The 222,514-nt window shown below is 66.0% G+C and carries 219 protein-coding genes, 3 tRNA genes and 1 riboswitch (2 of these 223 running past the window's edge); of the genes, 103 read left to right on the forward strand and 119 right to left on the reverse strand.

Annotation, left to right across the window (positions count from 1 at the left end; all coding sequences use genetic code 11):
• The 4 genes in view from EMQ25_RS09130 to mbhE are tightly spaced (each overlapping or abutting the next) and all read right to left on the reverse strand, a layout consistent with a single transcriptional unit that may run on beyond the window.
• Positions 1-98, reverse strand: the start of a protein-coding gene (locus EMQ25_RS09130; RefSeq protein WP_127188278.1) for a proton-conducting transporter transmembrane domain-containing protein. The gene continues 1,492 nt to the left of window position 1, outside the view; only the first 98 of its 1,590 coding nucleotides appear in the window; the start codon lies at positions 96-98; its stop codon lies off the left edge, out of view.
• Positions 98-475 carry a Na+/H+ antiporter subunit C gene (locus tag EMQ25_RS09135; RefSeq protein WP_127188279.1) on the reverse strand — a complete coding sequence of 126 codons (378 nt, stop codon included), beginning with the start codon at positions 473-475 and terminating at the stop codon, positions 98-100. Before EMQ25_RS09135 ends, EMQ25_RS09130 begins: the two co-directional genes overlap by 1 nt.
• Positions 475-897, reverse strand: coding sequence for an MnhB domain-containing protein (locus EMQ25_RS09140; protein ID WP_127188280.1), 423 nt, complete (start codon positions 895-897; stop codon positions 475-477). The genes EMQ25_RS09135 and EMQ25_RS09140 overlap by 1 nt, the downstream gene beginning before the upstream one ends.
• Entirely contained in the window at positions 894-3,380 is a 2,487-nt protein-coding gene (gene mbhE, locus EMQ25_RS09145; RefSeq protein WP_127188281.1) for a hydrogen gas-evolving membrane-bound hydrogenase subunit E, read from the reverse strand. Before mbhE ends, EMQ25_RS09140 begins: the two co-directional genes overlap by 4 nt.
• A gap of 171 nt (positions 3,381-3,551) precedes the next feature.
• Between mbhE and msrB the strand changes: the two genes are divergently transcribed.
• From msrB to EMQ25_RS09165, 4 genes are all read left to right on the forward strand, one after another.
• Entirely contained in the window at positions 3,552-3,956 is a 405-nt protein-coding gene (gene msrB / locus EMQ25_RS09150) for a peptide-methionine (R)-S-oxide reductase MsrB (RefSeq protein ID WP_127188282.1), read from the forward strand.
• A 54-nt stretch (positions 3,957-4,010) separates the two neighbouring features.
• On the forward strand, positions 4,011-6,089 hold the full coding sequence (locus tag EMQ25_RS09155; protein WP_127188283.1) for a S9 family peptidase: 2,079 nt from the start codon (positions 4,011-4,013) through the stop codon (positions 6,087-6,089).
• Positions 6,090-6,194: 105 nt separating this feature from the next.
• The gene (locus EMQ25_RS09160) at positions 6,195-6,794 is read left to right on the forward strand and encodes a superoxide dismutase (protein WP_127188284.1); all 600 of its coding nucleotides are present in this window, start codon (positions 6,195-6,197) and stop codon (positions 6,792-6,794) included.
• Positions 6,795-6,939: 145 nt separating this feature from the next.
• A complete protein-coding gene (locus tag EMQ25_RS09165; RefSeq protein WP_127188285.1) occupies positions 6,940-7,365 on the forward strand; it encodes a response regulator in 426 nt (141 codons plus the stop codon).
• Positions 7,366-7,417: 52 nt separating this feature from the next.
• On the opposite strand, the gene EMQ25_RS09170 is transcribed toward EMQ25_RS09165, so the two are convergent.
• The gene (locus tag EMQ25_RS09170; RefSeq protein WP_127188286.1) at positions 7,418-7,984 is read right to left on the reverse strand and encodes an LOG family protein; all 567 of its coding nucleotides are present in this window, start codon (positions 7,982-7,984) and stop codon (positions 7,418-7,420) included.
• Between the two features lies 1 nt (position 7,985).
• On the reverse strand, positions 7,986-9,473 hold the full coding sequence (locus EMQ25_RS09175; RefSeq protein ID WP_127188287.1) for a helicase HerA-like domain-containing protein: 1,488 nt from the start codon (positions 9,471-9,473) through the stop codon (positions 7,986-7,988).
• A 142-nt stretch (positions 9,474-9,615) separates the two neighbouring features.
• Between EMQ25_RS09175 and EMQ25_RS09180 the strand changes: the two genes are divergently transcribed.
• Both EMQ25_RS09180 and EMQ25_RS18485 read left to right on the forward strand, forming a co-directional pair.
• Positions 9,616-10,536 (forward strand): TIGR03808 family TAT-translocated repetitive protein, encoded by a 921-nt coding sequence (locus tag EMQ25_RS09180; RefSeq protein ID WP_158626015.1) that lies wholly within the window; start codon positions 9,616-9,618, stop codon positions 10,534-10,536.
• A complete protein-coding gene (locus EMQ25_RS18485; RefSeq protein ID WP_158626016.1) occupies positions 10,497-10,997 on the forward strand; it encodes a TIGR03808 family TAT-translocated repetitive protein in 501 nt (166 codons plus the stop codon). The genes EMQ25_RS09180 and EMQ25_RS18485 overlap by 40 nt, the downstream gene beginning before the upstream one ends.
• Positions 10,998-11,002: 5 nt before the next feature.
• Here EMQ25_RS18485 and EMQ25_RS09190 read toward each other — a convergent pair whose 3' ends face one another.
• Together EMQ25_RS09190 and EMQ25_RS09195 are read right to left on the reverse strand one after the other, a co-directional pair.
• On the reverse strand, positions 11,003-12,025 hold the full coding sequence (locus EMQ25_RS09190) for an asparaginase (RefSeq protein WP_127188290.1): 1,023 nt from the start codon (positions 12,023-12,025) through the stop codon (positions 11,003-11,005).
• A 114-nt stretch (positions 12,026-12,139) separates the two neighbouring features.
• Entirely contained in the window at positions 12,140-12,469 is a 330-nt protein-coding gene (locus EMQ25_RS09195; RefSeq protein WP_127188291.1) for an SH3 domain-containing protein, read from the reverse strand.
• A gap of 149 nt (positions 12,470-12,618) precedes the next feature.
• Here EMQ25_RS09195 and glpD point away from each other — a divergent pair, with 149 nt between their 5' ends.
• On the forward strand, positions 12,619-14,130 hold the full coding sequence (gene glpD / locus EMQ25_RS09200; RefSeq protein WP_127188292.1) for a glycerol-3-phosphate dehydrogenase: 1,512 nt from the start codon (positions 12,619-12,621) through the stop codon (positions 14,128-14,130).
• Complete coding sequence (glpK, locus tag EMQ25_RS09205) at positions 14,127-15,617, forward strand: glycerol kinase GlpK (protein ID WP_127188293.1); 1,491 nt, start codon at positions 14,127-14,129, stop codon at positions 15,615-15,617. Before glpD ends, glpK begins: the two co-directional genes overlap by 4 nt.
• Positions 15,618-15,709: 92 nt before the next feature.
• Here the strand turns inward: glpK and EMQ25_RS09210 are convergent, their stop codons facing one another.
• On the reverse strand, positions 15,710-16,840 hold the full coding sequence (locus EMQ25_RS09210) for an iron-containing alcohol dehydrogenase (protein ID WP_127188294.1): 1,131 nt from the start codon (positions 16,838-16,840) through the stop codon (positions 15,710-15,712).
• Positions 16,841-17,067: 227 nt separating this feature from the next.
• On the opposite strand from EMQ25_RS09210, the gene EMQ25_RS09215 reads away from it, so the two are divergent.
• The 10 genes from EMQ25_RS09215 to EMQ25_RS09260 all read left to right on the forward strand — a co-directional run bounded on the left by EMQ25_RS09215 (position 17,068) and on the right by EMQ25_RS09260 (position 29,961).
• Positions 17,068-17,592: a c-type cytochrome gene (locus EMQ25_RS09215; RefSeq protein WP_127188295.1), complete on the forward strand. Its 525-nt coding sequence runs from the start codon at positions 17,068-17,070 to the stop codon at positions 17,590-17,592.
• A gap of 236 nt (positions 17,593-17,828) precedes the next feature.
• Positions 17,829-19,268: a hypothetical protein gene (locus tag EMQ25_RS09220; protein WP_148114830.1), complete on the forward strand. Its 1,440-nt coding sequence runs from the start codon at positions 17,829-17,831 to the stop codon at positions 19,266-19,268.
• Positions 19,269-19,272: 4 nt separating this feature from the next.
• A complete protein-coding gene (locus tag EMQ25_RS09225; RefSeq protein WP_127188297.1) occupies positions 19,273-23,637 on the forward strand; it encodes a VWA domain-containing protein in 4,365 nt (1,454 codons plus the stop codon).
• Positions 23,638-23,660: 23 nt separating this feature from the next.
• Positions 23,661-24,698, forward strand: coding sequence for an AAA family ATPase (locus EMQ25_RS09230; protein WP_127188298.1), 1,038 nt, complete (start codon positions 23,661-23,663; stop codon positions 24,696-24,698).
• The gene (locus EMQ25_RS09235) at positions 24,695-25,570 is read left to right on the forward strand and encodes a DUF58 domain-containing protein (RefSeq protein ID WP_127188299.1); all 876 of its coding nucleotides are present in this window, start codon (positions 24,695-24,697) and stop codon (positions 25,568-25,570) included. Before EMQ25_RS09230 ends, EMQ25_RS09235 begins: the two co-directional genes overlap by 4 nt.
• Entirely contained in the window at positions 25,567-26,556 is a 990-nt protein-coding gene (locus EMQ25_RS09240; RefSeq protein WP_127188300.1) for an ABC transporter ATP-binding protein, read from the forward strand. The genes EMQ25_RS09235 and EMQ25_RS09240 overlap by 4 nt, the downstream gene beginning before the upstream one ends.
• A 37-nt stretch (positions 26,557-26,593) precedes the next feature.
• On the forward strand, positions 26,594-27,334 hold the full coding sequence (locus EMQ25_RS09245) for an ABC transporter permease (RefSeq protein ID WP_127188301.1): 741 nt from the start codon (positions 26,594-26,596) through the stop codon (positions 27,332-27,334).
• On the forward strand, positions 27,334-28,248 hold the full coding sequence (locus EMQ25_RS09250; protein ID WP_244606540.1) for an ABC transporter ATP-binding protein: 915 nt from the start codon (positions 27,334-27,336) through the stop codon (positions 28,246-28,248). Before EMQ25_RS09245 ends, EMQ25_RS09250 begins: the two co-directional genes overlap by 1 nt.
• A gap of 43 nt (positions 28,249-28,291) precedes the next feature.
• Positions 28,292-29,092, forward strand: coding sequence for an ABC transporter permease (locus EMQ25_RS09255; protein ID WP_127188302.1), 801 nt, complete (start codon positions 28,292-28,294; stop codon positions 29,090-29,092).
• Positions 29,089-29,961 (forward strand): substrate-binding periplasmic protein, encoded by an 873-nt coding sequence (locus EMQ25_RS09260; protein ID WP_127188303.1) that lies wholly within the window; start codon positions 29,089-29,091, stop codon positions 29,959-29,961. The genes EMQ25_RS09255 and EMQ25_RS09260 overlap by 4 nt, the downstream gene beginning before the upstream one ends.
• Before the next feature lie 4 nt (positions 29,962-29,965).
• On the opposite strand, the gene EMQ25_RS09265 is transcribed toward EMQ25_RS09260, so the two are convergent.
• From EMQ25_RS09265 to EMQ25_RS09280, 4 genes are all read right to left on the reverse strand, one after another.
• Positions 29,966-30,571, reverse strand: a complete 606-nt coding sequence (locus EMQ25_RS09265; RefSeq protein ID WP_127188304.1) for a zinc metalloprotease — start codon at positions 30,569-30,571, stop codon at positions 29,966-29,968.
• A 41-nt stretch (positions 30,572-30,612) separates the two neighbouring features.
• Positions 30,613-31,497: a substrate-binding periplasmic protein gene (locus tag EMQ25_RS09270; protein WP_127188305.1), complete on the reverse strand. Its 885-nt coding sequence runs from the start codon at positions 31,495-31,497 to the stop codon at positions 30,613-30,615.
• 74 nt (positions 31,498-31,571) lie between these two features.
• Positions 31,572-33,332, reverse strand: coding sequence for a pyrroloquinoline quinone-dependent dehydrogenase (locus EMQ25_RS09275; RefSeq protein WP_127188306.1), 1,761 nt, complete (start codon positions 33,330-33,332; stop codon positions 31,572-31,574).
• Between the two features lie 119 nt (positions 33,333-33,451).
• Positions 33,452-33,913 (reverse strand): c-type cytochrome, encoded by a 462-nt coding sequence (locus EMQ25_RS09280; RefSeq protein WP_158626017.1) that lies wholly within the window; start codon positions 33,911-33,913, stop codon positions 33,452-33,454.
• A gap of 268 nt (positions 33,914-34,181) precedes the next feature.
• Between EMQ25_RS09280 and EMQ25_RS09285 the strand changes: the two genes are divergently transcribed.
• Positions 34,182-35,117, forward strand: a complete 936-nt coding sequence (locus EMQ25_RS09285) for a Kelch repeat-containing protein (RefSeq protein ID WP_127188308.1) — start codon at positions 34,182-34,184, stop codon at positions 35,115-35,117.
• Positions 35,118-35,122: 5 nt separating this feature from the next.
• On the opposite strand, the gene EMQ25_RS09290 is transcribed toward EMQ25_RS09285, so the two are convergent.
• Entirely contained in the window at positions 35,123-36,325 is a 1,203-nt protein-coding gene (locus tag EMQ25_RS09290; RefSeq protein ID WP_158626018.1) for an ROK family transcriptional regulator, read from the reverse strand.
• Between the two features lie 152 nt (positions 36,326-36,477).
• Here EMQ25_RS09290 and EMQ25_RS09295 point away from each other — a divergent pair, with 152 nt between their 5' ends.
• From EMQ25_RS09295 to EMQ25_RS09325, 7 genes are all read left to right on the forward strand, one after another.
• Positions 36,478-37,749, forward strand: coding sequence for an ABC transporter substrate-binding protein (locus tag EMQ25_RS09295; RefSeq protein ID WP_244606541.1), 1,272 nt, complete (start codon positions 36,478-36,480; stop codon positions 37,747-37,749).
• A 69-nt stretch (positions 37,750-37,818) separates the two neighbouring features.
• Positions 37,819-38,748 carry a carbohydrate ABC transporter permease gene (locus EMQ25_RS09300; RefSeq protein WP_127188310.1) on the forward strand — a complete coding sequence of 310 codons (930 nt, stop codon included), beginning with the start codon at positions 37,819-37,821 and terminating at the stop codon, positions 38,746-38,748.
• Positions 38,741-39,643 (forward strand): carbohydrate ABC transporter permease, encoded by a 903-nt coding sequence (locus EMQ25_RS09305; protein WP_127188311.1) that lies wholly within the window; start codon positions 38,741-38,743, stop codon positions 39,641-39,643. Before EMQ25_RS09300 ends, EMQ25_RS09305 begins: the two co-directional genes overlap by 8 nt.
• A 40-nt stretch (positions 39,644-39,683) precedes the next feature.
• The gene (locus EMQ25_RS09310; RefSeq protein WP_127188312.1) at positions 39,684-40,790 is read left to right on the forward strand and encodes an ABC transporter ATP-binding protein; all 1,107 of its coding nucleotides are present in this window, start codon (positions 39,684-39,686) and stop codon (positions 40,788-40,790) included.
• Between the two features lie 27 nt (positions 40,791-40,817).
• A complete protein-coding gene (locus EMQ25_RS09315) occupies positions 40,818-41,582 on the forward strand; it encodes an SDR family NAD(P)-dependent oxidoreductase (protein ID WP_127188313.1) in 765 nt (254 codons plus the stop codon).
• A 24-nt stretch (positions 41,583-41,606) separates the two neighbouring features.
• Positions 41,607-42,608, forward strand: a complete 1,002-nt coding sequence (locus EMQ25_RS09320; RefSeq protein ID WP_127188314.1) for a sugar phosphate isomerase/epimerase family protein — start codon at positions 41,607-41,609, stop codon at positions 42,606-42,608.
• Complete coding sequence (locus tag EMQ25_RS09325) at positions 42,605-43,414, forward strand: SDR family NAD(P)-dependent oxidoreductase (RefSeq protein WP_127188315.1); 810 nt, start codon at positions 42,605-42,607, stop codon at positions 43,412-43,414. Before EMQ25_RS09320 ends, EMQ25_RS09325 begins: the two co-directional genes overlap by 4 nt.
• Before the next feature lie 27 nt (positions 43,415-43,441).
• Here EMQ25_RS09325 and EMQ25_RS09330 read toward each other — a convergent pair whose 3' ends face one another.
• The 12 genes from EMQ25_RS09330 to EMQ25_RS09380 form a co-directional block, all read right to left on the reverse strand.
• On the reverse strand, positions 43,442-44,326 hold the full coding sequence (locus tag EMQ25_RS09330; RefSeq protein WP_127188316.1) for an ABC transporter permease: 885 nt from the start codon (positions 44,324-44,326) through the stop codon (positions 43,442-43,444).
• A complete protein-coding gene (locus tag EMQ25_RS09335) occupies positions 44,319-45,272 on the reverse strand; it encodes an ABC transporter permease (RefSeq protein ID WP_127188317.1) in 954 nt (317 codons plus the stop codon). Before EMQ25_RS09335 ends, EMQ25_RS09330 begins: the two co-directional genes overlap by 8 nt.
• An 85-nt stretch (positions 45,273-45,357) precedes the next feature.
• Positions 45,358-46,971 (reverse strand): ABC transporter substrate-binding protein, encoded by a 1,614-nt coding sequence (locus EMQ25_RS09340; protein WP_127188318.1) that lies wholly within the window; start codon positions 46,969-46,971, stop codon positions 45,358-45,360.
• Between the two features lie 71 nt (positions 46,972-47,042).
• The gene (locus EMQ25_RS09345; protein WP_158626019.1) at positions 47,043-47,972 is read right to left on the reverse strand and encodes a 2-hydroxyacid dehydrogenase; all 930 of its coding nucleotides are present in this window, start codon (positions 47,970-47,972) and stop codon (positions 47,043-47,045) included.
• A gap of 193 nt (positions 47,973-48,165) precedes the next feature.
• Positions 48,166-49,149: an ABC transporter ATP-binding protein gene (locus EMQ25_RS09350; protein ID WP_127188320.1), complete on the reverse strand. Its 984-nt coding sequence runs from the start codon at positions 49,147-49,149 to the stop codon at positions 48,166-48,168.
• Positions 49,142-50,161 carry an ABC transporter ATP-binding protein gene (locus EMQ25_RS09355; protein ID WP_127188321.1) on the reverse strand — a complete coding sequence of 340 codons (1,020 nt, stop codon included), beginning with the start codon at positions 50,159-50,161 and terminating at the stop codon, positions 49,142-49,144. Before EMQ25_RS09355 ends, EMQ25_RS09350 begins: the two co-directional genes overlap by 8 nt.
• On the reverse strand, positions 50,161-51,777 hold the full coding sequence (locus EMQ25_RS09360; RefSeq protein ID WP_127188322.1) for a DUF885 family protein: 1,617 nt from the start codon (positions 51,775-51,777) through the stop codon (positions 50,161-50,163). Before EMQ25_RS09360 ends, EMQ25_RS09355 begins: the two co-directional genes overlap by 1 nt.
• Positions 51,774-52,889, reverse strand: a complete 1,116-nt coding sequence (locus EMQ25_RS09365) for a Gfo/Idh/MocA family protein (RefSeq protein WP_127188323.1) — start codon at positions 52,887-52,889, stop codon at positions 51,774-51,776. Before EMQ25_RS09365 ends, EMQ25_RS09360 begins: the two co-directional genes overlap by 4 nt.
• On the reverse strand, positions 52,886-53,839 hold the full coding sequence (locus EMQ25_RS18490; protein WP_280177632.1) for a ketopantoate reductase family protein: 954 nt from the start codon (positions 53,837-53,839) through the stop codon (positions 52,886-52,888). The genes EMQ25_RS09365 and EMQ25_RS18490 overlap by 4 nt, the downstream gene beginning before the upstream one ends.
• Positions 53,809-53,967, reverse strand: coding sequence for a 2-dehydropantoate 2-reductase N-terminal domain-containing protein (locus EMQ25_RS18495; RefSeq protein ID WP_280177633.1), 159 nt, complete (start codon positions 53,965-53,967; stop codon positions 53,809-53,811). Before EMQ25_RS18495 ends, EMQ25_RS18490 begins: the two co-directional genes overlap by 31 nt.
• 1 nt (position 53,968) lies before the next feature.
• Positions 53,969-55,162, reverse strand: a complete 1,194-nt coding sequence (locus EMQ25_RS09375) for a hypothetical protein (RefSeq protein WP_127188324.1) — start codon at positions 55,160-55,162, stop codon at positions 53,969-53,971.
• Between the two features lie 31 nt (positions 55,163-55,193).
• Complete coding sequence (locus tag EMQ25_RS09380) at positions 55,194-55,604, reverse strand: VOC family protein (RefSeq protein ID WP_127188325.1); 411 nt, start codon at positions 55,602-55,604, stop codon at positions 55,194-55,196.
• Between the two features lie 137 nt (positions 55,605-55,741).
• Here EMQ25_RS09380 and gcvA point away from each other — a divergent pair, with 137 nt between their 5' ends.
• On the forward strand, positions 55,742-56,638 hold the full coding sequence (gene gcvA, locus EMQ25_RS09385) for a transcriptional regulator GcvA (protein ID WP_127188326.1): 897 nt from the start codon (positions 55,742-55,744) through the stop codon (positions 56,636-56,638).
• 56 nt (positions 56,639-56,694) lie between these two features.
• On the opposite strand, the gene EMQ25_RS09390 is transcribed toward gcvA, so the two are convergent.
• The 3 genes from EMQ25_RS09390 to trkA form a co-directional block, all read right to left on the reverse strand.
• Complete coding sequence (locus tag EMQ25_RS09390) at positions 56,695-59,085, reverse strand: bifunctional diguanylate cyclase/phosphodiesterase (protein WP_158626020.1); 2,391 nt, start codon at positions 59,083-59,085, stop codon at positions 56,695-56,697.
• A gap of 145 nt (positions 59,086-59,230) precedes the next feature.
• Positions 59,231-60,733 carry a TrkH family potassium uptake protein gene (locus EMQ25_RS09395; protein ID WP_127188328.1) on the reverse strand — a complete coding sequence of 501 codons (1,503 nt, stop codon included), beginning with the start codon at positions 60,731-60,733 and terminating at the stop codon, positions 59,231-59,233.
• Positions 60,730-62,115: a Trk system potassium transporter TrkA gene (gene trkA, locus EMQ25_RS09400; protein ID WP_127188329.1), complete on the reverse strand. Its 1,386-nt coding sequence runs from the start codon at positions 62,113-62,115 to the stop codon at positions 60,730-60,732. The genes EMQ25_RS09395 and trkA overlap by 4 nt, the downstream gene beginning before the upstream one ends.
• Before the next feature lie 141 nt (positions 62,116-62,256).
• Here trkA and EMQ25_RS09405 point away from each other — a divergent pair, with 141 nt between their 5' ends.
• Positions 62,257-62,490: a hypothetical protein gene (locus tag EMQ25_RS09405; RefSeq protein WP_127188330.1), complete on the forward strand. Its 234-nt coding sequence runs from the start codon at positions 62,257-62,259 to the stop codon at positions 62,488-62,490.
• Between the two features lies 1 nt (position 62,491).
• Here EMQ25_RS09405 and EMQ25_RS09410 read toward each other — a convergent pair whose 3' ends face one another.
• Both EMQ25_RS09410 and EMQ25_RS09415 read right to left on the reverse strand, forming a co-directional pair.
• Positions 62,492-63,355 carry a MurR/RpiR family transcriptional regulator gene (locus EMQ25_RS09410; protein WP_192895651.1) on the reverse strand — a complete coding sequence of 288 codons (864 nt, stop codon included), beginning with the start codon at positions 63,353-63,355 and terminating at the stop codon, positions 62,492-62,494.
• The gene (locus tag EMQ25_RS09415) at positions 63,352-64,107 is read right to left on the reverse strand and encodes an HAD-IIA family hydrolase (RefSeq protein ID WP_158626021.1); all 756 of its coding nucleotides are present in this window, start codon (positions 64,105-64,107) and stop codon (positions 63,352-63,354) included. The genes EMQ25_RS09410 and EMQ25_RS09415 overlap by 4 nt, the downstream gene beginning before the upstream one ends.
• A gap of 134 nt (positions 64,108-64,241) precedes the next feature.
• On the opposite strand from EMQ25_RS09415, the gene EMQ25_RS09420 reads away from it, so the two are divergent.
• From EMQ25_RS09420 to EMQ25_RS09445, 6 genes are all read left to right on the forward strand, one after another.
• Entirely contained in the window at positions 64,242-65,105 is an 864-nt protein-coding gene (locus tag EMQ25_RS09420; RefSeq protein WP_127188332.1) for a metallophosphoesterase family protein, read from the forward strand.
• Positions 65,098-66,021 (forward strand): ABC transporter permease, encoded by a 924-nt coding sequence (locus EMQ25_RS09425; protein WP_127188333.1) that lies wholly within the window; start codon positions 65,098-65,100, stop codon positions 66,019-66,021. The genes EMQ25_RS09420 and EMQ25_RS09425 overlap by 8 nt, the downstream gene beginning before the upstream one ends.
• Positions 66,018-66,926, forward strand: coding sequence for an ABC transporter permease (locus EMQ25_RS09430; protein ID WP_127188334.1), 909 nt, complete (start codon positions 66,018-66,020; stop codon positions 66,924-66,926). The genes EMQ25_RS09425 and EMQ25_RS09430 overlap by 4 nt, the downstream gene beginning before the upstream one ends.
• 83 nt (positions 66,927-67,009) lie before the next feature.
• On the forward strand, positions 67,010-68,557 hold the full coding sequence (locus tag EMQ25_RS09435) for an ABC transporter substrate-binding protein (RefSeq protein WP_127188335.1): 1,548 nt from the start codon (positions 67,010-67,012) through the stop codon (positions 68,555-68,557).
• 55 nt (positions 68,558-68,612) lie between these two features.
• Positions 68,613-70,376 carry an ABC transporter ATP-binding protein gene (locus EMQ25_RS09440; protein WP_127188336.1) on the forward strand — a complete coding sequence of 588 codons (1,764 nt, stop codon included), beginning with the start codon at positions 68,613-68,615 and terminating at the stop codon, positions 70,374-70,376.
• Positions 70,377-70,387: 11 nt separating this feature from the next.
• Positions 70,388-71,281 carry a CehA/McbA family metallohydrolase gene (locus tag EMQ25_RS09445; RefSeq protein ID WP_204569959.1) on the forward strand — a complete coding sequence of 298 codons (894 nt, stop codon included), beginning with the start codon at positions 70,388-70,390 and terminating at the stop codon, positions 71,279-71,281.
• 5 nt (positions 71,282-71,286) lie between these two features.
• Here EMQ25_RS09445 and EMQ25_RS09450 read toward each other — a convergent pair whose 3' ends face one another.
• The 4 genes from EMQ25_RS09450 to EMQ25_RS18185 all read right to left on the reverse strand — a co-directional run bounded on the left by EMQ25_RS09450 (position 71,287) and on the right by EMQ25_RS18185 (position 74,513).
• Positions 71,287-71,799, reverse strand: a complete 513-nt coding sequence (locus EMQ25_RS09450) for a hypothetical protein (RefSeq protein WP_127188338.1) — start codon at positions 71,797-71,799, stop codon at positions 71,287-71,289.
• A gap of 96 nt (positions 71,800-71,895) precedes the next feature.
• Entirely contained in the window at positions 71,896-73,266 is a 1,371-nt protein-coding gene (locus EMQ25_RS09455) for a sensor histidine kinase (RefSeq protein WP_127188339.1), read from the reverse strand.
• Positions 73,263-73,928, reverse strand: a complete 666-nt coding sequence (locus EMQ25_RS09460) for a response regulator transcription factor (RefSeq protein ID WP_127188340.1) — start codon at positions 73,926-73,928, stop codon at positions 73,263-73,265. The genes EMQ25_RS09455 and EMQ25_RS09460 overlap by 4 nt, the downstream gene beginning before the upstream one ends.
• A 3-nt stretch (positions 73,929-73,931) precedes the next feature.
• Complete coding sequence (locus EMQ25_RS18185) at positions 73,932-74,513, reverse strand: PepSY domain-containing protein (protein ID WP_192895652.1); 582 nt, start codon at positions 74,511-74,513, stop codon at positions 73,932-73,934.
• Between the two features lie 443 nt (positions 74,514-74,956).
• On the opposite strand from EMQ25_RS18185, the gene EMQ25_RS09470 reads away from it, so the two are divergent.
• Together EMQ25_RS09470 and EMQ25_RS09475 are read left to right on the forward strand one after the other, a co-directional pair.
• Positions 74,957-75,157: a hypothetical protein gene (locus EMQ25_RS09470; RefSeq protein ID WP_127188341.1), complete on the forward strand. Its 201-nt coding sequence runs from the start codon at positions 74,957-74,959 to the stop codon at positions 75,155-75,157.
• A 150-nt stretch (positions 75,158-75,307) separates the two neighbouring features.
• Positions 75,308-75,514 (forward strand): hypothetical protein, encoded by a 207-nt coding sequence (locus EMQ25_RS09475; RefSeq protein WP_127188342.1) that lies wholly within the window; start codon positions 75,308-75,310, stop codon positions 75,512-75,514.
• Between the two features lie 29 nt (positions 75,515-75,543).
• Here EMQ25_RS09475 and EMQ25_RS09480 read toward each other — a convergent pair.
• Positions 75,544-75,618 (reverse strand) — tRNA-Gln (locus EMQ25_RS09480).
• Positions 75,619-75,755: 137 nt separating this feature from the next.
• Here EMQ25_RS09480 and EMQ25_RS09485 point away from each other — a divergent pair.
• Positions 75,756-75,832 (forward strand) — tRNA-Pro (locus tag EMQ25_RS09485).
• A 194-nt stretch (positions 75,833-76,026) separates the two neighbouring features.
• On the opposite strand, the gene ugpC is transcribed toward EMQ25_RS09485, so the two are convergent.
• From ugpC to ugpB, 4 genes are all read right to left on the reverse strand, one after another.
• Entirely contained in the window at positions 76,027-77,064 is a 1,038-nt protein-coding gene (gene ugpC / locus EMQ25_RS09490) for a sn-glycerol-3-phosphate ABC transporter ATP-binding protein UgpC (RefSeq protein ID WP_127188343.1), read from the reverse strand.
• A gap of 2 nt (positions 77,065-77,066) precedes the next feature.
• Positions 77,067-77,915, reverse strand: a complete 849-nt coding sequence (ugpE, locus tag EMQ25_RS09495) for a sn-glycerol-3-phosphate ABC transporter permease UgpE (protein ID WP_127188344.1) — start codon at positions 77,913-77,915, stop codon at positions 77,067-77,069.
• Between the two features lie 8 nt (positions 77,916-77,923).
• The gene (gene ugpA / locus EMQ25_RS09500) at positions 77,924-78,808 is read right to left on the reverse strand and encodes a sn-glycerol-3-phosphate ABC transporter permease UgpA (protein WP_127188345.1); all 885 of its coding nucleotides are present in this window, start codon (positions 78,806-78,808) and stop codon (positions 77,924-77,926) included.
• Positions 78,809-78,891: 83 nt separating this feature from the next.
• Positions 78,892-80,214, reverse strand: coding sequence for a sn-glycerol-3-phosphate ABC transporter substrate-binding protein UgpB (gene ugpB, locus EMQ25_RS09505; protein ID WP_127188346.1), 1,323 nt, complete (start codon positions 80,212-80,214; stop codon positions 78,892-78,894).
• Between the two features lie 281 nt (positions 80,215-80,495).
• Between ugpB and EMQ25_RS09510 the strand changes: the two genes are divergently transcribed.
• On the forward strand, positions 80,496-80,693 hold the full coding sequence (locus EMQ25_RS09510; RefSeq protein WP_127188347.1) for a hypothetical protein: 198 nt from the start codon (positions 80,496-80,498) through the stop codon (positions 80,691-80,693).
• Here the strand turns inward: EMQ25_RS09510 and EMQ25_RS09515 are convergent.
• Positions 80,678-81,175, reverse strand: coding sequence for a hypothetical protein (locus EMQ25_RS09515; RefSeq protein ID WP_127188348.1), 498 nt, complete (start codon positions 81,173-81,175; stop codon positions 80,678-80,680). The genes EMQ25_RS09510 and EMQ25_RS09515 overlap by 16 nt on opposite strands.
• A 10-nt stretch (positions 81,176-81,185) precedes the next feature.
• Positions 81,186-81,572 carry a winged helix-turn-helix transcriptional regulator gene (locus EMQ25_RS09520; RefSeq protein WP_244606542.1) on the reverse strand — a complete coding sequence of 129 codons (387 nt, stop codon included), beginning with the start codon at positions 81,570-81,572 and terminating at the stop codon, positions 81,186-81,188.
• 80 nt (positions 81,573-81,652) lie between these two features.
• Here EMQ25_RS09520 and EMQ25_RS09525 point away from each other — a divergent pair, with 80 nt between their 5' ends.
• From EMQ25_RS09525 to EMQ25_RS09535, 3 genes are all read left to right on the forward strand, one after another.
• Positions 81,653-82,498: an SDR family oxidoreductase gene (locus EMQ25_RS09525; RefSeq protein ID WP_127188349.1), complete on the forward strand. Its 846-nt coding sequence runs from the start codon at positions 81,653-81,655 to the stop codon at positions 82,496-82,498.
• 232 nt (positions 82,499-82,730) lie between these two features.
• The gene (locus tag EMQ25_RS09530; RefSeq protein ID WP_127188350.1) at positions 82,731-83,111 is read left to right on the forward strand and encodes a DUF6152 family protein; all 381 of its coding nucleotides are present in this window, start codon (positions 82,731-82,733) and stop codon (positions 83,109-83,111) included.
• A 4-nt stretch (positions 83,112-83,115) separates the two neighbouring features.
• Positions 83,116-83,577, forward strand: a complete 462-nt coding sequence (locus EMQ25_RS09535) for a hypothetical protein (RefSeq protein ID WP_127188351.1) — start codon at positions 83,116-83,118, stop codon at positions 83,575-83,577.
• A gap of 44 nt (positions 83,578-83,621) precedes the next feature.
• Here EMQ25_RS09535 and EMQ25_RS18190 read toward each other — a convergent pair whose 3' ends face one another.
• Both EMQ25_RS18190 and EMQ25_RS09545 read right to left on the reverse strand, forming a co-directional pair.
• Positions 83,622-85,016 carry a DUF6600 domain-containing protein gene (locus EMQ25_RS18190; protein ID WP_192895653.1) on the reverse strand — a complete coding sequence of 465 codons (1,395 nt, stop codon included), beginning with the start codon at positions 85,014-85,016 and terminating at the stop codon, positions 83,622-83,624.
• Between the two features lie 298 nt (positions 85,017-85,314).
• Complete coding sequence (locus tag EMQ25_RS09545) at positions 85,315-85,929, reverse strand: biotin transporter BioY (RefSeq protein ID WP_127188352.1); 615 nt, start codon at positions 85,927-85,929, stop codon at positions 85,315-85,317.
• A gap of 64 nt (positions 85,930-85,993) precedes the next feature.
• Between EMQ25_RS09545 and EMQ25_RS09550 the strand changes: the two genes are divergently transcribed.
• Complete coding sequence (locus tag EMQ25_RS09550) at positions 85,994-86,914, forward strand: MBL fold metallo-hydrolase (protein ID WP_127188353.1); 921 nt, start codon at positions 85,994-85,996, stop codon at positions 86,912-86,914.
• Between the two features lie 2 nt (positions 86,915-86,916).
• Here the strand turns inward: EMQ25_RS09550 and EMQ25_RS09555 are convergent, their stop codons facing one another.
• A complete protein-coding gene (locus tag EMQ25_RS09555) occupies positions 86,917-87,870 on the reverse strand; it encodes a DnaJ C-terminal domain-containing protein (RefSeq protein WP_127188354.1) in 954 nt (317 codons plus the stop codon).
• Between the two features lie 113 nt (positions 87,871-87,983).
• Between EMQ25_RS09555 and pdxH the strand changes: the two genes are divergently transcribed.
• From pdxH to EMQ25_RS09575, 4 genes are all read left to right on the forward strand, one after another.
• Positions 87,984-88,619, forward strand: a complete 636-nt coding sequence (gene pdxH / locus EMQ25_RS09560) for a pyridoxamine 5'-phosphate oxidase (RefSeq protein WP_127188355.1) — start codon at positions 87,984-87,986, stop codon at positions 88,617-88,619.
• A 63-nt stretch (positions 88,620-88,682) separates the two neighbouring features.
• Positions 88,683-89,900 (forward strand): YjgN family protein, encoded by a 1,218-nt coding sequence (locus EMQ25_RS09565; RefSeq protein ID WP_127188356.1) that lies wholly within the window; start codon positions 88,683-88,685, stop codon positions 89,898-89,900.
• The gene (locus EMQ25_RS09570; protein ID WP_127188357.1) at positions 89,900-91,123 is read left to right on the forward strand and encodes a M48 family metallopeptidase; all 1,224 of its coding nucleotides are present in this window, start codon (positions 89,900-89,902) and stop codon (positions 91,121-91,123) included. The genes EMQ25_RS09565 and EMQ25_RS09570 overlap by 1 nt, the downstream gene beginning before the upstream one ends.
• A 65-nt stretch (positions 91,124-91,188) precedes the next feature.
• The gene (locus EMQ25_RS09575) at positions 91,189-92,007 is read left to right on the forward strand and encodes a DUF1499 domain-containing protein (protein ID WP_158626022.1); all 819 of its coding nucleotides are present in this window, start codon (positions 91,189-91,191) and stop codon (positions 92,005-92,007) included.
• Positions 92,008-92,013: 6 nt separating this feature from the next.
• On the opposite strand, the gene EMQ25_RS09580 is transcribed toward EMQ25_RS09575, so the two are convergent.
• Complete coding sequence (locus EMQ25_RS09580; RefSeq protein WP_127188359.1) at positions 92,014-92,958, reverse strand: L-threonylcarbamoyladenylate synthase; 945 nt, start codon at positions 92,956-92,958, stop codon at positions 92,014-92,016.
• A 44-nt stretch (positions 92,959-93,002) separates the two neighbouring features.
• Here EMQ25_RS09580 and EMQ25_RS09585 point away from each other — a divergent pair, with 44 nt between their 5' ends.
• From EMQ25_RS09585 to EMQ25_RS09600, 4 genes are read left to right on the forward strand one after another with little or no spacing between them, the layout of a single operon-like run.
• The gene (locus EMQ25_RS09585; protein ID WP_127188360.1) at positions 93,003-93,950 is read left to right on the forward strand and encodes a histone deacetylase family protein; all 948 of its coding nucleotides are present in this window, start codon (positions 93,003-93,005) and stop codon (positions 93,948-93,950) included.
• 12 nt (positions 93,951-93,962) lie between these two features.
• Positions 93,963-94,211, forward strand: coding sequence for an exodeoxyribonuclease VII small subunit (locus EMQ25_RS09590; RefSeq protein WP_127188361.1), 249 nt, complete (start codon positions 93,963-93,965; stop codon positions 94,209-94,211).
• A gap of 23 nt (positions 94,212-94,234) precedes the next feature.
• Complete coding sequence (locus EMQ25_RS09595) at positions 94,235-94,849, forward strand: SCO family protein (protein WP_127188362.1); 615 nt, start codon at positions 94,235-94,237, stop codon at positions 94,847-94,849.
• Positions 94,850-94,851: 2 nt separating this feature from the next.
• The gene (locus EMQ25_RS09600) at positions 94,852-95,598 is read left to right on the forward strand and encodes a TlyA family RNA methyltransferase (RefSeq protein WP_127188363.1); all 747 of its coding nucleotides are present in this window, start codon (positions 94,852-94,854) and stop codon (positions 95,596-95,598) included.
• On the opposite strand, the gene aroC is transcribed toward EMQ25_RS09600, so the two are convergent.
• From aroC to fabI, 5 genes are all read right to left on the reverse strand, one after another.
• Positions 95,592-96,698 (reverse strand): chorismate synthase, encoded by a 1,107-nt coding sequence (gene aroC / locus EMQ25_RS09605; protein ID WP_127188364.1) that lies wholly within the window; start codon positions 96,696-96,698, stop codon positions 95,592-95,594. The two genes, EMQ25_RS09600 and aroC, sit on opposite strands and share 7 nt — an antisense overlap.
• 48 nt (positions 96,699-96,746) lie before the next feature.
• On the reverse strand, positions 96,747-97,001 hold the full coding sequence (locus EMQ25_RS09610) for a type II toxin-antitoxin system RelE family toxin (protein WP_127188365.1): 255 nt from the start codon (positions 96,999-97,001) through the stop codon (positions 96,747-96,749).
• A gap of 30 nt (positions 97,002-97,031) precedes the next feature.
• Positions 97,032-97,295 carry a type II toxin-antitoxin system Phd/YefM family antitoxin gene (locus EMQ25_RS09615; protein WP_204569962.1) on the reverse strand — a complete coding sequence of 88 codons (264 nt, stop codon included), beginning with the start codon at positions 97,293-97,295 and terminating at the stop codon, positions 97,032-97,034.
• Positions 97,296-97,583: 288 nt separating this feature from the next.
• A complete protein-coding gene (locus EMQ25_RS09625; RefSeq protein ID WP_127188367.1) occupies positions 97,584-98,195 on the reverse strand; it encodes a histidine phosphatase family protein in 612 nt (203 codons plus the stop codon).
• 2 nt (positions 98,196-98,197) lie between these two features.
• On the reverse strand, positions 98,198-99,004 hold the full coding sequence (gene fabI / locus EMQ25_RS09630) for an enoyl-ACP reductase FabI (RefSeq protein WP_127188368.1): 807 nt from the start codon (positions 99,002-99,004) through the stop codon (positions 98,198-98,200).
• Positions 99,005-99,119: 115 nt separating this feature from the next.
• Between fabI and EMQ25_RS09635 the strand changes: the two genes are divergently transcribed.
• Together EMQ25_RS09635 and EMQ25_RS09640 are read left to right on the forward strand one after the other, a co-directional pair.
• Positions 99,120-100,541 (forward strand): FAD-binding oxidoreductase, encoded by a 1,422-nt coding sequence (locus EMQ25_RS09635; protein ID WP_127188369.1) that lies wholly within the window; start codon positions 99,120-99,122, stop codon positions 100,539-100,541.
• A gap of 65 nt (positions 100,542-100,606) precedes the next feature.
• Complete coding sequence (locus tag EMQ25_RS09640; protein WP_127188370.1) at positions 100,607-102,886, forward strand: mechanosensitive ion channel domain-containing protein; 2,280 nt, start codon at positions 100,607-100,609, stop codon at positions 102,884-102,886.
• A 6-nt stretch (positions 102,887-102,892) separates the two neighbouring features.
• Here EMQ25_RS09640 and EMQ25_RS09645 read toward each other — a convergent pair whose 3' ends face one another.
• Positions 102,893-103,624: an SOS response-associated peptidase gene (locus EMQ25_RS09645; RefSeq protein WP_127188371.1), complete on the reverse strand. Its 732-nt coding sequence runs from the start codon at positions 103,622-103,624 to the stop codon at positions 102,893-102,895.
• Positions 103,625-103,681: 57 nt separating this feature from the next.
• On the opposite strand from EMQ25_RS09645, the gene EMQ25_RS09650 reads away from it, so the two are divergent.
• The 6 genes from EMQ25_RS09650 (at position 103,682) to EMQ25_RS09675 (ending at position 107,135) form a co-directional block, all read left to right on the forward strand.
• A complete protein-coding gene (locus EMQ25_RS09650) occupies positions 103,682-104,086 on the forward strand; it encodes an NUDIX hydrolase (RefSeq protein WP_127188372.1) in 405 nt (134 codons plus the stop codon).
• Positions 104,087-104,142: 56 nt separating this feature from the next.
• On the forward strand, positions 104,143-104,544 hold the full coding sequence (locus EMQ25_RS09655) for a TIGR02301 family protein (RefSeq protein ID WP_127188373.1): 402 nt from the start codon (positions 104,143-104,145) through the stop codon (positions 104,542-104,544).
• A 107-nt stretch (positions 104,545-104,651) separates the two neighbouring features.
• Positions 104,652-104,936 carry a hypothetical protein gene (locus tag EMQ25_RS09660; RefSeq protein WP_127188374.1) on the forward strand — a complete coding sequence of 95 codons (285 nt, stop codon included), beginning with the start codon at positions 104,652-104,654 and terminating at the stop codon, positions 104,934-104,936.
• A gap of 74 nt (positions 104,937-105,010) precedes the next feature.
• The gene (ygfZ, locus tag EMQ25_RS09665; RefSeq protein ID WP_127188375.1) at positions 105,011-105,841 is read left to right on the forward strand and encodes a CAF17-like 4Fe-4S cluster assembly/insertion protein YgfZ; all 831 of its coding nucleotides are present in this window, start codon (positions 105,011-105,013) and stop codon (positions 105,839-105,841) included.
• 58 nt (positions 105,842-105,899) lie between these two features.
• Positions 105,900-106,514 (forward strand): HD domain-containing protein, encoded by a 615-nt coding sequence (locus EMQ25_RS09670; RefSeq protein WP_127188376.1) that lies wholly within the window; start codon positions 105,900-105,902, stop codon positions 106,512-106,514.
• A gap of 96 nt (positions 106,515-106,610) precedes the next feature.
• Positions 106,611-107,135, forward strand: coding sequence for a hypothetical protein (locus tag EMQ25_RS09675; RefSeq protein ID WP_127188377.1), 525 nt, complete (start codon positions 106,611-106,613; stop codon positions 107,133-107,135).
• 19 nt (positions 107,136-107,154) lie between these two features.
• Here the strand turns inward: EMQ25_RS09675 and EMQ25_RS09680 are convergent, their stop codons facing one another.
• The 3 genes from EMQ25_RS09680 to EMQ25_RS09690 form a co-directional block, all read right to left on the reverse strand.
• Positions 107,155-107,397: a hypothetical protein gene (locus tag EMQ25_RS09680; protein WP_127188378.1), complete on the reverse strand. Its 243-nt coding sequence runs from the start codon at positions 107,395-107,397 to the stop codon at positions 107,155-107,157.
• 179 nt (positions 107,398-107,576) lie between these two features.
• Positions 107,577-108,602: a cell wall hydrolase gene (locus EMQ25_RS18255; RefSeq protein ID WP_204569964.1), complete on the reverse strand. Its 1,026-nt coding sequence runs from the start codon at positions 108,600-108,602 to the stop codon at positions 107,577-107,579.
• A gap of 232 nt (positions 108,603-108,834) precedes the next feature.
• Complete coding sequence (locus tag EMQ25_RS09690; protein ID WP_127188379.1) at positions 108,835-111,108, reverse strand: putative PEP-binding protein; 2,274 nt, start codon at positions 111,106-111,108, stop codon at positions 108,835-108,837.
• A 101-nt stretch (positions 111,109-111,209) separates the two neighbouring features.
• Here EMQ25_RS09690 and ispH point away from each other — a divergent pair, with 101 nt between their 5' ends.
• The 3 genes from ispH to rnhA are packed head-to-tail and all read left to right on the forward strand — an operon-like array spanning position 111,210 to position 113,145.
• On the forward strand, positions 111,210-112,175 hold the full coding sequence (ispH, locus tag EMQ25_RS09695) for a 4-hydroxy-3-methylbut-2-enyl diphosphate reductase (protein ID WP_127188380.1): 966 nt from the start codon (positions 111,210-111,212) through the stop codon (positions 112,173-112,175).
• Positions 112,172-112,690 (forward strand): GNAT family N-acetyltransferase, encoded by a 519-nt coding sequence (locus tag EMQ25_RS09700; protein WP_127188381.1) that lies wholly within the window; start codon positions 112,172-112,174, stop codon positions 112,688-112,690. Before ispH ends, EMQ25_RS09700 begins: the two co-directional genes overlap by 4 nt.
• Positions 112,690-113,145: a ribonuclease HI gene (gene rnhA / locus EMQ25_RS09705; RefSeq protein WP_127188382.1), complete on the forward strand. Its 456-nt coding sequence runs from the start codon at positions 112,690-112,692 to the stop codon at positions 113,143-113,145. Before EMQ25_RS09700 ends, rnhA begins: the two co-directional genes overlap by 1 nt.
• 6 nt (positions 113,146-113,151) lie before the next feature.
• Here the strand turns inward: rnhA and EMQ25_RS09710 are convergent, their stop codons facing one another.
• The 4 genes from EMQ25_RS09710 to EMQ25_RS09725 all read right to left on the reverse strand — a co-directional run bounded on the left by EMQ25_RS09710 (position 113,152) and on the right by EMQ25_RS09725 (position 118,618).
• Positions 113,152-113,967 (reverse strand): arginase family protein, encoded by an 816-nt coding sequence (locus EMQ25_RS09710; RefSeq protein ID WP_127188383.1) that lies wholly within the window; start codon positions 113,965-113,967, stop codon positions 113,152-113,154.
• Positions 113,968-114,055: 88 nt separating this feature from the next.
• A complete protein-coding gene (glyS, locus tag EMQ25_RS09715) occupies positions 114,056-116,080 on the reverse strand; it encodes a glycine--tRNA ligase subunit beta (RefSeq protein WP_127188384.1) in 2,025 nt (674 codons plus the stop codon).
• Positions 116,081-116,154: 74 nt separating this feature from the next.
• On the reverse strand, positions 116,155-118,074 hold the full coding sequence (locus EMQ25_RS09720) for a DUF2207 domain-containing protein (RefSeq protein WP_127188385.1): 1,920 nt from the start codon (positions 118,072-118,074) through the stop codon (positions 116,155-116,157).
• Positions 118,058-118,618: a LemA family protein gene (locus tag EMQ25_RS09725; protein ID WP_127188386.1), complete on the reverse strand. Its 561-nt coding sequence runs from the start codon at positions 118,616-118,618 to the stop codon at positions 118,058-118,060. The genes EMQ25_RS09720 and EMQ25_RS09725 overlap by 17 nt, the downstream gene beginning before the upstream one ends.
• 162 nt (positions 118,619-118,780) lie before the next feature.
• Here EMQ25_RS09725 and EMQ25_RS09730 point away from each other — a divergent pair, with 162 nt between their 5' ends.
• On the forward strand, positions 118,781-119,293 hold the full coding sequence (locus EMQ25_RS09730) for a GyrI-like domain-containing protein (RefSeq protein ID WP_127188387.1): 513 nt from the start codon (positions 118,781-118,783) through the stop codon (positions 119,291-119,293).
• Here the strand turns inward: EMQ25_RS09730 and EMQ25_RS09735 are convergent.
• The 4 genes from EMQ25_RS09735 to EMQ25_RS09750 are packed head-to-tail and all read right to left on the reverse strand — an operon-like array spanning position 119,290 to position 122,111.
• Positions 119,290-120,210 carry a glycine--tRNA ligase subunit alpha gene (locus EMQ25_RS09735; protein WP_244606543.1) on the reverse strand — a complete coding sequence of 307 codons (921 nt, stop codon included), beginning with the start codon at positions 120,208-120,210 and terminating at the stop codon, positions 119,290-119,292. The two genes, EMQ25_RS09730 and EMQ25_RS09735, sit on opposite strands and share 4 nt — an antisense overlap.
• Before the next feature lie 54 nt (positions 120,211-120,264).
• Positions 120,265-120,501: a hypothetical protein gene (locus tag EMQ25_RS09740; protein WP_127188388.1), complete on the reverse strand. Its 237-nt coding sequence runs from the start codon at positions 120,499-120,501 to the stop codon at positions 120,265-120,267.
• On the reverse strand, positions 120,502-121,350 hold the full coding sequence (locus tag EMQ25_RS09745; protein WP_244606544.1) for a S49 family peptidase: 849 nt from the start codon (positions 121,348-121,350) through the stop codon (positions 120,502-120,504). It abuts the gene before it with no gap.
• A gap of 53 nt (positions 121,351-121,403) precedes the next feature.
• Entirely contained in the window at positions 121,404-122,111 is a 708-nt protein-coding gene (locus tag EMQ25_RS09750) for a tRNA1(Val) (adenine(37)-N6)-methyltransferase (protein WP_158626023.1), read from the reverse strand.
• A gap of 178 nt (positions 122,112-122,289) precedes the next feature.
• Here EMQ25_RS09750 and EMQ25_RS09755 point away from each other — a divergent pair, with 178 nt between their 5' ends.
• Positions 122,290-123,309 (forward strand): polyprenyl synthetase family protein, encoded by a 1,020-nt coding sequence (locus EMQ25_RS09755; RefSeq protein ID WP_127188390.1) that lies wholly within the window; start codon positions 122,290-122,292, stop codon positions 123,307-123,309.
• Here the strand turns inward: EMQ25_RS09755 and EMQ25_RS09760 are convergent.
• The gene (locus EMQ25_RS09760; protein WP_127188391.1) at positions 123,295-124,167 is read right to left on the reverse strand and encodes a 4-(cytidine 5'-diphospho)-2-C-methyl-D-erythritol kinase; all 873 of its coding nucleotides are present in this window, start codon (positions 124,165-124,167) and stop codon (positions 123,295-123,297) included. The genes EMQ25_RS09755 and EMQ25_RS09760 overlap by 15 nt on opposite strands.
• Before the next feature lie 7 nt (positions 124,168-124,174).
• Positions 124,175-125,920 (reverse strand): tetratricopeptide repeat protein, encoded by a 1,746-nt coding sequence (locus EMQ25_RS09765; RefSeq protein ID WP_127188392.1) that lies wholly within the window; start codon positions 125,918-125,920, stop codon positions 124,175-124,177.
• Positions 125,921-126,064: 144 nt separating this feature from the next.
• Between EMQ25_RS09765 and EMQ25_RS09770 the strand changes: the two genes are divergently transcribed.
• The 7 genes from EMQ25_RS09770 to EMQ25_RS09800 all read left to right on the forward strand — a co-directional run bounded on the left by EMQ25_RS09770 (position 126,065) and on the right by EMQ25_RS09800 (position 132,327).
• Positions 126,065-126,871, forward strand: a complete 807-nt coding sequence (locus tag EMQ25_RS09770; protein ID WP_127188393.1) for a uracil-DNA glycosylase — start codon at positions 126,065-126,067, stop codon at positions 126,869-126,871.
• A gap of 95 nt (positions 126,872-126,966) precedes the next feature.
• Positions 126,967-128,241 carry an MFS transporter gene (locus tag EMQ25_RS09775; protein ID WP_127188394.1) on the forward strand — a complete coding sequence of 425 codons (1,275 nt, stop codon included), beginning with the start codon at positions 126,967-126,969 and terminating at the stop codon, positions 128,239-128,241.
• Between the two features lies 1 nt (position 128,242).
• Entirely contained in the window at positions 128,243-128,779 is a 537-nt protein-coding gene (moaB, locus tag EMQ25_RS09780; protein WP_127188395.1) for a molybdenum cofactor biosynthesis protein B, read from the forward strand.
• A 105-nt stretch (positions 128,780-128,884) separates the two neighbouring features.
• Positions 128,885-130,036: a PA0069 family radical SAM protein gene (locus EMQ25_RS09785; RefSeq protein WP_127188396.1), complete on the forward strand. Its 1,152-nt coding sequence runs from the start codon at positions 128,885-128,887 to the stop codon at positions 130,034-130,036.
• Between the two features lie 9 nt (positions 130,037-130,045).
• A complete protein-coding gene (locus tag EMQ25_RS18590; protein ID WP_127188397.1) occupies positions 130,046-130,408 on the forward strand; it encodes a GFA family protein in 363 nt (120 codons plus the stop codon).
• Between the two features lie 46 nt (positions 130,409-130,454).
• Positions 130,455-131,108: a ribonuclease HII gene (locus EMQ25_RS09795; RefSeq protein WP_127188398.1), complete on the forward strand. Its 654-nt coding sequence runs from the start codon at positions 130,455-130,457 to the stop codon at positions 131,106-131,108.
• A gap of 85 nt (positions 131,109-131,193) precedes the next feature.
• Complete coding sequence (locus tag EMQ25_RS09800; protein ID WP_127188399.1) at positions 131,194-132,327, forward strand: site-specific DNA-methyltransferase; 1,134 nt, start codon at positions 131,194-131,196, stop codon at positions 132,325-132,327.
• A gap of 4 nt (positions 132,328-132,331) precedes the next feature.
• Here EMQ25_RS09800 and EMQ25_RS09805 read toward each other — a convergent pair whose 3' ends face one another.
• Positions 132,332-133,396 carry an A/G-specific adenine glycosylase gene (locus EMQ25_RS09805; RefSeq protein WP_127188400.1) on the reverse strand — a complete coding sequence of 355 codons (1,065 nt, stop codon included), beginning with the start codon at positions 133,394-133,396 and terminating at the stop codon, positions 132,332-132,334.
• A gap of 63 nt (positions 133,397-133,459) precedes the next feature.
• Here EMQ25_RS09805 and EMQ25_RS09810 point away from each other — a divergent pair, with 63 nt between their 5' ends.
• From EMQ25_RS09810 to EMQ25_RS09845, 8 genes are all read left to right on the forward strand, one after another.
• Complete coding sequence (locus EMQ25_RS09810) at positions 133,460-133,969, forward strand: DUF721 domain-containing protein (RefSeq protein ID WP_127188401.1); 510 nt, start codon at positions 133,460-133,462, stop codon at positions 133,967-133,969.
• A gap of 88 nt (positions 133,970-134,057) precedes the next feature.
• Positions 134,058-134,693 (forward strand): DsbA family protein, encoded by a 636-nt coding sequence (locus EMQ25_RS09815; RefSeq protein WP_127188402.1) that lies wholly within the window; start codon positions 134,058-134,060, stop codon positions 134,691-134,693.
• 27 nt (positions 134,694-134,720) lie between these two features.
• Positions 134,721-138,179, forward strand: coding sequence for a chromosome segregation SMC family protein (locus EMQ25_RS09820; protein WP_127188403.1), 3,459 nt, complete (start codon positions 134,721-134,723; stop codon positions 138,177-138,179).
• Between the two features lie 180 nt (positions 138,180-138,359).
• A complete protein-coding gene (locus tag EMQ25_RS09825; protein ID WP_127188404.1) occupies positions 138,360-138,746 on the forward strand; it encodes an AtpZ/AtpI family protein in 387 nt (128 codons plus the stop codon).
• A gap of 21 nt (positions 138,747-138,767) precedes the next feature.
• Positions 138,768-139,523, forward strand: coding sequence for a F0F1 ATP synthase subunit A (locus tag EMQ25_RS09830; RefSeq protein ID WP_127188405.1), 756 nt, complete (start codon positions 138,768-138,770; stop codon positions 139,521-139,523).
• Positions 139,524-139,597: 74 nt separating this feature from the next.
• The gene (locus EMQ25_RS09835; protein WP_127188406.1) at positions 139,598-139,825 is read left to right on the forward strand and encodes a F0F1 ATP synthase subunit C; all 228 of its coding nucleotides are present in this window, start codon (positions 139,598-139,600) and stop codon (positions 139,823-139,825) included.
• 114 nt (positions 139,826-139,939) lie between these two features.
• Complete coding sequence (locus EMQ25_RS09840) at positions 139,940-140,575, forward strand: F0F1 ATP synthase subunit B (protein ID WP_244606563.1); 636 nt, start codon at positions 139,940-139,942, stop codon at positions 140,573-140,575.
• A gap of 6 nt (positions 140,576-140,581) precedes the next feature.
• Entirely contained in the window at positions 140,582-141,079 is a 498-nt protein-coding gene (locus tag EMQ25_RS09845) for a F0F1 ATP synthase subunit B family protein (RefSeq protein WP_127188408.1), read from the forward strand.
• Positions 141,080-141,353: 274 nt separating this feature from the next.
• On the opposite strand, the gene gcvPB is transcribed toward EMQ25_RS09845, so the two are convergent.
• The 7 genes from gcvPB to EMQ25_RS09880 all read right to left on the reverse strand — a co-directional run bounded on the left by gcvPB (position 141,354) and on the right by EMQ25_RS09880 (position 148,076).
• Positions 141,354-142,895: an aminomethyl-transferring glycine dehydrogenase subunit GcvPB gene (gene gcvPB / locus EMQ25_RS09850; RefSeq protein ID WP_127188409.1), complete on the reverse strand. Its 1,542-nt coding sequence runs from the start codon at positions 142,893-142,895 to the stop codon at positions 141,354-141,356.
• On the reverse strand, positions 142,892-144,235 hold the full coding sequence (gene gcvPA / locus EMQ25_RS09855) for an aminomethyl-transferring glycine dehydrogenase subunit GcvPA (RefSeq protein WP_127188410.1): 1,344 nt from the start codon (positions 144,233-144,235) through the stop codon (positions 142,892-142,894). Before gcvPA ends, gcvPB begins: the two co-directional genes overlap by 4 nt.
• A 15-nt stretch (positions 144,236-144,250) precedes the next feature.
• The gene (gene gcvH, locus EMQ25_RS09860) at positions 144,251-144,616 is read right to left on the reverse strand and encodes a glycine cleavage system protein GcvH (protein WP_127188411.1); all 366 of its coding nucleotides are present in this window, start codon (positions 144,614-144,616) and stop codon (positions 144,251-144,253) included.
• A gap of 2 nt (positions 144,617-144,618) precedes the next feature.
• The gene (gene gcvT / locus EMQ25_RS09865; RefSeq protein ID WP_127188412.1) at positions 144,619-145,800 is read right to left on the reverse strand and encodes a glycine cleavage system aminomethyltransferase GcvT; all 1,182 of its coding nucleotides are present in this window, start codon (positions 145,798-145,800) and stop codon (positions 144,619-144,621) included.
• Between the two features lie 142 nt (positions 145,801-145,942).
• A riboswitch (glycine riboswitch) is annotated at positions 145,943-146,030 on the reverse strand.
• Positions 146,031-146,077: 47 nt separating this feature from the next.
• Positions 146,078-146,671 (reverse strand): hypothetical protein, encoded by a 594-nt coding sequence (locus tag EMQ25_RS09870; protein WP_127188413.1) that lies wholly within the window; start codon positions 146,669-146,671, stop codon positions 146,078-146,080.
• 19 nt (positions 146,672-146,690) lie between these two features.
• Complete coding sequence (locus tag EMQ25_RS09875) at positions 146,691-147,194, reverse strand: peroxiredoxin (RefSeq protein ID WP_244606545.1); 504 nt, start codon at positions 147,192-147,194, stop codon at positions 146,691-146,693.
• Positions 147,195-147,251: 57 nt separating this feature from the next.
• Positions 147,252-148,076, reverse strand: a complete 825-nt coding sequence (locus EMQ25_RS09880; RefSeq protein WP_158626024.1) for a protein-disulfide reductase DsbD domain-containing protein — start codon at positions 148,074-148,076, stop codon at positions 147,252-147,254.
• A 140-nt stretch (positions 148,077-148,216) separates the two neighbouring features.
• On the opposite strand from EMQ25_RS09880, the gene EMQ25_RS09885 reads away from it, so the two are divergent.
• Positions 148,217-148,795, forward strand: coding sequence for a YqgE/AlgH family protein (locus EMQ25_RS09885; protein ID WP_127188415.1), 579 nt, complete (start codon positions 148,217-148,219; stop codon positions 148,793-148,795).
• A 12-nt stretch (positions 148,796-148,807) separates the two neighbouring features.
• Here the strand turns inward: EMQ25_RS09885 and EMQ25_RS09890 are convergent, their stop codons facing one another.
• The 12 genes from EMQ25_RS09890 to coxB form a co-directional block, all read right to left on the reverse strand.
• Entirely contained in the window at positions 148,808-151,687 is a 2,880-nt protein-coding gene (locus EMQ25_RS09890; protein WP_127188416.1) for an EAL domain-containing protein, read from the reverse strand.
• An 84-nt stretch (positions 151,688-151,771) separates the two neighbouring features.
• Positions 151,772-152,389 (reverse strand): GNAT family N-acetyltransferase, encoded by a 618-nt coding sequence (locus EMQ25_RS09895; protein ID WP_127188417.1) that lies wholly within the window; start codon positions 152,387-152,389, stop codon positions 151,772-151,774.
• A 4-nt stretch (positions 152,390-152,393) separates the two neighbouring features.
• Positions 152,394-153,656 (reverse strand): M16 family metallopeptidase, encoded by a 1,263-nt coding sequence (locus tag EMQ25_RS09900; RefSeq protein ID WP_127188418.1) that lies wholly within the window; start codon positions 153,654-153,656, stop codon positions 152,394-152,396.
• Positions 153,653-155,059, reverse strand: coding sequence for a threonine synthase (gene thrC / locus EMQ25_RS09905; protein ID WP_127188419.1), 1,407 nt, complete (start codon positions 155,057-155,059; stop codon positions 153,653-153,655). The genes EMQ25_RS09900 and thrC overlap by 4 nt, the downstream gene beginning before the upstream one ends.
• A 119-nt stretch (positions 155,060-155,178) precedes the next feature.
• On the reverse strand, positions 155,179-155,937 hold the full coding sequence (locus EMQ25_RS09910) for an SURF1 family protein (RefSeq protein ID WP_127188420.1): 759 nt from the start codon (positions 155,935-155,937) through the stop codon (positions 155,179-155,181).
• On the reverse strand, positions 155,934-156,299 hold the full coding sequence (locus tag EMQ25_RS09915) for a DUF983 domain-containing protein (protein WP_127188421.1): 366 nt from the start codon (positions 156,297-156,299) through the stop codon (positions 155,934-155,936). The genes EMQ25_RS09910 and EMQ25_RS09915 overlap by 4 nt, the downstream gene beginning before the upstream one ends.
• A gap of 74 nt (positions 156,300-156,373) precedes the next feature.
• Positions 156,374-157,207 (reverse strand): cytochrome c oxidase subunit 3, encoded by an 834-nt coding sequence (locus EMQ25_RS09920; RefSeq protein ID WP_127188422.1) that lies wholly within the window; start codon positions 157,205-157,207, stop codon positions 156,374-156,376.
• Between the two features lie 5 nt (positions 157,208-157,212).
• Positions 157,213-157,773 carry a cytochrome c oxidase assembly protein gene (locus EMQ25_RS09925; protein WP_127188423.1) on the reverse strand — a complete coding sequence of 187 codons (561 nt, stop codon included), beginning with the start codon at positions 157,771-157,773 and terminating at the stop codon, positions 157,213-157,215.
• A 9-nt stretch (positions 157,774-157,782) separates the two neighbouring features.
• The gene (locus tag EMQ25_RS18195; RefSeq protein ID WP_192895654.1) at positions 157,783-157,938 is read right to left on the reverse strand and encodes a hypothetical protein; all 156 of its coding nucleotides are present in this window, start codon (positions 157,936-157,938) and stop codon (positions 157,783-157,785) included.
• Positions 157,938-158,828, reverse strand: coding sequence for a heme o synthase (locus EMQ25_RS09930; protein WP_127188694.1), 891 nt, complete (start codon positions 158,826-158,828; stop codon positions 157,938-157,940). The genes EMQ25_RS18195 and EMQ25_RS09930 overlap by 1 nt, the downstream gene beginning before the upstream one ends.
• A gap of 101 nt (positions 158,829-158,929) precedes the next feature.
• Complete coding sequence (gene ctaD / locus EMQ25_RS09935) at positions 158,930-160,627, reverse strand: cytochrome c oxidase subunit I (protein WP_127188424.1); 1,698 nt, start codon at positions 160,625-160,627, stop codon at positions 158,930-158,932.
• 55 nt (positions 160,628-160,682) lie between these two features.
• Complete coding sequence (coxB, locus tag EMQ25_RS09940) at positions 160,683-161,600, reverse strand: cytochrome c oxidase subunit II (RefSeq protein WP_244606546.1); 918 nt, start codon at positions 161,598-161,600, stop codon at positions 160,683-160,685.
• A gap of 433 nt (positions 161,601-162,033) precedes the next feature.
• Between coxB and EMQ25_RS09945 the strand changes: the two genes are divergently transcribed.
• The gene (locus tag EMQ25_RS09945) at positions 162,034-162,504 is read left to right on the forward strand and encodes an invasion associated locus B family protein (RefSeq protein ID WP_127188696.1); all 471 of its coding nucleotides are present in this window, start codon (positions 162,034-162,036) and stop codon (positions 162,502-162,504) included.
• A gap of 90 nt (positions 162,505-162,594) precedes the next feature.
• Here the strand turns inward: EMQ25_RS09945 and EMQ25_RS18045 are convergent, their stop codons facing one another.
• Positions 162,595-162,870 carry a hypothetical protein gene (locus tag EMQ25_RS18045; RefSeq protein ID WP_158626025.1) on the reverse strand — a complete coding sequence of 92 codons (276 nt, stop codon included), beginning with the start codon at positions 162,868-162,870 and terminating at the stop codon, positions 162,595-162,597.
• A 153-nt stretch (positions 162,871-163,023) separates the two neighbouring features.
• Between EMQ25_RS18045 and EMQ25_RS09955 the strand changes: the two genes are divergently transcribed.
• Positions 163,024-163,914, forward strand: a complete 891-nt coding sequence (locus tag EMQ25_RS09955) for a LysR family transcriptional regulator (RefSeq protein WP_127188426.1) — start codon at positions 163,024-163,026, stop codon at positions 163,912-163,914.
• A gap of 23 nt (positions 163,915-163,937) precedes the next feature.
• Here EMQ25_RS09955 and ubiA read toward each other — a convergent pair whose 3' ends face one another.
• The gene (gene ubiA, locus EMQ25_RS09960) at positions 163,938-164,864 is read right to left on the reverse strand and encodes a 4-hydroxybenzoate octaprenyltransferase (RefSeq protein WP_127188427.1); all 927 of its coding nucleotides are present in this window, start codon (positions 164,862-164,864) and stop codon (positions 163,938-163,940) included.
• A 62-nt stretch (positions 164,865-164,926) separates the two neighbouring features.
• On the opposite strand from ubiA, the gene EMQ25_RS09965 reads away from it, so the two are divergent.
• Both EMQ25_RS09965 and EMQ25_RS09970 read left to right on the forward strand, forming a co-directional pair.
• Positions 164,927-165,676 (forward strand): 16S rRNA (uracil(1498)-N(3))-methyltransferase, encoded by a 750-nt coding sequence (locus EMQ25_RS09965; RefSeq protein WP_127188428.1) that lies wholly within the window; start codon positions 164,927-164,929, stop codon positions 165,674-165,676.
• A gap of 65 nt (positions 165,677-165,741) precedes the next feature.
• Positions 165,742-167,109, forward strand: coding sequence for a glutamate--cysteine ligase (locus EMQ25_RS09970; RefSeq protein ID WP_127188429.1), 1,368 nt, complete (start codon positions 165,742-165,744; stop codon positions 167,107-167,109).
• Positions 167,110-167,113: 4 nt separating this feature from the next.
• On the opposite strand, the gene EMQ25_RS09975 is transcribed toward EMQ25_RS09970, so the two are convergent.
• The 3 genes from EMQ25_RS09975 to EMQ25_RS09985 all read right to left on the reverse strand — a co-directional run bounded on the left by EMQ25_RS09975 (position 167,114) and on the right by EMQ25_RS09985 (position 169,648).
• On the reverse strand, positions 167,114-167,875 hold the full coding sequence (locus tag EMQ25_RS09975) for an ABC transporter permease (protein ID WP_127188430.1): 762 nt from the start codon (positions 167,873-167,875) through the stop codon (positions 167,114-167,116).
• A gap of 10 nt (positions 167,876-167,885) precedes the next feature.
• On the reverse strand, positions 167,886-168,857 hold the full coding sequence (locus tag EMQ25_RS09980; RefSeq protein WP_204569967.1) for an ATP-binding cassette domain-containing protein: 972 nt from the start codon (positions 168,855-168,857) through the stop codon (positions 167,886-167,888).
• A 254-nt stretch (positions 168,858-169,111) separates the two neighbouring features.
• The gene (locus EMQ25_RS09985; protein WP_127188431.1) at positions 169,112-169,648 is read right to left on the reverse strand and encodes a DUF6101 family protein; all 537 of its coding nucleotides are present in this window, start codon (positions 169,646-169,648) and stop codon (positions 169,112-169,114) included.
• A 385-nt stretch (positions 169,649-170,033) separates the two neighbouring features.
• On the opposite strand from EMQ25_RS09985, the gene EMQ25_RS09990 reads away from it, so the two are divergent.
• The 4 genes from EMQ25_RS09990 to EMQ25_RS10005 all read left to right on the forward strand — a co-directional run bounded on the left by EMQ25_RS09990 (position 170,034) and on the right by EMQ25_RS10005 (position 172,798).
• Positions 170,034-170,885, forward strand: a complete 852-nt coding sequence (locus tag EMQ25_RS09990) for an outer membrane protein (protein WP_244606547.1) — start codon at positions 170,034-170,036, stop codon at positions 170,883-170,885.
• A gap of 115 nt (positions 170,886-171,000) precedes the next feature.
• Positions 171,001-171,840, forward strand: a complete 840-nt coding sequence (locus EMQ25_RS09995) for a 3'(2'),5'-bisphosphate nucleotidase CysQ (protein WP_127188432.1) — start codon at positions 171,001-171,003, stop codon at positions 171,838-171,840.
• Complete coding sequence (locus tag EMQ25_RS10000; RefSeq protein ID WP_244606548.1) at positions 171,837-172,088, forward strand: DUF4170 domain-containing protein; 252 nt, start codon at positions 171,837-171,839, stop codon at positions 172,086-172,088. Before EMQ25_RS09995 ends, EMQ25_RS10000 begins: the two co-directional genes overlap by 4 nt.
• A complete protein-coding gene (locus EMQ25_RS10005; RefSeq protein ID WP_127188434.1) occupies positions 172,085-172,798 on the forward strand; it encodes a lysophospholipid acyltransferase family protein in 714 nt (237 codons plus the stop codon). The genes EMQ25_RS10000 and EMQ25_RS10005 overlap by 4 nt, the downstream gene beginning before the upstream one ends.
• Here EMQ25_RS10005 and EMQ25_RS10010 read toward each other — a convergent pair.
• Genes EMQ25_RS10010 through mutL form a run of 4 tightly spaced genes read right to left on the reverse strand, consistent with a single transcriptional unit; the run spans position 172,765 to position 177,612 of the window.
• Positions 172,765-173,988, reverse strand: a complete 1,224-nt coding sequence (locus EMQ25_RS10010) for a glycosyltransferase family protein (RefSeq protein ID WP_158626026.1) — start codon at positions 173,986-173,988, stop codon at positions 172,765-172,767. The two genes, EMQ25_RS10005 and EMQ25_RS10010, sit on opposite strands and share 34 nt — an antisense overlap.
• Positions 173,942-174,160: a DUF2093 domain-containing protein gene (locus tag EMQ25_RS10015; protein WP_127188436.1), complete on the reverse strand. Its 219-nt coding sequence runs from the start codon at positions 174,158-174,160 to the stop codon at positions 173,942-173,944. Before EMQ25_RS10015 ends, EMQ25_RS10010 begins: the two co-directional genes overlap by 47 nt.
• Before the next feature lie 46 nt (positions 174,161-174,206).
• Positions 174,207-175,760: an exodeoxyribonuclease VII large subunit gene (gene xseA, locus EMQ25_RS10020; RefSeq protein ID WP_127188437.1), complete on the reverse strand. Its 1,554-nt coding sequence runs from the start codon at positions 175,758-175,760 to the stop codon at positions 174,207-174,209.
• A 43-nt stretch (positions 175,761-175,803) separates the two neighbouring features.
• The gene (gene mutL, locus EMQ25_RS10025; RefSeq protein WP_127188438.1) at positions 175,804-177,612 is read right to left on the reverse strand and encodes a DNA mismatch repair endonuclease MutL; all 1,809 of its coding nucleotides are present in this window, start codon (positions 177,610-177,612) and stop codon (positions 175,804-175,806) included.
• Positions 177,613-177,787: 175 nt separating this feature from the next.
• Between mutL and EMQ25_RS10030 the strand changes: the two genes are divergently transcribed.
• Positions 177,788-178,216 carry a nucleoside deaminase gene (locus EMQ25_RS10030; protein WP_342210642.1) on the forward strand — a complete coding sequence of 143 codons (429 nt, stop codon included), beginning with the start codon at positions 177,788-177,790 and terminating at the stop codon, positions 178,214-178,216.
• On the opposite strand, the gene EMQ25_RS10035 is transcribed toward EMQ25_RS10030, so the two are convergent.
• The 10 genes from EMQ25_RS10035 to EMQ25_RS10080 form a co-directional block, all read right to left on the reverse strand.
• Complete coding sequence (locus EMQ25_RS10035; protein WP_158626027.1) at positions 178,188-179,156, reverse strand: patatin-like phospholipase family protein; 969 nt, start codon at positions 179,154-179,156, stop codon at positions 178,188-178,190. The genes EMQ25_RS10030 and EMQ25_RS10035 overlap by 29 nt on opposite strands.
• Positions 179,157-179,198: 42 nt before the next feature.
• The gene (gene purD, locus EMQ25_RS10040; RefSeq protein WP_127188441.1) at positions 179,199-180,473 is read right to left on the reverse strand and encodes a phosphoribosylamine--glycine ligase; all 1,275 of its coding nucleotides are present in this window, start codon (positions 180,471-180,473) and stop codon (positions 179,199-179,201) included.
• 12 nt (positions 180,474-180,485) lie between these two features.
• Positions 180,486-181,046: a 16S rRNA (guanine(966)-N(2))-methyltransferase RsmD gene (rsmD, locus tag EMQ25_RS10045; RefSeq protein ID WP_127188442.1), complete on the reverse strand. Its 561-nt coding sequence runs from the start codon at positions 181,044-181,046 to the stop codon at positions 180,486-180,488.
• 3 nt (positions 181,047-181,049) lie between these two features.
• Entirely contained in the window at positions 181,050-182,990 is a 1,941-nt protein-coding gene (locus EMQ25_RS10050) for a pseudouridine synthase (protein ID WP_244606549.1), read from the reverse strand.
• Between the two features lie 112 nt (positions 182,991-183,102).
• On the reverse strand, positions 183,103-183,720 hold the full coding sequence (locus EMQ25_RS10055) for a hypothetical protein (RefSeq protein ID WP_127188443.1): 618 nt from the start codon (positions 183,718-183,720) through the stop codon (positions 183,103-183,105).
• Between the two features lie 108 nt (positions 183,721-183,828).
• On the reverse strand, positions 183,829-184,395 hold the full coding sequence (gene lspA, locus EMQ25_RS10060) for a signal peptidase II (protein ID WP_158626028.1): 567 nt from the start codon (positions 184,393-184,395) through the stop codon (positions 183,829-183,831).
• Entirely contained in the window at positions 184,392-187,331 is a 2,940-nt protein-coding gene (gene ileS, locus EMQ25_RS10065) for an isoleucine--tRNA ligase (RefSeq protein ID WP_127188445.1), read from the reverse strand. The genes lspA and ileS overlap by 4 nt, the downstream gene beginning before the upstream one ends.
• Positions 187,332-187,413: 82 nt before the next feature.
• Positions 187,414-188,385: a bifunctional riboflavin kinase/FAD synthetase gene (locus EMQ25_RS10070; RefSeq protein ID WP_127188446.1), complete on the reverse strand. Its 972-nt coding sequence runs from the start codon at positions 188,383-188,385 to the stop codon at positions 187,414-187,416.
• Between the two features lie 25 nt (positions 188,386-188,410).
• Positions 188,411-189,283 (reverse strand): TIGR01459 family HAD-type hydrolase, encoded by an 873-nt coding sequence (locus tag EMQ25_RS10075; RefSeq protein ID WP_158626029.1) that lies wholly within the window; start codon positions 189,281-189,283, stop codon positions 188,411-188,413.
• 17 nt (positions 189,284-189,300) lie between these two features.
• Complete coding sequence (locus EMQ25_RS10080) at positions 189,301-190,536, reverse strand: EAL domain-containing protein (protein ID WP_127188448.1); 1,236 nt, start codon at positions 190,534-190,536, stop codon at positions 189,301-189,303.
• 168 nt (positions 190,537-190,704) lie between these two features.
• On the opposite strand from EMQ25_RS10080, the gene EMQ25_RS10085 reads away from it, so the two are divergent.
• Both EMQ25_RS10085 and EMQ25_RS10090 read left to right on the forward strand, forming a co-directional pair.
• Complete coding sequence (locus EMQ25_RS10085) at positions 190,705-192,147, forward strand: sigma-54-dependent transcriptional regulator (RefSeq protein WP_127188449.1); 1,443 nt, start codon at positions 190,705-190,707, stop codon at positions 192,145-192,147.
• A 78-nt stretch (positions 192,148-192,225) separates the two neighbouring features.
• Entirely contained in the window at positions 192,226-192,975 is a 750-nt protein-coding gene (locus tag EMQ25_RS10090) for a TSUP family transporter (protein ID WP_127188450.1), read from the forward strand.
• A gap of 76 nt (positions 192,976-193,051) precedes the next feature.
• Here the strand turns inward: EMQ25_RS10090 and groL are convergent, their stop codons facing one another.
• Both groL and EMQ25_RS10100 read right to left on the reverse strand, forming a co-directional pair.
• Positions 193,052-194,692, reverse strand: a complete 1,641-nt coding sequence (groL, locus tag EMQ25_RS10095; RefSeq protein WP_127188451.1) for a chaperonin GroEL — start codon at positions 194,690-194,692, stop codon at positions 193,052-193,054.
• 51 nt (positions 194,693-194,743) lie between these two features.
• Positions 194,744-195,034, reverse strand: coding sequence for a co-chaperone GroES (locus EMQ25_RS10100; RefSeq protein WP_127188452.1), 291 nt, complete (start codon positions 195,032-195,034; stop codon positions 194,744-194,746).
• Between the two features lie 186 nt (positions 195,035-195,220).
• Between EMQ25_RS10100 and EMQ25_RS10105 the strand changes: the two genes are divergently transcribed.
• The 3 genes from EMQ25_RS10105 (at position 195,221) to EMQ25_RS10115 (ending at position 197,589) form a co-directional block, all read left to right on the forward strand.
• Positions 195,221-195,583 carry a DUF427 domain-containing protein gene (locus tag EMQ25_RS10105; RefSeq protein ID WP_127188453.1) on the forward strand — a complete coding sequence of 121 codons (363 nt, stop codon included), beginning with the start codon at positions 195,221-195,223 and terminating at the stop codon, positions 195,581-195,583.
• A 79-nt stretch (positions 195,584-195,662) separates the two neighbouring features.
• Positions 195,663-196,799 carry a glycosyltransferase gene (locus tag EMQ25_RS10110; protein WP_244606550.1) on the forward strand — a complete coding sequence of 379 codons (1,137 nt, stop codon included), beginning with the start codon at positions 195,663-195,665 and terminating at the stop codon, positions 196,797-196,799.
• 94 nt (positions 196,800-196,893) lie between these two features.
• A complete protein-coding gene (locus EMQ25_RS10115; protein WP_127188454.1) occupies positions 196,894-197,589 on the forward strand; it encodes an outer membrane protein in 696 nt (231 codons plus the stop codon).
• Here the strand turns inward: EMQ25_RS10115 and EMQ25_RS10120 are convergent.
• Positions 197,562-198,806: a glycosyltransferase family 2 protein gene (locus EMQ25_RS10120; protein ID WP_127188455.1), complete on the reverse strand. Its 1,245-nt coding sequence runs from the start codon at positions 198,804-198,806 to the stop codon at positions 197,562-197,564. The genes EMQ25_RS10115 and EMQ25_RS10120 overlap by 28 nt on opposite strands.
• A 150-nt stretch (positions 198,807-198,956) precedes the next feature.
• Between EMQ25_RS10120 and EMQ25_RS10125 the strand changes: the two genes are divergently transcribed.
• Positions 198,957-199,334, forward strand: a complete 378-nt coding sequence (locus tag EMQ25_RS10125) for a DoxX family protein (RefSeq protein WP_127188456.1) — start codon at positions 198,957-198,959, stop codon at positions 199,332-199,334.
• 53 nt (positions 199,335-199,387) lie between these two features.
• Here EMQ25_RS10125 and hisG read toward each other — a convergent pair whose 3' ends face one another.
• The 4 genes from hisG to EMQ25_RS10145 all read right to left on the reverse strand — a co-directional run bounded on the left by hisG (position 199,388) and on the right by EMQ25_RS10145 (position 203,390).
• Positions 199,388-200,116: an ATP phosphoribosyltransferase gene (gene hisG, locus EMQ25_RS10130; protein ID WP_127188457.1), complete on the reverse strand. Its 729-nt coding sequence runs from the start codon at positions 200,114-200,116 to the stop codon at positions 199,388-199,390.
• Entirely contained in the window at positions 200,113-201,201 is a 1,089-nt protein-coding gene (locus EMQ25_RS10135; RefSeq protein ID WP_127188458.1) for an ATP phosphoribosyltransferase regulatory subunit, read from the reverse strand. Before EMQ25_RS10135 ends, hisG begins: the two co-directional genes overlap by 4 nt.
• On the reverse strand, positions 201,198-202,679 hold the full coding sequence (hisS, locus tag EMQ25_RS10140; RefSeq protein WP_127188459.1) for a histidine--tRNA ligase: 1,482 nt from the start codon (positions 202,677-202,679) through the stop codon (positions 201,198-201,200). The genes EMQ25_RS10135 and hisS overlap by 4 nt, the downstream gene beginning before the upstream one ends.
• Positions 202,680-202,793: 114 nt before the next feature.
• The gene (locus EMQ25_RS10145; protein ID WP_127188460.1) at positions 202,794-203,390 is read right to left on the reverse strand and encodes a DNA-3-methyladenine glycosylase I; all 597 of its coding nucleotides are present in this window, start codon (positions 203,388-203,390) and stop codon (positions 202,794-202,796) included.
• Positions 203,391-203,515: 125 nt separating this feature from the next.
• Here EMQ25_RS10145 and EMQ25_RS10150 point away from each other — a divergent pair, with 125 nt between their 5' ends.
• Positions 203,516-204,136: a L,D-transpeptidase gene (locus EMQ25_RS10150; protein ID WP_127188461.1), complete on the forward strand. Its 621-nt coding sequence runs from the start codon at positions 203,516-203,518 to the stop codon at positions 204,134-204,136.
• Between the two features lie 48 nt (positions 204,137-204,184).
• Here the strand turns inward: EMQ25_RS10150 and EMQ25_RS10155 are convergent, their stop codons facing one another.
• The 4 genes from EMQ25_RS10155 to EMQ25_RS10170 form a co-directional block, all read right to left on the reverse strand.
• Positions 204,185-204,418, reverse strand: coding sequence for a hypothetical protein (locus EMQ25_RS10155; protein WP_127188462.1), 234 nt, complete (start codon positions 204,416-204,418; stop codon positions 204,185-204,187).
• A 99-nt stretch (positions 204,419-204,517) separates the two neighbouring features.
• Positions 204,518-204,904, reverse strand: coding sequence for a DUF2147 domain-containing protein (locus EMQ25_RS10160; RefSeq protein ID WP_127188463.1), 387 nt, complete (start codon positions 204,902-204,904; stop codon positions 204,518-204,520).
• A gap of 117 nt (positions 204,905-205,021) precedes the next feature.
• The gene (locus EMQ25_RS10165; RefSeq protein ID WP_127188464.1) at positions 205,022-205,609 is read right to left on the reverse strand and encodes a hypothetical protein; all 588 of its coding nucleotides are present in this window, start codon (positions 205,607-205,609) and stop codon (positions 205,022-205,024) included.
• A gap of 98 nt (positions 205,610-205,707) precedes the next feature.
• Positions 205,708-205,784: transfer RNA gene (locus tag EMQ25_RS10170), tRNA-His, on the reverse strand.
• 217 nt (positions 205,785-206,001) lie between these two features.
• On the opposite strand from EMQ25_RS10170, the gene EMQ25_RS10175 reads away from it, so the two are divergent.
• The 7 genes from EMQ25_RS10175 to EMQ25_RS10205 all read left to right on the forward strand — a co-directional run bounded on the left by EMQ25_RS10175 (position 206,002) and on the right by EMQ25_RS10205 (position 216,538).
• On the forward strand, positions 206,002-208,644 hold the full coding sequence (locus tag EMQ25_RS10175; protein WP_158626030.1) for a sensor histidine kinase: 2,643 nt from the start codon (positions 206,002-206,004) through the stop codon (positions 208,642-208,644).
• Between the two features lie 165 nt (positions 208,645-208,809).
• Positions 208,810-209,844 carry an extracellular solute-binding protein gene (locus EMQ25_RS10180; RefSeq protein WP_127188466.1) on the forward strand — a complete coding sequence of 345 codons (1,035 nt, stop codon included), beginning with the start codon at positions 208,810-208,812 and terminating at the stop codon, positions 209,842-209,844.
• A 104-nt stretch (positions 209,845-209,948) separates the two neighbouring features.
• Positions 209,949-211,514 carry an ABC transporter permease gene (locus EMQ25_RS10185; protein WP_158626031.1) on the forward strand — a complete coding sequence of 522 codons (1,566 nt, stop codon included), beginning with the start codon at positions 209,949-209,951 and terminating at the stop codon, positions 211,512-211,514.
• Between the two features lie 131 nt (positions 211,515-211,645).
• On the forward strand, positions 211,646-213,127 hold the full coding sequence (locus EMQ25_RS10190) for an ABC transporter substrate-binding protein (RefSeq protein WP_127188468.1): 1,482 nt from the start codon (positions 211,646-211,648) through the stop codon (positions 213,125-213,127).
• A 48-nt stretch (positions 213,128-213,175) separates the two neighbouring features.
• Positions 213,176-214,132, forward strand: a complete 957-nt coding sequence (locus EMQ25_RS10195) for an ABC transporter permease (RefSeq protein WP_127188469.1) — start codon at positions 213,176-213,178, stop codon at positions 214,130-214,132.
• Positions 214,129-214,992: an ABC transporter permease gene (locus EMQ25_RS10200; protein WP_127188470.1), complete on the forward strand. Its 864-nt coding sequence runs from the start codon at positions 214,129-214,131 to the stop codon at positions 214,990-214,992. The genes EMQ25_RS10195 and EMQ25_RS10200 overlap by 4 nt, the downstream gene beginning before the upstream one ends.
• Positions 214,979-216,538, forward strand: coding sequence for a dipeptide ABC transporter ATP-binding protein (locus EMQ25_RS10205; protein WP_127188471.1), 1,560 nt, complete (start codon positions 214,979-214,981; stop codon positions 216,536-216,538). The genes EMQ25_RS10200 and EMQ25_RS10205 overlap by 14 nt, the downstream gene beginning before the upstream one ends.
• Positions 216,539-216,562: 24 nt before the next feature.
• Here the strand turns inward: EMQ25_RS10205 and EMQ25_RS10210 are convergent, their stop codons facing one another.
• Positions 216,563-217,570, reverse strand: a complete 1,008-nt coding sequence (locus EMQ25_RS10210; protein WP_127188472.1) for an ABC transporter ATP-binding protein — start codon at positions 217,568-217,570, stop codon at positions 216,563-216,565.
• Positions 217,571-217,589: 19 nt separating this feature from the next.
• Positions 217,590-219,245 carry a beta-galactosidase BglA gene (gene bglA / locus EMQ25_RS10215; protein WP_127188700.1) on the reverse strand — a complete coding sequence of 552 codons (1,656 nt, stop codon included), beginning with the start codon at positions 219,243-219,245 and terminating at the stop codon, positions 217,590-217,592.
• Between the two features lie 80 nt (positions 219,246-219,325).
• On the opposite strand from bglA, the gene EMQ25_RS10220 reads away from it, so the two are divergent.
• Positions 219,326-220,423, forward strand: coding sequence for a LacI family DNA-binding transcriptional regulator (locus EMQ25_RS10220; protein ID WP_158626032.1), 1,098 nt, complete (start codon positions 219,326-219,328; stop codon positions 220,421-220,423).
• A 23-nt stretch (positions 220,424-220,446) separates the two neighbouring features.
• Here EMQ25_RS10220 and EMQ25_RS10225 read toward each other — a convergent pair whose 3' ends face one another.
• Positions 220,447-221,640, reverse strand: a complete 1,194-nt coding sequence (locus tag EMQ25_RS10225; protein ID WP_127188474.1) for a carbohydrate ABC transporter permease — start codon at positions 221,638-221,640, stop codon at positions 220,447-220,449.
• Positions 221,640-222,514, reverse strand: partial view of a carbohydrate ABC transporter permease gene (locus EMQ25_RS10230; protein WP_192895659.1) — the 3' portion only. 127 nt of this gene lie beyond the right edge of the window; 875 of the gene's 1,002 nt are visible here — the last part of the coding sequence; the start codon falls outside the window, past its right edge — the gene reads right to left on this strand; the stop codon is at positions 221,640-221,642. The genes EMQ25_RS10225 and EMQ25_RS10230 overlap by 1 nt, the downstream gene beginning before the upstream one ends.

The raw sequence follows: 222,514 nt of genomic DNA on the forward strand, positions 1-222,514 counted from the left end.
GCCAGCATCAGGGCGGCGCCCATCAGCGGCAGCACCACGGGCAGGATCAGAATCCAGTCCGCCCAGCTCGTCGGGGTGGTGATCATCGCCTCGTTCATCAATAGCTCAGCGGCGGGCGGGGCCCGTCCTCCGGTTCGGCGAGGCGCATGGTGTCGGTGTGGTCCGCATCAAGGCTCTGATAGGCCCGCATGCCGAGGATGAGCAGATAGGCGAACATCGCAAAGCCGATGACGATGGCCGTGAGGATGAGGGCCTGCGGCAGGGGATTGGCGATCGCGCCCTCGGGCACATAGGCGCCCGGCGGCACGATGGGAGGGGCCTCCCGCGAGAGCCGACCGCTGACGAAAATCAGCAGATTGATGCCATTGCCCAAGAGCGCCAGCCCCAGCAGCATGCGGATCACCGAACGCGAGAGCATGAGGAAGATCCCGAGCGTCATGAAGGCGCCGACGAGAAGTGCGATGGCCACGTCCATCAGTCGATCTCCCCATCCGTTTCGAGCCCGAGGATCACCGCGCCGAGCGCCCCGAACACCGCAAGATAGACCCCGAGGTCGAAAAAGAGCGGCGTCGAGAGCGCCACATGGGCCTCCCCGAGTTCGAGTTCGAGCCAGAGCCCCGTGAGGAACGGCGCATGGGCGGCCATGGATACCATCCCCGAGACGCCGGCCATGAACACCCCGAAGCCGGCAAAGACCAGCGGATGAATGTGGAGCGACCTCCTCGCCTGCTGAACGCTGGTCGCGATCGAGAGAATGGCGAGGGCTGCCGCGGCGATCAGCCCGCCGATGAAGCCGCCACCCGGCTCGTTATGGCCGCGCAGGGTGATGAAGATCGAGAACACGACCATGACGGCAACGATCAGCGGCGCGATGGTGCGGAAGATGAGCGTGTTCATGCCCCTGCCCCTCCGGTTTCAGGGCCCGCCTTGCGCGTGCGGCGACGCGGGGTCTGCGCGCCTGCCCTGGCCTTGGGCGCCGCCTTCGCCTTTGGCGCCACATCGCCCGCAACGGATTTTGCGGCGCTCTTACGCGGCGACCGCCGCCGCACGGGCGTCGGATCAAGGGGCTTCCTCACCTGGCTGCGCAAGAGCGCGAGGATGGCGATGCCAGCTACCATGATAACGCTCATCTCGCCCAGCGTATCGAGCCCGCGGAAGTCGACGAGGATCACGTTGACGATGTTGCGGCCATGGGCAATCTCGGTGCTGTAGCGCGTGAAGAACTCGCTGAGGCGCCCGTTAAAAGGCTGGCCAAGCACCACCAGCAGCACCATCACGAACCCGACCCCGCAGAGCAGCGCCACCGCACCATCGCGGATCGCTTCTTCGAGCGAGCGGGAATCGCGCACGTCGAGATTGAGCCGCGTCATCACGAGCGCGAGGATGACGACCGACAAGATCTCGACCATGAGCTGGGTGAAGCTGAGGTCGGGCGCCCCGAACAGCATGAAGATCAGGGCCACCGCCAGCCCCTGCGCGCCGAGCGCCAGGATCGCAAAGAGCCGTGTACGGGCGAAAAGCACCGAAACGAGGCCGGCCAGCGCGAGGACGACGACAACGGCTTCATGGAAGTGGAGCGCAGGCAGCTCCGGCCAGGCCGGCAGGCCGGAAAGCCCGAGCACCGGCAGGATGAGCGCCAGAGCGAGCAGGACGAAGATGACGAGCATGTAGAGCTCGAGCCGCCCGTGATGCCAGAGCCGCGTGAGGGCACCCGCCATGCGGATCAGGCCGAACATGAAGACGTCGAACCCGTGGTCGAAGCTGAGCCCGGGTGCGGCTGCGGCGCGGCGGAGCCCGGTCCGGAGCTGGTCCCACTTCCAGTATGCGAGCCCGCCAAGCGCCCAGGTCAGCAGCGAAAGCCAGAGGATCGGGTTGAGCGGATCGATGCCCGTATGCAGATGCGCCGCGATCGCCATCCCTGCAATCGCCGAGCTCGTGGGGGACAGCACCATCTCGTCGAACCAGGGCGTGAAAAAGCCGAAGAGCACCGCCCCCACGCCGAGCGCCAGAGGCCCGACGACCATCGCCAGGGGCGCCTCATGCGGGGTCTTGGGCGTCACGCCGAGCCGGCCCATGAAGGGACGGATGGCAATGATCAGCGCAGCGGCGGCCAGCAGCGCATTGCCGAGGATCAGCACGGCGAGGCCCAGAATGCCCTGCCATTGCCCGCCAAAGAGCGCCAGATACATCTCCTCCTTGGAGAAATAGCCCAGCGTCGGCGGCAGGCCGATCATGGAGATCGCGGCGAGGATTGTCGCGATGAAGGTCAGTGGCAGCTTGTCGCGCAATCCCCCGAGCGCGGTCAGGTCGCGCGTGCCGGTCTCATGGTCGATGATGCCCGCGATCATGAAGAGCGCGGCCTTGTAGGCGGCGTGGGCGATGAAATAGACGACCATGGCGATCAGCGCCGTCTCGCTGCCGATCCCGATCAGGAAGACGAGGAGCCCGAGCGAGGCGATCGTCGTCTGCGCGAGCATGAGCTTGATGTCGGTCTGGCGCAATGCGGCAAACGCGCCCCAAAGCAGAGTCACGCCACCGACCGTGCAGAGAATGCCGGTCCAGGCCGGCGTTTCACCGAGGATCGGCGTCATCCGCGCGAGCAGGTAGACGCCCGCCTGCACCATGGTGGCCGAATGCAGGAAAGCCGAAACCGGCGTCGGCGCCTCCATGGCGTTCGGAAGCCAGAAATGGAGGGGGAACTGGGCCGATTTGCTGAAAGCCGCCGCAAGGAAAAGCCAGAGCACGAGGAGGTAGACCGAGCTCTCCCCGAGCGTGCCGCCAGCAGCACGGATGGCGCTCAGATCCCAGTGCCCCAATAGACGCTGCGTCGCGATTGCGCCCAGAAGCAGCGCGAGCCCGCCCAGATTGGTGATGACGAGAGCCTGGATCGCCGCCCGCCGCGCGGCCTGGCGACGATGGTCGAAGCTGATCAGCAGGAAGGAGGTGATCGAGGTCAGCTCCCAGAAGCCGAAGAGCGCCAGCATGTTATCGGCGAGCACGAGCCCGAGCATCGCCCCCATGAAGGCGAGGAGGTAGGCGAGGAACCGCCCCAGATGCGGGTGCCCCTTGAGGTAGGACCCTGCATAGATGAGGATGAACGTGCCCACGCCCGAAATGGTCAGCGCGAAGGTCAGAGCCAACCCGTCGATGAAGAAGCTGAGGTCGAGCCCGAGGCTCGGGATCCACGCGAACGCGATGCGGACCGGCTCGCCATCCGCCACCACGCCGATCAGGCCGAGGAGATAGACGAAGATGGTTGCAGGCACGAGCGCAAGCACCAAGCCTGCGGCCGGCGCCGTTGCGCGATGCACCAATGGAGCCAGCGCCGCTGCGAAAAAGGGCGCAAAGGCGACTGCGAGGATAGCCAGATCGAGTGACAGTGGAGCAACCTAGGTGCATGCCGCAGCGCAGCGGCCGAAGTGAGGTGCACATTACTCATGGCGCGGCCGGCCACAAGCCCCAACGCAGACGTGAACCCGCCGAACACGAAGAAAAGTGTGGCAGACCCGCGCGTCGATACCTACATCAAGGCGCCCCGAGGAGAACCAGCGATGAGCGAAACCTTCAAGATCAGCAAGTCCAAGCAGGAATGGCAGGCCGAGCTGACGCCCGAACAGTACCATGTTACCCGTGAGCACGGCACAGAGCGCCCCTGGTCTCACATCTACAACGCCGAAAAGCGCGACGGCGTGTACCACTGCAGCAATTGCGGGCAGGCCCTGTTTGCCGCCGACACCAAATATGAGTCGGGCTCGGGCTGGCCGAGCTTTTTTGCGCCGATCAGCCAGGATGCGGTTGGCGAATCTGTCGACCGGTCGTTCTTTTCGGTCCGCACCGAAGTCCATTGCGCCAATTGCGGCGCGCATCTGGGCCATGTCTTTCCCGATGGGCCGGCGCCCACCGGCCAGCGCTACTGCATGAACGGCGTCGCGCTCGACTTCGAGCCCAAGGAATAGTCTTGCAGGCGGTGCAGCGCGCACCGCCTCCCTCCCTCAGCGTCAGGAGCATCCATGTCCAAGCCCACCCCGCCCGTTGCGGCCACCCGGCCGCACACCGCCACCCATCATGGCGTGACACGGGAGGATCCATGGGCCTGGCTTCGGGCCGAGAACTGGCAGGAGGTCATGCAGCGCCCCGACGCGCTGCCGGCAGAAATCCGCGCCTATCTCGAAGCGGAGAACGACTATTTCGAATCCTGCTTCGGCCAGCCGACAGCGGATCTCCAGGACCAGATCTATCGGGAGATCCGCGGACGCATCAAGGAAGACGATTCGGGGATCCCGTCGCCCGACGGACCGTGGGCCTATAATTCGCGCACGCTCGAGGGCCAGCAATATCCGCTCCTCGTGCGCACGCCGCGCGATGGCGGGCCTGAAACCGTTCTGCTCGACTGCAATGCGGAGGCGGGCGACGGCTATTTCGGCTTTGCCGGTGCCGAACATGATCCCAGCCACAGATTCCTCGCCTGGGCAGCCGACCGGAACGGCTCCGAATACTATACGCTCCACATCCGCGACCTCGAGACCGGCCGGGATACCGGAGAAAAGCTCGAGAACATTGCCGGCGAAGGCGTGTGGTCGGCCGACAGCAAGAGCCTCTATTACACCGAGCTCGACGAGAACCATCGGCCCTTCCGGGTGCGCCGCCATATCATCGGCACGCCGCAGGCCGAGGACGAAATCGTCTATGAGGAGCAGGATCCGGGCTTCTTCGTTGGCGTCGACAAGACGCTGACGAACCGGTTCATCGAGATCACCGCCCACGATCACCAGACTTCCGAGAGCTGGCTGATCGACGCCGAGACTGGCGGTGCGCCGCGGGTCGTGGCGCCCAGGGTGACCGACCGCGAATACGACCTCGAACATGGCGGCGAGCACCTTTTCATCCGCACCAATGCGGACGGCGCCGAGGATTTCAAGATCGTCTCGGCCCCCGTCGACGCACCTGGACACGAGAACTGGGTCGATCTCGTGCCGCACCGCCAGGGCGTCCTCATCCTCGATGTCATCGTGCTCCGCAACCACCTCATTCGGCTCGAACGTGAGGAGGGCCTGCCGCGCATCGTGGTGCGCGATCTCCGCGACGGACGTGAAAGCGAGGTGTCGTTCGCCGAGGAAGCCTACGCGCTTAGCATGTCCGCCGGGTACGAGTTCGACACGAGCACGATCCGCTTTTCCTATTCCTCGCCCACCACGCCATCGCGTACCTATGATCTCGACCTCGATACCGGCGAGCGCAAGCTGCTCAAGGAGCAGGAGGTGCCCTCGGGCCATGATCCGGCCCATTACGTCACCCGTCGCATCCTTGCCCCTGTCCCCGATGGCGAGACGGTGCCGGTCACCATCCTTCATCACCGCGACACGAAGATCGACGGCAGCGCGCCGCTGCTCCTCTACGGGTATGGTGCCTATGGCATGTCGCTGCCGGCCGGCTTCTCGATCTCAGCCCTCTCGCTCGTTGATCGCGGTTTCGTTTACGCCACGGCCCATGTGCGGGGCGGCATGGACAAGGGCTATCGCTGGTATCGGCTGGGCCGGCGCGAGCACAAGCCCAATACCTTCACCGATTTCATCGCCGCAGCCGAGGCCCTGATCGCCGAGCGCTACACCTCGGCTGGCCGCATCGTCGCCCATGGCGGCTCGGCGGGCGGGCTGCTCGTCGGCGCCGTTGCAAATCTGCGGCCCGAGCTCTTTGCCGCCATCCTTGCCGACGTGCCGTTCGTCGACGTCCTCAACACCATGCTGGACGACACCCTGCCCCTGACCCCGCCCGAATGGCCCGAATGGGGCAATCCGATCGCCTCGGAAGCGGACTATCGGCTCATCGCCGGCTATGCGCCCTATGAAAACGTCGCAGCAAAGGACTACCCGGCGATCTTTGCGCTCGCGGGCCTTACCGATCCGCGCGTCACCTATTGGGAGCCGGCCAAATGGGTGGCAAAGCTCCGGGCAACCAAGACCGACGCCAACCCATTGTACCTCAAGACGCATATAGGGGCCGGCCATCAGGGCGCGTCAGGGCGGTTCGACAGGATCAAGGAGACGGCGCTGAGCTACGCCTTTGCGCTCGATGTCGTCGGATTGGCATGATCTGCCCCTTGGCCCCGATTGTTGGTTGGCAGCAAACCGCCTATACCCGTTGAACAATTTCACCGCGCGCCGTGCGCGCATCCACCACGCAACAGGAGACTGAACATGGCCTTCGAACTGCCCGAACTCCCCTATGCCAAGGACGCGCTGGCGCCGTACATGTCCGCCGAGACGCTCGAGTTCCACCACGACAAGCACCACCAGGCCTATGTCACCAATGGCAACAAGCTGCTGGAAGGCTCGGGCCTCGAGGGCAAAAGCCTGGAGGAGGTCGTCAAGGAGAGCTATGGCAAGAACCAGGGCCTCTTCAACAATGCCGGCCAGCATTACAACCACATCCATTTCTGGAAGTGGATGAAGCCGAATGGCGGTGGGCGCTCGCTCCCGGGCGCGCTGCAGAGTGCGATCGAGTCCGATCTCGGTGGCTTTGACAAGTTCCGCGAGGATTTCCTCGCCGCCGGCGCCGGCCAGTTCGGTTCGGGCTGGGCCTGGCTCGCACTGCAGGACGGCAAGCTCGCCGTCACCAAGACCCCGAACGGCGAGAACCCGCTGGTCCATGGCGGCACGCCGCTGCTCGGCGTCGATGTGTGGGAGCACTCCTATTACATCGACTACCGCAATGCGCGCCCGAAATACCTCGAGGCGTGGTTCGACAACCTCGTCAACTGGGACTACGTGGCCGAGCTCTACGAAGCCGCCCGCTGACCCCTCCGCGATGATCGGAGAAGCCCGGTCGCCGAAAGGCGGCCGGGCTTTTGCTTGTGACTAAGGCCGCCGGGCGGCTCGCTTCTTTTGAACGCCATGGTTAATTTCGGCCTAACGAAGCGATTCACGAAGGCCGGCGAGCACCATGAAGACCGTTGCCGTCATGACGGCGAGCCCCGCGCTGACCGCCATCGCAACCATGATGGCCGCGGCCCTTCCCGGCGTCACCGCGCGCCCGTTCGTCGAGCCGCTGGCCTTCGCGGCAGCGCTGCGCCATGAACGGATCGACCTCATCATCGCCGATTTCGATTGCCCGCGCATGCCGGCCGATCGCCTCGCACACGCCATAAGGGTCGATACGCGTGTCGGCCGCACGATCCCGATCATCGCGCTCGGCAAAAATCTGGGACGGGATGCGCGCTGTTTTTCGAGCGCGGTAGGGATCGACGAGGTGATCCTGAAGCCGATGTCGCCGCTTCATCTTTACGATCGGATCCGCGCCCGGCTCGTCGCCCCCGCGCCGATCGGCCCAGCCAACGTCATCCCGCTCTTTTCTCCCCTCCCCAACTGAGGGTCGTGACCGGACTTTGCGGCTCTGTGCCGCTTGGGTGAAACCGCAGCGTCTAGCGGACGCGGATTTCGTTCAGCAGCCAGTTCGCCTTGTTCCAGAGGTCATCGAGCGAGTCTGCGAACTGGATGTAGCGGTCGTGCCGCCTGATGCCGTGAGACAGCACGTCTGCGGACCAGCCGCGCACGAATTCGAAGGCGTTGTTGTGGTTGTAGAGGACCACGGGCTTGCCGCCGGGTCCGCTGCCGCCGCGTACCCAGGCCCGATAGAGATTGGCCGCCGAACCGAGCGAACCGGGGAGCCCGACATAGAGCGTTGCGAGACTGGCGAGCCGGGCAAGCCGCGCCTCGGGCTCGGCGATGCGCTCGATCGGGACCTCCGAGAGTGCCGAGGGCACGCGCACGCTGTCGTCGGCGATGATCGTCACCTCCCCTCCCGCCGCGCGGGCGGAGGTGATCAGCCCCACGGGAAGGTCACCCGCTTCGGCGAGAACGAGCAGCTTTGCGCCGCGCCGCGCCAGGAGGCGTCCGGCCTGAGACATGATCGAGGCGCGCTCGGCATCGCCGGGACCCTTGTCGGAGGCAAAGACGGCGAGCGTGGGGGTGGGCTGGGGGTGGGCCATCTCAGCGGCCCCGCTTGAGGCTGCCGAGCACACCGCGCACCAGCGCGCCGGCGATCTGGGTGGCGACCGAGCGGGTGAAGGATTTCATCGCAGCCTCTCCTACGCTTTGCCTGTTGCTCGCACGGGGGCGGGTTTCGCGCTCGAGGGCTTTCTCGGCCTTCAACTTTTCGGCCTCGAACCGCGCCTCCTCTTCGGCGGCTTGCCGCTCCTTTGCGGCCCGCGCGAGGATTTCATAGGCGCTCTCGCGGTCGACTGCCGTGTCGTAGAGGCCGGCGACGGGCGAAACCGCCATCAGCGCCCGCCGCTCATCGGGGGTGATCGGCCCCAGCCTGCCCGCGGGAGGCCGGATGAGCGTCCGTCCGACCATGGAAGGCACGCCCTTTTCCTCGAGGGTGGAAACCAGCGCCTCGCCGGTCCCGAGCTGGGTGATCACCGCTTCGGTCGAGAACTCGGGATTGGGCCGGAACGTCTCGGCGGCCGCCCGGACCGCCTTCTGCTCGCGCGGGGTATAGGCGCGCAGCGCATGCTGGACGCGATTGGCGAGCTGGGCCAGCACCGCTTCGGGAATGTCGGCCGGGTTCTGGGTCACGAAATAGACGCCGACGCCCTTGGAACGGACGAGCTTGACCACCTGCTCCACCTTGTCGATCAACGCCTTGGGGGCGCCGTCGAACAAGAGGTGCGCCTCGTCGAAGAAGAAGACGAGCCTCGGCTTTTCGGGGTCGCCGACCTCGGGCAGGGTCTCGAAGAGCTCCGAAAGCAGCCAGAGCAGAAAGGTCGAATAGAGCCGTGGCGAGGCCATCAGCCTGTCGGCGGCGAGGATCGAGACATAGCCCCGCCCCTCCGTCGTCGTGCGCATCAGATCGGCGATCTCAAGTGCGCGCTCTCCGAAGAAATGCTCGCCCCCCTGCTGCTCGAGCACGAGCAGGGATCGCTGGATCGCCCCGATGCTCGCGGTCGAGACGTTGCCGTAGCGCGTCGATATCTCCTTGGCGCGCTCCCCAATCTCGACGAGGAGGGCCCGCAAATCCTTGAGGTCGAGCAGCAGTAGGCCCTCATCGTCGGCGAGGCGGAAGGCGATGTTGAGCACACCCTCCTGCGTGTCGTTGAGATCGAGAAGCCGCGAGAGCAGCAGCGGCCCCATCTCCGAGATGGTGGTGCGAACCGGATGCCCCTGCTCACCGAACAGGTCCCAGAAGATCGCCGGGAATTTGTCGTTGGCGTATTCGGCGAGTCCGATCGTCTCGGCCCGCTTCAGCAGAAAATCCTGCGGCGTGCCGAGCACCGAAAGTCCCGAGAGATCGCCTTTGATATCGGCGCAGAAGACCGGCACACCGGCCCGCGAGAACCCTTCCGCCATGATCTGCAGGGTCACGGTCTTGCCGGTACCCGTCGCCCCGGTCACCAGCCCGTGGCGGTTGGCGTATCTCAGCGTCAGATATTCCGGGCGCGTGCTGGTGCCGAGATAGATCTTGTCGTCAACGAGCATGGCGCGGTCCTCGGGGGTATGTCGAGCAACCCTTAGCGTGCTCCGCCCCGATGCGACAAGGCCGCGGGGCGTGGGAGGACGGCATTCACCAATTCCGCCGCTCGCGCTGGCGTCTCCCGTCCGGCTTTGTCACCATCCTCGAATGCAAACGCGTTCGCCCCGTCCCCCCCGGCCCGACCGTCGCCTCGTCCTCAAGGGCGCGGTCGCCGGTCTCATCGGGCTCGTCTTCGCCCGACCGGCCCTCGGGCAGGGCGGGGCCGCGCTGGCCCGTGGACTTGCCAACGGCCTCGACCATGGGCTCGTGCCCGGTGCGGCTGGCGATCAGTCGGCGGCCCTGCAACGGGCGCTGAACGAGGCGGCCGCTCTCGGCATTCCGCTTTTCCTGCCCGGCGGGCGTTACGAAATCTCGGACGTAGCGCTTCCTGCCCGTTCGATTCTCCTTGGCGCAGGCCCCCAGACCATGCTCGCTGGCAGGGGTGGAAGCACCGTGCTTTCGGCAGAGGGCGCCGACGACATCGCGATCATGGACCTTTCCGTTGACGGATCGAACGGGAGCGAAATGCCCGACCGGGACGGCCTGATCGCAATCCGCCGCTCCTCCGGCCTCAGGCTCGAACGGATCGCGATTGCGAATGCTGCGGGTAACGGCCTCTATCTTGAAGGCGTCGCGGGCCGCCTCCGCGACCTCAACATCGGCCGCTGCACACGCTCGGCGATCTTCGCGCTGGATGGCACGGGCCTTTCGGTCACTGGGGCTGCGATAAACGACTGCGGCAATGCCGGCATCCGCATCTGGCGCGAGCGCCCGGGCTCCGACGGCACCATACTCACCGGCAACCGCATTGCCCGGATCGACTGGACCGGCGGCGGCAACGGGCAGAACGGCAATGGGATCAACGTCTTCAACGCCGACGATGTCATCGTCTCGGACAATCACCTGTCCGACTGCGCCTTCTCGGCGATCCGCCTCAACACCACCGCCATGTCCGGGTATCGGGCAATACCTGCCTGCGCAGCGGCGAGGTGGCGATCTTTTCGGAGTTCGGGTTCTCAGGCTCGCTGATCGCGGACAATTTGATCGACGGGGCCGCGCTCGGCATTTCGATGACGAATCTCGACACTGGCGGGCGGCTCGCCATCTGCAGCGGCAATCTCGTGCGCAACATCGCTCCCGCAAGCGCGGTCAACCCCGACACGGTGCCCGTCGGCATCTTCGCCGAAGCCGATGCGGTGGTGACCGGGAACATCGTCGAGGACGTGCCGGGCACCGGCATCCTCGCGGGCTGGGGCCCCTATCTCCGCGATGTGCTCGTCACCGACAATCTCGTGCGCAACGCCGATATCGGCATCGCCGCAAGCGTAGCACCCGGCGCGGGGCGCGCGCGCATTGCCGGCAATCTGATCACCGGGGCGCGGCGGCATGCCATCGCCGGCATGGCATGGAGCGAGGTTGCGGCGCCCGATCTCGTCGCGGAGGCCGCCGCCCATCCCCATCTTGCGATCGGCGAGAACACGATCGACTGACCGTTTCAGCATCCGAAGGCTTCGAACACCGCATCGGTCACCGCCATCATGCCCACTTCGCGCCGCCGGACATTGGTGATGATCTGCCGCGCATAGCGCTGGAGGAGCGCCGTCTGTTTCGCATCTGGCCGGGCGACCGCCAGCAGCAGGCCTGCCGCCATGGCCTGCGAGGCCGCCATGTTTCCATCATCGCACTTGATCGCATAGCCGAGCCCGAGATCCCGGATTGCGCCGCACTGCACGCCCTCGGCGCCGCCCTTCTGCATCACGCGCCCGCCGAACGCCTCCATGACGAGCGTATCGAAATGGCCGGTGCCCGCCACCAGATGCGGATGACTGGTCGCCGCATCAAAGAGCCGCATCGCCGCGGCGCCAAGTTCGGGCGACAGCCCCTGCCCCGTCGCCATGCGCGCAAAGCCGCCCGCAAAGGCCGAGAGCGGGGCGGCATAGGTCGGGATCGAGCAGCCGTCGGTGCCACACCGTTCGGTGGTGAGCGCCACGCCGAGCACGGTCTCGACTGCCGCGCGAACACGCTGCTGAACCGGGTGGTCGGGATCGACATAGTGCTCGGGCGGCACGCCGAGCGCCCGCGCCACCGAGAGCATGCCGGCATGCTTGCCCGAGCAATTGTTGTGAAGCGCGCTGGGCTCCTCGCCCGCGGCACGCAGGGCCGAACGGGCAGCGGGGTTTGTCGGCGCGTGGGCGCCACATTCGAGGGCGTCGGCAGCAAGCCCGATTTCGCCGAGAAAGCGGGTCACCCCCGCCACATGGTCGGTTTCGCCATGATGGCTTGCGCAGGCAAGGGCCAGATCCTCGTCGCTGAGCGCAAAGCGCTCGATCGCGCCGGCGCCGACCATGGCGAGGGCCTGCATGGATTTGATTGCCGACCGCGGAAAGACCGGCCAGTCCGTATCGCCAAGGCTCGCGACGATCTGCCCCTCGGCGTCGGCAAGAACCATGGCGCCGCGATGGCGGTTCTCGACCCAGTTGCCACGTATGGTCTGCACGAGAATCGGATTGGCTTGCATGAGAAAACGGCCCGGTTGATGTCCCCTGAGGGAGGGACCTTACCGGGCCGAGAAAGTCAACGGCAGGAGGTCAGGCAGGACCCGGCCATGCATGGACCGGGGGAGAGGCGAAGATCAGTGGCCGGCGAGCGTCAGATAGCGGGAATTGACCCAGCCCTTCTGGAAGCCGCGTTCGATCAGGCACCAGTCGGCACCCTGGTCCATCACGATGCAGCGCTCGACCCAGACCCGGGCATTGGGGGAAAGCTCACCGGTCTTCTGGGAGTAGGAGGCCGGCCATTTGCGCACGTTGAGATGGTCCCAATGCGCAACACCCGTCACGCGCGCCGGCTGCTCCACATGATAACCGGCGGCCATGGCCGGCTGCACGGCGAACACTGCGGCGCTGGCGATCACCATGCCGGCCAGCGTGGCGACCAGAAGCTTTTCATGGTTCTTTTTCATCTCAAGCCCTCGAGCTCTTCAATTGCGATAATGTGAAGCTATCGCGAGCGATTTGAACGCCTCGTGAGATCGGCATTCATCTGCCATTCAGCGTTTGCCTATGACACGCGCCTCGGGCACTCTCGCGCTGCAAGCAACGGAGCCGGCCCATCTCGAGCTACGACCTCATCGTCATCGGCGGCGGCATCAATGGCTGCGGCATAGCCCGGGACGCTGCGGGGCGCGGCTACGGGGTCATGCTCGCCGAGATGAACGACCTTGCAAGCGGCACGTCCTCGGGCTCGACCAAGCTCGTGCATGGCGGGTTGCGCTATCTGGAGCATTACGAGTTCCGTCTCGTGCGCGAAGCGCTGATCGAGCGTGAAATTCTCTGGGCGAACGCCCCGCACATCATCTGGCCGCTGCGCTTCGTGCTGCCGCACCACAAGGGCCTGCGCCCGGCCTGGCTCCTGCGGCTCGGGCTCTTCCTTTACGATCATCTGGGCGGGCGTAAGCTCCTGCCCCCGACGCGCACGCTCGACCTGCGCAAGGACCCCGCAGGCGCCCCGTTGCGCGAGGGGTTCTCGCGCGCCTTCGAATATTCCGATTGCTGGGTCATCGATTCCCGGCTCGTCGTGCTCAACGCCATGGATGCGGCCGAACGGGGCGCGCGCATCCGCACGCGCACCGCAGTGCGCTCGGCCCGGCGTGAGGACGATCGCTGGCATGTCGAGTTCGAAGATCTGCGCACCGGCGCAAGAGAAGTCGCCACGGCCCGCATGCTCGTCAATGCGGCGGGCCCATGGGTCGACAGCGTGCTCGGGGGCGTGGTCGGGCGGAACGGCGCCCACAATGTGCGACTCGTTCAGGGCAGCCACATCGTCGTGCCGAAAATCTTCGAGCACGACCGCGCGTATTTCTTCCAGAATGCGGATGGGCGGATCATCTTCGCCATCCCCTATGAGCACGACACGACGCTGATCGGCACCACCGATCGCGATTACACCGGTGATCCGGAGGACGTCGCCGCGACTGACGAGGAGATCGGCTATCTCTGCGCGGCGGCGAGCGAGTATTTCCGCGTACCGATCCGCCCCGAAGACGTCGTCTGGACCTATTCGGCCGTCCGCCCGCTCTACGACGACGGCGCAAGCGCCGCCCAGGAAGCCACCCGCGACTATGTGCTGAAGACCGATACTGCCGCGGGCGTGCCGCTTCTCTCGGTCTTCGGGGGCAAGATCACCACCTATCGCCGGCTCGCCGAATCGGCACTTGAGAAGATCGAGGCCGAACTGGGCGCGCGCGGTACGGCCTGGACCGCCAAGGCTCCCCTCCCCGGCGGGGAGTTCGCACCCACGGGCTATGAAGCGGAGGTCTCGCGCCTTCTTGCCGACCACCCCTTCCTGCCCGAGGCCCTCGCGCGCCGGCTCGTCCGTTTCTACGGCCGCCGTACCTGGGCGATGCTTTCGGGGCGCGACAGCCTCGCCGCGCTCGGAGAGCATTTCGGAGAGGGGCTCCACGCCGCCGAGGTCGACTATCTTCTCGCCGCCGAATTTGCCGAGACCGCCGAGGACATTCTCTGGCGCCGCACAAGGCTCGGGCTTCACGGCGAGGCCGTGAACCGGGTCGCGCTCGAGCACTATCTCAGCGGCTCAAGGCAAAGCGCGAGGGAGGAACGATGAAAAAGCACATCCTGGCGATCGATCAGGGCACGACCTCGAGCCGCGCCATCATCTTCGATGGCGACCAGAAGATCGTGGCGGTCGCCCAGAAGGAATTCACCCAGATCTACCCGAAATCCGGATGGGTCGAGCATGACCCTGAGGAAATCTGGGACAGCGTTCGCTGGGCCATCGGCGAGGCGCTCGCCAAGGCCGGCCTCGAGGCGAAAAACATCGCCGCGATCGGCATCACCAACCAGCGCGAAACCGCGATCCTCTGGGACCGCAAGACCGGCAAGCCCATTCACAACGCCATCGTCTGGCAGGATCGGCGCACCGCTTCGGTCTGCGAAAAGCTGCGCAAGGCCGGCCATGAACGCATGGTGAGCCGCAAGACGGGGCTTCTGCTCGACCCCTATTTCTCGGCGACCAAGATCGGCTGGGTGCTCGACAAGGTCCGGGGGGCACGCCGGCGCGCCGAAGCGGGCGAACTGGCCTTCGGCACGGTGGACAGCTTTCTCATCTGGCGGCTGACGGGCGGGCATCGCCACCTCACCGACGCCACCAATGCCTGCCGCACGCTGCTATTCGACATCGGGGCCCATCGCTGGGACGACAGGCTGCTCGCGCTCTTCGGCGTGCCGGCCGCGCTCCTTCCCGAGGTCAAGGACTGTGCCGATGATTTCGGCGAAACTGATCCGGACCTGTTCGGGGCGGCTATTCCGATCCGCGGGGTCGCCGGCGACCAGCATGCCGCGAGCATCGGGCAGGCCTGCTTCATGCCGGGCATGATCAAATCCACCTATGGCACGGGCTGCTTTGCGGTGCTCAACACCGGCGAGACGCTGGTGCGCTCCAAAAACAGGCTCCTGACCACCATCGCCTATCGCCTCGATGGCAAGACCATTTATGCGCTCGAAGGCTCGATCTTCGTGGCCGGGGCAGCTGTGCAGTGGCTTCGCGACGGGCTTGGCATCGTCAAGGCCGCGAGCGAGACCGGTCCCCTCGCCCGCTCCTCAGATCCCGAACAGCAGGTCTATCTGGTGCCTGCCTTTGTCGGGCTCGGGGCTCCGTGGTGGGATGCCGATGCGCGCGGGGCGATCTACGGGCTGACGCGCAATTCGGGCCCTGCCGAGATCGCCCGCGCCGCCCTCGAATCGGTCTCCTACCAGACGCGCGACCTGCTCGACGCCATGCATAGGGACTGGAAGCAGGCCGGTGGCGAAACGGTGCTGCGCGTCGATGGCGGCATGGTCGCGTCGGATTGGACGATGCAGTTTCTCGCCGACATCCTCGATGCGCCCGTCGACCGGCCAACTGTCCTCGAGACCACAGCCCTTGGCGCGGCATGGCTGGCGGGGCAGGCCGTCGGCGCATGGCCAGACGCCGAGACCTTCGCCGCCCGCTGGGCGCGCGACCGCCGGTTCGAACCGCAAATGGACGCCAAGACCCGGAAAGCCAAGCTCAATGGCTGGCGCGACGCAGTCAGGCGCACCCTGAGCCACTAGCGGCAAGCTTACTCATCCGCCCTTCGGGCACCTTCTCCCCCTTGGGGGAGAAGGTGGCTCGCGCAAAGCGCGAGACGGATTAGGGGGACCGTCTAGTAACTCGCCTCGAGCATCGCGAGAAAATCCCCAACCTCGGCCTTCCGCGGATTGGTCGCCGTCGAGTGGTCGCGCACCGCGTGCTCGGCCATTTCCGGCAGAACGTCGCGTGGCACGCCCATCGCCGACAGGGTCGCCGGCAGCCCCAGATCCGCTGCGAACCGCCGCAGCGCATCGGCCAGGTCCGCGTTCGGCTCGAGACCGAGCACCCGTGCGATGGCCTCGTATTTGCGCCCCGCCTCAGGCCTGTTGAAGGTGAGGACAGCCGGGAGCAGCACGGCGTTGAGGGTGCCGTGATGGAGTTTCACCGTCTTCAGCCCACCCAGGGGGTGCGACATCGAATGCACCGCGCCAAGCCCCTTCTGGAAGGTGAGCCCGCCCTGGAGCGCGGCCATCATCATGTCGGTGCGGGCAGCGATATCGCGGCCATCGGCGACAGCCCGGGGCAGAGCGCGCACGGCACGGCCAAGCCCGTCAAGCGCGATCGCTTCGGCAACCGGGTTGTAGCGGGGGCTGAGATAGGTCTCGATGCAATGGGTGACCGTGTCCATCCCTGTCGCGGCGGTAAGGTAGGCGGGCAGGCCGGTCGTCAGTTCGGGGTCGCAGATCGCGACGCTCGGGATCATGTGTGGTGAGATGAAGCCGAGCTTGCGCCCGTCCTCGAGCGTCAGGAGCGCAGCCCGCCCCACTTCGGAGCCCGTACCGGCCGTCGTTGGAACCGCGATCACCGGTGGCTTGTCGGCGGTGATCCGGTCGAGCCCGCCGAGGATCGCTGCATACTGGGCGAGCGGCCCATCATGAGTGACGAGCAGCGCAACCGCCTTTGCTAGGTCGATCGCCGAACCGCCGCCGACCGCGACGACGCTGTCGCAGCCACCCGCCCGGTACGCCTCGACGCCGGCATGCGCGGCCGCTTCCGTCGGATTTTCAGGGGTCCCGTCAAAGACCGCGACCGAGGCGGGAAGCCCGCTAGCGGCGATCACCTGATCGATGATGCCTGCAGCCACGATGCCGCGGTCGGTGACAATCAGCGGGGCGCTCGCGCCCAGGGCTTCGAGTTCGGCGCCAAGCAGGCGCACCGCCCCAGCTTCGAACTGGATGCGGGTGAGGTAGGTAATGAGCGCCATGGCACACCTTCTGGACGGGTTGGCTCGCGGAAACGGGAGCGCGATGTTCCACAGTGAAGGCCGGCAGGTAAACCCCTTCAAGAGGCGAACCGGTTCGGCCGGTGCGCGTTAGCCCCTGGCGCGACAGGTCGTGCAGTTGACACGGGGCGGTTTGGTGATACCACTGCCCGAAAATTCGGCACCGCGCGCGCGTGGCGCGGCTGGGCATTGAGCGAGAGGGTTTGGGCATGGCTTCCGAGACGGGACAGGGCGAGGCGCTGGGCGGCATCGCCATCGGCATGATTGTGATTTGGCTCGGGGTGGCGGCCGCCGGCATCGGCGTCGCGCTGACCTATGACCATGCCGAGGCTCCCGTTGCGGCCGCAGCCGCTGCGCCTGCCGCACCTGCTGCGCCGCAGGGCTTCTACACCGAAGCGCAGGCCACCCGCGGCGCCGAGGCCTATGCCACAAGCTGCGCCATGTGCCATGGCCCCAACCTTACCGAAGCCCCTGTCGGCCCGGCGCTGGCCGGCGTCGATTTCGCCGCCAACTGGAATGACCGCACCGTCGGCGAGTTCTACGCCTATGCGCGCGAGTTCATGCCGCCGCAGGCTCCGGGCTCGTTGCCCGACGAGACCTATGCGGACATCACGGCCCATGTGCTGGCCGTCAATGGCGAACCGGCAGGCGATACCGAGCTGCCGGCTGACGAAGAAGCACTCGAAGCCATCGTCTTCGACATTGCCGAGGCTGCCGCCCCGGCCAACCCCTGATAGAAAGTCCGTCGGCTTTTTCGAGGGCGCCCGGCACTGCCGCGGCGCCCTTTTTCATGCGCGCACCGCGTTGTTCTCCTGCGATAATTGGTCGCGAGTAGAATTGACTTCCACAAATTGAGGTGCCTTCATCGGGAGGTTGCGCAAGGAGGGTGATCCGCCCGTCCGGCCGCACATCGACCCCGCGGAGAGACCGGCCCAAGCCGGCAGGCGGGTTTGGGGAGGGTTGCGGCGGCATGGCTGCAGGGATGAACACTTCTGCCGGCATCAGGCATGCGGTCGCCGCGCTGCGGCGGCGCCAGCGGCTGCGTATCCTGCTCGATGGCGCGCTCTTCATCGCCGCACTCGTTTCACTCACCCTGCTGCTCGCCCGCACATTCGACCTCGAAAGCCGCATCGGCCTGCCAGTCGTGCCCCTTGCTTTGGGCGCTGGCATTGCCGTCTTCCTCATCCACGCGGCCATCGCGTTGGCCGTCACCCGCGCACTCGGCACCACGGCGCGACGCACCGAGCAGAAATTCGGCCTCCAGGAGCGGTTGAGCACGGCGCTCGAAGTGTCCGAGGGGGCGAGTGAGCCGGTGCGCGAGGCGCTCCTTTCGGACACATCGGTTCGAGCGGCGAGGCTCGATCGGCGCGCTGCAGCGCCGCTTGCCGGGCCGAGCACGGCGCTCGCTGCGGGCCTGCTGGTCCTCTTTTCCGCCGGTCTTCTGGTCACCGCGCCTGCGCCTCGACCCGCCCCCCTTCCGGCCACGGCCGAAGCCGAAGCGCCCGCCGAGCCCGATGCCGAACCGACCGACACGCTTCTCGAAGACATTGCGCGAATGGCGGATCTTCTCGCCCGAGACGCCGAGACCCGCGAAGAAAGCTATCTCGAAGCGGTGTCGAACGCGCTGCGCGAGCTTGCCGAAGAAGCCCCGGGCCTCGATCGCGAGGAGGCGCTGGAGCGCTTCATGGCGCTCGCGGAGCATGCCGCCCTCGGCTATGGCGACACCCCGCCCGAATGGATGGAGCCGGGCCAGAGCAATATGGGCGAGATCGGCCAGCGCATGGCTGCCTTCGAGGCTGCCGAGACGGCCCGCGCCGCCGCTGCCGAAGCACGCCAGGCTCAGGCCATGATGGACGATGAGTATGGCGCGCCCATCCTTTCGAGCGACGCGCTCGCCGACATCATCCGGCAGGGCCTTCTGGAGCCTGCCCAGCTCGATCCGGCCATGGCCGATGCTGCCGGGCAGGCCCAGGGCATGGCCGAAACGCTTCCCGATGGTGCACCCATGTCGGGCGGCAGCTCCCAGCCCGAGCCGATGGAGGAGCAATTGATGCGCCCCGGCTCGGCCATGCCCATGGGTGCGGCGATGGAATCGGGGCGCGGCGACAGCAGAATCGCCGGTGGCGGATCGCAGGACCTTGCCGAGAGCAGCGAGTATATGCGCGCCGAGTTCGCCGAGAGCGAGGAGATCGTGATCTCCGCAGCCGAGACCGAACCGGGCAGCCGCATCCGTATCCAGATCGCGCCCGAAACGAGCGCCAGTGCCGTCGCTGACGATGCGGGGCCTTCGCGCGACTGGCGGCGACAGGCCGATACCGCGGTGACGCGTCACGCCGTGACCCCCGACGCGCGTCCGGTCATCGCACGCTACTTCGCCCGCAGCGCCACCCCGCCAACGACGGGGCGCTGACCAGATGAGCCTCGTCGCACCGTTCTTTCTCGGGCTCCTCGCGCTGGTCGGGCTGGTCATCCTGCTGCACGTGCAGCGCCGGCGAACGGTGACCGTCCCCAGCGTCGAGATCTGGCGCCGGTTGCAGAATGCCGGTGCCGAGCGCCGGCGACGGTTCGAATGGCCGCGCGCGAACCTCTTGATGCTCCTCCAGATCGCCATCGTCACCGCGATCGCCTTCGCCCTCGCGCAGCCCCTCCTGGGCAATCGCGGCGCCGACCATCTGGTCATCCTGCTCGATGGCACCCCTTCCATGGGCGCCAGCGACGGGGATACAAGCCGGATCGAACTGGCACGATCGGCCATCATCGATCGCTTCGCCGCGCTCGATCCCGCCCGTGTGTCGCTGGTGCGCGCCGACCATGCGCCGCTGGCGCTTCTGGCCCGTCAGCCCGCGGATGCGGACGCGCTGGCGGTCAGGCTCGATGAGATCGAGCCGGGCGGTCGGTCCGCCGACTGGCGCGACACCGCCGAGATCGTCGCCGGCCTTGTCGTTGTCGGGGAGGCCACCCGCATCCTATGGGCTTCGGACACGCCGCTGCCGGCGATCATCGGCCAAGCCGGCAATGCCGAGATCGAAACTCTGAGCGTCGGCGCCGAGACGGGCAATGCGGGGCTATCGCTCGCTCTCGTTCCCGACGAGAGCGTCGATGGTGGCTGGCGCCTCCGGGGCACCGTCACGCTTCACGCCCCGATCACCGCGAGCGCGCTCAGCATCGCCTATACCCCACGCAGCGGCGGCCAACCCCTCGTCCTCGCCAGCCGGCAGCTGGGCAATCCCGCCCGTCCCCCGCGCCCCGACGCCCCCCGCGTCGAGCAGATCGACATCCCCCTCACCCTACCCGGCCCCGGTCTCGTCACGGCAGGTCTCGCCGAGGATGCGGCAGCTTTCGACAACACTGCCTGGTTTCTCGCTGATCCGGCGCCCGCGGGGCTCGACATCCTTTATCTGGGCAGCGGCAACCAGCCGCTCTTGAGGGCGCTGCAGGCGATCGAAGGCGTCTCGCTCTATCAATCCGGCACGCTGCCGGAGGATGTTTCGCGCTTCCCTCTCGTCATCGTGGACGGCATCGAGATCGCCCGCGCGCCCGAAACGAGCACGCTCTGGATCGGTGCCGGCCGGGTCGCGGGCATGCCGGCCCCCGAGCCCGTGCCGATCGAGGGGCCGACCAATTGGGACAATGCCCATCCACTGGCGGAGGGCCTCGCCTGGTCGGAACTCGATATGCGTTCAGCGTTTCCCGTCGAGGACGCTGGGAGCTACCGCACCCTTCTCGAAGCGGAGGGCCTGCCGCTGATCCTCGCACGCACCGGTCCCGCTGGCCGGGACCTGCGCCTCGCCTTCGATCCCGCCGACAGCAACTGGCCCGATCTCGCCGGTTTTCCGGTCTTTGCGCGCAATATCGTGAGCTGGCTCGGCCCCATGCCCGGCGCCCCGATCGCGCAGGCCTGCATGGTGGGCCAGTCCTGCCTCCTCGACGTTCGCATGACCGGCGGCACCGTGACGCTGGACGCCGGGGGGCCCGAGGCGCTCGCAGGCAGCGTCATCGTACCGGCGCTGGAGGAGCCCCGCTTCCTGCCCCGCTGGCCGGGCCTCTATACGATCTCGAACGGGCAGATGCAGCGCCAGATCGCCGTCGGGGCCTCGGCCGACGGCGAAAGCGCGATCGCCACCGCTCCCGAAACATCCGGGCCAAGTCTGACCGGCGTCCTCACCGCGCTCTGGCCTTGGCTTGCAGGCCTTGCCCTCGTGCTCCTCATCGCCGAGGGCGCCCTCGCCGGGCGGGGGCCGGAACGGTTCCTCAAGCGCGCCGGACTGTCATCGGCCAATCCGCTTGCCGGCCGCCGCCGCATCCTCCTTGGCCTTCGGGGTTTCGCAATCGGGCTCGTCGTGCTTGCGCTCCTCGACGTCCCCGTGCTCGGGCCCACGGCGCGCGAGAACGTCGTCCTCGTCACGACCGCGCCAGCCGACGGATCGGCAGCAACCGGCGCAGACCTCGTGGCCCGCGCGACCGCAGAAGCAACGGCTCCCCTCTCCGAGCGCGGCCTGTCGGTCGTCGCCGAAGGCGCCCCTGCGCGCGTCATGGCCGATACGGACGCCGCCCTTGAAGATCAGGGCTTTGCCAGCGGCGGCGGCCGAGCGCTCCTGCTTGCTGCCGCCCTCTTGCCCGAAGACGCGCCGGGGCGGATCATCCTTGCAAGCGATACCGGGCCGGATGACCCGGAGCTCGCTGCGGCACGGAGCCTGCTTGCTGCGCGCGCCATCCCCATCGATGTCATGCCACCCGCTACGCCCGCGGCCGGCGAGGCGCTGGTGCAGGCGCTGGAGGCGCCCTACCCGCTCTATGCAGGGGATAGTTTTGCGCTCACAGGCCGCATCTTCGCGGTAACCGCGACCCGGGCCGAAGTCTCTGTGCTCCGGGACGACGAACTTCTCGCCGCACAGGATGTCGAGCTGCAGGCCGGTCATAACCGGATCGAGACCATGATCACCGACCTGCCGGAGGGCCGGGCGCTGTTCGAGATAGAGATTGCGGCCGAGGGCGACGCGGTTTCCCGCAACAATCGCAACGGGCTCTGGATCGATGGGCGAGCACCCGGCACGATCGCCGTCATCACCCAGCAGGCCGAACAGGGGGCCGCCTTCGCCGAGGCCCTCTCCGGACAGGGCTTTTCGGCGACGGTGCTCGCGCCGGACCGCGCCCCCTATACCCTTGCGGACTGGCTCTCCTACCAGGGGGTCGCGCTTCTCAACGTGCCGGCGATCGCGCTCACCACCCGCCAGCAGGAACTGCTCGAAGTCGCGGTCGCCCAGCACGGGCTCGGACTGATGATCCTCGGGGGCGCCAACAGCTTCGGGCCCGGCGGATATCTCGAGACGACGCTCGAACAATTGTCGCCGCTCTCGAGCCGCGTGCCGCGCGAAGCGCCTGAAGTGGCGCTCGTCTTCGTGCTCGACCGATCAGGATCCATGCAGCAGATGGTGGGTGACGTCACCCGGCTCGACGTCGCCAAGCGGGCGACCCTCGCTGCGATCGAGCTGCTCAACGAGCAGAGCCGCGCCGGCATCGTCGTCTTCGATTCCGAAGCCCAGGTGATCCTGCCGCTGCAGACGGTCGGGGACGCCGTCGGGGCCGAGGCCGCACTCAACCGGATCGATACCGGGGGGGGCACGTCGATCTATCCCGGACTTGTCGAAGCCCACCGGATGCTCGCCGGCATCGAGGCGCCCGCCCGGCACGTCATCGTCATGACGGACGGGCTGAGCCAGCCGGGCGATTTCCCGGGCATCCTCGCGCGCATGCGGGAGGACAACATCACCGTCTCGGCTGTCGCCGTCGGGCGTGGCGCAGAACTCGGCACGGTCGAATCCATCGCCCTTGCCGGGGGCGGCGCCTTCCATGCCAGCGACGATTTCGCTGCCCTCCCCTCCATTCTCTCACAGGAAGCCATGCTCCTCTCAGGGAGTCCGATCGAGGAGACGACGAGCCAGCCGATCTGGGTCGGCTCTGGCGAACGCTTCCTGTCGGGCCTGCCCGGCCAGATGCCGCCTGTCGAAGGGTTCGTGCTGACCACTCCCAAGCCCGAGGCCAATGTCTCGCTCGTCGCCCCGGACAGCGAGAGCGAGTTCATGCCTCTCCTCGCCTCCTGGCGCTATGGCAACGGGCACGTGCTTGCGCTCGCAACCGATGCCGCCGGCGCCTGGACACGCGCCTGGCAGGCCCTGCCCGCCTATCCGCGCCTCTACGCCCAGGCGCTCCGCGAGTTTCTGCCGGCCACCAGCGGTCCGGGCCTCGAACTCACCACCCGCCGCGACGGGGACAGCGTGCTCGTTGTTCTTGAAGCCGCCGCGCGTGACGGCGCAGCGCGGACCGGTCTCCATCCCGTCGCTGAGGCTGTGGGTCCCTCCGGCGAACCCCTGGCGTTTGCCCTCCGCGAGCAGCGCCAGGGCCGCTATGAGGGGCGCTTCGTGCCGCCCGAGCCGGGTGACTACGCGATCAGCGTCGCCGATGGCGAGGACGATGCAACCACCCGGGTGCACATCGCCTATCCCAGCCGCTACGATTTTTCCCGCCGCAGCGATGCTGCCCTGCAACTTGCAGCAGCCACGGGCGGGCGGGTGCTGGGGCCCGAAGACCAGATCTTCACCGGCACGGAGACGCGCTGGGTGGCGAGGGCCGGCTGGCCGGTCTGGATGCTCGGCGCGCTGGGGCTTTTCGTCATCGACCTTCTCGTCCGCTATGCCGGCCTCTATGGCCGGATCCGCTCGCTCATTCCCAGCCGCTCGCCGAGGTCTGCAGACCTCGCGCCGGCTCCCGCACCGCTCTGATCGACAACAGTCAGGACCGAACCATGCCGGCACATGCTCAATCAACTGACCCCGCGCTCAACCCCGTCCCGGCAGCGGGCAATGCGGAACTTGAGCGCCTGCTCGTCGCTCTGCGTGAGACCCGCGAATCGATCGGGCGTCTCGTGCTCGGGCAGGGCGAGGTGGTCGAGCAATTGCTCATCGGGCTCATCGCCGGGGGCCATGTCCTGCTCGAGGGTGCGCCGGGGGTCGGCAAGACACTGCTCGTGCGCACTCTCGCCACGGCCACCGGCCTCAGCTTTTCGCGGATCCAGTTCACCCCGGACCTGATGCCCGCCGACATCACGGGCTCCATGGTCCTCGTGCCCGATGAGACGGGCCGCAACAGCCTGCAGTTCCAGCCCGGCCCCGTGTTCAGCCAGCTGCTGCTGGCTGATGAGATCAACCGGGCGACCCCGCGCACGCAGGCGGCGCTCCTCGAAGCCATGCAGGAGCGCACGATCAGCGCGGCGGGCCGCTCCATGCCGCTGCCCAATCCGTTTTTCGTGCTCGCAACGCAAAACCCCATCGAGATGGAGGGCACCTACACCCTGCCCGAGGCGCAGATCGACCGCTTTCTTTTCAGGATCGACGTCGCCTACCCCACCGAGGAGATCCTCACTACCATCCTCGAAGCCACGACCGGCAATGCCGAGGCGCAGCTGACGCGCACCTTGCCGCCCGAGGACATTCTGGCGCTCCAGAAACTCGTGCGCGCCGTGCCCATTGCTGAGCACGTCCGCCGCGCCATCGCCCGGCTCTCGCTGATGACCCAGCCGCATTCGGGGCTCGCGACAAGCGAGGTCAATCGGTTCGTCCGGTTCGGGCTCAGCCCACGCGGCGCGCAATCGCTGGTACTGGCGGCAAAGGCCCACGCACTCTTTGCAGGGCGCTACAACGTCGCCTTCGAGGATGTCGAGGCGGTGCTGATGCCCGCGAGCCGCCATCGCGTGCAGCTCAATTTCGAGGGGATCGCCGAAGAGGTGAAGCTCGAGGCGATGGTGACCACGCTCTTCCAGACCGCGCGCAGGCAGGTGTCGTGAAACCGTCGACCACTATGCTCGAGCGTCTCTCGACCTCGCGGTTCCTCGTCAACCGCGCCCAGCCCTCCGTCGGGGCTGGCGAAAGGCGCTCGAAAGCCAAGGGAGCAGGTCTCGAATTCGTCGATCACCGTCCCTATCGAGAGGGCGACGACGTCCGCCATCTCGATCCGAGGCTCCTCGCTCGGCTCGGCGAAAACTTCATCCGCCAGTTCTCGGTCGACAAGCGCCTGCCCGTCTTTATCCTCCTCGATGCAAGTGCTTCGATGGGCTATGGCGAGCCCGACAAATTCGCCTTCGCCAGGGGCCTCGCACAGGCGCTGGGCTTCATCGGGCTCAATGGCGGAGACCAGGTGCAGGCAGGCGTCTTCACGGATGGCCGCCTCGTCTGGTCGCCCCACGTCCATGGCACCTCGCGCGCGCCGATCCTTTTCGACTGGCTCGATGGCCAGGAGGCAAGCGGCGGCGGCGCCTTTACCGATGCATTGCGCAAGGCGCTGCCGCACATCAAGTCCGCGAGCCTCCTGATCCTCATTTCCGATTTCTGGGGCGAGGAACCGGCCCGGGCGCTGCGCGCACTCGACGCCGCCCATCACGAGATCATCGCCTTCCATGTCTCCGCGCCCCAGGAAATCGATCCGAAAGGGATCGGCGACGGGCCACTCGACATCATCGATGCCGAAACCGGCGAGGAGGTGGAGCTCGCCCTCGACGCAGACGTGCTCAGCCGCTATCGAAAGGCATTCGATGAGTGGCAGGAGACGCTGCGCGAGCAGTTCGTCCGGCGCCAGGGCCGCTATTTCGCGCTCAGTTCCGCAACCGATCTCGAGCACCTGTTCATGCGCCAGTTGCGCGCGCTAGGAGTGATTTCATGACCGGCACCGAAGCGCCCCGCCCCGCGATCGTCGTGGAGCACCTGTCCAAGCGCTACGGCCGGATGCTGGCGCTCGATGACGTCAGCCTCAGCGTCGGCGCCAACGACATGTTCGCCCTTCTCGGCCCCAATGGCGCGGGCAAGACGACGCTCATCCACATCCTGTGCACCATTCTCGCGCCCGATGGCGGTTCGGCGAGCGTCGCGGGCTTCGACGTCAAGAAGCAGGCCGTGAAAGCGCGGCGCAATATCGGCGTCGTCTTTCAGGAGCCCAGCCTCGACGACCGGCTGACCGCCTATGAAAACCTCAATTTCCATGGGCTCGTCTATCAGGTCGGCGGCGCCGAGCGGAAGCAGCGCATCACCGAGATGCTGGAGCTGGTCGAACTCTCGGACTGGCGCGACAAGCTCGTGCGCACCTTCTCCTCGGGCATGAAGCGTCGGCTCGAGATTGCCCGGGCGCTGCTGCACAATCCGCGCATCCTCTTCCTCGACGAGCCCACAGTGGGGCTCGACGCCCAGTCCCGAGAGCGCATCTGGGCCTATCTCGACCAGCTCCGGCGCCAGCGCGAACTCTGCATCGTCGTCACCACCCACTACATCGAGGAAGTGGAGAATTGCGACCGGGTCTGCATCATCGATCACGGCAAGATCCTCGCTGACGGGACGCCCGACGCGCTCAAGGCCGCCCATGGCAGCGAGCTCGTCCGCGTCACGCCCCGCGACAAGGCGGCGGCCGAAGCCATTCGCGAGCGCTATCCGGACGCTAAGGACGGCCATGGCGGCACGCTCGTTCTTGCGGTTGACGACGTCAACTTCATCGACGGTTTTCTTGCGAGCTTCGGGACGCGGGTGAGCCAGGTCTCGCTAGATCGGCCCAGCCTCGAAAGCGTCTTCCTCTCGCTCACCGGTCGCGAACTTCGCGACAAGGGCGCCGACGAACAGGACAGGATGCGCGCAGCCGGACGCCGGGCGGGCCGCAGATGATAGCCCCGACCTCCACCGCGGCAGGGGGATCGGCCCCATGATCGCACTTTACCGGCTGGCCTTTCTGGGGCTCCTCATCTTCCTCTGGTGGGTTGCCTCGATCAATGTGGGGCGCAACCTCGTGCCCTCCCCGCTCGCGACGTTTCAGGCGGCTCAGGTGATGATCGGCGAGGGCCGGCTCGCCACCGCTCTTTGGGATTCGCTCTCGATCTATCTTTCGGGCTACGCCATGGCGATCGTCGTGGCCATTCCCATCGGCGTCGCGATGGGGGCCTTCCGCGTCCTCGGCAAGACCGTGGAGCTCTATCTCTATGGCCTCGCCGCCACGCCCCGTGTCGCCTTCATTCCGCTCGTCATCGTGCTCTTGGGGCTCGGCTTTGAAGCCAAGGTCTTCATCGTCTTTCTCGGGGCGATCATGCCCATCCTCATCAACACCTATGCCGGCGTGCTCGACGCCGACGAGGAGCTGATCGAGATGGCGCGGTCGGTGGGGCTCAGGCGCACGCGCATCTTCGTCCAGATCGTCCTGCCCAGCGCCGTGCCCTTCGTCATCGTCGGGCTCAGGCTCGGGGCCACCATCGGGCTCATCAACACGGTCGTTGCCGAACTCTATACCGCAGTGCGCGGGCTCGGCGGGCTCCTCGCCATCTATGGCAACACTTTCCGCATGGCCGAATATTTCGTCGTGGTGCTGACCCTCGCTGCCATTGGCATCGTGGTCACCGAGGCGCTGCGCTATCTCGAAACGCGTCTCGGACGCTGGCGGAAGGCGGCGTGATGAGCATGGATAGACCGATCGACGGCATCGATGGGCGTACGGAGCCAGGCCCTGGGCGCAGCCCCGCCGGCGCGGTCCCGGGCGCGCGCATCGTCCTCGACAATGTGGTCAAATCCTTCACGTCTGCGGGGTCGGCGAAATCCGTCCTTGCCCTTAAGGACGTGTCGCTCTCGATCGAGGATGGCGCGTTCGTTGCCCTGCTCGGCCCCTCCGGCTGCGGCAAGACGACGATCCTGCGGCTCGTCAACGGGCTCATCCTGCCCGACAGCGGCACGGTGCGCGTCTCCGGCAAGGCTCCGGCCCCGGGCCCCAATGCCGGGTTCGTCTTCCAGTCCTTCCGTCTCATTCCGTGGACGAACGTGCTCGGCAACGTCGCCTTCGCGCTCTCGGCGACCCGCCTTTCCGGCGCCGAGAAGACCGAGCGGGCGCGCCGCTATGTGGAGCTCGTTGGCCTGGGGCGTTTTGCGGAAGCCTATCCGAGCGAGCTTTCGGGCGGCATGAAGCAGCGCGTCGCGCTCGCGCGCGCGCTCGCCACCGAGCCCGACATCCTCCTCATGGACGAGCCCTTCGCCAGCATCGATGCGCAGACGCGCGAACTCATGCAGATCGAACTCATGCGGCTCTGGACGATGCGGCGCTCGGTGGCGCTCTTCGTCACTCACAGCGTCGACGAGGCGATCCTGCTCGCCGACAAGATCGTGCTGATGGGCCCGCGTCCCGGCCGCATTCTCGAAGTGATCGACGTGGGGCTCGAGCGGCCGCGCTGGTCCTACGATCTGCGCGCGCATCCGCGCTACATCGAGCTGCGAAACTACCTCTGGGAGCGTATCCGCGACCTCGTGATGAACGATCCGGGGTCGGACTTCTATGGCCGCGACCTCGGGGTAATGAGTTCATCGGGTCGCAGCGACTAACGACAATGTGCCCGGCTGAGGCGGCGCAGGAAAGGAGACCGAAGTGGGCTTGTTGGGGGGGATCTACGCGATCTGGCTGCGTGAAGTGAAACGCGCGCTGCGCGACCGTGGCCAGCTGATCGGTGGCGTCAGCCGCCCGCTGCTCTGGGTGCTGATCATGGGCATCGGGCTCAACCCCTATTTCCGCGGCGAAGTCTTCGGCGAAGTTCGGTTCGTCGTTCCCTACACCTATCTGCAGTTCATCTTCCCCGCGATCATCGTGCTCAACATCATGTACACCTCCGTGCAGTCGGCGGTATCGGTGATCTGGGATCGGGAGTTCGGGTTCCTCCGCGAGGTGCTGGTCTCGCCCATGCCGCGCTGGGCCATCCTCTTCGGCAAGATTCTCGGGGGCACGACCATCGCGGTCATGCATGGCTGCCTCGTGCTCGTCCTCGCCCGCTTCACCGATGTGCCCATGGCCTGGAGCACGGTCTTTGAGGCGCTGGGGTGGATGACGCTCCTAGCGTTCGGGCTCACCTCGTTCGGGGTGATCATCGCCAACCGCATTCGCAGCTTCGAGGGTTTCGGGGTTTTCTCCAACGCCGTAATCCTGCCGCTCTATTTCACCTCGAGTTCGGTCTTCCCGCTCGATCCGGCGCTGACCCGCGCCCAGACGCTTGTCGTCTACCCCGAATGGCTGGTCTTCCTCGTTGAGGCCAATCCCCTCACCTATGCGGTCGACGCACTGCGCGGCGTCTTCCTCAATTTCAACCAGTTCGACCCCGCCCTCGGCCCCATCATCATGACGGCCATGGCAGTCGGCTTCTTCCTCCTCGCGCTCTGGGATTTCCGCAAGGCATGAGCACAGATCCCGAAACCGGCCCCAAGGGCAAAGGACCGCGCAGGGTTCACAAGGACCGCCCGCGCTGGCTGGGCGATCTGGCGACGCTCGGCATCGTGTTCGGACTGCTTGCGGCAGTCTACGTGCTGCCGGCGGACACCTCGCTCAGCCAGCTCGAACGCGTCGGCCGGCTCACCGCCTGCATGCCCGATTCCTACCCCCCGCTCGTCACGGGCGATCCGGCCCAGCCGGGGTTCGATGTGGAGCTCCTCCGCGAGGTCGCAAACCGGCTCGGGCTCAGCTTCGGGGTCAACTACAACCGCGCCATGGCGCAGGATTTCAATCCTCGCAGCTGGCGCGTCACCCGCGCGCAATGCCAGGTGCTCGCGGGCGGGATCGTGCTGTCCAACACGACGCTCTCGTTCCTCGATGCCACCCCGCCCTATCTCACCACCGGCTGGGCCGTGATCACGCCCGCGCCGCTCGCGTCCCTCGATGGGCAGCCCGTTGCCTTTTATGCCGGCATCACCGGGCTTGACCGGATATCGCTTTCGAGCCAGCTGCGCGCCGCCGGGGCGCAGATCGCCATCGTCTCCACCCTTGCCCAGTTCGAGGCCGGGCTCGCCGACGGCACCTATGCGGCCGGCGTGACCGAGAGCCTGCGCGCCCGGCAGGTGGCGACCGACCGCGGCTGGCCCGTCTCCTGGCTCTCCGAACGCGAGGGCGACTTGCCGCTCGGCATCGGGCTCTGGAAGGGCGATCTGACGCTGAAGCGCGCCATCGTCGGCACGCTCGAGGATCTCGAGCAGGAGGGCTTCATCGCGGCGCTTTACGAGAAATACGACATCCCACCGATCGAGACCGTATTCGGCGCCCCTGATCCCGCCTGACGCCTCAGCGCAGGAGGAATGCGATGATTGGCTGCGCGAAGGGCTGCAGGAACGCGCCGCGCGTCAGAAGCATGATCGCCGCGAGCCCGAGCCCCACCCACATCGCATGCCGCAGCACGACCGCATGGACCCACGGCGCGATCGCCAGAAGGATCAGCCCACCCGTCAATGGCGGCAGCGGGATGAGGTTGAAAAGCGCGAACCAGACCGACATCTCCGCGATCGCGTTGAGCACCAGCAGCACGTAATTGGCATAGGTGAGCGGCATGATCTGAAGCGTCGGCGTCCGCAGCCCGAGCGCAATTGCCCCGAAGCCAATGGTGAGGAGCAGCGCGAGGAGGACAATCGCGAGGAGCCCGAACCGGCCACCCTTCAGCTGCGCCGGATCGACCGACAGCGGCCGGATCCAGCCGGTGCGTGTCACCACTGCGGCAACGAGCCCGATGATGTCGAGATGGGTGAAAGGATTGGGCGTCAAGCGCCCGTCATAGGCCGGTCCGCGATCGCCCAGGAGCCTCGCGAGACCCGCAATGAGCACGCCATGAACGCCGGTCAACACGATGAAGGCGACGATCCTGACGAGAACCTGGGCGAGCGACAGATCGAACACGTGAACCCCCGGGGCCTGGCTTGTGGCAGGGGCGGCGGCGTTCAGCGATCGGGATCGGCGGGAACCAGCCTGTGCCGCGCCAGCAGATCCGCGATCGTGCCCTCGTCCAGCAGTTGCTGGATGGCCGCGCCCAGCGTCACATTGAGATAGCTGTTATCGGAGCGCGTGGCGATACCGATCTCCACCTGCGGTGTGGGAAAGGGCATTGGCGAGATGACATGGAAGCCCGCCGCCTCCGGATCGCCGTCGGTATGGACGTAGAGGGCCGGCGCCCAGACGAGCCCTGCCCCGATGGTGCCGTCGGCGAGGCGCTCGAGCACCACCTCATTGTTGAAATAGGGGTGCCGGTGCCAGCGCCGGTCGGCGCTCCGGGCCTGCAGGTACATGATGAGCCGGTTGTCCGCCATGCTCATCCCACGTGCGCCGACCGGTCGGTCGAGCGGCACGTCATCGAGCGTGCGATATTCGGGGTCGGCCACCACCAGAAGCGTGTCGCTCGAGAAATAGGGCCGGGTCACCGAAAGCCATTCGGGATTGCTCGAAGAAAGCGCGTAGCCGAGGAGCGCGCTACAGTCTTCGGCCAGAAGCACGAAGAGCTGGTCCGGCAGCAGCGGCAGGCGATGGTCGAGCGGGGGTGTCGTGATCTGCGTGCCGGGGATCGGGCGGGTCGAGACTTCAACCAGCAGCGCGTCGCCGATGGCACGGGCAAGGTCGAGTTCGAAGCCGGCCATCATCCCATCGGCATTGTAGCAGAAGGTGATGGCGTTCCCCTCCCGCTGCAGGCGCTCCACATACATGTCGCGCGGGATGTATTGGACGTCCTGGCCCGTCGCTGCTCCCGGCGGCAGAAGGGCGGCAAGGCCGATCGCCATGGGCAGGATCGCGCTGCGGCAGGCCGCAATGGCGGCATTGATCCCAAGGGGCATGTCGACCTCCCGAACGCAGAAATCTCGGATCCGGCGGGCTCTGGCCCGCCGGATCGCTGTCGGTCCTCGACCGGTCAGTCGTTCTGGGGCAGCGCGAAGACGTAGATCGCGTTGCTGCCGGTGATGCCGTCCCAATTGCCCGGGGTCACGGCAAGGTTCGCCGTACCGCCGCCACCGCCGGCGGGGATGGCCACGTATTGACGCCCGTCGACTTCATAGGTGATGGCATGGCCCTGGGCCTGCGAGGCGAGGCGCGTGCGCCAGATTTCCTCGCCGCTCTCCTGGTCGATGGCGCGGAAGTACCGATCGAGGCCACCGGTGAAGAGGAGGCCGCCCGCGGTGATCATGGTCGGCGAATAGGTCGCCGCCGTGGTCTCCCAGGACCAGACCGTCTCGCCGGTTTCCACATTGATCGCGTCGATGCGCCCGGCATTGGTCTCGCCTTCAGGCAGGACGCGGACCGAGCCGACATTATAGGTGTCGAGCGCGGTGAATTCCTGATCGAGGGGCGTCGATTCCTGGCACATGTTGATCATGGGCACGAAGTAGATGTTGGTCTCCGGATTGTAGGAAGCCGGGGGCCAGTCGCGCCCGCCATTGAAGGACGGGCAGTGCAGCATGGGCTCGCCGACGGTCGCGAGGATCTTGTCCTCCCGCACGGTCACGAGGCCGTTCTCGTCGATAGTGTCGATGATGTCCTGGTAGTTGGTGTCGCGCGCCCAGAGGAACTCCCCGGTCTCCGCGTCGAAGGTCCACATGGTGCCGGTCTTGCAGGGCACGCCGGTCAGCACCTTGCGCGGTTCGTCGCTGGGGCTCCAGCTCGCGCCGATGGCCTGAAGGCCTTCCATCGATTCGCTGGGGTTGACCGGGGTGGTCACCGTCAGCATCTCGAAGGTGCATTCCTGGTCCCAGTTGTCACGCGGCAGCACCTGGTGTTCCCAGACGATCTCGCCGGTGCGCGGGCGCACCGCGTAGCGGGTGTTGGTGCCGGCCTGCGTGCCGCCCACCGTGCCGCGCTGCACTTCGGAAGCGGGGCCCGTGGCGCTCGTGCCATAGAAGACGAGGTCGAGTTCGGGATCGTAGGTCAGCTGGCCCCAGACGCCCGTCATCCAGCGCGATTCATAGGGCGATCCGCCCCAGGTCTCGTCGCCCGGCTCGCCCGGCCGCGGGATGAAGGTGTTGCGCCAGAGTTCTTCGCCCGTCTCCGCATCATGCCCGGTGACGTAGCAGCCCATCGACGCATTCTGGCAGGTGCTGCCGGCCATCACCACGCCGTTTGCAACGACGGGACCGGTCGAGTTCGAGATGAGGTCAGTTGCCTGGCCGCGATCGCTTTCCCAGGCCACCTGGCCGGTCGCCGCGTCGAGTGCCACGACCTGGTTGTCCCAGGAGAGGAAATAGACCTTGTCCTCATAGATCGCGATGCCGCGCTTGCGCTCGCCGTGGCGGGCGAGGGTCGACACGTCGGGCAGTACGCGCCGGTGCTCCCAGATCAGCGTGCCATCTTCGGCATCGATCGCCTGGATGACGTCGCCGGCATTGCCCATATAGATGACGCCGTTGACCGCCAGCGGGGCGATCTGATTGAAGCCCGGCTCCATCGCGCGCGACCACACCAGCTGCAGCTGGTGGACGTTCTCGGTCGTGATCTCGCTCAGCGGGCTGTAGCGGTAGTTGTCGAGGCCGCGCCCATAGGACGGCCAGTCGCCTGGGGCCGGATTGGCCAGCATCTCGTCGGTGACGGGCTGGAAATTCTCCACCGTCTGCGCAAGGGCCGGGGCCGCGGCGACGCAAAAGGCCACCGAGCCGGCCAGGAACATCCTAGTCAGTTTCATCTTTCTCTCTCCCTCCGGGTGCGGCCGGCTGCTTCCGGTCCTGCCCCCGTGTTCAGTCTGAAGTCCCCTCAGTCGATTCGATTTGTCGGGCGCCTCCTCTGCTTTGGTTCAGCGCCCCCTCACTGGGGCGCGCGGACGATCTGGATGGCGCTCAGCCCCTCTTCGTCGAAGGGCAGTTCCTCCTCTCCCGCTGGCGCGCCGTGCAGCGAGAGGATGTGCGCCATGATGTCGGCGTAGGTCTGGGGCGGCAGGCTGTTGCCTCGCCCCAGCGGCATCGTGGTCTGCATGATGTGGAAATAGGTCTGGAGGGGCTGGTCGGCATATTTGTTGTTGAGCGTATGGCCCACGAGTCCCGGAGCGTCCGAACCGCCGCGTGCGGCATTGCCGTGACAGACCGCACAGTTCTGGCTGAAGACGCCAGCGCCGCGATCGGCCTGCTCCTGGGTGAACACCCCGTCGAAAATGGTGCGTTCCGCGGACGCCTCGGCATCCTGGGCCAGCGCGGCCCCCGTCATCGCACATGCCGAAAGCACGACCATCGCGCTCCCCAACATCGCCTTCAGTCCGGTCTTGCTGGACACCAGCTTCCTCCTCATCAAACGTCTACTCTTGTGCTGTTGCGCACGATTTTCTTTCGCCTGCACGCCACAGCCGAGCGCCACCCGACGCCCGCAAGAGACGGCGCGGCTGACGGGTAACTCCAAACGAAACAGGAATTTTTTATGACTTGATGCGTAACATTGACGCATGCAGGTCAGAGGGTGTCAAGGCGAACACAGCTAGAACTAAAGTCTAATTCAATGAGCGCCTCGAAGCGTCATCATCGATGCTTTCGAGGGAGGCCTCGCCATGCGCCTGCTCGCCAGTCTCGCCACCGCGTCGGCATTCGCCTTTGCGCCACCCGCACCTCTTGCGCATGAGGTCGGCTGGGCCGCCGGCGGCTCCGCGCCGGCCGAGCGTTCCGAGGTGGCCGTTGCTGAACTTGACGGCAAGGCCTATGTGGTCGGCGACTACAATGGCGCGACCGAAATCCTCATCTACGACCTCGGCACCGAAACCTGGTCGACCGGCGCGCCCTTCCCCTATCCGGTGCACCACACCGCCGCGATCGGGCATGCCGGCGAGATCCTCGTTTTCGGCGGCTATGTGAATGGCTGGAAGGCAAGCGACCGGCTCTGGATTTATTCGCCAGCGACCAATTCCTGGCGTGAAGCCGACCGCATGCCGACCGCCCGCGCAGCAGGCGGTATCGGCATGCTCGAAGGGCGCATCCACCTCGTTGGCGGCAGCACGAGCAGCGCGATCAACATTGCCGATCACGATGCATTCGACCTGGCGACGGGCCGCTGGGAAAGCCTTGCCCCCATCCCGACGCCTCGCGACCACCTGGCGGTCGGCGTGATCGGGGACCGGCTGGTCGCCACCGGTGGCCGCGTGGATGGCGATCCGGCGCGCAATCTCGACACGACGCAGATCTACGATCCGAAAACTGACAGCTGGTCGGAAGGCGCCCCCATGCCGACCGCCCGAAGCGGCATGGCCTCGGCCGTATTGGGCACGGAGCTTTTCACCTTCGGCGGGGAAACGCGCGTCGTCACCTTCCCCGAGACCGAGGCCTACGACCTGCCATCTGACGGCTGGAGCCGGCATGCGCCCCTGCCCACGCCGCGCCACGGCTTCGGCGCGGTCACCCATGAGAGCCGCATCGTCACCCTCACGGGAAGCCCTGTTGCCGGAGGCGGGCGTTCGGATATCGTCGAGACCTTCACCCCGCCGGCGCGCTGATCGGGCTAGCCCAGCCGGTTGTGATGGCGGAGTACGAGCCCGACTGCCCCCAGGCACGCATCGCTGCGCGCAAACGTCCCGGCGACGATGCGCGTGCGGGCGACGCCCGGCACGTCGGTCGATTTCACCAGTGCGTGCTTTTCATAGCTTGCTGCGAGTGGCCCCAGCAGCATGTCCCCGGCACGCGCCATAGAGCCGCCGATGACGATGAGCCCAGGATTAACCGTCGCGCAGATGATGCCGAGCCCCCGTCCTGCGGCCTCCGCCGTATCCTCGATCAGTCGCCGGCAACCCACATCGCCCCCTTGCGCCCGCGCGATGACATCGGCGATCTGCAGGGCATACCCGAAACGCCGGCTCGCCATCTCGAGCGGGCGCACGAAGCTCGCCGTGAGCTCGAGGCACCCCCGGTTCCCGCAGCGGCAGAGATCGCCTTCGGGATCGATGCTCATATGCCCGAATTCCCCGGCCGCCCCCGCGACGCCCGTGATCACCCTGCCATGGCTGACGATCGCCCCGCCGACGCCGAGATCGAGCTTGAAGAGCACGAAATCCTCGTGCCCCTGCGCCGAGCCCCACATCATCTCGGCGATGGCCGCGCAATTGCTCTCATTGTCCGCAAAGATCGGGCAGTCGAAGAGCGGCTCCACCAATTGCCGGATGTCGAGGCCGGCCCAGGTGGGCAGCCCGCCCCCGCGCAGGATGCGACCGTCCTGCGGGTTGACCGGTCCGGCGATCGCGACCCCGACCCCGAGCACTGCATCCCGCGACAGCTGCGGGTCGGCATAGCTTTCTACGAGGAGCGCCTCGATGGTCGCCAAAGCCTCCTCTGGCGTGTAGTCGGCGGCCAGGGTCCGGCTCTGGTCCGAGAGAATCGTGTGCGCGAGATCGGCCACGATCAACTGGATGTGGAAAAGTCCAATCCCGATGCCGATGCAGGTGCCCGCCCGCGGGTTGAGCGTCAGCGCCGTCGCGGGCCGTCCTGCCCCGATGCTGCGCCCGTTCTCAAGGCTGCCGCCCTCCACCACTATGCCCGATTTCCGCAGGGCATTGAGGGTCGTCGATACCGTCGATTTGGCGAGCCCGGTGACGTTTGCGATCTGGCTCGCGCTCAAGGTGCCGCGCTCGCTCAGGGCGCGCACGATGCGCCCCGGCGGGGTCTGGTCCTCGCGATCCGACAGCAGGGCGACTAATTCGCTCGTGGCCATTTTTCGTCCCATGCGACGCGTTGACACATATAATAAGTTCGTCCTAGAACAAATAGCGCCGTGATTTTTTGAGGAAGAAATCCGGCGCTCAGCACGGATCGCCGCGACGGCCGCAACGAGCCGGGTGGTCCGCTCACCAAGGGAGAGGACTTATGACCTTCAGAATGAAGGCGGTATCCTGCACGGGTATCATCACCTTCGCCTTGCTCACCGGCACGGCTTTCGCTGAACCCAAGACGCTGATGCTGCATCAGTGGGCCACCGGCTCGGATGCCGCGGCCATCGCCAAGCTGGGCGAGATGTTCGAAGAGGCCGGCGGCACCTGGGAACAGACGGCCATTGCTGGCCACACCGCCAATACCCTCGCCAAGCTCCGCGCCGACGTCATCTCGGGCAATGCGCCCGCCGCCGTCCAGCTCAAGGGCCCCGAGATCGCCGAGTGGAACGAGACGGGCATGACGGCCAATCTCGACGATCTCGCCGCCGAGGAAGGCTGGGAAGACACCGTCGCGCCCGAGCTGCTGCCGGTCATGAAGCCGGAAGGCTCGTGGGTCGCCGCGCCGATGAACATCCACCGCATCAACTGGCTGTGGGGCTCACCCGCCGTCATGGAAGAAGCAGGCGTCGCCGAGATGCCCAAGACCTGGGCCGAGTTCAACGAGGCCTGCGACAAGGTCGTCGCCATCGGCAAGATCTGTCTCTCCCATTCCACGGCGGACTGGACCGATTCGACGGTCTTCGAGGTCGTGGTCTACGGCATGGACATCGATCTGTACCGTCAGGCTTTCGTCGAAGGCGACGTGGATGCGCTCCGCAGCGATGGCATGATCGCGGCGCTCGAGCAGTTCCGAAAGATGACCAGCGAGTACATGGACCCCGGCATGGTCGGGCGCGACTGGGATACGATGTCCCATCTCGTGGGCAATGGCGAGGCCGCCTTCCACATCATGGGCGACTGGACCATCGGGCTCCTGACCGCCGGCGGCTTCGAGCAGGGCACCGACTATGTCTGCGCCCAGGCGCCGACCGATTGGGGCCAGCCTGGCTTCATCCTCAACGCTGACTCCGTGGTCTTCTTCCAGCAGAACGATCCCGACTATGTCGAGGGCCAGCAGCTGCTCGCCAGCACGATCCTCTCGCCGGAATTCCAGACCATCTTCAACCAGGCCAAGGGCTCCATCCCAGCCCGGCTCGACGTCGATCTCTCCGAAGGGTTTAATCCCTGCCAGCAGATCGCCCAGGCGGACCTGCAGGCCTCGATCGATGCCGGCACGCTGGTGCGCTCGATGGCTCACAACATGACCATCCCGCAGGCCCAGCGCGGTGCGATCATGGACATGGTCACCGAGTTCGTCTCGGTCGCGGACATGTCCGCAGAGGAAGCCGCTAACGCCATGGCGGACGCCGTCGAAGCGCAGATGTAGGCGCTCAACGCGAACCGGGGCGCGGCATCGGTCCGCCGCGCCCCGTCCCCGGAGCTGGAAGGCCTCGCCATGTCCCTTGAGCGTGCATCCGCCACGCGCCCTCGCCTGTTTGGCGGGCGGCGTCTGGGCGAACTCGTCCCGATCATCGTGCTCGCGCCATCGCTGATCGCGTCCTTCATCTACGTTTTCGTGTTCTCGATCTGGACGCTCTACATCGCGATGAGCAACTCCTCGCTCCTGCCGAGCTACGGCTTCGTGGGTCTGAGCAATTTCGAGAGCCTCTGGGCTAACCGGCGCTGGAACATCGCCTATACCAACCTCTTCTTCTTTTCGGGGTTCTACATCGTGGGCTCGATGCTGGTCGGGCTGCTGCTCGCGATCCTCATCGACCAGAAGGTGCGCGGCGAGAGCGTGTGGCGCACGATCTTCCTTTATCCCCTCGCCGTCTCCTTCATCGTCACCGGCACGGTGTGGAGCTGGCTTTACAATCCCGTCGACGGCATCCAGGCGCTGGTCAGGAGCTTCGGCTGGACCGATTTCAGCTTCGCACTCGCCTCTGACCGCAATTACGCGATCTGGGCGATCATCATCACCGGCATCTGGCAGTCCTCTGGCTTTGCCATGGCGCTCTTTCTCGCCGGGCTGCGCTCGGTGGATGGCGACATCATCCGGGCCGCCCAGATCGACGGCGCCTCCACCTTCCGGACCTACCGCAAGGTAATCCTGCCTTCCATCGCGCCGATCTTCCTTGCCGTTGCGGTGGTACAGATCCAGTTCGCCATCAAGACCTTCGATCTCGTGGTCGCGCTCACCCGCGGTGGCCCGGGCGTCTCGACCACCTTCCCGGCCATCTATGTCTACGACCTCATGTTCCAGCGCGGGCAGATCGGCGAAGGCGCCGCGGCCGCCATCATGATGCTCGCGGCGCTTGCCGTGGTCCTCGTGCCCTACTCGCTCTTCCTCGTCTGGCGCCGGAACAAGGAGGTCCGCAATGGCTGACATCGCCCTCTCCCGCGTCGAGGATCACGAGGCCGTCCGCGCCAGCCGGCGCCGGGGCTGGACCCGCGCCGTCATCTACGGCCTGCTGACGGTCTTTGCGCTCATCTACGTCATCCCGCTGCTGGTCGTAGTCTTCAACGCCTTCCGTGCCCAGCCCGAGATCGCGCGCAACGGCCTCATCGCCTTCCCGCAGAGCTTCCAGCCCGATGCCTGGGTCGCCGCCTGGGACAATTACTGCATCGGGGGCACCTGCCAGGGGATGAAGCGCTATTTCTACAATTCGCTCCTGATGACCATCCCGGCCACCATCATCTCGACGCTGCTCGGGGCGATGAACGGCTACATCCTCTCGAAATGGCGCTTCAAGGGGTCGGACGTCCTCTTCACCTGCATGCTGCTCGGCGTGTTCATGCCCGGCCAGATCGCGCTCATGCCCTGGGCCTTTATCCTCGGCAAGGTCGGCCTTTCCAACTCGGTCTACGGGCTCGTCCTCATCCACGTCGTGCAGGGCATCTCGTTCACCACGCTCTTTTGCCGGAACTACTACGTCTCGATCCCGGACGACCTCATCAAGGCCGCGCGGATCGACGGGGCCGGCTTCTGGCGCATCTTCTTCAAGATCATTCTGCCGCTCTCCCCGCCCATCCTGATCGTCACGGTCATCTGGCAGTTCACCGGCATCTGGAACGAGTACCTGTTCGGCGTGGTGTTCACCTCGGGCACCCAGCAGCCGATCACCGCCGCCCTCGTTGCCCTCACCGCCAGCGGCACCACCGCCTCGGCCTATGACGTGATGAGCGCCGCCGTGCTGATCGGGGCCATCCCGCCGCTGCTGGTCTATTTCCTGGGCGGAAAATACTTCGTGCGCGGCCTCACCCAGGGGGCAATCAAATGAGCCTTGACCAGACGAGTCGCCATCACATGACGGGGGTTCCATGTCGTCTCTGACCGTTCGCAATCTGCGCAAGAATTTCGGCATGGTCGAAGTGCTCAAGGGCGTCGACCTCGAGGCGAAGACCGGCGAGTTCATCGCGCTGGTCGGTCCCTCGGGCTGCGGGAAATCGACGCTTCTGGCCATGATCGCCGGGCTTGAATCCGTCAGCTCCGGAGAGATCTGGATCGAGGACCGGCTGGTCAACTCCGTCGCGCCCAAGGATCGCGACATCGCCATGGTGTTCCAGTCCTACGCGCTCTATCCCACCATGACGGTGCGCCAGAACATGCTTTTCGGCATGGAAAGCCGGGGCGTGCCCAAGGCCGAGCAGGTCGAGGCGATCAAGCGGGTGGCCGCGCTCCTGCAGATCGAGCCCCTGCTCGAGCGCAAGCCCGGCCAGCTCTCGGGCGGCCAGCGCCAGCGCGTCGCCATGGGCCGGGCGCTCGTGCGCGATCCCAAGCTCTTCCTCTTTGACGAGCCGCTCTCCAACCTCGATGCCAAACTGCGCGTCGACATGCGGACCGAAATCAAGAAGCTTCATCACCGGGTGGGCAAAACCACGATCTACGTCACTCACGACCAGGTCGAGGCAATGACGCTCGCAAGCCGCATCGCAGTCATGCACCAGGGCGAGGTGCAGCAGTTCGCCGATCCGGACACCATCTACAACCGACCCGCCAACATGTTCGTCGCCGGCTTCATGGGCTCGCCGGCGATGAACTTCATCCCCGCGCGCTTCACCGAAACCGGGGGCCCTGCCCTTGCGCTTTCGGGCGCGCCCTCGGCCGCGCCGCTCGGCGTCGCGCCTGCTCATGCGGCCTCGGTCGCCCCCGGCCGCCAGGTCGTGCTCGGGGTCCGGCCCGAGCATCTTTGCCGCTATGCCCTCCAGACGGAGGAGCGCAAGGCCAACCTCGCCCGCCTCACCGTCCCGGTCGAAGTCGTCGAGCCCACCGGTGCCGAAACCATGGCCGTGATGCGGCTCGGCGAGCAGGAGATCGTGGGACGCTTCAACCCGGACGAGGCCCCGCGCATGGGCGAGGAGATCGAGCTCGGCGTCGACATGACCCGCGCATGCCTCTTCGACCCGGAGACGCGCCGGCTCATCTAGACCTTCTGCTGAGGAAAGAACCACATCATGGAATTCGCGCGTTACCCCAGCCTTGCGGGCCGGGTGGTGCTGATCACGGGCGGGGCCAGCGGCATCGGGGCGGACATGGTCCGTGCCTTTGCAGCCAATGGCTGCCGCGTCGCCTTCATAGACATCCAGCCCGAGCCGGCCGCCGCCCTTGTGGCCGAATGCGCCGCCTCGGGCGGTGAGGCCCGCTTCTACCCCTGCGACCTGCGCGATATCGGCGCGCTCGGGGTCAGCATCGCCCGTATTCGAGAGGATCTGGGGCCGGTCTCGGTCCTCCTCAACAACGCCGCCAATGACGATCGCCACGACGCGGACGCCGTGACCCTCGAATACTGGGACAATTGCCAGGCGGTGAACCTCAGGCACCAGTTCTTCGCCGCCCAGCAGGTGCGCGCGCACATGCGCGAGTTCGGCCGCGGCTCGATCATCAACATGTCCTCGATCGCCTGGCGTGGCGGGGGTGGTGACATGTCGGTCTATGCCACTGCGAAGGCGGCGGTGATCGGGCTTACACGCAGCCTCGGGCGCGCCTTCGGGGACGACAATATCCGCGTCAACGCGATCGAGCCGGGCGCCGTCATCACCGAGCGTCAGCGCCAGCTCTGGTTCACGCGACAGGCCGACATCGACGTGATGGTGTCGCGCCAGACCCTCAAGCGCGTGCTGCTGGGGGACGAGATCGCGCGCACCGCGCTGTTCCTCGCCTCGGACGACAGCGCCATGATCACGCGACAATCGATCGTCGTCGACGCCGGCCTCCTCTAGCGGCCGGTCCCGGAAGGAAGACCCATGCTCAAACTTGGACTGAACCCCTATGGCCTCACCTGGCATCTCGGGCTGCAGGGCCGTGGCACGCCGCGCACCAATCCCAATGGCACCGGGCTCGAAGGCCTGATCGCTATCGCCGAGGAGATCGAGGCCGAAGCCATCGAGATCTTCGATCCCTGGCTCGCTGCGATGAGCGACGACGAACTCGCCCGCCTCTCGGACCGGCTCAAGAGCCTCGGCATGACGCCCATCGTCAGCGCCGGGCTCGACATGATGGGCCCCATCGAAAGCGCGCTCCGCTCGGCGAAGGCGCTCGACGCCAAGGTCATCCGGCTCGGCCTCAGCCCCGTGCTCGAGGGCAGCCGCAATGCCTGGGGCGGGAAATGGGGTGCGCTCAACGCCTCCATCCGGGCCGGGCTCGGAAAATACGCCCCCATGGCGGCCGATCAGGGCCGCGTCCTCGCCATCGAGAACCATCAGGATTTCACGAGCCGCGAGCTCGTCGCCTTCTGCGAGGAGTTCGGCCCGGGGCTCGGCATCACCTTCGACATGGGCAACACCTTTCCGGTGCTCGAGGCCCCCCTCGATTTCACGCGTATCGTCGCGCCCTACGTCAAGCACGCCCATCTCAAGGATTACCGCGTCCAGGCGACCGACGAGGGCTATCGGCTCGTGCGCTGCGCGATCGGGGATGGCGCGGTGCCGTTCGTTGAGATGATGCGCATCCTGCTTGCTCACAATCCCGACCTCACCGCCGTCCTCGAGCCCGGCGCGCTCGAGGCCCGGCACATCCGCTTTCATTCCCCCGACTGGTGGCAGGGCTATGCGCCCAAGAGCGCGCCCGAACTTGCGGCGTGCCTTGCTGCGGCCTGCCGCAACCGGCTCGGCCCCGATGAGGACTATCGCACCCCCTGGGAGCGCGGGGACGACGCCGCCCTCGAAACCTACGAACTCGACATGATCCGGCGCAGCGCCGCCAATATCAGGGCCCTCGGGCTCGACAGACTGGAGACAGCACAATGACCAGGGAACTGGACGGAAAGATCGCCTTCGTGACCGGCTCGGGACGCGGGCTCGGGCGCATGATGGCCCAGAAACTCGCCGAAGCGGGCGCCGATATCGTCCTGCACGATCTCAGCTGGGAGGCGACCGCCAAATATGGCGAGGCGGCCAATCTGGGTGAAGTCGTCGAGACCTTCCGCCAGATGGGCGTGCGCGCCATGGGCGTCACCGGCAATATCGGGGACAAGGACGCCGTCGCCCGCATGAAGGCCGAGATCGAGCAGGAGCTCGGCGAAGTTGAGATCCTCGTCAATTGCGCGGGCGGCGACATCGGGGCGGCGGGCGGCAAGCCCAATCCCAACAACGCCCTCGACATCTCGCTCGAGGACATCCAGACGCTGACCAACAACAATCTGATCGGCACGATGCTCGTGACGCAGGCCTTCGTGCCGCCAATGGTCCGCGCCGGCCGCGGCTCGGTGATCAACATCGCCTCGGCCGCCGCCCATCTCGGCTGCTCTCCGGAAGTCGTCTACTCGACCCTCAAGGCCGCGGTCGTCCACTACACGCGCTGCCTTGCCAAGGAGCTTTACGAACAGGGCGTGCGCATCAACGCCGTCAGCCCCGGCCCGACCAAGACGGCCCGCTTCCAGGCCACCCGCGTCGTTGATCCCGCCAAGATGGATTCGGGCGCACGCTCGTTCAACCGCTATGCCGAACCCGAGGAGATCGGCGACGCCGTCGCCTTCCTCGCGAGCCCGCGCGCAAAATTCATCAACGGGCAGGTGCTGCGCGTCGATGGCGGGCTGACGCTCTTTCCGGGCTGATCTCGCGGGGGGCGCCGCCGGCGCCCCCTACTCCCGCGGCTCCATCGCGTCCCGCAGCCCGTCGCCGACGAAGTTGACCGCGAGCACCGTGCACAGGATGCAGAGCCCCGGCGGAATGGCGAGCCAGGGCGCGACGGCGAGCCAGGCGCTGGCGCTATTGAGCAGATTGCCCCAGGTCGGGACCGGTGGCTGGATGCCGAAGCCGAGAAAGGAGAGCGCGGATTCCAGCATGATGGCGCTGCCCACGGCGAGCGTCGCTGCGACCGTGATCGGCCCGATCGCATTGGGCAGGATATGCCGGAACATCAGGCGCGCGCCCCCTGCGCCGAGCGCTCGCGCGGCCTCCACGAACTCGCGCTCGCGCAGCGCCAGGAACTGGCTGCGCACCAGCCGCGCCGTGCCCATCCAGATCAGTATGCCGACGATCGCGACCAGCAGCGGCGGGCTTGGGCGGAAGAGCCCCGAGAGCAGCAGCACCAGCGGCAGGGTGGGGATCGACATCACGACGTCGGTGAACCGCATCAGCACCGCATCCACCCAGCCCCGATAGAACCCTGAAAGTGCGCCGATCAGCGTGCCCAGGAGCGTCGCGATGACCGCGCCCGCAAGCCCGACCGCCAGGGAAACGCGCCCGCCATGGATCAGCCGCGTCAGCGCGTCGCGGCCGAGTTCGTCCGTGCCCAGCCAATGGCTCTGGCTGAACTCGCTCGGCATGCCGATCAGCTCGAAATCCTGGTAATCATAGTCATAGGGCGAGACGATCGGCCCGATGATCACGATCAGCCCCATGACCGTGAGGAAGCAGAGCCCAATCACGGCGAGGCGATGCTTGAGGAAGCGTGCGACGACGCGCGACCAGTAGCTGCGGGGCTTGGTCGCCGCGATCGCCGCGGGAAGCGTTGTCTCAGCCATAGCGGATCCTTGGGTCGAGGCTCGCATAAGCGAGATCGGCAATGATGTTGGCGAGGATGATCCCCACCGAGCCCATCATCATCAGGCCCATCAGCATGGGATAGTCGCGCCCGTTCATGCTCTCCATGAAGAGCCGGCCGATGCCGGGCCAGGCGAACACGGTTTCGGTGATCACCGCGCCCGAGATGATGGTGACGAAGTCCACCGCGATGATCGTGACGGCCGGGATCATCGCGTTGCGAAGGGCATGGAAGGCGACGACCCCGCGCTCGCTGCGGCCCTTCGCATAGGCGGTGCGGATATAGTCCTGGTTGAGCACGTCCACCATGCCCGAGCGGATGAAGCGGCTCCAGCTGGCGATCGTGGCAAAGGAGAGAACGGCCGCAGGCATGGCGATGTAGCGCAGCCTGTCGAGGAAGGAGCCATCTCCGATCGACTGATAGCCTGCCGACGGCAACCAGCCCAGTTGGACGCTGAACAGCAATTGCAGCAGCAGCGCGAGCCAGAAGACGGGCGTAGAAATGCCGGCAAAGGAAATCACGGTCACCGCGCTGTCGAGCCGCGAGCCGCGCCGCGCGGCGCTCACGATGCCGAGCGGTACGGCGATCAGGAGCGAGATCAGCATGGCGAGCCCGCCCAGTTGCAGAGTCGGCCCGAGCCGCATCACGATCTCCCCGAGCACGGGGCGCCCGGTGCGGATCGAATAGCCCCAGTCGCCCGTCAGCATCGCCGACAGCCACATGAAGTACTGGATGGGCGGAGGCTGATCGAGCCCGTAGCGCGCCGCGATCTGGGCCAGCGCCTCGGGGCTGACGGAAGGATTTTCGGCGTACATGTCCAGCGGCCCGCCGGGAGCCAGCTGGATGATGGTGAACAGGATCACCGATATGCCGAGGAGCAGCGGGATGGCGCCGAGGAGCCGCCGCACGATGTAACCAAGGCTCATGGCATTCCCCGGGCGTCCTGGAAAGTCGGTCCCCGGCGCATGGCGCCGGGAACCCGATCATGGTTGAGGCTGGCGTAATCCGCCATCACGATTCCAGATACCACTCCTTGGTATCGACGAAATTGGTCATGTTGGTCGGGTTGGGGATGAAGTTCTGCAGCCGCGTCGTCACCGCGATCACGGCGGTGTTGGTGGTCAGGGCGATCGCCGGCATGTCCTCGGCGATGATGCGCTGCATCTCGGCCGCGGCCGCCTTGCGTTCATCCATGTCGAGCGTGTTCTCGAGGCGGACGAACACTTCGTCGAGCTCGGGATTGGAGTAATTGAGCCCGTTATTGGTGCCTTCGGTCCCGTAGAAGTTCGAGTAGACCGGGTCGGCCGAGGTGATCCAGCGGCCATAGATCAGGTCGAAGCCGCCATTGTAGCGCGCCTCGCGATAGGCGACGCCGGTCTTGTTGTCGGCCTGCGCTTCGATGCCGATGGCACGCAGCTGGGCGATGATCACCTGCTGTGCGTTCTCGTCATCGGCGCGGCCGGCCTGGACGACGAAGTTGTAGGAGAGCCGGTTGCCGTCCTTTTCGCGCACTCCGTCCGAACCGCGCACGTAGCCCGCCTCGTCGAGAAGCTGGTTGGAGCGCTCCGGATCATAGGGGAATTCGGGCGTTTCCGGATCGTAGAGCTCGAAGATCGGCACGACAAGCGACTTGATCGCTTCGGGATAGCCGCCCTGCGCGCGGATCAGCGTCTCGCGGTTGATCGCGTGGGCGATGGCGTGGCGCACGGTGCGGTCCGAGAGCGTGGGGTTCTCGAAGTTGAAGTCGAGGTGCTGCCAGGAGAGCAGCGGGCCGCGGATCAGCTCGAGCCCGTCGATATTGGCGACCTGGGCCGCCTGCGAGTACGGGGTCTGCACCACCATGTCGAGCTCGCCCGAGCGCAGCTGCGTCACGAGCGTGTTGGAATCGGTGATCATGCGGAAGATCAGCCGGTCGAGATAGGGCAGCTCGTCGCCATTCTCTGCGGTGCGCCAGTAGTTCGGATTGCGGTCGAGCACCACGTACTGGCCGCGAGCGAACTCGGTGACCATGAAGGGCCCGGTGCCCACCGGCGTCTCGTTGTAGCTCGAGGTGTTGAGGTCCTCCCCTTCGAGCAGGTGCTTGGGCATGATGCCGAAGGTGAAGAGCGTCGAGGCGAAGGTGGGCGTCACGGTATTGTAGTTGCAGACGACGGTATAGTCGTCGGGCGTGTCGATGCTGTCGATATCGGCCGTGCCCTGCTTGGATTCGGCGATGAAATTGGGATCCTTCACCGCTTCCCAGGTGAACTTGACGTCGGCCGAAGTAAAGGGCGCGCCGTCGTGCCAGGTCACGTTCTCATGGAGCTTGTAGGTGATGGTCATGCGCCGGCCGTCCTCGGACAGCACGATCCCGCCATTCTCGATGGTGGGGACTTCCTTGGCGAGCACGGGAACGTAGCGGGCGTTCTGGTCGGGCGCGAGGAGGCCTTCGACCACCGCGTGCTGGGCGTCCGCGAGGAAGCCGGTGGAATAGGTGTTCATGGTGTCGATCTCATAGGTGAGACCGACACGCAGCGTGCCGCCGCGTTCCTGGGCCATGCCGGGCAGCGCCCGCATGGTGGTGAAGGCGGTGGCGGTCGCCAGGATCCCCTGCAGGGTGGCGCGGCGGGTGAGTTTGAACGTCATTTCAGATCCTTCTTGCCTTGATTGCTGTCGCACAATTGGTGGAGGAAGTCCCCGGTTGGCCCGGGTTGGCGTTAGTAACCCCGCTGCCGGTCGACGAGATGGGGGATGGGTTCGGTCCGCTCGAAGCGGCGGATATTGCCGGCCATCTCGGCCACGGCCATGTCCAGGTGAGTGGGCGCCGCCACGTGGGGCGACACCAGAATGCGCCGGTCGCTCCAGAACGGGCTTTCCGGGGGAAGCGGCTCGGTGCGGAAGACGTCGAGCGCTGCGCCGCTGAGCTGGCCTTGGTCGAGGGCCGCGATCAGGTCGGCGTCGACGACATGGCCGCCCCGCGCGCCATTGATGAGGAAACTTCCCGGGGCCATCGCCGAGAACACCGATGCATCGAGGATGTCGGCGGTCTCGGTGGTCAGGGGCAGCAGATTGATCAGGATGTCTGCTCCCGAAACCGCCTCGATGAGACGCTCGCGTCCGGCAAAGCTCTCGGCACCCGCGACCGGACGGCCCGACCGGCTCCAGACGCGCGTTTTGAAGCCGAAGGCGAGAAGGTGCTGGACGACCGGCGCCCCCAGCGCACCGGATCCGAGCACCGTCACAATGCGTTCGCGGGCGAGTTTTTCGGGCTTCGGCTGCCACTGGGCGGCAGGCTGGATCGCCTCGTAATGGCGCAGATTGCGATGCCAGCCCAGGACGTGGGCCATCACCCATTCGGCCATGCCTTCGGCGAGGCCTTCATCGACCAGACGCACGATGGGCAGGTGATCGGGCACCTCTCCGCTCGCCAGAAGATGCTCGACGCCGGCATTGAGGCTCAGCACCAGCTCGAGCCCGGGCACAGCGGCAATGACGCCCGGAAGCGGCCGACCGACCACGATGTAGGGCACGGCCGGTCCCTGCGGATCGGGCTGCTCGACCAGCACGTCATGGTCGGGCAGCTGGGCCCGGAACAGACTTGCCAGATGCTCTGGATTGCCGCGAGAGGCGATAAATATCCGTTTCATGACGGCCAGCATGAAGCGCTCGGCTGCGAACGCGCAATGCGCGAAATAATCCGATTTGTCCGCAACTCAACTCATGCATGGCGCATGTCGGGCCGACTGCGCGATTGCGTGGCATTCCGCCGAATTGTTGAGCAATAGCAAAGGCTAGCCGCCGGGATCGGGCGGCCGGCCACAAGGCGTTGAGGGAAATGATCTATTCGGTAAGGTCGAGTTCGCCCGCGCGGATGCAGGCTACCTGGTGCCTTGCGCCAACCGTCTCGAGCGGCGGGACCGTCTCGGCACAGGCCGCGATCGCAAAGGGACACCGCGTGCGGAAAACGCAGCCCGAGGGCGGTGCCGAGGGGCTCGGCAGGTCGCCTTTGAGCGTTATGCGTTCGCGCCGCTTCCGCGGATCGGGCACCGGAGCGGCATCGAGCAGCGCGCGCGTATAGGGATGGCGCGGATTGGCATAGAGATCGGCCGCGGTGGCGGTTTCCATGATCCGGCCGAGATAGAGGACGACGACGCGGTCACAGAGGAATTCGATCACCGAAAGATCGTGCCCGATGAAGAGGATCGAGAGACCCAGCTCCTGCCGCAGGTCCTGCAGCAGATTGATGATCTGGGCCTGGATCGACACGTCGAGCGCGGAGACCGGCTCGTCGGCGACGATGAAGCCGGGATTGACTGCGAGCGCCCGGGCGATGCCGATCCGCTGGCGTTGCCCGCCCGAAAACTCATGCGGGAAGCGCTGCGCGACCGCCCGCGGCAGCCCCACCTGCTCGAGCAGATCCCCGACCCGTTCCGCGCGATCGGCCCGCGTGCCAATCGCGTGCAGCTCCAGCGCTTCGCTCAGGGTCTGGCCCACGCTCATGCGCGGGTTGAGGCTGGCATAGGGATCCTGGAAAATGATCTGCATGCGGCTGCGCAGGCGCTTCAGCCGGCTGGGCGGCAGCGTGGTCACCTCTTCGCCCTCGAACCGCACCGATCCGCTCGTGGGCTCGACCAGTCTCAGGATCGAGCGGCCGAGCGTCGTCTTGCCCGACCCCGATTCCCCGACCAGCCCGAGAACCTCGCCGCGCCCCACATCGAAGCTCACCCCATCGACGGCCCGCACCACCGTCCCCGGCGAGAACATGGTGCGGCCCACGGTGAAGTGAACCTTGAGGTCGGCGATCGAGACGAGCGGTTCAGCCATCGAGTTCGTTCCACCTCAGGCAGCGCGCGCCATGGGTCGGGGACACCGGAAAGACCGGCGGCACGGCCTCGCGGCATGCCGGGATCACCCAGCGGCAGCGCGGATTGAAATCGCAGCCGTGGGGCGGGTTGCGCGGATCGACGACGCTGCCCGGAATGGCCTTGAGCCGAGCGACCTTTCCGGCGGCCCGGGCCGCGTGATCAACGCTCGGCAGGCTGTCGAGCAGCCCGCGGGTGTAAGGATGGCTCGGCCTATCGAAGAGTTCTTCGACCGGCGCCGTTTCGACGATCCGGCCCCCATACATCACCGCCACCGTGTCGGCGATTTCAGCGACGACGCCCAGATTATGAGTGATGAAGAGGATCCCCATGCCGATCTCGCGCTGCAGGCGCCGCATGAGTTCGAGGATCTGCAGCTGCACCGTCACGTCGAGCGCCGTTGTCGGCTCGTCGGCAATCAGGAGCGCAGGGTTGCACGCCAGCGCCATCGCGATCATCACGCGCTGGCGCATGCCGCCCGACATCTGGTGAGGATAGATGTCCGCGCGCCGCGCCGGATCGGGGATCTCGACGAGGGTTAGCATTTCGATGGCGTGCTTCCAGGCGTCGGCCCGGCTCAGCTTGCGGTGAAGCCGCGCGACTTCGGCGATCTGCGCCCCGATCTTCTGGGTGGGGTTGAGGCTCGTCATGGGCTCCTGGAAGACCATGGAAATCTCGTTGCCGCGAAGCGCGCGCATGGCCGGTTCGGGCTCGTGGACGAGATCGCGGACCCGCCCGTCACGACCACGGAAAAGGATTTCGCCGCCCACGATGCCGCCGATCGCCTTGGGGATCAGCCGCATGACCGAAAGGCTCGTCACCGATTTGCCCGAACCGGATTCGCCCACCAGCGCTACGGTCTTGCCGGGCTCGACGACGATGTCGACGCCCTTGACCGCCCGCACGACGCCGGTCTCGGTGCGGAATTCGGTGACGAGATCGCGGATCTCGAGAAGCGGGCCGGTCCCTGCCATCAGCCCAACTGCCCCGCGCGGTCCATTTCCTCGGCGATCCAGGCGAGCGGCATGTGGCCGAATGAGAGGAGCGTGTCGTGGAAGCTCACCGTGTCCCCCCGCCAGCGGTTCCGCAGCGCCTTTATGCCCTCGACCCCCAGCCAGTACATCAGCCGGGACGCCGGCAGCATGGTGTTGCGCACGACTTCGCCCGCGACGCGTGAAGGCGCGAACCCGGCCTCGTCGCGGTAGAAGGCAATCGCCTCCTCCTCGCTCCATTCGCCCAGATGCAGCCTGATATCGACGAGGACGCTCGCGGCATTGCGCCGCTCGAATTGCTTGAGCAGCAGCATCTCGGCCGGGGAATAAAAGCCATCGGCCTCCATCAGCAGGTCCTCGACGTAACAGGCCCAGCCCTCGATCAGCGTGCCCGATCCGAGAAACGCCAGCCCCAGAGCGCAGTCGGTGCCTGCAATCCGCGCGAGCCGGGATGCCGCAACGCGCGCCCGCGCGTTCTGCGTATGGTGGCCCACCCCGCCATGATGGACCGAATGGATCGTCTTGACGATGGCGGTCGGGTTTGCGGCAAGGAATGCGGTTTCGTCCGATCCCGGCGGCGTCACCCAGTAGACGCTTCCCGATCCGGCATCGAGGCCCGGCGGCGAGCGATAAAAGAGGAAATAGAGCGTCTGGCTCACGCGGCGGAAGCAGGGCGCCATCCAGCGATAGTCGAGACCATAGCCTTGGGCGAGCGTCATCAGGCCCTCGGCCGCCTTTCGCGCCTTCTGGTCGATCGCCTCGTAGCTCTTGAATGCCGCGTCCACGCTTTCCGGCCCGATGGCAGCAAGTTTGGCGAGGATAATTGCGGCGCTGGCGCCGGGGCGGATGGCGTCGGCCATCGCCTCCATCTCTTCGCCGAGCCGAGCGAAGGCGGCTTCGGCGCGCTCCAACGCCTCGCGCGGGCCGAAATCGAGCCCGTGCTGGGTCCTCATCAGAAGCGTCAGATAGGCTTCGCCGGCTGCCGGATCGGCATCGTCAAGTCCATCCAATGCAGACGCAAACCGCTCGAAGGCATCGGCGGCACGGGTAGCGGGCGCCTGCCACCCTTCCGCCCAGTCCTCATGGAGCGCGATGTCCTCCCGCAGGAACAGCGCCATTGCCGCGCATTCGCGCCGCGCGCGCGCCACCCATCCGGCGGGGACGGCGACGCCCGCAAGCCGCTCCGCCCCTTGGGCAAGAAAGCCGTCCACGCCCTCGAGCCGGTCGAGCAGCGCCGCCTCGCGGACGGGCGCACTTTGCGGCAGGAGGAGCGAGATGATCCCGAACGCCGCCTCGCCTGAATACCACGCAGGATTGGCGAGCCGCGGCCGGCTCTCGGCTGCCGCCTGTCGCACCGTCAGTTCCGCAATCATCATGCGCCGGTCGAGGCGCTGGCCCAGATCGTCGGGCTCCTCGCTTGCCTCGAGCATGCCGAGCAACTCAGCGATCCCTGCGCGTTCGTCGTCCAGCGTCTCGGCCCCAGCAGGCGGCAGGCGATGGTCGTATCCCCTCTCCCCCATGAAGGTCGCGTCGACCGGATTGAACCGCCAGTGATGGGCGAGGAACCGGTCGACGAGCGCGGGATCGAACCGGCTCATGCGCCCGCGCCCGGCAGGTCGACCCAGCGGCGCTCGTAATGGGCCTTGATGATCGCGTCGACGATCTCCTGGCTCTTTGCACCATCAAAGAAGGTGCATTCCCGCGGCCGGTCCTCGAGGATCTCATCGACGAAGAACCGAACCAGATTGCGGTAATAGAGCTCGGGCCAGGGCGTATTGAGCGTCGTGCCCGGGGGCAGCGCGTCCTGCCCGATCTCGACGGGCTTGAACTCCACCGCATCGGCGGTCGCGAGCTTCAGGGTTTCAGCCACGCCGAATTCGTCGATCAGCCGCGCCACCGCAGCCCCCTTCGAGCCATAGACGCGGATCTCGACGCCCGGGTAATTGCCCACCGCGATATAGCTCGTCTGCAGCAGCCCCTGCGTGCCATTGGCATATTCGACGAGCGCCACCGCCCCATCTTCGACCAGCACGCGCTGGCGACCGGGCTCCCCGCGCACGACGCGCTCGGGAATGAAGTTCTTCATGCTCGATGCGACCGAGCCAAATTCTCCGCCGAGCCAGCGCATCAGGTCGATCAGGTGCGATCCATAGCCGATGATCGAGGACGGGATCAGCTTGTCGCGCACCGCGTCGGGCGCAATCTGGCGCAGCGGAAAATCGGGATCGAGCCATTGGGAATTCTGCTCGAAGCCATGGATGTGGAAGATTTCGCCCAGCGTGCCGTCCTCGATCCAGGTCTTGATCTGCCGGATCGCCGGGGAATAGCGGAAGGTGAAGCCCAGCTTGGTGCGCACGCCGCCCGCATCGGCCCGGCGCGCCGCATCGAAGGCCGGCGCCGCCTCGGTGTGCAGCGGCTTTTCGGAAAGCACGTGCTTGCCGCCGGCAATCGCGGCGAGGCTCAGCGGCAGATGGGTATGAGTGGGCGTGCACACATCCACCATCTGCACGTCCGGATCGGCGATCATTGCCTCGGGATCGGTATAGACCTTTCGCGCACCGAACTTCTCGGCCATGGCGCGGGCCCGACCCTCCTCGATGTCGCATACGGCCACCAGGTCCACCCGCTCATGGGCCGCATAGCCGGGAAGATGGGCCTTCTCCGCCCAGGTGTGCGCGCCGATCAGGCCGACGCCCAGAGTGCTCGTCATGGCAGGGTCTTTCCAATGGAGGCCGCATAGGCCTCGAGTTCGTCGAAATTGGCAAAGCCGAGCGGGCGCCGGCCATCCTCGATCTCGTAGATCATCTCGAAGAGCCGGGCGTTGAGCCGCGTATCGGCGCCGACCGCCTCGCCATAGGCGAGAAGCTTGCCGCTCGAGGAGCGCGTCTCGGAGGGGCGCTTGCGATAAACGATATCCCACCAGATGCCCGAGCCCTTCTTCTTGAAGCTGTGGCTGGGCTTGTTCTCCTGGTCCTTCTTCAGAAGCCAGATGGCGTGCTCGATATTGGCCAGAAGCTTCCTTGTGTCCTCGGCGGTCTTCACCCGGTAATTGGCCGGATCGAAGAAATCGAACGCCTGCACCTCGATGCCGCTGGCATCCGCAATCTCGAGCGCTTCCTTGACCACTGCGCCCGCGAGCCGCGCATAGCGCTCGACGCCCAGCGTCTCCTTGATCGGCGCGTCGGCGAGCGCGGAAAACACCACCTGCGAGGCATAGACTTCCTTTGCCCAGATCTGACCCCAGATCTTGTCCGAGAGCTGCACCTGGGTCAGCGCCTCGAGCGCACCGGCGAGTTCGCTGAGCCGCGGGCTCGTCGTGCCGTCGAGTTCGCCGAGCTGGATCGGCCCTTCATGGACGAATTCGACATAGCCCGGATCGACCAGCGCGCCACCGTAATTGGGGATGGACCCCATGACGATGCGCTGGCCCGGCAGGCCCGCGCGGTCGAGAGCGGCAATCATGTCGGGCTCGTTGAACCCGTTCTGGAATGAGACGACACAGCTTTCTGCCGTGAGCAGCGGAATGATCTGTTCGAGCGCTTCGACGGCATGCTGGGACTTGGTCGCGATCAGGACCGTTCCGAGATCGCCCGAGAGCTGATCGGGGGTCGCAGCGCGGACCGGAATGGTCATCTCGCCGCGCACGCCGTCGATGAACATCCCCTTGTCATTGAGCGCGGCCACATGCTCGCCCAGCGGTCGACCAGGAGCACGTCGTGGCCGGCGCGGCTCATATAGGCCCCGGCGAGCCCGCCGATGGCGCCCGCGCCGATGATGGTGATCTTCATCTCAATGGTCCTGGGCTGGCGTCTGGGGGAACATGTCGAGGCTCGCGGGGCTGTTGGCGTGCCCGTAGAGCGTCTTGAGGAAATCGGGCCATTGCGCCTCGGTCACGCGTTCGCGCACCCGGCGTACCGCTTCGTTGCCCGCCCAGTAGGAGGCGATGAACGGGCCCCGGAACGGATGGGCCGCCATGCGCAGCCGGCCCTGCACCCAGGCTTCCTGGCCCATCGCGGTCTCGCGGAGGTAGTCCGCCACCTCATCGGCAGGCACGCCTTCCACCATCAGCATCCAGGCGGCGCTCGTCTGGCAGGCGCTGCGCAGGCGGCGCAGATGAAGGTGAATTTCGTCGTCCTCGTCCTCGATGTAATCGATGAGCTGGACGCCCTGGTCCCCGATGCCTTCCTGCACGCAGCCGGTGATGGCATTGGCCGTGATCAGAAGCGCGTCCGCCGGCGCTTCCCCTGCGTCGACGGCCGCGCGGGTCGAGAGCAGCTGGGTGGAATGGCCGGGAAAGACCTCATGACAGACGAGGTGCTTGAGGGCGGCGCGGGTGAAATGAAGGTCGAGATTGAGATCCATCTTGCCTTCATTGAAGCTGCACCGCGCGGTGTAGTGGGCGTTCCGGATCGGGTTCAGCACCATGTCGTACGCGCCCGTATCAAAGATGCGGGCATCGGTCCGGGCCTTGGCCTCGGCCATCAGTTCGCGAAAGACGGCCTCGATCCGGTCGGCGGGGATGGCCTTCTGCTTCTCCCATGCCGAGACGCGCGCACCGAGCCCGCCCTCGGCGAAACCGGCACGCGTCAGAAGCGCGTCTAGCCGGTCGCGCGCCGTCTCGATAAGCTCGGGATCCTCGCGCCCGGCAGGCGCGCCTACCAGATCGGTCACCTTTTCCTCGAAGGACGGCGCGGCGCCTGAAAAGAGCCGGACCGCGACCTTGAGCGAGCGCAGCATGCCTTCAAGGAATGTCTTGCGCGGTCCTTCACCGAGCCCCGCCACCGCATCGGCGAGTGCGGCAAGGTCGGCGCGCGGGGCGCTCCAGTCGGTGTAGGGGCGCGGCGCGACGATGTCCCCGCCCATGTAGATGGGCACCAGCCCCTCGCCATCGAGCAGGCTCTCGCCATTGGCCTTGGTGCGCTCGAACGCATCGATGCCCATGGTGACGGCGGTCAGTTCGCGCCCGATGTCGAAGCCGGTCATGCGTGGTTCCTATGATATCGGCGAAATGCCCCTAGTGCTCGAAGAGCCCTTCGGGATGGCGGAAGGATTTGAATTCGAGCGCATTGCCCGCCGGATCCTTGATGAAGAACGTGCCCTGCTCGCCCGGCTCGCCCTCGAAGCGCACATGGGGCTCGAGCACGAAGGCATGCCCGTTCGCCCGCAGGCGCCCGATCAGCGCGTTCCATTCGTCCCAGGCGAGCACGGCGCCGAAATGGTGAAGCGGCACCAGGTCGTTTCCGACCCTGGAGGTCGCGGCGGATTTCGGATCGGTGTTGAGATGAGCCGAGATCTGGTGGCCGAAGAAATCGAAATCGATCCAGTTGTCGGCCTCGCGGCCCACCTTGCAGCCGATCACCTCGCCATAGAAGCGGCGCGCCTGTTCCTTGTCGTCGATTGCGAACGCCATGTGAAAGGGAGTCATTTTCGCTTGGAGCCTCTGTCCGTGATGGCTGCGGATTGGGGGCCGGCGGGCGGCCCGTCAGGAAAAACTAGCCGCTTGGCAGTCGGCCGCAAGCCGCATAAAGATCGCCCTTCCATGACTTCAGAGAATGGCATCCCATGCGTGGTCGCCTCTTGCCTTCCCTCAACGCCCTGCGAACCTTCGAGGCGGTTGCCCGCCACAACAGCTTCACCCGTGCCGCCGAGGAGCTCAACGTCACCCAGAGCGCGGCGAGCCGTCTCGTGCGCAGCCTCGAGGATTATCTGCAGGTGCCGCTCTTCACCCGCCAGAGCCGGCGGATCGAGCTGACCGATGAGGGACGCTTCTACAACGCACTCGTGCGCGACTCGCTCGATCTGATCGAGGCGGGCACGGTTGAGCTGATCTCATCGAAGGACGGCAAGGGCACGCTCTCGATCGGCATGCTCCCCACCTTCGGCACGCGCTGGCTCCTGCCGCGCCTCGCCTCCTTCCAGGAAGCGCATCCGGAAATCTCGCTCAACATCATCTCGTCCGATGGCGAGCTCGATTTCACCAAGGAGCGGATCGACGTCGCCATCCGCTTCGGGCACGGCAACTGGCAGGACGCGATCGTCGATCCTTTGATGGCCGAGGAAATCCTCGTCGTGTGCAGCCCGGTGCTGATGGATGGTCCGCACCCGATCACCAGTTATGAATCGCTCCGCCATCACCGGCTGATCCGCCACTCGACCCGCCCCAATGGCTGGGAGCACTGGTTCCGCTCTGTCGGAGCCAATCGCGATCACCTGCGCTGGGGGCCGAGCCTCGAGCATTTCTTCATGATTATCCAGGCGGCCATCGCAGGGCTCGGCGTCGCGCTCCTGCCGAGCTTCCTCGTCGAGGACGAAATCCGCAACGGCACGCTCGTCACCCCCTTCCCCGTCCGGATCGCCGGACCCGGCGGCTACTACCTCGTCACCTCCGCGGCCAAGAGCGAACTGCCGCGCGTAAAGCTCTTCCGACGCTGGATCCTCGACCAGATCGCCCGAAGCTAACCCGGCACCTCGCTCGAAATCAGCAGCGCGGTGCGCAGGCCGCGTGAGCGGCCTGTTCAAGTGCCCGAGTTCGCTTCGAGCCGGAAGGCGAGGATGTTGCTGGGGGCGGCTTCGAGCAGATGGCCGGCGCGTTCGGAGGTCATCGGCCGGCCAAGGAGATAGCCTTGGGCCGTGCCGCAGCCGAGCTTGACCAGAGCCTCGAGTTGCTGCTCGGTTTCGATGCCTTCGGCCGTCGTTTCGATCGAAAGCTCCCGCGCAATGCCCATGACGGCGCGTACCACGGCGTCGGCGCTCGCATCATGGCCCACCGTGCCCACGAAACTGCGGTCGATCTTGATGCGGTCGACCTTGAACTCGCGCAGATGGGCGAGCGAGGAATAGCCGGTGCCGAAATCGTCGATCGCCACCCTTATGCCCAGCGCGCGGAAGCCTGCGAGCGTCGCCGCGATCTGCTCGCTGTTGTCGACCATTGCCGTCTCGGTGATTTCGATCTCGACCTGACGGGGGGAGAGCCCGTAGCTCTCGAGCGCCTGGTGGATCTGCGTCAGGATCGCCGGCGAGCGCATCTGGATCGGCGAGACGTTGATCGAGACATAGAGGTCCCGCGGCCAGTTTCCGACCTGCCGGCACGCCTCGTCGATGATCCAGGCCCCGATCCGCTCGATGGCGCCGCACGCCTCGGCGATGGGGATGAAGTCGGCCGGCGAGATCAGCCCGCGGTCCGGATGGTTCCAGCGGATCAGTGCTTCAAAGCCCTTGAGGCGCCGCCCGGGCAGCGCAAAGAGCGGCTGGTAGTAGAGCTCCAGCTGGCCACGCTCGACGGCATGGATCAGCTCTTCCTCGAAGAACTGCCGCTCGGCCGCCTCCTCCATCATGCCGTCGCGATAGGTCTCGACGCGCCCGCGGCCCTGGTTCTTGGCCTTGTAGAGAGCAAGATCGGCGCGCTGCTGCATGGTCGAGGGATCCTCCTCGGCCAGCGTCGACGCGATGCCCACGCTGCACCCGATGCGCGCAATGTGCGGGCCGATGGCGAAGGGCGCGGTCATCGCCGCGACGATGTCGTGGGCGAGCCCGCGCGCCGCCTCGACCTCGCCTTCGAGGATGATGGCGAATTCGTCGCCGCCGAGCCGGAACGCCGTGCTGTTCGGGCGCGCCAGGGCCTTCAGCCGCGCGGCCGCCTGCACCAGCACCTCGTCGCCGAGATTGTGCCCGAACTTGTCGTTGACGGCCTTGAACCGGTCGAGGTCGATCATGAGGAGCGCGAGGCCGTCCGGCCCCATGGCGGTCGCCAGCGTCTCCGAGAAGAGCCGGCGATTGGCGAGGCCCGTCAGCGTGTCGTGATAGGCCATGTGCGCGATGCGCTTCTGGCCCTCGCGCGCTTCGGTCATGTCCTCATAGGTGAGGATCGCGCCGCCCTCGGGCAGCGGCCGGCAGACAACCGCGACGACGCGCCCGTCCTCGAATTCCTGCTCCACGCGGGTCGTCGTGTCCTTGGCAAACCAGACGCGATGGTTGTTGAGCACGCGTCGGATGCGCGAGGGCTCCCAACCGGCGCGGCTGCCGATCAGACCGAGAAAATCGCCGAGTTTCATCTCGAGGGCCATGTTGGCCTGCTCAAGCCCGAAGATCTCCGCGGCGCGGCGATTGTAGAGGGTGATCCGTTCCTGGGCAGAAACCATGACGAGCCCGCTCGACATGTTGGTGAGCGCATCGGCCGCGCGCGCCCGGGCGTGGTCGTCGATCATGTTGCTGGCGAGGCCCGCGGCCACGATGACGAGCGCGACGCCGGCAACCGCGATGGCGAGCGCCCTCAGGGCCGCCGGATTGGAGAACGCGCCGTCGACCAGCATGGGCTCGACCCGGAAGGCCGTCATCCCGGTGAAATGCAGCCCGACAATGGCCAGCACCAGCAGCGCCGTTCCGCCATAGGTGCTTGCCTTGCCCCGATCGGCGCGCAGCATCTGCAGCGCCGCGGCCGAAAAGCCGCACGACACGATGATCGAGGCGACCAGATAATTCATGTCCCAGCTGACGAGGCCCTGCACGCGGTAGCCCATCATGCCGGTATAGTGCATGACGACGATGGCGAGCCCGACCACCAGCCCGCCCACGATGGGCGCGAAACGCAGCTCGAGTGCCGCGATCAGGAAGCCGAGATAGGCCCCGGCCATCGCGACCAGCAGTGAAATGATCGTCAGCACCGGATCAAAGCCGATCGGCGTGCCCGGATCGTAGCCCAGCATGGCGACAAAATGTGTGCACCAGATCGCCGCGCCGGTGACTGTGGCGGTCAGCAGCAGCCAGGCCGCCTTTTCGGTCGAACGGGTCGCCGCGGCGCGGTTGAAGAGCCGCACCGTCGCCCATGAGCCCGCGACGCAGACCAGCGCCGCAAGCATGATCAGCCACGCATTGTGATCGTCGGCGATGCACGCCAGGATGGTCATCATCTGCTTCGCGCTTCCGTCTCCTGGACGGCGCAATGCGGCCCATCGGCACTGCCGTAGCATTTTCCGCGCTGTCGCAGAATGGCTCCGGCGGCGCTATCTTCTGAGACGGTTACGAAAGCCCTTCGCAAAAGGCCTGCGCGCCCGCTCAGCCGCGCCAGAAGCGCGGCAAAAAGAGCACGAGCACGGTGAAGAGCTCGAGCCGCCCCAGCATCATGCCGAAGGAGAGGAGCCATTTGGCGCCATCGGGCAGCGGGCCGAAATTGCCTGCCGGGCCGATGATCTCGCCAAGCCCCGGCCCGACATTGGAGAGCGCGGTCGTCGCACCGCTCGAGCTCGTCAGGAAATCGAGCCCGAGCGCCATCAGCGCAATGGTCAAGACCGCATAGCAGCAGAAATAGACCGCAAAGAACGCAACGACCGAGCCGATCACCTCGTCGTCGAGCGTGCGGTTGGCATAGGTGCGCGGAAACATGCCGCGCGGGTAGATCAGGCGCATGAAATGGGCACGCAGCATCACGCCCATCACCTCGAAGCGGAAGATCTTGATGCCGCCCGAGGTCGAGCCGGTGCAGCCCCCGATGAAGGTCAGGGCAAAGAAGATGCCGATCGCCGCATTGCTCCAGCTCTGGTAGTCGGTGGTCGCGTACCCGGTCGTGGTCACGACCGAGACCACGTTGAAGGCGGCGTGGCGGAATGCGGGTTCGAGCGCGTACTGGCCCGAGATCGCGAGCCAGAGGCCGAGCACGAAGGCGACGATGACGACGAAGGCGAGCAGGGTCATCACCTGCCTGTCCCACAGCGCCCGCCCCTCGCCGGCCACCAGTCGCACATAGAGCACGAACGGAATGGCGCCCGAGAGCATGAAGGCGGTTGCGAACCACTGGATGCCATTATCCTCCCAGGCCCCGAAGGAGGCGTCGGAGGTCGAATAGCCGCCCGTTGCGATCGAGGTCAGCCCGTGCACGACTGCATCGAACGGCGCCATGCCTGCAAGCCAGTAGACACCTACCGCAAGCACCGTCAGGCCGAGATAAATCCCGCCGATAGCCGTCGCGATCTGCCGGATCTGGGGCAATGCCTTTTCGGAGCGATCAGAGGATTCGGTGCGGAAAAGCTGCATGCCGCCGATGCCGAGAGCAGGCAGGATGGCGATGGCCGAGGCGATGATCCCGATCCCGCCCATCCATTGGAGCAGGCCGCGCCACAGCAGCATGCCCGGGGGCGCTTCGCCGAGGCCGGAGATCACCGTCGCGCCGGTTGTCGTGATGCCCGAGACCGCTTCGAAGACCGCATCGGCGAGGCTGCCGCTGACGATCCCGTAATCGGAGAAATAGAAGGGCAGCGCGCTCACCACCGCCACGCTGAACCAGCTCGTTGGGGTCAGCAGGAAGGCCTGGCGCAGGGTCAGCCCGCCCTTGAGCGCGCCGCGGCACGAGGCCATCAGGCCACCGCCGATGATGGCGGAAATCGCCGCCGCGAGCCCGAAGGATCGCCAGTCGCCATTGCCGACATAAAGATCAACCAGGAGCGGCGGCACCATCATGATGGCGGTCGCCAGCAGCACGGTGCCGACCAGATAGAAGACCGGCCGGATCCCCGGTATGGTCGCCCCGCCCAATTGCAGGGTCTGGATCGGCTGGCTGCTCATTGCTCGCGTCCGGAGGATGCCCCGAAGAGGGCCTCGGCGAGCTTCAGATAGCTGTAGGTGACGAGTGCGATCACGTGATCGCCCACCTCGAAGCGGAAATCGGCGGGCGGAAAGATCACCGTGCCGTTGCGCAACACCGCCCCGATCTTCATGCCATTGGGCAGACCAAGCTCGTCCAGCGGCCGGCGCAGCAGGCGGGAGCCCTCGTCCACCTCGGCCTCGACCACTTCGCCGAAATCCTCGCGCAGCGTGTAGAGCGCCGAGATGGCGCCGCGCCGGACGTGGCGCAGTACGGTCGAGATCGTGACGGCGCTCGGGCTCACCACCGCATCGATCCCGAGCGTCGGGATCAGGGTTTCGTAGGAGCGCTTGTTGACCAGCGTGATCGCGCGCCGACAGCCGGACTGCTTGGCGAGCACGGAGGTGAAGATGTTGGTCTCGTCATCATTGGTGACGGCAACGATCGTCTCGGCGAGCCCGGCCTGCGCCTCGTCCAGCACCTGGCGCTCGAGGGCATCCCCGTGCAGCACGATCACGCTCCCTCCCAGCTCCTGGGACACGAATTCGGCCCGTTCCCGGCTCGATTCGACGATCTTGATGTCGACGCCCGGGGAGGTCCGACGGATCTTGCGCGCGAGGTGCAACCCCACATTGCCCGCCCCGACGATGACGAGCCGGCGGCCGACCTTCTCGGCGTGCCCGAAGGCGAACATCACGTCCCCGACCCGCTCGTGCCTTGCGACCACATAGACGTCGTCGCCCGGCTCGAGCCGATCCTCGGGCTCGGGCACGAAGCTGGTCCCGCCCCGCACGATGGCGACGATGCTCATGTCCTCGCCGTCGAACCCCTCGACGATGTCGCCAACCCGCTCCCCGGTCACCGCGCAGACGCCCGGCTCGATATGAAGGCCCAGAAGCTCCACGAGCCCCTTGGCGAGCGGGACCATGTCGAAGGCCCCGGGCGTGCGCAGGCGTCGCGCGATCCCCTCGGCGATCTCGATCTCGGGGGAGATGATGACGTCGATGGGCAGGTGCTCGGCCGCAAACAGCCCCGATTTGTCCTGGGCGAGATAGCCGGCATGGCGCAGCCGCGCGATGCGGCGCTTCACCTTGAAGAGCGAATAGGCGACCTGGCAGGCCACCATGTTGACCTCGTCCGAGCGCGTCACGGCAACCAGCATGTCCGCGTCGCGCGCCCCGGCCTTGGCGAGGATGTTGGGGTGGGATGCGTGTCCCACAATGCCGCGCACGTCATAGCTGGCATCGATTCGGCGGACCTGTTCGGGATCGCTGTCGATCACCGTCACATGGGCCCCCTCGCTGGCGAGGTGTCGGGCGATCGTCGTGCCCACTTGGCCGGCGCCGCAGATGATGACCTTCATTGTGCCTCCGGAGCGTGGGCTCGGTCGCCGCCGTCCTATCCCAACTGGCTGCGCAAGCCAAGCCGTACCCCGGCGCAAGGCGTTGCCAGCAGGAGCGCCTCACCGCATACTGATCTTCCGAACCTTACCGGAGCGCACGACATGCCGCTTGCAAGGCTCATCGTGGAACGCGCTGGCGGCCGCTCCGGCAGCCAGGACTGGGGTGCGTTCGACTTTCTCTCCGTCCCCTCCCCGGGCGACCGCGTCGCGGCGCCGTTCGAAGGCGATGTCCACCACCTCACCGTGATCAGCGTCCACCACCGCCCCGTCGCTGCAGGCAGCGCCTCCGGCGCGGCCGAGGCCGATGTCGTCGCGCGCTGGACGAGCCGGGAGTGAGCTAGACCCGCTTGGCGGTCAGGACCTCGAAGGTGCTGTTGATCGTGGAGAGCGCGCGGTCATAATCGGCAAGCGCAAGGCAGGCGATCAGCGCATCGACGATCGCGAGCTGGGCGATGCGGCTCGTCATCGCCTCGGTGCGGAACTGGGTTTCCCGCGCCAGCGTGTTGAGCACGATGTCGGTGTGGGCGAGCAGCGGCGATTTGCCGAAATTGGTGATGGCAATGGTCGTCGCGCCGGCCTCCTTGGCAATGCGTGTCGCCGCCAGCGTTTCCTGCGTGCTGCCCGAATGGGAGATCGTCAGCACCGCAACCTCGGGTCCCGCCAGCGACGCTGTGATCGCCTGCACATGGCTATCGACGCTCGCGCGCGAATTGATGCCGATGCGCAGGAAGCGGTAATTGGCGTCCTCGGCGATCGGGGCGGCGCTGCCGATGCCGAACACCTCGACACGCTGCGCAGCGCGGATCGCAGCCACCGCGCGCTCGACCTCCACCCGGTTCAGCGCCTTCTCGGTATCCTGCAGCGCCTGCAGGCCCGAACGGAAGATCTTGGAGATGATCGCATCGGTGCCGTCTTCGCGTGCCAGGTCCTCGTGGATGAACTGGATCGGCTGCACGAGATCGCGCGCCAGCGCCAGCTTCACCTCCTGAAAGCCACGCGCCCCCAGCAGCCGGCAGAGCCCGATCACGCTGCCTTCGCTGGCATTGGCGCCTTCGGCGACCTCGGTCACCGACATGTGCACCACGTCCTGGGCGTTGGTGGCGATGAACTCGGCGATGCGCCGCGCGGTCGGCGGCAGGCCCGGCGTCAGCGCGGCAAGCCGGTTCATGATGCCGCCAAGGGAAGGATCGGGTCGGTTCATGCGATGGCAGCCTCCTGGTGCGGGGCCGGCGCAGGCCGGGCGAGCGCGGTTCGGATCAGTCCCTTGCGGACCTGCAGGAAGCCCATGCCGAGCCGCAGGGCGCCTGCCCCGTCGGTCTCCGCATTGTCCCCGATCATCAGCCCGTCCGATGGCGCGATGCCGAGCCTTGCACATCCGAGTTCGAAAAGCAGCGGCTCGGGCTTGCCGATGATCTCGTAGCGCTCCGCCCCGCCCGCCGCGGCGACCGCGAGCCCCAGCGCACCTGCTTCGGGCACGGGCTGGCCGCGCGGGCCGGGATGATTGCGGTCGGGGCAGGCGACGACCAGACGGGCCCCCGAAGCCACGGCTCGCGCCGCCTGGGCGAGGCGCTGATAGGTGAACCTGCGGTCCCGCGTCACAAGCACGACATCGGCATGGTCTTCGACGAGCTCCAGCCCGATCTGCCGGGCATGGGCACGCAGCGCAGGGCTGCCCAGCAGCAGCACCCGTGCGCCCGGCTGGCCTTTGGCGATGTGTCCGAGCGCAGTCGTTCCGGCAAGCACCATCCGCTCGGGCGGAATCTGCAGCCCGATCTGGCGCAGATGCCGCGACAATTGCTCGGGGGTGTGTTCGCTGTTGTTGGAGACGAGCACGAAGCGCTCGCCCACCTCCTGCAGCAGCCAGTGCGCATCGGGCAGCACGGTTCGGCCGCTGACGAGCGTTCCGTCGAGGTCGATCAGAAAACCGGCGGCACCGGAAAGCAAGGCGGACAAATCACCCTCCATCGTTTCACCGAGCCCTATTGAGGAATGCTCAATATGTCAAACATGAAAAAATGAGGAAAGTTCATCGTACTGTCATGGACCCGCGCTAGGCCTCTCGCCATCGCAAACGGCAGGGGCCCACCATGAAGATCTCCATCGTCACAGACATCCACCATGGTCCGCTTTCCCACACCAAGCTCGAGGGCTGGAATGCGCTCGAAGCGCTAGAAACCGCCATCGACTGGGCAGAGGCCGAGGGCGCCGACCTGCTGCTCGATCTGGGCGACCACATCTCGGACACAAGCCCCGAGGCCGACCGGCAGGTGATGGCCGAAGTGGTCGAAACCTTCGCCCGCACCGCCCTGCCGCGGGTCCACGTGCTCGGCAATCACGACGTCGCCAATCTCTCGGTTGCCGACAATGAGGCGATCTTCGGGGTTTCGATGCAGAACCGGGTGATCGATCTGGGCGAGTTCCGCCTTCTTGCCTGGCAGCCGGACGTGCGCATCACCCGGCCGCACGGCTTTGCGGCCACCGCCCCGCATCTCGACTGGCTCGTCGAGACGCTGCTTGCAGACGAACGTCCCGCGATCGTTGCGACCCATGTGCCGGTTTCGGGGCACTCGCAGATCGGCAATTACTATTTCCAGAACAATCCCCAATACGCGAGCTATCCCGACCACGCCCTGATCCGCGAGGCTGTCGAGGCCACCGGGCGCGTCGCCGCGTGGCTTTCGGGCCATGTGCACTGGAACACGGTGACCAGCGTCGCCGGCATCCGGCACATCACCATCCAGTCGCTGAGCGAGCGCTTCACCACCATGCCCCGGCCCGCCGGCGCCCACGCCATGCTCGAGATCGCCGACGGCATGCTGTCGCTCCGCGTCCATGGCGAAGACCCGTTCGAGGCCCGCATGCCCTTCGCGGCATCCGGCGTCCGGCCCTGGATGGCACCCCACCGTCCCTTCACCGCCGTCGAGACGGATCGGGAGGTCGAACATGCTTGATTATCTCGGCCGCCGGGTCCTCGGGGGCGTCCTCACCATCGTCATCGTCATCACGGCGGTGTTCTTTGCCACCCGGCTCACCGGTCCTGCCGTCGAATTCATGCTGCCGCCGGGATCCGATCCGACCGTCCAGGCGGCGCTCGCGGCCCATTACGGGCTCGACCAGTCGATCTGGGTCCAGTTCGGCCGCTATCTGCAGGGGCTCTTCACCGGCGATTTCGGCATCAGCCTCGGGGAGCGCCGTCCGGTCATCGACATCTACGCCGAGCGCCTGCCCAACACGATCACGCTCTTCGTCTATGCCCTCGGGCTTGCGACGTTCGCGGGGCTACCGCTCGGCATCGTCGCCGCACTCGACCGCAAGGGCCCCATCGGCTCGGCGATCATGACCATCGCCTTCATCGGCTATGCGACGCCCAATTTCGTCCTCGCCATCATGATGATCCTCGTCTTCTCGTTCCAGCTCCACTGGCTGCCGAGTTCGGGATCGACGACGCCGCTCCATTTCCTCATGCCGGCAATCGTCCTCGCCCTGCCCATGCTGGCCGAGATCGTGCGGTTCACCCGCAATGCCATGCTCGACGTGATGGGTCAGGACTATCTGCGCACCGCCCGCGCCAAGGGCCTGCCCGAACACATGGTCATCGGCAAGCATGCGCTGCGCAATGCGGCGGTCCCGGTGGTCACCATCATCGGGCTCCAGGTCGCCGGGATGGTCGCGCGCTGCGTGCTCGTGGAAGCCATCTTTGCCACCAAGGGCGTCGGCGACCTCATCGTCTACGCCACGATCGGGCGCGATTACCCGGTCCTGCAGTTCGGCGTCATCCTCATCGCCGTGCTCGTCGTCACCGTCTCCCTCATCGTCGACCTGCTCTACGCCGTGATCGACCCCCGCGTGAAGGTTGCAGCATCATGACCGACATCGCCTCCCCCCTTCCCGTCCTCACCCCCGCCATCCCCTCGCCGGGACGGCCGGGGCGGATCACCCGCCTCTGGCGCAAGACGTCGCTGGGCATGAAGATCTGCCTCTCGAGCTTTGCCGGGGTCATCCTGCTCGCGCTTTTCGCGCCCTGGATCGCGCCCTACGATCCCAATGCGCAGGCGCTCCTCTCGCGCCTCCTGCCGCCGGTGGGGTTTGCCGGCGCCAATCCGGCCCATCCCCTCGGGACCGACCAGCTCGGGCGCGATCTCCTGTCGCGCACCCTCTACGGGCTGCGGCTCACCCTCGGCATCGCGCTTATCGGCTCGTTCATCAGCCTCATCCTCGGCACCGTGCTCGGCACCATCGCCGGTTATATCCGCGGCCGTATCGGCGCGGTCATCATGGGCGCGGTCGACGTGCAGATCGCGGTTCCCTTCACCTTGATCGCGCTCCTCGTCATCGCGCTCCTGGGCAATTCGCTCCCCGTGCTCATCTGCGTCATCGGGCTCACCGGCTGGGAAAGCTACACCCGGATCGTGCGCGCCCAGGTGCTGACGGTCTCGCGGCTGCCCTTCATCGAGGCGGCGATCGCCGCCGGCGCGCCACGCGGTCGGATCCTCGTGCGCAACGTGCTTCCCAACATCGCCTCGCCCATCGTCGTGGTGTGGACGATGACCTTCTCGGCCCTGATCCTCACCGAATCCTCACTCTCCTTCCTCGGCCTCGGCGTCCAGCCCCCGACCGCTACGCTGGGATCGATGGTGGGCCTCGGCCGCGACTTCCTCGCCTCGACACCCTGGATCGCGATCGTGCCCTCGCTTGCCATCATGCTGGTGTCGCTGCAGGTCCTGCTTATCGGCGACTGGCTCCGCGACGCGCTCGACGTGCGTCTCAAATAGCCTGACGCCTTCCCGTTTCCCGTTCCGCACAACCGCCTTCGGGCGGAACGGGAGAGCCTTGTCCCAAAACCCGGATGGAAACCATGACCAACCGCATCCTCCTTGCTCTCGGCGCCGTGCTCCTCGGCACCACCGCCCTCGCCGCGGCCGAACTGACCGTCGCGACGCAGAACATGTCGAGCTTCGTCGACCCCGGCCGCGACCATTCCAATGTCGGCTCGCAGAACTACGTCAACGCCTTCGATCCGCTGATCGAGAAGGACTATAGCCAGGCCGGCGCGGTCTTCTCCCCGGGCCTCGCCACCGAGTGGGAGCAGACCTCCCCAACCACCATGGAGGTCACCCTGCGCGAGGGCGTGCTGTTCCATGACGGCACCGAGATGACCGCCGAGGACGTGGTGTTCTCCTTCCACCGCATCATCGACGAGCTGACCCCCGAATATAAGTCGATCAAGACCCAGTTCTTTACCAATTTCGAGAAGGTCGAGGCGCTCGATACCTATCGGGTGCGGTTCACCACCATCAATCCCGAGCCGCTCTTTGAAACCCTGCTCAACGCCCAGCAGGGCTACATCGTCCCCAAAGCCTACATCATGGGCCTGACGGGCGATGCCGAGACCGCCGAGATCGCCGATTTCGAGGCCTTCGCCCTCGCTCCGGTCGGCACCGGCCCCTACCGCATCACCCGCTTCCAGCCCGGCGAGAACCTCGTTTACGAGCGCTTTGCGGACTATTACGGCGATGAAGCCCCGCTCGAACGCTTCGAGATGCGCCGCATCTCGGAAATGGCGACCCGCCTCACCGCGCTCGCCAATGGCGAGGTCGACATCATCACCAACGTGCCGCCCGACCAGCTCGCCACCATCGAGAACAACCCGAACCTCAAGGTCGAGGGTGCGGTGACGCCGCTCTTCCACGTCGTCATCTACAACGCCATGCATCCCAAGCTCGAGGACAAGCGCATCCGCCAGGCTCTCAGCCTCGCGATCGACCGCGATCTGCTGAACCAGGCCCTCTGGCTCGGCGAAGCGGTCGTGCCCTCGACCCACACCTATCCCCAGTATGGCGAGCTCTACATGCCCGAGCTCGAGACCTTCACCTACAATCCCGAGCGCGCCCGCGAACTGCTCGCCGAAGCCGGCTATGACGGCACGCCGATCCGCTTCGACACCGATGCGGTCTATTACACCAACGGGCTCCTCGCCGCGCAGGCGATAAAGGAGATGTGGGCGGCCGTCGGCGTCGAGATGGATCTCAACGTCACCAATTCCTGGGGCGAGCCCAGCGCACTGGAAAGCCGGAACTGGTCCAACCCGATGTATTTCGCTGACCCCGCCGGCTCCTACGGCACCATGTGGGCGCCCGGCGGCGCACGCATCGGCAACACCTGGCAGCCCAACGAGGCCTATGTCGAGATGTGGGAGCGCTTCCGCTACTCGACCGATGTCGAGACGCGCAAGGCGGCCTATGCCGAGATCATGGAATACGTCGCCGACGAGATGCCCGTCCTGCCGCTCTACCAGCCCTATGAATCCTACGGGCTTCGCCAGAGCGTCGAGTGGAAGCCGCTGCCGGGGCACATCCCCTACGTGCTCGACTTCCGCGCCGGCTCGATCGCGCTCGCGGACTGACGCTTTCCCCGCCGGCGGGCTTCGGCCCGCCAGCATCCCCCCGATCCGGAGAACGATGATGAACCCGAGCGATCCCCTGCTGTCGGTCCGCGACCTCAGTGTCACCTTCGCCAATGATGCGGGCACCCTCACCGCCGTCGACGGGCTCGGCTTTTCGGTCGCGCCGGGCGAATGCCTCGCCATCGTCGGGGAATCGGGATCGGGAAAATCGGTCACCGCCATGTCGATCCTCGGGCTGACCCGCTTCAATGGCGGCACCCTCACGAGCGGCGCGATCCGCTTCCGCCGCCGCAATGGGGAAACCCTCGATCTCGCACGCGCCGACGAGCCGACGCTGCGCACCGTGCGCGGCAACGAGATCGCCATGATCTTCCAGGAGCCGATGACGGCGCTCAATCCAGTCTATCCGATCGGCGAGCAGATCGCCGAGGCCATCCGCGCCCACCGCCCCGTCTCGCGCGAGGCCGCGAACGCCGAAGCCCTCGCGCTCATCGAAAAGGTGCGCATCCCCGAGCCCGAGCGCCGGTTCGGCCAGTATCCCCACGAGCTCTCGGGCGGCATGCGCCAGCGTATCGTCATCGCCATGGCGCTCGCCTGCCGGCCGAGCCTCCTCATCGCCGACGAGCCCACCACCGCCCTCGATGTCACCATCCAGGCCCAGATCCTCTATCTCGTGCGCTCGCTCGCCCGAGGGAACGGCATGGCCATGCTCTTCATCACCCACGACATGGGTGTCGTCGCCGAGATCGCCGACCGCGTGCTCGTCATGCGCCATGGCCGCAAGGTCGAGGAAGCCGCGGTCGGCCCATTCTTCTCGGCCCCCGAGGAGAGCTACTCCCAGGCGCTGCTTGCCGCCGTCCCGCGGCTGGGCTCCGCACCCGCGCCCGAAACGGTGCCCCAGACGCCGACCCCGCTCCTCGAGGTCCGCAACCTCGTCACCCGTTTCCCCGTCCGCCGCGGCATATTGGGCCGGCACGTGGCCAATGTGCACGCGGTCGAGGATGTGAGCCTCACCATCTCGCGGGGCGAAACCCTCGCGCTCGTCGGAGAATCGGGTTGCGGCAAGTCCACCACCGGCCGCTCGATCGTCCGGCTCGTCGATCCGCTCTCGGGCTCGGTCGCGCTCGAGGGCGAGGATGTGCTGGGGCTCGACGAGGCGCGTCTGCGCCGCCGCCGCCGCGACATGCAGATCATCTTCCAGGACCCCTATGCCGCGCTCGATCCGCGCCAGACCGCCTTCGAGCAGATCGCCGATCCCATGCTGATCCACGGCATGGAGCGGGGCAGCGCGCTCAGGGATCGCGTCGTCTCGCTGCTCCGGCGCGTCGGGTTGGGCGAGGAGCACATGAGCCGCTACCCCCATGAGTTTTCCGGCGGCCAGCGCCAGCGCCTCTGCATCGCCCGTGCGCTCGGGCTGTCGCCAAAGCTCATCGTCGCGGATGAAGCCGTGTCGGCGCTCGACGTCTCGATCCAGAAGCAGGTGGTCGAGCTCCTGCAGCAATTGCAGGCCGAGCTCGGCATCTCCTACCTCTTCATTTCCCACGACATGGGCGTCGTAGAGCGCATGAGCCATCGCGTCGCCGTCATGTATATGGGCCGCGTCGTCGAGATCGGCCCGCGCGCCTCGGTCTTTGGAAATCCGCGCCATCCTTACACCCGCGCCCTCCTTGCGGCCGTGCCCACGCCCGATCCGGCCAACCGCCGCCGCGAGGCGCCGCCGGTGGTTGCGCTGCGCTCCCCCATCCACCCGATCGGCTATGCCGCGCCCGCCGCCCGCTACGACGATTTCGGCGACGGCCATCTCGTCCTCGCCTCCTGAAAGGTCCTTTGATGCTCGACGCCTTTTCCGCCCCCGGCCGCTTCCTTCGCGGCAATCTCCACACCCATTCGGACCGCTCGGACGGCGCGCTGCCACCCGCGGAGGTCTGCCGCCGCTATCGGCAAGCGGGCTATGATTTCCTCTGCATCTCGGATCATTTCCTCGACCGCTTCGGCTTCCCCTTGACCGACACGACGCCGTTCAGAACCGAGGGCTTCACCACGCTCCTCGGCGCCGAGCTCCACGGGCCGCAGACTCATCTCGGGGATCACTGGCACATCCTCGCGGTCGGCCTGCCGTCGGACTTCGCCGCTGCAGGCGACAGCGAGGCCGGCCCGGACCTTGCCCGTCGCGCGCGTGAGGCCGGAGCCTTTGTCGGCATCGCCCATCCCCAATGGTATGGGCTCAATACCGCGGACGGTCTCTCGATCGACGCGGCCCATGCGGTCGAGATCTACAACCACACCTGCGAGATGCTCTCGGCCCGTCCGGACGGCGTCGCGCTCCTCGACCAGCTGCTGCAGGAGGGCCGGATGCTGACCGGCTTTGCCGCCGACGACGCCCATTTCAAGAGCAACGACCCGTTCGGCGGCTGGGTGATGGTCAAGGCAGAGGACATGGCTCCCGAAACGATCCTCGAAGCCCTGAAAGCGGGCCGCTATTACGCGAGCCAGGGGCCCCAGATCCACGATGTGCGGCGCGATGGCGACAGCCTCGTCGTCACCACCTCGCCCGTTCGTTCGATCGCGCTTGCCGGCCGTGGTGCCCGGTCGGCCGCCGTCCATGGCGATGGGATCACCGAAGCCCGCCTGGCGCTTACGAGCTTTGCCGGGTCCTGGTGTCGGCTCGTCGTCACCGACGGGGCCGGCCGCCGCGCATGGGCACAGCCGGCCCGGATCGACTGATCGCCCTATTCGACGACGAACGTCCCGGTGAGGGTCTCGACGGGCTCGACCGTGTCATTGATCACGGTGAAGTCGTAGCTGCCGCGGCGCATGGGAAAGAAACTCACGCGCGCAGCGGCGTCGAGGCCCTCGCAATCGATCATCCCCACCTGCATGCCCTGCATGTGGAAGTTGATCTCCGGCACCTCCTGGAACCCGCTCTCGGGGTCGCTGACGCTGACGATGCGGATATGGGCGTCCCGCCAGAACCTGTCCGCGATGAAGCTGACCCCCGCCTCGTTTTCGAGCCCGTCGCCGGGACAGAGGAGGTTGAACCGGTAATAGCCTCCCCAGGCGAGCGTGAATTGGTCCTCGGACATCTGAAGCTCCCCCGCCCCGTTGAGGCTGAACTCCAGGAAGATGTCCTCGGGCGGTCCGGATCCCACCGTTCCCGATTGCTGCTGGCTGATCGCCGTGCCGGCGAGTGCAAGGCTCGCCACAAGCCCGAGGGCCACGCGGCCCGCTCCTGATCTTTTCATCTGCCTCTCCCTTGGCTTCAAAGCCCTCCGAGCATGCCTGCTCGAAGCGGGATCCTCATCCTATCAATGCGATAGGCGAGGCTGATGGCGGGCCCCTCAGCCCGCAGCCGCGTCCCCGCCCGGACCGGGCGAGACGGGCAGCCGCAGCCGCACGGCGAGCCCACCGAGTTGGGAGCGTTCCAGCGTCATCGCCCCCCTGTTGAGTGCGACGATCTCCTTGGCGATCGCCATCCCTAGCCCCGTGCCGCGCCGCGTCTCGTCGAGCCGCTGGCCGCGCTCACCGATCCGCTCCATCTGCTCCCGGGTCAGTCCCACCCCGTCATCTTCGATCGAGAGTTCGACAAACCCGTCCAGCATCATCGCGCCGATCCGTACGCGGCTCTCTGCCCATTGGCAGGCGTTTTCGAGCACCACGCCGACGAGCTCGATCAGGTCCTGCTGGTCCAGATTGACCGCCACGTCCGGCCCCAGCTGCAGCTCCCAGTCGATGAGTTCGCCCGCATGGGTCTTCTTCAACACGAGCGCGATGCGCAGCACCGCAGCCTTCAGCGATGCAGTCATCACATGCGATTCGGGCCGAAGGCGCAGGCGCGCGAGCCGCAACTGGTAATCGATCCGCTCGTCCATCTCCTCGCAGAGCTCTTCGAGAAAGCGCGCGGTGTCCTCGTCACCGGCCTCTCGCGCCCGGTTGGCGGTCGCCGCCAGCACCGCAAGGGGGGTCTTCAGCCCATGGGCGAGGTCGGCTGCACGCGCCCGCGCGAAATCGATCGATTTGTCACGGGCCTCGAGCAGGTCGTTCACCTCGCGCACGAGCGGCACGATCTCGTCGGGAAAAGCGCCTTCGAGCCGCTCGGCCTCCCCGAGCCGCACCCGTTCGACCCGCGCCCGCACCGTCTCGAGCGGGCGCAGCCCCAGATAGACCTGCAGCGTGCCCGCACAGGTGAGAACGAGCGCGAGGAGCAGGAGCGCAATGCTCATTTCCCCGCCAAAGGCAATGATGGACCGGTCGATCACCGAGCGGTCTTCGGCGACGGTCACGCGATAAGCGCGCTCGCTTTCCTCCACCGGGAACCGCACGAGGCGCGACACCGCGACCAGGACCTGCCCGCCCGGCCCCTCGATCTCGATCAGCCCTTCATCGGTTTCCTCCGCATCGAGTGCGGCATCGACGAGCGAGGGGGATCTCAGCACCGCGCCCGAGGCCAGATCCTCGATCTCCCAATAGAGCCCGCTCAGCGGCAGCGCATAGCGCGGATCGGCGAGATTGGCGCGCAGCGTCGGCGCCTCGGCTTCGGGAATGATGAGGGCGACCGCGCGGTTGAGATTGGCTTCGAGATCCGCGCCGACCCGCCGCTCCAGATGCGTGCCAAAGAGGAGCAGGAGCGCGATGCCGGCCAGAACGACCGCCGCAGCGACCAGCAGCGCGGCGAGCAGCAGCAGCCGCAGCCTCAGGGATGCAAAGCTCACTCGGCTTCGTCCCCGATATAATAGCCGAACCCGCGGCGGGTGCGGATGATATCGCTGCCCAGCCGCCGGCGCACGCGCCCCACCAGCACCTCCACCGAGTTCGACGCCCGGTCGAAATCCTGCGCGTAGAGATGCTCGACGATCTCCATCTGCGAGACCACGCGTCCGCGCTGGTGCGCGAGAAAGGCGACGAGCCGGTATTCCTGCCGCGTCAGGTTGATCGGGAAGCCGTTGCGGGTCACCCGCATCATCTGCGTGTCGAGCATCAGGTCCCCGATGGCGATGCGCGCGGAAGCGTGCCCGCCCGCGCGGCGGATCAGCGCCTTGACCCGCGCCACCACTTCCTCGACGCGGAAGGGTTTGACCACGTAATCGTCCGCGCCCGCCTCGATTCCCTCGACCCGTTCCTCCCACTGGCCGCGCGCCGTCAGGATCAGCACCGGCACCTGGATGTCCGCCTTGCGCCAGCGCTTGAGCAGCGTCAGCCCATCGAGCCGCGGCAGGCCCAGATCGAGCAGCACCGCGTCGAAACGCTCGTTCTCGCCCCTGTAGTGGGCGATTTCCCCATCGGCTTCCACCTCGGCGACGAAGCCGGCAGACGCAAGCGCCGCCACGAGCGTGTCGGCGATGCGTGCATCGTCTTCGGCAATCAGAACCCGCATCGCTCAGCGCACCCGCCGGCCGGAGCGGGCATAATAATACTGGGTCTCCACCGCGCCTCCCGGCCGCAGCATGCGCACCTCGTAGATCAGGAAGCCCTGGACCGTCAGGAGCCGGGTATCGATGATCTCGCCACCGCCATCACCGCGGGCGATCCCGGCAATGCTCTCGAATGGCAGCGCCCGGCCCGCCTCGACCGCGCTGTGGGGCTCCTCGACCGTGACCGGCCCAGGCTCGGCAGGCTCGGTCGCCCTCCCGGGCGCGTCGCCGCTTCGCCCCGGCGTGCCCCCGGAATTGCCCGGGCCAGCCGCGTTCCCGGAGTTTCCCGAATTGCCCGAGTTGCCTGAGTTGCCTGAGTTGCCTGAGTTGCTCGAATTTCCTGAGCTACCGGAGTTTCCGGAGTTACCGGCACTACCCGAGTTGCCAGAATTCCCGGAATTGCCCGAGTTGCCGGCATTGTCGGAATTGCCCTGTCCGCCGGAATTGCCCTGCCGCCCCGAATTGCCTTGCGCCAGAGCCGGCGTCACCGCCCCTGCAAGGGCAAGGACGGCGATGGCAAGACGGGCAAATCGCAACAGGGTGATCATTGCGCCATCCTAGGCTCCCGAAACTGACAAAAAGCTGACAGAGAGGCCCTCATCTCTGTCAGCTTGGGCTCGCTATGTTGGGCGCACGTCGTCCCGGTATTCCCATGCATGGACGACGAAGCAGAAGGACAATCTTCCGGCTCGACCCGCAATCGGCCGGATGATGGTGGCACCGGCGCATTACCCGCCCCCGCGGCGCTGGTGCCACGTCCTGCTCTTCACTCCGCTCCGCAGCGCCGCCATGCTCCTTCGCCGCGCCGCCTTGCGCGCTTCCTGACGCGACGCTGACATTTCCTGTCAGCTATTTTTCATTAACGAAAACAGTGACTTGGTGGAACCTGAGGGTCGTTCACGGGTTCTTGTGCCATCGAAGCAATTCGACGGGGCCGCCGCACCATCCCGCCCCCGCCGGCGGCCCTGACCCTCATCAAAGGAGACTTCTCATGGCCATCGAACGTGAAACAGTGGTCGAGCGCCCCGTAGAGCGCGAGACCGTCGTGACCGGCGGCAGCCCCTTCGGCGCCATCGGCGCGATCATCGCCGTCATCCTGCTCGTCGTGCTTGCCCTGTGGCTCTTCGGCGGCGTCTTCAATGGCGGCGAGAGCGTCAGCGTCGACCTGCCGACCGTCACCGTCGATCCCTGATCGTATCCCCCACCCCAAACAATCAGGAGATCAGCAAATGATCCGCACCACCGCACTCTCGGCCATGTTCGTGCTCTCGCTCACCGTGCTGGTCGGCGCCTACAGCCTCGTGCCCGCCGGGCTTTGAGCGACAGGCCCGCCGAGCGTCCGATGGACCCGAGCACCCCTTCCCCGCGACCCGTCCGCAGCGGCCCGCCACGGCCGAGCGTCCTCGGGCTCGTCGCGGGGATCCTCGCCGTCCTCGCCCTGCTCAGCCTTCTCGGCTTCATCATCATGGGCACGCTGAAAAGCGCGGGCGACCTCGCCGGCGAACTCGGCACCATCGCCACCGAGACCGAGCCGGAGGCGGGGCCCTAGGCGTTTCGCATGCGCTGCTTCTGCTGGTCTGGCTGGGGCGCCAGGATTCGAACCTGGGAATGTCGGTACCAAAAACCGATGCCTTACCACTTGGCGACGCCCCAACGCGCGGGTTCCTACACGGTTTGGAATGGCCGCGCAACAATCGGGCGGAGCGGTCGAACTCCCCGCTTGAACCGCCGCCCCCGCAGGTCTATAAAGCGCCGCGTCGGCCCGGGCGAAAGCCCGTCGCCGACCCTGACGGAGTATAGCGCAGCCTGGTAGCGCACCTGCTTCGGGAGCAGGGGGTCGGGTGTTCGAATCACCCTACTCCGACCAATCAACCCCGGTCTCTATGAGGCCGGGGTTTTTCTTTAGCTATCCTGCGCGTCAGTAGCCGCGCGGCTCTTGCTTCGCAACGCAGGCTCGCCTATGACCCGGCCTGCCGGATGGTCTCGCCGACCGTTCGGTTTGGCCCGGCCGGAGATTCCACCTCCTGGCCGGGTCATCCCTTCCGATCCATCCGAGTGCCCTCAGTCGGTCCGCCGGCCCGTCCGCGTGTCGAACGGGTGGAGCGCGCGCGGGCTGCACCAGAGACGCAAGGGGCTGCCTTCGGCTTCCACCACGCGCCCGCGCATCTGGGCGATGAGGGTCCTGCCGCTTGCGGTATGGCGGAGGTGGAGATGGGTCTCACCCCCCACCGGCTCGATCAGCTCGACGATGGTCTCGAATTCCAGCGCCGGCCCCTCGGGGCGTTCAAGCGAAAGCGATTCGGGCCGGATGCCGACGAGGTCGGTGCCCGCCGGCAGGCCCGGCGCATCGGCGCCAAGCTCGGAAACCGGCACGAAGTTCATCGGCGGGGATCCGATGAAGCTCGCAACGAACACCGTTTCGGGCCGCTCGAAAATGGCGATCGGGCGCCCCACCTGCTCGATCACCCCGCCATTCATCACCACCAGCCGGTCCGCCAGCGTCATCGCCTCGAGCTGGTCGTGGGTGACGTAGACGCTGGTCGTGCCCAGCGTACGCTGCAGGCGCTTGATCTCGACGCGCATCTGCCCGCGCAGCTTGGCGTCGAGGTTCGAGAGCGGCTCGTCGAAGAGGAAGGCGCGGGGCTTGCGCACGATCGCCCGGCCCATCGCCACGCGCTGGCGCTGCCCGCCCGAAAGCTGGCGCGGCTTGCGCTCCAGATAGGGCTCGATCTCGAGGATGCGCGCCGCCTCCTTCACCCGCCGGTCGATCTCGTCGCGGGGGGTGCGGCGGTTCCTGAGCCCGTATTCGAGGTTTCCGCGCACGCTCATATGGGGGTAGAGCGCGTAGTTCTGGAACACCATGGCGATGTCGCGCTCGGCCGGCTCGAGCCGGTTCACCACACGGTCCCCGATCCGCACCTCGCCGGCGCTGATCGTCTCGAGCCCGGCGAGCATGCGCAGCAGCGTCGACTTTCCGCAGCCCGAAGGCCCCACCAGCACCACCAGCTCCCCGTCGGCGATCGACAGGTCGATGCCCTTTATCGCCTCGACATTGCCCGGATAGACCTTGCGGACGGATGCGATTTCGATCGCGGCCATGATTATTTCTCCGTTTCCACGAGGCCTTTGACGAAAAGCCGCTGCATGAAGATGACGATGAGGACGGGGGGCAGCATGGCGAGGATCACGGCCGCCATGACGAGGTTCCACTGCGGCTGCTGGTCGGCATAGGCGGCCATGCGCTTGATGCCCATGACGACCGTGTAGTAGCGGGAATCCGTGGTCACCAGCAGCGGCCAGAGATATTGCACCCAGCCATAGATGAACATGATCACCGAGAGCGCCGCGATATTGGTGCGCGAGAGCGGCAGGAGGATATCGATGAAGAACTTGACCGGCCCTGCTCCGTCCACCCGCGCCGCCTCGGTCAGTTCGTCGGGCACGGTGAGGAAGAATTGCCGGAACAGGAACGTCGCCGTCGCCGAGGCGATGAGCGGCAGGGTCAGCCCCAGATAGGAGTTGAGCAGCCCAAGGTTCGAGACCACCGCGAAAGTGGGAATGATGCGCACCTCGACCGGCAGCATCAGCGTGACGAAGACGATCCAGAAGCAGAGCGCCCGCAGCGGAAATCGGAAATAGACGATCGCATAGGCCGAGAGGATCGAGATCGAGATCTTGCCCACCGTCACGATCACGGCCATCCAGGTCGAATTGACCAGCATGAGCCAGAGCGGCGGGGCCCCCGAGGTCGACATGCCGTCGGTCAGCATGGTCGTGTAGTTCTCGATCATCGCCGGCCCCGGCAGCAGCGGGGTGACACCCCGGAAGAAGGTGCCGGGGGCCTGGGTCGAGGCGATGAAGGCCACATAGACCGGGAAGACGACGATCGCGACCCCGATGATGAGCACCAGGTGGGTGGCGATGTTGAGCAGCGGGCGGTTTTCGACCATTTGGGACCTCAGTACTGCACGCGCCGCTCGACGAAGCGGAACTGCACGAAGACGAGTGCGATGACGATCAGCATGAGGATGACGGACTGGGCGGCCGAGGAGCCGATGTTGAGCCCCAGGAACCCGTCGGCATAGACTTTGTAGACGAGGATGTTGGTCGCCTGGTTCGGCCCGCCCGACGTCGTGCCGTCGATGATGCCGAACGTGTCGAACATGGCGTAGTTGACGTTGATGATGAGGAGGAAAAACGTCGTCGGCGACAGCAGCGGCAGCACGATCGTGAAGAAGCGCTTGAAGGGCCCGGCGCCGTCGATCGCGGCCGCTTCGCTCAGCGCATTGGGGATCGATTGCAGCCCTGCGAGGAAGAAGAGGAAATTGTAGGAGATCTGCTTCCAGGTCGCCGCGATGACGACCAGCACCATGGCGTCGGTGCCCGAGGTGCGATGGTTCCAGGTGATCCCGAACTGGCCCAGCACATAGGGCAATATGCCGATCGAGGGGTTGAACATGAACCACCAGAGGATGCCCGCGACCACCGGGGCCACCGCATAGGGCCACACCAGGAGGGTCGTATAGGCGTTGGCGCTCCGCATCACCCGGCTCACCGCCGCCGCCAGCACCAGCGCGAACGCCATGGCGAGCACTGTGACGGCGGTCGCAAACAGCAGCGTCCGGCCGAAGGCGCTGAGATAGGTGGGGTCGGCAAAGAGCCGCGTATAATTCTGGAACCAGACGAAGCTCGTGCGCAGCCCGAAAGGATCCTCGCGCTCGAAGCTCGAGCGGATCGCCTGCAGCGCCGGCCAGATGAAAAAGATCAGCGTGATCACCAGCTGCGGGGCGATGAGCGCGATCGGCAGCGCGCGGTTCGAGAAGATGGTGCGTTTGGTCTGCATGTCACCCGCTTCGGCGCCTGAGCGCCCGTCGCGATGGAAAAGGCCCGCCCCTTGCGGGGCGAGCCTCGTTCAAGCCGTTGGGTTTAGCTGTTGGCGGCTTCGAATTCACGCAGCAGCTGGTTGCCACGCTCGACCAGCGAGTCGAGCGCTTCCTGGCCGGTCTTGTCGCTGGCGAGCACGGCCTCGAACTCTTCGTCGATCAGCGCACGGACCTGGGTGTAGGAGCCGAAGCGCAGGCCCTTGGAGTTCTCGTTGGGCTCGACGCGGGTCATCTGCATGATCGAGGTGTCCGAACCGGGGTTGGCCTCGTAATAGCCCTGCTCCTGGCCCAGATCGTAGGCGGCGTTGGTGATCGGCAGATAGCCGGTGTCCTGATGCCAGTCGGCCTGCACTTCGGGCTGGCTGAGGTAGGAGAAGAACGCCGCGACGCCTTCGTATTCCTCGGCCGGACGACCCTGCATGACCCAGAGGGTGGCGCCGCCGATGATCGAGTTCATCGGGGTTTCGACGACGTCGTCATAATAGGGGAGCGGTGCGAAGCCGACTTCGAAATCGGCATTGGCGACCACGGCCGCACGACCGGCGGACGAGTTCATGAAGAGCCCGCATTCGCCGGAAAGGAAAGCCGGCTGTGCGTCCGGGCCGCCCTCGGGGCCGCCATAGCGGAACACGCCTTCGTCTTCCCAGTGGGCCAGATTGTCCCAATGGCGGGCGAGGTGCTCGTTGTTCATGGCGAATTCGGCGCCGAGGCCACCGAAGCCGTTCTCGAGCGTGCCGTAGGAGAGGTTGTGGAGCGCCGAGAAGTTCTCGGTGTGGATCCAGGAGATCCAGGCGGTGGTCATGCCGCAGGGGGCAGCGCCGGACTCGACGATCTGGTTCATCGCCGCTTCCATCCCGGCCCAGGTCGCCGGGGGCGTCTCGGGATCGAGGCCGGCCGCCTCGAAGATTTCCTTGTTGTAGTACATGATCGGGGTCGAGGAGTTGAACGGCAGCGAGAGGATGTTGCCGCTGGTGTCCGAATAATAGCCGACGACGGACGCGAGGTACTCGGAGGGCTCGAAGGGCTGGTCGTTGTCGGCCATCAGCTGGTAGACCGGATAGACGGCGCCCTGGGCGGCCATCATGGTGCCGGTGCCCACTTCATAGACCTGCACGATTGCCGGCTGCTCGCTGGCGCGGAAGGCGGCGATGGCAGCGGTCAGCGTCTCGCCATAGGTGCCGCGATAGACCGGAACGATGCGATAGTCGTCCTGGGTCTGGTTGAAGCCTTCGGCCACGGCCTCGAGCTTGGCGCCGAGTTCGCCGCCCATGGCGTGCCACCAGGCGATCTCGGTCTGGGCATAGGCAGTGCTGGCGAAAAGCGAAGTCGCAAGGGCGGCAAGGCCGGCCACATGGCGTACGGACATGATGTGTCTCCTGCATGACGAGGATTTTGCTGGCAGGGACCCTTCCCCGCCGGCCCGCTCGGAGCGGACTGCGGGGGAAGTAGCAATGGCGCACGACGGCTGGGTGACGGCGGGATGACAGCTCTGTTTCAGTCAGATGTCGGCTTGATGACAGCGCGGATCCCGTGTTCATATGCCTCCTGGCCGCAGGAAGCGGTTTCGCCACAAAAACGCCGCCTCGCCAGCCTGTTGTGGGCTGGACGATCCTGACCCCGAGCGCCATTCGGCATGAGGAGGACGAGATGAAACTGCGCCTTGCAGCAGATATCGCCGATCGGATTGCGATGGCCTCCCGCACGCGCGACGCCTTCGATCCGCATAGCGAAGCCGATGCGCTCCTCAGCGCTCACCCCGAAGCCAGCGTCACCTATGAGCAGGTGCTCGAAGTGCTGATCGAGGAGACGGCGGGCCTGCGCACCCCCAATTACGAGACCGCCTGAACCGTTCTTGTCCTCTGAGCCTCCTCGGCCGCGATCCGCCGCATATGGGCGGCAAAGGCAGGGTCCTCCCCCTGCAGCAATTGCGGCAGCATGAGCCGGAAATCCTCCCGCTCGCACCATTCGCGCATGAAGTCTTCCCAGGTCAGCCAGTAGCGCTGCTGGCGCGGGTTGAGCCGGTCCGCATGGGTCAGCACATAGGCCCGCTCGAAGAGCGAGATCAGGATCGAATAGAGCGCCCTGATGCGTTCGGCCTTCTCCTCGGTGGGGTCGGGCGTCACCGACGAGCCCAACAGCCGCAGGTCCGGATTGTCGAGGCAGAGCCTCAGGAAGTCGGTATAGTTGTCGGCCAGCAATTGCTGGATCTCGTGCTCCTCATTGGCCCGCTGCTTGCGCTGCTCGACAACGAAGATCACGATGGCGAGCGGCAGGCCGACCACCGTCACCACATAGCTCGCCAGTTCCCACGCCCCCAGCCAGTCCATGGCCCGCTCCCTACCAGTTCTGCGCGATTTCGGGCAGGCTCTGTTCGATCCAGTCCGCCAGCGCCCGCACCCGCGCCGCCCCCTCGCGCCCGAGCGGGGTCAGCCTGTATTCGACATGGGGCGGCACCACCTCATGGGCGATGCGCTCGACGAGCCCGTCGCCCTCGAGCCAGTGGAGCGTCTTTGCGAGCATGCGCTCGCTCACCCCGCCGATGCGGCGCCGAAGCGCGGAAAAGCGCAGCGTCCCGCCTTCGAGCGCGAGCAGCACCAGAACGCCCCAGCGGCTCGTCATGTGCTTGAGCACCTCGCGCGACGGGCAGGCCGCCGAGAGCAGATCGCCCCGCTCCATCCGCGCCGAAAGCGCCACCGGCACCGCCATCGTCTCGCCCGGGTTCATACTAACATTCCTGTACGTACTTACGAAAGATAAGCACCACCGCTATATCAGGTGCGACCTCATCGGAAAAGGACATCGCCATGACCATCGCCATTACAGGGGCCAGCGGCCAGCTCGGCCGCATCGTGCTCGACAAGCTGGGCGCGAAGCTCCCGGCAAGCGAATTCATCGCGCTCGCCCGTTCGCGCGAAAAGCTGGCCGATTCCCCCGTCGCCGTCCGCGAAGCCGACTATACCCGCCCCGAAACGCTCGGGCCTGCGCTCGAGGGCGTGGACACGCTGCTGCTCATCTCCTCCAGCGAGGTCGGCCAGCGCGCCGCCCAGCACCGCAACGTCATCGCAGCCGCCAAGGCGGCGGGCGTCGGGCACATCGTCTATACGAGCCTGCTGCATGCCGACCGCTCCCCGATCAGCCTTGCCGAAGAGCATCGCCAGACCGAGGCCGAACTCGCTGCCTCGGGCATCCCTCACACCATTCTGCGCAATGGCTGGTACACCGAGAACTATACCGGCACCCTGGGGGGCACGCTCGCCGCGGGCGCGGTGATCGGCAGCGCCGGAAACGGGCGGATCAGCGCGGCCACGCGCGAGGATTATGCCGAGGCCGCCGTCGCGGTCCTCGTCGGCACCGGCCATCAGGGACGGATCTACGAGCTTGCGGGAGACGAGGCCTTCACGCTTGCCGACCTTGCCGCCGAAATTTCGCGCCAGACAGGCCGCGACATCCCCTATCGCAACATGGCTGAAGCCGACTACGCCAAAGCGCTTGCCGGCTTCGGCCTCCCCGCCCCGGTCGCGGCCGCCATTGCGACCTGGGACACCGCCGCCGCCGGCGATGCGCTCTTTGACGACGGGCACGCGCTGTCGGATCTCATCGGGCGCCCGACCACCCCGCTCGCGCAAGCGATCAGCCGCGCCCTTCCCTGACCGGTCCCCGGGCCTCAGACCATCGTGGCCAGCAGGTCCCCGGCCAGCATGGCGAGGACGCCGAGGCCGAGGACGACCATGGTGATCTTCTGTTTGGTGTTCATCCGGTCACTCCGATTGATTTCGGCTTCAATCTAGGGCGCCCGCCCGTCATTGCAATGGTGCGGGCGCCCGCCGGGCCTTCAGGCGGCCCCATTCCGGGCTCACTCTCCCCGCTTTGGGAGGACTTGCCATGCCACGCCTCATGAGACGCACGCTCCTGGCCGGCCTTGCCGCCATAGCCCTCGCCGGCCCCGCCCTCGCCCATCACGGCTGGTCGTGGACCGAGAGCGGCTTCTTCCAGCTCGAGGGCGTCGTCACCGCAGTTTATGTCGGTAATCCCCACGCCACGATCGATCTCGATGTCGAGGGCGAGATCTGGCGGGTCGAGCTCGCCCCGCCTTCGGCCACCATCGCGGCCGGCTTCACCGAGGATGCCGTCGCAGTCGGGGACGAAATCATCGCCATCGGCAACCGCTCGATGGACGAGGCCGAAACCCGCATGAAGGCCGTTCGCGTCATCGTCGGGGACGAAACCTACGACGTCTACCCCGACCGCGCCCGCGAGATCTGAGGGTTTGGGCCTCATCGAGGCGATCGGTGCGTCCGCGCCCGCATCGGCGCTGCGCACGTCCTTTTACGTCTACCCGGTGGTCAACGCCGCCCACATCCTCGCGCTCGGCATGCTCGTGACGAGCGCGATCCTCATGGATCTGCGCGTTCTGGGGCTCGGGCGCGGCATCGCGCTGCCCGCCGTCATCGCCGCGCTCCGCCCCGTAGCGATCACCGCGCTCGTGGCGGCGCTCATCACGGGCGGGCTCCTCTTCATCGTCCAGCCGGTCACCTATGCGGGCAATCCGGCCTTTCTCGCCAAGCTCGCGCTCCTTGCCCTCGCGCTCCTCAATGCCGCAGCCTTCACGCTAAGCCGGGCGCATCTGCGGCCAGAGCACAGTCTCACCCGGCTGATGGCGGGGCTGTCGATCCTCCTCTGGCTATGCGTGCTCCTTGCGGGCCGCTTCATCGGCTTCCTCGTCGGCTAGAAAAAAGGCGGCGCCCCGCGGGACGCCGCCTCCTTCAACTCTCCTTACGCCGGGCAGACGCCATCCACGCGCTGCTCTGGCGGGCAGTCCTGCGGAGCAGCGGGCGCTGCCGGGGCAGGTGCCGCTTCGGGCTCGGGCGCCGGTTCTGGCGCGGGCTCCGGCTCGGGAGCCGGTTCCGGCTCAGGTGCGGGCTCGGCTGCAGGGGCGGGCTCGGGCTCGGGGGCCGGCTCGGGTTCTGCAGCGGGCGCAGCTTCCGGAGCAGGCTCGGGCGCAGCCTCCTCGACCGGGGCCTCCTCGACGGGAGCCTCCTCCACCGGGGCGGGTTCGGCCTCGGGCGCGGGCGCGGGCTCGGTCTCTGCGGGGGTCTCGGGCGTCGCCTCTTCCTCAGGCGTCACCTCTTCGACCGGAGCGACCTCTTCCTCCACCGGAGCGGCCTCCTCCTCAGTGGGAGCCGCTTCTCCTTCGGGCTCTACGCCCTGCTCTTGAGGAGCGGCCTCGCCTTCGGGCGCCGCCTCATCGACCGCGCCGTCCTCGACGGGCTCGGCAGACGCCGCCGATTCGCTCTCGTCGGCAGACTGTTCTACCGCCTGCTCGTCGACCGGCGCCGGCTCGGCCTCCTCGGGCTCGACGACCTCTGCGGGCGCTTCTTCCTCGGTCGGCGTCACCTGTGCGGCAAAGACGGGTATCGTCGTGCCGTCGGTCTCCTCGACATTGGCCGCGTCGGGGTCATCGACCACCGCCGCCTCGACGATGGTGACTTCCTGATTGGTCTGCTGCTGGATGAAATCGATGTCGATGACGTTGTTGATCACCACATTGTTCTGCACGATCACCGGACCCAGATATTCCGTGCGATCGTAGAAATCGGGCTGGCGCGAGCCGAACACGATATCGACGCTCAGATTTGGGGCGAGGAAGCTCTGCGTCGGCACGTAGAACCAGTCGTCGCGCGGCACCGGCCGGTTGCCGATCTCGAAGCTCAGCGAGAAGCCGGGGCGTTCAGGCGGCAGCGGGGCCCAGCCCACATAGTCGCCGCCACGGCGCCAGCTCACCCAGGCCGGTGCCCAGGTATCGCCGGGGACCCAGCACCAGCCGAGCCGCGCATCGTCATACCAGCGGCCGTAATGATAGACTGCCCAGGCATAGGGGTCGGACGAGGCGAAATACCAGCCATAGTCGCGCAGGTAGATCCAGCGCCCGCGCGTATAGGGCGCCCAGTCGGCGCCCACGTTGGTCGGGCACCACACATAGCGATAGCGCGGGTGGCGGACCCATTGTCCGTGCGGCGCGAGCCGGTCGTAAAAGAGGTTGAAACTGACGCTGACCGACTGCGCCTGCGCGCTTGTGGGTCCAACTGGCAAAAGGCCGCCGGCCGGTATCGGCGCAGCGACCATGAGAGCGGCTATAGCGACGCTCGTAACAAGTCTTGCCTTGATCATCTGGGGCTCCTCGATCTTTTTCTTGCTTGCTCCCGCGCAACCAGAAATTCCGATCCTCACGAACCGGTTCCGCAAATGTGAACGGGGTTATCGCCCCATCGTATGGAATGCATAAAAAAACCCCGGCGCCGCTGGGGGGAGCGGGCGGCCGGGGCAGGACCCGATAGTGGCATCGGGATCAGTTGGTTCAGAAATCCATCACGGGAAGGTGATGTTCCGTGAACGCGCCACGCGGCGGATAGGTTCCAAAAGAAAAGGCCCGCCGAAGCGGGCCTTTTGCAGATCGTGAAGACGTGGCTTAGGCCTTGCGCCGCAGCGCCGCCCAGAGGCCGGCCACCGAAATGGCGGCGAACGCCATCTTGAGCAGGTCCCAGACGATGAAGGGCTGCACCGCGACCGCGAAGGCTGAACCCAGCACATTGGACTGGTCGATCCAGGCAGCCCCGCCCGACATCGCGACGAGCCAGAGATAGCCGGTGCCGAAGGCGAGCGCGTTCGCCCCGACCATCACCGCAAAGAGCGGGACGATCTTCTGGGAGAGGCCGCGATCTGCGGCGAGGCCGATCAGGAATGCCATCGGCACCCAGCCCAGGATGAACCCGAAGGTCGGGGAGAACACATAGGCCGCGCCGCCACCGCCGGCAAAGACGGGAAGCCCGGCAAGACCCTGCAGGATGTAGAGGACGACCGTCGCCGTCGCGAGCCGTGCACCGAGGCCGGCGGCGATCATCGCCACGGCCATGGTCTGCAGCGTCACCGGCACCGGCAGCATGGGGATGTTGAACCGGGCAGCGGCGGCCAGCACGAGCGTCCCGAGCAGCACGCTCGCCACCGAGGTCGCAAGGCGCGCCCCCTCGGTGCGGGACTGGACTGCGCCGAGCAGCGTCTTGGGAGTGGTCAAGCTGGTGGCCATTGGATACCTTCCGCGGCGAATGATGAACCTTGAGCCTGTTTAGTCCCTCCCCTATTGGAGCGCAATGCCGCCCGCCGCCGCCCCCGCCTATCGCACCGATTTCGATCCGCAGACTGGCCGCCCCATCGTCGCCGGGCCCGGTATCGTGCGGGTCACCGCGCCCAATGGAGGGCCCTTCACCTTCACGGGCACCAACAGCTTTATCCTGGGCGACGAGACTGTCGCCGTGCTCGATCCCGGCCCCGATGACGAATCGCACCTCAAGGCGCTGCTCGGCGCCATCGGCGGCCGCCAGGTGGAGGCGATCCTCCTCACCCACACCCATCGCGATCATTGCGGGCTCGCCGCCAAGCTCGGCCGGGCGACCGGCGCACCCCTCTGGTTCTCGGGTCCGCACCGGCTCTCGCGCCCCGCGCGTCCCTTCGAGGTCAACGGCACCGGAAAATCCTCGGACTTTTCACTGCGGCCGGCGCGCATGCTCGCCGATGGCGAAGTCTTCACCGCCGGCGGCATTGCGCTCGAGGCGATCGCGACGCCTGGCCATTGCGACAATCACTTCGCTTTCGGGCTCGCGGGCACGCGCATCTGCCTTACCGGCGATCACGTCATGGGGTGGAATTCGAGCCTCGTCTCGGTGCCGGACGGGTCGATGGCCGCCTATCTGCATTCGCTCGAAAAGCTGATCGGCATGCCCTACGGGCTCTATCTCCCGGCCCATGGCGGGCCGATCCCGGACGGGCCGACCTATGCCCGGGCTCTCCTCGCCCATCGGCAGGCGCGCAACGAGCAGATCGTCGAGGCGGTAGAGGCCGGCGCCCACACCATCACGAAGCTCCTCGTCGCGATCTATCCCCGGCTCACCCCGCAGCTGATCGGGGCGGCGCGGATGACCATCAAGGCCCATGTCGAATATCTTGCCGAGACCGGCCGGATCGGCATGCGGCGGGGACTGTTCGGCCCCCGCCTCTTTGCCTTGCGGGGATAGCGCTAGTCGCGGACCGAATAGGGCTTCTGGTCCCGCCAGAACCGCATCAGGCTTTCCAGGTCCGGATCGCCACCCTCGGGCAGCACGATCTTGATGTTCACGTAGAGATCGCCGTTCTTGTAGAGCCCCTTGCCCTTGAGCCGCAGGGCCTTTTGGGTGTTGACCCCGGGCGGCAGATTGAGCTCGACCGATCCGTCGAGCGTCGGCACCCGCACCTTGGCGCCCAGCACCGCCTCGTAAAGCGTGATCGGAACGTCGGTGCGCAGATCGTGCCCGTCGCGGCGGAACTGCTTGTGCCGCTCGAACCGAACGGTCACGAGCGCATCGCCCGGCTCCCCGCCGAGGGGGGACGGCTGGCCCTGGCCCTTCAGCCTTATCTGCTGGCCCTCTTCCACGTTCTCGGGCAGCTTGACGTTCAGCACCTTGCCCGTCGGCATGCGGAGCGGCAGGCTCGCGCCGGTATGGGCGTCCTCGAGCGACACGGTCGCGGTTACCGCGATGTCGTCGCCCTTGACGCCCGCGCCACCGCGATTGGTGAAGCCCGCGCCACCGCTCGTCGTCCCGGTGAAGGGGTCCCAGCTCGACTGGCTCGAGCTGCGCGCGCCGGGCCGGCGCGGCGCGCCACCGAAGCCGCTCATGAACTCCTTCAATATGTCCTCGGCCGAAAAGCCGCCAGCCTGTCCGCCGCCAGCGCTCCTGCCGCCCGCGGACCGGCCGAAGCCGGCAAAGCGCGGCTGTCCGTCCGCATCAATCTCGCCACGGTCGAACTGGCCGCGCTTCTCGGCGTCCGTCAGGAAATCATAGGCGGCCGAGATCTCCGCGAACTTGGCGTGAGCGCTCGGGTCGTCCTTGTTCTGGTCGGGGTGGTGGGCCTTGGCGAGCCGGCGATAGGCCGACTTCAGTTCCTTTTCGCTCGCGGTCCGAGGCACCCCGAGCACTGTGTATGGATCGCGCATGTCGGGTTCATCTCTCCAGCGTTGCAAGCACGCTTGTCGGGGTCCTATATGGCGACGCCCCTCCGCCTTGTCCAGCCGGGGTCCCCGATCATCCCAACGCACAAGGTCTTCAGATGGCAGAGAGAACCCTCACCGATCGCCTCTTTTCCGATGACGGGGACCGCAGCGTCGTCGATCCGTTCGCGCTCTTTGAAGACTGGTTCGCCCTTGCGCGCGAGACCGAGCCCAACGATCCGCACGCCATGGCCCTCGCCTCGGTCGATCCGGACGGCCTGCCCGACGTGCGCATGGTACTGCTCAACGCGCGCGATGAGCGGGGCTTCTGCTTCTTCACCAATTTCGAGAGCGAGAAGGGCCGCCAGCTCCTCGCCCGGCCTGCCGCAGCCTTCGTCATGCATTGGAAATCGCAGCGCCGCCAGGTGCGCGTGCGCGGCCCGGTCGAAGAGGTGAGCACGGCCGAGGCCGACGCCTATTTCGCCACCCGCCACCGCAATTCCCAGCTCGGTGCCCACGCCTCGGACCAGTCCCGGCCGCTCGAGCGGCGCGAGGTTCTGGCCGATCGTGTCGCCCGGCTCGAGGCGAGCCTCGAGGGGTCCCCCGTCCCGCGCCCACCACACTGGTCGGGCTTTCGCATCGTGCCGGTCCAGATCGAGTTCTGGAAGGATGGCGAATTCCGCCTCCACGATCGGGTCCGCTTCACCCGCCCCGCGCCCGGCGCGCCCTGGGAGGCACTCCGCCTCTTCCCCTGAACGCGGCTTGCGGGGCGGCGGGCGGCGTGAAATCCTGCCATCCGGGGGCCTCGGGGGCGGAAAATGAGCGAATCGGGAGCGATGACGGGCCGCGCCGGGGCCGAATTCACCGGCACGCGCAGCCAGTTGCTGGGCATACTGCTGACGGGCTATCTCCTCCTCGTGCCCACGCTCGGCATCTACCGCTTCTGGGTCGTGACTTGGAAGCGGCGCTTTTACTGGCACAACACCATCATCGGGGGCGAGCCGCTCGAATATACCGGCACGGCGCTGCAGCTGCTGATCGGCTTCCTCTTCGCGCTCGGCTTCTTCCTCCCGCTCTATATCCTCTTTTTCTACCTCTCGACCCAGGCCCCGCAGGTCATCGTGCTCGGCTATGCGGGCGTCGGGGTCGTCCTCTGGTTCCTCGCCGGCTACGCGATCTACCGGGCCCGCGATTTCCGCCTCTCGCGTACCCTCTGGCGCGGCATCCGGTTCGACCAGCGTGGCAGCGCCTGGGTCTACGCGCTCCGCCGCTTCGGCTGGACCCTCGCCATGATCGTGACGCTGGGGCTCGCCTATCCCTTCATGGCCGCCGATCTCTGGCGCTACCGTTATGCCCATAGCTGGTATGGCGACCGCCGCTTCGGCTTTTCGGGCAGCTGGCGCCAGCTCGCGCTCCCCTATTACGGCACCTATTTCCTCGTCGCCGCGCTCGTCGTCGCGGGCTTCGTGTTCCTCGGTGCCGACGGGGCGACGCGGCTCGAGGCGCTCGAAATGCCCTCCCCCGGCGCGCTCGGCATCTGGGCGCTCGCCGCGCTCGTCGCCGGGCTCGGCTATTACCGCTATCGCGCGCGTGAACTGAGCGCGATGTTCTCGGCAGTCAGCCTGGGGGAAGCGCGGCTCGCCATGCGCATCAGGGGCCGCTCGCTCATGCTGATGACGCTCTCCTATGGCTTCTGGGTGGTGGTGGTGCTCGGCGTGCTCCTGATCGCAGTCATTGCCGCGATCATGGTGCTCGACCCCGGCGACATGCCCGATCCCGAAACGGCCTTCGACATCCGCTCGGCGCTCGGGGGCGGCTGGCTCGCCATCGCCGGTCTCGTCGGGGGCTATCTCGGCGTCCTCGCCACGCTGTCGCTGCTTGGCGAGCTCATCTTCGGGCTCGGCTTCTGGCGGCTCGTCGTGCGCGGGGCGACGATCGAGAACCTCGATAGCCTCGCTACCGTCCGCGCCGCGCCCGAGGACCGTTCGCTCGCGGGCGAAGGCCTCGCCGACGCACTCAATGTCGGGGCCTATTGATGGAGCTCTCCGCCCGCTACCAAGATGGCCTCGTCGCCGAAGTCCATGAGGTCGCCTGCCGCATCGAGGGGGACGCCCTCGTCATCCGCGACGCCGAGAGCCTCTTCGTGCGCGACCGCTGGCCGGCCGACCAGGTTTATCCGCTCCACGGTCGCCCGATCCAACTGCGCATCGCCAATGGCGCAAGGCCGCTCGGCGCCCGGCTCGTCTTCAGCGGCCCTGCCGACATCGCCGCCGCCCGCGCCATGCTCCCGGCCCTCAAGCGGAAATCCGCAGCCTACAAGGCCCGCCAGTGGAAGCTCGTCGGGCTTTCCACCATGGCCCTCGCCTCGGTCGTCGCGGCCTATGTCTATGGCGTGCCGCTGCTTGCGAGCCGCATCGTCGGGGTCATCCCGGTGCAGTGGGAGGCCGATCTCGGCACCACCGTCGCCCGCCAGATCGAGGAGGCGCTGGTTGCGGATGCGGGCTGGGAGATCTGCGATCCCGATCCCGACAGCCTCGCCAATCGGGCCATCACGCGGTTTTCGACCGCCGCGCTCGAGGGCGCCGGCTCTCCCTTCGTGCCGGACGTGCAGGTCATCCGCACGGACGTCCCGAACGCCTTCGCGCTGCCGGGTGGCCGGGCCTATTATTTCTCCGCCCTGCTCGAGCAGACCGAGAGCCCGGATGAATTCGCGGGCGTGCTCGCCCACGAGCTCGGCCATGTCGCCCATCGCCACGCCATGGAGCAGCTCATCGCCACTTCGGCGACGGGGCTGCTGATCGGCTTCATCCTTGGGGACATGACAGGCCTCTCGATCGCGGGCGGCATCGGCGCCTCGCTCATCGACAGCCGCTTCTCGCGCGAAGCCGAGCGCGAGGCTGACCGCTTCGCGGCAGATGTCGCGCGCCGCATGGCCTTCCAGCCGGTGGGGCTCGCCAATCTGCTCGAGCGCGTTTCGGGCGATGACGACTATGCCGAGGCCTTCGCGCTCCTGAGCACGCACCCGCTGACCAGCGAGCGCCGCGCCGCACTCGAGGCGCTGGAGCCGAGCCCGGCCGCCAGCCCCGCCTTCACCGACGAGGAATGGCAGGCCATCCGCACCATGTGCGACGCGGGCACCACCACCAAGACCGCCACCGATACGCTGGCCAAGGGCGAAACCGTCGGCTTCTCCACGCAGGCCGAAGAGGATCAGGAAGAGGACCCGGAAGAGGACCTCCTCGATTCACCGGTTCCTTAAGCCCCCGCGATAGTCTAGTGCAAATGGCGTCGTCGGGGGGCGGCGGTCACTCGGTAAGGGCCTTCATGCGCATACTCATCCGCACCTCCAAATGGGCGATCTGGTCGCGGCGGCTGGGCAGCTTCGCGCTGCCGCTCGCCATCATCCCGGTCTTCATGCACCGCGAGCGGATGATCCCGAGCGACACCTTCCACGTCATCGAGGCCCTTGCGATCGCCTGCGCAATCGCTGCGCTCGTGCTCGGGCTCGGCGCCTATCTTCGGCTCTGGTTCACCGGCGACAGGGGCTGGGGCAAGGCGACGCTCGGCATCCTGTTCAGCCTCGTCTGTCTCGCGCCCGCCCTTTATGGCGCAAGCCTCGCGCTCCGCTACCCGATGGTCGTCGATGTCAGCACCGATCCCACAAACCCGCCTGCGATCATGAGCCAGGTCGTGCTGCCCGCCCGCGCGCTCGAAACCGAGATCGCGGTCATTGCCGCCTTTCCCAATGCGCGGGCGCGCGCCTACCCCATCGATGCCCAGCAGATGTTCGACATCGTGCTCTCGCTCGTCACCGAGCAGGGCTGGGACGTCCGCCAGCGCAGCCGGCCGCAGACGCCGCTCGAGACCGGCACCATCAACGCCATCGTCACCACCTGGCTCGGCTGGCGCGATGAAGTCGCCTTCCGCATTGCCGGGGATGTGGAAGGATCGACCGTCGACATGCGTTCGGTCTCGCTGCAGGGCCGACATGACCTCGGCACGAACGGGCAGCGGGTCGAAGGCTTCATGATTGCGCTCGACGACGCCGTCACCCGCCTCCTCCGCGATACCCCGGTCGCCCTGCCCGAGCAGGAAACCGAAGTCGATCCCTCGATCGAGGTCGAGACCGAGCCGGCGGGCTGAACCCGTTCAGCGCGGCGCGGCGGCCCTCCGCAGCCTGTCATTGATCGCCTCGCCGAGCCCGGTTTCCGGGATCGGCGCCACCGCAATCCGTTGCGCCCCCGTCGCGTCGAGCGCATGGAGCATCGCGAAAAGATTGCGCGCCGCCTCCCTCAAATCCCCCGAAACCGAGAGATTGCGCAACGCTCCGGTTGCCGTTTCAGGCTCTTCTCCGAAGGCCAGATAGGCCTCCCCGGGCTCCGGAGAGGCCGCGTTGAGCCGCATGGCGGCGTTCGGGGCATAATGGCTGGCGAGCATGCCCGGGGCGGCGATTGGCGAGTCTTCCGAAGCCCTTGGCACCGGACGCTCGAGAACTGATTCAATCTCCTCGCGCCCCAGCGCGCCCGCGCGCAACTGCACGACGGCGTCGCCATCGATCGCAATGATGGTGGATTCGACGCCTGCGCTGCAGGGACCCCCATCGAGCACCGGGACCCGTCCGCCGAAACCGGCGACGACCTGCGCCGCGCTCGTGGGGGAAAGCCTGCCCGAGGGGTTCGCCGAAGGCGCCGCGAGCGGAACACCCGCCGCCTCGATCAGGGCGCGGGCGAGCGGATGGGCCGGAATGCGGATGCCCACGGTACCGAGCCCGGCGGTCACGATGTCGGCGATCCCGGCATCGGGGCGCAGCTTCAGGACCATCGTCAGGGGCCCCGGCCAGAAGCGCGCCAGCCGGTGCGCCAGCGGCGAGAATTCGGCAATCCGCTCGGCCATGTCGAGGTCGGCACAATGCACGATCAGCGGATTGAAGCGCGGCCGGCCCTTGGTCGTATAGATCCCGAGCACCGCATCGGCATTGGTCGCGTCCGCGCCCAGACCATAGACCGTCTCGGTGGGAAAGGCGACGACGCCGCCATTGCGCAGGATTGCCGCGAAATGCGCCAGATCGGGCGATAAAGGCTGGGTGTCGCTCATCGGCCGTGTTTGACAAGGCCCGAGCCCCGCGTCAAGAAAGCCCGATGACAACCCTGCTCGTCAGCCAGCGCAATTTCGATGCCCATGTGACCCCGCACGGTCATCCCGAACGCCCCGACCGGCTGCGCGCCGTCGAGGAGGCGCTCGATCATCCCGCCTTCGGGGCGCTCCGGCGCGAGGATGCGCCGTCGGGGGACCTCTCCCTCGCCGAGCTCGTCCACGGCCCGCGCTATCTCGCAACGCTCCGCAACGCCCGGCCCGCCGAGGGCATCGGCCAGCTCGACGCCGACACCTTCATCGCCTCGGGCTCGCTCGACGTGTGCTCGACCGGCATCGGAGCCGGCCTGCGCGCGCTCGATGCGGTGCTGCTGGGGGAAGTCGACAATGCCTTCTGCGCCATCCGCCCGCCCGGCCATCACGCCGAGATCGACCGGCCGATGGGCTTCTGCCTCGTCAACACCATCGCCATCGTCGCACGCGAGGCACAGCGCAAATACGGCGCCGAGCGCATCGCCATCGTCGATTTCGATGTCCATCACGGCAATGGCACCGAGGATATCTTCAAGGACGATCCGAGCGTCTTTTATGCCTCGAGCCACCAGATGCCGCTTTATCCGGGTACCGGCGCGCCGAGCGTCACCGGGGTCGGCAACATCTGCAACGTTCCGCTCGACCCCCATACCGGCGGGGAGGCCATGCGCGCCGCCTATGCGGACGTGATCTTTCCCGCAATGGCCGATTTCGCGCCCGACCTGCTGCTTGTTTCGGCCGGGTTCGACGCGGACCATCGCGATCCCCTCGCCCAGCTCGACTGGCTGCCGGCCGATTTCGGCTGGCTGACCGCCAGGCTTCTCGAATTTGCCGACCGTCGCTGCGGCAACCGGCTGGTTTCCCTTCTCGAGGGGGGCTATGACCGCGACGGGCTTGCCGAAGGCGCCGCCGCCCATGTCGCGAGCCTCATGACCGGCAACGCCGCTCCACCCCTTCGCTGAGGACCATTTCCATTGGCTGACACAGACCATCAGGACATCAAGGCGCTGAGCTTCGAGGCTGCCCTCGACCAGCTCGAGCAGATCGTGCGCAAGCTCGAGAGCGGACAGGCGCCGCTCCAGGAATCGATCACCATCTACGAGCGCGGCGAAGCGCTAAAAGCCCATTGCGAAACCCTGCTGCGGCAGGCCGAGGCGCGGATCGAGAAGATCACGCTTTCCCGCGACGGCAAGGCCACCGGCACTGAGCCCCTCGATCCCTGATCTTATCTCCGGAGTCCGATCCCATGGCCCAGGAGCCTAAGGAATCCTCGCGCGTCCTCGCCCGCTTCCGCGTCATGCTATGGGCGCTCGTCGCCATCGTCGCGGTGGGCGCTACGGGGCTCTATTTCATCCGCCCGCCGGCCAACCCGCTCGGGGTGACGGGCACCGCCTTCAGCGCCGAAACCACCGATGGCGCAAGGTTCACCGAGGCGGACCTGCGCGGCACGCCCTCGCTCGTCTTCTTCGGCTTCACCTGGTGCCCGGATGTCTGCCCGACCTCGCTGGCCGAGATGACCGCGATCCGCGCCGATCTCGGCTACTCCCCCGACCAGCTCCGCATCATCTTCGCCACGGTCGATCCCGAACGCGATACGCCCCAGGTGCTCGCCGACTATCTGGGCACCTTCGATCCCACCATTGTCGGGCTCACCGGCACCGAGGCCGAAGTCGAGGCCACCAAAGCCGCCTTCGGTGTCTATTCGGAGAAGGGCGAGGATGACGGGTCGGGCACATATCTCGTCGATCACACCGCCAGCGTCTTCCTCATCGGCGCGGATGGCGGCTTTGCCGGGACAATCGCCTACACCGAAAGCCGCGATACCGCCCGCGCCAAGGTCGAGCGGCTGGTCGAGGGTTGAGCGTGGAGCGGCTGCGGCTCGACCGCGCGCTCGAACTGCGCGGGCTCTGCCCCAGCCGGGCCCGCGCGCGCGACGCGATCCTGCGCGGCACGGTCAGCGTCAACGGCCAGAAAGCATCCAAGCCCAACATGATGGTGGCGGAGGCCGACCGCGTCACGCTCGATGATCCGGCCGCCCGCTACGTCTCCCGCGCGGCGCTCAAGCTCGTCGCCGGGCTCGACACGGGGGCCGTTCAAGTCGCCGGCCGCATCTGTCTCGATATCGGGGCCTCGACGGGCGGCTTCACCCAGGTGCTCCTCGAGCGCGGCGCGGCGCACATCCATGCCGTCGATGTCGGCCACGGCCAGTTCCACGACACGCTTCGCGCCGATCCGGCCATCACCCTTCATGAAGGTCTCAACGCCCGCGACCTCACGCCCGCCCAGATCCCCGAGCCGGTCGGGCTCATCGTTTCGGATGTGAGTTTCGTCTCGGTCACCAAGGTGCTCGCACCGGCCCTCGCGCTTGCCGCGCCCGGCGCCGATGCGGTCATCCTCATCAAGCCGCAATTCGAGGTCGGCCGCGCTTTCGTGGGCAAGGGCGGCATCGTCACCGACACCACGGCGATCGGCCGGGCCATCGCCGAGGTGATCGCCTTCATGGCCGAAAACGGCTTTGCGCACCGCCTTTCCATCCCCTCGCCCATCGCGGGCGGGGACGGCAATCGGGAAACGGTCGCCGTCTTTCGGGCTGCTGGAACCCCTCAGTAGCCGACCGGGCCCTCGCGTCCCGTCTGCCCCCGATGCATGAGCTTGTGGTCGGCGAGCACGCACGCCATCATCGCCTCCCCGATCGGAACGGCGCGGATGCCGACGCAGGGGTCATGCCGGCCCTTGGTGACGATGTCGGTATCGACATTCTCTGTCGTCACCGTCTGGCGCGGCGTCAGGATCGAGGAGGTCGGCTTCACCGCGAACCGCACGACCACCGGATCGCCATTGGAAATCCCCCCCAGAATGCCGCCTGCGGCATTGGAGAGGAAATAGGGCCGGTCCGGCCCTGCGCGCATCTGGTCGGCATTTTCCGTTCCGGTCAGTGCCGCCGCCTCGAAGCCCGCCCCGATCTCGACCGCCTTCACCGCATTGATCGACATCATCGCCGAGGCGAGGTCGGCGCTGAGCTTGCCATAGATCGGCGCGCCCCAGCCCACCGGCACGTTCTCGGCCACGACCTCGACGATCGCGCCCACCGAATCGCCGCTCTTCCTGATCCCGTCGAGATAGTCGGCCCAGCGTGCCGCAGCCTCCTTGTCCGCGCAGAAGAAGGGGTTGTTGCCCACTTCATCCCAGTCGAAATTATTGTAGTCGATCTTGTGCGGCCCCACCTGCACGAGGCTCGCGCGCACGACGACGTCGCCGAGCACCGCCCGCGCCACCGCGCCTGCCGCCACCCGCGCCACCGTCTCGCGCGCCGACGAGCGCCCGCCGCCCCGATAGTCGCGCAAGCCATATTTCTGGTGATAGGTATAGTCGGCGTGCCCGGGCCGGTATTTGTCGCGGATCTCGGAATAATCCTTGGAGCGCTGGTCGGTGTTCTCGACCATCATCGCAATCGAGGTGCCCGTCGTGCGCGGGCCATCGGTCCGCTCGTCCTCGAAGACGCCCGAGAGGATGCGCACTTCGTCCGCCTCGCGCCGCTGGGTGGTGAAGCGCGACTGCCCCGGCTTGCGCCTGTCGAGGTCGCGCTGGACCATCTCGGGGGTCAGCACCAGCCCCGGCGGGCACCCATCGACCACCACGCCCACCGCCGGCCCATGGCTCTCGCCCCAGCTGGTGAAGCGAAACAGATGGCCGAAACTGTTGTGCGACATGGGCTCTTTCTCCGATTGCAGGCTTTCTAGGCAGGCGATGGCCCCGGGTCAATCGAGGGCGTCGAGCGCACGCGCTGCCGCAAGATAGACCTTGTCGGCTTCACGCTTGCCGACGGCGAGGACGATCACCGTGACGATTTCGTCCTCGACCCGATAGACGAGCCGATAACCGGCGCTGCGCAGCTTGATCTTGTAGCACCCCGCATCTTGCGCAGTGCATCGGCTTCCACGCGGGGCGCCTGCAGCCGCTCGGCAAGCTTGGTCGCGAACTGCTTGCGCAGACCGGGGTCGAGACGCTGCCATTCCTTGTGGGCACTCCGCGCGAAGCGGAGGCTATAGCTCATCGATAGCGACCTCTACGGTCGGCTCATCCTGCCGCTCGCGCACGATCTCGGCCAGCCGCGCATCGTCGATCTCCTCGAGAAGCGCTTCATAGACCGCCGGATCGACGAGATAGGCGACGACGCGATTGTGATTGAGCACACCCACCGCACCGCCGCTCGCTGAGCTCGCAGCGATCGCCGCCGACGGGTTCTTTTTCAGATCGGTGATGCTGACCACGAAGTCCGCATCGATCCTCTGCACATGCCTGTTCATTTCAGCACCTTTTTCCGTACTGAATTTAGCACTTTTTCTGATCGGTGGATAGCAATCCTTCGTCCCGTTCGGGTAGCTCAAAAGCCAGTGGCTCAAGTCCTGCAAGGACATCTCGCAGGCTAGGACGTTCGACCGGCTCGACAATCAGACGATGTCCGTCGCGACGGATTACCGCCTCGGTTCCAGGAACCTCGAAACCGGGCGGGAGTTCAATAACTTGAATACCGCTGGTCCTCTGCAGTCGCACGCGTGCTTGCACCGGAAACCTCCTTCCCGAGCCTGATCCGCCTATCCCCCGATCAGCTCCATCATGCCGGGCCGAAAATGCATGATCACGTCCTGCGGCGGGGCCCAGTTGATGACGTCCCCGATCGCCGCGCCCTCGATCAGCACTCGCAGCGTGCGCGCGATCCCGCCATGGGCGACCACCACCGAGGGGCCGGTCAGGACGCCGGCAAATTCGAGGAGCCGCGCCTCGACGTCGCGATAGTTCTCGCCCGCCTCGGGGCGGAACTCCCAATAGCTCGCGTCGCGCTCGCCGGTCGCGGTCACAAGGTCAGACGGCAGTTCGGAGTGCAGGAGCCCCTCGAGCGCGCCGAACGAAATCTCGACGAGCCGGACATCGAACTGCACCTCGGGCAGGGGCGCAGGAAAAGCCGCCCGCACCCGCTCCATCGTCTCGCGCGTGCGGGTCAGCGGGGAGGCGTGCCATTGAAGCGACGCCGGGTCGATGCCGCGTTCGGCCAGCACCTTGTGCAGCACCACGCCATTGCGGTCCGCCTGCGCCTGTCCGCGCGCGTTGAGGGGGATGTCCTTGCGGCCCTGATAACGCTTTTCGGCGTTCCAGGGCGTCTCCCCGTGGCGGATGAAATAGATCTCGGGCCAGGCGATCTCGGCCATCTCTACTCCTGCGGGGCGGCCTCGGCGTCGAGCAGCTTCATGCCCACGATGTTGTAGCCGGCATCCACGTAATGGATCTCGCCCGTCACCCCGCTCGCAAGGTCGGACAGCAGGTAAAGCGCCGAGCCGCCGACATCGTCGATGCTCACATTGCGCCGCAGCGGCGCATTGGCCTCCTGCCAGTGCAGCATGTCGCGCAGGCCCGAAATCCCCGAGGCCGCGAGCGTCTTGATCGCGCCGGCCGAGATCGCGTTGACGCGGATGCCGTTCTTGCCCATGTCGACGGCGAGATAGCGCACCGAGGCTTCGAGCGCGGCCTTGGCGACGCCCATCACATTGTAGTTCGGCACGTATTTGTCCGAGCCGTAATAGGTCAGCGTCAGCAGCGATCCGCCGGGGCTCATCAGCTTTTCGGCGCGCTTGGCGACGGCGGTGAACGAATAGACCGAGATGTTCATGGTCAGCGCGAAATTCTCCGCGCTCGTATCGATGTAGCGGCCCTCTAGCTCTTCCTTGTTGGAAAAGCCGATGGCGTGGACGAGGAAGTCGAGCTTGCCCCAGCGGCTCTCGATTTCCGCAAAGGTCTTGTCGACGGCCGCATCGTCGGCAACGTCGCATTCAACGAGGAAGTTCGAGCCGAGCTCGGCGGCCAGCGGCTCCACGCGGCGCTTTAGCGCTTCGCCCTGATAGGAGAAGGCGAGCTCGGCGCCCTGGCTGCCCAGCGCCTTGGCAATGCCCCAGGCGATCGAGCGGTTGTTCGCCAGTCCCATGATCAGGCCGCGCTTGCCGTTCATCAACCCCTGAGCCATCGTCTCGTCCTCTCGTCTTGGTTCCGGCCCGGTTTGTGGCACAGCCCCCCCGCCGCGGCAAGTCCGGCCGGTTTGGGCTTTGCACCCGGCGGCCGGCGCAGCTAAGGTCGGGAACATGAAGCTGACCCGCGAAGAGATCACCGCCGCCCTTGTCGGGCTCCTGGGCGCCGACAGCGTCATTGTCGAGCCGGTGCGGATGGATCCCTATCTGAGGGAGCCGCGCAAGCGCTTCCACCAGCCCGCCGCCGCCATCGCCCTGCCCCACGACGTGCCTGCCCTGCAGGCGCTGGCGCGCTGGGCCAATGAGCATCGCGTGCCGCTGATCCCGCAGGGCGGCAATACCGGGCTCGTCGGCGGCCAGGTTCCGCTCGGTGAAAACGAGGTCGTCGTCAGCCTCGTCCGGCTCGACAAGGTGCGCGCGCTCAATGCCGAGGCCGGGCACATGACGCTCGAGGCCGGCGTCGTCCTCGAGACCGCCCAAAGCCTTGCCGCCGATGCCGGCGCGCTCTTTCCGCTCTACCTTGCAAGCCAGGGCTCCGCACGCATCGGCGGGGTGCTCTCCTCCAATGCAGGGGGCGTGCAGGTCCTCGCCTATGGCAACGCGCGCGAACTCTGCCTCGGGGTGGAGGCCGTTCTTGCCGATGGCCGGCTCTATCAGGGGCTGGGCTCGCTGCGGAAGGACAATACGGGCTACGACCTCAAGGACCTGCTGATCGGCGCCGAAGGCACGCTCGGCTTCATAACGGCTGCCACCCTGAAGCTCTTTCCCATGCCCCAGGGGCACGAGACGGCGCTCTGTTCGGTCAATTCGCCCGAGGCTGCGCTCGCTCTTTTCTACGACATGCGCAGGCGCGCCGCCGGCACGCTCACCGCCTTCGAGATCATTCCCGCCTTCGGGCTCGACATTCAACTGCGCCACCGCATGCTCGATCGGGATCCCACGGCCGGGCCCTCGCCCTGGTATTGCCTCCTCGAAATCTCCCGGCCCGCCGGCGGTCCGGAGGGCACGCTGATGGCGGCGCTCGAAGCGGCCTTCGAAAGCGGCGGGGTCGATGACGCGGTGATCGCCGAATCGCTCGAGGAGCGCGCCCGCATGTGGGCCTTCCGCGAGCAGATGTCCGAGTGCCAGAGCCGCGAGGGCGCTTCGATCAAGCATGATGTGAGCGTGCCCATCGCCGCGGTGCCGGAACTCATCGCCCGCGGCTCGGAAGCGGCGGTCAACCTCCTACCCGGCATCCGCCCCTGCCCGTTCGGGCATATGGGCGATGGCAACATCCACTTCAATTTCAGCCAGCCCGTCGATGCCGATCCCAAGGCCTTCATGGCCGGGGCCGAGCCCATCCACGCGGCGATCTACGAGATCGTCGTAGGCCTTGGCGGCTCGGTCTCGGCAGAGCACGGCATCGGCCAGCTCAAGACCGGCCTTCTCGCCTCGGTCAAGGATCCGGTGGCGCTACAGATGATGGCCGCCATCAAGGCCGCGCTCGACCCGCACGGCATTCTCAATCCGGGCAAGCTGCTGCCGCCGTCACCCTGATGCCCAATTCGGCACTAAGGTGCCGCCCCTTCTCGCCTTCTCCGCCACAAGCCGATACGGATCCCATGCGCCGCCTCATCCCGCTGCTGCTGCTCCTGCTCTCACTCTTCCCGCTTCAGGGCGCCCTCGCCCAGGTCCCGGGCCTGCCCGGGGGCAGTGCTCCTGCGGCCGAAGCCGAGGCCGCCGCACCTGCCGAAGCCGGCATCGACGAGCTGATCCGCATCCTCGAAAACGACGCGGCGCGGGCCGAACTCCTCGCTCGGCTCCGCGCCAGCGCCGGTGAAGTCGCCGCGCCCCCCGCAGAGGACGAGACGCTGCCCCAGTTCGACCTGACGCTGGCGGGGGATCTTGCCGAATACACCCGCTCGATCGCCGAGGGCGCCTCGAGCGCGGCCCAATCGATCGTCGAAGCCGGCGGGGAGATCGCGCAGAGCCTTGCGGGCCGCACCGCCGCCGACAATGCGCAGATCCGCCAGGTCGCGCTCGGGGTGCTGATGGTCGGCGCCGCGCTCTTTGCCAGCTTCTTCGTGCTGCGCCTCGGCTCGGGCGCGATCCAGCATGCCATCGCGCGGCGGGCCGCCGGCCGCAGCTGGGTGGGGCGGTCGGTCGCGGTCCTCATGTCCACGCTCGTCGACCTTGCCGCGGTTCTGCTGGCCTGGGGCATCGGCTACCTCGTTGCGCTCCTCCTCGTGGGCGGCACGCCGGGTCGCATGGGCATCAACCAGACCCTCCTGCTCAACGCCTTCCTCATCGTCGAAACCGTCAAGGTCGGCGTGCGCGCCGTCTTCCAGCCGCGCGACGGGGCGCTCCGCATCCTGCCGATTTCCGACACCAGCGCCAATTACTGGGTGTTCTGGTTCGGCCGCATCATCTCGCTGCTCGGCTATGCGATGATGTTCGTCTCGCCGATCCTCGCCGCCTATGTGTCGATCGGCGCCTCGCAGGCGGTCGAGGTCCTCGCCATGGTGACCGCGGTTATCATCGCCATCCTCATCGTGCTGCAGAACAAGCTCGCGGTCCGCGGCTTCCTCACCCGCCGCGCCGCGGCCGGCAAGCACGATGTCCTCAGCCAGTCCGCCGCGATCGTCGGGCGCTACTGGCACATCATCGCGATTGCCTATCTCATCGCGCTCCTGCTCGTCTGGCTCGCCAATCCCGAGACGGCGCTGCCCTTCATGCTGGGCGCGACCGTGCAATCGCTCGTCGCGATCCTCGTCGGCTCGCTCGTCGTCAGCTTCATCTCGCGCTTCGTCAGCGGGGGCATCCGCCTGCCCGATGACGTGCGCGACCGGCTGCCGCTGCTCGAGAGCCGGCTGCATGCCTTCGTGCCGCGCGTCATGCAGGTGGTGCGCACCATCGTCGTCGTCAGCGTCGTCATCGCGATTGCCCAGGCCTGGGGACTGATCGACTTCATCGCCTGGATCGGCACCGAAGGCGGCCAGCGCGTCGCGGGCTCGCTGGTCAGCGCCGGGCTCATCATCCTCGTGGGCATCGCGGTCTATCTCGCCATGTCCTCCTGGGTCGAATACAAGCTCAACCCCAATTACGGCACCGTCCCCACCGCGCGCGAGAAGACCCTCCTCTCGCTCCTGCGCAATGCGGTCACCATCGCGCTCGTCGTGCTCGTCACCATGCTGGCGCTCGCCCAGATCGGGGTCAACATCGCCCCGCTCCTCGCCGGTGCGGGCGTGCTCGGCCTCGCCATCGGTTTCGGCGCGCAGAAATTCGTGCAGGACATCATCACGGGCGCCTTCATCCAGCTCGAGAACGTGATGAACGAGGGCGATGTGGTGGAGGCCGGTGGCCGCTCCGGCGTCGTCGAGAAGCTTACCATCCGCTCGGTCTCGATCCGCTCGCTCGATGGCACGCTCCACCTCATCCCCTTCTCCTCGGTCGATCTCGTCTCCAACATGATGAAGGGCTTCTCCTTCCACGTGGCCGAGATCAGGGTCGCCTATCGCGAGGACATCGACGAGGTGAAGGAGGCCATGTTCGAGGCGTTCGAGCTGATGAAGGACACCGAACACGCGCCCTTCATCCTCGGGGACCTCGAATGGCACGGCGTCACCGCGTTCGGGGATTCGGCGGTCATGGTGCGCGCCCGCATCAAGACCCTGCCCGGCAAGCACTGGGGCGCGGGCCGCACCTATAACGAGTTCGTCAAGCGCGTCTTCGACAAGCGCGGCATCGAGATCCCCTTCCCCCACGTCACGCTCTACATGGGCGAGGGCAAGTCCGGCGAGGCGCCGCCGCTCCATCTGGCCGGCAAGCCTGTCATCGCGCCGCCCGAGGACGGCGCTTCCGGGCCCGACGGGACGCCGGCGCCCGAGCCTGCCCGGGGCTGACCGGGCTCAGAAGAGATCGAGCTGCCCCGAGCCGCCCGCCTTTTTGAGGCGTGGCGGCTCGGGCGCTTCGGGGACGACTTCCTCGATCAGTTCGGGGTCGTCGAAGCGCGCCGAGTTCACCCGCGTCGAGACCGGATGGAATTTCAGCGCCCCCTCGGGCAGCGGCAGCGCCAGCTGATGGGCCTCCGGCGCGCGCACATTGCGCACGTCGAGCCACGGCCCGATCGCCGCCTCTGGCAGGATCGCGGGCATCCGGTCGTGGATATGGGCGAGGTCCGCGCTCGCGGGCACGGTGATGGTCGCGGCGCTGTCGATCTCCTCGCCATCGGGCCCGCTCCAGGTCGCGTGGAGCCCCGCCAGCGCCATCGGCCGCCCATCGGCCCGGGTGATGAAATAGGGCTGCTTCTTGCCGTCCGCGCGCGTATGCCACTCGAAATAGCCGCTCGCCGGCACGATGCAGCGCGTGTTCTTGAGCGCGTCGCGGAAGGCGGGCTTCCTGTCCATCCCCTCCACCCGCGCATTGATGATGAGCGGAAACTCCCGCGGGTCCTTCACCCAGCCCGGCACGAACCCCCAGCGCACCAGATGCACCCGGCGCTGCCCCGCTTCCTCCCAGATCGCAGCAATCGGCTGGGTCGGAGCGATGTTGTAGCGCGCCGGATATTCGATCCTGTTGAGCAGCTGGAAGAATTCCACCATCGCATCGGGCGGCAGGGTCACGGCGTAGCGTCCGCACATGGGGTGCACTCCTTGGACAGGCTTGCTATGAAATAGGCCGAACGGAGCCCACCCACAATGGACCTGCCCCCGCCCAATGCCGCGAGCGTCGCGCTCATCGATCGCGGCCGCGTGCTGCTGATCGAGCGCGCCTTCGCCCCCTATAAGGGCCTCTGGACACTGCCCGGCGGCCGCTGCGAGCCTGGCGAGAGCGCCGAGGACTGCGCGCGGCGCGAGGTCGAGGAGGAGACCGGCCTGCGTGCCTTCGCCCTCCGGCAGGTCATGGTCCAGTCCCTCGAAAGCCGCAGCGGCAGCTGGCGGCTCGCGGTCTTTGCCACCGAGGGGTTCGAGGGCGAGATCGTCCCCTCAACCGAGATCGCCGCGTGGCAATGGGTGCGCCCCGAGGCGCTCGGTGCGCTGAGGACCACGAGCCGGCTCGATCTCGTGCTCGAACGCGCCTTCGGCCTGTTCGACCGGCGTTGAGCACGATGCTGCGACGCCGCTTGCGCCCCCGCCCTCCTCTCCACTAGTGATGGCCCATGGCCAATCGACCGCACAGATCGCCGCTCCTGCCGGGTCTCCGGATCCTCGGCATCGCCCTCCTCCTCGGGCTTCTGCCCGCGGGCGGGGCGCGCGCGGTCGATCCGCCCTATCAGGGGCAGATGGAACGGCTCGCCGAGATCATGGGCAGCCTCTATTTCCTCCAGCCCCTCTGCCAGCCGGGCGGCGAAGACTGGCGCCAGCAGGCCGCCGAGCTCATCGAAGCGGACCTGCCCGATGACGACCGGCGCGAGCGCCTTGCTGGTGCCTTCAATGCGGGTTACTCCGCCTATGCGCGCCTCTACCGGGCGTGCACGCTGTCGGCAGAGGAGGCCCTGACCCGGCTGCTCGTCGAAGCCGAGCGCACCGCCCGCGATATCCACACCCGCTACGCCGAGTAAGGCCCTGCCCCGCCTCGCTTTCGTCGCAAATCCCTCCGCCGTGTTAACCTTGCGCTTACTTCTGGCGGGAGGCCTCGCCGGACCCATGTTAGGCCAGAGCCATGAGAATGATCAGATCGCCCTTTGCCAGCCCCGACCGGCTCACCGGCCAGGATGCCGAAACCGAAGCCGAGAGCGAGGCACGCCGCATCGCGCTCGAATATCTCGCCGAAGCCTGGAACGATGCCGAGGATGACGGCGTCGATGGCCAGGCCCTGGCCCATGCCGCGCTCTTTGCCGCGCTGGCGACGCTCGTCGAAGGCCATGGCGAGGACCAGACGGCGAGCTTTGCCGAAAAGCTCGCCGACCGCATCCGCGCGGGTGAATATACCGTGGGGCGCACCCTGCAATAACCGCCCGGCCGGTTGAAGATCGGGCGCGCCTGCGCCATCTCTTGGGTCACCTCCACGAGGCTTGAGGATTGCCCATGACCATCCTGCGCTCCGGGCGCGCCGCCTTCCGCTTTTCCGGCCCCGATGCCACGCGCCTGCTCGCTGACGTCATCACCGGCTTCGTCGCCCCCGAGCCCGGGCCGGCGCGCTGGTGGGCGCTCCTCTCGCCCCAGGGCAAGATCCAGGCCGAGGGCCTCATCGGCGTCGATGGCGAGGCCTATCTCCTCGACGTCGCGGCGGATGCCGCCGATGCCTTCTTCAAGCGCATGAAGATGTACCGACTCCGCGCCAAAGTGGAGATCGAGGATCTGCGGGAAACCCATCGCGTCGGCTGGCAGGCCGAAGCGCCGACGCCCGCAGAGGGGCTCGTCGCCCATGAAGACCCCCGTGCCGGCGGACTCGGCTGGCGCGTCATCGCGCCCGGCGCCCTCGCCGAAGACTGGAGCACGGACGAGGCGCCATGGCACGCCCGGCGCGTGGCTGCCGCAATCGCCGAGATGGGGCCCGACTTCCTCCCCGACAGCCAGTTCCCGCACGATCTGGGCATGGACCTTCTCGACGGCATCGATTTTTCCAAGGGCTGCTATGTCGGCCAGGAGGTCGTTTCGCGCATGAAGCATCGCGGCACCGCGCGGCGGCGCCCGGTCATCGTCGAGGCCTCGGGCCTCACCCCCAAGGATCCCGTGGTCGCGGGCGGGCGCGAGGCGGGACGCGTCGGCACCATCGCCGATGGCACTGCCCTTGCGATCATCCGGCTCGACCGCGTCGTCGATCCTGAAGCCGTCACCGCCGGCTCGGCGCCCGCGCGCCTCCACCTGCCCTCATGGGCGAGCTATCGGTTTGGCGAATCGGCCGAGACCGAATAGCCCTTGGATGATTGTGCCCGCCGCCATTGGCGGAGGGCGAGAAGAACAAGGGACGCCCATGGCGCGCGCAAAGGAACGGGCCTGGCAGCGCATGCTGTCGGGCCGCCGGCTCGACATCCTCGACCCCTCCCCGCTCGATGTGGAACTCTCCGACATCGCCCACGGGCTCGCGCGCGTCGCCCGCTGGAACGGGCAGACGCAGGGGGACTATTCCTTCTCGGTCGCCCAGCATTCGGTGCTCGTGCTTGAAATCTTCCTCGCTATCTGTCCCGGCGCGACCGATCGCGATGCCCTTTATGCGCTTTTGCACGACGCGCCCGAATACGTCATGGGCGATATCATCTCGCCCTTCAAATCGGCCATGGGCGGCAATTATCGCGAGGTCGAGCAGCGCCTGCTCGGTGCTATCCACATCCGCTTCGCTCTGCCCGCCAAACCCTCGATGGCGCTCGCCCGGCAGATCAAGCGGGCCGACCGCGAGGCCGCCTTCTTCGAGGCGGTTCATCTTGCCGGCTTCGAAGCCGATGAGGCGCGCAAGCTCTTCGGCGAGCCCAGCCTTCCCGCCTTCGATCTCGACCAGTTTGAGCGGCTGATCCGCCCCTGGCCCGCGCGCGAGGCGCATGATCGCTTCCTTGCAGCCTTTGAAGAGCTCTTCTCGGCCCTCTCGGTCTGAAACCGCACCGATTAACCCTTCGCCCGTCCGCAAATTGACCGGCCCGCTGGCATGGTTGATAAACTCTTAATGCGGCGTGACGGAATGGAGGATGCCATGAGGGTTCCGGACCGGTCCCGGCGCGCGCCCATGGCGCTGGCGCTGATCTTTGCAGCGCTCGGCGCGAGCGGCCTGCATGCGGCCGACTATGATTTCGAACGCCTCGTCACCCGTGCCGCCGGCATATTGACGCCCTCTCCGAGTCTCGACGGGTTCGTGCACTACGAGGACGACGGCACCGTCATCCGCTTCGACGGCACGGTGTCGAACGAACCCATTGCCTCAAGAATCGTCCGCAAGATCGCCTATGGGCGGATCACCGAAATCGTCGTCGCGACGACCCCTACCGGCACCTATTCGAGCGATGCCGTCACTTCGCCCCACACCCGCTATCCGGGCGTCACCGTCACACGGCCGGGCTATACCGGCTTCGTCCGCTATCTCGAGGATGGTCGCTGGCTCGTGCGCACCGGTCCGGGTGCCCGCTCGGTGCTCACCGTCCGCGTCGGGCCCGGCAGTCGCCTCGTCGTCACCGAAGACAGCCGCTGCCTCTCGACCCCGACGCTTTTGACCTGCGTCTGAGCCCAAGGCGGCCAAGACCCTATTCGGCCGCCTGGGCTGCGCCTTCCTCCAGCAGCACGCCCCAGCGGGGCTGCCAGAGCGCCCTGTCCTCGAGCGAAACGAGCACGCGGCTCAGCCCGAAGCGCTGCGCGACGAGATGAGCACGAAGGAAAGACCTGTAGACCGGAAGCGGCTCGGTGGTCATATTGCTGAAGCCGGTGCTGCTCCGCCACACCACGACCCCGCGCACACCCTCGTCCTCCTCCGAAAGGAAAACGACCACCTCATTTTCCGGCACCCTGTGTCCTTGAAGTCGAGTGTACGTCTGGTGCATGCGCAGTCCCCCTGCACGAGGCTCACCATACTGACGCGACGCTGACAAGACGACTTTTTTAATTGTGATCGGCATCCGGACGATTGCCAATCAGGACAAATCCGCACCGACGCCCGGGACGTGCCCGTCTAGCCGAAGCGCCAGCCGCTCTTGAACTTGTAGAAGATGTGGAGCCCGATCTGGGTCACCTTGTCCATGCGCCGCGCCCAGGTCGGGCTGACATAGGTCGCATGGTAATGCGTGCTGTCGGCGACTTCGGTCAGATAAAGGCTCGCATTGACCGTGCCGCGCGCGATTTCCTCGGCCTGGGCCCAGGCGCGCTGGTCGTTCACCCGGTCGGGGATACCGTCGCAGGCAAACGAGAACTGGCAGGCATTGCGCCGATGCTGGTTCTGGAACACGACCCCGCAGATCGTGCTCGGATAGAGGTGATGCTTCACCCGGTTGAGCACCACCTGCGACACCCCGATCTGGCCGCGATAGCTTTCGCCGCGCGCCTCGAAATAGATCGCGGTGGCAAGGCACCAGAGCTCGCGGTCGGAAACCTTCTTGCCGTTGAAGGTGAGATCGAAATCGGTCATCGGCTGGTTGGCGCGGGCATAGGCGATCTGCTCGGACGCCATGCGCGGGGTCGGGACGCCCGATCCGGAAACGCCGTCGATCGCTTCGAGCGCGGCCGATGCGCCGACGCCCGGCGTCAGCGCCGCAACCTGCACCGTGCTGTCGGCGACCGCGCCCCGATCGGCGGGACGAACGGCGTCGCCCGCAACCCGGGTCGCCTCGCCCGCCGTGCTCGTCCTCAGCGCCGCGAGCCGCACCCGCACGTCCTCGAAGCTCCGCGCCACCGTCAGCACGTCCGGCACCACGCGCGGCCGGTCGCGCTTGTCGGCCCGGTTGGGCCCGACAAAGGCATTGGCGGCAAACATGTGATCGATCGAACCGGTGATCGTCAGGTCCTCGCCCACACGGGTGAGGCTCGCCGAAACGATCGGCAGGGCCGCCATCATCTCGGCCGGTTCCTCGCCGGCCGGCCCCATGGCCGGACCGACGAGGGCCGCATACCCGATGACGGTGCAGAGGACTGCCGCCAGAGCCTTCAAGGCACGATGCTCTGGGCGGGCCGCAGGGGCCCGCATGGTCCGGTTCTGGGCCATGAAAACGCTTTACTACTGACTCAACGCAACGACGACGAGGTTGACGCAGGCATGCGCCAGACCCTCGGGCCCGAACGCACACCACCTCTCTCGACCACGACGATGGTGCTGCCGTGTCTAAAATGCCGATGAGGGAGATTATGCGGCGTTAGGGTTAGCGGAGGGTAAACAGTGCAATTGAGCCCTCGCGAAGTGCGAATTCCGGTGCAGGAATGGCAATTTCGAGCAAATTTTATGTGGGGTTCTGCGTAGCCTGCGCCAGCGTCAGCCGCGCCACGGGCACCCGGTAGGGCGAGCAGCTCACATAGTCGATCCCGAGCCCCGCAAGGAATTTCAGCGATGCCGGATCGCCCGCATGCTCGCCGCAAATACCGATCTTCAGCCCCGGATTTGCGGCCTTTCCGCGCTCGATCGCGATCGCAATCAGCTCCCCCACACCCCGCTCGTCGAGCGTGACGAAGGGGTCGTACTCATAGATCCCCTTGCGCTGGTAAGGCGCGAGGAAGGTCGGCGCATCGTCGCGCGATATGCCAAACGTCGTCTGTGTCAAGTCGTTGGTTCCGAACGAGAAAAAGTCTACGGACCGCGCTATTTCGCCGGCCCGGAGCGCCGCGCGCGGCAGCTCGATCATGGTCCCGAACGCGAACGCTTCCCGGGATTCGGCGGGGATATCCGCTGCCTCGAGGATCGCCATCACCCGCTCCCGGATGAACAGAACCTCGCTCGCCGTCGAGACGAACGGCACCATCACCTCGAGCCGCACTGGCTCCGCTTGGGCCCGGCTCGCCGCCCTTATGCCGGACATCAGCGCCTGCATCTGCATCTCGAGAATCTCGGGATAGGTGATCGCGAGCCGGCAGCCGCGATGGCCCAGCATCGGGTTGACTTCGGCCAGCCGCTCGAGCCGCTGCCGCAGCGCGCGAACGGAAAACCCAAGGGAAACAGCGGTTTCCTCGATGTCCTCGTCGGTTCGGGGCAGGAATTCGTGCAGCGGCGGATCAAACAATCGCACCGTTACCGGCCGCCCGCGCATGGTCGCGAAGATGTCGGCATAGTCGCCCGTCTGGAAGTCGACGAGCCCGCGCAGCGCCGCGGCCCGCTGCTCCTCGTCTTCGGACAGGATCATGCGGCGCAGCGCCACCATGCGCTCGCGCGAAAAGAACATGTGTTCTGAACGCGCTAGCCCGATCCCCTCGGCGCCGAAACTGAGCGCGGTCCGCGCTGCGTCGACCGTTTCCACGTTAGTCCGGACGGCGATCGTTCGGCTCGCATCGGACCAGCCGAGCAGGGTGGACATCGCCCCGCCGATATGGGGCTGGCTGAGCCCCATGGCCCCGAGATAAACCGTACCATCCGTGCCATCGATCGTCAGCCGGTCGCCGACGTGAAATTCCTTATCCCCGATCCGGCAGATCATCTCGCCAAGGTTGACCGAAAGCGTGCGAACCCCCGCCACACAGGGCTTTCCGGTGATTCGCGCGACCACCGCAGCGTGACTCGTCATGCCGCCGCGGGCCGTCAGAATGCCGGTCGCGGCCTTCATGCCATCGATATCGGTGGGGCCGGTTTCGGTCACGACGAGGATGCAGTGCCGCCCGCGCGCCCGCATCCGGGCGGCATCCTCGGCGGTAAAGACAATGACGCCGCTCGCCGCGCCGGGCGACACGCCAAGCCCCTGCGCGATCGGGTCGGCGGCGTGGTCGGACTTCAGGCGCGGGTGGAGAAGCTGCGGAAGCCGCGCCGGATCGGTGCGGCGCACAGCCTCCATCCGCGTCCAGCTGCCCCGGCTGACGCGATCGACCGCAGCCTCGAGCTCGGCCGCCGCGCTTGCCGCGCTTGGCCGCACGGAAACGAGCCGCACGGCGTCTCCCTCGAGACTGACGAGACCGGTCATATGCCCGCCCGCGACGCCGTCGAGCCAGGCGATCAGCGGGGCCATGGAAGCCGGCAGCGCCGAGCCGGCCCGCTGACCCATAGGGATCGGACCAAGGACGCCGGTCTGCGGATCGCGGGTCACAAAGCCGCGCAGGGTCTCGCGTTGATGGGCCTGCACGATGACGATCTGGCGCCCGGGCGCCTGGGCGTCAGCAGGGCCGTAGGAGGCAAAGGCCTCCGAGATCGCACGCGCGAGCGGTCGGGCGGGATCGACCGATTCCGCTTCGTTTCGTGGCGCGGGAAGGCCAGTCCGCGCCGGCATCAGCCCGGGCGAGCGGTTCGCCGCGGACGTTCGGACGACGAGCCCGGGTGGTTCGGCGTGCCGCCCCACCAGCTTGAAGAGCGTCGCGACCCAGTGCGTGCGCAGCTTCCGCTCGCGCCCGCCCCGCTCGGCCTGCAGGCCGTCCCACGCCGCGCGGGTAAGGCAGATCGTCGGGACGACACCAAAGCCCTGCCTGCTGGCCTCGTGGAGCCAGAAAGCCTTGCCGACGAGCAGCTCTTCCTGCCCCGCCGACAGGTTCGCCTGCCCGATTGCGGGCGCGAGGGCAAACATCTGCTGGGCGAGGGTCAAGAGAATTGCCTTTGTCTGGACGGTCCGGCCATATTGCCCGCAGCCTCCCGCTGCCGCAACAAGACTTGACTTGCCGCCCGTGAGAAAGCATCTGATTTCCTATGCAAACAAGGCCGCAACTTGACATCACCCTGTGCGCGCCGCGCGGCTTCTGCGCCGGCGTGGATCGCGCCATCCAGATCGTCGAACTGGCGCTCGAGAAATATGGCGCGCCGGTCTATGTGCGCCACGCCATCGTGCACAACAAATATGTCGTCGACGGACTGCGGGACAAAGGCGCAGTTTTCGTAGAGGAGCTCGAGGAAATTCCGGCCGGCACCGAAGCTCCGGTGGTCTTTTCGGCCCATGGCGTGCCCAAGAGCGTCCCTGCCGACGCGAGGGCGCGCGAGATGTTCTTTCTCGACGCAACCTGCCCGCTCGTCTCGAAGGTCCATGTGGAAGCCCAGCGTCATTTCGAGGAAGGCCAGGACATCGTCCTGATCGGCCATGCCGGACACCCCGAAGTGATCGGCACGATCGGGCAGCTGCCAGAGGGCGCAATCAGCCTCGTCGAGGACATCGATGATGCAGAGCGCTTCACGCCGCGCAATCCGGAGGCGCTCGCTTTTGTGACCCAGACGACGCTTTCGGTCGATGATACTGCCGAGATCGTCGCAGTGCTCAAGCGCCGGTTTCCGGCCATTCGCGGGCCGCACAAGGAGGATATCTGCTACGCCACGACCAATCGTCAGGAGGCGGTCAAGCAGGTGGCGCGGGAGGTCGATGCGATGATCGTCGTGGGTTCGCCCACCTCTTCGAACTCGGTCCGTCTCGTCGAGGTCGCCCAGCGTGCCGGTTGTCCGCGCGCCTATCTATATGATCGTGCCGCCGATATCGACTGGAGCCTTTTCGAAGGCATCAAGCGGCTCGGTATCAGCGCCGGGGCTTCCGCCCCCGAACGCCTCGTCGACGAGGTGATCGAAGCCTTCGCCGAGCGCTTTGCCATCAAGGTTTCGGCGAAAGTGACGGCGGTCGAGAACATCGCTTTCAACGTCCCCCGCGAATTGCGGACAGTCCCAGCCGCATGACCGATCTCAAGGTACTGGAAACGGAGCGCCTCATCCTCACCGGCTGGCGCGCAGACCAGCTCGACGACCTCGTCGCGCTGCACGGCGATGCCTCTACGGCCCGCTATCTCTCGGCGAGCGGCGCGCCCTGGACGCGCGAGCAGGCCGAAAGCCGGCTGGCAGTCTGGATGGACGAGTTCGCCAATCATCGCATGGGCAAGCTGCGGGTCATCCGCAAATCCGACGGCGCGCTCGTAGGGCGGGCGGGCTACTCCCTTTATCCGCCGACGGGCGAACCGGAGATCGGCTACGCGCTCTACCCGGAGTATCGGGGGGCGGGCTACGCGCGGGAAGCCGCCGAGGGCCTGCGCGACTGGCTTTTCCGCGAAACTGACTGGACTCACTTCATCGGCTTTGCCGATGTGCGGAACGCCGCATCGCTCAAAATCCTCCGCTCCATCGGCATGGAGCCGACCAAGGTCGCTGTGGACAACGGCATGGAGTGCCAGTTCCACGTGTTGCGCAAGGCCGTCTGATGGCAGGCCCGGTGATCATTCATACCGATGGAGCCTGCTCGGGCAATCCGGGCCCTGGTGGATGGGGCGCGGTCCTGCAATACGGTGCGAAAATCATGGAGCTCAAGGGCGGCGAACCCATGACGACTAATAATCGCATGGAGCTTACCGCCGCCATAGAGGCGCTGAACAAGCTGTCCCGGCCCTGCACCATCGAACTGCACACCGACAGCCAGTACGTCAAGAACGGCCTAAATAGCTGGATCCATGGCTGGAAGCGTAATGGCTGGCGGACTGCGGACAAGAAGCCGGTCAAGAATGTCGAGCTCTGGCAGGCGCTCGATGAGGCGGTCCAGCGCCACACGATCAACTGGCACTGGGTCAAGGGGCACAATGGGGACCCGATGAACGAGCGCGCAGATGCTCTCGCCAATGAAGGCATGGCGCCGTTCAAGAGCGCGCGCCGCGCCGTCTAGCAGGCGCTAGCCTTCCACCACATCTTCGAGCAGACGTGCGACACATTCCCGGGCGAGCCGGGCGGCCGTTAGCGCCGTGAGCCCTCCAAGGTCTCGGGCTGTGGCGCATTCGACGATATCGGCTCCCACCATCTCTCCCCTCACCCGATGGATGAGCGACATGACGTCCCGCACGCCGAGCCCTCCCGGCTCGGGCCGCACGACGCCGGGACAACATGCGGGGTCGATGCCCGAAAGGTCGATCGAGAGGTAGAAGCGCCCGCCGAAATCGATCTCGGGAACGCCACGCCAATCCTTCATTCGCATGCCGACAATGCCCAGCTCCTGCATGCGCTGAGACTGCTCGGCACTCGGCGCGCGCAGGCCGACCTGCACCATATGGCGCACAAGGCCCTCTTCGATGAGGCGGGAAAAGACCGACACTGCCGGCGATACGCCGTCGGACGAAGCCTCGATGTCGGGGCGTGCGTCGATATGCAGGACATCGATGGCGCCGGCACTCGCCTGGCCTGCGATCAGCGAATAGGAGACCGACTGATCGCCGCCGAGACCCATGACGCGGTGGCCCTTCTCGACAAGCCCCTCGGCGGACGCGCGAATGACTACACCCGCCTCCGCGGCCGGCCAGCCCTCGAGTTTCAGGTCGCCCATGTCGGAGAGTTCGGGGTGGCCAATGACGGCGACACCCAGTTCGCTGGTTTCGGCGCCAGGGGCGAACAGGGCGCGCCTGATCGCCTCGGGCGCCTGGGCCAGACCGGTCGGGAGGATGGAACCGGCATCTGAATCGAACGGAACGCCGAGAATGGTGACCTTTTGGGCCAAGGAGTCTCCACAAGGATTGCCGCGAGCATGCGGTCAGACCCGCCGGGGCGGGCAAGGAGGGCACGCCGCGGCGCCTGCCCCCGGATGATCAGCCGCTGATGCGGCTGAAATCGGCCACCAGATGCATGGTGTCGCGCAGACGAGCGAGAAGGTTGAGCCGGTTCTCACGCACCGCCGCGTCCTGGTCGTTGACGAGCACGGCTTCGAAGAACCGGTCTACCGGGTCACGCAGCGCCGAGAGTGCCGCGATCGCGCCGCGATAGTCATCGGCAGCAACGCGATCGGAGACGGCCGTTGCCGCGGCATGAACCGCTTCGGCCAGACCCGCCTCCTCGGCCTGATGGAGGAGCGAAGTCTCGACCAGACCGCCATAGGCACGGCCGTCCTTCTTTTCCTCAGCGACGAGGATGTTGACCGCCCGGCGATAGCCCGAGAGCAAATTCGTGCCGTCCTCACTCGAAAGGAGGCCAGAAAGCGCTTCGACACGCTGGGTGATCTCAAGCATGTCGTCGCTTTGCGGAGTGATCACCGCGTCGACGAGATCGTGACGAGCACCGGCATCGCGGAGCGACACCTTGAGCCGGTCATGGAAGAACGCCAGCAGGTCTGGCTCGACCGCGAGCTTCAGCCTGATCGCGTTCTCGGTGAGGATCCGGATGACCCCGAGCGCCGCACGGCGCAGAGCAAAGGGATCGCGCGAGCCCGTGGGCTTCTCGTCGATCGACCAGAAGCCGGTCAGGAGATCGAGCTTGTCGGCGAGCGCCACCGCGATCGCAACCGGCTCGGAAGGGACCGTGTCCGTCGGCCCGACGGGCCGATAATGGCCGGCGATGGCGTTGGCGATCGCATCCGGCTCGCCCTGGGCGCGCGCATAGTACTGCCCCATCAGGCCCTGAAGCTCGGGAAACTCGCCCACCATCTGGGTGACGAGATCGGCCTTGGCGAGACGGGCGGCCCGGCGCGCCGCATCGGGATCGGCGCCCACCTGCGGTGCCAGTGTGCCAGCGAGTGTTTCGAGACGCGTGACGCGCTCGTGCTGGGTGCCGAGCTTGGCATGAAAGACCATTTCGCCCAGCCGCGGCAGGCGGCTTTCGAGCGGCGCCTGCAGATCGGTTTCGTAAAAGAACTTGGCGTCCGACAGGCGCGCACGGACCACCCGCTCATTGCCGGCGACGATCGCATCCCCGCCGTCGCTGGCCAGCGTATTGGCAGTGATGATAAAATTGGGCGCCAGCCGGCCAACGGAATCGCGCAGGCAGAAGCATTTCTGGTTTGCGCGGATGGTGGCGATGATCACCTCTTCGGGCAGGCCGAGGAACGCGGGGTCAAAACTCCCCATGAGGACGACGGGCCATTCGACGAGCCCGGCGACCTCTTCGAGGAGGCCGGCATCTGCAATGACCGTCAGCCCCCGGGCAAACGCGAGATGCTCGGCCTCGGCCTCGATCACCTGCTTGCGGCGGTCGAGATCGAGGATCACATGGGCGCGGTCGAGCGCGCTCACATAGTCGTCGAAACGCCGCACGGTGATGGGCTCGGGGAAGAGGAAGCGGTGGCCATAGGTGGTGCGGCCCGATTGCAGCGTGCCGATCGAAAAGGGCACGACGACCGGATCCTCGGTCTCGGGGCCGAAGGTCGCCGTCACCGCCCGCAGCGGCCGGACCCAGGAGAAGCTGCCCGATCCCCAGCGCATGGACTTGGCCCATGGGAACTCGGCAAGGATGCGCGGCAGGGCAACGGACAGGAGCGTCACCGCATCCTCGCCGCGCTTCTCGACCCGCGCAACGTAGAATTCGCCCTTCTTGGGATCGGTCTCGATGCTTGCCTGCTCGATCGACGCGAGCCCTGCAGCTTTGAGAAAGCCCTCGACGGCCTGGGCAGGCGCCCCAACGCGGGGACCCTTGCGCTCTTCGCGGGTATCGGGAGACCTGGCGGGAACGCCCGACACCGTCAGCGCGAGGCGACGCGGCGTGGCGAAGGCCTTGGCGCCCTCATAGACGAGACCCGCATCGACCAGCGCGTTGGTCACGGCCTTCTTGAGGTCCTCGGCAGCCCGGCGCTGGAAGCGTGCCGGGATTTCCTCGGAGAAAAGTTCAAGCAGCAGTTCTGGCATGGCAAACCGGAGGGTTGGAAGCGCGGGCCTGCCTAGCAAGGGTGGAGGGTCTTGTCCATCGCGGATCGGGCCGGCTACCAGCCGCCGCCGCCGCCACCGCCGCCGCCCCCTCCGGAAAAGCCCCCGCCGCCGCCCGAAAAGCCCGAGGAGGAGGCGGAGACCGGTTGCGACGCGATCATCGCTGCGCTGACGCCGGTCGCGACTGAACCGATGGTGCGCGAGAGATTGCCCGAGCTGAAACCGCTGCCCGAATACCAGACCGGCCGATAGCCCGGCTGCGCGTCAGCAACCGCATTGCGCGCAAGTTCGCCTTCGAAATGTTCCGCCCAGGGCTTTTCCACCTCCAGCGCAATGGCATAGGGCAAAAGAGCCTCGAAGCGCTCGACGGTCATCGGAGGCTCGCCCGAGATATTGAGACGCTCCTTTTCGGCCGTCTCGAGGTACATACGCAGGCCCTCGATCTCATCCATGCGCTTTCGACCCTGCACGGTCGGCGCGCGCATGAGGATTGCGAACACGACGTTGATGAGGACGATGGAGCCGGCCGCGAGCGCCGCGGTATTGATTTCCAATGCGGGCACCTGCCCAAGGAGGCCCCCGCCGATATTGGCAATGATGACGCCGAACCAGATGACCGCCAGGAACCGCCGAATTCCCGAACCATTCCAAAGGGCCTTTACCGCGCCGGTCAGGAGCGCGACCCCGATACCGCCGGCAAAGGCGGCAAAAAGCCAGATCGGCGCGAGCACCTGGCTCCAGATCAGCACGACGATCGCCCCGAGCGAGAGCACCAGCCCAAGAGCGACATAGGCGTAATTGTTGAGGAAGTAGACCTGCCGATTTTCGGCCTCGATGGCGGAGACGAACTCGCCGCGCTTTTTGTGGATCTTGCTGCCCGTTTCCTTGTCGACGCGCAGCACGCCCTCGCGGCGCACGAAGTCCTCGAGCACGCGCTGGCCCGGGGGGAGATCGGCCGGGGCCGCCTTGCCGGTGTGGGTGATGGAGAGGGTCTTGCCCCGGTTGTCGATCTCGACGAGCCCCTTGACCCCGAGATCGAAGAGCGAGGCGGTGAACGCGGTCCAGCCGCTCTTTTTCCACCCCCAATTGTGGATGTAGTGGACGAGGGCCGGCGAATAGCCCTTGGGGGCATAGAAACGGGGGATGATGGTGCCCTTCGCCGGATCGCGCCCTACCGCGCTCCAGGCGAGGAGGTAATAGAGCAGCACGATCAGCACCGCGATCGGCGGCAGAATCAGGTCACGGTGATCGGAGAGGTAGTAGGCGATCCGGTCGAGGCCTTCGGGTTCGGAAAGGACGCCCTTGCCGAGGGCGACCACGACCGTCATGCCCTCCTGCGGCCCGAGGGTCCGGTCAGATCTGAACTGCGCGCGGGTATCGGAGAGACGAGTAATGGTCAGGGCCTGCTCGGTGGCCCCCTGTGGCCCGGTAAACCCGGTCAGGTCGGTGATGACCGCCCCGTCGGGCAGCGTGATGGTCGCGACCGCGGCCTCGATCGGAAAGGCCCAGAAATTGCCGGTGGCATTCCAGTAGAGCTCGTCGTGATCCGCGAACCGCCGCGCCATCCGGCTCATCGTATAGCTGATCGTGTAACGATGCAGGCCGGGATCGAGGAGGACTTCCGAGCTCCCGATGCGGATGCGTGCACCATTGGTAATGGTTTCGACGGCAAAGGGCTCCGCCTGACCGTTCCGCGTGACACGCTCGACGAAGATCGCCGACCTCAGACGCGACCCGTCCGGGTTCTGCAAGAGCGTCGGAATATCGCGAAAGATGCCACGCCGGATTTCCAGTCCAGCCGCGTTGACCGTTATCGTCTCGGTCACCGCCACCGATCCGTCCGTCCGCAGGGTGACGTCGGCCTCGAAGCTTCTTATGACCTCCTGCGCACCGACGGGCAGGACGGCGAGGATGAGGCAGAAAACAAGAGCGAGAAGCCGGGCAGCAAGCCCCCCTGCCCTAGCGGAATGAGACATTGGGAACGGCCCTGTCCGCCTCGTTCTCGAGCTCGAAATACTCGGCCTTGGTGAACCCGAACCCGTTCGCGACGAGGTTGGAGGGAAAGGATTCGACGGCGATGTTGAGATTGCGCACCGTACCATTGTAGTAGCGCCGCGCCATCTGGATTTCATCCTCGATGGTCTGCAGGGCGGCCTGGAAATCGAGGAAATTGGTGTTGGCCTTGAGGTCGGGATAGGCCTCGGCCACCGCAAGCAGTCGCCCGAGCGCACCAGACAGCATGCCTTCGAGCCGCCCCCGCTCCTCCGGGCCGGCAGCAGCGCCGGCCTGCGCAGCCGCCCGCGCCTGGGTTACAGCCTCGAGCGTCTCGCGTTCGTGGCCCATATAGCCCTTCACCGTCTCCATCAGGTTCGGGATGAGGTCGGTGCGGCGCTTCAGCTGCACATCGATGCCGGACCAGCCCTCAGCCACCAGCTGACGGTTGCGAACGAGGCCGTTGTAGAGAACCACGACATAACCGCCGATGGCCACGACCAGTATGAGGATGACGATCCATTCCATGGCGATGCCCCTTCGCGCACAAGGCTCAATGCGGGAGCGAGAGTGGCATCGCGGAGCCGGGATATCAACGCCCCGACCTGAGGAGGGTCATGGTTTTACCCCCGATTGACGCCCTATGGGGCACGGCCCTAGGCTTTAGAAGCTACAAGCAAGGAGAGAGCCATGGCCGATGCCAGCTATCTGTCCTCACCGCCGCGTTCGGAGCTTGAGATTCTCGAGACAACGGAGATTCCGGCGGCGGTGATCCGGCGCAGGGCGTTCCCGGTTGCAGACCTCCGGACATTGTTCGACGGCGCGTTCGGCGCACTGTTCCCGGCTCTCGCAGCGGCCGGGATCAAGCCTGTGGCGCCGCCCTTTTCGCTCTATACCAGCCACCCGGGAGCGACGGTGGATATCGATGTCGGCGTCCCGATCGAGCGGCCATTGGCGCAGTCGATCGAGGGGGGAAATGGATATCTCGTCGAGCCGGCATCCCTCCCGGCTGGACAGGTGGCGACGATTTCGCATCTTGGGGCATATGACGGGCTTGGGCAAGCCTGGGGCGGGTTCATGAACACTCTTGCGGCACGCGGAGAGCGGCCGGGCTTTCCCCTTTGGGAGGTTTATGTCACCGAACCCACGCCGGAGACGGCGCCCGAGACCCTGCGCACCGATCTCTACGTGCTGCTAAGCTAGGCGCCGCCACCTGCGGTGCGCAGCCACGCTTCGCCGCATGCCTTGGCCAGTTCACGGATACGCAGGATGTAGCTCTGGCGTTCGGTGACCGAGATCACCCCGCGGGCATCGAGCAGATTGAAGGTATGGCTGGCCTTGATTACCTGCTCATAGGCAGGAACCGCGAGCCGGTGCCGGCCGGCATCCTCGCCCTTTTCCAGCAGGGCGCGGCATTCCTTCTCGGCATCCGCGAAGTGCCGAAACAGCATTTCGGTGTCGGCCGCCTCGAAATTGTAGCGCGAGAATTCCTGCTCGTTCTGCAGGAACACATCGCCATAGGTGACCTTCTCGGCGCCGCTGCCGCCGTTGAAATTGAGCTCGTAGCCGTTGTCGACGCCCTGCAGATACATGGCGAGGCGCTCGAGCCCATAGGTGAGCTCGCCCGAGACGGGATTGCACTCAAAGCCGGCCACCTGCTGGAAATAAGTGAACTGGCTCACCTCCATCCCGTCGCACCAGCACTCCCAGCCGAGACCCCAGGCACCGAGGGTGGGGCTCTCCCAATCGTCCTCGACAAAGCGGATGTCGTGCAGCCCAGCATCGAGACCGATTGCGGCAAGGGACCGCAGATAGAGCTCCTGCAGATCGTCCGGAGATGGCTTCAGGATGACCTGGAACTGGTAATAATGCTGGAACCGGTTGGGGTTCTCGCCATAGCGCCCGTCGGTCGGCCTGCGCGAAGGCTGCACATAGGCTGCCTTCCAGGGCTTTGGCCCCAGCGCGCGCAGGGTGGTCGCGGTGTGGAACGTCCCCGCCCCCATCTGCATGTCATAGGGCTGGAGAATGACGCAGCCCTGCTCCGCCCAGAAGTTCTGCAGCGTGAGGATGAGGCCCTGGAACGAGTTCCGCGGGTCCATACGGGAATTGACTGTGGTCATGGGGCGCTATCCGGTCGAATGACGGCGCGAACCTAGTGGCGCGACCCCATCGGGTCAATCCCGCCGATCGCGCTCCTCGCCAGGCCGAAAGACGCCATCATCACTCCGCTTGAGTTCGATCACGTCCGCACGCGTGCGTTCGGCCAGATCGCGCTCGCGCTCGCGCTGCCGCTTTTCGGCATCGACCTGCCTGAAGCTCCTGGTCCAGTCCCGCCAGATGCGCCTGACCCCAACGAAGATCATCCCCAGGACGATCGCAACGACAAGGACCCGCCAGAGCATGGGATTCATCTACAGCCCCAGTCGCGACCAGTGCGCGCGTTCCTCGAGGCTGGCGACGGCATCGCCGGCCACGCCTTCCATCGACATGCCGAAGCGGGGAAGCGAAAACAGGGGACGCTTGGGCTCGATCAGCTTGAAGCGCAAATTGGTGCCATAGCGTTCGCGCAGAACCTCGTAGAGATCGCCCGTGGCATCGACCAGTCCGAGCTCGACGCCGCGCCGGCCAGTCCACCACTCGCCGGTAAAGAGGTGATCGTCGTCTGCCCGCAGGCGATCGCCGCGTCTGGCTTTCACATGGTCGATGAAGGTCTGGTGGATGTCGAGTTCGACCGCCTTGATGCGAGCCACGTCCTCGGGCTTTTCGGGCAGGAATGGATCGAGCGTCGACTTGTTGCGACCAGCAGTATGCACGCGCCGGGTGACGCCGAGCCGATCGATCGCGCCGACGAAGCCGAAGCCCGCGAAGATCACGCCGATGGATCCGACAACCGAGGAGGGATCGGCGATGATCTCGTCACCTGCCACGGCGATGAAATAGCCGCCGGAGGCCGCGGCATCTTCGACGAAGACGATGACTTTCCGGCCCTTCTCGTCCGCCAGATCGCGGATCCGCTTGGAGATCAGCCGCGACTGCACCGGCGAGCCACCGGGTGAATTGACGATGATGGCGACGACAGGCGCCCGGTTGATCGCGAAGGCTCGGGCCAGGAGCGGGGCGACCGACGCGATATTGAGCCGCCCCGGACGAGAATCCGACGTTATGACGCCTTGGAGGCGGACAACGGGTATGATCGGCCCGTCGCGCCCCAGCAGTCTCCGCAGCCAGCCCATGAAGCCCTTTGATCTGCCGGCCGCCATGCCAATCCCCTTTTCCGGTGTTGTCACGACGATTTAGGTCGAGCCGAGGGCGATTACCAGTCCAGCCGGGCGCTTCCCCTGAAGATGGCTTCGAACTCCGGCGCAAAGCCCCGTCCCTCGACGGCGTGGAGGGCGCGCGTGGCGAGCAGCGTCATCGGCGCGCGCGAACCCTTCAGCGCACGGATGAGAATGCGCGTCGCGGGACGCCCCGGTCTTGGCGCCAGGGGCAGGACGGTGATGCCCCCAAACCGCCGATCGAACGCCCCAAGCAGCGGCGGCAGGCTCTCGGCGCGATGAATGAAGATGACCTCGCCTCTTGGCGCGACGGAGGTTGCGGCAGCGCGCACCCAGAGATCGAGTTGATCGGCGTCCATGTGCCGTGCCGCCGCCCGGCCCGGATGCGGGGCGGAAGATCCCTCTCCCGACCCGTAATAGGGTGGGTTGGCGATGACACTCCCATAGGCATCGGCCATCACGCCTGCCGCGAGGCGCGACGAACCGGGCGCAGTGACGTCCAGGCATAGCACCCGGGCGCGGGCGTTAAACCCGTTGCGGGCGACATTATCGGTCGCGAGTGCTGCCGTCGCTGCATCGCGCTCAAGGAGAACGGCATCAAGGTCGGGATTATGCGCCATTGCCACGAGTGCCGCAGTCCCGACACCCGCGCCGAGCTCGAGCAGGCTCTTGCGTCCCTCGCCGACCGACGCGCCGAGGAGGACGGAATCGAGCCCCGCGCGAAAGCCCGCGGCGGGCTGCGACACAATCAACCGACCGTCCAAAAACGCGTCAGTGCTGAGCGATTGCCGTTTTACAAAACCGGTCGCTTGGTCTAGGGACATCCCACCCGCCGGGTCGCGATTGCTTTTGCGCCATCATACGGCCTGCAGCGTGTGGCTCAACCGGATTTCCCCGCTTCGTGCCGGGAAGAGAAGGCAGTTGATGGCTTTGCCAGTTTCCGCAGATCTCGATGAGGCAATGGTGACGAGCGCGCTCGATCGCCTGCTCGCTGCTACCTCCGGGGACATGGCGCGGGTCAACGCGCTGATTCTCGAGCGGGCCGAGTCGCATGTCGAAATGGTCCCGGAACTGGCGCGCTACCTCATCGAGGCCGGCGGCAAGCGCATGCGCCCGATGTTGACCGTCGCGGCGGCCGAGCTTTTCGGCAAGGCGAGCGGGGCGGAGATCAAGTTCGCGGCTGCCGTCGAGTTCATGCACAATGCGACGCTCCTTCATGACGACGTCGTCGACGAAAGCGACATGCGCCGCGGTCGTCCGGCCGCGCGGATGATCTGGGGCAATCCCGCAAGCGTCTTGGTGGGCGACTTCCTGCTCGGCCAGGCCTTTATGATGATGGTCGAGACCGGCGACATCGAGGCTCTGGGCGTGCTTGCGCGCGCCGCGGCAATCATTGCCGAAGGCGAGGTTTTCCAGCTCGCCAAGACGCGCGATCTCGCAACGACGCCGGCAGAATACGAGCAGGTGATCCGCGCCAAGACCGCGATGCTGTTCGAGGCGGCAGCGGAAGTCGGCGCCATGGCAGGCGGAGCGGATGAAGCGGGGCGCCTCGCCATGCGCGCCTATGGCGCCGAGCTCGGCTGCGCCTTCCAGCTCGTGGATGACGTTCTCGACTATCGCGGCGAAAGCGGCGCCATGGGCAAGAACATCGGCGACGATCTGCGCGAGGGGAAGATGACCCTGCCGCTGATCCTGGCGCTCGCCGAATGCGACGAGACCGAGAGAAGCCTCATTGTCTCGGCGCTCGGCCGGCAGGACGCGCCGTCGGAGACGCTGGCAGAGATCGTTGCGATCTTCGAGCGCTATGACACGCTTTCGCGGACGCTCGAGCGTGCCAACAAGAATGTCCTTGCTGCGCGTGAGGCGCTCTCGGAGCTCCCCCCCTCGCCGATGAAGGCGCTGCTGGCGGACATCGCCGAGTTTACGGTGCTACGCGCCTATTAAGGGCGCGGCGGCAACCCAATGGCCGGGCCACCGCTCGCGGAGGTCGTGGGCCGCCTGATGGGCCTGTGACTCTGATCCGAAGAGCCCGAAGACGGTGCCGCCCGAGCCAGACATCCGGCCAAGAAGGGAACCCTGCGCCTGCTGCAGCGCGTCCACGAGTTGGGCCAGCGCCGGCACCAGGTTGAAAGCCGGTGCTTCGAGATCGTTGCGCGTGCCCTCGAGCCAGAGCCCCAGTTGCGCTGGCAGCGTCATCGGTTCGGGCAAGGGGGGAAGGCCTGGGTTGTCGTGCCGCTCGAGCCTGCGGAAGACGTCCGCCGTCGCGACCGGCACGAGCGGGTTGACCAGCACCACATGCATCTGGGGAAAGTCGCGCAACGGGTGAATGATCTCGCCTATGCCCCGCATCTCGCATGGGCGCGAAAGAAGGCAGGCCGGGATATCGGCCCCAAGTGTAGCGGCGAGCGCGGAAAGGTCGGCGTAATCAATTTCACCGGCAAGCCGCGCGAGCAGCCGCAGGACAGCGGCCGCATCTGCGGACCCCCCGCCAATGCCTGCGGCCACCGGCAGGTTCTTCGATAGCGTGAAGGCCAGCCCATCAGGCAATCGGTCAGGCCAGTGTGCGCGGAAAGCACGGGCAGCCCGCAACACAAGGTTGGAGGGGCCATTGCCGAGCCCGGCGGTAAAAGGCCCGACGACGAGAAGCGAATCCGCCTTGGAAGGCGAAACCGAGATTTCGTCGCCAATGCCTGCAAAGACCACGAGGCTTTCGAGTTCGTGATAAAAATCCTCGCGCCGCCGTGTGATGTGGAGCGCGAGATTGATCTTTGCCGGGGCCGCCTCGGTGGCGAGCACGCTCATGGCGGCGTCACTGAAGTTCGAGCGACACCGGATTGACCGTTATGGGCTCGCTGCCCTCCTCCACGGGCGCCGCATCGAGCCCGCCGGCGAGTTTTGGACGCACCCGCTCCTGAACATTGCCTTCCGTGTCCACAGAGGACGCGATGGTCCACTGGAAGCGCGCCTCGAGCTCGCGACCGACACGCCAGTAGGCGTCTCCCAGATGGTCATTGATCTCGGGATCCATGGGGCGGATGCGAACGGCGCGCTCGAGCTCCACGACGGCTTCCTCGAACCGTCCGAGGCGGTAGAAGGCCCAGCCAAGGCTGTCGATGATGTAGCCATCATTGGGCGCAGCCGCGACCGCGCGTTCGATCATTTCAAGCGCGGGCTCGAGATTGATGCCCTGATCGACCCAGCTGTAGCCGAGATAGTTCAGCACCTGCGGCTGCTCGGGATTGAGTTCGAGGGCACGCAGGAAATCGGTCTCGGCAAGATCCCACTGGTCGTTGCGCTCATAGGCAATGCCGCGCAGGTACCAGAAACGCCAGTCGGCCGGATGATCACCCCCGACCTGATCAATGGCGCGCGTGTAGATTTCCGCGGCCTCGTCATATTGCTCGTCGATGCGCAGCAGATCGGCAAGCACCGAAAGGGCATCGAGGTCGTCGGGGCTTTCCGCAATGATCTCGCGCAGGCGGTCGATCGCACCAGCGCGATCACCGAGCGAATCGAGGTTTTGCGCCACACGAATCGTCGCGGTCGACCGCATCGGGGAGGTCGGCGCTACGTCCTCGTAAAGCCTGTTGGCCACATCGTGCTGGCCGGCGCGGTCGAGCATCTGCCCGACAAGAAGGGTCAGCAGATCGGAACGCGGATCGAGGTAGCGGCCGAGCTGAAGAAAGAGAATCGAAACGTCATTGCTGCCGTCCCGGGCCAGTGCCACACCGACCGAGTGGAACATTTCGGCGGCGCCGGCCTGAACGTTCGAGACGAACGGCCCGGGACGCCGGCCTGCCCCGACCGCATCCTCGACGATGGTGACGAGCGGATGGCTAAGCCCTTCGGCGTCGTAGCGCGCCAGAACCTCGCGCGCCTCATCGAAGCGCCCCTGATTGCCGAGCATCCGCGAATAGGCCTCGACCATGCGCGCAACGAGCGGGTCTGCTTCATAGGCGCGCGCGGCCAGGTCCAGCGCTTCGTCCGATTCGCCCGCAACATCGGCCATCAGCGCGCGATGGTAGACGAAGAAGGCCTCGAGGCCATTTTCACCGGCGCGATCGAGAAGCGTCTCGGCCTGATCGAAGCGGCCCTCGCCCGTCAGTGCCCAGGCGCGCAGCAACGTGCCGGTGATGGCAACGAAATTGCCGGTGCCGAGGCGCTCGAGCTCGTTGGCGGCCGAAGCGTAGCGACGCTGGCGCATCGCCTCGGTCGCGATGACCAGCCGCGCAAGCTCGTTGCGCGGCTGGTGAACGAGGAGCCTGCGCGCAGCCAGCGCCGCCTGCTCGATCTCCCCATTGATGGCATAGGCGAGGAACGACCGCTCGACGACGAGCGCATTGTCCCATTCCCGCTCGACGGCCGACCGGAAATATCGAGCCGCCTCATCGATGCGCAGGTCCGAGAAGGCCTGCTGGCCAGCAAGGAACGCGCCGGTGGGACTGGGCGAACGGAAGGGGAAGACCTGCCCCTGGGCAAAGGCTGGCGCCGATAGGGTGGCCAGCGTGGCAACAGCGAGTACGGAACTGCGGAACAGGCGCTTCAGATGAGTCACAGGCACACGATCTCCCCGGCGGCGTTGGGTCCGGTTTCGGCGCAGAGATTGGCCATTTTGCGGCCTCACCGCAAGCTCATCGCGCCTAAATGATCGGTTTACGCGATGCTGGCGAGGCGCGCGCGCATGTGAGATAGAAGCGCCATGGCCGATCCGCACCAGATGTCCGATGCAGAATTGCTGGCCGCGCTCGAATGGTATCGCGCCGCGGGCGTGGATATTGCCGTCGGCGAAGCGAGTATCGACCGGTTCGCCATCTCCGCGCCGCCCCGCGCCATTGCGGTCGCTGCCGCCGCCGCGATCCCGCAACCTGCCCCTTCCCTGCCGCTGCTCGGCACCGATCCCGACGAGGCGATGGCGCTTGCCGCGGCCTGCACCACGCTCGATGAATTGAGGGAAGCTTTCGCCCGCTTTGAGGGCTGCGCGCTCAAGCAGCGCGCAAGGCAGATCTGCTTTGCCGATGGCAATCCGCAGGCGCAGATCATGCTGCTCGGCGAAGCGCCCGGGGAGCAGGAGGATATGGAAGGTCGCCCGTTCGTCGGACGCGCAGGGCGCCTCTTGGACCGAATGCTTGCAGCCATCGGGCTTGATCGCACCAAGGTCTATATCGCCAATGTCGTGCCCTGGCGCCCCCCGGGCAACCGCAATCCGACACCCCAGGAGATGGCGGCGTGCGCGCCTTTCCTACATCGCCAGATCGCACTCGTTGCTCCCAAGCTTCTGCTCACGCTCGGCAACATTGCGAGCAGGACGATCTTCGAAAGCACGACCGGCATCATGCGGCTGCGTGGCCAGCAGAAGAGCGTTACCATTGGCGGGCACGGAACGACGGCGCTTGCGACGCTTCATCCGGCCTATCTGCTGCGCACGCCCGGAGCCAAGCAGCTGGCCTGGCGGGACATGCTGGCCCTCGCCGAACTCATCGAAAAAGAAAATATCGAAACGGGTTGATTTGACCGCCCGAATTATGTCCGAGTTGGACGGCATCCCGCCCCGGTCGCTGCCTTGCGACCCATTTGGTGCAATGCCTTAGCCATGAGAGCGTCATGTCATCGGTCGTCAAGATTTACGCCCTGTTCATCGGCTCGGCGCTGCTCATGTTCGGGGGCGGGCTGCAGGGGCTGCTGCTTTCAGTGCGCGGCGCCGAAGAGCAGTTCTCGCTGCTGGCGCTCGGGCTGATCGGAACGGGCTGGTCGGTCGGGTTCGTCACCGGCTCGATCACCGTACCGATGCTGGTCAAGCGCGTCGGCCATATCCGCGCCTTTTCGGTCATGGCGGCCGTAGGTACGGTGACCATCCTGCTCAACCTGCTGCTGATCAACGACGTGGCGTGGATCCTGCTGCGCGCCCTGTCGGGGTTCTGCTTTGCCGGCGCGGCGATGATCGTTGAAAGCTGGCTCAACGAAGTGGCGGACAACCGTTCGCGCGGCACGATCTTCTCGATCTACACGACCATCAACATGGCGGCATCAACGGCCGGACAGCTCGCGATGTCGATCACCGGGGTCACCGGATACCTGCCCTTCGTGGTGGGTGCGATCAGCTTCATCTGCGCGGTACTGCCAAGCGCTCTGACCTCGACGCCCCAGCCGCGCCCGCTCTCGTCGGCCAAGCTCGACGTGGGCCTACTGTACCGAACCTCGCCGGTAGCAGTGATCGCCGCCTTCTCGGTTGGCATGGCCAACGGGACCTTCGGCACGCTGGCGCCGGTCTATGGTTACGCCCGCGGTATGGTGGCGAGCGACATCGCGGTGCTGTTCGCGACGACGGCTGTACTTGGCGCAGTTGCCCAGATCCCGGCGGGACGGCTCTCGGACAAGATCGACCGGCGCATCGTGATGATTGCGCTCAGCCTCTGCGCGGCCATCGTCGGGCTCGTCATGGTGCTGTTCGATCCCGGTGGCGGGCCCTGGCTCTACGTTCTGTTCGGAACCTATGGCCTTTCAGCCTTCCCGATTTACGCGATCGCCGTCGCCCACGCCAACGACTTCAGCCGGGAAGGCGAGTTCGGCAAAGTCGCGGGCGGGATGCTGCTCGTGCTCGGGATCGGGCTCGCCATCGGGCCGATCATCGGCTCGATCATGATGAGCAACTGGTCTCCTGCCGGGCTATTCGTCGTCACGTGCTTCTTTCATGCGATGCTTGCGGTCACGGCCTTCCTGCGCATGCGGATCCGTCCGGTGCGTGATGCGGCGGGCAAAGTGCGCTTCCGCCCCATGCCCAACGGGGCCGCCAAGAGCACGCCCGAGACCATCGCCATGGACCCCCGTTCGGAGGGCGAGGAGCCCGAAGCGGCCACCCCAACCCCTGGAAAGGATTGACATGTTCAAATCCGATATTGACCTCGAACGCCCCTTCACACCGCTTTCGATTGCCGTGCTCGCCGTATCGGACACCCGTACGCTTGAAACCGATACGGGCGGGGCGCTGCTCAAGTCGCTGCTCGAGGAGGACGGACACCGCTGCGCCGAACGCGCAATCGTGCGCGACGACGTGCAAGCCATTCGTGCACGCGTTCAGGGCTGGGTGGCCGATCCCGAGATCGACGCGATTCTGACCACTGGAGGCACCGGCTTTTCCGGTCGGGACGTGACGCCCGAGGCGATCGAGCCGCTCTTTGACAAGAGGATGGACGGGTTCTCGGTCCTGTTCCACCAGTACTCTGCAACGACGGTGGGCACGTCGAGCCTTCAGTCCCGCGCTACCGCCGGGCTGATCGGCACCACCTTCGTGTTCTGCCTGCCCGGCTCCCGGGGCGCCTGTCGCGATGGGTGGGAGGGCATTTTGCGCTACCAGCTCGACAGCCGGCACAAGCCCTGCAATTTCGTCGAGCTGATGCCGCGCCTGGCCGAGCGGTAGAAACTTATCCCCGCCATTTTGTTCTTGTTCTGTTCTATCGCAACTGCTAGGGTTAACGCGCGTTAGGAGAGGAGGATTCCCTCCTCCACGCGCGGAGACCTCAGAATGGCACTGCACACCGCACCGTCCTTCGAAGCGCTGGAGAAGCTGGGGCAGACCCGCGACGCCGATCTCGTATCGCGGCGCATGCTGGATCCTCAGCGCACACGGGGCCGCGGAGCACAGACCAATCGCGTGGGGCGCTTCGAACGCCACCAGCGCGATAGCTTCGATGATGGCTGGGCCGATGAGGATCCCGAGGCGGCACAGGTCGAAACGCGCGAACATATCGAGCGCGCCAAGTCGATCATTGCGCGCAATGACAGCCCCGACATCGGCTTTGACCGGTCGATCAATCCCTATCGTGGGTGCGAGCACGGGTGCTCATATTGCTTTGCCCGGCCGACCCATTCCTATCTGGGGCTCTCGGCAGGGCTCGATTTCGAGCGCGACATCTACGTGAAGGTGAACGCCGCCGAGCTTCTGAGGAAGGAACTGGGCGACAGGCGCTACAAGCCCCGGCCGATCGCCATCGGCACGAACACGGACCCCTATCAGCCCCTGGAGCGCAAGCACCGGATCATGCGGCAGGTGCTGGAGGTGCTGCAGGAAACCGGTCACCCGGTTACGATCACGACGAAGTCCGCGCTGGTGGTGCGAGACCTCGACATACTGATCGACATGGCCAGCAAGGGGCTCGTTTCGGTGGCCCTTTCGATGACGAGCATGGACCACAAGCTCAGTCGTCGCATGGAGCCCCGCGCCTCGAGCCCGGAAAAGCGGCTCGAAGCGATCCGCCTGCTCTCGGAAGCGGGCGTCCCCACTGCGGTGCTGGCTGCCCCGATGATTCCGGCCATCAACGACATGGAGCTCGAGCGCATCCTCGATGCGGCCGCGGCACAGGGCGCCAGGGCGGCGAGCATGATCCTGCTTCGGCTTCCAGGAGAGGTGCGCGACGTCTTCCGCGAATGGCTGCTGCGGTATTTTCCCGACCGGATGCGGCACGTGATGAGCCTTGTCCGCGATACGCGTGGCGGCAATGATAATGACCCGCGCTATGGTTCGCGGATGCGGGGGGAAGGGCCTTATGCGATCCTGCTGCGGCAACGCTTTGAGCTGGCGCGCGATCGCCATGGCCTCGGGGCAAAGCTCCCGCCGCTGCGGACGGACCTTTTCGTGCCGCCCGCGCCCGAGCGTCGGCAGATGGAACTGTTCTGAGGTCCGAGAATGACGCTTCATGCCTCCTGTCACTGCGGCGCCGTGCAGATAACCGTTACGCGGCCGCCGTCCTCGGTCACATCGTGCAATTGCAGCTTCTGCTCGAAACGCGGTGCCCTCTGGGCCTATTATCCACCAGCGGAGGTGGTGGTGAGCCGCGAAGATGCAAAGTCGGTCTATGCACCCCGGGTCGTCAATCAGCATCATTTCTGCACCCGCTGCGGATGCACGACCTACAGCATCACGCCGGACTGGTCCGTCGGCACACCGGGAGACGGCGACACACGGATTGCCGTTAATGCGCGGCTCTTCGACGATTTCGATCTGGAGGCGGTTCGGGTCAAGCATCTCGACGGCAGGACCGGCTGGTAGCGCGCCCAAGCATTGCCAAGCGCCGTTGCTTTTGCATGCTTGGGGCATGGCTCGCGAATCACGCAATCATCCCGACCCGGCGCCGGATTTTACCTTCGAAACCGCTGCAATTGCAGCGGGACGGCTCGTTGTTGCCGGGGTCGACGAGGCCGGGCGCGGCCCCCTTGCCGGACCGGTCGTCACCGCTGCGGTCATCCTTGATCCCGGTCGGATACCGCAGGGACTGAACGACTCCAAGAAGCTGACTGCGGAGCGTCGCGAAGAGCTTCATGCGATCATTCTCGCAACGGCCGAAGTGGCCGTGGCGATCGCCCCGCCATCGGTGATCGCCCTACGCAATATCCGCGGCGCAACGCTCTGGGCAATGCGCCAGGCGGTCCTCGGTCTTTGCCGGCAGCCGGCACACGTGCTCGTCGACGGTCGCGACGTGCCGCCCGGCCTGCCCTGCCCGGCCGAGGCCGTCATCGGAGGGGACGGCATCTCGGTCTCGATTGCGGCAGCCTCGATCGTCGCCAAGGTCACACGCGACAGGATGTGCCAGATCATGGATTGCGACGAGCCCCTGTTCGGCTTTCACGGCCACAAGGGCTACGGCACGCCCGAACACCTGAGCGCGCTTTTTGCCAACGGTCCAGGCCGGCACCACCGGCTGGCCTTCGCGCCCTGCGCCGAGGCCCTGCGCCTGCGCGCCAGCGCTTAACCCTCCGGTAACCCTGACGCTTAAATCCCTTTTAAGGATAAGGGCTTACCAATTGCGTGGTTAGTACCGCGTTAGGGTTAAGCGTATGTTGCGTAACGGGCGTCAGGCACCGCGTGTCACTGCCTCCGAGGAAGCACTCCTCCCCATCGACACCATTCTCGTCGGCGATTGCATCGAGCACATGAATGCCCTGCCTGCAGGGTCGGTCGATCTGGTCTTTGCCGATCCCCCGTACAATCTGCAGCTCAGCGAAGGTCTCACCCGGCCTGACCAGAGTCGTGTCGACGCCGTTGATGACGATTGGGACAAGTTCGACAGCTTTGCCCATTACGACGCGTTCACGCGGGCCTGGCTCAAGGCGGCCCGCCGTGTCCTGAAGCCGGATGGGGCCCTCTGGGTCATCGGCTCGTACCACAACATCTTCCGGGTGGGCGCGGCGCTGCAGGATCTCGATTACTGGCTGCTCAACGATGTCGTTTGGCGCAAGGCCAACCCCATGCCGAATTTTCGCGGCACGCGCTTTACCAATGCCCACGAGACCCTGATCTGGGCCGCGAGGGACCGCAAGAGCCGGGTCACATTCAATTACGAAGCCCTGAAACTCGCCAATGACGGCACGCAGATGCGCAGCGACTGGCTTTTTCCCATCTGCACCGGCGCCGAACGGCTGAAGAATGGAGAGGACGAAAAAGTCCATCCCACGCAGAAGCCCGAGGCGCTGCTCTATCGCGTTCTCAATGCAACGACGCGTCCGGGAGACGTGGTGCTCGACCCCTTCTTCGGCACGGGGACGACCGGCGCCGTCGCAAAGAAGCTCGGGCGGCATTTTATCGGTATCGAGCGGGAAACGCCCTATGTGAGCGCAGCGCTGAAGCGCATCGCGGCCATCCGTCCCGCGAGCGCCGAAGCCGTGGCGACGACGACCCCGAAACGGGCCGAGCCGCGCATTCCATTCGGCTCGCTGATCGAACAGGGCATGATCGCGCCCGGCACGCAGCTGGTCGATGATCGCCGGCGCTTTGCGGCCCTGGTGAGGGCCGACGGCTCCCTGGCGTCGGGACCCCATCAGGGCTCGATACACCGCGTGGGTGCGCTGGTGCAGGGCGCCGAAGCCTGCAATGGCTGGACCTTCTGGCATCTGGAGCGCGGCGGGGAGCTCGCGCCAATCGACGTGCTGCGTACCGACATCCGCCAGCGCATGGCCCTGCTTTCGGCATGATCGGCTAGAGCCCGATCGCGAGCACCTTGCGGAAGACGCTCGGAAGCGCTTCGCTGTCGAGTTCGGCCCGGTTCACCCACCACCCCTCCGCGAGTGCCGCAGGGTCGGTAGCGGTTGCCGACCACACTTCGAGTTCGAGCCGGAAATGGGTGAAGACGTGGACGATCTGTCCACGATGCCGCCACGAGGCCGGGAAGGGATAGTCTGGTTCCCCCGGCTGCCCCTCCCATTGACCGGTAGGCGTCTCGGTCATCTTGGCAAGCAGGCCCTTGTCCGCGCGCGCCCGGAGATAGACGTCGCCCGTCTCGTCGAGGATCACATAGGCGTGGCCGTAGCGCGTTGGGCGCTCGGGCTTGGGTGCGCGAACCGGAAAGGCAAGCGGATTGCCCGTTCGCGTGCCTGCGCATCCCGATTGAAGCGGGCAGAGCATGCAGAGCGCCTTTTTCGGGGCGCAGATGGTGGCGCCCAGATCCATCAGGGCCTGCGCAAAATCGCCGGATCGGCTCGGTACTGCAGCTTGCACCTGCGCTCGAATGAGGTCCTTGGCCTCGCGCACCGGCACCGGAAGGGCAAGGTAGCGCGCGAGCAGGCGCTCGACATTGCCATCGACGACCGCAATCGGCTCGTCCTCGGCTATGGCGGCAATCGCAGCGCTCGTATAGGCGCCTATTCCAGGGAGGCTCGCGAGCACTGCGGCCGTTTGAGGAAATCGACCGCCATGCCGGGCGACCACCGCTTCGGCGCAGGCATGGAGGTTCCTGGCCCGGGCGTAGTAGCCAAGCCCCGCCCACTCCACGAGAACCGCATCGAGCGGGGCGGAGGCCAGATCCTCAACGGTTGGCCAGAGTGTTGTAAAACGCTCGTAGTAACGGATGACCGCGGCGATCGTCGTCTGCTGCAGCATCACTTCGGAAAGCCAGATGCGGTAGGGATCGGGCGCCACGCCCCGTGCCCGATCGCGCGGCGGCACCCGCCATGGCAGCGCGCGTGCGTGACGATCGTACCAGGCGAGCACTGCCGAGGCGTCGAGCGGCACGGGGCTGTTTTGAATCGGGGCGGGATCGGTCATTATGGCGCCAGATGAACCGAGCGGCCTTCTCCTGGCAAGCGTTCGGTCGAGGATGCCGACAACATGCCCATCAAGCAGAGCAAGGACGCCCCCAAGCGGCTCAATCGTACCGTGCCACTCGGGGATGCGATGGGGCGACTGCTCGAGCCGGCGTTCAGGAAACGCGGCTTTGCCAGTCGGGACATCGTCACCCATTGGCCGAGCATCGCCCCCTCGCCCTACGACCGCGTTGCCATGCCCGACAGGCTGGCCTGGCCGCGGGGGGAAAAGCGGGCCGAGGGCGCTACGCTCTATCTTCGCGCGCTGCCCGGCCATGGCACCGCGATCGCCCATGATGGCCCGCGGATCGCCGCCTCGGTAAACCGGTATTTCGGCTATGTGCTCGTCGCGCAGGTGCGGCTCTCGGCAGAGCCGTTCACGCCCCATTCAGCGGCGAAAGCCCAGAGTGTCGATGAGATCGACGCCTCACAAAGGCGTCACATCGAGGACAGCGTACAGGACGTAGAGGATGAGGGCCTGCGCGAAGCGCTCAAGGGGCTTGGCGAGGCGCTCATGAAGCGGCGCAGGAAATAGAGTGTTCACCCGCTCTTGAAGCTCCGGCCCCCTTGTCGCCAGAATGGCTCTGTGTAGTGTGCGCCACAGAAAAACTGGAGAAAAGCAAGTGAAGATCACACGCCGCGACACGCTGGTGCTTGGCGCCGCCGCATCGGCCCTCAGCCTCACCGGAATTGGCGCCGCCCAGGCTCAGTCGGTCGATGTGGCTCAGCTCATGTCCCCCGAGGGGCTCCCCGACCGCGTGCTGGGCGATCCCGACGCACCGGTGACCGTCATCGAGTATGCCTCCCCCACCTGCCCTCACTGCGCGACCTTCCACAATCAGGTCTATCCCGCATTCAAGGAGCGATATGTCGATACCGGCCAGGTGCAGTTCATCCTGCGGCCCTTCGTGCGAAACGTCCTCGACGCCGTCGTCTTCATGCTTGCAGAGGCAGCCGGTGACGAAATGTACCACGAGGTCATCGACACCTATTTCCGGACCCAGAACGAATGGGCGATGTCGGACGCGCCGCGCGACGCGCTTCAGGCCATCGCGCTGCAGCTTGGATTTACCGAGGAAAGCTTCGAGGCTGCCTTGACGAATCAGGACCTGTTCGCCGGGATGGAACAGATGCGCGACCAGGCGCTGAACGATTTCAACGTGACCGGCACGCCGACCTTCTATGTCAACGGCACGCAGCTGACCGGAGACCAGACGCTTGAGGAATTGTCGGCAGCGATCGACCCCCTGCTCGGCTAGTCCGCACGCCAGTTCGCGAGGCGCGTGGTGAAGTTCACGCGCCTCAAGCTCCACGGCTTCAAATCCTTCTGCGACCAGACCGAGCTGCATCTCGAGCCCGGCCTGAGCGGCGTCGTCGGTCCCAATGGCTGCGGCAAGTCCAACCTCGTCGAAGCCATGCGCTGGGTGATGGGCGAAAGCTCGTATAAAGCCATGCGCGCCTCGGGCATGGATGACGTCATCTTTTCGGGTTCGGGCAACCGTCCGGGACGGAATTCGGCGGAAGTGACGCTGGTCCTCGACAATTCGGACCGTACTGCTCCGGCTAATCTCAACTCAGCCGATGTCCTCGAAATCACCCGTCGCATCGAACGGGAGTCGGGGTCGGTCTATCGTGTCAACGGCAAGGAAGTCCGCGCCCGCGACGTGCAGCTGCTCTTTGCGGATGCCTCGACCGGCGCCCACTCCCCTGCGCTCGTGCGACAGGGACAGATCGGCGAGCTGATCGCTGCCAAACCCACGCAGCGACGCGCGCTGCTGGAGGAGGCCGCGGGCATTTCCGGCCTCCACTCGCGCCGGCACGAGGCCGAATTGCGCCTTCGGGCGGCCGAACAGAACCTCGAACGCGTCGACGACGTGATCGCCCAGGTCGAGACCCAGCTCGAGGCGCTGAAGCGCCAGGCCCGCCTCGCGGTGCGCTATCGCAGCCTTTCGGGCGACATTCGACGTGCCGAAGCGACCCTCTTTCATATCCGCTGGGTCGCGGCACGGTTCGCCGAGAAGGAGGCGGAGGCCGAACAGGGCCGGCTCGTCGGCCAGCTCGCCGAAGCGACCCATTTGGAACTCGAGGCGCAGAAGATCGTCTTTCTCGCCGAGAAGGCGCTCCAGCCCCTGCGTGACGACGAGGCCGCCCGCGGGGCGGCACTGCAGCGCCTCACAATACTCGCCGAGCAACTCGCAGAAGACATAAGGCGCACCGAAGCGCGCCGACGCGAGCTGGCCGATCGATTGCGCCAGGCAGAGGCGGATGCAGCGCGCGAGAGCGTGCTGCTGGGGGAAAGCGATGAGGCGCTGAAGGCCCTCGCCGAGGAAAAGGCCCGGCTGGAAGCCGAGGCGGAAGGCGAAGTTGCTGCCATTGCCGCAGCGCAGAAAACGTCCGCGCGAGCCGGCGCTGCGGTGGCCGAAGCGGACGCCGAGGCGCGCCGGGCGAGCGAAGCCCTCGCCCAGTTGCGCGCCTTGAAGGCACAGGCGCGTCGCATGGCGGACGATGCGGCCCAGCGGGCGCGGCGCATTGAGGATCAACTGGCCGCGACCGAGCGCGATAGCGCGGTATTGAGCCAACGCCTGGAGGCGGACGAAAGCATCGCAGAAAAGCGGGCCGCACTCGAAGCGGCCCAGGCGCTTGCGGCAGCAGAGGAAGGCGCCACGCTTGCCGCCGAGGAGGCCACGCGCGAGGCCGAAGCGGGCCTCGAGGCGCTTCGCCCGCAATTGCAGGGAGCAGAAGCCGCGCTCAACCGGCTCGAGAGCGAAGCCGCCACGCTGCAGCGCATGGTACAGATGAGCGCAACGGGCCGCTCCGCCCCAATCGTCGACATGCTGAAGGTCGAACCGGGTTTCGAGACTGCGCTCGGGGCGGCGCTTGGCGACGATCTCGAGGCCGCGACAGAGCCGTCGGCTCCCCTGCGCTGGACCGAGGCGCCCCCCGATCCGGCAGATCCCCCGCTGCCCCCCGGCGTGACGCCATTGGCCGACTACGTTTCGGGCACGCATCTGCTCGCGCGCCGACTTGCCCAGATCGGTCTCGTCGAGCGCTCGCGCGGGGCCGAACTCATGGGCCGGCTGAAACCAGGACAGCGGCTCGTGTCCCGCGAGGGCGACCTCTGGCGCTGGGATGGCCTCGTCGCTGCCGCCGATGCCCCGACGGCCGCTGCCGTGCGACTTGAACAGCGAAACCGGCTTGCCGAACTTGCAGACGAGATCGATACGGCCCGGCGCACGCGCGCAGCGCTGCGGGATGATGCAAAGGATGCAACCGAAGCGCTCGATGCCGCGCGCCGCGCCGAGCGGGAGCGGCGGGATGGGTGGCGCAATGCCCAGCGCGATATCGCAGGCGCCCAGCAGACCCTCGAAAAAGCGCAGAAGGCGCTGGGGGATCTGACCGCTCGGCAGAGCGCCCTCGCCGAGGCGCACACCCAGCTCACGCGGAGCCTCGAGGAAGCACGCGCGAGCCTCGCGACAGCAGAGGAGGGTCTTGCGGGGTCAGGCTCGGACGACGCCGCAGCCACTGAGGTCTCCCGGCGGGAAGCGACCCTCAAGGACCTACGGGCAGAGGCGGAGCAGGCACGGCTGCGTCTCGGGAGTTTCGAAGCGGCGACCCGGATGCGACGCAACCGGCTCGACCAGATCGCGCGGGACGCCGAGGGTTGGCAACGGCGCCAGGATGCGGCGAAGCGTCAGGCCGACACTCTCGCCGCCCGAATGGCGGAGATCGCCGCGCAGCAAAAGGCTCTCGAGGAAACGCCGGAGGGCTTTGCCGGCCGGGAAGCCGCGCTAGCGCTGGAGATCGAGGCTGCGCGCCGCGCCCACAAAGACGCCAGCGATGCCTTCGCCACGGCGCAGGCCCGTCATAAGGAGGCCGATCGCGCGCAACGGCTCGCCGCGGAGAGGCTTTCAGGCGTTCGCGAGCAGCTCGGACGCATTGAAGAGCGTATCAAGGGGTTTGCCGGGCAACGCCAGCAGATCGAGCGGCAAGTGCACGAGACCCTGGGCATTCCGGCGCAGCGGACCGCAGAGGCCGCGGGGATCAAGGCGCACGAAGCGCTGCCCCAGGAGGGTCCGGTCGAGCAGAAACTCGAGAGGCTGAAGGCTGAGCGCGAGCGCCTGGGCGGGGTCAACCTCAATGCCGAGCGGGAATCCGAGGAGGTTCGGGAAACACTCGAAACCATGACGCGGGACCGTGACGATCTCATCGCGGCCATCGCCAAACTGCGCACGGGGATCCAGAGCCTCAACCGGGAGGGGCGGCAGCGGCTGTCCGAAGCCTTCGAGAAGGTCAACGGCCACTTTCAGACGCTGTTCACCTCGCTTTTCGGCGGCGGGACGGCCGAATTGCGCTTCGTCGAAAGCGAGGACCCGCTTGAGGCGGGGCTCGAAATCTTCGCTCGACCGCCGGGCAAGAAGCCCTCGACGATGACCCTGCTGTCGGGCGGAGAGCAGGCGCTGACGGCGATGAGCCTGATCTTTGCGGTCTTCCTCACCAATCCCGCACCGATCTGCGTGCTCGACGAGGTCGATGCTCCGCTCGACGATGCCAATGTCGAACGGTTCTGCAACCTGCTCGATTCGATGCGGACGAGAACCGAGACGCGATTCCTCGTCATCACCCACAATCCGATCACGATGAGCCGCCTCGATCGACTTTTCGGGGTGACGATGGCCGAACGCGGCGTCAGCCAGCTCGTATCGGTGGACCTGAAGGGTGCGGAATCCTTCCTCGAGGCCGTCTGAGCGGGGGACATTCGGCCCGGACAAGGTGCCGCACCATGCCTCACGGGCCTAAACATATTTGGTTTCAGTCACTTAGACCACAATTGCGGTTCTTGACACCATAGTATCGCCTCACTATGTTGCGCGCGACTTAGCAGGCAGGCCCACTATGGTGCCGGGCCGGACGACACGGCGGACGCCATGGCAGAACCGCATGACACGAAGCGTCCGACCGGATCGGTGAACCGCGAAACGAGCGACCTCGCTTCGCGGATCGCGGCGGCGCAACGCAGCCGCGAGGGTGCGGAAGTAGGGGGTGCTGCGGCAAGGGACATGACCGCGCTGAGCCGTGCGATACGGCTGGGTTCGGAGTTCATTGCCGCGATCCTGGTGGGCACGGGCCTCGGCTATCTTATAGATAGCCTTGTGGGCACGCGGCCTTGGGCGATGCTGGTGCTGCTCCTTCTGGGGTTTGCGGCGGGCATCGTAAACGTCACCCGAGCGGTGGCGGAAATGAACAATGCGGCACCCGTGCCGGCACGATCGGAGCTCGCTCCGGACGACGAAGACGAAAACGACGACAAGTAGTTCAGCGCAAGGGGTTGCGGCGTGGCCGATCCGAACACAGTAGACCCGATCCACCAGTTTGCGATCTACGATATCTTCACGCTGGGCGACACCGGCATCAGTTTTTCCAATTCCTCGCTCTTCATGGTGCTGACCGTCGGCACCATCGCGGCATGGCTCCTGCTCTCCACCGCCGGGCGGAAGATCATTCCGAACCGCGCGCAGGCCGCCTCGGAGATGCTTTACGAGTTCGTGGCCAACATGGTCAGGGGCGCCGCTGGAACCGAAGGGATGAAATTCTTCCCCTTTGTCTTCTCGCTCTTCATGTTCGTCCTTGTTGCCAACTATTTCGGCATGGTCCCCTATTTCTTCACGGTGACCAGCCACATCATCGTCACCTTCGCGCTGGCCATGCTCGTCATGGTCGTGGTGATCGGCTATGGCTTCGCCCGGCACGGGGTCAAGTTCCTCAAGCTCTTCGTTCCGGCCGGCGTGCCTGGCTATGTGCTGCCGATCGTGGTTCCGATCGAGGTCATCTCGTTCCTCTCCCGCCCGGTCAGCCTGTCCGTCCGTCTGTTCGGCAACATGCTGGCAGGCCACATCACCCTCAAGGTGTTTGCCGGTTTCGTCGTGACGCTGGGTTCGCTCGGCTTCCTCGGCGTGCTGGGCGCAGTGCTTCCGCTGATCATGGCGGTCGCCCTCACGGCGCTCGAATTCATGGTGTCGACCGTGCAGGCCTATGTGTTTGCCGTGCTCGCCTCGATGTATCTCAACGACGCGGTTCATCCTTCGCACTGATCCGCATCCCGCAACTCTCCGGCGGCGCGTGGCCGACCGGAAAACCCTCGCTTAGCTCTCGAAAGGAAATCTAAATGGAAGCTGAAGCCGCAAAGTTTCTCGGTGCAGGTATCGCCTGCTTTGGTATGGCCGGCGCTGCCATCGGTGTGTCCAACATCTTCGGGAGCTTCCTCACCGGCGCTCTCCGCAACCCGGCTGCAGCCCAGAGCCAGTTCGGCAACCTGATCTTCGGCTTCGCCGTGACCGAAGCTCTCGGCATCTTCTCGTTCCTCGTCGCGCTGCTGCTCCTGTTCGCAGTCTGATCGAGATCAGAGACGCCCTTTCGCCGGCGGCCCCGCAACGGGCTGCCGGCCATTCGTCCGGGCTGACCGGACCAGATTTCCGATATGGTGATGCCAATGGACGGCCAATTGCTAGTGCTAGCGCAGGCAGAGACCGGTAACGCCCTGGGCGAAACCGCACCCACCATCGAAGTCGAGGAAGTTGGCGAACCCAATCCGCTGACTGCCGACGAACAGGAACTGCACGCGACCACCGAAGCCGATGGCGACGCGCACCATTCCGACGTCTTCCCGCCTTTCGATGCCACCACATTCGGCGACCAGCTTCTCTGGCTCGCGATCTGCTTTGCCTTCCTCTACGTGGTCATGAGCCGCATGGCCCTGCCCCGGATTGGCGGCATCCTCGAGCAGCGCAAGGCCCGTATCGAAGGTGACCTGGCCGCCGCCGACTATTCGCGCAAGAAGACGGACGCCGCCATCGCCGCCTATGAGGCAGCGCTCGCCGAAGCCCGCGCCAAGGCCCAGGCCATGGCCGAAGAGACCCGCACTTCGATCAAGGCCGACATCGACGGCAAGCGTGCACAGGTCGAACAGGACCTTGCCCGCAAGCTCGAAGACGCCGAGGCACGCATTGCCGCCACCAAGGCTCAGGCGCTCGCCAATGTCGACGAGATCGCGGCCGACACGGTTCAGGCCCTCGTCGGCCAGCTGACCGGCGAAGTCTCGCAGGCCGAGGCCCGTGAGGCCGTCAGCCAGGTTTCCAAGGAGTAGAGGCCCATGTTCGATCTCGACGCCACCAGCTGGGCTTCCGTATGGGCGACGCTCGCCCTCGTCATCTTCATCGGCATCATCATCTATTTCGGTGCCCACAAGATGATCGCCAAGGCGCTGGACACCCGCATTGCCAAGATCGAGTCCGATCTTGCCGAAGCTGACCGGCTCCGGGTGGAAGCCAAGGCGCTGCTCGAAGAGTATGAGCGCAAGCGTGAAGACGCCGAGAAGGAAGCCGAAGGCATCGTTCTGGCGGCTCGCGAAGAGGCCTTCCGCCTGACGGCTGAGGCCGGCGCTTCGCTCGACGCCCTGATCGCCCGCCGCACCAAGGCGGTCGAGGACAAGATCGCGCAGGCCGAGTCCCAGGCTCTTGCCGAAGTCCGCTCCCGTGCAGCGGACGTGGCGGTCGACGCAGCCCGCGTGCTGCTCGAAAAGCAGATGGGCGAAAAGGGCGATGCCCTCGTGCAGAAATCCATCAACGACGTCGGCGCCCGGTTGAACTGAGCTCCACGCGCCGCAGAATACCAACGGGCCCCTCGGGGCCCGTTTTTTTTATGGTCTGCGCTTTGGTCTTCTCGCCCTCCTCCCAGAAGGCGGGGCGGGGGTCTGAGGTACCTGTCGCGCCTGTCGGGCCCGACGCATCGTTCCCGCTACCCCCACCTAACCTCCCCCTGATAGGGGGAGGAACAGTCTGGTGCGAAGCGCGACACTCGAGGGTCTTCCCTCTCCTCCCTCTACTCTAGGGGGAAGCCGGGTGGGGGTTCCCGGCAGCCTCCGCCTACTCTGCCGCTTCGGCTCGCCCCTCGGCTTCTTCCCATTTTAGCACGGGCTGTCGCGCCGCCCGCGTTTCATCGAGACGTCGCCGCGGCGCTGCATGCGGTGCCGCGGTGAAGCGCTCCGCATCGCCCGCCCTGGCCGCGGAAGCCAGTTCCAGCATGACGTCACAGAAGCGATCGAGCGTCTGGAGCGATTCGCTTTCGGTCGGCTCGATCAGCATGGCGCCATGCACGACCAGCGGGAAATACATGGTCATCGGATGGAAGCCTTCGTCGATCAGGGCCTTGGCGAAGTCCAGCGTCGTCACGCCAGTCCCCTCGAGGAAGCTGTCGTCGAACAGGACCTCGTGCATGCAGGGCTGACCTCCGAACGGCGCTGAAAAGGTGCCTTCGAGCCGCGCCTTTATGTAGTTGGCGTTCAGCACCGCATCCTTGGCAGCCTGCGCCAGTCCGTCGCCACCATGGCTCAGCATGTAGGTGAGCGCCCGCACATACATGCCCATTTGCCCGTGGAAGGCCGTGATGCGCCCCAGCGCCTCGCCCTCGACATGCTCGACCAGTTCCAGCCCGTCGCCATTGCGCCTGAGGAATGGTAGCGGCGCGAAGGGTGCCAGCGCCTCGGACAGCACCACGGGGCCAGCGCCCGGTCCACCTCCGCCATGGGGCGTCGAGAACGTCTTGTGCAAGTTGATGTGCATGGCGTCGATACCGAGATCGCCCGGGCGCACTACCCCCATGATCGCATTGAAGTTCGCGCCGTCACAGTAGAAGAACCCGCCGGCCGCGTGGACGGCATCTGCGATCTCGATCACCTGAGGCTCGAAGAGCCCGCAGGTGTTGGGGTTGGTGAGCATGATCCCCGCCACATCCGGACCGAGCGCAGCCTTCACCGCCTCCACGTCCACCGTGCCATCGGCCCGAGCATCGATGGAGCGGACCGAATAGCCGAGAAACGCGGCCGTGGCGGGGTTTGTCCCATGCGCGCTCTCGGGCACCAGGACGACCCGGCGATGGCCTTCTCCGCGCGCCTCCTGGGCGGCCTTGATCGCCATCATCCCCAGCAGCTCGCCATGCGCACCGGCCTTGGGCGAAAGCGCCACGGCCGCGGTGTTGGTCAGTGTCATGAGCCAGTCCGACAACTGCTGCATGACCGCAAGGGCGCCCTGTACGGTCGAAACCGGTTGCAGCGGATGGACGTCGGCAAAGCCTGGCAGGCGCGCCATCCTCTCGTTGAGGCGCGGATTGTGCTTCATCGTGCACGAGCCGAGAGGATACATGCCGGCATCGATCGACATGTTGAGCCGGCTGAGGCGCACATAGTGGCGCATCGCCTCCGGTTCGGTGAGACCGGCAAGATCGAGTGAGGTCCGGCGACCGAAGCCGCCGAGCCGATCTTCGCCGATCTCCACCTCGGGCAGATCGACACCCGAATGCTCCCGGTCGCCGATCTCGAAGAGCAGCGGCTCGTCGGGGAGAAGAGCGGCGGTGCGGATCGCGGTGACCGCGCCAGCGGCCGTCGGGCGGCCTTCCTTGTTCATGCTCATGCGAGCGCCTCCCGTAGCCCTTCGATGAGAGCGGAAATGTCCTGATCGGTCGTCAGTTCGGTTGCGGCGAGCACCAGAAGGTTATCGACCGACGGGTCGCCGGGCAGAAGCCGTGAGACGGGAAGCCCCGCAATGATGCCCCGCATGGCCAGCGCCTCGACAACTTCCGCGGCTGGTACAGGCAGGGCTATGGTCATCTCGTTGAAGAAGGTCCCGTTGAGCAGCCTTACGCCCTCCAGCCTCGCAAGCCCATCGGCGAGCGTATTGGCGCGCTCATGATTGAGCCTTGCGAGCCGGACGAGGCCCGCCTCGCCCAGGAGCGACAGATGGATCGAGAAGGCGAGCGCGCAGAGGCCTGAATTGGTGCAGATGTTGGAGGTCGCCTTCTCGCGCCTGATGTGCTGTTCGCGTGTCGACAGCGTCAGCACGAACCCGCGACGCCCGCTGGCGTCCACCGTTTCCCCGCAGAGCCGTCCGGGCATCTGCCGAACGAAGGATTTGCGGGTTGCGAGGAGCCCGACATAGGGGCCACCGAAATTGAGCGCATTGCCCAGAGACTGGCCCTCGGCAACGACGATGTCGGCGCCAAGAGCGCCCGGGGCTTCGAGGAGGCCGAGCGAAACGATCTCCGTCACGACCACGATCAGCAGCGCGCCGATGGCATGCGCGGCGTCGGCAGCCCGGCGGAGGTCGCGCAGGTGACCGAAGAAGTCGGGCGTCTGGATGACGATCGCAGCCGTCCTGTCGTCGAGCCGGTCGAGGATATCCCCCTGCCCTTCAGGCGAGGGGCTGAGGCAGATGAGATCTTCGTCCTCCCCCAGATAGGAGCGGACGACGTCGCGATATTGCGGATGAAGTCCGCCCGACAGCAGCACCCTGTTGCGCCGGGTGATGCGCTTGGCCATGAGCACGGCTTCCGCGGTCGCGGTCGAACCGTCATACATGGAGGCATTGGCGACCTCCATTCCGGTCAGATGGGCGACCTGGGTCTGGAACTCGAAGAGCATCTGGAGTGTGCCCTGCGAGATCTCGGGCTGGTATGGCGTATAGGCCGTCAGCCATTCGGAGCGCTGGATCAGATGATCGACGCTCGCCGGGACGTGATGGCGATAGGCGCCGGCGCCCAGAAAGAACGGGCCATCTCCAGCCGCATGATTGGCCTGCGCGAGGCGCCGCATATGCGCCTCGACGGAAAGTTCGGGGCTGTGGCGAGGCAGGTCCAGCGCGTGCAGTTGCAGCGCCGAGGGCGGCACTGCCGCGAACAGGGCCTCGGCGTCCGCAACGCCGATGGTCGCGAGCATGTGCGCGCGGTCGGCTTCGGAATGTGGAAGGTATCGCATGTCTCGTCCCGCTCCTCAGCCAATGAGCGCGCCATAGGCGGCCTCGTCCATGAGGCCCTCGAGCTCGGAAGGGTCGGAGGGACGAATCTTGAACATCCAGCCTTCAGCGCCCGGCGCCGTATTGACGAGCCCGGGCTCGCCGGCGAGTGCCTCATTGACCTCCGTCACGGTGCCGCTGACCGGAGCATAGATTTCAGATGCAGCCTTCACCGATTCGACGACGGCCGCTTCGTCGCCCTTTGCGAAAGTCTGGCCGACGCTTGGCAACTCGACGAATACGATGTCGCCAAGCTGCTCCTGGGCATAGGTGGAAATGCCGACGACGCCGATCTCCCCCTCCATGCGAATGTATTCATGGTCTTTGGTAAAGCGCGTGGTCATGGTCAGATCCCGGATGAGGAGGATTTTCGGAAATAGCGGTGGGGGACGAAAGGCATCGGCGTGACGACGGCGCGCTGCGCGCGGCCGCGCACGCTGACCTGGAGTTCGGTGCCCTCAGCGGCAAAGGCGGGAGGCACGAAGCCCATGGCGATGGCGCGTCCCAGCGTCGGCGAAAAGCCTCCCGAGGTGACGCGACCGATTTCGGCGCCATCAGCATCCAGTATGCTCGCGCCCTCCCGGGCGGGCGCACCATCGACCAGCAGCCCTAGGCGCAGGCGAGACGGTCCGCGATCGAGTTCACCGAGGATCCGCTCCGCACCCGGGAAATCGCCGTTCAACCGGCGACGCTTGGAGAGAGCAAAACCGAGGCCGGCCTCGATCGGCGACACGCTCGTATCGAGGTCATGCCCGTAAAGCGGCAGCCCGGCCTCGAGCCGCAGCGAATCGCGAGCACCGAGCCCTGCCGGACGAACCCGTGGATCGGCAGCCAACGTGTCCCAGAAAGCGAGCGCTTGCTCTGGGGCGACGAGAACTTCGAAGCCGTCCTCGCCGGTATAGCCGGAGCGGGAAACGACGAGGCGCGTGCCGCCCCAGTCAAAGCTTTCGTATTGCATGAAGCCGAGGGCCTGGGCGCCCGGAACGGCCGCCGCCATCACCGCTACCGCCTCGGGTCCCTGAAGCGCGAGGAGAGCGCAATTGTCCGCCCGGTTGAGCTGCGCGGCGGTGCCGCAGGCGGCCGAAATGCGGGCGAAGTCGTCATCCTTGGTCCCGGCATTGACGACGAGGAACAACACGCCCGCCCAGTCCGGTGATGCCGGCCGGGCCAACATGAGATCATCGAGGATGCCACCGCGCTCGTCGAGCAGGAGGCTGTAGCGCAACTGCCCGGGTTTCATCCCGCGCACATCGGCCGAAACCAGCGGCTCGATCAGCGCGGCGATCGCGGCGTGATCAGCCTCCGGCTCACCGGTCCGTTCGGCCAGCATGAGGAATGCCGGGCCCATGTGGGAGACGTCGAAGAGACCCGCATGTTCGCGCGTCCAATTGTGCTCGGCGATGATCCCGCTGGGATACTGGACGGGGAGCGCATAGCCCGAAAACGGCACGATACGCCCGCCAAGCGCGACGTGCCGTGAGTTGAGCAGCGTGGTTTTGAGAGTGTCGTCTCCCGGCGCATTGGCCATGGTTCACCAGACGGTTAGAGGCACCTTGCGCAGCCCGCTCAGGACTGCCCGAAATGCCCCCTCTGTCCGCTAACCTGAGAGATTTCCCCGCCTGTGGCAGGTTGCTCCTTCGGTGGGGTCTACGACCCGCTTTCCAGAGTCCAGTGCGACTGCGGTCCTTTGGCCTGAGAGTTTCCGGGGCGGTTGCTCCTTCGGCGCCGGGCATGCCCGGTCTCTCCCGCAGTCAATTCACTCTTGGCGGCAAACCGGTCCGGAGTCAATCCGGACCATGGCGCCTTCAGCCTCTCGTGTCGAAGCCCACCCAGATCACGATGTTCTCGCCGCCCACATAGGGAATTGTCACATTCTCGACGACCTTGACGAACTCTTCGGACTGGTTCGGCGGGGTGATCGCAACCGGAATGTCGTACTTCTCTGAGAAGACCGCGACCTCGTCACGCTCCACAGCAAATCGCAGGGGCAATGTCGCGCTGCTCTGGTTGCCCGCAGGACCCTGGAGGAAGCGCCCGACCACGCCCATGCGGACGGTGATCTGACCGTTGGAGACGACGCAGTTGCGGCTCTGCCGATCGATGACGGCCTGATACTGCAGGTCCCGCGCATTGCCGACCTGGCCGCTGCCATAAGAGAACAATGCTTCCCCGCCCGGCCGCACACGGATCGGGGGACATTCGGTCGCGATGGCTGGCAGTGGCGGCGTGGCCTGGGCCAGCTCGGCCTGGGTCGGGCTCGCATTGGCGAATTGCTGGCTCGTGCTCGTTCCACCGCCACCGATCATGTTGCCCATCGAACAACCCGCAAGCAACATTGCGGCGAGGCCAAAACCACCGACACGCACGACTGCATCGAGCTTTGAGATCGTCAGCATCATCTTTTCCCCTGCGTCCGGATCAACCCTGGCTGGCTTCCAGAGCGGTAAGAATCGAGGCCGCGCCGCTGGTCGTGACGCCCGGAGCGTCCTCGACATAGACCGCTTCGACCTTCCCGTCGCGCAACAGAAGCGCCGACCGCACGAAACGGTCGCCCATGCCGGCCTTGCTCAGATCCTTCTCCAGCCCCATGGCACGGGCGAGCTCGCCATTGCCGTCCGAGAGGAAGTCGATCTTGCCGAGCGCATTGGACGCTTCGGCCCAGGCGGTCACGACGTGATAGTCGTTGACCGCGCCGCAGACGATGCGATCGACGCCCTTGGCCTTGATGGCGGCTGCATTGTCGATGAAGCCGGGAAGATGGTTCTTGTGGCAGGTCGGCGTGAAAGCGCCCGGCACGGTGAAGAACACCACCCTCCCCTCACCCAACAGGGCGGCGCTGTCGACATCCGACGCGCCTGAGGCACTGACATGCTTTACGGGTACGGAAGGAACGGCTTCACCGGGCTGGATCATGCTCACCATGGCCTTGTCTGTTATGATTGTTGTACACCGTAACCGAAGGTGCGGCGCGACCTTAATTTATTGCCCAGCCCGCGTCGACTGCGCAGGGGCCACCCTGCGGGACATTTCGAAAGCCCCGGCCGGCGTGACGAAGGTTATGTTGATGGACTTGCCCTCCAAGCCCGCAGCATCGTGTTTGCCCAGCAATGGCAGGAGGACTAGGTTTCCATCGGGGCTTTTTTGCGGCGCACCGAACAATGGCCCGCGCGCGCCTGCATCAACGATGATGGATTCTGGATCAATATCAGGGCTTTGCAGCGACACCGCGAGCGCGTCGTGACGCACGCTCCATTCCACGGGGCCGATCGCAGGGTGAGGCCCGGTCCAATCGATCGGGGTTTCCGCCATAGCCTGCCGGATGCGCAGCGCGCTCGCCCGATCCGGCGTCTCGAAGTCGACGGGAAGGCTTAGGCGCGCCTGGACGGGGACGCAGACGTCCGAGCAGATGCCCATCACCATCATCGCCTCGATCCGGACCGGGCCATCCGACAGCCGGACGCTGAATGGCAGAACGGTGTGCCCATAATAGACGTAATCGAGATAGCCGGATTTGGTATCGGCCAAGGGGTAAGGCCAGTGCACCTCATGGCCGCTTATGCCTAGGGACCCGGACAGGTCGAACTCGGTCGGTATGCCGGTTTCCCCGGGCACGCGCCAATAGGTCTTCACCCCTTCGGGCATGTCGATCTCGAGCGCGGCGCGCAGCGTGCCATCTGGCTCGCGGACGTCGCTTGCGATCAGACGCACCCGAACGTCAGGGGCCACCTCCTGCCAGTCGGACTGCCCCGCCTGCCCCTGAGTGGGCATCACGAGGGCAAGCAGAGCTAGGGCAGCGATCGGCATGGGTATGTGCATGTCCCCCGATAGCCCACCAGGCGTTAAAGAAGAAGTCGCGTGCAATCAGGGCTTCGTGAACGCGCCACGCTATGCAGGGGCTGCCATCGCGGCCTAAAATGGAAGCGTTACCGAATGGAATGAATGCGATGATCTCCCTCAAAGGCCAGTTTCTCGTCGCGATGCCGGACATGGGCGACGAGCGCTTTCGCGAAACCGTGATCTACATGGTCGGGCATGGCGAGGAGGGGGCCATGGGGCTCGTCGTCAATCAGGAACTCGAGGAAATGCGCTTCGGCGACATTCTCGAGGAACTGGAGCTGGGCAAGCCTGAGGAGATCATCAACCTCCCCTCCCGGGTCCGTGAAAAGGTCGTGCTCCGCGGAGGCCCAGTGCAGAAGGGCCGGGGCTTCGTGCTGCACTCGCCGGATTACTTCCGCAACGGCAATTCCTATGCGGTCAGCGACGACATCTGCCTCACCGCCACGCTCGACATCCTCAAGTCCATCGCCTTCGAGGACGCGCCGACCGACGCACTGTTCGCGCTTGGCTATTGCGGCTGGAGCCCCGGCCAGCTCGAAGAGGAGATCAAGGCAAACGGTTGGCTCACCGTGCCTTTTTCGCGCGGGCTGCTGTTCGACCGACCTCTCGGCGAACGCTACGAGGCGGCGCTTGGCCAGCTCGGGATAACGCGGGCGAGCCTCTCGCCGGAGGCCGGGCACGGCTGAGGTGGCGTCCGCCTAGCGGGCGAACTGGGCCTGCAGTTTCTTGGTGAGCTCGGCGCCGCTCATGGCCGCGCCAAAGGCATAGCCCTGCGCATAATGGCAGTTAAGCGCCTGCAATCGCTCGATCTCTTCGAGGGTCTCGACCCCTTCGGCGATGACCGCCAGATCGAGTTCGGCCGCCAGCGCCATGATCGAGCGCATGATCGGTACCTGAGTGTGGGACATGCCACTTTCATCTGAAATTTGCACAAAAGGTGCAGGAATTTTAATCGTGTCGAACGGGAAGCGGTGGAGGTAGGAGAGCGAGGAGTGCCCCGTGCCGAAATCGTCGAGCGCGAGACGCAGTCCGAGCGTCTTCAGCGCCGCGAGCATGTAGGCGGAGTGCTCGGGATTGGTCATTACCTGCGATTCGGTGATCTCGAGCTTCAGATGGCCCGCGACCGCGCGATTCTCCGAAACGAGCGCACGCATGTCGTTCAGCAGGGTCTCGCTTGCGAGCTGGCTGGGGGACAGGTTGACCGAGATGAAGAAATCCTCGTCGAGCGGAAGCGTGTTCATCCATTCCCGCGTCTGACCGGCTGCCTGCTCGAAGGCGAGCCGGCCGAGCCGTTCGATGAGGCCGGTACGCTCGGCGAGCGGCACGAACTCGTCGGGCGTCACGACGCCGCGCTGCGGATGCTCCCAGCGCATGAGCGCTTCGGCGCCCGCGATCTGGCCGCTGTGGATATCCACGATCGGCTGGAACTGGACCTGCAGTTCGCCGTGGCGGAGCCCACGATCGAGATCCTCCTCGCTCGCACGGCTGTAGGCGGCAATCGAGCGGGCCGAGGCGCGATAGGCCTCGATACGGTCGCCGCCAAGGCGCTTGGCGTAATACATGGCCAGTTCGGCATCCCTGAGCACGTCGGGCGCGCTCGAGGGATTGCCGTCATATATGGTGACCCCGATCGAGGCGGTGAGGGACAGGTCGCGCTCGCCGAAATTGAACGGCGCCTTCAGGGCCTTGCGGATCTGTTCGGCAACTTCGGCGATCTTGCCCGCTGCCGGCTCGGACGAGAGGATGACGGCGAACTGGTCCCCGCCGAGCCGTGCCACGGTATCGAGCGGCCGCATGACACGGGCGATGCGCCGTGAAATGGCGAGCAGGACGGAATCGGCGGCCGCATGCCCGACCCGCTCCTCGAGATCCATGAACCGATCGATGTCGACGAGGAAGACCGCCGGCTTGATGCCGTTGGGCATGCGCGCCCGAATGAGCGCACGCTCGAGCCGATCGAGGAAGAGCTTCTTGTTGGGGAGGCCGGTCAGGCTGTCATGGACCGAATCATGAAGCAGCCGATCCCGGGAGGCGCGGTCTTCATTGACGTCCTGAAGGGTCCCGACGATGCGATTGACCTGCCCGTCGCCGCCAAGCACCGGCTTCACCCGCATGCGGAAGGTGCGGAAGCTGCCATCATGGGTCGCGATCCGCATGTCAGCGGAGACCTTGCCGCGCCGGAGTTCGACGAGGGTGTCGAAGGCGGTGCGGAACCGGTCGCGGTCATCGGGATGCACGCGGTCGAGCCAGCGCTTGATTGCGCCCCTCAGCGAACCCCGTCTTTCCCCGAGCCGCGTTGCGAGTTCGTCCGAGACCGTCACGCGGTCGCGTTCGATGTTCCAGTCGAAGACGAAATCGCCGCTGCCGGTCAGTGCGAGAGCCCGACGCTCGACTTCCGAGAGCGTGCCGATCGAAACCTGGTTCTCCGAGAAGGCGTGCTGCACGGTGGTGAAGCCAAGCAGCATGACGATGAGCACGAGCCCGCCGGCGACCGCGGGTTGGGCTACGTCATTTGAGACCTGCCCGGTGATCACCATCCAGCCATAGATGATCCAGGCCATGAAGATGATCCAGGTCGGCACGAGCAGCACGGCCCGATCATAGCCCCGCAGCGCCAGCAGAAGGATGAGGAAGAAGCCCGAGAGCGCAAGGAGGGCCAGCACGAGCCGCGCGACGGTTGCGGCGATCTCGGGCTGGAAGAAGGCGAAGGCAAAGAGCGCAAGAAAGACGACGAACAGCGCCAGCGCCAGATGGATGAAGCGCAGATGCCACCGGTGGAGGTTGAGGTAGATGAACAGAAACGCAAAGAGCGTCGTCGCTATCCCCGCCTCCGCCGCGGCCCTGAAGGGCTGGATGTAACTGTTCGATATCCTCAGCAATGGCCCGAGCACGCCGAAATCGATGAGCAGGTAGACGAGCACCGCCCAGGCAAAGGCCGCTGTGGCGGGAAATATGCCCCTGCCCTTCACCACGAACATGATGGTGAGAAAGACCGCCGCAAGGCTCGAGATGCCGAGCACCACGCCCCGGAAGAGAGTGAAGGAGTTGACGTAGTCCCGATAGGCGTCAGGCCGCCACATGTAGAGCTCTGGCAGGTCGTTTCCGGCAAGCTCGGCAACGAAAGTGACCGTCGCGCCGGGGTCGAGCACGACCTCGAAGACGTCCGCTTCGCGGTCGGTGGCGCGCACCGGACGGATACCGGCACTCGGGGTCAGGACACGGATTCGCTCGGCGCCCAGGTCCGGTCGGAAGATGCCCGATCCGGGCAGGCGAAAGAAGGGCGCGACTAGGAGGCGTTCGAGCTGCGCATCGGAATCATTGCGCAGGGCAAAGAGCGCCCAGCTCGGATTGGTGCCGTTCTGGGTCGCCAGCACCTCGATGCGCCGGATGATGCCGTCTTCGCCCGCCGCGGTGGACAGCTGCACGCGACCGTTCTCGCCGGCTACGACGTCGATTGCCGAGGTCAGGTTGACCGCGTTGACGTCCTCGGGAACCGTGATCACCTCGAAAGCGGAAGCAGGCGTGAGGCCCACCAGCGCGAGCATCAGGCACATCGCGAGGGTGATCAGATGACGCATCAGGTGCAAAACATTCCCGGGGCAGTGGCGGACGAAAAACCTTGGTATCGGGCTTTCCCAGGCGGGACAAGCGCAGATGCCAAGCTAGACGGCGAAGCGCGCAGGCGGCATGAGGCGGGCCTCGTAACGCTCCCGCGTCAACCCGAAGAGGACGTGATCGGCCCAGCGCCCGTCGATCTGCAGATAGTTCTCGGCATAACCTTCCTCACGGAATCCGTTCTTCTCGAGCACGCGGCGCGAGGGCTGGTTGTGCGGCAGGATTGCGGCATGGACGCGATGGAGGGCGAGAGTATCGAAGCAAAATGGAAGGACGAGCCCCACCGCCTCGCTCATCAGCCCCTGCCCTGCATGGGAGGCGGCCATCCAATAGCCAAGCGTGACGCATTGGGCAGCGCGCCTGCGGATGTTGGAGAGGGTAATGCCGCCGACCAGCGGCGCATCTTCGCTGGCGCCCAGAAAGAGCATGAAGCCGAAATCGGTGCCGGCCCGCGCCTCCTCGCGGCCACGCCGGAGCCGCTCGCTGAAGACGCGCGGGGCGAGGTCCGCCTCCGTCCAGCGCGGCTCGAAGGGCTTCAGGAAAGCGATGCTCGAGCGGCGCGCTTCGTACCAAGCCTGATAGTCGCGTGGCTGCGGGGCGCGAAGCACGATGCGCCTGCCTTGCAGCACCGGGGTCTCGTCGCGCAGGCGCCAGGGGGAGAACATCGGCTCAGGCGGTGAGGCGGGCCGCAATGGCCTTGTGGTCGGGAAGCCCCCCCACCGGCCCGATGCCGGCAAGCGACACGCGATCGGTCGTGAAGATCTGTCCTGCGATCTGGCGCACGCGCTCGGCCGTGATGCGGTTGATGCGTTCGACCGTCTCCTGCAGCGCGATCGGGCGCCCCCAGAGGATCTGCTGGCGCGCCAGCTGGCCCGCGCGCGAACTGGGGCTTTCAAGCGACATCAGGAGCCCGGCGCGGATCTGGTTGCGGACGCGAACCACCTCCTCGTCCGATATGGTCTCGACCGCATCGCGCAACTGATCGACGAGCACCGGAACCAGTTCGTTGACGGCTTCCCCGCCCGTGGACGCGGCGACCCCGAAGATGCCGCTGTCGGCGAAGGCCCAGTGGAAAGCGTAGACGGAGTAGCAAAGGCCCCGGCGCTCGCGGATTTCCTGGAAGAGGCGCGAACTCATCCCGCCTCCAAGGATCGAGGCGAGGATCTGCGCGGCGTAGAAGCCATCGGAATTGTAGGCCCGTCCCTCAAAACCCAGCACGAGATGGGCCTGCTCGTGATCGGACAGGAGGCGCTCCTCGCCCCCCACATAGTCGGCGCGGACAGGATCGGGGGCGCCGCCGCTGCGCAGGGTGTGGAAGCGGTCATTGGCGATGTCGACGAGCCGGTCGTGATCGACATTGCCTGCGGCGCACAGCACCATGCGATTGCCGACGTAGTTGCGCTCGAGATAGGCGCGGATGGCATCGGGCCCGAAGCTCTGCACCGAATCCACCGTGCCCAAGATGGTGCGCCCGATCGGCTGGCCGGGATAGGCGGCGGACTGGAAAAGATCGAAGACGTGATCGTCCGGGTTGTCGCGGGCCGCGCCGATCTCCTGGATGATCACCTGCTGCTCACGATCAAGCTCGCCGGCATCGAACAGGGAATTCTGGAGGATGTCCGAAAGCATGTCGGCGGCCAGCGTCACGTCTTCCTTCAGCACGCGGGCGAAATAGCCGGTGTGCTCGATGGAGGTTGCCGCATTGAGCTCGCCTCCAACGCTCTCGATCGTCTCGGCGATCTCATAGGCATTGCGGGTGGCCGTGCCCTTGAACGCCATGTGCTCGAGCATGTGGGAAATGCCGTGCTCGTCGGGATTTTCGCTGCGGGAGCCGGCCTTGACCCAGATGCCCAGCGAAGCACTCTCGAGGTGGGGCATGTCGTCAGTCAAAACGGTCATGCCGTTGTCGAGCGTCGTGCTTCTGACAGTCAATGCAGGTCCTCCCCTGAGCGGGTGCGCGCCTTGATGAAGCGCTCGATCTCACCCTGGTCGTTGTCCAGAACGCTAAGGCGCTCCGGCCGTTCGTAGAGATCAGCCAACCACAGAGGCAGGGGCGGTTCAATGCCCGTCGCATCACGAACCGCCTCGGGGAACTTGGCCGGATGGGCGGTGGCGAGGGTGACCATGGGCACGCCATCGCGCCGGGCGGTGCGCGCGACGGCGACGCCGACCGCAGTGTGAGGATCGAGCAGATACTCGGCAGACCGGTAGGTTTCGGCCATGGTCTGGCGGGTGGCGGGCTCATTGGTGGTGCCGGCCGCGAACTCGGCGCGGATCGCCGCCAGTGCGCCGAAGGGCAGATCAAAGCCACCCGACTGGGCAATGGCACCCATCAGCGGGCCCAGCGCATCGGGATTGCGCTCCACGGCCTCGAACAGCAGGCGCTCGAAATTGGAGGAAATCTGGATATCCATGGAGGGGCTGATGGTGGGGTGCACGCCCTGGATTTCGTAGCGGCCGGTTTCGAGGGTGCGGGCGAGGATATCGTTGGCGTTGGTGGCGATCACCAGCTTGTCGATGTTGAGCCCCATGCGCTTGGCGGCGTAGCCGGCGAAAATGTCGCCGAAATTGCCGGTGGGCACGGTGAAGGAGACCGGGCGCAGGGGGGCGCCAAGCGACACCGCCGCGGTGAAATAGTAGACGATCTGGGCGACGATCCGCCCCCAGTTGATCGAATTGACGCCCGAGAGCCGCACATCCTTGCGGAAGGACGCGTTGTTGAAGAGCGCCTTCACGGTATTCTGGCAGTCATCGAACGTGCCGCGCAAAGCGATGTTGTGGACGTTGTCGTCGAGCACGCTCGTCATCTGCCGGCGCTGCACTTCGGAGGTGCGCCCCTCTGGATGCAAGATGAAGATATCGGTGTTGTCGCGGCCGCGGAACGCCTCGATCGCGGCCGAGCCCGTGTCGCCAGAAGTTGCCCCGACGATCGTCGCGCGCTCGCCGCGCTCGGCGAGGATGTGGTCCATCACCCGCGCGAGGAACTGCATGGCGACGTCCTTGAAGGCGAGGGTCGGCCCATGGAAGAGCTCGAGCGCGAAATGGCCCGGCTCAAGCTCGACGAGCGGGGCCACCGAGGGGTGGCGGAACCCCGCATAGGCGTCCTCGATCATGGCGCGCAGCACGTCATCCTCGATCTCGCCGCCGACGAAGCGCGAGATGACGGCAAACGCCACTTCGGCATAGGGGCGGCCGGCGAAGCCTGCGATCTCCTCGAGCGACAGGCGCGGCCATTCGCGTGGCAGGTAGAGGCCGCCATCGCTCGCGAGGCCCGCAAGCACCGCATCGGAGAAGGACAGCACCGGCGCACGACCGCGCGTGGAGACGAATTCCATTGAGGGGATCACCGTAATTGCTGGGACGGGGGGCGCGGGCATCGGGGCCGCGTACCCGCTCAAGTCCGCTCATTGAGGTCGGCGCAAACTAGTCAATCATCGGTTAAAGGGCAAGTTGCTCATTTTTGCGGCTGGGGACGCCGCTGCCGCCAGATCCAGAAGCCGAGAAGCGGCACGGTGATGAGCGCAAAGCCATACCAGGTGATGGCATAGCCCAAATGGTTGTTGGGGAACTGCACGACGGTGCGGCCCGCCTGGGGCAGTTCGCCGGGCTTGCCCTCGAAGAGATCGAGATAGACTGGGGCGACGGGCCCCTCCTCTCCCGGCACGGATTCGGCGAGCCGTGCCGTGTCGCGCACCCATTCGATGCGTCCCGCGACATCTGCGGCGGGGGTGAAGAGATTGGCCTCTTCGGAAAGCCGCGCGAGGCCCGAGACGGTCGTTATTCCGGTCGGCGCGGGCTGATCGAGAAAACGAGGGCCTTCGGCCTGTGGCACGAAGCCCCGATTGACCATGACGACACCACCGGTTTCGAGCGCCATCGGGGTCATCACCCAATAGCCGGGGCCGGAGAGCCGCCCCCCGCCGCCCTCGAGACTGGTGAAGACGAGTACCGTGCCGGAGCCGATGAATTCGCCCGTGACCGTGACGGGCCGGTAATCGAGGGCGGCGAAATCGGTCGTGGCCCAGGCCTCGGCAGGCGCCAGCGGTTCTGGCGGCAGATCGAGCCGCTCCTCGACCGCCGCGATCAGCGTTTCCTTTTCGGCGAGCCGCGCCATCTGCCAGTTGCCCAGCAGGACGAAGCAGAGAAGCAGCCCCAGCATGAGGATGATGAAGGCCCAGAAGGAAATCGGGGCTCTGGAGGCGGTCTGCGTCACTCGCTGCGCCCTTCCTGTGCATCATTGTGGAACTGAAGGGCGATCATCACGCCCTTGAAAGGCCGCAGCAGGGCGAGGCAGAGCAGCACCGTCCCCGGCAGCCAGAGGGCCAGGTGCATCAGCGGGTGGAGGTGAAAGATCGCCTCGGTGACCATGGCGAGCGCGATGATGGCGAAGCCGGCAACGAAGATGACGAAGATGGCCGGGCCATCGCCACTGTCGGCAAAACCGAAATCAAGACCACACCGGGAGCACCCGGGCGCGACGGCCAGAAAGCCCGAGAAGAGCGGCCCTTCCCCGCAGCGCGGACAGCGGCAGAGTAGGCCGGCCCGGATCGGATTGGGCGTCGCGGCTTTCGTCATTTCGAGGGCTCCAAAAGCAGATGGGGCGCGAGCCATGTCGCGCCCCATCGGAAGGGATTAAGTGAGCCGCCGCCCTAGTGGCTGAGCGGCACGCCCCAGGCGCCCCAGATGTAGATCGAGGCGAAGAGGAAGAGCCATACCACGTCGACGAAGTGCCAGTACCAGGCCGCGAACTCGAAGCCGAGATGCTTCTGCTGGGTCAGTTGGCCCATCTGTGCGCGGATGAGGCAGACGATGAGGAAGATGGTGCCGATGAACACATGGAAACCGTGGAAGCCGGTCGCCATGTAGAAGGTCGCGCCATAGATGTTGCCGGAGAACGAGAAGCCGGCATGGGTGTACTCGATGATCTGCACGATGCTGAACAGCACGCCCAGGGCCACGGTGAGGATGAGACCCCACTTCAGACCCTTGCGGTCGCCTTCGAGCAGGGCGTGGTGCGCCCAGGTGACGGTCGTGCCCGAGGTCAGAAGGATGATGGTGTTGAAGAGCGGCAGGTGGAAGGGATCGAAGACCTCGATGCCTGCCGGGGGCCAGACACCGCCGGTCGCTGCGACGCGGCCGGGCTGCTCGACATCGTCATAGCGGAAGAACATGTCGAAATAGGCCCAGAACCAGGCCACGAAAAACATCACTTCCGAGGCGATGAACAGGATCATGCCATAGCGGTGATGGATCTGGACGACCGGGGTGTGGTCACCGGCCTGGGATTCCTTCACCACATCCGCCCACCAGGCGTACATGGTGTAGAGCACGCCGGCGAGGCCGATGAAGAAGACCCACGGCGTCCAGTCCTGCATCCAGGCAATGGCGCCGATCGCCATTACGAAAGCAGCGACCGAGCCCACGAAGGGCCATGGGCTCATCGGGACGAGATGATAATCGTGATTCTTGGTGTGAGCGGCCATTGGGGTCAGCGTCCCTGATTGTCTGATGCGTAGAACGTATATGAGAGCGTGATCTCGCGAACCGTGTCGAGCTCCCGATTATCGGCCAGGTCGGGATCGACGAAGAAGGTCACGGGCATTTCGACCTCCTCACCCGGCTGCAGCGTCTGCTGGGTGAAGCAGAAGCATTCGATCTTGTTGAAGTAGATCCCGGCCTTGTCGGGCGTCACGTTGAACACCGCCGTGCCGGAGATCGGACGATTGGTGAGGTTACGCGCAACGTAATTGACCGTTTCAACGGTGCCGATCTGGTCGGTGATCGGGCGCGACGGCGTCACCGTCCAGCTGAGGTCGCGGTCGACGTTGGAATCGAAGCGAACCGTCATGACGCGATCGATGACCCCGCGGGGGTTGCCGTCGGCGCGCTGGGTCGTGCCGCCGAAGCCGGTGACCTGGCAGAAAAGCTGGTAGAGCGGAACCGCCGCATATGCCATGCCGCCCATTGCTACGACCATGCCGACGCACATCAGCGCGACGCGCGTGTTGTTCGGGCGGGCAGGCGTCGTGGGCAAGGTCTGGTCGGTCATGAGGCTTCCTCAGAGCGGACGGTTGAAGATGGCGGGTCCCATCTTCACGACCGTCAGGACGTAGAACAGCAGCACGGCCGCGCCCAGGACGAGGGCGAGCGCGAGCGAGCGCTTGCGGCGGCGGGCGAGGCGCTTTTCCTCGGCCTCCATTTCAGCGGGCGTCATCAGAGGACCCCCAGGCTATGCATCGCGTAATCGGTGATCAACGCGAGGAAGATGATGAAGAGATAGCTCAGCGAGTACGTGAAGAGCTGACGCGCCGTGCGCCGCATCTGGGTATCCGCCCCCGTGCGATAAAGCTTAACCGCAAGCCAGAGGAAGGACGCGCCGGTGACGACGGCGACGCTCGTGTAAAGCCAGCCGGCAAAGCCGAGCACCTGGGGCGCCAGCGTCGAGGCGACGAGCAGCACCGAGTAAACGAGAATCTGGACCTTGGTGGCCTGCTCGCCCGCGACATTAGGGAGCATCGGCACGCCGGCCGCGCCGTAGTCGCCCTGCTTGTAGAGCGCAAGCGCCCAGAAATGCGGCGGGGTCCAGAGGAATACGATAAGGAAGAGGACGAAGCCCTCGAGGCTCACCCCGCCCGTCACCGCCGCCCAGCCCACCATCGGCGGGAAGGCGCCGGCGGCCCCGCCGATCACGATGTTCTGCGGCGTCGAGCGCTTCAGCCACATCGAGTAGACGACGGCGTAAAAGAAGATGGTGAAGGCAAGAAAGCCCGCAGCGAACCAGTTGGTCGCGAGCCCGAGGGTCACCACCGAGAAGAAGGAGAGAACGAGCCCGAGTGTCAGGGCGTCGTCGCGCTCGACCCGTCCGGAGGGTATGGGACGGTTGGCGGTCCGGCTCATGACCGCGTCGATATCGCTGTCATACCACATGTTGAGCGCGCCGGACGCGCCGCCGCCGAGGGCGATGCAGAGAATGGCGATCGCCGCAACGACGGGGTGGATTTCGCCGGGGGCGAGCAGCAGGCCGATCAGCGCCGTGAACACGACGAGCGACATCACCTTGGGCTTGAGCAGGGCGAAATAATCGCCGACGCGTGCGCCGCCCATGGTGGTCGTCCGGATATGGTCGTCGGCGAGTGCCAAGGTCTGCTCTTTCCTTGTCGTGTCGGGCGGGCCGCGGCGCGGCCCGCCTGGGTTCGTTCAGCCGATCAGCGAATGCGCGGCAGGGTCTCGAACTGGTGGTAGGGCGGCGGGGAGCTCAGCGTCCACTCCAGAGTGGTCGCGCCCTCGCCCCACGGATTGTCCGCGGCCTTGCGCTTGCGACGGGCAGCTTCGACGAGCACGATCAGGAAGATCACCACGCTGAGGAAGGTGATGTAGTAGCCGATCGAGGACACCCGGTTCCACAGCGCATAGGCATCGGGATAGTCGATGTAGCGGCGCGGCATGCCGGCGAGCCCCAGGAAGTGCTGCGGGAAGAAGATGAGGTTCACGCCGATGAACATGGTCCAGAAATGGATGTTCGCCAGGGTCTCATTATACATCAGCCCGAACATCTTGGGGTACCAGTAGTACCAGGCCGCAAAGATCGCGAACACCGCACCGAGCGAGAGCACGTAGTGGAAGTGCGCAACCACATAGTAGGTGTCGTGCAGGGCACGGTCGGCACCGGCATTGGCGAGCACGACGCCCGTCACGCCACCCACGGTGAACAGGAAGATGAACCCGATCGACCAGAGCATGGGCGTGCGGAAGGTGATCGACCCGCCCCACATCGTGGCGATCCAGGAGAAGATCTTCACGCCGGTGGGCACCGCGATGACCATGGTGGCCGCAACGAAATAGCGCTGCACGTCGAGGCTGAGGCCAGTCGTGTACATGTGGTGCGCCCACACGATGAAACCGACGGCGCCGATCGCGACCATGGCGTAGACCATGGCGAGATAGCCGAAGACGGGCTTGCGCGAGAAGGTGGACACGATGTGGCTGATGATGCCGAAGCCCGGCAGGATCAGGATGTACACTTCGGGGTGGCCGAAGAACCAGAACAGGTGCTGGAACAGGACCGGATCACCGCCCCCGGCAGGATCAAAGAAGGTCGTGCCGAAATTGCGGTCGGTCAGCAGCATGGTGATGGCGCCGGCGAGCACGGGCAGCGAGAGCAGCAGCAGGAACGCGGTGACCAGAACCGACCAGGCAAAGAGCGGCATCTTGTGCAGCGTCATGCCGGGGGCGCGCATGTTGAAGATCGTGGTGATGAAGTTGATCGCGCCGAGGATCGAGGACGCACCGGCAATGTGGAGCGAGAGAATCGCGAAGTCCATTGCGGGCCCGGGCTGCCCCGAAGTCGAGAATGGCGGATAGATCGTCCAGCCACCGCCCACGCCCATGGCGCCCACCGGCCCCTCGAAGAACATCGACATCAGCAGGAGGATGAAGGCCGGCGGAAGCAGCCAGAAGGAGATGTTGTTCATGCGCGGGAACGCCATGTCCGGCGCGCCGATCATGATGGGCACGAAATAGTTGGCATAGCCGCCGATCATGGCGGGCATCACCATGAAGAAGATCATGATGAGGCCGTGGGCGGTGGTGAACACATTGTACATGTGCTTGCCACCGTCCAGGGCCGCCTCGCCCGAGGAGCCATAGACCATTGCCGCGAGGCCATGGAAGATCTGGATGCCCGGCTCCTGCAGCTCAAGGCGCATGAAGCCCGAAAGCAGGCCGCCCACGATGCCCGCGAAGATCGCGAACCACAGGTACATTATGCCAATGTCCTTGTGGTTGGTCGAATAGACGTAACGCCGCCAACCGGTGGGAGTGCCGTGGTCGTGGGCGTGAGCGTGGTCCCCCGCTCCGTGGGCCTGACCGTGCGCTTCCAGGTGAGAAGCCTCTGACTTGGCCATTTGAGCTATCCCTTTATGTATCGTCTCGTCGGCGACTCGATTGGAGCGAGCGCTATTAGGTGATGGGCTCGAGCACCGCATTGGCGGCAATCACGTTGCCGTTGCGCAGCGCCTCGATCCAGGCCGCATATTCGTCCTGCGTCACGACGCGAACGGCGATGGGCATGTAGGCATGGTCCTTGCCGCAGAGCTCGGAGCACTGACCGTAATAGATGCCGGTCTTGCGGGCGTGGAACCAGGTTTCGTTCAGCCGTCCGGGGACCGCGTCGGTCTTGATGCCGAAGGCGGGGACGGCGAAAGCATGGATGACGTCGGAGGCGGTCACTTCGACACGCACGGTGGTGTCGACCGGAACGACGAGCTCGTTGTCGACGGCCAGCAGGCGCGGCTGGTTCGGCTTTTCGGCCAGCCGCTCGGGCTCGCGGAGCATGGCGGAATCGAAGGCCTGACCTTCATCGACATACTCGTAGATCCAGTACCACTGGGCGCCCGTCGCCTTGACGGTGAGCTCGGGCGCGGGAACCTCGACTTCGCCGAAGCTGAAGATGTTGGCACCCAGATAGCGACGCTCGCCATCGGGAGTGGTCATCTGGTCGGTCAGAACGCCGAAGGACGGGATGGCGATCACGACGAGAATGAGGATGGGCGCAACGGTCCAGACCACTTCGATCAGGGTGTTGTGGGTGACCGAAGAGGGCTTGGGATTTGCCTTGGCGTTGAACCGCAGCACGACCACGACGAGGAGCGCCAGCACCAGAAGCGTGATCAGCGTGATGGTGATCAGCAGGATGCCGTTGTGGAAGGAAATGATGGAATCCTGGATCGGGGTGACCGAGGACATGAGCCCGATCTGTCCGGGCGCGGCATAGCTTTCGCCCGGCACGGCCACGGTCTGGGCCAGAGCGGCACCGGGCAGCGCCATGGCGGAAGCGGCCAGCACGGCCCCGATCGAGCGGATAATGTTTCCCGTCACCTTAAACCCCTTAAATCCCGCCGGGAGCCGGATCGCGATCCGCGCGCCCATTCCGAATCTGTTGTTGTCGGGGGCAGCTGCCCCTTGGCGACCCGAGGGCCGTCCGAACCGGACGCGGCCGAAACATGGCGAAGATGCGGCATGGGAAACGCCGCTCCGACTCGCCGCGGAGCGCAACTGGTCCTTGTGAGGTGACCTAAACCACATCCTTGGGCGCAAGGCAATTCAACTCGACCGGCACTCTGTGCGTCAAATTGTGCCCGGATCGGGGCGCAGGGGCTTGCCTCATCGCCGCCGCAGTTCTCTACTCTATGACATGGGCCGGGTCCCTCGCCTTTAGGCGCACGAGCCGCGCCGCCTGCCATTCTAGGAGTGCACAGTGAAGCCAGTGAAGTTCCGCCATCGCGCATTGCGCTCCCTTGCCATATTCGCCATGGCGGTTGCCGGCGCGACCCTCGCTGCGCCCGCGATGGCGCAGGGCGTCGTCCAGGCGCAGCACGGCGACTGGCAGATGAGCTGCGACACGCCTCCGGGCGCGAGCTTCGAGCAATGCGCGATCATTCAGAACGTGACGGCGGAGGACCAGCCCAATGTCGGGCTCTCCGTTATCGTGCTGAAGACCGCCGATCAGCAGGCGAGGCTGCTGCGGGTGCTGGCGCCGCTCGGGGTGCTGCTGCCCAATGGGCTCGGGCTCAATATCGACGGCACGGATCTGGGGCGGGTCGCCTTCGTGCGCTGCTTGCCCAATGGGTGCGTCGCCGAAGTGGTGATGGACGACGAGCTGGTCGCGCAGCTTTCGGGCGGGTCGACCGCGATCTTCGTCGTCTTCAAGACGCCCGAGGAAGGGATCGGCATTCCGGTGTCGCTGAATGGCTTCGAGGACGGCTTCGGCGCCCTGCCCTGAGCGCAACGGGGCAAAAAAAGGCCGGGCCCGAAGGCCCGGCAAGGTCAGGAAACTGGGCCGGCTCGGCCGACCCGGGAGATGGCACCGGGCCTAGCTGGACCGAAACCATGAGCGGGCCCGCACGGCACGCCGGGACGAAAATGTCTCGTTGAGGCTGCGCGGACGATTCCGAATGGCATCGCGAACATCCTCCCGGCTGAGGCCGAGATCTTCGAGACGCGCATCGTCGAGTTCGAGAAGGCTGAACAGCGCAAGGCGCTGGCGGCGCTCGGCGCGCACCTTCCCTGCCCATGCGAAGATGGATGCGAGGGGATGAGCGGGTGCAGCGGACGCGGCAGGCCGCTCGCTCGAAAGCAAGTAAGCCATTTCAGTCTCCAAAAAATGCGGGGCTCCGGGGAGGCGGAGCGGGCCGGGAAACGGTCTGCCCGTTCCCATGTCCAAGCGATAACGCTCTTGCGCGTCATTCGTCCAACAAATAGAATTCATCACTTGGATCAATTTACGTGATGGATAGGGGACATGGCCGCGCCGATCGACCTCGACCAGCTCCAAAGCTTCTGCGCCATCGCTGATTGCGGCAGCTTCACCGAGGCCGCGCGGCGGGTACACAAGACGCAGTCGGCGGTCTCGATGCAGATCAAGCGGCTCGAGGAGCGGCTAGGACATCCCCTGCTCTCTCGCGAGGGACGGACGGTGTCGCTGACCGATCATGGCGAGGCGCTTTATGCCCGGGCCCGCCGGATGCTTCGCCTCAATGCCGAAATTCTGGACCATTTCTCCGATGAAGATCTTTCGGGCTCGATCCGTTTTGGCGTGCCCGACGACTATGCGGTGAGGCTCCTGCCCGTCATTCTGTCGAGCTTCCAGCGCACCCATCCCCGCATCGCCGTCGATGTGCGCTGCCAGCCCTCCGAGGAGCTGCTCGAGGGCATGCGTACTGGGCGGTACGACCTCATCGTCTTCACCCAGGGCACGCTGCACGAATTCGGCGAGCTCTTTCGGACCGAAAAGATGTTCTGGGTCGCATCCCATGGCGGGGAAGCCCTTGCGATGGATCCGCTGCCGCTCGCGTGCGGACCGCAAATCTGCCATTGGCGGACCAACGCCATCGACATGCTCAACCGAGCCGGACGCGATTATCGGATCGCCTACACCTCGTCCAATGCCACGGCGATCGCGAGCGCCGTCCTCACCGATCTGGCGGTCGGCTTCCTGCCCGAAAGCGCGCTGCAGCCCGGCATGCGGATCGTGGGCGACGAACAGGGCCTTCCGCGCCTTCAGGACACGCAGATCGCCCTCATGCGGGCAAGCCACGCCTATGGGGGCATCTATGACGCGCTTTCCAACCACATCGTGGCCAGCATGGGCAATCTGGACGCCATAACCCCGATCGGGGATGCTGCGGAATAGCCTCGGGGCGGGGATCGCCAGTGCTAGAGGACGAATTCGGCGACCAGCGCCATAGTTAGCGCAAGGCCGACCCAGTGATTGGCCTTGAAACGCACGAGCGGATTGCCGGGACGCGCGGCATCGAGGGTCACCACCTGCCAGGCGAGAATGCCGACCGGCACCAAAGCGGCGATCACGAGGATGATCCCCCCACCCACCACAATACCCGCGCCCAGCCACAGCGCGACCGCGCCAGCGTAGAACAGCGCCACCATCTGGCGGGCACGCCGGCCGAACAGGCGCGCTGTCGATTTGACGCCGATCAGCGCGTCGTCCTCAATGTCCTGCAGGGCATAGATCGTGTCATAGCCGATCACCCATAAGATGGTACCGAGGTAGAGGAGCGCCGCGGGAAGTCCGAAGCTGCCCATGGTCGCAGTCCACCCCACGATCGCCCCCCATGAGAAGGCGAGCCCAAGGAAAAGCTGCGGCCACCAAGTGATCCGCTTCATGAAAGGATAGATGGCGACGAGCGCGAGGGAGGCGACGCCCAGCCCGATGGTGAGGGCGTTGAACTGGATGAGGATGACGAGGCCGACCAGCGACTGTGCGACCAGAAAATACGCAGCTTTGCGTCGCGACACCTGCCCGGAAGGGATTGGTCTCGACCGGGTCCGGGCGACCTTCATATCGATATCGGTGTCGACGATATCGTTGAAGGTGCAGCCGGCACCTCGCATGGCGATTGCGCCGATCAGCATCAGCACCATTGCCTGCCAGTCGAGCGGGGCACCGGCGATCGCAGCGAGCGCAATGGCAAAGGCGCAGGGCCAGAAGAGGAGCCAGAACCCGATCGGACGGTCCCAGCGGGCAAGCCGCGCATAGGGCTTCAGCCATTCGGGCGCACTGCGGTCCACCCAATTGCCGGCCTGGGCATCGGCCACGGTGCCGGGTCTGCGTGGGGTAGGCATGTCGTGTCCTTGTGCGCTAAATCGCCTGCGAGCTTATCGCCAGCCCGAGCCCCCGAGGCAAGATGCCCCGCACGTACAAATCCCTGCAGCGCCTCTATATCGATGCGCCCCTTCCCGGCGAGGCGCCCCTCGCCCTCGGGCGGGAGCAGTCCAACTATCTCGGCGCGGTCCTTCGCATGCGGGCGGGCGACGAGATCATTGCTTTCAACGGCCGGGACGGCGCCTGGCGCATGCGCATCATCGATCCGTCCAAAAAGGCCGTAACGCTCGAAGCCGTCGAGCAGATTGCTGCCCAGACGCCGGCGCCCGACCTCTGGTATGGCTTTGCGCCTCTCAAGACCGGCCGGCTCGACTATATGGTGCAGAAGGCGACCGAGATGGGCGCCGGGATCGTGCAGCCGGTGGTGACCCGCTACACCCAGGCGCGCAATACCCGGATCGAAAAGATCCGCGCCAACGTGATCGAAGCGGCCGAACAGTGCGAAGTGCTGAGCGTGCCCGAGGTTCGCGACGAGGTGCGCCTCGAAACCCTGCTCGCCGAGTGGGACGCCCAGCATGCCGAACGCATCTTGCTCTTTGCCGACGAGGCCGCCGCACCCGGCTCGCCCATCGACGTCATCGGGGCGTTTGCGGGCCGCCCGATCGGCCTTCTGGTTGGTCCGGAAGGGGGCTTTGCCGAGGAGGAACGCGAGGCGCTTCTGAAGCGTGAGTTCGTCGTGCCGATCAGCCTTGGCCCCCGCATCCTGAGGGCCGATACGGCAGCCGTCGCCGCACTTGCGGTCATTCAGGCAATCATCGGTGATTGGCGATAGAAGGGATTGCTTTCAACTTTTGCCCCGCTATTGTCCCGGTGAAAACCTACCGCCCCGGAGTCGCCATGCCTGGCGCCAAGCCCTCGCCCCAGATCGAATCCCGCGCCGACCTCATCGAGGCGATGGCGCGCGGCGCGAAGCCCAAGGACACTTGGCGCGTGGGCACCGAGCACGAAAAATTCGTCTTCTACCGGAAGGACAACTCGCCCGTTCCCTATGAGGGATCGAACGGCATTCGCGCGCTGCTCGAGGGCGTCATGGACCGCACGGGCAGCAGCCCGATCCATGATGGGGATGCACTGATCGGGCTCGAGCAACCCAATGGCGGCGGATCCATCTCGCTCGAGCCCGGTGGACAATTCGAACTTTCCGGCGCCCCGCTGCGGACCCTGCACGAGACGTGCGTGGAGACCAACCAGCATCTGAAGCTGATGCGGGCCATTGCCGAACCTCTCGGGATCGGCTTTTTGGGGCTCGGGGCCATTCCCACCTGGTCGGTCGCCGACATTCCGAAAATGCCCAAGAGCCGCTATGCGATCATGGGGCCCTATATGGAGAAGGTCGGCACGCTCGGCACCTCGATGATGTTCCGCTCGTGCACCGTGCAGGCCAATCTCGATTTTTCCGACGAAGCCGACATGGTCAAGAAGCTGCGCGTCAGCCTCGCGCTGCAGCCGGTGGCGACCGCGCTCTTTGCCAATTCACCGTTCATCGACGGCAAGCCCAGCCCCTATCTCTCGTTCCGCTCGCAGATCTGGCTCGATACCGACCCCGACCGCACCGGCATGATACCCTTTGCGTTCGAGGACGGGATGGGCTTCGAGCGCTATGCCGACTACGCGCTTGACGTGCCCATGTATTTCGTCGTGCGCGAGGGGCGTTACATCAATTGCGCCGGCGAGAGCTTCAGGGCGTTTCTCGGCGGGCAATTGCCGCAGCTGCCCGGGGAAAAGCCCACGATCAAGGATTGGGAGGATCACCTCTCGACGCTTTTTCCCGAAGTGCGCCTCAAGCAATATCTCGAAATGCGGGGCGCGGATGCGGGCCCCTGGCAGGAGCTCTGCGCCCTGCCCGCGCTCTGGACGGGGCTGCTCTATGACAGCGCGGCGCTCGATGCCGCGTGGGAGATGGTGAAGGACTGGACGGCCGAGGAGCGCGACGCCTTGCGCCGGGCCGTGCCGCGAAGCGCCATCCACACACCTTTCCGCAACGAGACAGTGGCCGATATCGGGGCCCGCATGCTCGAGCTTGCCCGAGGCGGCCTCGCTCGTCGGGCAAACCTCAACTGGGAAGGCGAAGACGAGACCATCTTCCTCGCGCCGATTGCCGAGACCCTCCGAACGGGCAAGACCGCGGCGGAGGATCTGGTCGATCTCTACAAAGGCGAATGGCAGGGCGACATTTCGCGCGTCTTCGAGCGCGCCGCGTTCTAGGCGGTCATTTCGTCTGTGCCGCGAAGACGCGGTTGCCTACCCAGGCGCCGATGATGATCAGCAGCACCGCCAGCACACTCCCCAGCAGCACCTCGGGCGAACCGAAATCGCCGCGGAAGATGGCGCGCAGCGCTTCGACGATGTGCTTGAAGGGATTGAAATCCGAGACGATCTGCAGCCAGCGCGGGGCCAACGTCATGGGCAGCAATATGCCCGAGAGCAGCAGGACCGGTAGCGCAAAGAAGTTTACCACCGGCGCAAAGCCGTCCTCGCTCTTGATGGCGAGCCCGGCGGCGTAGGAGATGAAGGCGAAGGCCGCGCCCAGTAGCGCAACCATGACGAGCCCGGCCAGCAGCGCCCAGATCGATACGCGCAGCCCCAGGAACCAGGCGGCTCCGACGAGGATCATCGCCTGCACAACCAGAACGATGACGTCCCGCAGCACGCGCCCTGCGATGAGCGCAGTGCGGCTCGCCGGCGTCACCAGCATGCGGTCGATCACGCCCGTGCGCCATTCGGCGATGATGCCGAAGCCGACGAACAGCCCTCCAAAGATGCCGAGCTGCACGAGGAGGCCCGGCACGAAGATCTGCCAGGAATCGCCCGGGGGGAATCCCGGGGTCTGGGCGACCTGCTCGAGGATGGGCCCGAAAAGGGTGAGATAGAGGATGGGTTGCAGGAGCCCGATCGCGACCCAGAGCGGCTGGCGAAGCGAGAGGCGCATGGCGCGGGTGAACACCACCCAGAGGTCGTTAAAGAAGGTCATGATCAACTCCTCAGTCGCGCAGCGAGCGCCCCGTCATGGTGAGGAACACATCGTCGAGTGTCGGCCGTTTCACCTCGACGCCGATCGGGGTGAGGCCGGCCTGCCCGAGTGCCGAAAAGACCTGCGGCAATGCCGTGCCGCCATTGGGCACGCGGAACCGGAGCACGGCGTCCTCGACTTCGGGCGTGTCCGCGCCATCCAGGCTGCCGGCGATGTCCGCCGCGCGCTCGGCCGTCTCGTGATCGGCAAAGCTGAGCGTGATCGTATCGCCCGAGACGCCCGCCTTCAGCGCCGCCGGCGTGCCTTCGGCGACGATCGCGCCATGGTCGATGACGAGGATCCGGTCCGAGAGGGCGTCGGCTTCGTCCATGTAATGGGTCGTAAGGAAGATGGTGGTGCCCATCCTGTCCCTCAGCCCCCGAATATGATCCCAGAGATTGGCACGGCTCTGCGGGTCGAGTCCGGTCGAGGGCTCGTCGAGGAAGACGAGGCGCGGCTCGTGGATGAGCCCCATGACGATATCGAGCCGCCGCCGCTGGCCGCCCGAGAGCGAGCCGCATTTGCGGTCCCAGACGTCGGCGAGGTCGAGCGCGTCGAGGAGCGCGCGACCGCGCCGTTCCGCTTCGGCCTTGCCGATGCCGTAGAGCCGGGCATGGCTGACGATTTCCTCGCCGGCAAGCGCGTTGGATGCGGTGGAGCCAGCCTGGGAAACATAGCCGATCCGCCGCCGAACGCCGACCGGATCGGCGCGGAGATCACAGCCGACGACTTCTGCGTCGCCCCCCGTCGGCTCGAGCAGTGTGCAGAGCATTTTGAGGGTCGTGGTCTTGCCAGCACCATTGGGGCCGAGAAAGCCGACGATCTCGCCTTCGCGAACGGTGAGGTCGATCCCGCGCACCGCCTCGACAGGCTTCCCTCGGGATTTGTAGGTCCGCTTCAGACCCTTCGCCACGATGATGGGCGCGCCGTTGCCAGTCGTCATGATGGTGAAACCGAAGGGTGGGAGATGCCGAGGAAGATAGCGTACACCCAAAAAGCCGCAAGGCCCCCACTTTCGTGGGAGCCCTGCGTCAGCGTTCTTGGAGGTCGCTTCTTATTGCCAAAGACGGTCGGTGCTTGGGGAATCCCGACCATCGTGCCGGACAAGTCAAACGTGCATGGGATCGTTGCCGGCTGGTGACATATTAACGGCTATTAACGCTTAAGGTTGCAGCTGTCGCTTCACAGGCTCGTGCGTCAGACGAGGGTTTCGCCGGTACCGGTCTTGCGCCGGTTCAAAAAGCGCGGGCGACGACCCGCCTCGGCGGCCAGTTTCCGTCTGCCGGTCGCATTGCCGAGGGCCACGCCATCGACCTGCTGGGAGTATGGCAGGAGGCTGCCGTCACCGGCGCGGATGAAGAGCGGCAGGCGAAGCTTGCGCCCCCAGTTCTGCCATTCGGCGACGACGTTGTGGTTGCCCTCTTCCTCGAAGACCCGGTAGTTGAGCTCGGGATCGCCATGGATGAGCTCGATCGCACTCGTGAGCTGGCCCTCCGCGGAGATGCTTGTGGAGACCGCGACCCCAACATATTCGGTGACGGGCACCTTGATCTTGATCGCCACGCCGCTCTTTTCGAGCATTTTCCGGACGGTGACGGTGTTCACCGGATCCTTGGGGCCATTGTCGTTGGCCGGACCGAACCGCGGCGCGAGCCGACCAGCGGCGCCCTTACCCTTGCCTGCACCCAACATCATGATGACCGTCGATCCCTCGATCGCAACGCCACGAACCATCTTTGCCTCACTGTCAACTTTCGAGAGCTTGTTGTCGGCCGCTCTCTTTTCGATGGACCCAATCTAGCCCCGCCCATTGCCCGGCGGCTTAAGAAACTCGGTTAAGTTTGCGTTGGTTTTGAAGAGGGTTAGCGGGATCTCACCCTCTGCAAGGCACAGTTAAACAATCCGCGCAGGACCCCGTTTACTATGCCCGGCGGCAAGCGCCGCACCGTCCTTGAGGAGGGGAATCGCGACGCCGGGTACAGTTGATCCAAATTGAGCAGCTGCCGTCTTTTTGCCACAGGAGAGTCCAAATGCGTGGCAATTGCCGTAATTGGCCTCGCGGAGAGCCCGTGACTCGTGCGATATAAGTCGTGGGGGCACCGCAACTTTGGAGAAGCAAGTGAAGAAGCATCTTATGCTGTCCGCTGCGCTCGTCACAGGCCTCCTCGGCACCGCAGCGCAGGCGGCTGATTTCGGCGTCTACCCCGCTCCGGTGGAGCCGGTCTACGTGCCCCAAAGCTATGATTGGACCGGCTTTTACGTCGGCATCAATGGCGGCTATGGCGGCGGCGTGATGGAGCATCCCTACTTGGTCTACGGAGAGGACGAACCAACCCCTGCGTTGGCGCCCTTGAGCGTCGGCACGATACCGGATGCCCCACCGGGCACGATCGGGATCATCGGCGGCAGCGCAGATGTAACCTCTGGCGGCTTCGTGGGCGGCGCTCAAATCGGCTATAATCACCAATGGGACCAGTTCGTGCTCGGCATAGAGGCCGACATCCAGGGCAGCACGATCGACGGACGGGTTTCTGCCGACGCGGAATTTCTCGAAGACTTCCTCCTGCCCGAAGGCAGCGCACTCTCCTTTGACGCGGGCAGTCGGCTCGATTGGTTCGCGACACTTCGTCCGCGGCTCGGTTACGCCCATGATCGCTTCATGGTCTACGTCACCGGCGGTCTCGCTTGGGGGCAGGTCACCTCTTCGATCAACGGCGAGTTCAGCATTGGCGAGGACGATTCCGAAAGCGAACCCTTCAGCGTCTCCGAGACGACCCAACGCATCGGGTGGACCGTGGGGGGCGGCATAGAATATGCGCTGCTCGACAACGTCACTTTCAAGACCGAGTACCTCTACACCAATCTCGGCCAGGAAGAGTTGTTCAACCTCGAGTTGGGGGAATTTGGTCTGGTGATGGATTCTGCCGTCTCCTTCCATACCGTCCGGGCCGGTCTCAATTTCCGGTTCTGATCTCGTAGGGCCCGGCCGGTGCTTCGGCCGGGCCCTCCTCTCCCATGGCGAAAGCCGACTTGCACCCTCAGGATGCGCGGCCTAGAAGGACGCTGCCTTTCCCTTCGGATGCATCATGGCCGGCGCCTTTTCCACGACAGCGGAAGACGATCTGGAATTGCTGCGCGCAAGCGCGGTGACCGCCGGCATCATTGCCTCGGGCTATTTCCGGCGCGAGCTTAAGACTTGGACGAAGGAAAACGCCTCGCCGGTCAGCGAGGCTGATATCGTGCTCGACCGGTTTCTGATGGCGCAATTGCTCGGCGCCCGTCCGGACTATGGCTGGCTCAGCGAGGAAACGGCCGATACCGATGCCCGTCTTTCGCGAAACCGGGTCTTTGTCGTCGATCCGATCGACGGCACACGCGGGTTCATCCGAGGCGAGGACAGCTGGACGGTTTCACTCGCCGTCGTCGAGGATGGACGGGCGGTCGCGGGGGTCGTCTACGCTCCCGCGCGCGACGAGATGTACGATGCATTCGAGGGCGGAGGGGCTCGGCTCAACGGAGCATCGATCGAACCGACCGTTCCGACAGGCCGCACGGCGCCGCTGATCCCGGCGCCGGGCGCCGTCCACCAGCAATTGCAGGCCGAAGGGCTCGATTATGCCCGGGGCCCGGCCTACCCATCGCTAGCCTATCGGCTGGTGCAGGTGGCAACGGGCAAGCTCGATGCAGCAGTGGCCAGGCGGGGCGCGCAGGACTGGGACATTGCAGGCGCGGCCATCATCCTTGCGGAAGCCGGCGCCGACTTCGAAGACGTCTGCTCGGGCCCGCCGGTCTTCAACCGGCCGGAGGTGCGCCATGGCGCCCTTGCCGCGCTCGGGCATGACTGGCTGAAGCCGGTCTTGCACTCGGCATTGCGGCACGTATATGGATGCCCCGAAAGCCCCGACCCCGAACGGAGGACACCGTGACCGCCACCGCCCAAGGCAATTCCCAGGCCCAGCTTCTTCACCTCGTGATCGGTGGAGAGCTCTCGAACCTCGATGGCGTGACCTTCAAGGATCTCACCGAGGTCGATATCGTCGGCGTCTTCCCCAATTACGCCTCGGCCTATGCGGTCTGGAAGCAGAAGGCGCAGCTGACGGTCGATAACGCCGAGATGCGCTATTTCATCGTTCACCTGCACCGGCTGCTTGATCCCCAGACCGATCCGCGTTGACACCCTCGCCCGGCCCGGACGGGCCAGCGGAAAGCCGCGGGCTCATCGACGCGCTCTGGCTGCGCCGCCTTGTCGGGCGGCTTCTGGCGCTCTACACGCGCTTCGTGCGCCGCACTTCCCGCATCGTCGATGAACCCTCCGACCTGCGCGCCCGGTCGGCAGCGCTCGAACCGGCGATCTACGTCTCCTGGCACGCCAATATCCTCGCGATACCGCTGATTGTCCCCGATCCCAAGCGGGTCGTGGCGCTTGCCTCCCCGCACCCGGACGGACAGATCGCCGCCGAATATGGCCGCGCCTTCGGCATGACCGCCGTGCTCGGCACGGGAATGAGCTTCAAGCAGGTGCATGGAACGGGCGGCATGGCCGGTTTCCGCAACCTGCTGCGGGGATTGCGTGACGGCAGATCGGTCTATCTCTGCGCCGAAGTGCCGCCGGTGCCCGGCCGCGCCGTTTCGAAAGGCGTGATCGCCCTTGCCCGGAAATCTGGACGACCGCTCGTGCCCCTGGCCGCAGCAAGCTCGCGCCGGACGATCATCGAGCGCCTCTGGGACAGGATGCAGATCAACCATCCAGGATCGCTGATCGTGACGATGATGGGCGAGCCTCTCGAGGTCGGACCGGAAATGGACGACGAGACCGCCGCCGCAACACTGAAGGCCCGTCTAGACGCGCTCTACGCCGAAGCACTGGCGCGCGCGGACCGCTGACGCCGACGATGCTCGAGGACCCCGAGCACGGCCTCGAGCGTGCCGGTACCACCCACCCGCTCCCGACCGATCGCCGCACGGCGCGCCCGATCCTCCGGATCGGAAAGCAGATGCGACAGGGATCCGGCCAAAGCCTCTGGTGTCGGGGCGACTGCGATCCGCCCGGGCCCGAAGAGCGCGGATTCTGCCTCAAAGCGGCTATGCCGCTCGGTCGCTCCGCGAAAGCCGATGACAGGAACCCCTGATCCCATCGCCTGAATGGCCGCCGTGCCGGATAGGGCAAGCGCGGCGTCGGAGGCCTCGAGGAGATTGCCCAGCGCCCGGCCACGCACGAGATGGATGAGCAAGTCCTCGTCTTCGAGACTGCCCAGGCCATCGCCTGTCCCGCCAGCGGCGAATGTCAGCCCAGTAGCCGAAGCGAGTGTTTCCGGATCGAGCGTGCCGGCCAGCGCGAGGAAGACATCTGGACGTTGGGCGGCGGGCAGCAGGCGGAGGGCGGCCGCGAATAGAGCGAAATTCTCGGGGGCGTCGCCGCGGCTACCGGGCAGGAGCGTCACCGCATGCGGGCTGGAGCGGTGCGCCGAGGCATCGAAATTGCCCCGCGGCACCGTGTCAAGCATCACATTGCCATGGCAGGAGGCTGCGCCGCCGGCCCGGTTCAGCACCGCAGCGAGTTCGGGGCTGCGCGAGAAGACGTGGCGGGCGGTTCTGAGCACGAGCCTCTGTTCGAGCCAGCCATAGGGTCGCCCGAAGCCGGTCTTGTAGACGTCGAGAAACAGCACCTCGCGGTGCCCGGCGAGCCAGAGCGCGATGATCCCGAGGCTGTCGCCGACCACCACGATGTCGTCATGGCGATTGCGGAGCGTGCGCAGAAAGCGGAGCCCGGCGACGAGCCTTCCGATGGCGCCGCCCCGCAGATCCGCGCGAAGCGAGCCCCGATGGACGCGGGACCCCTCTGACGGCAGGACGGCACGGGGCCCGACGATCGGGCAGACGCCCTGATAGGCGGCGCCGCTGCCGATGGTCGGATAGGCTTCAGCGGTGATACCGGCCGGCAGGCGCCGCACGAGTTCGGCGCCGATGGCGTCCTCGCCATGGCCGTTGGACAGGATCAGGACGCGGTAATCCGCGCCGTCCTGCACCTCAGCCGAGCCCGTGGCGGGTATAGGCCTCGTGTGCTGCCTGCGCATCGGCATAGGCTTCCTGCCGATCGACGTTCCAATAGGCGAGCTCATCGAGCGGGATCGATGCGCCCGTGATCGCGCAGCGGACGAAATTGCCCGGACGGATCACGACGTAATCGCCATCGAGATAACGGATCTGTGCCTCGGTCGGGCCGAAGCCCTTGTCGAATATGTTCATCTGCTGGGCCCTTTTCTGGCCTTCATATAGTAGGGCGGCGCGTCGCTCAAAAGAGGGTTTGCTGCCCGGCTTCGGGGACCGCGCCGGATTTCTTGCGCCGTACGGGCGAGGCTGGCGCACCTGCAATCGTCGCGCCGATCTCGCCATCGGCAAATTCGATGCTGATGGTGTCGCCGGGGGCGAGCGATCCCCGAGCGCGTACGATCTCTCCCTCGGCATCGGTCACGAGGGCGAAACCGCGCGCCAGCACATTGCGGTAGCTGTAGGACGCAAGGAGCTGCCCAAGCGTGTCGAGCCGCTCCCGCCGCTGCCCGATGGCGGGGCGGTGAGCGGCCACAAGACGATCGGCCAGGGGCGCAAGACGCGCCCTCGCATGGCGGATCTCGCCCTCGAGCGCGCGGGTGGAAAGCCCTGCCGCGATGGTACGCAGGCGGTTGTCGCGCCTCTCTATACAAAGCGTCAGACCGGCATCGCTCCGACGGCCGGCGTCGCCGAGCCGCCGGGAGAGCTCTGCGGTCCGCTGGCGCAGCAGCAGCGGGGACAGGCGCGGGCTGACGCGGTTGAGCTCGATGGTCTTGCGCTGGCCGGCATGGCGGAGCGCCGCGAGCAGGTTCACCCCCGCATGATCGAGCCTTTGGCGTGCTTCGGTGACGAGATCGGCTGGCCGCGGCAGACCCGCCGATGCGGCGCGCAGGCGATCGCGCAGGCTTGCGGCGATACGACGGGCCGCGCTGCGTTGGCGCTGTCCCTGATCCTCGACATAGCCGATAAGCTCGGAGCGCACCGGAACGGCCGCCTCGGCCGCAGCGGTCGGCGTCGGCGCGCGCATGTCCGCGGCGTAATCGACGAGCGTGGTGTCGGTCTCATGCCCTACGGCGGAAATGACGGGGATCGCGCTTGCAGCGATGGCCCGGACGACCGCTTCCTCGTTGAAGCCCCAGAGATCCTCGATCGATCCCCCGCCGCGCGCCACGATCAGCAGGTCGGGTCTCGGGATTGAGCCGTTGGCCTCGAGGGCGTTGAACCCCTCGACGGCTGTAACGACTTCGGGGGCGCAGGTTTCGCCCTGAACGCGCACCGGCCAGACGAGGACGTGGCTCGGGAACCGGTCATCGAGACGGTGGAGGATGTCGCGGATGACGGCGCCGGTGGGCGAGGTGATGACCCCGATCACGCGCGGCAGATAGGGCAGCGGCCGCTTGCGCTCGCGGTCAAAAAGGCCCTCGGCCTGGAGCTTGCGGCGGCGCTCCTCGAGCAGCGCCATCAGCGCGCCGGCGCCTGCCGGCTCGAGCGCCTCGATCACGATCTGGTATTTGGAAGAGCGCGGGAAGGTGGTGAGCCGGCCCGTCGCGATCACCTCGAGCCCCTCCTCGGGCTTGAAGCGCAGTCTTGCGAAATTGCCCTTCCAGACCACTGCATCGATGCAGGCTCCGGCATCCTTCAGCGTGAAATAGGCGTGTCCCGAGGCGTGCTGGCCGCGAAAGCCCGAGATTTCGCCGCGCACCCGGACGTAGCCGAAGCTCTCCTCGACGGTTCTCTTCACCGCATTGGAAATCTCGGTGACGGTGAACTCGGCGGCGTTGGTCAGGATATCGGTCATGCCAGAGAGGTGCGCCATGCGGCGGGCGGGGTCAAGGGGCGGGTCAGCGCCGGCCGAAGAGCCGCTCGATGTCGCGCTTCTTGAGTTCGACGTAAGTCGGGCGTCCGTGGATGCACTGGCCCGAATGCGGGGTCGCTTCCATTTCCCGCAAGAGCGCATTCATCTCCTCGGGGCGCAACCGACGCCCCGAGCGTACCGAACCGTGGCAAGCCATGCGCGCGATCACCGCATCGAGCCGTCCAGACAGCGCCGCGGGATCTCCCCATTCAGCCAGGCCATCGGCAAGGTCCCGGATCAACGGACCGATCTCGGTGCGACCGAGGAGCGCGGGCGTCTCACGCACGGCGATGGCGCTCGGCCCGAAGCGCTCAATGTGGAGGCCGAGTTGGGCCAGCGTTGCGGCGGCGTCCTCGAGCCGCGCGCAATCGTCCTCGGCGAGCTCGACGATTTCGGGGATCAGCTGGAGCTGGCTCGCGACGGGGCCCGAAGCGAGTTGCGCCTTGAACCGCTCATAGACCAGCCGTTCATGGGCGGCGTGCTGATCGATGAGAAGGAGCCCGTCCCCGGTCTGGGCGACGATGAAATTCTCGAACATCTGGGCGCGCGCGGTGCCGAGCGGAAAGTCCTGCTCTTCCTGGCCCGCGGCTGCAGGAGGTTCGGGCTCGAAGCGCGCGCTCGGTTCGGAAAGGCCGATCCAGGCTGGCGGCGTTATGGAAGGGCGACTGAAGGATGCCGGGGTCGTGGCTGCTGAGCTCCGCCAGGCATCGCCCTCTTGAGACGTCGATGGAGACGGAGCATCGGCGAATTCGGGGACGCGGAAGGCTTCGACCAGGGTTTCGGCAGCGGATGCGGCACGGAACCCTGCGGCCCCCAGCGCCTCCGAGATGGCCCTGATCACGGCAGAGCGCACCGCGCCTCCGTCGCGAAACCGCAGCTCGGCCTTTGCCGGATGGACGTTGACGTCGACTTCGCCCGGATCGATGGCGAGAAAGAGCGCGATCACCGGAAACCGATCGCGGAAAACGAAATCTGCATAGGCCGCGCGCACCGCGCCCAGCAGCACCTTGTCGCGCACCGAACGCCCATTCACGAAATAGAACTGGGACAACGAATTGGCGCGCGTATAGGTCGGCAGGCCCGACAGGCCCGCTACGACGACGCCGTGCCGGCTCAAGCCCAAAGGCACGGCATTGTCGCCGAAATCGGTGCCCATCACCTGCGCGAGGCGCGCCGCGAGTGCGCCGTCGCCCCGTGCGGCGGGCCAGTTCTGCGCCGTCCGATCCGCACCTTCGAGCCGGAAATGGATTTCGGGATTGGCCATGGCGAGGCGGCGCATCACGTCCGTGATGGCGGCGGCCTCGGCGCGCTCGGACTTCAGGAATTTGCGGCGCGCGGGAATGGCGGCAAAGAGATTGCGGACTTCGACGATGGTGCCCCGGTTCATCGCCTGCGGCAGCGGGCCGCGCCGTTCCCCGCGCAGGATCTCGAGCTTCAGCCCAGTCTCGGCGCCTGCCGGGCGCGAGCATATGGACAACTCCGAGACGGCGCCGATCGAGGCCAGGGCCTCGCCACGAAAACCGAGCGTCCTGATGTCTTCGAGCGTATCTTCGGTCAGTTTCGAGGTCGCATGGCGCTCCACCGAAAGGACGAGATCGGCGCGGTCCATGCCGATGCCGTCATCCTCGATGCGGATGAGCGAAATCCCGCCTCCACCCGTCGTCACGACGATCCGCCCTGCGCCTGCATCGATGGCATTCTCGACCAGTTCCTTGACCACGCTGGCCGGCCGCTCGACCACCTCGCCGGCGGCGATGCGGTTGACCAGATCGTCGGGCAGTTGCCGGATGGGCATAGGCGATTCTCCTTCGGGCAAAGGATACGCGCCGGGCCGCCTATCGTGAATGCTGAATGGCATTTGTCCCGCGGCACTTCGAAAGGCCTCTCCGATTTGCGCCAGGCGCCGCGATTGACTATTGAGCGGTGACCCAGGGACCTGCCAAGCACAAATGCCGTTGACGCCCTCCCCCATGGAGCTCGCTCTAGACCTCGCCCGGCAGGCCGCCGCGGCGGGTGAAGCGCCTGTGGGTGCCGTGGTGATGGAGGGTGACCGGGTACTTGCGGCGGAGGCCAACCGCATGCGGGCGCTGGGAGACCCGACGGCCCATGCCGAAATGCTTGCCATCAGGGCGGCGCTTGCAGAACGAGGAACGGGGCGCCTCGATGGCTGCGACCTCTATGTCACCCTCGAGCCATGCGCGATGTGCGCGGGCGCCATCGCCCATGCGCGACTGCGCAGGCTCTATTACGGCGCCGAGGACATGAAGGCCGGGGCCGTCGACAATGGCATACGGCTTTTTTCTCAAAAGACCTGTCACCACGCCCCTGAGGTCATTTCCGGGATCGGCGAGGCGGCGTCGGCGTCTCTCCTCAGAGACTTTTTTGCTGCGCTAAGATGAATGCCTCGACCTTGCGGCCGAGCTGGCGCTTGAAGTTGTCCTTGTCCTTGCGGGCATGCTCGATGATCTCCCGGACCCGCCAGAACTCGAGCGCGCCGAAGCTCTGGACACGCGGACGGACATAGACGTCGGGCGGATAGGCGGCCATCATCTGTGCGGTGAGCGAATGCATCATGATCTGCGCAGAGCCGAACCAGACGTCGAGCATGCGGTGGTCGGTCTTGCCGATGAGCTCAGAGGGCTCGCCATTCACATCGATGCCGACGAGAATGTCGGTATCGATGTCTGCCTGATCGAGCGGCAAGGGGTTGACCACCCCGCCATCGACGAGGAGGTGATTGGCGAAAGCCACGGGCTTGAAAAGGCTCGGAATGGCGATCGAACCGGCAATGGCATCCCGCAACGGGCCTTCGTTGAACACCGTCTGGTGCCAGGACTGGAAATCGGTCGCAACGACGTAGAGCGGCACCTTGAGGTCACGGAACTCAGCGGGAAAGCTGTCGGGCAGGAAATTCTCGACGATGCGCGTCGCATCGAGCTGCACGTTGAAGCCGTTCTGGATCAGCCCGCCCAGATTGCGGATCTGGGCGGCCCAGAGCCGCGAGGCGATGACCTTCATGGTGCCAAGCACGTCACAGGCATGGTCGTGAAGCTCGGCGCCCGTCATGCCGTTCGCCCAGCCCGCACCGATGAGCGCGCCGATCGAGGTGCCTGAAATGACCGAGGGCCTGAGGCCCATCTCATCCATGGCTTCGATATAGGGAATGTGAGTCAGGCCCCGCGCCGCGCCCCCGCCGAGCGCAACGCCGATGCGCGGCTCGGCCGCTGCGAGACGCCGCTTCTGCAGGGGCGTGCCGCCATTGCGCAGACGATCCACGATCGCCTGCCCCCGTTCTTCGATCGGGGTGCGCTTGCGCTTTTCTGTAGGCTGGCGTTTCACGCTGGGGCCGGGCGGTTGGTCGGGAACACGCCCAATATCGGACTAGGCCTTTTCGCGTGCAAGAGCGCGCCACCCGATATCGCGCCGGCAAAAGCCCTCGGGCCAATCTATGGTTTCTATTCTGCGATAGGCGCGGGCCTGCGCCGCAGCGACACTCGATCCAAGCGCGGTGACGTTGAGGACGCGTCCACCATTGGCGAACACCCGGTCGCCATCCCGCTTCGTGCCAGCATGAAAGACGATGCAGTCGGGCTCGTCATTGCCATCGAGACCCCTTATCTCGGTGCCCTTCTCGTAGCTGCCCGGATAGCCCTCTGCCGCCATCACCACCGTCAGCGCGGTATCGGGCCGCCAGCGCGGCGTGACCGTACCGAGCTCACCGCGGGCAGACGCTTCGAGGATGTCGAGCAGATCGCTTTGCAGCCGCAGCAGCAGCACCTGGCACTCGGGATCGCCAAAACGGGTGTTGAACTCGATGAGCCTGGGGCCCTGATCGGTGATCATGAGCCCGGCAAAGAGCACCCCCGAGAACGGGGTTCCGTGCGCAGCCATCCCCGCGATGGTCGGGGCGATGATCTGCGAGCGGGCCATCTCGAGCATCTGCGGGGTCATTGCGGGGGCCGGCGAATAGGCGCCCATGCCGCCGGTATTGGGGCCGGTATCGCCATCGAAAGCCCGCTTGTGGTCCTGGGCGGATTCGAGGATCACGAAATTCTTGCCATCGGCCACCGCAAAGAGGCTCACCTCCTCGCCCACGAGGCATTCCTCGATCACGACCTCCGCGCCCGCTGCGCCAAACGCGCCCGAGAAGCATTCGCGGATCGCCGCCTCCGCGGCCTCCAGCGTTTCGGCGACGGTCACGCCCTTGCCTGCAGCAAGCCCATCGGCCTTCACCACGATCGGCGCGCCCTGCGACCGGACATAGTCGAGCGCGGGGCCTTCGCTGTCGAAGCGGGCATAGGCGGCGGTCGGGATGTTCATTTCGTCGCAGAGGGCCTTGGTGAAGGCCTTCGAGCCTTCGAGCTGGGCCGCTGCGCGGGACGGGCCGAAGACGAGAATCCCCGCTGCCCGCAGATCGTCCGAGAGCCCGTTGACGAGCGGCAGTTCCGGACCGATCACCACCAGATCGATCGCGTTTTCGCGGCAGAAGGCGGTGACCGCATCATGGTCGGCCGGGTCGACCGGCGCCGTCTCGGCAAGCTCGACCGTCCCGCCGTTTCCCGGCGCAACGAAGAGCTTATCGCAACGGGGCGAGCGTGCGAGTGCCCAGCAGAGGGCATGCTCGCGACCACCCGATCCGATCACCAGAATGTTCATCGCCTCGCTCCGTCAGCTATCCTCGGGCCGCAACAAGTGGATGGCGGCCGCTCCATACACGCGCCGGTCTTCAAGCACGAAACCCGGGCCCGGGTCGAGGTCGACATCCGCGCTTTCCTCGAGGACGATGAGCGCGCCGGGCGCGAACCAGCCACCTCCCCGCGCGCTTGCAAGCGCCTTCTCGCCCAGACCCTGCCCATAGGGCGGATCGAGAAAGACGAGATCGAACGGCCCCATCGTGCCGGCGGCACCAAGGCTCGTCGCATCGCGGCGGAGGAGCTTGGCAATGCCCGCGGCCCCGAGAGCCTCGATGTTGTCGCGGATCAGGCCCCGCGCTTCTGCGCCGATGTCGACGAAGACCGCGCCCGATGCGCCGCGCGAGATCGCCTCGAGCCCCAGAGCGCCGGTCCCCGCGAAGAGATCGAGCACCTGCATGCCTTCAAGATGCGGGCCGAGCCGGCTCGCGATGATGTTGAAGAGCGATTCGCGCGCCCGGTCGGAGGTGGGCCGGATGCTGTCATCGCTCGGCGAAAGCAGCGCCTTGCCGCGGAACCGTCCTGCGATGATGCGCACGGGTCAGCTCTTGGGACGGGGCGGGCGCGGGCTGCGCGGCTTGCCCCCGGGTCCAGCCGGGCGGGATGCGCCGCCGCCCGGGCGCGCTCCACCCGGTTTGCCGGCAAAGCTGCGCCCGGCGGGCTTGCCGCCGAAGCTCTTGCCACCGGGTTTGTCGCCGAAGCTACGGCCGCCCGGCTTGTCGCCAAAACTCTTTCCGCCAGGCTTGTCCCCGAAGGGACGCGAACCGCCCGGCTTGCCGGCGAAGCTCTTTCCCGCGGGCCGCGGCCCACGGGGGCGCTCGGTGTCGCCGGTGCGCGGAGTGGTCCCGAAATCACCGCGAGGCTTCCCGGCAAATTTCGGCTTGCCCGCGAAAGCGGGACGCTCGTCGCCATCACGACGCGGCCGATCGGCATAATTGCGCGCCGGCCGATCGCCACCCTCGCGCGGAGGACGCGGGGCATAGGCACGCTTGGGACGATCGGCACCATCAGCCGGCGCGCGGTCGCCGAAATCGCGCTTGGGACGATCGGAGAAGTCTCGCTTGGGACGATCGGCGAAATCACGCTGCGGACGATCCCCGAAGCTGCGCTTTGGCCGATCCGCACCATCACGCGGGGCCCGATCTGAGAAATCACGCTTGGGGCGATCGGAAAAATCGCGCCGCGGCGCGCCGCCATCGGCACGCGCGGGTCGATCCGAAAATTCGCGTTTCGGGCGGTCGGAGAACTCACGCCGTGGCCGGTCGGCACCATCGCGCGCCGGCCGGTCGGAGAACGGACGCTTGGGGCGGTCGCCAAATGCAGGACGGTCGCCATCGTCACGGCGCGGCCGGTCGCCGCTCGCACGCTGGCCGGGGCCGCCCGGACGATCGCCGCCCTTCTCGAATTTCGGCTTCTTGCCGTAGGTCTTGGCGACGAAATCCTCGGACTCGCGGCCATCCTCGAAATGGACGCGACGCGCCGGAGCGTCGTCAACCGCCTCCTCGCGTCGCGGCTTCAGCGGCGCGGGCCGCCCCCCGCTGCGCCCGGGACGGTCCTGACGCGGACGCTCGGCGCGCACTTCCTCGATGGATTTTTCCGCCCGGTCGGTGAAGCGGAAGCGCTGATTGGCGATCTCGACCGTGTTGGTGCCGCGCCCCGTCTCACGATCGCGCACCGGCCGCGCTTTGAGGGCGCGCTCAGGCAGTTCGCTATCGAAATCGACGCCGGCCTCCTCGGCAAGGCGCTTGCCGAGCTGGTCGCGCAGCACCCGGGCCTTGACCGTCTCGATCGCGCCGATCGGAAGCTCGCCGAGCTGGAATGGGCCGTAGCTGATTCGGATGAGCCTGTTGACCTGGAGCCCGAGCGCCCCAAGCACGTTTTTCACCTCGCGGTTCTTGCCTTCGCGCAGCGCCATCTGCAGCCAGACATTGGAACCCTGCTCGCGCTCCAGCGTCGCCTCGATCGCGCCATAGCGGATGCCCTCGATCTCGATGCCGTTCTTGAGGGTATCCAGATCCGCCTGGGTCACCTTGCCATGGGCGCGCACGCGATATTTGCGCAGCCAGCCGGTCGCGGGCAGTTCGAGTACGCGCTTCAGCCCGCCATCATTGGTGAGCAGAATCAGGCCTTCTGTGTTGATGTCGAGCCGGCCGATGGTGACGACACGCGGCAGCCCGTGCTGTTCGAGCGCCTCGAAGATCGTGGTGCGCCCTTCGGGGTCCTTCTCGGTCACCACGAGGCCCGCAGGCTTGTGATAGAGCCAGACGCGGGTGCCCTGGCGCGCCGCGAGGGGAGCGCCATCAACCTTGATCTCGTCGCGGTCGGTCACATTGAAGGCAGGCGTGCGGATCGTCTTGCCGTTGACGGCGACGCGGCCATCCTTGATCCAGCCCTCGGCGTCGCGGCGCGAGCAAAGCCCGGAGCGCGCGATGATCTTGGCCAGCCTGTCTCCGGCGGGCGATGCGTTGAGGGGCTCGTTCATTTCGGTGTCTCCTGCGGGACCTCGAGGGTCGGCGCATCAGTGTTCGGGGTATCTTGAAGCAAAAGGCCCGTCGGCATGCCGGCGGGCCGAAAGTCGGTAATGGCGCGTCGGCTCAGCGCGAGGCGAGCGCGGCGCGCACCTCGGCGGGGCAGGACGGATCGCTGATCGGCACGAGCTGACCGCTCGGCGCGAGACAGACCGTGTCCTGGCCGCCAACGGTGGTGAAATAGCGATCGGGCGGCAGGTAGAGCGGACGCGGGCCGGTGCCGACCTGGGCTGCGGTCATCCGCGCGGTCAGTTGCCTTGTCTCCTGCTCGGTCAGCGGACGACCTGCCAGAGTACGGGCATCGACGACGCGGGCATTGCGCAGGCGCTGCAGGTCCGCCTCTGTCAGATTGCTGGCATCGATCTGCACCCGGTCGCTGTCGGCGGGCAGCATATCGGTGCGCGCCTGCTGGGGCGCCGGAAGGCTCGCGGTCTGGCGCGGCAGGACGAGCGGCGCACGGCGCTGGCCGGTCTCTTCCTTTTCGTCGCGCTCGAGCATCCCCACACCGCGCAGGGTCTCGGACATCACTTCGCGCTCGAAGGTGCCGATGTCGGTCAGCGCATTGGTGCCCTCGACGGTCGTGCATGCGCCGAGCGCAAGCGCGGCGACGAGAATGGACACGCCAAGACCGGTGCGGGCGAGCGCGTTCGCTTTCGGTCCGCGCCCCATGGATTGATTGCTCATCGAACTTCCCTTTGTCCCCGCCCCCGGCGTCCACCCCCGAGGGTCGGCAGCCGCATTGGCTCTATAGCGCATCGAGGCCACTAAGACCAGATTCTGGCAGCAATGCGTTTACGCTTCCTTTGGCTTTCGCCTCGGGCGGCCGAAGCCCAGCACATCGAGGAGCAGAAAGCCCACGCCTAGGGTGATCGCAACATCGGCTATGTTGAAGATGTAGAAGGAATAGCCCTGCCAGTGAAAGTGAAAGAAATCGGCGACCGCGCCGTAAATCACCCGATCGATCAGGTTGGAAAGCGCCCCCCCGATGATCAGCATGAGCCCCGTCCTGACGATGGTGGTGTCGCCCCTGAGCCACCAGATGCTGAGCCCGACGATCGCCGCGACCATGATCAGCGACAGGCCCCAGACCGGCATGGACCCGAAGAGCCCGTAGGATATGCCGGTGTTCCAGACGAGGACGTAGTCGAAAAAGCCGGTGACCTGCTGCACTTCCCCCCCTGTCCAGCCGGTCGGGGACATGGGCAGGCGCGCAAAGATGTCGCCGCCCACGCAACGGGTGGCGCCGATCTCGATACAGTCGGCACTCACCTGAACGAATTTGTGAATCCGGTCGAGCCCGAAGACAAGGAGCCCGACGAGGATGCTTATGGTCGCCGAGCGCCGCGCCTCGTCCGTCACGCCGCGAGCCCCGCGGCCTGACGTTCGCGCATGGCCTGTGCGTCGCGCAGCGACAGATCGGGGAACTCGGGATCCGAACCAACCTCGGGCAGGATGCGCCAGGAGCGCGCGCAGCGCGTGCCCTCGGCGAGCGCCGGCACGACCGCAACGCCGGGAACCTCCTCGAGGGTGAAGGCGCCCTCGGGAGCCGCGCCCTCCTCCACGGCGATCGCAGAAGTGATCGCGATTTCGGCGAGGTCTGCACCTTCAAGGGCCGCCAGGAGATGCGGGTCGCTGACATAGACGCGCGGCGCGGCCTCGAGCGAGGAGCCGATGCGCTTTTCGCGTCGCTCGATCTCGAGCGCCCCGGTCACGACGCGGCGCACCTGGCGAATGCGCGCCCACTTGGCCGCTACCGCCTCGTTGCGCCACTCGGAGGGCACTTCGGGGAAAAGCCGCAAATGGACCGAGGAGTCATCGCCAGGGAAGCGTTCGAGCCAGGCCTCTTCCATGGTGAAGACGAGGATCGGCGCGAGCCATGCCGTGAGGCATTCGAAGACCTTGTCGAGCACGGTCAGGCTCGAACGCCTGCGCACCGAGGAAATCGGATCGCAATAGAGTGCGTCCTTGCGGATATCGAAATAGAACGCCGAGAGGTCGATGTTCATGAAGTTGGAAAGGCTTGCCACCACGCGCTTGTAGTCATAGCCGAGATAGGCCTCGCGCACGGTGCGGTCGAGGTTAGCCAGCCGATCGAGGATCAGCCGCTCGAGCTCGGGCATGTCGGCCAGCGCCACGGCCTCCTCGGGCCGATAATGGGCGAGATTGCCGATGAGCCAGCGCAGCGTGTTGCGGAGCTTCCGGTAGCTCTCGACGGTCGTCTGGATGATTTCCTTGCCCAGACGCTGGTCTTCGGAATAGTCGACCGAAGCGGTCCAGAGCCGCAGGATGTCGGCGCCGAACTGCTTGATCACGTCCTGGGGCGCAACAGTATTGCCCAGGGACTTGCTCATCTTGCGGCCTTCGCCATCCATGGTGAAGCCATGGGTCAGCACTGCCTCATAGGGCGCGCGACCGCGCGTCCCGCAGCTTTCAAGGAGCGAGGACTGGAAGAAGCCGCGGTGCTGGTCCGACCCTTCGAGATAGAGCGAGGCGGGCCACTGCAGTTCGGGCCATTTCTGCTGGTTCTCGAGCACGAAGGCGTGGGTCGAGCCCGAATCGAACCAGACATCGAGGATGTCGGTCACCTGGTCATACGCCTCGGGATCATGCTCGGGCGCAAGGAAGCGCGCCTTGGCGCCGTCCTTGTACCAGGCGTCGGCGCCCTCGGCCTCGAAGGCTTCGGCGATACGGGCGTTGACCGCCTCGTCACGCAGCACGTCTGCGGTCTCGCGATGAACGAAGACGGTGATCGGCACGCCCCAGGCGCGCTGGCGCGACAACACCCAATCGGGCTTGGTCTCGACCATGGCGCGCAGACGGTTTTGCCCCGCCTGCGGCACGAAGCGGGTCTCGGAGATGGCCCGGAGCGCGCGATTGCGCAGCGTATCACCCGCGCCCGAACCGCCCGCGATGTCACGGTCCATATAGACGAACCATTGTGGCGTGTTGCGATAGATGATCGGCTTCTTCGACCGCCAGGAATGGGGATACTGGTGCTTTACCCGCCCGCGCGCGGCCATGGCGCCCGCTTCGGCGAGCGCGGTGATCACCCGCTGGTTGGCGTCGCCCTTCTTGCCGGCATCGTCGATGACGCGCGCGCCCTCGAAACCCGGCGCGTCCTTGGTGTAGAACCCGCCATCGTCGACGGTATAGGGGATCGCCGTCTCGATGCCGCGCTCTGCCAGCATGCGGCCCGAAGCCATCCAGATCTCGAAGTCGTCGAGCCCGTGCCCGGGCGCGGTATGGACGAAGCCCGTACCCGCATCGTCGGTCACATGATCGCCTTCGAGGAGCGGCACGGGGAACTCATAGCCGCCAGCGAAACCCTTCAGCGGATGGGCGCAGGTGATCGCTGCGAGTTCCCCTGCCTCAACGTCGGAAACGCGGCTGAACCCCGTCACCTTCGCTTTGGCGAAGAGGTCGGCGGCAAGGTTGTCCGCGATCACATAGCGCTCGCCCGTCGCCGCCCAATTGCCTTCGGGCGCCTCGGTCACTTCGTAGAGGCCGTACGCGATCTTGCCCGAATAGCTGATCGCCCGGTTGGCAGGGATCGTCCAGGGCGTCGTCGTCCAGATCAGGACGGACGCCCCCTGGTTGGCCCCCTCGAGGATCGGGAATTTCACCCAGATCGTGTCGCTCTCGTAATCCTGATATTCGATCTCGGCCTCGGCGAGCGCGGTCCGCTCGACCACCGACCACATCACGGGCTTGGAGCCGCGGTAGAGCTGGCCCGACATGGCAAACTTCATCAGCTCGCGCGCGATCTGCGCCTCGGCATCGAAGCTCATCGTCAGATAGGGGTTGTCCCAATTGCCGAGCACGCCCAGCCGCTTGAATTCGGCGCGCTGCACGTCGATCCAGTGCTCGGCAAAGCTGCGGCATTCCTTTCGGAACTCGATAACCGGCACGTCGTCCTTGTTCTTGCCCTTGGCGCGGTACTGCTCCTCGATCTTCCATTCGATCGGCAGGCCGTGGCAGTCCCAGCCGGGCACATAGGCGCTGTCATGGCCCAGCATCTGCATGGAGCGCGAGACGAGGTCCTTCAGCGTCTTGTTGAGCGCATGCCCGATATGGATGTTGCCATTGGCGTAGGGCGGGCCATCATGCAGCACGAATTTCGGCTTGCCCGCCGCCATCGCCCGCTGCCGGCCGTAAATGTCCATCTCTTCCCAGCGCGCAAGCCATGCCGGCTCCCGCGCCGGCAGGCCGGCCCGCATGGGGAACTCGGTCTGGGGCAGGAACAGGGTGGCGGAATAATCGGTCTCGGTGGCCGCGCCCGTCTGGGTGTCGTTCATGGTGCCAATTCAACTTCGGATTGATTTCGGCGCGCTTGTAGCAAGCGCGGACCGCCCTGTCACCCGCGAGGGCTTGGGCGGCTCAGCCGAAAAAGCCGAGCTTGCGGTCGAGCGGCCCGAGAGGCGCGGCGACACGGAGCCGCGCCCGCGCCTCGGCGCTGTCCTGCCTGATCGCGGCGGTCAAGGCATCGAGCCCGTCATAGAGCGCCTGCCCCCTGATATGCGCCACCAGCGCCACCGAGAGCCGCTCGCCATAGATTTCGCCGGCAAAGTCGAACAGATGGGTCTCGAAAGGCGGCGCGGCGTTGTCGAACATGGGCTTTCCGAAGCTCGCGACGCCGTCCAGCAGCCGCTCGCCGAGCCGTGCCCGCACCGCATAGATGCCCTGGGCGAGCCGGAAGCCCGGCGGGGGCGCCATATTGGCCGTGGGGAAGCCCAGCTCCCGCCCGCGACGGTCGCCCGCCACGATCTCGCCCGAGACGAACCAGTGATAGCCCAGAAGGCCATTGGCTGTCTCGACATCCCCCTCTCCCAGCGCCGCCCGGACGCGCGAGGACGAAATGGGCGCGCCCTCTCCGAGCAGCGGGATGGTGATGACCTCGAAGCCGTGCGCAGCCCCCGCATCGCGCAGGAACTGCGGCGTGCCGCGCCGTCCCCGGCCGAAATGGAAGTCGTCCCCCACGATGACGCCGCTGACGGCGAGGGCATCGAGCAGGTAGCGGGAGACGAAATCCTCGGCCTCCACCTGGCTGAAGGCGCGGGTGAAATTCATGATGACGATGCCGTCGAGCCCCAGGGCCTCGACGAGCCTGGCCTTGGCGTCGCCATCGGTCAGCCGGAACATGAAGGGCTCGGGCGCGAAGACGTCGCGCGGATGGGGCTCGAAGGTCAGCACCACCGCCGGCACGCCGCGCGCGGCAGCACGCGCTTTCAGCGCCGCGAACACGGCCTGATGGCCCAGATGACAACCGTCGAAATTGCCGATGGCGATCTCGGCGCCCTTGAGGGCGGCCGGAACCGCATCGAGGCTGGAGAGGCGGACAAAGGCGCTCATCTGCGCCGCACCGGGGCCGACGGCACTACCATCCGAGCCGGGCCATGTAGCCCACCATGTTGGCGCCCGATGGCGCGACCAGTGCGCCGACGCCGGCCGGATCAAGCGCGCCGAACGCATCGAGCTCTTCGGCGTGGATGGAGCCGGCGATGAAGAGGAAATCGATCCCGAAGCCGGCGGCGCCGGTCGCATCGGTCCTGACGCTGTCGCCGACCGCGAGGATCTCGGCCCTTGCCGGTTCAGCACCGCGCGCCCGGGTCGCAAGCTTCAGCGCTTCCTCATAGATCGGGGCGTAGGGCTTTCCGGCCATCCGCACGCGCCCGCCGCGCTCGGCATAGAGGTCGGCGAGGGCGCCACCGCAATAGATCAGCTGGTCGCCGATCTCGACGAACTTGTCGGGATTGGCCGCAATCATCGGCAGGTCACGCGCGCGCCAGAGCGCAATGCGCTCCTCGTACATCTCAGGGGTGTCGTCATCGGTATCGAGATCGGTGACGACCAGCGTCTCGGCGGTCTCGGCCGGTCCGCGGATCACCCCGAGACCCTCATAGAGCGCGTCGTCCTCGCTCGGGGGCCCGATATGATGGATCACGCGTCCGCGGTATTCCCCGATCATGGCCCGCGTCGCGTCTCCCGATGAGACGAGCGCATCGAACGCGCCGCGCGGCACGCCGAGCCTGTCGAGCATGGCGAGGATCGGGCCTGAAGGCCGCGGAGAGTTGGTGACGAAAATCACCGTGCCGCCTGCTTCGCGAAACCGCACGAGAGCAGCGCAGGCCGTCGGATGGGCGGCGATGCCATTGTGCACGACACCCCAGACATCGCAGAAAAGCGTGGTGTAGCGCGGCGCGAGGGCCGAAAGGCCGGTAAGAGCACCGAGCGGTGCGGAACTGTTCACGGGAATGTCCATCACGATCAGGCTTCGGCGCGGCGGGGGATTTCGACACGCACGGACTTGCGCTCTGCCATGAGGTCGGACCGGACCGGGCCGGGTCCGCCGATATGGGGACCCTGCGCGAACACGATCCCGTCCTCGAACAGGCCGAGCAATTGCTGTTCGTCAATCACGCCTGTGCCCACGAGGTCAAGTCCGAAGCGCTTGGCATAGTCGGCGATATCGGCGGTATGGAAGTCGGTGAAGCTCTGCGGGCGGGTCAGGAAGCCCGTTGCATCGATGCGGATGTTGCGAAAGCCCATGCCGGCAAGATCGGCGAAATCGACCCGCAGACTCGTGGCCCCGGCGAGCGACAGCCCTACGCCCAGATGGGCCAGATTGGTCAACAGGGCCTTTTCGGCATTGGAGAGCAGCCGGCAATCGGCTTCGCCCATGGCAAAGAGCAGTGAACCGGCGATGGCTCGATTGGCCTCGATGGCGGCTTCGATCGTTGTGCGCGTGTCGGGATCGGAGAGGCTGGCGCGGGACAGCGGCACATAAAGAATGATCGGCTGCCCGGCGGTACGAGCGCGCCGGGCGATCACGATCGCCTCCTCGAGGCAGAAGGCCTCGATCCGCCGCACCACCTCCTCGCCGCCACGGCGCGGCATGAAGTCGGGGCGGTCGGCGAACTCGCCATCCTCGAGCCCGATGCGCGGCACGAGGTCGTAGCCATGCGGGCGGCGCTTGGGCAGCTGAATGATCGGTTCGATGTGGCAGACCATGCGCTGCTCCTCGAGCGCCTGGCGGAGCATGGAGAGCGGGATGACGGGCTCGGGAAAGGTATCGACCTCGGTTGCGGGGGCCGTATTGACTACGGCTGCGGGCACCGTGGCCGGCGTGCTTCTGCGGGTGTCCTCGATCTCGGCGAGCGTCTCGGCCACCTGACGCACCACGGTGCCGAGGACGGAAATGTCGGCTTCGACGCTTTCGAGCCGGCTGCCGGCATTGACGTCGACCAGGGCATTGATCCGCTGGCTTAGCACCGAGCCGGCCTGCGCATCGGTCGACAGCAGCCGCGAGAGATCCGAGATCGCCTTTTCGAGCCGCGCCTCGGCGCGCCTGCGCAGTACGCGTTCCATCAGCACGACGGCCATGCAGCCGAAAACGAGGGCCGTCACGCCCGCCTCGATGGGCGTGAAGGTCAGCCCGAAATAGGCCGCAACGCCGATGCCCAGCGCCGCGCATGCGATGAATATGTATACAAGCGCCTGCACCTGCCGCCTGCCGCTCCCTGCAAGATTTGCCAGCCCGGCTCGTGCCCGAGCCGGATTCGACGCAGCGCCATTAGAGCATAAAGACGGCAGTGGCGGCGTTCAAAACGGATTATTTACCCTGTTGATGAACTATTGCGGCCTCTATCGAAGTTGCAGGAAAGCGTCCTCATGCCCACCAAGCTCCCCCAGGGAGACGATAGCGCCGCACGGCTCCTCCTGGTCGACCGCGACCCGGCCAGCGGCAGCGCGATCGCCGTCAGCCTTGCCGAGAGCCTCGCCTTCCCCCCGCGCCTCGTCAGCGCGGCCAATGGCAGGCAGGCGGCGGAGATGCTGCGCATGGGCCAGTTCGATGTCGTCCTCATCGATCTCTCGAGCGTTGGCGACCTCGCCGGGGACGCCGAGGAAGCTGTTGCGCGCCTCGTGAGGCTTGCTGCAGGGGCGCTCGCCATCGTGCTTTCGGATGGCGGGTCGGTCTCATCGGCGGTCGCCGCCATGCGCGCCGGCGCCCATGATTTCATTGCTAAGCCGCTCAGCGGATCGGCGTTCGTGGCGCGTATCGGCGAGCTCGCCCAGCGCCATGGCAAGGCGCGCGCACTGACGATGGAAGCGCGCAGCGCCGACGGCCGCCGCGATTTCTGCGGGTTTGTCGGCGTCTCGAGCCAGATGCAGTTCGTCTACCAGCAGATCGAACGCATCGCGCCATCCACCGCGCCGGTCTTCATCACCGGGGAAAGCGGCACCGGCAAGGAAGTGTGCGCCGAGGCCCTCCATACCCGGGGCCCGCGTGCGAACAAGCGATTCGTCGCGATCAATTGCGCTGCCATCCCGCGCGACCTGCTCGAGAGCGAACTCTTCGGGGTCGTGCGCGGCGCCTTCACCGGCGCCCATGAGGACCGCAAGGGGGCGGCGGAGCTCGCCCATGGCGGCACGCTCTTTCTCGACGAAATCGGAGAGATGGACCTGTCGCTGCAGGCCAAGCTGCTGCGCTTCTTGCAGACCGGCTCGGTGAGCCGGGTCGGCGAGGCAAGCGAGCGGCCGGTCGATGTCCGCGTCGTCTGCGCCACCAATCGCAATCCGATGCAGCTGATCGCCGATCGGAGTTTCCGGGAAGACCTCTTCTACCGGCTGCACGTGCTGCCCATCCACCTGCCTCCCCTCCGGCAGAGGCCAGCCGATATTCTCGTGCTCGCGCGGCATTTCCTTGCGAGCTATGCGGCCGAAGAGGGCAAGGTCTTCAGCGGCTTTTCGAGCGATACCGCCAATCTGCTCGTCGCCCGCGAATGGCCGGGCAATGTCCGCCAGCTCCAGAATCTCGTGCGGCGGCTCGTCGTGATGGTCGATGGCGGGGAGATCACCGCGGAGATGGTGACGGCGGCCGACATCGAAACGCGCGCGCTCTCGAACACGCTCACCGAGCAGCCTCCGGTTGACCGGCGCCAGTCGATCCTGCCGATGTGGCGTCAGGAGCAGCGCATCATCGAGGACGCCATTGCGAGCTTCTCGGGCAATATCGCGCTGGCTGCCGCCGCTCTCGAGCTTTCGCCCTCCACGATCTACCGCAAGCGCCAGAGCTGGGCGGAGATCGAGGCCAACCGCCGCGGCGCGGCCTGAGCCCAAGGGCATTTTCATTGCGCCCTTCGGGCGGGCGCGATAGCAGCAGGCCCTGTTCTCTATCCCCAGGGGGTCTTCATGCTCGATCCGCAGGTGCTCATGCTCCTCGGGCTCGTCGGCGTGCTCGCCGGCTTCGTCGATGCCATCGCCGGAGGCGGAGGCATGGTGGCGCTGCCCGTTCTGCTTTCGGTCGGCGTACCGCCGGTCGCGGCGCTCGCGACGAACAAGCTCCAGGGCGCCATCGGCACCAGCGTCGCCGTCTTCACCTATTGGCGGCGCGGCTTCATCGACTTCCGGGCCTTGATCTGGGCGATCCCCGTAACCTTTGCCGGCAGCTATCTCGGTGCCGTCACGGTCAAGTCGATCGACACTTCGCTGTTGCAGATCGCGGTGCCGCTCGCGCTCATCGGCATCGCCGGCTATTTCCTCTTTGCGCCCAAACTCTCCGATGCCGATCGCGCGGCACGGCTCGGGTTTGCGATCTTCGTACCCATTATGGGGTTCGCGGTCGGGTTCTATGACGGGATCTTCGGGCCCGGCACGGGCTCGTTCTTCACCATGGGCTTCGTTACCCTCTTCGGGCTCGGACTGACGCGCGCGGCAGGCAATACCAAGGCGCTGAACCTCGTCTCCAATCTCGCCGCCCTTGCCCTCTTCATCCCCGCCGGAGACGTGCTCTGGCCCGCGGCCCTCGTCATGGCGGCGGGGCAGATCGTCGGAGGCTATCTGGGCGCCATCACGGGCATAAAATTCGGCGCGCGCATCATCCGCCCGCTCGTCGTGCTCGTCTCGATCGGGCTTGCGGTGCGGCTGCTGCTCGGGGGGTAGCGGACCGCACACCGATAGCAAAAAGGGCGCGGTGTTGCCACCGCGCCCTCTGCCAATTCCGATCGGTTGGGCCGACTTAGAAGTCCATGCCGCCCATGCCGCCCATGCCGCCGCCACCGGGCATTGCCGGAGCCGCTTCCTTGGGAAGCTCGGCGATCATCGCCTCGGTGGTGATGAGGAGCGAAGCCACCGAAGCTGCGTCCTGGAGCGCGGTGCGCACGACCTTGACCGGGTCGATGATGCCCATCTGGATCATGTCGCCATAGGTGCCGTTCTGCGCATCGTAGCCATAGGTGAGCGAGGCATTCTCGAGCACCTTGCCCACGACGACCGAACCCTCGTCGCCGGCATTGTTGGCGATCTGGCGAACGGGCTCCTGGAGCGCGCGACGGACGATGTTGATGCCGGCCTGCTGGTCGGAGTTCGAACCCTCGACCTTGAGGTTGGACGACGCACGCAGCAGCGCAGTGCCGCCACCCGGAACGATGCCCTCTTCGACGGCAGCGCGGGTTGCGTTGAGCGCGTCATCGACGCGATCCTTGCGCTCCTTGACCTCGACTTCGGTCGAACCGCCGACCTTGATCACGGCAACGCCACCGGCGAGCTTTGCGAGACGCTCCTGGAGCTTCTCCTTGTCGTAGTCCGAAGTGGTCTCTTCGATCTGCGACTTGATCTGCGCAACGCGGCCCTGGATGTCCTCCTGGGTGCCCGAACCATCGACGATGGTGGTGTTTTCCTTGGTGATCTCGACGCGCTTAGCGGTGCCGAGCATGTCCATGGTCACGTTCTCGAGCTTGATGCCGAGTTCTTCGGAAATGACCTGGCCACCGGTGAGGATCGCGATGTCCTCGAGCATCGCCTTGCGGCGATCACCGAAGCCTGGAGCCTTGACGGCAGCGACCTTGAGCCCACCGCGGAGGCGGTTGACGACGAGGGTCGCAAGGGCTTCGCCCTCGATGTCCTCGGCGATGATCAGCAGCGGGCGCTGGCTCTGGACGACGGCCTCGAGGATCGGCAGCATGGCCTGCAGGTTCGAGAGCTTCTTCTCGTGCAGCAGGATCACGGGATCCTCGAGCACGGCGGTCATCTTCTCGGCATTGGTCACGAAATAAGGCGAAAGGTAGCCGCGGTCGAACTGCATGCCCTCGACGACTTCGAGCTCGCTCTCGCCGGTCTTGGCTTCCTCGACGGTGATGACACCCTCGTTGCCGACCTTCTGCATGGCCTCGGCGATCATGTCGCCGATCGACTTCTCGCCATTGGCCGAGATGGTGCCGACCTGGGCAACTTCGGAGGACGAGGTGATCTTCTGGGCGCGCGCCTTGAGGTTGGCGACGACTTCCTCGACGGCCATGTCGATGCCGCGCTTGAGGTCCATCGGGTTCATGCCCGCAGCGACGGCCTTGACGCCCTCGTTGACGATGGCCTGGCCGAGCACGGTCGCGGTGGTGGTGCCGTCACCGGCAACGTCGTTGGTCTTGGACGCAACGGCGCGCAGCATCTGGGCGCCCATGTTCTCGAACTTGTCTTCGAGTTCGATTTCCTTGGCGACGGTCACGCCGTCCTTGGTGATGCGCGGGGCACCGAAGGACTTGTCGATCACGACGTTGCGGCCCTTGGGGCCGAGGGTCACCTTCACCGCATTGGCGAGGATGTTGACGCCACGCAGCATGCGATCGCGGGCATCGGTGGAGAATTTGACGTCTTTGGCAGCCATAATGGCGCTCCTATGTCGTTAGGGTTGGTCGACCGGTCCGGGCAAGACGCCTCAGGCGGTGATCACACCCATGATGTCGCTTTCCTTCATGATCAGCAGGTCCTGCCCATTGAGCTTGACCTCGGTGCCGCTCCACTTGCCGAAGAGCACGCGATCACCTTCCTTAACGTCGAGGGCGACGACCTTGCCGCTCTCGTCACGGGCGCCCGGTCCGACCGAGACGACCACGCCCTCGGAGGGCTTTTCCTTGGCAGTGTCGGGGATGATGATGCCGCCAGCGGATTTCTCCTCGCTGTCGACACGCCGGACGACCACGCGGTCGTGCAGGGGACGGAAGCTCATGTTTGCTCCTTTGGAACATCGTGTGAATTTGGGCTGTTAGCACTCTCATAAGTCGAGTGCTAACAGGTGCGGTGGATATAGGAGGGGCAGCCGAAGGAGTCAAGATCGGGTGATCGGCACTTGCCTCAACGCCGCGGCAGGCTTTCACTCCAGCCGGCCGTTCAAAGCTCAAACCCGGAGACCACCATGGCGCAGCGCTGCCTCGACAAGAACATCGTCATCACACCTGCCGAAGGCCGGGTGGAGGTGCACTTTGCAGGTCGCGTGATCGCCAGTTCGACCAGCGCACTGGCCCTTGCCGAACCCGGCGCACCGCTGCGCATCTACATTCCCCGGGCTGACGTGGACGCCGACAGTCTTGCCCCGAGCGGGCACCACTCCGTCTGCCCCTACAAGGGTGAGGCGTCGTACCATCATCTGGTGAGCGGGGATACCCGTGCCGACAATGCGGTCTGGTATTATCCCGACCCCTGCCCGCTGGTTGCGCCGGTTCAGGATCACCTTGCCTTCTGGGGCGACGCCATCGCGTACCAGACTTTACCGGCCTGAACGCGCGCCGATTGCCAAGCGGGACCGATCTGGCTAGGGAGGGTCCCGACCTTCCCCTGCCCATCGGCGCGAGATCCGCTTGTCCGACTCAAATTCCGCCACCCCACAGGACTGGATCGCCCCCCGGCTCGCCGTCATCGTCCCGAGCTATAATGAGCGCGACAACATTGCCCCGCTCTATGCCAAGGTCGCGGCCGCGCTCGGGGAGGTGCCGTTCGAATTCATCGTCGTCGACGATGATTCCCCGGACGGCACCGCCGAAGCGGTCCGGGCGCTCGCCCGGCTCCATTCCAATGTGCGCATCATCCATCGCATCGGGCGTCGGGGGCTGTCGTCGGCCTGCATCGAAGGTATGGCTGCGAGCGCAGCGCCTTATCTGGCGGTAATCGACGCCGATCACCAGCACGACGAAACGATCCTGCCCCAGATGCTCGCGCGCGCCGAGGCGGGTGACGACATCGTGTTCGGCACGCGCTATTCGGGCGCCGGCAGCACCGGTGGCGGGTTTTCCGCCTCGCGCGAAGCCGGGAGCCGGCTTGCCACGCGCCTGTCGGGGCTCGTTGCCGGCAAGACCCTGTCCGACCCGATGAGCGGGTTCTTTCTGCTCAGGCGCACGCTCTTTGCGGAAATCGCGCCGCAGCTTTCGCGGGAAGGCTTCAAGATCCTCCTCGACATCATCGTCAGCGCGCGCCGCGCGCGTGCCGGCTCGGGGCCTGAGCTTCGCATCGGGGAAGTGCCCTACACCTTCCGCGCCCGGCATGCGGGCGAAAGCAAGATGAGCCCGCTCATCGTCGTGCAGTTCCTCGGGCTCATCCTTTCGAAGCTCAGCGGCGGCATCCTGCCCACGAGCTTCCTGCTTTTTGCGATGGTCGGGGCCAGCGGGGTGGCGGTTCATCTGGCGGTGCTCTTCTTGTCGAGCGAAGTTCTCGGCTTCGGTTTCGCCGCCGCGCAGCTCACCGCGACGCTCGTCGCGATGACGACGAATTTCGTTCTCAACAACAGCCTCACCTACGCCGACAAGACGCTGCGGGGCCGCCGGTTCTGGCTGGGGCTACTGAGCTTTTACCTCGTGTGCTCCTTTGGGACCATCGCCAACGTTTCGGTCGCAACACTGATCTACGAGTGGAGCCCGACGCTCTATGTTGCCGGCATAGCGGGTGCCTTGATGAGCGTCGTCTTCAACTATGCGGTCACCCGGGTCTTCACCTGGAGATAATCTGCAACAGCATTCCGATTTCATTGGACGAGGCTTGCCAGCGGGACGGCGCAGACCTATCCCTTGTCAATCACCGTTTCCGGGCAGACCCTCCATGCGTGCGCTTTTTCCAGTCGCTCTGGCGACCCTCCTCCTGCAGGCCCCTCTTGCGGGTGCGCAAGAGATCGAATTCGGCATCTATGGCGGGCTGAACGAAAGCGCCCACTCCAAGGCGATCCTCAGCAACGGTACCGACGAGCTCGTCGACTACGTCACCTGGGAGGGCAAGTCATTCGAGGCGTCCTATTATTACGGCGTCAAGGTGACCTACTGGCCCGAGGCGATGGCGGATTGGGGTTTCGGGATCGATTTCACCCACGCCAAGGCCTATGCGGACCTCGCCGATTCCGGCATGGACCTCGACTACAGCGTCCTCGAGTTCACCGACGGGCTCAACCAGCTGACGCTCAATGCCTTCCGCAAGTTCGAGTTCGGCAACGGGCTGCGCGCCTATGGCGGGTTCGGCGCGGGCATTTCCATCCCGCACGTCGAAATCACGACGACTGCCGCAAATCCGGTCGTCGCAAATTCCGAGACATTCGAGTTCCAGGTGACGGGTGGCGTCGTGCAGGCGGTCGCCGGGGCGAGCTACGAGTTCGTCGAAGACTGGCGGGTGTTTGGAGAATACAAGCTCGCCTATTCGTGGAACGAGGCGCAACTGGCCGGCAATGCCGGGACGTTCTCGACAAACCTCGTCACCCACCATGTTCTGGGCGGGGTTTCCTACTCGTTCGATTTCGCCGGGTTCTGAGCTGGCGGATCGTCCCGCCTGCGCAACGGTCCGGCCGGGATTGGCCTATCGACCACGCGACGCTCGCCAAGCGGGATGTTGGTCATGGATGACAGAAAGCCCGACATCATCAGCTGAAAGCCGACGACCAGGGCCGTCATCGCGACGATCATGACGCGCAGCGTCGTTTCGGCATTGAGCGGCCCGAAGCCGCGCTCGGCCCATTCGCTGAAGCCCCAGAAGAGCGCGACGAGCCCCGCCACCATCAGCACGATCGCCCCGAGCAGGATCCGTTCCAGCGTCAGCGCCTCGAGCACGCGGTCGAAACGTTCCGAGCGAGGAATGAACCCGTATCGCGAGGCAAAGCGCCGGCCGATCAAGGCGAACGAGATCGACTGCACACCCACGATGATGCACATGGCTGCAACGAGGAAGGTGTGCAGATCGATGACGATCCCTGAACTGAGCCGCAGGGGACCGGGCCAGAGGACCGCCCCCGTGACGAGACCGAAGACGAGCAGCGCAATCCCCGGATAGAGGAAGAGCCAGCGCGGCGAGAAGAGCAGCAGGAACCGCAGGTGCCGCCAGCCATCGCGGAAGGAGCGCAGATGGGGCGCCCGGCTGCGACCGTCGGGCGATAGCGTCGTCGGCACCTCCGCAATCGATAGCCCCTCCAGCGTGGCCTTGACGACCATCTCGGAGGCGAACTCCATGCCGGAAGTGCGCAGGTTCAGCGCTATGATGGCGTCGCGATCGAACCCCCGCAGCCCACAATGGAAGTCCCCGATGCGGGTCCTGAAGAACAGCCTGCCGACGAAGGACAGCACCGGATTGCCAAGGTAGCGGTGATGCCAGGGCATGGCGCCCGGCGCGATGCCGCCCGCAAAACGGTTGCCCATGACGAGCGCGTTGCCGGCCCTGAGCTTCTCGACGAAGGCGTCCAGATTGGCAAAATCGTAGCTGTCGTCGGCATCCCCCATGATGACGAACCGGCCGCGCGCTTCGGCTATTCCGCCTGCGAGCGCGGCACCATAGCCGCGCGTGGGTATGGGCACGACCCGCGCCCCGGCCGCCTCCGCGATTTCCTGGGAACCATCGGTCGAACCATTGTCGGCGACCACGACCTCGCCCTCGATCCCGGTCCGCGCCAGAAAGCTCTGCGCCTTCGTTATGCAGATGCGCAGGGTCTCGGCCTCGTTGAGGCAGGGCATCAAGATCGTCAGTTCGAGCGCTGCCATTGGTGGGCCAGTTTTGAATCAGGATGTCGCAGCATGACGATAAATCAGCCGAGCGGATAGGTTTACCGAACGATCTGTCCGGGGTTTGGCGAGTTCCGCGCCTGCGCAGGAGCGTGCATCAAGGGCGCATTACCCTTGGAGCCTTCCCAAATGACGCAGACCCAGTCCATCGCCGCCCTTGTCGGGCGCGTCCTTCTGTCTTTGACTTTCCTTCTTGCCGGCTTCGGCAAGTTCGCCGACCCCGCAGGCATGAGCGGTTATATGGAGGCCTTCGGCACGCCTTCGATCCTGCTCTACCCCTCCGCAATCCTCGAAGTCGTGGGCGCACTGGCCCTGATCGCCGGCTTCAAGACGCGCTGGGCGGCACTGGCGCTCGCCGGGTTCACCGTCATCGCCACCGCGATCTTCCACAACCAGCTCGGCGACCAGGGCCAGATGCTGTTCTTCCTCAAGAACCTTGCGATCATCGGCGGGCTGCTCTTCGTCTATGCCTTCGGCCCGGGCGCCTATTCGGTCGACAAGCGCTAAAAAAAACAAGGGCGCGGTATGACTGCCGCGCCCCTCTCTTCCCTAGTCTTGCTTCAGAGGATCGTGCTGATCCCGGGCGGAATGCCCCCGAGGATCGAGAGCATCGCCTCGAGCTGCGCCTTGCGCAGCGGCGTCCAGTGCGCGCCCCGAGAGAGCACCAGATGCGCTTCGGACTGCATGATCAGCCCGTCCTCAAGAATGCGCAGCGAATTGGCTGCCAGCGTCGAGCCCGAAGAGGTGATGTCGACGATGAGATCGGCGCTGCCCGCTGCGGGCGCGGCCTCCGTGGCGCCAGCGCTTTCCACGATCCGGTATTCGGTAATTCCGTAATTGGCGAAATGCCGCCGCGTCAGATTAACGTATTTCGTCGCTACCCGCAGCCAGCGCCCATGCCGCCGACGGAAGTCCGATGCCACGTCGGCAAGGTCCACCATATGGGTGACGTCGATCCATGCATCGGGCACGGCGACGACGACATCGGCATTGCCGAAGCCGAGCGGCCTCACGAACACGACCCGGTCGGGCCCGTTCTCGGCGCCTTCGTGGATCAGGTCGGCGCCCGTCACCCCAATATCGATTGCGCCAACGATGAGCTCGCGCGCGATTTCCCCGGCAGGCAGGAAGCGCACCGTGATCTGGGGCTGATTCTTGATTGCCCCGGCATAGGAGCGGGAACCGCCCGGCCGCTCGATGGGCAGGCGTGCCTCGGCGAAGATCCTGCGGGTTTCTTCCTCGAGCCGCCCCTTGGAGGGCACTGCGAGGGTCAGGCCACCTGTGCTCATCGGGATGCGGCCTCCGCTTCGAGCCTGTCGATCCAGAGGGCGCAGCCCGACGCCGTCACCGGCTGGGGCGCGCCGAGCCGGTCGAGCAGGCGATCATACTCGCCCCCCGAAGCGAGGATCGCGCCATCCTCGCCGGTCATCTCGAAGACGATGCCGGTATAGTAATCGAGCCGCGGGGAGAAACTGGCGTCGAAGATCACCTCGGCCTTGGGCGAAAGGGCAGCCAGCGCGGCGGCATGATTGCGGACTTCGAGCAACGGCTCCTCGATGTCGATGCCGTATGACGCGGTAAGCGAGGCAATCCGATCGAGCGCGCGCGGCGCGGTATCAGAGACTTCGAGATATTCGCGCAGAAGCCGCACCATGCGATCGGGAATGCGTTCGGCGGCGAGTGTCTGCTTTTCGAGATAACGGTCGGCGATTTCCTCGGGCTCGCGGCTTCCCACGAGGCTGAGGCCCGAGGAGAGCATGGCGTCCGTCACGATCTCGATCACCGTTTCCCGGCCGTCAGGTGCGGCCCCTCCGGTTTTTTCCGGCGGACGCGACAGGCGCTCGACGAGCCGCTGCATCGCCTCGGGATGCCCGAAGCGCGCCCGAATGCGGGCCTGCCAGGCCGGAGAGATATCGGCCGCGGCGAGAAAGGCCTCGAACAGGCCCACCCCGCCGAGCCGGATCGAGGGCGCGGTGACGCCATAGATCGCGAGCGCCCAGCGCGCAAAGGTCAGCACCTGGTCGAGCGCCTGCCCGGCATCGGGCTGACCCAGCAGTTCGAGCCCGGCCTGGTCGAATTCCTCGGGTCCGTTCTCGCTCTGGCGGAAGATGGTGCCGAGATAGGTGTAGGCGGCCGGCACGTCGAGCAAGCCCTCATCGAGGTAGGAAACCGCGATGGGCAGCGTGAAGTCGGGCCGCAGGCAATAGTCGCGCCCGTCATTGGCGGTGGTCAGCAGCAGCCCCCGGCCGAACTCTTCACCCGCCAGATCGAGATAGGGCGCGGCGGGCAGCAGCAGAGGCGGCGTGACGCGCGTCACCGTCTTGGATTCGACTAGCCGGATGAGTGCGGCGCGCCGTTCGGACGGTGTCTTCACGCAGCACCTCCGTCTGCGCGGAGCACGCGCTCCACCGCCTCCACGAGCCCCGTGCGCGGCGCGCTGAACTGGGCGGGACGCGCCGCCTTCATCTCGGCATTGTCGGTGAAGGCCTTCGCCGCCTCGAGCCCCGCCACCATGTCCTTGATGGTGACGACACCCTCTTCGCGCTCGTTGGAGCCCTGGATGACGACAGCTGGCGCGTTGCGGCGGTTGGCATATTTCATCTGCGCGTTCATGCCGGAACTGCCCAGATACATCTCCGCGCGAATGCCCGCATTGCGGAGCTCGGCGACCATCTGCTGGTAGTCCGAAATGGCTTCGCGATCCATGACCAGCACGACGACGGGTCCGATCACGTCGCTTGCGACCAGATTGCCGGTCAGCTTCAGCGCATTGGCCAGCCGCGACACGCCGATGGAAAAGCCCGTGGCCGGAACGGGATCCTTCCTGAACCGCGAGACGAGCCCGTCATAGCGCCCGCCGCCGCCGACCGATCCGAAGACGACCGGCTGGCCCTTTTCGTTGGTCACTTCGAAGGTCAGCTCGATCTCGAAGACCGGGCCCGTGTAATATTCGAGACCGCGCACGACCGAGGGATCTATCCTGATGCGATCGGGGCCATAGCCCGCGGCAGCAAAGAGCGCCGCCATCGCCTCGAGTTCGGAGACGCCCTCCTCGCCCCGGGCATTGCCCGAGACGAGCCCGCGAAGGGTCCCGAAGAGATCCTCCCCTTGCCCGGATGCGCCGGTGTAGGCGAGGACCTTCCCGATCGCGTCGGCGCCCAGTTCGGCGCCCTTGGTGAAGTCGCCGCTTTCGTCCTCGCGCCCCTTGCCGAGAAGCTGGCGCACGCCGTCATCGCCCAGCCGATCGAGCTTATCGATCGCCCGCAGCACGACGAGGCTGCGGGCGGGATCGGCAGGTCCGAGCCCGATGCCCTCGAGCACGCCGTCGAGCACTTTGCGATTGTTGACGCGCACCACGTACTGGCCGGAAAGCCCGAGCGCATCCATGGTGTCGGCCATCATCATGCACATTTCGGCGTCGGCCGCCGGGCCCGCCGCGCCCACCGTGTCGGCATCGAACTGCATGAACTGCCGGAAGCGCCCAGGGCCCGGCTTTTCGTTGCGGAACACATAGCCCTGCCGATAGGAGCGATAGGGCTTGGGCAGGCTCTCGAAATTTTCGGCGAAATAGCGGGCGAGCGGCGCGGTCAGGTCGTAACGCAGGCTCAGCCATTGCTCGTCATCGTCCTGGAGCGAAAACACTCCGGCATTGGGCCGATCGGTGTCGGGCAGGAACTTGCCGAGCGTCTCGGTGTATTCGAAGAGCGGCGTCTCGACCGGATCGAAGCCATAGCGCTCGTAGACGGCTCGAATGCGGGCGATCATGGCATCGACCGCGGCAATATCGCGGGCCGAACGATCCTCGAACCCGCGCGGCAGGCGCGGCGCGATGAGCTTTGGCGTGTCGGTCATGGTTATGCTGATCCAGAATGTCGGGCCGTTCCTAACGGATTGGTAGCGTTGAAACAAGGTTGAGCTTGCTCGTGCCCGCAAAGGCCGAACCAGTCGGCCGATTCACTCCGAATCTCAGGGCCGGACGAATTCCGCGCGCGCCTCTTCCACCTCAAGCCGGCAGTGACAGTTCTCGGTGTGGTCGTTGACCAGACCCATGGCCTGCATGAACGCATAGCAGGTGGTGGGGCCGACGAAGGTGAACCCTCGTCTTCGCAAGTCCTTGCTCAGAGCCTTTGACGCGTCGGTCTGAGCGGGAATGGTCTCGCGCGAGATCGTTGCCGGCCGGTCTTCGGGCCGGGGCTCGAACCGCCACACATAGCGCGCGAACGAACCGAATTCGGCCTGAATTTCGAGGGTGCGTGCGGCGTTGTTGATCGTCGAGGCGATCTTGCCGCGATGGCGCACGATGCCTGGATCGCCGAGCAGGCGCTCGACATCCGCCTCGGTCATCGCCGCGACCCGGGTCATCTCGAACCCGTGGAAGACGGCGCGGAACCGCTCGCGCTTGCGCAGTATGGTGAGCCACGAAAGCCCGGCCTGAAATCCTTCGAGGCAGAGCTTTTCAAACAGTCGTTCGTCCGAGCCGACCGGCCGGCCCCATTCGGTATCGTGGTACTGTCGATAAAGCGGATCTTCGCCCGCCCAGAAGCAGCGCTCAGCCTCGTCCATCGGGGATCTCCTTATACCGATCGCTAACCATCGGCGTTCACCGGCGCATAGGCCTTCGCTGGCACAGTGAAGCGAGTGCCCGGGCCTGCGCCTTCGCGCCCATGCAATTGGAGAGAGTGTAGACCATGACCAAATGGATTCGCGCCACTCTGGGTGGCCTTGCCGTGCTTTTGACGCTTGCAAGCCTGACGCCTTCTGCAATGGCGCAGCAGCGGACGCTGTTCTCGCCGCCTCCGGGCATGCAGGTGACGACGGGCAAGCCCGCCAACGCCCTCACCCTCAGGACCGCAGGCGCGCGCATCGCGCCGCAATATATCCGGCAGGTCGTGGGCTACCGGGGCACGGAGAAGCCCGGGACCATCATCGTTCATACCCGTGACAAATACCTCTATCTCATCCTCGGCGATGGCAAGGCGATGCGCTATGGCATCGGCGTTGCGCGGCCGGGCTTTGAATGGGCGGGCACGCACCGTGTCACCGCCAAGAAGGAATGGCCGGGCTGGACGCCGCCCGCCGCAATGCGCAAGCGTCAGCCTCATCTGCCTGCATACATGCCGGGCGGGCCCAACAATCCCCTCGGGGCCCGAGCACTTTACCTCGGCTCGACGCTCTACCGCATTCACGGCACGAACGAGCCCATGAGCATCGGGCAGAACGTCTCGTCGGGCTGCATCCGCATGGTCAACGAGGATGTCATCGACCTCTACCAGCGCGTTGGCGTAGGCGCCCGCGTCATCGTGATCTGACAACAAAAAAGGCCCGCGCGAGCGGGCCTTCAAACGTCGCCGATCGGTTTATCCCCGGAGGGAAAACCGCTGTCCACCTGGAAAGCCCTGGATGGCTTTCAGCTGTTCCTCGGGCGTCAGCCCGACGAACTCCACCTCCAGGATGGTTTCGGGCGCCCCCATCGGGGCAATTTTCTCGCGGCCATTCGCGGCGCGGGCGGCCGAGATCGGCACGACGTTCGAGCACCACCCCAATCCGGGGCGGCGTGCGGCGGTTGCGCGGTCGAGAGCTCTGGTCTCCATGACGATCTCCTTGGCCTGCGATAAAACCCGTTAACGAAGCTGCAACACAATTGCGGCGATGTTGGTTGCGTCACCGCAGTGTGATGGGCCCGTTCTCGGCTAGACGCGCTTCAGTTCGAACGACTGGCAGGCGATGAACTGGCAGCCATTCACCTTCAGCGTATTGCCGTCAACGAGGGTGACGCTGCCATTGATGGCCTGCCCCTCATACTGAACCGTGCCGCGCCATTTGTTGACGGCCGACGGACGGGCCTGGACGACCGTCTTGTTGAGATAGCGCAGGTTTTCGGCAGTGCGGGCGTCCTCACGCAACCAGACGAGGGTCGCGCAGAGCTGGGTTCCATCGCCGCACATAGCGACCTGGTAGCGGGATTCCCCGGTGGTCTGCTGCCAGGTGCCCACCGGGCTGGCGTCAGCGGAAATGGCGGGGGCTGCCGCAAAGGCAAGGGCCAGGGTTGCGAATGAAAGGGTCTTGAGCAGGGTCATGACCGCTCCTGATGCTGTTGAAGGGTTTTGATGACCCTCTGCTAGCGTGCCCCGATTGAACCTCCGGCGAACCGGATATTCATCTTCGCTTCATCATTGGGGCGTCGAGGAGGCAGTTCAGGTGCAGGCCTCGAGGAAGGCGGGAAGCTGCTCGAGGATGGGCGCCACGCGAAAGTTCACCGCCACCGAGCGCTGGCGAAAGGGCGTCGTACGCACGAGCAGGGTCGTCACGCCGCTCAACTGATCGAGCAGAGTGCGGGCCTCCTGGTCGTCGGTGATCAGGAGTGCAGTATTATCCGGCGAGGCGCGCAGGCTCGATGATCGCGCAGGCTGCAGATCATATTGGAGCGTAATACCCGCCGTATTGCCCGTTGCAGAGACCAGCTGGTTGGCAAACCCGAACGCAATGGCGACCTCACCCGCATCGCAGGCAATGGTGAGCGTGGCAGGGCGACGGCCGCTCGGACGGGCGGGGATGTCGCGCTCGGATTCAAAGACCAGCGAAAATTCGGCGTGAGACAGCGCGGGGGTCAGTGCCACCCCGTCAGGCCCGAGGAAGATTTCGTCATAGCAGGCGAGACGTTCGGCATCCTCGCCAATTGCCGTACAGGCGGCTGCCCGTTCGAGCTCGGTGGTCTGCGCCGTTGCGGGCAATCCGAATGCGGTCGAAGCCAGCATGGCCAGCGCGACGGAACGTAGCGTCATTGTCTCCCCTTCCCGAACGTTTGCGGCAACACTGACCAGCAGCCCCAATGTCTGGACTTTGGCCCGATGATGCAAGGTCGTGATCGTCGCGGGGGGAGTGGTACCGCCTCTCCGGATTGAACGGAGGACCTCTAGATCCACAATCTAGCGCTCTAACCAACTGAGCTAAGGCGGCGAAACCGGGCGGACCATATGTCCAGTCGCCGGCAATGACAAGTCCCGATTTTGGCCCTGTGGAGAGCTCTGAGACGGGCCTGCGTCTTAACCATTCGGACGTTTGCCAGAGGGATCAACCGGGGTTGGTTATGGACCGCCCCCGTGCCGCCCTCTATTTAGTGGACCTTAAGCATTGCGTAACCCATGTGCCATTCTGGTACAGATTTCGGGACCCTATGGCCGCAGACTGGATCACATCACCGAGCGCGCGCCGCGTTCTCGCCCATTGGGCGGATCAGCGGCCGGCATGGCTGTGGTCGGCCGATGGCGAAGCGCTGCTCTGGCGCAATCCGGCAGCGCGGCTCTTCAACGCACGGATCAAGAAGGGCGAGGTCCGCCCGGTGGACAACGCCACCCCCATCCGCGGACAGGTGGCGCGCATCCTGAGACTCGGCGTTCCGGGGCGGGCGAGCCTCTCGCGCGTGCAGTTCCTTTCGGGTCGTCGCCCGCTTTCGGCCACCTGCACCTGCACGCCGCTGAAACTCGAGAACGGAGACGCAGCGCTCCTCATCGTGGGCGTCGATCCGATTGCGCCGGACCTCGCCGCGCCCCTCGAGCCCTCCGACAGCCTCGCAGAGGCCCTCCTCCCCGCAGGCACGCGCCATGTTCTGGTGGACGCGAAAGGCGAAATTCTCGCCGGAGCGCAGGATCTCGAGAGCTTCGTCCATGAGGCGAAAGACCTGCCCGACGGGGCACATACAGAGATCACCCGACAGGGCGCGCGCCATGTGCTCGACCGCCTGCGCGCGGGACCGGCCGGCGAGAGCCTGTTGCTCGTCCGCGAGATCGAGGCGCCCGCGGATTCGGCCATCGCCGAAGCCCGGCACGAAGAGGGGCTCGACATCCTCTCCTCTTCCGGCGAGGAACCCGAGCCCGTTTCCGTACCCGAGGAACCGGAGCCGGAGCCCGATGTTTCGCCCGACATCGACACGCTCGCCTCGCTTTTTGACCGGCTGGCGGAGGCCGACGACCTCTACGCCCCCATTGCGGACAGTGATGTCGAGCCGACGCCCGACGAGCCCGCAGCACCGGACCAGCAGAACGAGGACGACATCGCGGCGATCATCGCCTTCGCCGAGGACCTCGAAGAGTTGCACGAGACCGGCGTTTCCGCTCCGGCCTCCGACACGCCGTCGGAGGACGCGACGCCCCCCGATGCCGGCGAAACCCCACTTTTCCGCGTGGTCGGGCGCCGCTTCCATCCGCTCGCCGCTACGCCCCCGGCCGAGATGCCCGCGGACCTCGAGCGGGTTTCGCGCTACAATTTCGATGAGCTGAGCCGCATCCTCAATGACCGTGTCGCGGGCGAGGAGACCGAGCCGCCGCTCCTGCCCCCCGAGGCACTCTACGCGGTCGCGCCACCGCCACCGACCCCGCCCTCGGGCGAAGGGGCGCTCATCAATCTGGCGGGCGAAACCTTCATTCTCAACCGCCTGCCGCTCGGCATCATGGTCTTCCGCGACCAGCAGGTGCTCTTTGCCAATCGCGCCCTCATTGACATGACCGGGCATGAAAGCATCGAAAAGCTGCGCCAGGACGGGATCGAGGCCATCTTTCCCGCCGATGGCCAGCCGCGCGACAGCGCCGAAGCCGTCACCCACCTCACCCGCCGCGACGGCACGCTCCTGCCCGTCACGGCGCGCTTGCAGTCGATCTCCTGGCAAGGCAAGCCCGCGCTCATGCTCTCGGCGGGCATGGCCGAACGGCGCCAGAGTCACGAGGCGGCGGTCAAGACCTTCGCCGAACTCGCCGCGCAAGCCCAGGGCGAAGGGTTCGTCGCGACCGATCGCGCCGGCATCGTCACGCACCTGGCCGACACCGCCCGGTCCGCTCTCGGCGATCGGATCGAGGACGGGGTCGGCGGCTCGATCAGCGGGCTGCTCGCGCCCGAAGAAGGCCCGGCGCTGCAAGCCTTCCTCGAACTGCCCGCACGGTTTGCCGAAACCCGGCGCCCCTATTGCGTGCTGAAGTCCGTGCGCCCCGGTGTCGAGATCACCCTTTTTCCCGAAGGGCAGGCCGGGATCGTCGCAGGGTATTTCGGCTTCGTGCGCCGGAAGCCGGGCCGCCCCGCGCCCATCGCCATGCGCGGCGAGGACGAGATCGAGCCGTCAATGCTCGCCCGCGTGAGCCGCGGCATTCGTCGCCCCCTCAACACCATCATCGGCTTTTCGGACCTCATCCGCTCCTCGACGATCGGAACGGGAGATGCCGACCGGTCCATGGAGTATGCGCGCGACATTCGCGTCGCCGGCCATGAGATCGCAGCCCTCGTCGAGGAACTGGACGATTATGCGCGCCTCAAGGATGGCCGCTACACGGTTCGTCCCAGCGACGTCGACCTCACCGGCCTCCTCGAAAGCTGCGTCGTGCGCGTGCGCGGCCAGGCCAATGCGGCACGGGTCCTCGTCCGTAGCGCCATTTCCGAACGCCTCCCCCATATCCGGGTAGACAGGGCGTCGCTCGGGCAGGCCGTCCTCAACCTCCTCGCCAGCGCCATCGACCAGACGCCACCCGGCGGCTCGGTGATCATCTCGGCTCAGTTTGAAGATGATGGAAGCATCGGCGTGCACGTCCGCGATTCCGGAAGTGCCGGGGTGGATCTGGGCGAGCGCTTCGTTGTCTTCCGCGACGGCATCGGCCGGGATGGAGAGGCCCTCGCGCCCGTACGCTCGAGCGTCGGGCTCGCGCTCACCCGCTCGCTCCTCGCGGTCAACACCTGTTCGCTCAGCGTCGATCCCAGCGCCGGGGTCGGCACGATCTTCTCGCTGATGATCCCCCCCGAACTGGTGGTGATGGGTGCAGAAGCCCCGCAAGGCTAGACGCATGTTATTCAAGGCGCTTCCCGCCGCAGTTTTGAATCTTTCTAAACTATTGACAAAAAAGCGCTTTTCGGCGCCGCTCTTTTCTTGACACCGCCGATCAGATTAAGCAGAACTCGCCTAGCTTGATCCGGGGCCCTTGATCCCCGCCGAGAGGAGACGACGATGAAAGCCACCCTGCTTGCCAGCCTTCTGGTTGGAACCACCCTGTTTACCGCCGTGCCGGCCTTCGCCCAGAGCGGCGAGGTCAACATCTATTCCTACCGCGAGCAGGCGCTGCTGCAGCCGCTGCTCGATGGGTTTGCCGAAGAAACCGGCATCCGCGCCAACGTGCTCTATGCCGGCGACGGCCTTCTCGAGCGCCTCGAGGCTGAGGGCGAGTTGTCGCCGGCCGACGTCGTTTTGACGGTCGACATCGGCAATCTGGTCGGCGCCGAAGAGCGCGGCCTGACCCAGCCCATCACCACCGATGCCCTCGAGCGCGTCCCGGCAGCGTTCCGCGATAGCGACGGGGCGTGGACCGCACTCTCTCTGCGCGCCCGCGTCTTCTATGTATCGAAGGATCGCGTCGACGCCGAAACGCTGACCTATGCCGACCTCGCCACCGAAGAATGGGATGGCCGGATCTGCACGCGCCCGGGCGACCACGTCTACAATATCGGACTGATCGCCCAGCGCATCGCTGCCACGGGGCTCGAGGAGACCCGCGAATGGCTGACGGCCGTCCGCGACAATCTCGCCTTCGCGCCCACCGGCAATGATCGCGGCCAGGTCAAGTCAATCCTCGACGGCACTTGCGACCTCGCCATCGTCAACACCTATTACATGGGGGCGATGCTCAACAACGAAGCCGAGCCCGAGCAGAAGGATTGGGCGAACGCCGCGCGCATCGTCTACCCGGACGCCGAGGGCGAGGGCACCCAGGTGAACGTGGCCGGCGGCTTCATCGCAGCCCATGCGCCCAATGCCGCCAATGCCAATGCGCTGATCGAATATCTGCTCAGCGACGAGGCCCAGCAGATCTACGCCGATACCAATTACGAGTATCCGGTCGTCCCGAGCGTATCGCCGGCAGAGCTCACCCTTTCCTGGGGTACGCTCAACGCTTCGCAGATCCCGCTCGAGGAGGTCGCCGCCCATCGCGCCGAGGCCGCACAGCTCGTCGACGAACTCCGCTTCAACGAAGGCCCGCAGGACTAGGACCGATAGCACTGGCAGACATCCAGTCTCGAACCGACCGCGCCGGCGGGGGGAAACCCCTGCCGGTTGCTGCCATTGCGCTCGTCCTCGTCATGGGGCTACCCGTGCTCTGGCTCGCCGCAGGGGCCATCGATGCGGCGCTTGCCGGCAGCAATGGGCTCAGCGCCACCATGCTGCCGACGGCGCTCCGCGAAACCGCGCTCCTCATGGCCTGGGTGGGCGCGATCACTTCGGTGCTCGGGCTGGTCTCGGCCTGGCTCGTCACCCATTACAGCTTCCCGCTGCGCCGTCTCTTCGAGTGGGCACTGATCCTGCCGCTTGCGGTGCCGACCTATCTCGCCGCCTACACCTATGTGGAATTCCTCGACTTCACCGGGCCCATCCAGCAGGCGGTCCGCGCCCTGACCGGCGCTGCGACGCTGCGGGATTACTGGTTCCCGAACATAAGGACCAATACCGGCGCCGCCATCGTCCTCAGTCTCGTCCTCTACCCTTACGTCTATGTCGCCTGCCGGGCCTTCTTCCTCATGCAGTCGGCCTCGCTCAACATTGCGGCGCGCACGCTCGGGGCCAGTGGCCTGCGGACTTTCTTTTCGATCACCCTGCCGCTCTCGCGTCCCGCGATCGTCGTCGGCGCGACGCTTGCGATGATGGAAGTGGTGAACGATCTGGGCGCGGTACAATATTTCGGGGTCAACAGCCTCACCGCCATCATCTATTCGACCTGGATCAACCGCGGCAATTTCGGGGGCGCCGCCCAGCTTGCGGTCACCATCGTCCTCATCATCGGTGTGCTGATCCTCGCCGAGCAGTGGGCACGCCGGAACCGGGTCTATCTCTCGAGCCGCGACAGTCGCGTGCCGCCTGTCCGCGAAGCGCTGAGAGGCGCCCGCGCCTGGGGTGCCTTCGGCTTCTGCGCGCTGCTGCTCGTCGCCGGTTTCGGAATTCCCTTCGGCCAGCTGACCTATTCGGCCCTGCGCACGCTGCGGCCCGAGGCCGTGGCGCTCACGATCAGCGCAGGCGTGCCAACGATCATGCTGGGGTGTGTCGGGGGGCTCCTGACCGTTGCGATCGGACTTTTCGCGGCACGCCAGAGCAACGGGCCCGGCGGCCCGGTCCCGCGGGGCGCGATCAGGCTCGCCACGCTCGGCTATGCCATCCCCGGCACCGTGCTTGCCCTTGGGCTGCTGCAGCCGCTCGGCCTCGCCGATCTCTGGATCAACCGGGCGACCATGGCCGCCTTCGACTGGCGCCCCGGCCTCATCCTCTCGGGCTCGATGATCGCGCTCTGCTACGTCTATGCCATCCGCTTCCTCGCCGTCAGCCATTCGACGCTCGACGCCGCCATGCGCAAGCGCGGGCGCTCGATGCTGGATGCGGGGAGCGTTCTGGGCGCATCGCGCTGGCGCCTGCTCTGGAGGATCGACCTGCCGACGCTGAGCCCCGCCATCCTCAGCGCTGCGACCCTGGTCTTCGTCGAGATCGTCAAGGAACTGCCCGCAACGCTCCTCCTCCGGCCGCTCGGCATCGACACGCTCGCAACCGTCGTCTTCGCGCGGGCCAATGTCAGCCTTTTTGCCGAGGCGGCGCTTCCGGCACTCGCCATTGTGCTGATCGGGCTCATTCCGGTCGTTCTTGCCACGCGACCGGGCATCGGTAGGAAAGTATAATCCTGCACAGTGCTGCCATGTCAGTTGCGATCCCCTATAAGCGCGATGCGAGTGGGGTTTCTTGCGCCTGACGGCCGGACGACCCCCTAACCGTCCGCCTGCGGGGTCCTCCCCGCCTCATGGAGAGAACCATGCAGTTTCCGATCAAGACCGTCCTCTACGCTGCCGTTGCGAGCCTCGTTCTCATCGGCGCCGCCCAGGCGCAGCGCACCGATATCCGCATCGGCGTCGTGCTCGAGCCGCCCGCGCTCGATCCCACCGCCGGCGCTGCAGAGGCGATCGACATCGTCGTCTACCAGAACATCTTCGAGGGGCTGACGCGGGTCGACGAGACCGGAGCGGTCCAGCCGGGCCTTGCAACCGACTGGACGATCTCGGAGGACGGGCTCACCTACACCTTTAACCTCGCCGAGGGCGTCACCTTCCACGATGGCACCCCATTCTCTGCCGAAGACGTCGTCTTCACCTTCGAGCGCATTCTCGCCGATGACAGCGTCAACGCCCAGAAGGCGCTCTATGCGCCCATCGAGAGCGTGACGGCGATCGATGCGGCGACCGTCGAGATCGTCCTCGAGCGGCCCAGCGGCATGTTCCTGTTCGACATCGGGCGCGGAGATGCGGTGATCGTCTCGCCGGCGACAGCCGACACCAACGCCACCGATCCGGTCGGCACCGGCCCCTTCCGCTTCGTCCAGTGGAATCGCGGCAGCCGCATCCAGCTTGCCCGCTATGAGGAGTATTGGGGCGAACTCCCTGCGCTGACCGAAGCGAGCTACCACTTCATCGGCGATACCGCCGCCGGCATCAACGCGCTGCTTGCCGAAGAAGTGGACGGCTTCAACAATTTCGCCTCCGAATCCATCGCGCTCTTCGAGGCCGATCCACGTTTCAAGGTGCTCGTCGGCACCACTGAGGGCGAGATCATCATGGCAACGAACAACAGGCAGCCGCCCTTCGATGATCTGCGCGTGCGGCAGGCCCTCGCCCATGCCATCGATCGACAGGCCCTGATCGACGGCGTCTCGAACGGCTTCGGGGTCCCGATCGGCAGCCATTTCGCCCCGCATCATCCCTATTACGTCGATCTCACCGGCACCTATCCGCACGATCTCGAAGCCGCCCGCGCCCTTCTTGCCGAAGCCGGCTTTCCGGACGGTTTTTCAACCGCGATGAAGCTGCCGCCGGTCAACTATGCCCGGCTGGGCGGACAGATCCTCGCCAGCCAGTTCGCCGAGATCGGCGTCACGGTCGAACTCATCAACGTCGAATGGGCGCAATGGCTGACCGACGTCCTCACCAACAAGGATTACGACCTCTCCATCGTCGCCCATGTCGAGCCCTTTGACATTGGCATCTATGCCGATCCCGATTATTACTTCGGCTATGACGATGCAGACTTCCAGGCCATCATCAGCGAGCTGAGCACGACCACCGACGACGCGCGTCGGCGCGAACTCGCCGTCGCAGCCCAGACCCGGCTCGCGGAACAGGCAGTCAATGGTTTCCTCTATCAATTGCCGCAGATCGGTGTGTGGAACGCCAAAGTCGAGGGCCAGTGGGTCGATTCCCCGATCGAGGGTGTCGTACTCCGCGACATCCGCTGGGTCGACTAAACGCCTTCCGGCCGCCGGATCCATCCTGACCTCCGGCGGCCATTCCTCGTGATCCCCTACGTCCTGAAGCGCCTTGCGGGGTTCGTGGCGACGCTGCTGGCGGCGGCAGCAGTGACGTTCCTGCTGCTCGACGCGCTGCCGGGCGATCCTGCCCGTTTCATCCTCGGCATCAATGCGAGCCCTGAAGCCGTACAGGCGCTCCGGCTTCAACTGGGCCTCGAAGCCCCGCCCCTCGAGCGCTTCATCCGCTGGATCGGGGGGATGCTGCAGGGCGATTTCGGGCTTTCCTACACCCAGGGTGCGCCCGTCTCCGCTCTCATCGCGGAACGCCTCGCCGTCACCTTCCCGCTGGCGCTCGCGGCCATGGTGATTTCCATCGCGATCGGCCTGCCCCTCGGCATCCTTGCGGCGCGGCGGCGCGGATCGCTTGCCGATACCGGGCTCATGATGCTCGCCCAGCTCGGTGTCGCGGTGCCGAACTTCTGGTTCGGCATGCTGCTCGTGCTGCTCTTTTCAGTCACCCTGCGCTGGTTGCCGCCGGGCGGGTTCGTGCCCTGGGACGAAAACGCCTGGGGCGCGATCCGTTCGCTGGTTCTGCCGAGCTTCGCGCTGGCGCTCCCGCAGGCGGCCATCCTTGCGCGCGTCATGCGCACGGCGCTCGTCGACGTGCAGTCCGCCGACTATATCCGCACCGCGCGCGCCAAGGGCCTCACCATGGGCGAGGCCGTCTGGCGCCATGGCGTGCGAAACGCCCTCCTGCCCGTCCTCACCATACTTGGTCTGCAATTCGCATTCCTCGTCGCCGGCACCATCATCGTGGAGAACGTCTTCTACCTGCCTGGGCTCGGCCGGCTGATCTTCACCGCGATCTCAGAGCGCGATCTCATCCTCGTGCGTGGCGCGATCATCGTGCTCGTCGTCGGGGTCACACTCACCATGCTCGTCGTCGACCTCCTCTACGGGCTGGTCGATCCGCGCCTAAGGGTCAGGCGCGCCTCTCGATGAGCATACGAGATCACTGGGCCGGCCGCGCCCTCCGCCACCCGAGCTTCGTCATCGGTCTTCTGGGAACGCTCGCCTTTATCGGGCTCGCCCTACTCTCCGCCGTGTGGACCCCCCATGTCGTCGACAGGGTCAACATCGCTGCGCGCTTCGCGCCGCTCTTTGGAGACTATCTGCTCGGCACCGATCATCTGGGCCGCGACATCGCCTCGATGCTGATGCGCGGCGCTCTGACGAGCCTTACAGTGGCGGCGGTCGCGGTCGGTATCGGCCTCGTCATCGGCGTGCCGCTGGGGCTCGCGGCAGCCATCGTCGGGGGGCCCTTCGAATGGCTGATCCTGCGCGTCAATGATTTCCTCTTCGCCTTCCCGGCCCTGATCGTCGCGGTCCTCATCACGACGCTCTTCGGCCCCGGCGCCACCAATGCCATGCTCGCCATCGGCATCTTCAACATTCCGGTCTTCGCCCGCGTCGCCCGGGGCGGCGCGCTCAGCCTCAAGTCCCTCGACTATGTCGCGGCTGCACGCCTTGCGGGCCTCTCCTCGCTCGCCATCGCTCGCAAGCACCTCCTGCCCAACATCGCCAGTCTCGTCATCGTGCAGGCAACGATCCAGCTCTCGCTCGGCATTCTTGCTGAGGCCGGGCTCAGCTATGTCGGGCTCGGCACCCAGCCTCCCGGCACGAGCCTCGGGCTCATGCTGCGCGATGCACAAAGCATCTTCCTGCTGCACCCGCACCTCGCCATGGTTCCGGGGCTGGCGATCATGTTCATCGTCGTTTCGCTCAACCTGGCCGGGGATGGGCTCCGGGACCTGATCGACCCCAGGCTGCGCAAGGAGGGGCTCCCGCGTGTCGCTGCTTGAGGTCAAGGGGCTCGGCATCGCCTTTTCCGGCCGGCCCGTCGTCGAAGGGCTCGACCTGACGCTCGCGCCGTCGGAACGCCTCGGCGTGATCGGCGAGAGCGGGTCGGGCAAGAGCCTCACCGCGCTCGCCATTGCCGGCCTCCTGCCCGACACCGCAGAGCGCACCGGCACCATCCTCTTCGAGGGCAGCCCGCTCCCCGAGGACGAAGCCACCATGGCCCGGCTCCGCGGCAAGCGCATCGGCATGGTGTTCCAGGAGCCGATGAGTGCGCTCAACCCGCTTATGCAGGTGGGCGAGCAGATCGCCGAAGCGATCTTTCTGAGCGGCGACCGCGTCGGCTATGGCACGCAGGTGCTGGCGCTGCTCGATGAGGTCGGGCTCGAGCCCCAGCATAGGCGGCGATATCCACACGAGCTTTCAGGCGGCCAGCGCCAGCGGGTGATGATCGCGATGGCGCTGGCGAGCCGCCCCGATCTCCTCATCGCCGACGAGCCGACCTCCGCCCTCGATCTGGTGACGCAGCGACAGGTGCTGGACCTGCTCGACCGGCTCGCCCGCAACCGGCGCATGGCGCTCCTGTTCATCAGCCATGATCTGAAGGCCGTCGCCGCCCTCTGTCCCCGCATCATGGTCATGCAGGCGGGGCGCGTCGTCGAGGCGGGGCCGCGCGAGGCCATTCTCGGGCATCCGCGCGAGCGCTATACGCGCATGCTGGTGGGCGCCGCCCGCTTCCGCATCCATACCCTCGCCAACGCCCCGATGGGCGATCCGCTGTTCACCGCCCGACAGATCTCCCGCCGCTTCGAGAGCCCGTCCCTCCTTTTCCTGCCGCGCCGGGCCGGAACCCTGGCGGTCGACGCGGTGAGCTTAACGCTTCGCCGGGCCGAATCGGTGGCGCTGGTGGGCCCGTCAGGCTGTGGCAAAAGTACTCTGGCGCGCATCATCGTGGGGCTCGATCGGGCAACCGACGGCACCATGCAGTTCGACCGCACCGTCTATCACGGCAGCGATCTCCCCGGCGCGCTCCGGCCCGACATCTCGCTCGTCTTCCAGGATCCGTTCGGCAGCTTCAATCCACGCCTTCGGATAGGGGCTTCCGTTTCCGAGCCGCTTCGGCTCCTGCCCGATCTCGACGAGGCCGCAAGGCGCCGCCGGGTTGCCGACATGGTCGAGGCGGTCGGCCTTTCGCCTGACATGCTCAGCCGCTATCCCCACCAGTTCTCGGGGGGACAGCGCCAGCGTTTTGCAATCGCCCGCGCCCTCGTCACACGTCCGCGCCTCGTGGTGCTCGACGAACCGGTGTCGGCGCTCGATGTGTCCGTGCGCGGCGAAGTGCTTGCCCTCCTCCACAGGCTGCGCGCCGATTTTGGGCTCACCTATCTCGTGATCAGTCATGACCTCGACATGGTCCGCGCGCTTGCGGACCGCGTCCTGGTTATGAGTGCCGGCCGGATCGTCGAGGAAGGTCGGCCGGCAAAGCTCTTCGAGAAACCGGAGCACGAACAGACCCGTGCCCTGCTCGCCGCTCGGCTGCCCGAGCTCTGATCCGGCGACAAGCCTGCCCGTGCCTCAGTGCCGGATCGGCTGGCCTTCCTTGTCGAACCGCAGGAAGGCGTCGCCGCGCGGCGAGAAGCTGAGCTCGTCGCCCGCATGATAGGACGCCTTGCCGTTTTGCCGGACGATCACCGGCTCTTCGGAGCCGACATCGACATAGATGTAGCTGTCCGAGCCGAGATTTTCCGAATAGATGACCTTGCCGGTCCAGACCCCGCCCGCAGGCGCGATATCGAGATGCTCGGAGCGCACCCCGACGGTGTGGGCGTTGAACTTGTCGGCGAACCTGCCCGAGAGGAAGTTCATCTTCGGGCTGCCGATGAAGCCGGCCACGAATAGCGACTGGGGGTTCTCGTAGAGCTCCATGGGCGTGCCCACCTGCTCCACGCGCCCCGCGTTCAGCACCACGATGCGGTCGGCGAGCGTCATCGCCTCCACCTGATCGTGCGTCACGTAGATCATGGTGGTGTTGGGGAGACTTTCCTTGAGCCGCGCGATCTCGAGGCGGGTCTGTACGCGAAGCGCAGCATCGAGGTTCGAGAGCGGTTCGTCGAAGAGGAAAACCTTGGGGTCCCGCACGATTGCGCGCCCGATCGCCACGCGCTGCCGCTGTCCACCCGACAGCGCCTTGGGCAGGCGCTCGAGATAGGGCGTGAGCTGGAGTTTCTCGGCGGCCGCGCTGACCTTGGCGCGGATCTCCTCCTTGGGCGTGTTCTGCAGCTTCAGGGAGTAGGCCATGTTGTCGAAGACGTTCATATGCGGGTAGAGCGCATAGGACTGGAACACCATCGCGATGCCGCGCTTGGAGGGCGCTACGTCATTGACCACCTTGCCATCGATCGCGAGCGTGCCCGACGAGATCGACTCCAGCCCGGAAATGCAGCGCAGCAGGGTCGACTTCCCGCAGCCGGAGGGCCCGACGAAGACGATGAACTCGCCCGAGGCGATGTCGAGATTGACGTCTTTGAGGATTTCGACAGCGCCATAGCGCTTGTAGAGATTTGTGATCTTCAGATCGGACATGGCACTCCTCCCGCGGCCTTCAGGCCATTGCTGCAATATAGGCGCCAAACGGCGCGAGCTTCAACATCATCCCGTCGGGCGCATCCTGCGTGCCTGGCGCACCGCAGGAGACCGAGCCGTCGAGCGCCGCATTTTCGAAAGAGGCAGGCTCCGCCCGCATGTTGAAAACGCAAACGAGGCGTTCGCCCTCGGCCTCGCGCGTAAAAGCGAGGACGCCCTCTGGCCGTTCGAGAAGAGTAATCGTGCCGCCAATGAGGGCCGGATGGGTTTTGCGGAACGCCAGCGCCTCCCGGTAGAAATTGAGCATGGAGTGCGGGTCGTTTGCCTGCCTGTCGACCGCACGGGCCAGATGCTCCTGCGGCACTGGAAGCCAGGGACGTGCGGCACTCGTGAACCCGCCTGAGGGCGCGTCGGCCTCCCAGACCATGGGCGTCCGGCAACCGTCCCGGCCCTTAAACTCGGGCCAGAATTCGATGCCATAGGGATCGGTCAGGTCTTCGAAGGCGATCTCGGCCTCCGGCAAACCCAGTTCCTCACCCTGGTAGAGGCAGACCGAGCCGCGCATGCAGAGCAGCAGCAGGAGCGAGAGTCGTCCGAAGGCCTCCCGATCTTCCGGCCGCGCCCAGCGGCTGACATGGCGCACCACATCATGGTTGGAAAAGGCGAGGCAGACCCAGCCTCCCGGCGCCTCGGCCTCCGTCCGCGCTATTGCCCCGGCGAAATGGGAAGCATCGAAATCGCCCCCCAGATAGTCGAAGGTATAGGCCATGTTGAGCCGGTCGGTCCCGGTCGTATACTCGGCCATCAGCCGTAACTGGTGCTGGCTGTCGCTGATCTCGCCCACGGTTGCCCGGCCGGGATACTCGTCCACCAGCGCACGGATGCGCTTGAGAAAACCCAGCGTTTCGGGGCGGCTCTTGTCGTAGAGATGCTCCTGGAAATTATAGGGGTTCACCGCCGGGGCCATCGAGGCGTTGAACTCCTCGGGCTTCACCACGGGGTTGGCTTCTAGCCCTTGGGAATGGAAATAATAGTTCGTCGTATCGAGCCGGAAGCCGTCGACCCCACGCTCGAGCCAGAAGCGCATGGCATCGAGCACCGCCTCCTGCACGGCGGGGTTGTGAAAGTTGAGATCGGGCTGGGATGCGAGGAAATTGTGCAGATAGTACTGCATCCGGCGTGCGTCCCAGGTCCAGGCCGACCCACCGAATACCGAGAGCCAGTTATTGGGGGGTGTGCCATCGGGGTTCGGATCTGCCCATACATACCAGTCGGCCCGCTGATTGGTGCGGCTCAGCCGGCTTTCCTGGAACCAGGGGTGGCGGTCCGAGGAATGGCTGATCACCTGGTCGATGATCACACGCAGTCCCAGCGCGTGCGCTTTTTCGAGCATGCGGTCGAAATCGGCGAGCGTGCCGAAGATCGGGTCGATGTCGCGATAGTTGGCGACGTCGTATCCGAAATCGCGCATCGGCGAGGTGAAGACCGGCGAAAGCCAGATGGCATCCACCCCCAGCCCTGCGATATGGTCGAGCCGTCTCGTGATGCCGGCGAGATCGCCCACGCCATCGCCATTGGCATCCATGAACGAGCGCGGATAGATCTGGTAGATGACGGCCCCGCGCCACCAGTCGCTCCGCGTCGTCGGCACCGAAGAGCCGGTGGGGTTGGGCATCAGGCTGAAGTTCAAGGCAACACTCCCGCGGGCATGGCCGCACGATATTGGGCTCCAGAGCGGGCCAGGCGAGGATGAGGATGAAAAAGCCGCCGAGCGAACGGGCCCGGAGTGCCAATGTCACGATCAGGGATGTCGCGGCCGAGCTCGACCTCTCCATCACCACCATATCCCGCGCGCTCAACGGCTATTCCGATGTCGGCGAAGCCACCCGCGAGCGTGTCGCGGAGGCCGCGGCGCGCATGGGCTACCGCCCCAATCGCAACGCGCAGCGGCTCGTCACCCGGCGCACCCGCAATATCGGCTGGGTGCAGCCCGACAATGAGCGGAAATTCCTCGATCCGCATTTCGTGGAGGTGATGGCCGGCGTCCTGCGCGGGGCGCGGGCGGGGCATTACGACATCGTGCTGACGAGCGAGCTCGCCGAGGGCGAAGTCGCAGCCTATGAGCGCTATGTCGCCGAGAACGGCGTCGACGGGTTCATTCTCGACCTGCCGCGCGAGGACGACCCGCGGATCGCATTCCTGCTCTCGACCGGTCACCCCTTCGTCGTGCACGGGCGCGAGGCCCGTGCCGGGCGCTATGGCTGGGTGGACGTCGACAATTACGGGAATTTCTACAAGCTCGCCCGGCTGATGATCGCTAACGGCCGACGCCGCGTCGCCTTCATCAATGGCGACGAGCGCTATACCTACGCCCTTCACCGGCGGATGGGTGTTGTCGATGCCATTGCCGATGCCGGCCTGCCGCCCGACACGCTGCGGCTTCACAATGGCGTCCACCCGATGGGCGAAGCCGGCTATCGGCTGACCGAACTGGCGCTGGCCGATCCCGATATCGACGCCATCCTCTATTCCTCGATCCTGATGGCGATCGAGGGTCAGGCGGCGATCCGCGCCGTTCGGGGCGAAAACCACGCCATCGCCGTGGGGACGATGGACGACCGTCTCGCCTATGTCGATCTCACCCCCCATGCCGGCCGGATGACCCGCGTACGGTCCTCGCTGCGCGAAGCGGGCCGGGCGCTCGTCGAGGAACTGGTGCGCCGGTGCGAGGATCATATCGCCCCGCGCGGCACGCTGATGGCGTCCGAATTCGTGCTGGCCGAAGGCATGGACGGGGCGAGCCTCGCCCTGCCGCTGCCGGTGGAGACGGGCGCAAGGCGCCCGCCGGTCTGAGCGCTGCATGGGCTCGCCGATCCCTATTTCACTGAGCCTGCCAAGAGGCCGCGGACGAAATAGCGCTGCAGCGAGAAGAAGACGATCAACGGCACGACGATGGAGATGAAGGCGCCCGCCGTCAGGATTTCCCAATTGTCCCCACGCGAACCGAGCAGTTCGCGCAGCCGCCCGGTCAGCACCAGCTGGTCCTCGCGATTGCCGAGGAAGACGGTGGCGACCAGCAGGTCGTTCCAGACCCAGAGGAACTGGAAGATCGCAAAGGAGGCGAGTGCGGGGAAACTCAGCGGCAGCACCATGGTGGTGAAGATCTTGAAATGGCTCGCCCCATCCATGCGCGCCGATTCCATGATCTCCTTTGGCAGGCCCGCCATGTAGTTGCGCAGGAGGTAGATGGCGAGCGGCAGGCCGAACCCGGTATGAGCAAGCCATATTCCGAGATAGGTCTTCGAATTGCCGCCCGTCCACATGGCGATGCCATTGTACATGCGCAAAAGCGGGATCAGCGACATCTGCAGCGGCACGACGAGCAGGGCGACGATGAGCGCCACGATCCACGCCCGACCCGGAAAACTCATCCAGGCGAGTGCATAGGCGGCAAAGGCCGCGATCAGGATCGGGATGATGGTCGCCGGGATCGTCACGGTGAACGAGTTGATGAAGGATCGCCCGATGCCTTCGGAGTTGAGCACGTTGACGTAGTTGTCGAGCGTGAAGCGCGGCGGCGTGCCCGCGACGACGAAGAGCCGGACGCGGTCGTGCTCGAACGGGGTCGCCGAAACCCATTCATAGCTGCCATCGGCGGCAACCGTGATTTCCCCGCCCTGGCGCACGGCGAGCGTTTCGCCGGCAGCGGCCTCGGTGGGGTTGTTGATGGAGGTGCCGTAGCGCTGGACCGTTACGCCCGCGTCGCTGAAGAGCTCACCGCGGATCACATACCGCCCCCCTTCCTCCGCCTGCGCATCCGCACCGGGAAGGGTGAGCGCCACGTTCCGATCGCTCGTCACCAGCGCCGTCCACCAGCCCGACACGGCGAGCTGGTCGCGGTCTCGAACCGAAGAAATCAGCAGTCCAGCGGTTGGCAGGGTCCAGATCAGCACCAGCGCCAGGAGCGCCAGATGCGCGATGAGCCGGCCCACATTGATCCGCGAGATCCAGAAGGCGCGGGCGGCCGGGGCCGCCTGTTCTTCGGCATAGCTCGTCGTGGTCGTGGCCATCACCGTGTCCCCTCTGCGCGGTTCGCCTGGCGGATGTTCCAGATCATGATGGGGATGACCGCGATCATGATGAGGATGGCTATGGTCGAGCCGCGGCCGAAATCGCCGCCGCCGCGGAACATCCAGTCAAACATCAGATTGGCCAGCACCTGGGTATTCCATTGGCCATTGGTCATGGCGAGCACGATGTCGAAGACCTTGAGGACCACGATGGTGATCGTCGTCCAGACCACGAGGATGGTCGGGAAGATCTGCGGGATCATGATGTCAAAGAAGATGCGGATGTCGCTCGCCCCATCCATGCGGGCGGCTTCCAGCGTCTCCTCGGGGATGCCGCGCAGCGCGGCCGACAGGATCACCATCGCAAAGCCCGTCTGGATCCAGACGAGGATGACCATCAAGAGGATCGAGTTCCAGAACGGCACGGTCATCCACGCCTGCGGGGTTCCGCCAAAGGCCTGCACGACGGCGTTGAGGATGCCGATCTGCTCGGCATTGGGCCCTCGGAAATCGTAGACGAACTTCCAGATCACCGATGCGCCAACGAACGAGATCGCCATCGGCATGAAGATCAGCGATTTAGCGATATTGCCCCACCAGAGCCGGTCTGCGAGGACCGCGACGACGAGCCCGAAGGCGGTGGCGAGTGACGGCACGACGATGAGCCAGAGCAGGTTGTTGAACACCGACTGGCGGACGGCCGGATCGTTGAAGGCCCAGATATAGTTGAAAAAGCCGATGAAATTGGTGCCGTTGCGGTCGTGCAGGCTGAGCCGCAGCGTCTCGAAGACGGGGTAGACGAGATAAACCGTCATGAAAAAGAGCGCGGGGAAAAGGAAGAGCCAGGGACGGATCTTGGTCCGGCGCCGGTCGT

Source organism: Arsenicitalea aurantiaca (assembly GCF_003994485.1).
Lineage (GTDB): Bacteria > Pseudomonadota > Alphaproteobacteria > Rhizobiales > Devosiaceae > Arsenicitalea > Arsenicitalea aurantiaca.

Excerpts from the sequence above, each read along its gene's own strand:
- EMQ25_RS09135 (WP_127188279.1), bottom strand. The coding sequence starts at position 475 with ATGGACGTGGCCATCGCACTTCTCGTCGGCGCCTTCATGACGCTCGGG.
- EMQ25_RS09140 (WP_127188280.1), bottom strand. The coding sequence starts at position 897 with ATGAACACGCTCATCTTCCGCACCATCGCGCCGCTGATCGTTGCCGTC.
- msrB (WP_127188282.1), top strand. The coding sequence starts at position 3,552 with ATGAGCGAAACCTTCAAGATCAGCAAGTCCAAGCAGGAATGGCAGGCC.
- EMQ25_RS09155 (WP_127188283.1), top strand. The coding sequence starts at position 4,011 with ATGTCCAAGCCCACCCCGCCCGTTGCGGCCACCCGGCCGCACACCGCC.
- EMQ25_RS09160 (WP_127188284.1), top strand. The coding sequence starts at position 6,195 with ATGGCCTTCGAACTGCCCGAACTCCCCTATGCCAAGGACGCGCTGGCG.
- EMQ25_RS09165 (WP_127188285.1), top strand. The coding sequence starts at position 6,940 with ATGAAGACCGTTGCCGTCATGACGGCGAGCCCCGCGCTGACCGCCATC.
- EMQ25_RS09170 (WP_127188286.1), bottom strand. The coding sequence starts at position 7,984 with ATGGCCCACCCCCAGCCCACCCCCACGCTCGCCGTCTTTGCCTCCGAC.
- EMQ25_RS09175 (WP_127188287.1), bottom strand. The coding sequence starts at position 9,473 with ATGCTCGTTGACGACAAGATCTATCTCGGCACCAGCACGCGCCCGGAA.
- EMQ25_RS09180 (WP_158626015.1), top strand. The coding sequence starts at position 9,616 with ATGCAAACGCGTTCGCCCCGTCCCCCCCGGCCCGACCGTCGCCTCGTC.
- EMQ25_RS09190 (WP_127188290.1), bottom strand. The coding sequence starts at position 12,025 with ATGCAAGCCAATCCGATTCTCGTGCAGACCATACGTGGCAACTGGGTC.
- EMQ25_RS09195 (WP_127188291.1), bottom strand. The coding sequence starts at position 12,469 with ATGAAAAAGAACCATGAAAAGCTTCTGGTCGCCACGCTGGCCGGCATG.
- glpK (WP_127188293.1), top strand. The coding sequence starts at position 14,127 with ATGAAAAAGCACATCCTGGCGATCGATCAGGGCACGACCTCGAGCCGC.
- EMQ25_RS09210 (WP_127188294.1), bottom strand. The coding sequence starts at position 16,840 with ATGGCGCTCATTACCTACCTCACCCGCATCCAGTTCGAAGCTGGGGCG.
- EMQ25_RS09215 (WP_127188295.1), top strand. The coding sequence starts at position 17,068 with ATGGCTTCCGAGACGGGACAGGGCGAGGCGCTGGGCGGCATCGCCATC.
- EMQ25_RS09220 (WP_148114830.1), top strand. The coding sequence starts at position 17,829 with ATGGCTGCAGGGATGAACACTTCTGCCGGCATCAGGCATGCGGTCGCC.
- EMQ25_RS09225 (WP_127188297.1), top strand. The coding sequence starts at position 19,273 with ATGAGCCTCGTCGCACCGTTCTTTCTCGGGCTCCTCGCGCTGGTCGGG.
- EMQ25_RS09230 (WP_127188298.1), top strand. The coding sequence starts at position 23,661 with ATGCCGGCACATGCTCAATCAACTGACCCCGCGCTCAACCCCGTCCCG.
- EMQ25_RS09240 (WP_127188300.1), top strand. The coding sequence starts at position 25,567 with ATGACCGGCACCGAAGCGCCCCGCCCCGCGATCGTCGTGGAGCACCTG.
- EMQ25_RS09245 (WP_127188301.1), top strand. The coding sequence starts at position 26,594 with ATGATCGCACTTTACCGGCTGGCCTTTCTGGGGCTCCTCATCTTCCTC.
- EMQ25_RS09250 (WP_244606540.1), top strand. The coding sequence starts at position 27,334 with ATGAGCATGGATAGACCGATCGACGGCATCGATGGGCGTACGGAGCCA.
- EMQ25_RS09260 (WP_127188303.1), top strand. The coding sequence starts at position 29,089 with ATGAGCACAGATCCCGAAACCGGCCCCAAGGGCAAAGGACCGCGCAGG.
- EMQ25_RS09270 (WP_127188305.1), bottom strand. The coding sequence starts at position 31,497 with ATGCCCCTTGGGATCAATGCCGCCATTGCGGCCTGCCGCAGCGCGATC.
- EMQ25_RS09275 (WP_127188306.1), bottom strand. The coding sequence starts at position 33,332 with ATGAAACTGACTAGGATGTTCCTGGCCGGCTCGGTGGCCTTTTGCGTC.
- EMQ25_RS09285 (WP_127188308.1), top strand. The coding sequence starts at position 34,182 with ATGCGCCTGCTCGCCAGTCTCGCCACCGCGTCGGCATTCGCCTTTGCG.
- EMQ25_RS09290 (WP_158626018.1), bottom strand. The coding sequence starts at position 36,325 with ATGGCCACGAGCGAATTAGTCGCCCTGCTGTCGGATCGCGAGGACCAG.
- EMQ25_RS09295 (WP_244606541.1), top strand. The coding sequence starts at position 36,478 with ATGACCTTCAGAATGAAGGCGGTATCCTGCACGGGTATCATCACCTTC.
- EMQ25_RS09300 (WP_127188310.1), top strand. The coding sequence starts at position 37,819 with ATGTCCCTTGAGCGTGCATCCGCCACGCGCCCTCGCCTGTTTGGCGGG.
- EMQ25_RS09305 (WP_127188311.1), top strand. The coding sequence starts at position 38,741 with ATGGCTGACATCGCCCTCTCCCGCGTCGAGGATCACGAGGCCGTCCGC.
- EMQ25_RS09310 (WP_127188312.1), top strand. The coding sequence starts at position 39,684 with ATGTCGTCTCTGACCGTTCGCAATCTGCGCAAGAATTTCGGCATGGTC.
- EMQ25_RS09315 (WP_127188313.1), top strand. The coding sequence starts at position 40,818 with ATGGAATTCGCGCGTTACCCCAGCCTTGCGGGCCGGGTGGTGCTGATC.
- EMQ25_RS09320 (WP_127188314.1), top strand. The coding sequence starts at position 41,607 with ATGCTCAAACTTGGACTGAACCCCTATGGCCTCACCTGGCATCTCGGG.
- EMQ25_RS09325 (WP_127188315.1), top strand. The coding sequence starts at position 42,605 with ATGACCAGGGAACTGGACGGAAAGATCGCCTTCGTGACCGGCTCGGGA.
- EMQ25_RS09330 (WP_127188316.1), bottom strand. The coding sequence starts at position 44,326 with ATGGCTGAGACAACGCTTCCCGCGGCGATCGCGGCGACCAAGCCCCGC.
- EMQ25_RS09335 (WP_127188317.1), bottom strand. The coding sequence starts at position 45,272 with ATGAGCCTTGGTTACATCGTGCGGCGGCTCCTCGGCGCCATCCCGCTG.
- EMQ25_RS09340 (WP_127188318.1), bottom strand. The coding sequence starts at position 46,971 with ATGACGTTCAAACTCACCCGCCGCGCCACCCTGCAGGGGATCCTGGCG.
- EMQ25_RS09345 (WP_158626019.1), bottom strand. The coding sequence starts at position 47,972 with ATGAAACGGATATTTATCGCCTCTCGCGGCAATCCAGAGCATCTGGCA.
- EMQ25_RS09350 (WP_127188320.1), bottom strand. The coding sequence starts at position 49,149 with ATGGCTGAACCGCTCGTCTCGATCGCCGACCTCAAGGTTCACTTCACC.
- EMQ25_RS09355 (WP_127188321.1), bottom strand. The coding sequence starts at position 50,161 with ATGGCAGGGACCGGCCCGCTTCTCGAGATCCGCGATCTCGTCACCGAA.
- EMQ25_RS09360 (WP_127188322.1), bottom strand. The coding sequence starts at position 51,777 with ATGAGCCGGTTCGATCCCGCGCTCGTCGACCGGTTCCTCGCCCATCAC.
- EMQ25_RS09365 (WP_127188323.1), bottom strand. The coding sequence starts at position 52,889 with ATGACGAGCACTCTGGGCGTCGGCCTGATCGGCGCGCACACCTGGGCG.
- EMQ25_RS18490 (WP_280177632.1), bottom strand. The coding sequence starts at position 53,839 with ATGTTCATCGACGGCGTGCGCGGCGAGATGACCATTCCGGTCCGCGCT.
- EMQ25_RS18495 (WP_280177633.1), bottom strand. The coding sequence starts at position 53,967 with ATGAAGATCACCATCATCGGCGCGGGCGCCATCGGCGGGCTCGCCGGG.
- EMQ25_RS09375 (WP_127188324.1), bottom strand. The coding sequence starts at position 55,162 with ATGACCGGCTTCGACATCGGGCGCGAACTGACCGCCGTCACCATGGGC.
- EMQ25_RS09380 (WP_127188325.1), bottom strand. The coding sequence starts at position 55,604 with ATGACTCCCTTTCACATGGCGTTCGCAATCGACGACAAGGAACAGGCG.
- gcvA (WP_127188326.1), top strand. The coding sequence starts at position 55,742 with ATGCGTGGTCGCCTCTTGCCTTCCCTCAACGCCCTGCGAACCTTCGAG.
- EMQ25_RS09390 (WP_158626020.1), bottom strand. The coding sequence starts at position 59,085 with ATGATGACCATCCTGGCGTGCATCGCCGACGATCACAATGCGTGGCTG.
- EMQ25_RS09395 (WP_127188328.1), bottom strand. The coding sequence starts at position 60,733 with ATGAGCAGCCAGCCGATCCAGACCCTGCAATTGGGCGGGGCGACCATA.
- trkA (WP_127188329.1), bottom strand. The coding sequence starts at position 62,115 with ATGAAGGTCATCATCTGCGGCGCCGGCCAAGTGGGCACGACGATCGCC.
- EMQ25_RS09405 (WP_127188330.1), top strand. The coding sequence starts at position 62,257 with ATGCCGCTTGCAAGGCTCATCGTGGAACGCGCTGGCGGCCGCTCCGGC.
- EMQ25_RS09410 (WP_192895651.1), bottom strand. The coding sequence starts at position 63,355 with ATGAACCGACCCGATCCTTCCCTTGGCGGCATCATGAACCGGCTTGCC.
- EMQ25_RS09420 (WP_127188332.1), top strand. The coding sequence starts at position 64,242 with ATGAAGATCTCCATCGTCACAGACATCCACCATGGTCCGCTTTCCCAC.
- EMQ25_RS09425 (WP_127188333.1), top strand. The coding sequence starts at position 65,098 with ATGCTTGATTATCTCGGCCGCCGGGTCCTCGGGGGCGTCCTCACCATC.
- EMQ25_RS09430 (WP_127188334.1), top strand. The coding sequence starts at position 66,018 with ATGACCGACATCGCCTCCCCCCTTCCCGTCCTCACCCCCGCCATCCCC.
- EMQ25_RS09435 (WP_127188335.1), top strand. The coding sequence starts at position 67,010 with ATGACCAACCGCATCCTCCTTGCTCTCGGCGCCGTGCTCCTCGGCACC.
- EMQ25_RS09440 (WP_127188336.1), top strand. The coding sequence starts at position 68,613 with ATGATGAACCCGAGCGATCCCCTGCTGTCGGTCCGCGACCTCAGTGTC.
- EMQ25_RS09445 (WP_204569959.1), top strand. The coding sequence starts at position 70,388 with ATGCTCGACGCCTTTTCCGCCCCCGGCCGCTTCCTTCGCGGCAATCTC.
- EMQ25_RS09450 (WP_127188338.1), bottom strand. The coding sequence starts at position 71,799 with ATGAAAAGATCAGGAGCGGGCCGCGTGGCCCTCGGGCTTGTGGCGAGC.
- EMQ25_RS09460 (WP_127188340.1), bottom strand. The coding sequence starts at position 73,928 with ATGCGGGTTCTGATTGCCGAAGACGATGCACGCATCGCCGACACGCTC.
- EMQ25_RS18185 (WP_192895652.1), bottom strand. The coding sequence starts at position 74,513 with ATGATCACCCTGTTGCGATTTGCCCGTCTTGCCATCGCCGTCCTTGCC.
- EMQ25_RS09470 (WP_127188341.1), top strand. The coding sequence starts at position 74,957 with ATGGCCATCGAACGTGAAACAGTGGTCGAGCGCCCCGTAGAGCGCGAG.
- EMQ25_RS09475 (WP_127188342.1), top strand. The coding sequence starts at position 75,308 with ATGGACCCGAGCACCCCTTCCCCGCGACCCGTCCGCAGCGGCCCGCCA.
- ugpC (WP_127188343.1), bottom strand. The coding sequence starts at position 77,064 with ATGGCCGCGATCGAAATCGCATCCGTCCGCAAGGTCTATCCGGGCAAT.
- ugpE (WP_127188344.1), bottom strand. The coding sequence starts at position 77,915 with ATGGTCGAAAACCGCCCGCTGCTCAACATCGCCACCCACCTGGTGCTC.
- ugpA (WP_127188345.1), bottom strand. The coding sequence starts at position 78,808 with ATGCAGACCAAACGCACCATCTTCTCGAACCGCGCGCTGCCGATCGCG.
- ugpB (WP_127188346.1), bottom strand. The coding sequence starts at position 80,214 with ATGTCCGTACGCCATGTGGCCGGCCTTGCCGCCCTTGCGACTTCGCTT.
- EMQ25_RS09510 (WP_127188347.1), top strand. The coding sequence starts at position 80,496 with ATGAAACTGCGCCTTGCAGCAGATATCGCCGATCGGATTGCGATGGCC.
- EMQ25_RS09515 (WP_127188348.1), bottom strand. The coding sequence starts at position 81,175 with ATGGACTGGCTGGGGGCGTGGGAACTGGCGAGCTATGTGGTGACGGTG.
- EMQ25_RS09520 (WP_244606542.1), bottom strand. The coding sequence starts at position 81,572 with ATGAACCCGGGCGAGACGATGGCGGTGCCGGTGGCGCTTTCGGCGCGG.
- EMQ25_RS09525 (WP_127188349.1), top strand. The coding sequence starts at position 81,653 with ATGACCATCGCCATTACAGGGGCCAGCGGCCAGCTCGGCCGCATCGTG.
- EMQ25_RS09530 (WP_127188350.1), top strand. The coding sequence starts at position 82,731 with ATGCCACGCCTCATGAGACGCACGCTCCTGGCCGGCCTTGCCGCCATA.
- EMQ25_RS18190 (WP_192895653.1), bottom strand. The coding sequence starts at position 85,016 with ATGATCAAGGCAAGACTTGTTACGAGCGTCGCTATAGCCGCTCTCATG.
- EMQ25_RS09545 (WP_127188352.1), bottom strand. The coding sequence starts at position 85,929 with ATGGCCACCAGCTTGACCACTCCCAAGACGCTGCTCGGCGCAGTCCAG.
- EMQ25_RS09550 (WP_127188353.1), top strand. The coding sequence starts at position 85,994 with ATGCCGCCCGCCGCCGCCCCCGCCTATCGCACCGATTTCGATCCGCAG.
- EMQ25_RS09555 (WP_127188354.1), bottom strand. The coding sequence starts at position 87,870 with ATGCGCGATCCATACACAGTGCTCGGGGTGCCTCGGACCGCGAGCGAA.
- pdxH (WP_127188355.1), top strand. The coding sequence starts at position 87,984 with ATGGCAGAGAGAACCCTCACCGATCGCCTCTTTTCCGATGACGGGGAC.
- EMQ25_RS09565 (WP_127188356.1), top strand. The coding sequence starts at position 88,683 with ATGAGCGAATCGGGAGCGATGACGGGCCGCGCCGGGGCCGAATTCACC.
- EMQ25_RS09570 (WP_127188357.1), top strand. The coding sequence starts at position 89,900 with ATGGAGCTCTCCGCCCGCTACCAAGATGGCCTCGTCGCCGAAGTCCAT.
- EMQ25_RS09575 (WP_158626022.1), top strand. The coding sequence starts at position 91,189 with ATGCGCATACTCATCCGCACCTCCAAATGGGCGATCTGGTCGCGGCGG.
- EMQ25_RS09580 (WP_127188359.1), bottom strand. The coding sequence starts at position 92,958 with ATGAGCGACACCCAGCCTTTATCGCCCGATCTGGCGCATTTCGCGGCA.
- EMQ25_RS09585 (WP_127188360.1), top strand. The coding sequence starts at position 93,003 with ATGACAACCCTGCTCGTCAGCCAGCGCAATTTCGATGCCCATGTGACC.
- EMQ25_RS09595 (WP_127188362.1), top strand. The coding sequence starts at position 94,235 with ATGGCCCAGGAGCCTAAGGAATCCTCGCGCGTCCTCGCCCGCTTCCGC.
- aroC (WP_127188364.1), bottom strand. The coding sequence starts at position 96,698 with ATGTCGCACAACAGTTTCGGCCATCTGTTTCGCTTCACCAGCTGGGGC.
- EMQ25_RS09610 (WP_127188365.1), bottom strand. The coding sequence starts at position 97,001 with ATGGCAGCGTCTCGACCCCGGTCTGCGCAAGCAGTTCGCGACCAAGCT.
- EMQ25_RS09615 (WP_204569962.1), bottom strand. The coding sequence starts at position 97,295 with ATGAACAGGCATGTGCAGAGGATCGATGCGGACTTCGTGGTCAGCATC.
- EMQ25_RS09625 (WP_127188367.1), bottom strand. The coding sequence starts at position 98,195 with ATGGCCGAGATCGCCTGGCCCGAGATCTATTTCATCCGCCACGGGGAG.
- fabI (WP_127188368.1), bottom strand. The coding sequence starts at position 99,004 with ATGGCTCAGGGGTTGATGAACGGCAAGCGCGGCCTGATCATGGGACTG.
- EMQ25_RS09635 (WP_127188369.1), top strand. The coding sequence starts at position 99,120 with ATGAAGCTGACCCGCGAAGAGATCACCGCCGCCCTTGTCGGGCTCCTG.
- EMQ25_RS09640 (WP_127188370.1), top strand. The coding sequence starts at position 100,607 with ATGCGCCGCCTCATCCCGCTGCTGCTGCTCCTGCTCTCACTCTTCCCG.
- EMQ25_RS09645 (WP_127188371.1), bottom strand. The coding sequence starts at position 103,624 with ATGTGCGGACGCTACGCCGTGACCCTGCCGCCCGATGCGATGGTGGAA.
- EMQ25_RS09650 (WP_127188372.1), top strand. The coding sequence starts at position 103,682 with ATGGACCTGCCCCCGCCCAATGCCGCGAGCGTCGCGCTCATCGATCGC.
- EMQ25_RS09655 (WP_127188373.1), top strand. The coding sequence starts at position 104,143 with ATGGCCAATCGACCGCACAGATCGCCGCTCCTGCCGGGTCTCCGGATC.
- EMQ25_RS09660 (WP_127188374.1), top strand. The coding sequence starts at position 104,652 with ATGATCAGATCGCCCTTTGCCAGCCCCGACCGGCTCACCGGCCAGGAT.
- ygfZ (WP_127188375.1), top strand. The coding sequence starts at position 105,011 with ATGACCATCCTGCGCTCCGGGCGCGCCGCCTTCCGCTTTTCCGGCCCC.
- EMQ25_RS09670 (WP_127188376.1), top strand. The coding sequence starts at position 105,900 with ATGGCGCGCGCAAAGGAACGGGCCTGGCAGCGCATGCTGTCGGGCCGC.
- EMQ25_RS09675 (WP_127188377.1), top strand. The coding sequence starts at position 106,611 with ATGAGGGTTCCGGACCGGTCCCGGCGCGCGCCCATGGCGCTGGCGCTG.
- EMQ25_RS18255 (WP_204569964.1), bottom strand. The coding sequence starts at position 108,602 with ATGGCCCAGAACCGGACCATGCGGGCCCCTGCGGCCCGCCCAGAGCAT.
- ispH (WP_127188380.1), top strand. The coding sequence starts at position 111,210 with ATGCAAACAAGGCCGCAACTTGACATCACCCTGTGCGCGCCGCGCGGC.
- EMQ25_RS09700 (WP_127188381.1), top strand. The coding sequence starts at position 112,172 with ATGACCGATCTCAAGGTACTGGAAACGGAGCGCCTCATCCTCACCGGC.
- rnhA (WP_127188382.1), top strand. The coding sequence starts at position 112,690 with ATGGCAGGCCCGGTGATCATTCATACCGATGGAGCCTGCTCGGGCAAT.
- glyS (WP_127188384.1), bottom strand. The coding sequence starts at position 116,080 with ATGCCAGAACTGCTGCTTGAACTTTTCTCCGAGGAAATCCCGGCACGC.
- EMQ25_RS09720 (WP_127188385.1), bottom strand. The coding sequence starts at position 118,074 with ATGTCTCATTCCGCTAGGGCAGGGGGGCTTGCTGCCCGGCTTCTCGCT.
- EMQ25_RS09725 (WP_127188386.1), bottom strand. The coding sequence starts at position 118,618 with ATGGAATGGATCGTCATCCTCATACTGGTCGTGGCCATCGGCGGTTAT.
- EMQ25_RS09730 (WP_127188387.1), top strand. The coding sequence starts at position 118,781 with ATGGCCGATGCCAGCTATCTGTCCTCACCGCCGCGTTCGGAGCTTGAG.
- EMQ25_RS09735 (WP_244606543.1), bottom strand. The coding sequence starts at position 120,210 with ATGACCACAGTCAATTCCCGTATGGACCCGCGGAACTCGTTCCAGGGC.
- EMQ25_RS09740 (WP_127188388.1), bottom strand. The coding sequence starts at position 120,501 with ATGAATCCCATGCTCTGGCGGGTCCTTGTCGTTGCGATCGTCCTGGGG.
- EMQ25_RS09745 (WP_244606544.1), bottom strand. The coding sequence starts at position 121,350 with ATGGCGGCCGGCAGATCAAAGGGCTTCATGGGCTGGCTGCGGAGACTG.
- EMQ25_RS09755 (WP_127188390.1), top strand. The coding sequence starts at position 122,290 with ATGGCTTTGCCAGTTTCCGCAGATCTCGATGAGGCAATGGTGACGAGC.
- EMQ25_RS09760 (WP_127188391.1), bottom strand. The coding sequence starts at position 124,167 with ATGAGCGTGCTCGCCACCGAGGCGGCCCCGGCAAAGATCAATCTCGCG.
- EMQ25_RS09770 (WP_127188393.1), top strand. The coding sequence starts at position 126,065 with ATGGCCGATCCGCACCAGATGTCCGATGCAGAATTGCTGGCCGCGCTC.
- EMQ25_RS09775 (WP_127188394.1), top strand. The coding sequence starts at position 126,967 with ATGTCATCGGTCGTCAAGATTTACGCCCTGTTCATCGGCTCGGCGCTG.
- moaB (WP_127188395.1), top strand. The coding sequence starts at position 128,243 with ATGTTCAAATCCGATATTGACCTCGAACGCCCCTTCACACCGCTTTCG.
- EMQ25_RS09785 (WP_127188396.1), top strand. The coding sequence starts at position 128,885 with ATGGCACTGCACACCGCACCGTCCTTCGAAGCGCTGGAGAAGCTGGGG.
- EMQ25_RS18590 (WP_127188397.1), top strand. The coding sequence starts at position 130,046 with ATGACGCTTCATGCCTCCTGTCACTGCGGCGCCGTGCAGATAACCGTT.
- EMQ25_RS09795 (WP_127188398.1), top strand. The coding sequence starts at position 130,455 with ATGGCTCGCGAATCACGCAATCATCCCGACCCGGCGCCGGATTTTACC.
- EMQ25_RS09800 (WP_127188399.1), top strand. The coding sequence starts at position 131,194 with ATGTTGCGTAACGGGCGTCAGGCACCGCGTGTCACTGCCTCCGAGGAA.
- EMQ25_RS09805 (WP_127188400.1), bottom strand. The coding sequence starts at position 133,396 with ATGACCGATCCCGCCCCGATTCAAAACAGCCCCGTGCCGCTCGACGCC.
- EMQ25_RS09810 (WP_127188401.1), top strand. The coding sequence starts at position 133,460 with ATGCCCATCAAGCAGAGCAAGGACGCCCCCAAGCGGCTCAATCGTACC.
- EMQ25_RS09825 (WP_127188404.1), top strand. The coding sequence starts at position 138,360 with ATGGCAGAACCGCATGACACGAAGCGTCCGACCGGATCGGTGAACCGC.
- EMQ25_RS09835 (WP_127188406.1), top strand. The coding sequence starts at position 139,598 with ATGGAAGCTGAAGCCGCAAAGTTTCTCGGTGCAGGTATCGCCTGCTTT.
- EMQ25_RS09845 (WP_127188408.1), top strand. The coding sequence starts at position 140,582 with ATGTTCGATCTCGACGCCACCAGCTGGGCTTCCGTATGGGCGACGCTC.
- gcvPB (WP_127188409.1), bottom strand. The coding sequence starts at position 142,895 with ATGAGCATGAACAAGGAAGGCCGCCCGACGGCCGCTGGCGCGGTCACC.
- gcvPA (WP_127188410.1), bottom strand. The coding sequence starts at position 144,235 with ATGCGATACCTTCCACATTCCGAAGCCGACCGCGCGCACATGCTCGCG.
- gcvH (WP_127188411.1), bottom strand. The coding sequence starts at position 144,616 with ATGACCACGCGCTTTACCAAAGACCATGAATACATTCGCATGGAGGGG.
- gcvT (WP_127188412.1), bottom strand. The coding sequence starts at position 145,800 with ATGGCCAATGCGCCGGGAGACGACACTCTCAAAACCACGCTGCTCAAC.
- EMQ25_RS09870 (WP_127188413.1), bottom strand. The coding sequence starts at position 146,671 with ATGATGCTGACGATCTCAAAGCTCGATGCAGTCGTGCGTGTCGGTGGT.
- EMQ25_RS09875 (WP_244606545.1), bottom strand. The coding sequence starts at position 147,194 with ATGGTGAGCATGATCCAGCCCGGTGAAGCCGTTCCTTCCGTACCCGTA.
- EMQ25_RS09880 (WP_158626024.1), bottom strand. The coding sequence starts at position 148,076 with ATGCCGATCGCTGCCCTAGCTCTGCTTGCCCTCGTGATGCCCACTCAG.
- EMQ25_RS09885 (WP_127188415.1), top strand. The coding sequence starts at position 148,217 with ATGATCTCCCTCAAAGGCCAGTTTCTCGTCGCGATGCCGGACATGGGC.
- EMQ25_RS09890 (WP_127188416.1), bottom strand. The coding sequence starts at position 151,687 with ATGCGTCATCTGATCACCCTCGCGATGTGCCTGATGCTCGCGCTGGTG.
- EMQ25_RS09895 (WP_127188417.1), bottom strand. The coding sequence starts at position 152,389 with ATGTTCTCCCCCTGGCGCCTGCGCGACGAGACCCCGGTGCTGCAAGGC.
- thrC (WP_127188419.1), bottom strand. The coding sequence starts at position 155,059 with ATGGAATTCGTCTCCACGCGCGGTCGTGCGCCGGTGCTGTCCTTCTCC.
- EMQ25_RS09915 (WP_127188421.1), bottom strand. The coding sequence starts at position 156,299 with ATGACGAAAGCCGCGACGCCCAATCCGATCCGGGCCGGCCTACTCTGC.
- EMQ25_RS09920 (WP_127188422.1), bottom strand. The coding sequence starts at position 157,207 with ATGGCCGCTCACACCAAGAATCACGATTATCATCTCGTCCCGATGAGC.
- EMQ25_RS09925 (WP_127188423.1), bottom strand. The coding sequence starts at position 157,773 with ATGACCGACCAGACCTTGCCCACGACGCCTGCCCGCCCGAACAACACG.
- EMQ25_RS18195 (WP_192895654.1), bottom strand. The coding sequence starts at position 157,938 with ATGACGCCCGCTGAAATGGAGGCCGAGGAAAAGCGCCTCGCCCGCCGC.
- EMQ25_RS09930 (WP_127188694.1), bottom strand. The coding sequence starts at position 158,828 with ATGGGCGGCGCACGCGTCGGCGATTATTTCGCCCTGCTCAAGCCCAAG.
- ctaD (WP_127188424.1), bottom strand. The coding sequence starts at position 160,627 with ATGGCCAAGTCAGAGGCTTCTCACCTGGAAGCGCACGGTCAGGCCCAC.
- EMQ25_RS09945 (WP_127188696.1), top strand. The coding sequence starts at position 162,034 with ATGGCGGTTGCCGGCGCGACCCTCGCTGCGCCCGCGATGGCGCAGGGC.
- EMQ25_RS18045 (WP_158626025.1), bottom strand. The coding sequence starts at position 162,870 with ATGGCTTACTTGCTTTCGAGCGAGCGGCCTGCCGCGTCCGCTGCACCC.
- EMQ25_RS09955 (WP_127188426.1), top strand. The coding sequence starts at position 163,024 with ATGGCCGCGCCGATCGACCTCGACCAGCTCCAAAGCTTCTGCGCCATC.
- ubiA (WP_127188427.1), bottom strand. The coding sequence starts at position 164,864 with ATGCCTACCCCACGCAGACCCGGCACCGTGGCCGATGCCCAGGCCGGC.
- EMQ25_RS09965 (WP_127188428.1), top strand. The coding sequence starts at position 164,927 with ATGCCCCGCACGTACAAATCCCTGCAGCGCCTCTATATCGATGCGCCC.
- EMQ25_RS09970 (WP_127188429.1), top strand. The coding sequence starts at position 165,742 with ATGCCTGGCGCCAAGCCCTCGCCCCAGATCGAATCCCGCGCCGACCTC.
- EMQ25_RS09975 (WP_127188430.1), bottom strand. The coding sequence starts at position 167,875 with ATGACCTTCTTTAACGACCTCTGGGTGGTGTTCACCCGCGCCATGCGC.
- EMQ25_RS09980 (WP_204569967.1), bottom strand. The coding sequence starts at position 168,857 with ATGACGACTGGCAACGGCGCGCCCATCATCGTGGCGAAGGGTCTGAAG.
- EMQ25_RS09985 (WP_127188431.1), bottom strand. The coding sequence starts at position 169,648 with ATGGTTCGTGGCGTTGCGATCGAGGGATCGACGGTCATCATGATGTTG.
- EMQ25_RS09995 (WP_127188432.1), top strand. The coding sequence starts at position 171,001 with ATGGCCGGCGCCTTTTCCACGACAGCGGAAGACGATCTGGAATTGCTG.
- EMQ25_RS10010 (WP_158626026.1), bottom strand. The coding sequence starts at position 173,988 with ATGCGCAGGCAGCACACGAGGCCTATACCCGCCACGGGCTCGGCTGAG.
- EMQ25_RS10015 (WP_127188436.1), bottom strand. The coding sequence starts at position 174,160 with ATGAACATATTCGACAAGGGCTTCGGCCCGACCGAGGCACAGATCCGT.
- xseA (WP_127188437.1), bottom strand. The coding sequence starts at position 175,760 with ATGACCGATATCCTGACCAACGCCGCCGAGTTCACCGTCACCGAGATT.
- mutL (WP_127188438.1), bottom strand. The coding sequence starts at position 177,612 with ATGCCCATCCGGCAACTGCCCGACGATCTGGTCAACCGCATCGCCGCC.
- EMQ25_RS10030 (WP_342210642.1), top strand. The coding sequence starts at position 177,788 with ATGGAGCTCGCTCTAGACCTCGCCCGGCAGGCCGCCGCGGCGGGTGAA.
- purD (WP_127188441.1), bottom strand. The coding sequence starts at position 180,473 with ATGAACATTCTGGTGATCGGATCGGGTGGTCGCGAGCATGCCCTCTGC.
- EMQ25_RS10050 (WP_244606549.1), bottom strand. The coding sequence starts at position 182,990 with ATGAACGAGCCCCTCAACGCATCGCCCGCCGGAGACAGGCTGGCCAAG.
- EMQ25_RS10055 (WP_127188443.1), bottom strand. The coding sequence starts at position 183,720 with ATGAGCAATCAATCCATGGGGCGCGGACCGAAAGCGAACGCGCTCGCC.
- ileS (WP_127188445.1), bottom strand. The coding sequence starts at position 187,331 with ATGAACGACACCCAGACGGGCGCGGCCACCGAGACCGATTATTCCGCC.
- EMQ25_RS10070 (WP_127188446.1), bottom strand. The coding sequence starts at position 188,385 with ATGAGCGCCTTTGTCCGCCTCTCCAGCCTCGATGCGGTTCCGGCCGCC.
- EMQ25_RS10085 (WP_127188449.1), top strand. The coding sequence starts at position 190,705 with ATGCCCACCAAGCTCCCCCAGGGAGACGATAGCGCCGCACGGCTCCTC.
- EMQ25_RS10090 (WP_127188450.1), top strand. The coding sequence starts at position 192,226 with ATGCTCGATCCGCAGGTGCTCATGCTCCTCGGGCTCGTCGGCGTGCTC.
- groL (WP_127188451.1), bottom strand. The coding sequence starts at position 194,692 with ATGGCTGCCAAAGACGTCAAATTCTCCACCGATGCCCGCGATCGCATG.
- EMQ25_RS10100 (WP_127188452.1), bottom strand. The coding sequence starts at position 195,034 with ATGAGCTTCCGTCCCCTGCACGACCGCGTGGTCGTCCGGCGTGTCGAC.
- EMQ25_RS10105 (WP_127188453.1), top strand. The coding sequence starts at position 195,221 with ATGGCGCAGCGCTGCCTCGACAAGAACATCGTCATCACACCTGCCGAA.
- EMQ25_RS10115 (WP_127188454.1), top strand. The coding sequence starts at position 196,894 with ATGCGTGCGCTTTTTCCAGTCGCTCTGGCGACCCTCCTCCTGCAGGCC.
- EMQ25_RS10120 (WP_127188455.1), bottom strand. The coding sequence starts at position 198,806 with ATGGCAGCGCTCGAACTGACGATCTTGATGCCCTGCCTCAACGAGGCC.
- EMQ25_RS10125 (WP_127188456.1), top strand. The coding sequence starts at position 198,957 with ATGACGCAGACCCAGTCCATCGCCGCCCTTGTCGGGCGCGTCCTTCTG.
- hisG (WP_127188457.1), bottom strand. The coding sequence starts at position 200,116 with ATGAGCACAGGTGGCCTGACCCTCGCAGTGCCCTCCAAGGGGCGGCTC.
- hisS (WP_127188459.1), bottom strand. The coding sequence starts at position 202,679 with ATGACCGACACGCCAAAGCTCATCGCGCCGCGCCTGCCGCGCGGGTTC.
- EMQ25_RS10145 (WP_127188460.1), bottom strand. The coding sequence starts at position 203,390 with ATGGACGAGGCTGAGCGCTGCTTCTGGGCGGGCGAAGATCCGCTTTAT.
- EMQ25_RS10150 (WP_127188461.1), top strand. The coding sequence starts at position 203,516 with ATGACCAAATGGATTCGCGCCACTCTGGGTGGCCTTGCCGTGCTTTTG.
- EMQ25_RS10155 (WP_127188462.1), bottom strand. The coding sequence starts at position 204,418 with ATGGAGACCAGAGCTCTCGACCGCGCAACCGCCGCACGCCGCCCCGGA.
- EMQ25_RS10160 (WP_127188463.1), bottom strand. The coding sequence starts at position 204,904 with ATGACCCTGCTCAAGACCCTTTCATTCGCAACCCTGGCCCTTGCCTTT.
- EMQ25_RS10165 (WP_127188464.1), bottom strand. The coding sequence starts at position 205,609 with ATGACGCTACGTTCCGTCGCGCTGGCCATGCTGGCTTCGACCGCATTC.
- EMQ25_RS10175 (WP_158626030.1), top strand. The coding sequence starts at position 206,002 with ATGGCCGCAGACTGGATCACATCACCGAGCGCGCGCCGCGTTCTCGCC.
- EMQ25_RS10180 (WP_127188466.1), top strand. The coding sequence starts at position 208,810 with ATGAAAGCCACCCTGCTTGCCAGCCTTCTGGTTGGAACCACCCTGTTT.
- EMQ25_RS10190 (WP_127188468.1), top strand. The coding sequence starts at position 211,646 with ATGCAGTTTCCGATCAAGACCGTCCTCTACGCTGCCGTTGCGAGCCTC.
- EMQ25_RS10200 (WP_127188470.1), top strand. The coding sequence starts at position 214,129 with ATGAGCATACGAGATCACTGGGCCGGCCGCGCCCTCCGCCACCCGAGC.
- EMQ25_RS10210 (WP_127188472.1), bottom strand. The coding sequence starts at position 217,570 with ATGTCCGATCTGAAGATCACAAATCTCTACAAGCGCTATGGCGCTGTC.
- bglA (WP_127188700.1), bottom strand. The coding sequence starts at position 219,245 with ATGCCCAACCCCACCGGCTCTTCGGTGCCGACGACGCGGAGCGACTGG.
- EMQ25_RS10220 (WP_158626032.1), top strand. The coding sequence starts at position 219,326 with ATGAAAAAGCCGCCGAGCGAACGGGCCCGGAGTGCCAATGTCACGATC.
- EMQ25_RS10225 (WP_127188474.1), bottom strand. The coding sequence starts at position 221,640 with ATGGCCACGACCACGACGAGCTATGCCGAAGAACAGGCGGCCCCGGCC.